The organism is Terrabacter sp. Root181, from assembly GCF_001428505.1.
Classification (GTDB): Bacteria; Actinomycetota; Actinomycetes; order Actinomycetales; family Dermatophilaceae; genus Terrabacter.
In genome coordinates, this window is the sequence record NZ_LMHU01000006.1 from 57,672 (window position 1) to 286,363 (window position 228,692).

214 protein-coding genes, 2 tRNA genes, 2 pseudogenes and 1 riboswitch (2 of these 219 cut by a window edge) are annotated in these 228,692 nt (G+C 71.4%); of the genes and pseudogenes, 114 read left to right on the forward strand and 104 right to left on the reverse strand.

All coding sequences use genetic code 11. From position 1 onward, the window contains the following. Both ASD90_RS12090 and ASD90_RS12095 read right to left on the reverse strand, forming a co-directional pair. A protein-coding gene (locus ASD90_RS12090) for an acyl-CoA dehydrogenase (protein WP_157623172.1) crosses the window boundary here: on the reverse strand, window positions 1-1,387 show its 5' portion. Its footprint begins 617 nt before the window's first position; only the first 1,387 of its 2,004 coding nucleotides appear in the window; its start codon is at window positions 1,385-1,387; the stop codon falls past the left edge of the window. Window positions 1,388-1,410: 23 nt separating this feature from the next. Then, complete coding sequence (locus ASD90_RS12095) at window positions 1,411-2,139, reverse strand: TetR/AcrR family transcriptional regulator (RefSeq protein ID WP_056756593.1); 729 nt, start codon at window positions 2,137-2,139, stop codon at window positions 1,411-1,413. Between the two features lie 98 nt (window positions 2,140-2,237). Between ASD90_RS12095 and ASD90_RS12100 the strand changes: the two genes are divergently transcribed. From ASD90_RS12100 to ASD90_RS12110, 3 genes are read left to right on the forward strand one after another with little or no spacing between them, the layout of a single operon-like run. After that, entirely contained in the window at window positions 2,238-3,533 is a 1,296-nt protein-coding gene (locus ASD90_RS12100; RefSeq protein WP_056756595.1) for an acetyl-CoA C-acetyltransferase, read from the forward strand. Between the two features lie 2 nt (window positions 3,534-3,535). Then, the gene (locus ASD90_RS12105) at window positions 3,536-4,855 is read left to right on the forward strand and encodes a 3-oxoacyl-ACP reductase (RefSeq protein ID WP_056756596.1); all 1,320 of its coding nucleotides are present in this window, start codon (window positions 3,536-3,538) and stop codon (window positions 4,853-4,855) included. 7 nt (window positions 4,856-4,862) lie between these two features. Next, window positions 4,863-5,720: a MaoC/PaaZ C-terminal domain-containing protein gene (locus ASD90_RS12110; protein WP_056756600.1), complete on the forward strand. Its 858-nt coding sequence runs from the start codon at window positions 4,863-4,865 to the stop codon at window positions 5,718-5,720. Window positions 5,721-5,815: 95 nt separating this feature from the next. On the opposite strand, the gene ASD90_RS12115 is transcribed toward ASD90_RS12110, so the two are convergent. Both ASD90_RS12115 and ASD90_RS12120 read right to left on the reverse strand, forming a co-directional pair. Beyond that, window positions 5,816-6,784, reverse strand: a complete 969-nt coding sequence (locus ASD90_RS12115) for a GNAT family N-acetyltransferase (protein WP_157623173.1) — start codon at window positions 6,782-6,784, stop codon at window positions 5,816-5,818. Further along, window positions 6,781-7,668: a GNAT family N-acetyltransferase gene (locus ASD90_RS12120; protein ID WP_056756606.1), complete on the reverse strand. Its 888-nt coding sequence runs from the start codon at window positions 7,666-7,668 to the stop codon at window positions 6,781-6,783. The genes ASD90_RS12115 and ASD90_RS12120 overlap by 4 nt, the downstream gene beginning before the upstream one ends. 237 nt (window positions 7,669-7,905) lie before the next feature. Between ASD90_RS12120 and thrS the strand changes: the two genes are divergently transcribed. The 9 genes from thrS (at window position 7,906) to ASD90_RS12165 (ending at window position 20,148) form a co-directional block, all read left to right on the forward strand. Next, on the forward strand, window positions 7,906-9,891 hold the full coding sequence (gene thrS / locus ASD90_RS12125) for a threonine--tRNA ligase (protein ID WP_056756609.1): 1,986 nt from the start codon (window positions 7,906-7,908) through the stop codon (window positions 9,889-9,891). A 186-nt stretch (window positions 9,892-10,077) separates the two neighbouring features. Continuing rightward, complete coding sequence (locus ASD90_RS12130; RefSeq protein ID WP_056756612.1) at window positions 10,078-13,365, forward strand: GH92 family glycosyl hydrolase; 3,288 nt, start codon at window positions 10,078-10,080, stop codon at window positions 13,363-13,365. 494 nt (window positions 13,366-13,859) lie between these two features. Beyond that, a complete protein-coding gene (locus tag ASD90_RS12135; RefSeq protein WP_056756616.1) occupies window positions 13,860-14,441 on the forward strand; it encodes an HIT domain-containing protein in 582 nt (193 codons plus the stop codon). Between the two features lie 94 nt (window positions 14,442-14,535). Then, a complete protein-coding gene (pgsA, locus tag ASD90_RS12140; RefSeq protein ID WP_056757602.1) occupies window positions 14,536-15,159 on the forward strand; it encodes a phosphatidylinositol phosphate synthase in 624 nt (207 codons plus the stop codon). Continuing rightward, the gene (locus ASD90_RS12145) at window positions 15,156-16,154 is read left to right on the forward strand and encodes a phosphatidylinositol mannoside acyltransferase (RefSeq protein ID WP_056756619.1); all 999 of its coding nucleotides are present in this window, start codon (window positions 15,156-15,158) and stop codon (window positions 16,152-16,154) included. Before pgsA ends, ASD90_RS12145 begins: the two co-directional genes overlap by 4 nt. Continuing rightward, window positions 16,151-17,323 (forward strand): glycosyltransferase family 4 protein, encoded by a 1,173-nt coding sequence (locus ASD90_RS12150; protein WP_056756621.1) that lies wholly within the window; start codon window positions 16,151-16,153, stop codon window positions 17,321-17,323. The genes ASD90_RS12145 and ASD90_RS12150 overlap by 4 nt, the downstream gene beginning before the upstream one ends. Then, the gene (locus ASD90_RS12155; RefSeq protein WP_056756624.1) at window positions 17,320-17,871 is read left to right on the forward strand and encodes a hypothetical protein; all 552 of its coding nucleotides are present in this window, start codon (window positions 17,320-17,322) and stop codon (window positions 17,869-17,871) included. Before ASD90_RS12150 ends, ASD90_RS12155 begins: the two co-directional genes overlap by 4 nt. A 102-nt stretch (window positions 17,872-17,973) precedes the next feature. After that, window positions 17,974-18,912, forward strand: a complete 939-nt coding sequence (gene pdxS / locus ASD90_RS12160; protein WP_056756627.1) for a pyridoxal 5'-phosphate synthase lyase subunit PdxS — start codon at window positions 17,974-17,976, stop codon at window positions 18,910-18,912. 222 nt (window positions 18,913-19,134) lie between these two features. Beyond that, window positions 19,135-20,148: a DUF4037 domain-containing protein gene (locus ASD90_RS12165; RefSeq protein ID WP_056756629.1), complete on the forward strand. Its 1,014-nt coding sequence runs from the start codon at window positions 19,135-19,137 to the stop codon at window positions 20,146-20,148. A 66-nt stretch (window positions 20,149-20,214) separates the two neighbouring features. Here ASD90_RS12165 and kynU read toward each other — a convergent pair whose 3' ends face one another. Further along, complete coding sequence (gene kynU / locus ASD90_RS12170) at window positions 20,215-21,468, reverse strand: kynureninase (RefSeq protein WP_056756632.1); 1,254 nt, start codon at window positions 21,466-21,468, stop codon at window positions 20,215-20,217. A gap of 127 nt (window positions 21,469-21,595) precedes the next feature. Here kynU and pdxT point away from each other — a divergent pair, with 127 nt between their 5' ends. From pdxT to ASD90_RS12220, 10 genes are all read left to right on the forward strand, one after another. Then, window positions 21,596-22,330, forward strand: a complete 735-nt coding sequence (gene pdxT, locus ASD90_RS12175; RefSeq protein WP_082588733.1) for a pyridoxal 5'-phosphate synthase glutaminase subunit PdxT — start codon at window positions 21,596-21,598, stop codon at window positions 22,328-22,330. Further along, complete coding sequence (locus tag ASD90_RS12180; protein ID WP_056756635.1) at window positions 22,327-23,088, forward strand: YebC/PmpR family DNA-binding transcriptional regulator; 762 nt, start codon at window positions 22,327-22,329, stop codon at window positions 23,086-23,088. Before pdxT ends, ASD90_RS12180 begins: the two co-directional genes overlap by 4 nt. Window positions 23,089-23,231: 143 nt before the next feature. Then, the gene (ruvC, locus tag ASD90_RS12185; protein ID WP_056756638.1) at window positions 23,232-23,888 is read left to right on the forward strand and encodes a crossover junction endodeoxyribonuclease RuvC; all 657 of its coding nucleotides are present in this window, start codon (window positions 23,232-23,234) and stop codon (window positions 23,886-23,888) included. Further along, window positions 23,885-24,487 carry a Holliday junction branch migration protein RuvA gene (gene ruvA, locus ASD90_RS12190; protein WP_056756641.1) on the forward strand — a complete coding sequence of 201 codons (603 nt, stop codon included), beginning with the start codon at window positions 23,885-23,887 and terminating at the stop codon, window positions 24,485-24,487. Before ruvC ends, ruvA begins: the two co-directional genes overlap by 4 nt. Further along, a complete protein-coding gene (ruvB, locus tag ASD90_RS12195; RefSeq protein WP_056756644.1) occupies window positions 24,484-25,620 on the forward strand; it encodes a Holliday junction branch migration DNA helicase RuvB in 1,137 nt (378 codons plus the stop codon). The genes ruvA and ruvB overlap by 4 nt, the downstream gene beginning before the upstream one ends. Window positions 25,621-25,865: 245 nt before the next feature. Continuing rightward, window positions 25,866-26,228, forward strand: a complete 363-nt coding sequence (gene yajC / locus ASD90_RS12200) for a preprotein translocase subunit YajC (protein ID WP_056756647.1) — start codon at window positions 25,866-25,868, stop codon at window positions 26,226-26,228. Window positions 26,229-26,235: 7 nt separating this feature from the next. Then, complete coding sequence (gene secD, locus ASD90_RS12205) at window positions 26,236-28,128, forward strand: protein translocase subunit SecD (protein ID WP_056756649.1); 1,893 nt, start codon at window positions 26,236-26,238, stop codon at window positions 28,126-28,128. Continuing rightward, window positions 28,125-29,282, forward strand: a complete 1,158-nt coding sequence (gene secF / locus ASD90_RS12210; protein WP_056756652.1) for a protein translocase subunit SecF — start codon at window positions 28,125-28,127, stop codon at window positions 29,280-29,282. Before secD ends, secF begins: the two co-directional genes overlap by 4 nt. A 73-nt stretch (window positions 29,283-29,355) precedes the next feature. Next, window positions 29,356-29,880 carry an adenine phosphoribosyltransferase gene (locus ASD90_RS12215; RefSeq protein WP_056756656.1) on the forward strand — a complete coding sequence of 175 codons (525 nt, stop codon included), beginning with the start codon at window positions 29,356-29,358 and terminating at the stop codon, window positions 29,878-29,880. A gap of 28 nt (window positions 29,881-29,908) precedes the next feature. Further along, window positions 29,909-32,194, forward strand: a complete 2,286-nt coding sequence (locus ASD90_RS12220) for a bifunctional (p)ppGpp synthetase/guanosine-3',5'-bis(diphosphate) 3'-pyrophosphohydrolase (RefSeq protein ID WP_056756660.1) — start codon at window positions 29,909-29,911, stop codon at window positions 32,192-32,194. A gap of 96 nt (window positions 32,195-32,290) precedes the next feature. Here ASD90_RS12220 and ASD90_RS24360 read toward each other — a convergent pair whose 3' ends face one another. Continuing rightward, window positions 32,291-34,396, reverse strand: a complete 2,106-nt coding sequence (locus tag ASD90_RS24360) for a DUF349 domain-containing protein (RefSeq protein WP_082588685.1) — start codon at window positions 34,394-34,396, stop codon at window positions 32,291-32,293. Further along, on the reverse strand, window positions 34,393-35,235 hold the full coding sequence (locus tag ASD90_RS12230; protein WP_056756663.1) for a peptidylprolyl isomerase: 843 nt from the start codon (window positions 35,233-35,235) through the stop codon (window positions 34,393-34,395). The genes ASD90_RS24360 and ASD90_RS12230 overlap by 4 nt, the downstream gene beginning before the upstream one ends. 226 nt (window positions 35,236-35,461) lie before the next feature. Between ASD90_RS12230 and ASD90_RS12235 the strand changes: the two genes are divergently transcribed. Both ASD90_RS12235 and hisS read left to right on the forward strand, forming a co-directional pair. Further along, window positions 35,462-36,163 (forward strand): MBL fold metallo-hydrolase, encoded by a 702-nt coding sequence (locus tag ASD90_RS12235; RefSeq protein ID WP_056756666.1) that lies wholly within the window; start codon window positions 35,462-35,464, stop codon window positions 36,161-36,163. After that, a complete protein-coding gene (gene hisS, locus ASD90_RS12240) occupies window positions 36,160-37,512 on the forward strand; it encodes a histidine--tRNA ligase (protein ID WP_056756669.1) in 1,353 nt (450 codons plus the stop codon). Before ASD90_RS12235 ends, hisS begins: the two co-directional genes overlap by 4 nt. Window positions 37,513-37,546: 34 nt before the next feature. On the opposite strand, the gene ASD90_RS12245 is transcribed toward hisS, so the two are convergent. After that, complete coding sequence (locus ASD90_RS12245) at window positions 37,547-38,158, reverse strand: hypothetical protein (protein ID WP_056756670.1); 612 nt, start codon at window positions 38,156-38,158, stop codon at window positions 37,547-37,549. A 262-nt stretch (window positions 38,159-38,420) separates the two neighbouring features. Here ASD90_RS12245 and ald point away from each other — a divergent pair, with 262 nt between their 5' ends. From ald to ASD90_RS24370, 13 genes and pseudogenes are all read left to right on the forward strand, one after another. Continuing rightward, window positions 38,421-39,536, forward strand: coding sequence for an alanine dehydrogenase (gene ald / locus ASD90_RS12250; protein ID WP_056756673.1), 1,116 nt, complete (start codon window positions 38,421-38,423; stop codon window positions 39,534-39,536). Continuing rightward, a complete protein-coding gene (gene xerD, locus ASD90_RS12255) occupies window positions 39,533-40,519 on the forward strand; it encodes a site-specific tyrosine recombinase XerD (RefSeq protein WP_056757611.1) in 987 nt (328 codons plus the stop codon). Before ald ends, xerD begins: the two co-directional genes overlap by 4 nt. Window positions 40,520-40,615: 96 nt before the next feature. Next, window positions 40,616-41,560: an AAA family ATPase gene (locus tag ASD90_RS12260; protein ID WP_082588734.1), complete on the forward strand. Its 945-nt coding sequence runs from the start codon at window positions 40,616-40,618 to the stop codon at window positions 41,558-41,560. 14 nt (window positions 41,561-41,574) lie between these two features. Then, window positions 41,575-42,654 (forward strand): ScpA family protein, encoded by a 1,080-nt coding sequence (locus ASD90_RS12265; protein ID WP_082588686.1) that lies wholly within the window; start codon window positions 41,575-41,577, stop codon window positions 42,652-42,654. Beyond that, window positions 42,647-43,303 (forward strand): SMC-Scp complex subunit ScpB, encoded by a 657-nt coding sequence (scpB, locus tag ASD90_RS12270; protein ID WP_056756680.1) that lies wholly within the window; start codon window positions 42,647-42,649, stop codon window positions 43,301-43,303. The genes ASD90_RS12265 and scpB overlap by 8 nt, the downstream gene beginning before the upstream one ends. After that, window positions 43,300-44,256 (forward strand): pseudouridine synthase, encoded by a 957-nt coding sequence (locus ASD90_RS12275; RefSeq protein WP_056756683.1) that lies wholly within the window; start codon window positions 43,300-43,302, stop codon window positions 44,254-44,256. The genes scpB and ASD90_RS12275 overlap by 4 nt, the downstream gene beginning before the upstream one ends. A gap of 46 nt (window positions 44,257-44,302) precedes the next feature. Further along, the gene (locus ASD90_RS12280) at window positions 44,303-45,385 is read left to right on the forward strand and encodes a prephenate dehydrogenase (protein WP_056756686.1); all 1,083 of its coding nucleotides are present in this window, start codon (window positions 44,303-44,305) and stop codon (window positions 45,383-45,385) included. A gap of 60 nt (window positions 45,386-45,445) precedes the next feature. Then, window positions 45,446-46,153: a (d)CMP kinase gene (cmk, locus tag ASD90_RS12285; protein ID WP_056756689.1), complete on the forward strand. Its 708-nt coding sequence runs from the start codon at window positions 45,446-45,448 to the stop codon at window positions 46,151-46,153. Then, window positions 46,150-46,815: a 1-acyl-sn-glycerol-3-phosphate acyltransferase gene (locus tag ASD90_RS12290; protein WP_056756692.1), complete on the forward strand. Its 666-nt coding sequence runs from the start codon at window positions 46,150-46,152 to the stop codon at window positions 46,813-46,815. The genes cmk and ASD90_RS12290 overlap by 4 nt, the downstream gene beginning before the upstream one ends. Before the next feature lie 12 nt (window positions 46,816-46,827). Next, window positions 46,828-48,327: a ribosome biogenesis GTPase Der gene (der, locus tag ASD90_RS12295; protein WP_056756694.1), complete on the forward strand. Its 1,500-nt coding sequence runs from the start codon at window positions 46,828-46,830 to the stop codon at window positions 48,325-48,327. Between the two features lie 86 nt (window positions 48,328-48,413). Then, window positions 48,414-48,487: transfer RNA gene (locus ASD90_RS12300), tRNA-Pro, on the forward strand. A gap of 239 nt (window positions 48,488-48,726) precedes the next feature. Continuing rightward, window positions 48,727-49,038, forward strand: a pseudogene (locus tag ASD90_RS24730) (Ig-like domain repeat protein); the annotation flags it as partial. A 33-nt stretch (window positions 49,039-49,071) separates the two neighbouring features. Then, the gene (locus ASD90_RS24370; RefSeq protein ID WP_056756698.1) at window positions 49,072-49,467 is read left to right on the forward strand and encodes a hypothetical protein; all 396 of its coding nucleotides are present in this window, start codon (window positions 49,072-49,074) and stop codon (window positions 49,465-49,467) included. Between the two features lie 39 nt (window positions 49,468-49,506). Here the strand turns inward: ASD90_RS24370 and ASD90_RS12315 are convergent, their stop codons facing one another. Next, entirely contained in the window at window positions 49,507-50,310 is an 804-nt protein-coding gene (locus ASD90_RS12315; RefSeq protein WP_304437879.1) for an acyltransferase, read from the reverse strand. Window positions 50,311-50,417: 107 nt separating this feature from the next. Beyond that, complete coding sequence (locus ASD90_RS12320) at window positions 50,418-51,860, reverse strand: YibE/F family protein (RefSeq protein ID WP_082588688.1); 1,443 nt, start codon at window positions 51,858-51,860, stop codon at window positions 50,418-50,420. Between the two features lie 160 nt (window positions 51,861-52,020). Here ASD90_RS12320 and ASD90_RS12325 point away from each other — a divergent pair, with 160 nt between their 5' ends. The 11 genes from ASD90_RS12325 to ASD90_RS12375 all read left to right on the forward strand — a co-directional run bounded on the left by ASD90_RS12325 (window position 52,021) and on the right by ASD90_RS12375 (window position 63,240). Further along, window positions 52,021-52,629, forward strand: a complete 609-nt coding sequence (locus ASD90_RS12325; protein ID WP_056756700.1) for a CDP-alcohol phosphatidyltransferase family protein — start codon at window positions 52,021-52,023, stop codon at window positions 52,627-52,629. Further along, window positions 52,626-53,666, forward strand: coding sequence for a DUF881 domain-containing protein (locus ASD90_RS12330; RefSeq protein ID WP_056756702.1), 1,041 nt, complete (start codon window positions 52,626-52,628; stop codon window positions 53,664-53,666). Before ASD90_RS12325 ends, ASD90_RS12330 begins: the two co-directional genes overlap by 4 nt. Next, on the forward strand, window positions 53,663-53,995 hold the full coding sequence (locus ASD90_RS12335; protein WP_056756704.1) for a small basic family protein: 333 nt from the start codon (window positions 53,663-53,665) through the stop codon (window positions 53,993-53,995). Before ASD90_RS12330 ends, ASD90_RS12335 begins: the two co-directional genes overlap by 4 nt. Before the next feature lie 2 nt (window positions 53,996-53,997). After that, window positions 53,998-55,170 carry a DUF881 domain-containing protein gene (locus tag ASD90_RS12340; RefSeq protein WP_056756708.1) on the forward strand — a complete coding sequence of 391 codons (1,173 nt, stop codon included), beginning with the start codon at window positions 53,998-54,000 and terminating at the stop codon, window positions 55,168-55,170. 187 nt (window positions 55,171-55,357) lie between these two features. Beyond that, the gene (gene gcvH, locus ASD90_RS12345; RefSeq protein WP_056756710.1) at window positions 55,358-55,747 is read left to right on the forward strand and encodes a glycine cleavage system protein GcvH; all 390 of its coding nucleotides are present in this window, start codon (window positions 55,358-55,360) and stop codon (window positions 55,745-55,747) included. Between the two features lie 105 nt (window positions 55,748-55,852). Then, on the forward strand, window positions 55,853-56,323 hold the full coding sequence (locus ASD90_RS12350; RefSeq protein WP_056756712.1) for an FHA domain-containing protein: 471 nt from the start codon (window positions 55,853-55,855) through the stop codon (window positions 56,321-56,323). Next, entirely contained in the window at window positions 56,320-57,045 is a 726-nt protein-coding gene (locus ASD90_RS12355) for a MerR family transcriptional regulator (protein ID WP_056756716.1), read from the forward strand. The genes ASD90_RS12350 and ASD90_RS12355 overlap by 4 nt, the downstream gene beginning before the upstream one ends. 41 nt (window positions 57,046-57,086) lie before the next feature. Then, window positions 57,087-57,605 carry a bifunctional nuclease family protein gene (locus ASD90_RS12360; protein WP_056756718.1) on the forward strand — a complete coding sequence of 173 codons (519 nt, stop codon included), beginning with the start codon at window positions 57,087-57,089 and terminating at the stop codon, window positions 57,603-57,605. Between the two features lie 243 nt (window positions 57,606-57,848). Next, entirely contained in the window at window positions 57,849-58,433 is a 585-nt protein-coding gene (locus ASD90_RS12365; protein ID WP_056757624.1) for a MerR family transcriptional regulator, read from the forward strand. A gap of 110 nt (window positions 58,434-58,543) precedes the next feature. Beyond that, window positions 58,544-58,643, forward strand: a riboswitch (glycine riboswitch). 76 nt (window positions 58,644-58,719) lie between these two features. Next, window positions 58,720-61,647 (forward strand): aminomethyl-transferring glycine dehydrogenase, encoded by a 2,928-nt coding sequence (gene gcvP, locus ASD90_RS12370; protein WP_082588689.1) that lies wholly within the window; start codon window positions 58,720-58,722, stop codon window positions 61,645-61,647. Between the two features lie 105 nt (window positions 61,648-61,752). Then, complete coding sequence (locus ASD90_RS12375; RefSeq protein ID WP_056756720.1) at window positions 61,753-63,240, forward strand: hypothetical protein; 1,488 nt, start codon at window positions 61,753-61,755, stop codon at window positions 63,238-63,240. 85 nt (window positions 63,241-63,325) lie between these two features. Here the strand turns inward: ASD90_RS12375 and ASD90_RS12380 are convergent, their stop codons facing one another. Beyond that, the gene (locus ASD90_RS12380; protein WP_056757630.1) at window positions 63,326-63,952 is read right to left on the reverse strand and encodes a histidine phosphatase family protein; all 627 of its coding nucleotides are present in this window, start codon (window positions 63,950-63,952) and stop codon (window positions 63,326-63,328) included. A 73-nt stretch (window positions 63,953-64,025) separates the two neighbouring features. Between ASD90_RS12380 and ASD90_RS12385 the strand changes: the two genes are divergently transcribed. After that, window positions 64,026-64,898 (forward strand): PhzF family phenazine biosynthesis protein, encoded by an 873-nt coding sequence (locus tag ASD90_RS12385; RefSeq protein WP_056756722.1) that lies wholly within the window; start codon window positions 64,026-64,028, stop codon window positions 64,896-64,898. A 1-nt stretch (window position 64,899) separates the two neighbouring features. After that, entirely contained in the window at window positions 64,900-65,439 is a 540-nt protein-coding gene (locus tag ASD90_RS12390) for a DUF1697 domain-containing protein (RefSeq protein ID WP_082588690.1), read from the forward strand. A gap of 10 nt (window positions 65,440-65,449) precedes the next feature. Here ASD90_RS12390 and ASD90_RS12395 read toward each other — a convergent pair whose 3' ends face one another. Beyond that, window positions 65,450-66,205: an RNA methyltransferase gene (locus tag ASD90_RS12395; RefSeq protein WP_056757632.1), complete on the reverse strand. Its 756-nt coding sequence runs from the start codon at window positions 66,203-66,205 to the stop codon at window positions 65,450-65,452. 12 nt (window positions 66,206-66,217) lie between these two features. After that, window positions 66,218-67,123, reverse strand: a complete 906-nt coding sequence (locus ASD90_RS12400; RefSeq protein WP_082588691.1) for a VanW family protein — start codon at window positions 67,121-67,123, stop codon at window positions 66,218-66,220. 252 nt (window positions 67,124-67,375) lie between these two features. Here ASD90_RS12400 and ASD90_RS12405 point away from each other — a divergent pair, with 252 nt between their 5' ends. From ASD90_RS12405 to ASD90_RS12420, 4 genes are all read left to right on the forward strand, one after another. After that, entirely contained in the window at window positions 67,376-68,491 is a 1,116-nt protein-coding gene (locus tag ASD90_RS12405; RefSeq protein ID WP_056756728.1) for an LLM class flavin-dependent oxidoreductase, read from the forward strand. Continuing rightward, window positions 68,488-69,099 carry a CE1759 family FMN reductase gene (locus ASD90_RS12410; protein WP_056756731.1) on the forward strand — a complete coding sequence of 204 codons (612 nt, stop codon included), beginning with the start codon at window positions 68,488-68,490 and terminating at the stop codon, window positions 69,097-69,099. Before ASD90_RS12405 ends, ASD90_RS12410 begins: the two co-directional genes overlap by 4 nt. 41 nt (window positions 69,100-69,140) lie before the next feature. After that, a complete protein-coding gene (locus ASD90_RS12415) occupies window positions 69,141-70,403 on the forward strand; it encodes an APC family permease (RefSeq protein ID WP_056756734.1) in 1,263 nt (420 codons plus the stop codon). Between the two features lie 96 nt (window positions 70,404-70,499). Beyond that, window positions 70,500-71,690, forward strand: a complete 1,191-nt coding sequence (locus ASD90_RS12420; protein ID WP_056756737.1) for a WXG100 family type VII secretion target — start codon at window positions 70,500-70,502, stop codon at window positions 71,688-71,690. Window positions 71,691-71,724: 34 nt separating this feature from the next. On the opposite strand, the gene lhgO is transcribed toward ASD90_RS12420, so the two are convergent. After that, window positions 71,725-72,924 (reverse strand): L-2-hydroxyglutarate oxidase, encoded by a 1,200-nt coding sequence (gene lhgO / locus ASD90_RS12425; RefSeq protein WP_056756741.1) that lies wholly within the window; start codon window positions 72,922-72,924, stop codon window positions 71,725-71,727. Beyond that, window positions 72,921-73,328, reverse strand: a complete 408-nt coding sequence (locus ASD90_RS12430; RefSeq protein ID WP_056756744.1) for a GNAT family N-acetyltransferase — start codon at window positions 73,326-73,328, stop codon at window positions 72,921-72,923. The genes lhgO and ASD90_RS12430 overlap by 4 nt, the downstream gene beginning before the upstream one ends. Window positions 73,329-73,353: 25 nt before the next feature. Here ASD90_RS12430 and ASD90_RS12435 point away from each other — a divergent pair, with 25 nt between their 5' ends. From ASD90_RS12435 to ASD90_RS12445, 3 genes are all read left to right on the forward strand, one after another. Then, window positions 73,354-73,974, forward strand: a complete 621-nt coding sequence (locus tag ASD90_RS12435; protein WP_056756750.1) for an L-threonylcarbamoyladenylate synthase — start codon at window positions 73,354-73,356, stop codon at window positions 73,972-73,974. 63 nt (window positions 73,975-74,037) lie between these two features. Then, complete coding sequence (locus tag ASD90_RS12440; protein ID WP_056756752.1) at window positions 74,038-75,999, forward strand: amylosucrase; 1,962 nt, start codon at window positions 74,038-74,040, stop codon at window positions 75,997-75,999. A gap of 59 nt (window positions 76,000-76,058) precedes the next feature. Further along, complete coding sequence (locus ASD90_RS12445; protein ID WP_056756755.1) at window positions 76,059-77,246, forward strand: Fic family protein; 1,188 nt, start codon at window positions 76,059-76,061, stop codon at window positions 77,244-77,246. Window positions 77,247-77,351: 105 nt separating this feature from the next. Here the strand turns inward: ASD90_RS12445 and ASD90_RS12450 are convergent, their stop codons facing one another. The 4 genes from ASD90_RS12450 to ASD90_RS12465 all read right to left on the reverse strand — a co-directional run bounded on the left by ASD90_RS12450 (window position 77,352) and on the right by ASD90_RS12465 (window position 82,575). After that, window positions 77,352-79,451 carry a CotH kinase family protein gene (locus tag ASD90_RS12450; RefSeq protein ID WP_056756761.1) on the reverse strand — a complete coding sequence of 700 codons (2,100 nt, stop codon included), beginning with the start codon at window positions 79,449-79,451 and terminating at the stop codon, window positions 77,352-77,354. A 250-nt stretch (window positions 79,452-79,701) separates the two neighbouring features. Further along, window positions 79,702-80,850, reverse strand: a complete 1,149-nt coding sequence (locus ASD90_RS12455; RefSeq protein ID WP_056756764.1) for a DUF2332 domain-containing protein — start codon at window positions 80,848-80,850, stop codon at window positions 79,702-79,704. Beyond that, complete coding sequence (locus ASD90_RS12460; protein ID WP_082588694.1) at window positions 80,843-81,376, reverse strand: DUF664 domain-containing protein; 534 nt, start codon at window positions 81,374-81,376, stop codon at window positions 80,843-80,845. Before ASD90_RS12460 ends, ASD90_RS12455 begins: the two co-directional genes overlap by 8 nt. Beyond that, on the reverse strand, window positions 81,373-82,575 hold the full coding sequence (locus ASD90_RS12465; protein ID WP_056757638.1) for a methyltransferase domain-containing protein: 1,203 nt from the start codon (window positions 82,573-82,575) through the stop codon (window positions 81,373-81,375). The genes ASD90_RS12460 and ASD90_RS12465 overlap by 4 nt, the downstream gene beginning before the upstream one ends. A gap of 302 nt (window positions 82,576-82,877) precedes the next feature. Here ASD90_RS12465 and helR point away from each other — a divergent pair, with 302 nt between their 5' ends. After that, window positions 82,878-85,058, forward strand: a complete 2,181-nt coding sequence (gene helR, locus ASD90_RS12470) for an RNA polymerase recycling motor ATPase HelR (protein ID WP_056756769.1) — start codon at window positions 82,878-82,880, stop codon at window positions 85,056-85,058. Here helR and ASD90_RS12475 read toward each other — a convergent pair. Beyond that, window positions 85,045-85,584: a MarR family winged helix-turn-helix transcriptional regulator gene (locus ASD90_RS12475; RefSeq protein WP_056756771.1), complete on the reverse strand. Its 540-nt coding sequence runs from the start codon at window positions 85,582-85,584 to the stop codon at window positions 85,045-85,047. The two genes, helR and ASD90_RS12475, sit on opposite strands and share 14 nt — an antisense overlap. Before the next feature lie 75 nt (window positions 85,585-85,659). Here ASD90_RS12475 and ASD90_RS12480 point away from each other — a divergent pair, with 75 nt between their 5' ends. The 3 genes from ASD90_RS12480 (at window position 85,660) to ASD90_RS12490 (ending at window position 88,295) form a co-directional block, all read left to right on the forward strand. Then, a complete protein-coding gene (locus ASD90_RS12480; RefSeq protein ID WP_056756774.1) occupies window positions 85,660-86,226 on the forward strand; it encodes a hypothetical protein in 567 nt (188 codons plus the stop codon). 213 nt (window positions 86,227-86,439) lie between these two features. Continuing rightward, window positions 86,440-87,816, forward strand: coding sequence for an MFS transporter (locus tag ASD90_RS12485; protein WP_056756777.1), 1,377 nt, complete (start codon window positions 86,440-86,442; stop codon window positions 87,814-87,816). Window positions 87,817-87,935: 119 nt separating this feature from the next. After that, the gene (locus tag ASD90_RS12490; RefSeq protein WP_056756780.1) at window positions 87,936-88,295 is read left to right on the forward strand and encodes an RNA polymerase-binding protein RbpA; all 360 of its coding nucleotides are present in this window, start codon (window positions 87,936-87,938) and stop codon (window positions 88,293-88,295) included. 204 nt (window positions 88,296-88,499) lie between these two features. On the opposite strand, the gene ASD90_RS12495 is transcribed toward ASD90_RS12490, so the two are convergent. From ASD90_RS12495 to ASD90_RS12525, 7 genes are read right to left on the reverse strand one after another with little or no spacing between them, the layout of a single operon-like run. Then, on the reverse strand, window positions 88,500-89,063 hold the full coding sequence (locus tag ASD90_RS12495) for an FxsA family protein (protein ID WP_235506613.1): 564 nt from the start codon (window positions 89,061-89,063) through the stop codon (window positions 88,500-88,502). Further along, complete coding sequence (locus ASD90_RS12500) at window positions 89,060-89,851, reverse strand: polyprenol monophosphomannose synthase (RefSeq protein WP_056756788.1); 792 nt, start codon at window positions 89,849-89,851, stop codon at window positions 89,060-89,062. The genes ASD90_RS12495 and ASD90_RS12500 overlap by 4 nt, the downstream gene beginning before the upstream one ends. Continuing rightward, window positions 89,832-91,418, reverse strand: coding sequence for an apolipoprotein N-acyltransferase (lnt, locus tag ASD90_RS12505; RefSeq protein ID WP_235506615.1), 1,587 nt, complete (start codon window positions 91,416-91,418; stop codon window positions 89,832-89,834). Before lnt ends, ASD90_RS12500 begins: the two co-directional genes overlap by 20 nt. A gap of 38 nt (window positions 91,419-91,456) precedes the next feature. Then, a complete protein-coding gene (locus ASD90_RS12510) occupies window positions 91,457-91,942 on the reverse strand; it encodes a hotdog domain-containing protein (protein ID WP_235506617.1) in 486 nt (161 codons plus the stop codon). Continuing rightward, complete coding sequence (locus ASD90_RS12515; RefSeq protein ID WP_235506619.1) at window positions 91,939-92,748, reverse strand: OAM dimerization domain-containing protein; 810 nt, start codon at window positions 92,746-92,748, stop codon at window positions 91,939-91,941. Before ASD90_RS12515 ends, ASD90_RS12510 begins: the two co-directional genes overlap by 4 nt. Continuing rightward, a complete protein-coding gene (locus tag ASD90_RS12520) occupies window positions 92,745-94,358 on the reverse strand; it encodes a lysine 5,6-aminomutase subunit alpha (protein ID WP_056756794.1) in 1,614 nt (537 codons plus the stop codon). The genes ASD90_RS12515 and ASD90_RS12520 overlap by 4 nt, the downstream gene beginning before the upstream one ends. Beyond that, window positions 94,355-95,482 carry an L-erythro-3,5-diaminohexanoate dehydrogenase gene (locus ASD90_RS12525; RefSeq protein ID WP_235506621.1) on the reverse strand — a complete coding sequence of 376 codons (1,128 nt, stop codon included), beginning with the start codon at window positions 95,480-95,482 and terminating at the stop codon, window positions 94,355-94,357. Before ASD90_RS12525 ends, ASD90_RS12520 begins: the two co-directional genes overlap by 4 nt. 136 nt (window positions 95,483-95,618) lie before the next feature. Here ASD90_RS12525 and ASD90_RS12530 point away from each other — a divergent pair, with 136 nt between their 5' ends. The 5 genes from ASD90_RS12530 to ASD90_RS12550 are packed head-to-tail and all read left to right on the forward strand — an operon-like array spanning window position 95,619 to window position 100,258. Next, a complete protein-coding gene (locus ASD90_RS12530; RefSeq protein ID WP_056756797.1) occupies window positions 95,619-97,064 on the forward strand; it encodes a KamA family radical SAM protein in 1,446 nt (481 codons plus the stop codon). Between the two features lie 44 nt (window positions 97,065-97,108). Continuing rightward, the gene (locus ASD90_RS12535) at window positions 97,109-97,822 is read left to right on the forward strand and encodes a VOC family protein (RefSeq protein WP_056756799.1); all 714 of its coding nucleotides are present in this window, start codon (window positions 97,109-97,111) and stop codon (window positions 97,820-97,822) included. A 20-nt stretch (window positions 97,823-97,842) separates the two neighbouring features. Further along, window positions 97,843-98,463, forward strand: a complete 621-nt coding sequence (locus tag ASD90_RS12540) for a TetR/AcrR family transcriptional regulator (RefSeq protein ID WP_056756806.1) — start codon at window positions 97,843-97,845, stop codon at window positions 98,461-98,463. Then, on the forward strand, window positions 98,463-98,960 hold the full coding sequence (gene ybaK / locus ASD90_RS12545; protein WP_056756809.1) for a Cys-tRNA(Pro) deacylase: 498 nt from the start codon (window positions 98,463-98,465) through the stop codon (window positions 98,958-98,960). The genes ASD90_RS12540 and ybaK overlap by 1 nt, the downstream gene beginning before the upstream one ends. Continuing rightward, window positions 98,957-100,258: a multidrug effflux MFS transporter gene (locus ASD90_RS12550; RefSeq protein WP_056756815.1), complete on the forward strand. Its 1,302-nt coding sequence runs from the start codon at window positions 98,957-98,959 to the stop codon at window positions 100,256-100,258. The genes ybaK and ASD90_RS12550 overlap by 4 nt, the downstream gene beginning before the upstream one ends. A 45-nt stretch (window positions 100,259-100,303) precedes the next feature. Here ASD90_RS12550 and ASD90_RS12555 read toward each other — a convergent pair whose 3' ends face one another. Together ASD90_RS12555 and ASD90_RS12560 are read right to left on the reverse strand one after the other, a co-directional pair. Then, window positions 100,304-100,762 carry an Lrp/AsnC family transcriptional regulator gene (locus ASD90_RS12555; RefSeq protein WP_056756816.1) on the reverse strand — a complete coding sequence of 153 codons (459 nt, stop codon included), beginning with the start codon at window positions 100,760-100,762 and terminating at the stop codon, window positions 100,304-100,306. 133 nt (window positions 100,763-100,895) lie between these two features. After that, entirely contained in the window at window positions 100,896-102,746 is a 1,851-nt protein-coding gene (locus ASD90_RS12560) for a hypothetical protein (protein WP_056756817.1), read from the reverse strand. Window positions 102,747-102,862: 116 nt separating this feature from the next. Between ASD90_RS12560 and ASD90_RS12565 the strand changes: the two genes are divergently transcribed. Both ASD90_RS12565 and ASD90_RS12570 read left to right on the forward strand, forming a co-directional pair. Then, window positions 102,863-103,804, forward strand: a complete 942-nt coding sequence (locus tag ASD90_RS12565; RefSeq protein ID WP_056756818.1) for a 5'-3' exonuclease — start codon at window positions 102,863-102,865, stop codon at window positions 103,802-103,804. A gap of 131 nt (window positions 103,805-103,935) precedes the next feature. Further along, entirely contained in the window at window positions 103,936-104,160 is a 225-nt protein-coding gene (locus tag ASD90_RS12570) for a hypothetical protein (RefSeq protein WP_056756819.1), read from the forward strand. A 201-nt stretch (window positions 104,161-104,361) separates the two neighbouring features. On the opposite strand, the gene ASD90_RS12575 is transcribed toward ASD90_RS12570, so the two are convergent. From ASD90_RS12575 to ASD90_RS12605, 7 genes are all read right to left on the reverse strand, one after another. Beyond that, window positions 104,362-104,562 (reverse strand): cold-shock protein, encoded by a 201-nt coding sequence (locus tag ASD90_RS12575; protein ID WP_020144233.1) that lies wholly within the window; start codon window positions 104,560-104,562, stop codon window positions 104,362-104,364. A gap of 231 nt (window positions 104,563-104,793) precedes the next feature. Continuing rightward, window positions 104,794-107,673: an RNA helicase gene (locus ASD90_RS12580; protein WP_056756822.1), complete on the reverse strand. Its 2,880-nt coding sequence runs from the start codon at window positions 107,671-107,673 to the stop codon at window positions 104,794-104,796. Next, a complete protein-coding gene (locus ASD90_RS12585; RefSeq protein WP_056756825.1) occupies window positions 107,670-108,575 on the reverse strand; it encodes a diacylglycerol kinase in 906 nt (301 codons plus the stop codon). Before ASD90_RS12585 ends, ASD90_RS12580 begins: the two co-directional genes overlap by 4 nt. Window positions 108,576-108,584: 9 nt before the next feature. Beyond that, on the reverse strand, window positions 108,585-109,391 hold the full coding sequence (tatC, locus tag ASD90_RS12590; RefSeq protein WP_235506623.1) for a twin-arginine translocase subunit TatC: 807 nt from the start codon (window positions 109,389-109,391) through the stop codon (window positions 108,585-108,587). Window positions 109,392-109,430: 39 nt separating this feature from the next. Further along, entirely contained in the window at window positions 109,431-109,802 is a 372-nt protein-coding gene (tatA, locus tag ASD90_RS12595; protein WP_056756833.1) for a Sec-independent protein translocase subunit TatA, read from the reverse strand. Window positions 109,803-109,996: 194 nt separating this feature from the next. Then, window positions 109,997-110,989 carry a YafY family protein gene (locus ASD90_RS12600; protein ID WP_056756838.1) on the reverse strand — a complete coding sequence of 331 codons (993 nt, stop codon included), beginning with the start codon at window positions 110,987-110,989 and terminating at the stop codon, window positions 109,997-109,999. Continuing rightward, entirely contained in the window at window positions 110,986-111,999 is a 1,014-nt protein-coding gene (locus tag ASD90_RS12605; RefSeq protein WP_056756839.1) for a YafY family protein, read from the reverse strand. The genes ASD90_RS12600 and ASD90_RS12605 overlap by 4 nt, the downstream gene beginning before the upstream one ends. A gap of 77 nt (window positions 112,000-112,076) precedes the next feature. On the opposite strand from ASD90_RS12605, the gene ASD90_RS12610 reads away from it, so the two are divergent. Next, window positions 112,077-113,195, forward strand: coding sequence for a DUF3866 family protein (locus ASD90_RS12610; RefSeq protein ID WP_056756840.1), 1,119 nt, complete (start codon window positions 112,077-112,079; stop codon window positions 113,193-113,195). A 76-nt stretch (window positions 113,196-113,271) separates the two neighbouring features. On the opposite strand, the gene ASD90_RS12615 is transcribed toward ASD90_RS12610, so the two are convergent. From ASD90_RS12615 to pafA, 3 genes are all read right to left on the reverse strand, one after another. Further along, window positions 113,272-113,658 (reverse strand): FKBP-type peptidyl-prolyl cis-trans isomerase, encoded by a 387-nt coding sequence (locus ASD90_RS12615; protein WP_056756842.1) that lies wholly within the window; start codon window positions 113,656-113,658, stop codon window positions 113,272-113,274. 43 nt (window positions 113,659-113,701) lie between these two features. Further along, window positions 113,702-114,688 (reverse strand): FKBP-type peptidyl-prolyl cis-trans isomerase, encoded by a 987-nt coding sequence (locus tag ASD90_RS12620; RefSeq protein ID WP_056756849.1) that lies wholly within the window; start codon window positions 114,686-114,688, stop codon window positions 113,702-113,704. 157 nt (window positions 114,689-114,845) lie between these two features. After that, window positions 114,846-116,237, reverse strand: coding sequence for a Pup--protein ligase (pafA, locus tag ASD90_RS12625; RefSeq protein ID WP_056756855.1), 1,392 nt, complete (start codon window positions 116,235-116,237; stop codon window positions 114,846-114,848). 273 nt (window positions 116,238-116,510) lie between these two features. On the opposite strand from pafA, the gene ASD90_RS12630 reads away from it, so the two are divergent. Beyond that, window positions 116,511-117,737 carry a hypothetical protein gene (locus ASD90_RS12630; protein ID WP_056756859.1) on the forward strand — a complete coding sequence of 409 codons (1,227 nt, stop codon included), beginning with the start codon at window positions 116,511-116,513 and terminating at the stop codon, window positions 117,735-117,737. 121 nt (window positions 117,738-117,858) lie between these two features. Here ASD90_RS12630 and prcA read toward each other — a convergent pair whose 3' ends face one another. From prcA to ASD90_RS12655, 5 genes are all read right to left on the reverse strand, one after another. Then, window positions 117,859-118,668, reverse strand: coding sequence for a proteasome subunit alpha (gene prcA / locus ASD90_RS12635; RefSeq protein ID WP_056756861.1), 810 nt, complete (start codon window positions 118,666-118,668; stop codon window positions 117,859-117,861). Beyond that, window positions 118,665-119,498: a proteasome subunit beta gene (prcB, locus tag ASD90_RS12640; RefSeq protein WP_056756863.1), complete on the reverse strand. Its 834-nt coding sequence runs from the start codon at window positions 119,496-119,498 to the stop codon at window positions 118,665-118,667. The genes prcA and prcB overlap by 4 nt, the downstream gene beginning before the upstream one ends. Then, window positions 119,495-119,701 carry a ubiquitin-like protein Pup gene (locus tag ASD90_RS12645; RefSeq protein ID WP_056756869.1) on the reverse strand — a complete coding sequence of 69 codons (207 nt, stop codon included), beginning with the start codon at window positions 119,699-119,701 and terminating at the stop codon, window positions 119,495-119,497. The genes prcB and ASD90_RS12645 overlap by 4 nt, the downstream gene beginning before the upstream one ends. A 153-nt stretch (window positions 119,702-119,854) precedes the next feature. Beyond that, window positions 119,855-121,375, reverse strand: coding sequence for a depupylase/deamidase Dop (gene dop, locus ASD90_RS12650; RefSeq protein ID WP_056756872.1), 1,521 nt, complete (start codon window positions 121,373-121,375; stop codon window positions 119,855-119,857). Window positions 121,376-121,453: 78 nt separating this feature from the next. Then, entirely contained in the window at window positions 121,454-124,063 is a 2,610-nt protein-coding gene (locus tag ASD90_RS12655; protein WP_056756876.1) for a lysylphosphatidylglycerol synthase transmembrane domain-containing protein, read from the reverse strand. A 105-nt stretch (window positions 124,064-124,168) separates the two neighbouring features. Here ASD90_RS12655 and ASD90_RS12660 point away from each other — a divergent pair, with 105 nt between their 5' ends. Genes ASD90_RS12660 through ASD90_RS12670 form a run of 3 tightly spaced genes read left to right on the forward strand, consistent with a single transcriptional unit; the run spans window position 124,169 to window position 126,592 of the window. Beyond that, on the forward strand, window positions 124,169-125,167 hold the full coding sequence (locus tag ASD90_RS12660; protein WP_056756879.1) for an alpha/beta hydrolase: 999 nt from the start codon (window positions 124,169-124,171) through the stop codon (window positions 125,165-125,167). A gap of 40 nt (window positions 125,168-125,207) precedes the next feature. Next, window positions 125,208-126,197, forward strand: a complete 990-nt coding sequence (locus tag ASD90_RS12665; protein WP_056756883.1) for a ribose-phosphate pyrophosphokinase — start codon at window positions 125,208-125,210, stop codon at window positions 126,195-126,197. Then, window positions 126,194-126,592, forward strand: coding sequence for a DUF3054 domain-containing protein (locus ASD90_RS12670; protein WP_056756886.1), 399 nt, complete (start codon window positions 126,194-126,196; stop codon window positions 126,590-126,592). The genes ASD90_RS12665 and ASD90_RS12670 overlap by 4 nt, the downstream gene beginning before the upstream one ends. A 92-nt stretch (window positions 126,593-126,684) precedes the next feature. Here ASD90_RS12670 and arc read toward each other — a convergent pair whose 3' ends face one another. The 4 genes from arc to ASD90_RS12690 form a co-directional block, all read right to left on the reverse strand. Next, a complete protein-coding gene (gene arc / locus ASD90_RS12675) occupies window positions 126,685-128,448 on the reverse strand; it encodes a proteasome ATPase (protein WP_056756889.1) in 1,764 nt (587 codons plus the stop codon). A 56-nt stretch (window positions 128,449-128,504) separates the two neighbouring features. Next, window positions 128,505-129,608, reverse strand: a complete 1,104-nt coding sequence (locus ASD90_RS12680) for a tRNA (adenine-N1)-methyltransferase (protein WP_056756892.1) — start codon at window positions 129,606-129,608, stop codon at window positions 128,505-128,507. An 11-nt stretch (window positions 129,609-129,619) separates the two neighbouring features. Then, window positions 129,620-130,105, reverse strand: a complete 486-nt coding sequence (locus ASD90_RS12685; RefSeq protein ID WP_082588698.1) for a single-stranded DNA-binding protein — start codon at window positions 130,103-130,105, stop codon at window positions 129,620-129,622. A gap of 169 nt (window positions 130,106-130,274) precedes the next feature. Further along, complete coding sequence (locus tag ASD90_RS12690) at window positions 130,275-131,420, reverse strand: site-2 protease family protein (protein ID WP_056756895.1); 1,146 nt, start codon at window positions 131,418-131,420, stop codon at window positions 130,275-130,277. A 104-nt stretch (window positions 131,421-131,524) separates the two neighbouring features. Here ASD90_RS12690 and ASD90_RS12695 point away from each other — a divergent pair, with 104 nt between their 5' ends. Continuing rightward, on the forward strand, window positions 131,525-132,364 hold the full coding sequence (locus ASD90_RS12695; protein ID WP_056756897.1) for a PD-(D/E)XK nuclease family protein: 840 nt from the start codon (window positions 131,525-131,527) through the stop codon (window positions 132,362-132,364). A gap of 75 nt (window positions 132,365-132,439) precedes the next feature. On the opposite strand, the gene ASD90_RS12700 is transcribed toward ASD90_RS12695, so the two are convergent. Continuing rightward, complete coding sequence (locus tag ASD90_RS12700; protein WP_056757658.1) at window positions 132,440-133,774, reverse strand: aspartate aminotransferase family protein; 1,335 nt, start codon at window positions 133,772-133,774, stop codon at window positions 132,440-132,442. Window positions 133,775-133,870: 96 nt separating this feature from the next. Then, window positions 133,871-135,373, reverse strand: coding sequence for a CoA-acylating methylmalonate-semialdehyde dehydrogenase (locus ASD90_RS12705; RefSeq protein ID WP_056757661.1), 1,503 nt, complete (start codon window positions 135,371-135,373; stop codon window positions 133,871-133,873). A gap of 60 nt (window positions 135,374-135,433) precedes the next feature. Here ASD90_RS12705 and ASD90_RS12710 point away from each other — a divergent pair, with 60 nt between their 5' ends. From ASD90_RS12710 to ASD90_RS12720, 3 genes are all read left to right on the forward strand, one after another. Then, complete coding sequence (locus ASD90_RS12710; protein WP_056756900.1) at window positions 135,434-136,786, forward strand: PLP-dependent aminotransferase family protein; 1,353 nt, start codon at window positions 135,434-135,436, stop codon at window positions 136,784-136,786. A 125-nt stretch (window positions 136,787-136,911) separates the two neighbouring features. Continuing rightward, window positions 136,912-137,235, forward strand: a complete 324-nt coding sequence (locus ASD90_RS12715) for a YciI family protein (RefSeq protein ID WP_056756902.1) — start codon at window positions 136,912-136,914, stop codon at window positions 137,233-137,235. After that, window positions 137,235-138,464 (forward strand): RNA polymerase sigma factor, encoded by a 1,230-nt coding sequence (locus tag ASD90_RS12720; RefSeq protein WP_056756904.1) that lies wholly within the window; start codon window positions 137,235-137,237, stop codon window positions 138,462-138,464. Before ASD90_RS12715 ends, ASD90_RS12720 begins: the two co-directional genes overlap by 1 nt. Here ASD90_RS12720 and ASD90_RS12725 read toward each other — a convergent pair. Together ASD90_RS12725 and ASD90_RS12730 are read right to left on the reverse strand one after the other, a co-directional pair. After that, window positions 138,461-138,931, reverse strand: coding sequence for a YdeI/OmpD-associated family protein (locus ASD90_RS12725; RefSeq protein WP_056756907.1), 471 nt, complete (start codon window positions 138,929-138,931; stop codon window positions 138,461-138,463). The genes ASD90_RS12720 and ASD90_RS12725 overlap by 4 nt on opposite strands. A gap of 6 nt (window positions 138,932-138,937) precedes the next feature. Further along, on the reverse strand, window positions 138,938-139,315 hold the full coding sequence (locus ASD90_RS12730; RefSeq protein WP_056756909.1) for a DUF5997 family protein: 378 nt from the start codon (window positions 139,313-139,315) through the stop codon (window positions 138,938-138,940). 219 nt (window positions 139,316-139,534) lie between these two features. On the opposite strand from ASD90_RS12730, the gene ASD90_RS12735 reads away from it, so the two are divergent. The 3 genes from ASD90_RS12735 to ASD90_RS12745 all read left to right on the forward strand — a co-directional run bounded on the left by ASD90_RS12735 (window position 139,535) and on the right by ASD90_RS12745 (window position 141,896). Continuing rightward, on the forward strand, window positions 139,535-140,449 hold the full coding sequence (locus ASD90_RS12735; RefSeq protein WP_057588190.1) for a hypothetical protein: 915 nt from the start codon (window positions 139,535-139,537) through the stop codon (window positions 140,447-140,449). A gap of 38 nt (window positions 140,450-140,487) precedes the next feature. Beyond that, window positions 140,488-141,318, forward strand: coding sequence for a LysR substrate-binding domain-containing protein (locus tag ASD90_RS12740; protein WP_056756916.1), 831 nt, complete (start codon window positions 140,488-140,490; stop codon window positions 141,316-141,318). Between the two features lie 122 nt (window positions 141,319-141,440). Beyond that, complete coding sequence (locus tag ASD90_RS12745) at window positions 141,441-141,896, forward strand: hypothetical protein (RefSeq protein ID WP_056756919.1); 456 nt, start codon at window positions 141,441-141,443, stop codon at window positions 141,894-141,896. On the opposite strand, the gene ASD90_RS12750 is transcribed toward ASD90_RS12745, so the two are convergent. Together ASD90_RS12750 and metH are read right to left on the reverse strand one after the other, a co-directional pair. Further along, entirely contained in the window at window positions 141,859-142,566 is a 708-nt protein-coding gene (locus tag ASD90_RS12750) for an HAD family phosphatase (RefSeq protein ID WP_082588699.1), read from the reverse strand. The genes ASD90_RS12745 and ASD90_RS12750 overlap by 38 nt on opposite strands. Window positions 142,567-142,570: 4 nt before the next feature. Next, complete coding sequence (metH, locus tag ASD90_RS12755) at window positions 142,571-146,287, reverse strand: methionine synthase (protein ID WP_235506653.1); 3,717 nt, start codon at window positions 146,285-146,287, stop codon at window positions 142,571-142,573. Window positions 146,288-146,647: 360 nt separating this feature from the next. Here metH and ASD90_RS12760 point away from each other — a divergent pair, with 360 nt between their 5' ends. Continuing rightward, window positions 146,648-147,502: a PAC2 family protein gene (locus ASD90_RS12760; protein ID WP_056757667.1), complete on the forward strand. Its 855-nt coding sequence runs from the start codon at window positions 146,648-146,650 to the stop codon at window positions 147,500-147,502. 155 nt (window positions 147,503-147,657) lie between these two features. Here ASD90_RS12760 and mshC read toward each other — a convergent pair whose 3' ends face one another. The 4 genes from mshC to ASD90_RS12780 all read right to left on the reverse strand — a co-directional run bounded on the left by mshC (window position 147,658) and on the right by ASD90_RS12780 (window position 151,071). Continuing rightward, on the reverse strand, window positions 147,658-148,914 hold the full coding sequence (gene mshC / locus ASD90_RS12765; protein WP_200958617.1) for a cysteine--1-D-myo-inosityl 2-amino-2-deoxy-alpha-D-glucopyranoside ligase: 1,257 nt from the start codon (window positions 148,912-148,914) through the stop codon (window positions 147,658-147,660). Between the two features lie 76 nt (window positions 148,915-148,990). Then, a complete protein-coding gene (locus ASD90_RS12770; protein ID WP_056756928.1) occupies window positions 148,991-149,800 on the reverse strand; it encodes an SCO1664 family protein in 810 nt (269 codons plus the stop codon). Continuing rightward, on the reverse strand, window positions 149,784-150,329 hold the full coding sequence (locus ASD90_RS12775; RefSeq protein WP_056756931.1) for a DUF3090 domain-containing protein: 546 nt from the start codon (window positions 150,327-150,329) through the stop codon (window positions 149,784-149,786). Before ASD90_RS12775 ends, ASD90_RS12770 begins: the two co-directional genes overlap by 17 nt. Before the next feature lie 10 nt (window positions 150,330-150,339). Continuing rightward, entirely contained in the window at window positions 150,340-151,071 is a 732-nt protein-coding gene (locus tag ASD90_RS12780) for an MSMEG_4193 family putative phosphomutase (protein WP_056757670.1), read from the reverse strand. 91 nt (window positions 151,072-151,162) lie between these two features. On the opposite strand from ASD90_RS12780, the gene corA reads away from it, so the two are divergent. Continuing rightward, window positions 151,163-152,164 carry a magnesium/cobalt transporter CorA gene (corA, locus tag ASD90_RS12785; RefSeq protein ID WP_020144192.1) on the forward strand — a complete coding sequence of 334 codons (1,002 nt, stop codon included), beginning with the start codon at window positions 151,163-151,165 and terminating at the stop codon, window positions 152,162-152,164. A 61-nt stretch (window positions 152,165-152,225) separates the two neighbouring features. Here corA and ASD90_RS12790 read toward each other — a convergent pair whose 3' ends face one another. Further along, window positions 152,226-153,086 carry an undecaprenyl-diphosphate phosphatase gene (locus ASD90_RS12790; protein WP_056756933.1) on the reverse strand — a complete coding sequence of 287 codons (861 nt, stop codon included), beginning with the start codon at window positions 153,084-153,086 and terminating at the stop codon, window positions 152,226-152,228. A 170-nt stretch (window positions 153,087-153,256) separates the two neighbouring features. Then, the gene (locus ASD90_RS12795; RefSeq protein WP_056756935.1) at window positions 153,257-154,324 is read right to left on the reverse strand and encodes an LLM class F420-dependent oxidoreductase; all 1,068 of its coding nucleotides are present in this window, start codon (window positions 154,322-154,324) and stop codon (window positions 153,257-153,259) included. A gap of 75 nt (window positions 154,325-154,399) precedes the next feature. Between ASD90_RS12795 and ASD90_RS12800 the strand changes: the two genes are divergently transcribed. Further along, on the forward strand, window positions 154,400-155,335 hold the full coding sequence (locus ASD90_RS12800; protein ID WP_056756937.1) for an aldo/keto reductase: 936 nt from the start codon (window positions 154,400-154,402) through the stop codon (window positions 155,333-155,335). Between the two features lie 21 nt (window positions 155,336-155,356). Here the strand turns inward: ASD90_RS12800 and ASD90_RS23810 are convergent, their stop codons facing one another. Further along, window positions 155,357-155,761: a hypothetical protein gene (locus ASD90_RS23810; RefSeq protein ID WP_056756940.1), complete on the reverse strand. Its 405-nt coding sequence runs from the start codon at window positions 155,759-155,761 to the stop codon at window positions 155,357-155,359. Window positions 155,762-155,911: 150 nt separating this feature from the next. Further along, a complete protein-coding gene (locus ASD90_RS12810) occupies window positions 155,912-156,706 on the reverse strand; it encodes an LppX_LprAFG lipoprotein (protein ID WP_056756943.1) in 795 nt (264 codons plus the stop codon). Window positions 156,707-156,889: 183 nt separating this feature from the next. Here ASD90_RS12810 and ASD90_RS12815 point away from each other — a divergent pair, with 183 nt between their 5' ends. Then, entirely contained in the window at window positions 156,890-157,075 is a 186-nt protein-coding gene (locus ASD90_RS12815; RefSeq protein WP_034770947.1) for a DUF5703 family protein, read from the forward strand. A 21-nt stretch (window positions 157,076-157,096) separates the two neighbouring features. Here ASD90_RS12815 and ASD90_RS12820 read toward each other — a convergent pair whose 3' ends face one another. Continuing rightward, window positions 157,097-158,455 carry a M20/M25/M40 family metallo-hydrolase gene (locus ASD90_RS12820; RefSeq protein ID WP_056756946.1) on the reverse strand — a complete coding sequence of 453 codons (1,359 nt, stop codon included), beginning with the start codon at window positions 158,453-158,455 and terminating at the stop codon, window positions 157,097-157,099. Between the two features lie 121 nt (window positions 158,456-158,576). On the opposite strand from ASD90_RS12820, the gene ASD90_RS12825 reads away from it, so the two are divergent. The 7 genes from ASD90_RS12825 (at window position 158,577) to ASD90_RS12855 (ending at window position 163,423) form a co-directional block, all read left to right on the forward strand. Continuing rightward, window positions 158,577-158,663: transfer RNA gene (locus ASD90_RS12825), tRNA-Leu, on the forward strand. Between the two features lie 131 nt (window positions 158,664-158,794). Next, complete coding sequence (locus ASD90_RS12830; RefSeq protein WP_056756948.1) at window positions 158,795-159,370, forward strand: MarR family winged helix-turn-helix transcriptional regulator; 576 nt, start codon at window positions 158,795-158,797, stop codon at window positions 159,368-159,370. Next, a complete protein-coding gene (locus tag ASD90_RS12835) occupies window positions 159,367-160,176 on the forward strand; it encodes an ABC transporter ATP-binding protein (protein ID WP_056756950.1) in 810 nt (269 codons plus the stop codon). The genes ASD90_RS12830 and ASD90_RS12835 overlap by 4 nt, the downstream gene beginning before the upstream one ends. Further along, the gene (locus ASD90_RS12840; RefSeq protein ID WP_056756951.1) at window positions 160,136-160,957 is read left to right on the forward strand and encodes an ABC transporter permease; all 822 of its coding nucleotides are present in this window, start codon (window positions 160,136-160,138) and stop codon (window positions 160,955-160,957) included. The genes ASD90_RS12835 and ASD90_RS12840 overlap by 41 nt, the downstream gene beginning before the upstream one ends. A 48-nt stretch (window positions 160,958-161,005) precedes the next feature. Further along, a complete protein-coding gene (locus ASD90_RS12845; RefSeq protein ID WP_056756954.1) occupies window positions 161,006-162,274 on the forward strand; it encodes an MFS transporter in 1,269 nt (422 codons plus the stop codon). 4 nt (window positions 162,275-162,278) lie between these two features. Continuing rightward, window positions 162,279-163,049, forward strand: coding sequence for a HipA family kinase (locus ASD90_RS12850; RefSeq protein ID WP_056756957.1), 771 nt, complete (start codon window positions 162,279-162,281; stop codon window positions 163,047-163,049). Further along, the gene (locus ASD90_RS12855; RefSeq protein ID WP_056757673.1) at window positions 163,046-163,423 is read left to right on the forward strand and encodes a DUF3037 domain-containing protein; all 378 of its coding nucleotides are present in this window, start codon (window positions 163,046-163,048) and stop codon (window positions 163,421-163,423) included. The genes ASD90_RS12850 and ASD90_RS12855 overlap by 4 nt, the downstream gene beginning before the upstream one ends. Window positions 163,424-163,432: 9 nt before the next feature. Here ASD90_RS12855 and ASD90_RS12860 read toward each other — a convergent pair whose 3' ends face one another. From ASD90_RS12860 to ASD90_RS12880, 5 genes are all read right to left on the reverse strand, one after another. Beyond that, complete coding sequence (locus ASD90_RS12860) at window positions 163,433-164,251, reverse strand: RNA methyltransferase (protein ID WP_056757677.1); 819 nt, start codon at window positions 164,249-164,251, stop codon at window positions 163,433-163,435. Between the two features lie 62 nt (window positions 164,252-164,313). Next, the gene (locus ASD90_RS12865) at window positions 164,314-165,084 is read right to left on the reverse strand and encodes a sulfite exporter TauE/SafE family protein (protein ID WP_056756959.1); all 771 of its coding nucleotides are present in this window, start codon (window positions 165,082-165,084) and stop codon (window positions 164,314-164,316) included. Between the two features lie 46 nt (window positions 165,085-165,130). Continuing rightward, window positions 165,131-166,324: an SPFH domain-containing protein gene (locus ASD90_RS12870; protein WP_056756961.1), complete on the reverse strand. Its 1,194-nt coding sequence runs from the start codon at window positions 166,322-166,324 to the stop codon at window positions 165,131-165,133. Between the two features lie 122 nt (window positions 166,325-166,446). After that, window positions 166,447-166,896 (reverse strand): NfeD family protein, encoded by a 450-nt coding sequence (locus ASD90_RS12875; protein WP_369793600.1) that lies wholly within the window; start codon window positions 166,894-166,896, stop codon window positions 166,447-166,449. Between the two features lie 131 nt (window positions 166,897-167,027). Next, entirely contained in the window at window positions 167,028-167,813 is a 786-nt protein-coding gene (locus tag ASD90_RS12880) for an ABC transporter ATP-binding protein (protein ID WP_056756969.1), read from the reverse strand. A 60-nt stretch (window positions 167,814-167,873) separates the two neighbouring features. Between ASD90_RS12880 and ASD90_RS12885 the strand changes: the two genes are divergently transcribed. Then, window positions 167,874-168,638, forward strand: a complete 765-nt coding sequence (locus ASD90_RS12885; protein WP_056756971.1) for a hypothetical protein — start codon at window positions 167,874-167,876, stop codon at window positions 168,636-168,638. A 12-nt stretch (window positions 168,639-168,650) separates the two neighbouring features. On the opposite strand, the gene ASD90_RS12890 is transcribed toward ASD90_RS12885, so the two are convergent. Further along, window positions 168,651-169,076 (reverse strand): pilus assembly protein CpaE, encoded by a 426-nt coding sequence (locus ASD90_RS12890; RefSeq protein WP_369793601.1) that lies wholly within the window; start codon window positions 169,074-169,076, stop codon window positions 168,651-168,653. Between the two features lie 46 nt (window positions 169,077-169,122). On the opposite strand from ASD90_RS12890, the gene ASD90_RS12895 reads away from it, so the two are divergent. Then, window positions 169,123-169,857: a PIG-L deacetylase family protein gene (locus ASD90_RS12895; RefSeq protein WP_056756976.1), complete on the forward strand. Its 735-nt coding sequence runs from the start codon at window positions 169,123-169,125 to the stop codon at window positions 169,855-169,857. 20 nt (window positions 169,858-169,877) lie between these two features. On the opposite strand, the gene ASD90_RS12900 is transcribed toward ASD90_RS12895, so the two are convergent. The 3 genes from ASD90_RS12900 to glgA form a co-directional block, all read right to left on the reverse strand. Next, on the reverse strand, window positions 169,878-171,596 hold the full coding sequence (locus ASD90_RS12900) for an alpha/beta-hydrolase family protein (RefSeq protein WP_235506625.1): 1,719 nt from the start codon (window positions 171,594-171,596) through the stop codon (window positions 169,878-169,880). 123 nt (window positions 171,597-171,719) lie between these two features. After that, window positions 171,720-172,295, reverse strand: coding sequence for a 1-acyl-sn-glycerol-3-phosphate acyltransferase (locus tag ASD90_RS12905; protein ID WP_056756979.1), 576 nt, complete (start codon window positions 172,293-172,295; stop codon window positions 171,720-171,722). A gap of 127 nt (window positions 172,296-172,422) precedes the next feature. Further along, complete coding sequence (gene glgA, locus ASD90_RS12910; protein WP_056756982.1) at window positions 172,423-173,625, reverse strand: glycogen synthase; 1,203 nt, start codon at window positions 173,623-173,625, stop codon at window positions 172,423-172,425. Window positions 173,626-173,727: 102 nt separating this feature from the next. Here glgA and glgC point away from each other — a divergent pair, with 102 nt between their 5' ends. The 6 genes from glgC (at window position 173,728) to cphA (ending at window position 181,929) form a co-directional block, all read left to right on the forward strand. Further along, window positions 173,728-174,987 carry a glucose-1-phosphate adenylyltransferase gene (glgC, locus tag ASD90_RS12915; RefSeq protein WP_056756983.1) on the forward strand — a complete coding sequence of 420 codons (1,260 nt, stop codon included), beginning with the start codon at window positions 173,728-173,730 and terminating at the stop codon, window positions 174,985-174,987. 60 nt (window positions 174,988-175,047) lie between these two features. Next, entirely contained in the window at window positions 175,048-175,923 is an 876-nt protein-coding gene (locus ASD90_RS12920; RefSeq protein WP_056756986.1) for an LLM class F420-dependent oxidoreductase, read from the forward strand. A 1-nt stretch (window position 175,924) separates the two neighbouring features. Continuing rightward, a complete protein-coding gene (locus tag ASD90_RS12925; RefSeq protein WP_056756988.1) occupies window positions 175,925-176,656 on the forward strand; it encodes a ZIP family metal transporter in 732 nt (243 codons plus the stop codon). Between the two features lie 108 nt (window positions 176,657-176,764). Beyond that, entirely contained in the window at window positions 176,765-178,012 is a 1,248-nt protein-coding gene (gene serB, locus ASD90_RS12930; RefSeq protein WP_056756989.1) for a phosphoserine phosphatase SerB, read from the forward strand. A 9-nt stretch (window positions 178,013-178,021) separates the two neighbouring features. Then, window positions 178,022-178,942: a cyanophycinase gene (locus tag ASD90_RS12935; protein ID WP_056756991.1), complete on the forward strand. Its 921-nt coding sequence runs from the start codon at window positions 178,022-178,024 to the stop codon at window positions 178,940-178,942. 95 nt (window positions 178,943-179,037) lie between these two features. Continuing rightward, a complete protein-coding gene (gene cphA, locus ASD90_RS12940) occupies window positions 179,038-181,929 on the forward strand; it encodes a cyanophycin synthetase (protein WP_056756994.1) in 2,892 nt (963 codons plus the stop codon). A 12-nt stretch (window positions 181,930-181,941) separates the two neighbouring features. Here the strand turns inward: cphA and ASD90_RS12945 are convergent, their stop codons facing one another. The 3 genes from ASD90_RS12945 to fabG form a co-directional block, all read right to left on the reverse strand. Beyond that, entirely contained in the window at window positions 181,942-184,203 is a 2,262-nt protein-coding gene (locus ASD90_RS12945) for a tetratricopeptide repeat protein (protein ID WP_082588705.1), read from the reverse strand. Window positions 184,204-184,242: 39 nt separating this feature from the next. Beyond that, window positions 184,243-185,004 carry an enoyl-ACP reductase FabI gene (fabI, locus tag ASD90_RS12950; protein WP_056756997.1) on the reverse strand — a complete coding sequence of 254 codons (762 nt, stop codon included), beginning with the start codon at window positions 185,002-185,004 and terminating at the stop codon, window positions 184,243-184,245. An 81-nt stretch (window positions 185,005-185,085) separates the two neighbouring features. Further along, window positions 185,086-185,820, reverse strand: a complete 735-nt coding sequence (fabG, locus tag ASD90_RS12955; RefSeq protein ID WP_056757000.1) for a 3-oxoacyl-[acyl-carrier-protein] reductase — start codon at window positions 185,818-185,820, stop codon at window positions 185,086-185,088. 104 nt (window positions 185,821-185,924) lie between these two features. Here fabG and ASD90_RS12960 point away from each other — a divergent pair, with 104 nt between their 5' ends. Together ASD90_RS12960 and ASD90_RS12965 are read left to right on the forward strand one after the other, a co-directional pair. Further along, on the forward strand, window positions 185,925-186,215 hold the full coding sequence (locus ASD90_RS12960) for a DUF3099 domain-containing protein (protein ID WP_056757006.1): 291 nt from the start codon (window positions 185,925-185,927) through the stop codon (window positions 186,213-186,215). Then, window positions 186,212-186,460: a hypothetical protein gene (locus tag ASD90_RS12965; protein WP_056757009.1), complete on the forward strand. Its 249-nt coding sequence runs from the start codon at window positions 186,212-186,214 to the stop codon at window positions 186,458-186,460. The genes ASD90_RS12960 and ASD90_RS12965 overlap by 4 nt, the downstream gene beginning before the upstream one ends. Before the next feature lie 25 nt (window positions 186,461-186,485). Here the strand turns inward: ASD90_RS12965 and ASD90_RS12970 are convergent, their stop codons facing one another. The 5 genes from ASD90_RS12970 to ASD90_RS12990 form a co-directional block, all read right to left on the reverse strand. Then, on the reverse strand, window positions 186,486-187,898 hold the full coding sequence (locus tag ASD90_RS12970; RefSeq protein ID WP_056757012.1) for a glycoside hydrolase family 3 N-terminal domain-containing protein: 1,413 nt from the start codon (window positions 187,896-187,898) through the stop codon (window positions 186,486-186,488). Window positions 187,899-188,010: 112 nt separating this feature from the next. Beyond that, window positions 188,011-189,033, reverse strand: a complete 1,023-nt coding sequence (moaA, locus tag ASD90_RS12975) for a GTP 3',8-cyclase MoaA (protein WP_056757687.1) — start codon at window positions 189,031-189,033, stop codon at window positions 188,011-188,013. Window positions 189,034-189,409: 376 nt separating this feature from the next. Then, window positions 189,410-189,673 (reverse strand): toxin-antitoxin system YwqK family antitoxin, encoded by a 264-nt coding sequence (locus tag ASD90_RS12980; protein WP_056757015.1) that lies wholly within the window; start codon window positions 189,671-189,673, stop codon window positions 189,410-189,412. 83 nt (window positions 189,674-189,756) lie between these two features. Then, complete coding sequence (locus ASD90_RS12985) at window positions 189,757-190,149, reverse strand: VOC family protein (RefSeq protein ID WP_056757018.1); 393 nt, start codon at window positions 190,147-190,149, stop codon at window positions 189,757-189,759. 10 nt (window positions 190,150-190,159) lie between these two features. Further along, on the reverse strand, window positions 190,160-190,432 hold the full coding sequence (locus ASD90_RS12990) for a metalloregulator ArsR/SmtB family transcription factor (RefSeq protein WP_056757690.1): 273 nt from the start codon (window positions 190,430-190,432) through the stop codon (window positions 190,160-190,162). Window positions 190,433-191,159: 727 nt separating this feature from the next. Here ASD90_RS12990 and ASD90_RS12995 point away from each other — a divergent pair. Continuing rightward, entirely contained in the window at window positions 191,160-191,549 is a 390-nt protein-coding gene (locus ASD90_RS12995) for a VOC family protein (RefSeq protein ID WP_056757020.1), read from the forward strand. A gap of 255 nt (window positions 191,550-191,804) precedes the next feature. On the opposite strand, the gene ASD90_RS13000 is transcribed toward ASD90_RS12995, so the two are convergent. Together ASD90_RS13000 and ASD90_RS13005 are read right to left on the reverse strand one after the other, a co-directional pair. Next, the gene (locus ASD90_RS13000) at window positions 191,805-193,712 is read right to left on the reverse strand and encodes a CocE/NonD family hydrolase (RefSeq protein WP_056757023.1); all 1,908 of its coding nucleotides are present in this window, start codon (window positions 193,710-193,712) and stop codon (window positions 191,805-191,807) included. A 490-nt stretch (window positions 193,713-194,202) separates the two neighbouring features. After that, complete coding sequence (locus ASD90_RS13005; RefSeq protein WP_056757025.1) at window positions 194,203-194,673, reverse strand: SRPBCC family protein; 471 nt, start codon at window positions 194,671-194,673, stop codon at window positions 194,203-194,205. Window positions 194,674-195,129: 456 nt separating this feature from the next. On the opposite strand from ASD90_RS13005, the gene ASD90_RS13010 reads away from it, so the two are divergent. The 3 genes from ASD90_RS13010 (at window position 195,130) to ASD90_RS13020 (ending at window position 200,034) form a co-directional block, all read left to right on the forward strand. After that, window positions 195,130-198,342, forward strand: coding sequence for a S8 family serine peptidase (locus ASD90_RS13010; RefSeq protein WP_056757028.1), 3,213 nt, complete (start codon window positions 195,130-195,132; stop codon window positions 198,340-198,342). 444 nt (window positions 198,343-198,786) lie between these two features. Beyond that, on the forward strand, window positions 198,787-199,587 hold the full coding sequence (locus ASD90_RS13015; RefSeq protein WP_056757030.1) for an SURF1 family protein: 801 nt from the start codon (window positions 198,787-198,789) through the stop codon (window positions 199,585-199,587). 81 nt (window positions 199,588-199,668) lie between these two features. Continuing rightward, window positions 199,669-200,034 carry a VOC family protein gene (locus tag ASD90_RS13020; RefSeq protein WP_056757033.1) on the forward strand — a complete coding sequence of 122 codons (366 nt, stop codon included), beginning with the start codon at window positions 199,669-199,671 and terminating at the stop codon, window positions 200,032-200,034. Window positions 200,035-200,055: 21 nt separating this feature from the next. On the opposite strand, the gene ASD90_RS13025 is transcribed toward ASD90_RS13020, so the two are convergent. The 10 genes and pseudogenes from ASD90_RS13025 to ASD90_RS13065 all read right to left on the reverse strand — a co-directional run bounded on the left by ASD90_RS13025 (window position 200,056) and on the right by ASD90_RS13065 (window position 209,600). Then, window positions 200,056-200,643 carry a GNAT family N-acetyltransferase gene (locus tag ASD90_RS13025; RefSeq protein ID WP_056757037.1) on the reverse strand — a complete coding sequence of 196 codons (588 nt, stop codon included), beginning with the start codon at window positions 200,641-200,643 and terminating at the stop codon, window positions 200,056-200,058. A gap of 65 nt (window positions 200,644-200,708) precedes the next feature. Next, a pseudogene (locus tag ASD90_RS24735) lies at window positions 200,709-201,065 on the reverse strand (GNAT family N-acetyltransferase); the annotation flags it as partial. A gap of 59 nt (window positions 201,066-201,124) precedes the next feature. Beyond that, entirely contained in the window at window positions 201,125-203,047 is a 1,923-nt protein-coding gene (locus ASD90_RS13030; RefSeq protein WP_056757693.1) for an ABC transporter ATP-binding protein, read from the reverse strand. 109 nt (window positions 203,048-203,156) lie between these two features. Further along, window positions 203,157-203,930 (reverse strand): enoyl-CoA hydratase/isomerase family protein, encoded by a 774-nt coding sequence (locus tag ASD90_RS13035; protein WP_056757040.1) that lies wholly within the window; start codon window positions 203,928-203,930, stop codon window positions 203,157-203,159. Window positions 203,931-203,971: 41 nt separating this feature from the next. Further along, entirely contained in the window at window positions 203,972-204,172 is a 201-nt protein-coding gene (locus ASD90_RS13040) for a hypothetical protein (RefSeq protein ID WP_056757043.1), read from the reverse strand. A 90-nt stretch (window positions 204,173-204,262) separates the two neighbouring features. After that, window positions 204,263-204,976, reverse strand: a complete 714-nt coding sequence (locus tag ASD90_RS13045) for a hypothetical protein (protein WP_056757046.1) — start codon at window positions 204,974-204,976, stop codon at window positions 204,263-204,265. A 45-nt stretch (window positions 204,977-205,021) separates the two neighbouring features. After that, the gene (locus ASD90_RS13050) at window positions 205,022-206,620 is read right to left on the reverse strand and encodes an ABC-F family ATP-binding cassette domain-containing protein (RefSeq protein WP_056757051.1); all 1,599 of its coding nucleotides are present in this window, start codon (window positions 206,618-206,620) and stop codon (window positions 205,022-205,024) included. Window positions 206,621-206,649: 29 nt separating this feature from the next. After that, window positions 206,650-206,970, reverse strand: coding sequence for a hypothetical protein (locus tag ASD90_RS13055; RefSeq protein WP_056757054.1), 321 nt, complete (start codon window positions 206,968-206,970; stop codon window positions 206,650-206,652). Next, the gene (locus ASD90_RS13060; RefSeq protein ID WP_056757057.1) at window positions 206,967-208,082 is read right to left on the reverse strand and encodes a MerR family transcriptional regulator; all 1,116 of its coding nucleotides are present in this window, start codon (window positions 208,080-208,082) and stop codon (window positions 206,967-206,969) included. The genes ASD90_RS13055 and ASD90_RS13060 overlap by 4 nt, the downstream gene beginning before the upstream one ends. 42 nt (window positions 208,083-208,124) lie before the next feature. Continuing rightward, window positions 208,125-209,600 (reverse strand): MFS transporter, encoded by a 1,476-nt coding sequence (locus ASD90_RS13065; protein ID WP_056757060.1) that lies wholly within the window; start codon window positions 209,598-209,600, stop codon window positions 208,125-208,127. Between the two features lie 57 nt (window positions 209,601-209,657). Here ASD90_RS13065 and ASD90_RS13070 point away from each other — a divergent pair, with 57 nt between their 5' ends. From ASD90_RS13070 to ASD90_RS13085, 4 genes are all read left to right on the forward strand, one after another. Then, window positions 209,658-210,173, forward strand: a complete 516-nt coding sequence (locus tag ASD90_RS13070; RefSeq protein ID WP_056757061.1) for a helix-turn-helix domain-containing protein — start codon at window positions 209,658-209,660, stop codon at window positions 210,171-210,173. A gap of 44 nt (window positions 210,174-210,217) precedes the next feature. Beyond that, a complete protein-coding gene (locus tag ASD90_RS13075; protein ID WP_056757067.1) occupies window positions 210,218-212,911 on the forward strand; it encodes a hypothetical protein in 2,694 nt (897 codons plus the stop codon). A 120-nt stretch (window positions 212,912-213,031) separates the two neighbouring features. Beyond that, window positions 213,032-214,150, forward strand: a complete 1,119-nt coding sequence (locus ASD90_RS13080; RefSeq protein WP_056757070.1) for a peptidoglycan bridge formation glycyltransferase FemA/FemB family protein — start codon at window positions 213,032-213,034, stop codon at window positions 214,148-214,150. Window positions 214,151-214,156: 6 nt separating this feature from the next. Next, complete coding sequence (locus tag ASD90_RS13085) at window positions 214,157-215,173, forward strand: alanine racemase (RefSeq protein ID WP_056757072.1); 1,017 nt, start codon at window positions 214,157-214,159, stop codon at window positions 215,171-215,173. A 63-nt stretch (window positions 215,174-215,236) separates the two neighbouring features. On the opposite strand, the gene map is transcribed toward ASD90_RS13085, so the two are convergent. Next, the gene (gene map / locus ASD90_RS13090) at window positions 215,237-216,019 is read right to left on the reverse strand and encodes a type I methionyl aminopeptidase (RefSeq protein ID WP_056757075.1); all 783 of its coding nucleotides are present in this window, start codon (window positions 216,017-216,019) and stop codon (window positions 215,237-215,239) included. A 76-nt stretch (window positions 216,020-216,095) separates the two neighbouring features. Between map and ASD90_RS13095 the strand changes: the two genes are divergently transcribed. Both ASD90_RS13095 and ASD90_RS13100 read left to right on the forward strand, forming a co-directional pair. Then, on the forward strand, window positions 216,096-216,398 hold the full coding sequence (locus ASD90_RS13095) for a helix-turn-helix domain-containing protein (protein WP_056757078.1): 303 nt from the start codon (window positions 216,096-216,098) through the stop codon (window positions 216,396-216,398). Window positions 216,399-216,438: 40 nt separating this feature from the next. Continuing rightward, on the forward strand, window positions 216,439-216,792 hold the full coding sequence (locus ASD90_RS13100) for a VOC family protein (protein ID WP_056757081.1): 354 nt from the start codon (window positions 216,439-216,441) through the stop codon (window positions 216,790-216,792). Between the two features lie 22 nt (window positions 216,793-216,814). Here ASD90_RS13100 and ASD90_RS13105 read toward each other — a convergent pair whose 3' ends face one another. Then, window positions 216,815-217,576 (reverse strand): DinB family protein, encoded by a 762-nt coding sequence (locus ASD90_RS13105; protein WP_056757083.1) that lies wholly within the window; start codon window positions 217,574-217,576, stop codon window positions 216,815-216,817. Between the two features lie 100 nt (window positions 217,577-217,676). Between ASD90_RS13105 and ASD90_RS13110 the strand changes: the two genes are divergently transcribed. Beyond that, on the forward strand, window positions 217,677-218,384 hold the full coding sequence (locus ASD90_RS13110; protein WP_056757086.1) for a VOC family protein: 708 nt from the start codon (window positions 217,677-217,679) through the stop codon (window positions 218,382-218,384). Window positions 218,385-218,397: 13 nt separating this feature from the next. Here the strand turns inward: ASD90_RS13110 and ASD90_RS13115 are convergent, their stop codons facing one another. Then, window positions 218,398-218,640, reverse strand: coding sequence for a hypothetical protein (locus ASD90_RS13115; protein ID WP_162260207.1), 243 nt, complete (start codon window positions 218,638-218,640; stop codon window positions 218,398-218,400). On the opposite strand from ASD90_RS13115, the gene ASD90_RS13120 reads away from it, so the two are divergent. Next, a complete protein-coding gene (locus ASD90_RS13120) occupies window positions 218,627-219,610 on the forward strand; it encodes a YafY family protein (protein ID WP_056757092.1) in 984 nt (327 codons plus the stop codon). The two genes, ASD90_RS13115 and ASD90_RS13120, sit on opposite strands and share 14 nt — an antisense overlap. 127 nt (window positions 219,611-219,737) lie before the next feature. Continuing rightward, on the forward strand, window positions 219,738-220,691 hold the full coding sequence (locus tag ASD90_RS13125; RefSeq protein ID WP_056757094.1) for a neutral zinc metallopeptidase: 954 nt from the start codon (window positions 219,738-219,740) through the stop codon (window positions 220,689-220,691). Here ASD90_RS13125 and ASD90_RS13130 read toward each other — a convergent pair. From ASD90_RS13130 to ASD90_RS13170, 9 genes are all read right to left on the reverse strand, one after another. Beyond that, window positions 220,684-221,310, reverse strand: a complete 627-nt coding sequence (locus ASD90_RS13130) for an acVLRF1 family peptidyl-tRNA hydrolase (protein WP_056757097.1) — start codon at window positions 221,308-221,310, stop codon at window positions 220,684-220,686. The genes ASD90_RS13125 and ASD90_RS13130 overlap by 8 nt on opposite strands. A gap of 19 nt (window positions 221,311-221,329) precedes the next feature. Next, complete coding sequence (locus ASD90_RS13135; RefSeq protein ID WP_020144129.1) at window positions 221,330-221,656, reverse strand: metal-sulfur cluster assembly factor; 327 nt, start codon at window positions 221,654-221,656, stop codon at window positions 221,330-221,332. Then, a complete protein-coding gene (gene sufU / locus ASD90_RS13140; RefSeq protein ID WP_056757101.1) occupies window positions 221,653-222,135 on the reverse strand; it encodes a Fe-S cluster assembly sulfur transfer protein SufU in 483 nt (160 codons plus the stop codon). The genes ASD90_RS13135 and sufU overlap by 4 nt, the downstream gene beginning before the upstream one ends. Beyond that, window positions 222,135-223,439 (reverse strand): SufS family cysteine desulfurase, encoded by a 1,305-nt coding sequence (locus ASD90_RS13145; RefSeq protein ID WP_056757104.1) that lies wholly within the window; start codon window positions 223,437-223,439, stop codon window positions 222,135-222,137. The genes sufU and ASD90_RS13145 overlap by 1 nt, the downstream gene beginning before the upstream one ends. Window positions 223,440-223,444: 5 nt before the next feature. After that, a complete protein-coding gene (gene sufC / locus ASD90_RS13150) occupies window positions 223,445-224,221 on the reverse strand; it encodes a Fe-S cluster assembly ATPase SufC (RefSeq protein ID WP_056757107.1) in 777 nt (258 codons plus the stop codon). A gap of 3 nt (window positions 224,222-224,224) precedes the next feature. After that, window positions 224,225-225,520, reverse strand: a complete 1,296-nt coding sequence (gene sufD, locus ASD90_RS13155) for a Fe-S cluster assembly protein SufD (RefSeq protein WP_157623183.1) — start codon at window positions 225,518-225,520, stop codon at window positions 224,225-224,227. Between the two features lie 8 nt (window positions 225,521-225,528). Further along, entirely contained in the window at window positions 225,529-226,950 is a 1,422-nt protein-coding gene (gene sufB, locus ASD90_RS13160; RefSeq protein ID WP_056757109.1) for a Fe-S cluster assembly protein SufB, read from the reverse strand. Continuing rightward, window positions 226,947-227,840 (reverse strand): metalloregulator ArsR/SmtB family transcription factor, encoded by an 894-nt coding sequence (locus ASD90_RS13165; protein WP_235506627.1) that lies wholly within the window; start codon window positions 227,838-227,840, stop codon window positions 226,947-226,949. The genes sufB and ASD90_RS13165 overlap by 4 nt, the downstream gene beginning before the upstream one ends. Before the next feature lie 67 nt (window positions 227,841-227,907). Continuing rightward, a protein-coding gene (locus ASD90_RS13170) for a phosphatidylcholine/phosphatidylserine synthase (RefSeq protein WP_056757114.1) crosses the window boundary here: on the reverse strand, window positions 227,908-228,692 show its 3' portion. Its footprint extends 172 nt past the window's final position; only the last 785 of its 957 coding nucleotides appear in the window; its start codon lies beyond the right edge, outside the window; the stop codon is at window positions 227,908-227,910.

A 228,692-nucleotide genomic window follows, 5' to 3' on the forward strand; every position in this document is an offset into this window, starting at 1 on the left:
TGGCGACGAGCTGGAGCAGGACGGTGTTGTCACCCTCGAAAGTCGTGAAGATGTCGGTGTCGGCCTTGAGCGCGGCGAGCCGGTTGGCCCAGAGGTAGCCGGCGCCACCGCACAGCTCGCGGCACTCCTGGATGGTGTCGGTGGCGTGCCGCGTCGTCAGCACCTTGATGCCGGCGGCCCGGGTCTCGAGCTGTCGCTGGTCGTGCTCGGAGGTCGAGCGCCCGGCGAGCACGTCGTCCATCGCCGAGACGAGCTCGTGCTGGGCGAGCTGGAGGGCGTATGCCGTCGCGATCCTCGGCAGCAGCCGCCGCTGGTACGTCCGGTAGTCCAGGACGATGGTCTCCACGTCCGTGTCGGGAGCGGAGAACTGCCGGCGGCCGGCGGCATACGTCGTCGTGACGGCGAGGGCCGAGCGCGCGGCGGCACCGGCCCCGCCCGCCACGGAGATGCGCCCGCGGACGAGCGTGCCGAGCATCGTGAAGAAGCGGCGACCGGGGTTGTCGATGGGGCTCGAGTAGGTGCCGTCGTCGCCGATGTCGCCATAGCGGCCGAGGAGGTTGGTGCGGGGGACCCGGACGTGGTCGAAGAGCAGGCGCCCGTTGTCGACGCCACCGAGCCCGAGCTTGGGGCCGCAGTCCTCGATGGTGACGCCGGCCGCGGTGCCGCCGTCCTCGCCCCGGATCGGGACGAGCACGCAGTGGACTCCGCGGGACTCTCCGTCGACGACGAGCTGGGCGAAGACCGCCGCGAGCCGCCCGTCGCGGGCCGCATTGCCGATGTAGTCCTTGCGCGCGGCCGGCTCGGGGGAGTGGACGACGATCTCGTCGGTGGACGGGTCGAAGGTCGCCGTCGTCAGCAGGCTCTGCACGTCGCTGCCGTGGCCGGTCTCGGTCATCGCGAAGCAGCCCTGGAGCTCGCCGGAGGTGATGCGGGGCAGGAGGTGGTCGTGGCGGCTCGTGCCGAGGAGTGACACGGCACCGCCGAAGAGGCCCCACTGGACGCCGGCCTTGACGAAGAGCGAGAGGTCGGTGTGCCCGAGCATCTCGAACGCGGCCACGGCCTCGCCGTAGCGTGCGGTGCCCCCCTGGCGCTCGGGGAAGCCGTGGGCGGCATACGGCTGGCTCGCCAGGGCCGCCAACTGCGTCGTGACCCGGGAGCGGTGCTCGTCCATCGGCAGCGGCGTCGTCGGCGGACCGAAGGTCGCCGGGTCGAGGGCGCGGCAGTGGTCGCGGACCTCACCGAACGGGCCGTCGAGGTGGTCACGCAGCGCCGTGGTCAGCGCGGGGCCGGCGACGGCTCCGGAGCGTCCGATCGGGGCCAGGTGCTCCTGGGCGGGTGCGGGGAAGTCAGCGGGGGAGCCTGTGGGGGAGCCTGTGGCCGTGGACATCTCGGTGCCTTCCGGTCTGGACCTCAGAGGGTCGAGGTGGTCGGTGGGGACGATGCGCCCCCGGTGGTCGGTGAGGTCGCGGTGCGGGCCGTGAGGACGGGGGCGAGCCCGTGCCACGCGAGGTCGGTCAGGGAGTCGACGACGGCGGCCCGCGGGGCCCGGTCGGCCTCGGGCGTGGCGAGCCAGTCGTCGGCGACTGCGCGGACCGAGCCGACGAGGGCGATCGCCCAGGTCCGGGCCCGGGACGGGTCGGTCGCGGGGGACCGGAGGGCCTCGAGGAGCAGACCGGTCAGCTGGTCGGTGACCTGGTCGACGGTGCCGCCCACCGGGTCGTCGGCGAGCGGCCGGTCGACGAGCGGTCGGTTGACGACGAACCGGTAGACCTCGGTGTCGGACTCGACGAGGGCGAGGTACGCGTCGACCGTCGACGCGACGAGCTCACGGGTGTCGGCGGGCGGGGTGCCGGGTCCTCCGAGGGCCGCACCGACGTTGCCGACGACGCGGCCGTCGATGCGCGAGGCGACCGCGCGGTACAGGCCGGCCTTGTCGTCGAAGTGGCGGTAGATGACGGTCTTGGACGTGCCCGCCTCGGCAGCGATGTCGTCCATCCCGACGCCGGCGCCGTGGGTCCGGATCGCCCGGATGGTCGCGTCGACGAGCGCGGTTCGGCGCTCCTCGCGGTGGCGCTCCCAGCGCGAGTCCCGCCCGTCCCGAGGGGCGGCCCGTCCCGGGGGATCCACGTCGTTGTCCATCTCACGAAAGTAACAGGTACTTGCTGTATCGACTACTGCGGGTTTCGGATAACGTGGTCGAGAACGACAGGTCAGACACCCCACAGCAGGAGAGACCCATGGCTTCCCAGTCCACCCCGCGCGCACCGCGTCGAGTCGCGGTCCTCGGGGGCAACCGCATCCCGTTCGCCCGGTCCAACGGCCCCTACGCCAAGGCGTCCAACCAGGACATGCTGACCGCGACCGTGGACGGCCTCGTGGCCCGCTACGGGCTCGCCGGAGAGCGGCTCGGGGAGGTCGTGGCCGGCGCCGTGCTCAAGCACAGCCGCGACTTCAACCTCACGCGCGAGACCGTCCTGGGCACGCGGCTCGACCCGACGACACCGGCCTACGACATCCAGCAGGCCTGCGGCACGGGTCTCGAGGCCGCCGTCCTCGTCGCCAACAAGATCGCGCTCGGCCAGGTCGACGCCGGCATCGCGGGTGGCGTCGACAGCGCCAGCGACGCCCCCATCGCCGTGAGCGAGGGCCTGCGCCAGACGCTTCTCGCCGCCAACCGGGCACGGTCCGCGGGAGAGCGCGCCAAGGCGCTCGCGGGCCTGCGTCCGGGTCACCTCGTGCCGGCCATCCCCGAGAACGTCGAACCGCGCACCGGCCTGTCGATGGGCGAGCACATGGCCCTCACGGCCGCACAGTGGGGCATCCCGCGCGAGGCCCAGGACGAGCTCGCCGCCGCGAGCCACCAGCACCTGGCCGCCGCCTACGAGCGGGGCTTCTTCGACGACCTGGTCACGCCCTACCTCGGTGTCTCGCGCGACACCAACCTGCGCGCCGACTCCAGCGTCGAGAAGCTCGCGACCCTCAAGCCGGTCTTCGGCAAGGGGGACGGCGCGACCATGACGGCCGGCAACTCGACGCCCCTGACCGACGGCGCGTCGGCGGTCCTCCTCGCGAGCGAGGAGTGGGCCGCCGAGCACCGGCTGACGCCCCTGGCCTGGTTCGTCGACGCCGAGACCGCCGCCGTCGACTACGTCCACGGTGACGAGGGTCTGCTCATGGCCCCCGCCTATGCCGTGCCGCGTCTTCTCGCGCGAAACGGCTTGAGCCTGCAGGACTTCGACTTCTACGAGATCCACGAGGCCTTCGCCGCCACGGTCCTCACGACCCTCAAGGCCTGGGAGGACCCCGACTTCTGCCGCGCACGCCTCGGTCTCGACGCACCACTCGGCTCGATCGACCGGAGCCGGCTCAACGTCAACGGGTCCTCGCTCGCCGCCGGCCACCCCTTCGCCGCCACGGGCGGGCGCATCGTCGCCTCGCTCGCCAAGCAGCTCAAGGAGGCCGGCGGTGGCCGTGGCCTCATCTCCATCTGCGCTGCCGGTGGGCAGGGCGTCGTCGCGATCCTGGAGGCGTGAGCATGAGCGACCTCTTCACGACCATCGTCCGCTCGCCCGTGGCCCGGAAGGTCGGGGTCCCGCAGCCGACCCGGCTGCGCCGCTTCGAGCCCGGTATGCCGCTCTGCGAGGGGCCCGTGCTCGTCGCCGGCGACGGCCGGTTCGCCGACGGCATCGCCGCTTGGCTCGGGGGCGCCGGGGTGCCCGCGGTGTCCACCCCGCCCGGTGAGGGCGACCAGGTCGGCGCCGTGGTCCTCGACCTCAGCGCCGCCACCGACCCGGCCGAGCTCGACCAGCTGCGACTGCTCGGCGCCCCTGCCGTCAAGGCGCTCAAGCGCAACGGTCGCGTCGTCGTCGTCGGCACCGACCCCACGACGCTGACCGACGTGGCCGCGGTGACGACGCAGCGTGCGCTCGAAGGGGTCGTGCGGTCCGTCGGCAAGGAGCTGCGTGGTGGGGCGACCGCGAACCTCGTTCTCGCACAAGGGGATGCCCACGACGGAGTCCGTTCGGCCGTCGAGTTCCTCCTCTCCGGCCGGTCCGCCTACGTCGACGGCCAGGTCATCCGTGTCGACGACTCGACGAGCGGTGACGTGGACGCGCTGCGTCCTCTCGAGGGCAAGGTGGCCGTCGTCACCGGCGCCGCGCGCGGCATCGGGGCCGAGATCGCCCGCGTGCTGTCGCGGGACGGCGCGACCGTCGTGGCCGTCGACCTCCCCGCCGCCGGTGACGCCCTGGCCGCGGTGGCCAACGACGTCAGGGGCACGGCGCTGCAGCTCGACGTCACGGCCGACGACGCGGGCGGCCGGATCGTCGAGCACGCGACGGCGCGGCACGGGGGCCTCGACATCGTCGTGCACAACGCCGGCATCACGCGGGACAAGCTCTTCGTCAACATGGACGACGACCGTTGGCGCAGCGTCATGGAGGTCAACCTCCGTTCGGTCCTGCGGATGAACGAGGCGATCCTCGGTGAGGGAGGCCTCGCCGACGGCGGCCGCATCGTGTGCGTGGCCTCGATCGCGGGCATCGCGGGCAACCGGGGCCAGACGAACTACGGCGCGAGCAAGGCCGGCGTCATCGGTCTGGTCACCGCCCTGTCACGTCAGGTGGCCGACCGCGGCATCACGGTCAACGCGGTCGCGCCCGGCTTCATCGAGACCGAGATGACGGCGCGGATCCCGTTCGCGACGAGGGAGATCGGGCGGCGCATGAACTCCCTCCAGCAGGGGGGCCACCCCAAGGACGTCGCCGAGACCATCGCGTGGTTCGCCCAGCCGGGTGCGGCCGCCGTCACGGGGCAGGTGGTCCGCGTCTGCGGCCAGAGCCTGCTCGGGGCGTGAGGGCGCGATGACCAAGGACATCACGCTCGAGTCGGCACCGGACCTCCGCCGCATCTATGCCACGGCCGCCCTGCGCCGAGGCAACGCGAGCGACACGCTGCCCGACGTGCGCTGGTCGCGGGCGGGCGTACGCGTCGACGTCGACGACCTCGTCGCCTACGCACGCGTGTGCCGGTTCCCGGTCTCCGGCACCCTGCCGCCGACCTACCCCCACCTCGTCGCCTTCCCGGTCCAGATGGTCGCCATGAGCGGCGACCGCTTCCCGCTCCCGCTGCTCGGTGCCGTCCACGTCGAGAACCGCATCGACGTCGTCCGTTCCGTCGACGTCGACGAGCCGCTCGACGTCTCCGTGTGGGCTCAGGACCTCCGGCCGCACCGCCGCGGGCGTCAGGTCGACCTCGTGTCCGAGGTGACGGTGCGTGGCGAGGCAGTGTGGCGCGGGGTGAGCACCTACCTCTCGCGCGGCGCCGAGCACCCCGAGGCCGAGCCGTCCGAGCCGCCGTCCACGGACCCGCTCGCAGCCGTCACGGCGGGGCCGCTGTGGCGCCTCGGCGAAGGCACCGGACGCGCGTATGCCGCCGTGTCGGGCGACTGGAACCCCATCCACGTCCACGCCCTCACGGCCAGGCCGTTCGGCTTCCCGAGCGCCATCGCCCACGGGATGTACTCCTACGCAAGGGTGCTCGCCTCACTCGGGCCCAGACTGCCGGAGGCCGGGCTCACCAGCCACGTGTGGTTCCGCAAGCCGGTGCGCCTCCCGTCGTCCGTCCGCCTGCGCACGGCGTTCGAGGCGTCACGCACGCTCTCGGTCCTCGAGGACGCGAAGGGCGAGATCGGGCACGCCGTCGTCGAGAACACCTGGTGACCCTCCCACCCGTCGACAGGACGTGAACGGCCGTCGGTCCGCGGTCGAGAGGCCACTCCTCGTGACGAGGGGTGGCCCTCGACGGTCCGAGCAGGTCAGCGCTCCGGCAGGTCGAGCGGGCGCGCCAGCCGGTGGACGCCGCTCCGCACGACGTAGCCGAGCTCCCGGTTGATCCGGCGGATCCCGTGGTTGTGCTCCTCGTTGCTCGTGCGGCTGGAGGTGGCCCCGGCTGCGCGGGCGGCGAGGTGGGCCCGCTGCTTGACCAGGACCATCAGGCCGCGACCCCGGAAGGTCGGGTCCACACCGCTGTAGGCGATCGAAAGCGTCGCGTCGTCGACCCCGCCGAAGGTGATGGCGGCCGGCGTCCCGTCGACCCGGGCGACGACGCCGATCGGGGTCTCGCCCGTGGCGATGAGGCTGCGCAGCTTGGCCAGGTCGAACACCCACCCCTGCGCGGCCTCGGGGTTCGTCTGGCTCGCCAGCAGCATCCGCTCCACCGCGTCCGCGTCGTCGAAGACGAGGTCGGGCACCTCGTGCAACGTCACGCCTGGCGGCGGCTCCGGCTCGGGCAGGGCGGCGAGGTCGAGGACCGACTCGATCGAGTGCTCCGCGACCTCGAACCCCCAGTGGTGCGCGACCGCGAGCGAGCGGGGGTCGTCGTCGAAGGTGCCGCCGACGAGGTGGGTCGTCCCCTCGGGGAGCTGCTCCAGCAGGCTCGCCCTCAACGCTCGCCCCACACCCCGCCCCTCGTGCTCCCGGGCGACGATGACCCGCAGGAACGACCGACCTGACGGTGCGAAGCGCGGGTGCGCCGTGAACCCCACTCCCAGCATGACCCCGTGCCGGTCGACCGCCTCGACGGCGACGAGCCCGTCGAAGAGCTCCGGCGAGGTGAACATCCATCCGACGTCGGTCCGGGTGACGTGCACCTGACGGGCACAGACGAGATCCAGGGCCTCCTCCTGTCGTCGGGCCGGAAGGGGAGCGGTGCGCAGCTCCGAGGGGTCGGGTGGCACCGCCGACCACCGGCCCTCGAACCCGACGACCTCTACGGGTTCCATCACGACGGCTCCTTCCGCCAGACCCAGTTGCGCCTGTCGTAGACCTCGACGAAGCCCGACCGCAGCATGTTGTGCAGCGACGGGTTGTGCGCCCCCTCGAGCTCCTGCCACGTCTCCGCGCTCATCCACGAGCACCCCGCGGCCCGTGCCGCGTCGATCCGCATCCGCATGAAGGCCGACTGGGCGCCGCGGCCGCGGGCCTCGGGCAGCGTCGCCGCCCCGCAGAACGCGGCCGCCGGCCCCGCGACGTGCAGGCTGGCCGAGGCGACGAGCTCGTCGCCGTCCCAGGCGCCGTACGCGGTGAACCCGGGACCATCCGCCCCCGCAGCGGCGAACATCGAGAGCAGGTGCGGCTCCGGCGGCATGCCGAAGCCGGCAGCGAAGACGCGGGCGTAGGCGTCGGCGTCCTCGGCCCCGACCGCGTCCACCCGGAGGTCGGTGCTCGACGTCGTCGACGGCGCGTCGGCCGGGCGCAGCAGCTTGGCCCAGACGGAACCCCCGACGATCCCGTGGTGGGCGCACACGTCGTCCCAGTCGTCCGGCAGCGCGGATGGAGCGACCTGCAGGCACAGGGCCGGCGCCCCCGCCGAGGCGTAGAGGTCCACGAGGTGGGCGACGAGGTCCTCGCTGACGGGCTCGGTCACACCGAAACCGAGGGCCTTGTTCCAGTAGCCACCGGTCGGGTCGCCGGCCATGACGACGGCAACGCCGCCGGCGACGCGCTCCGACCGCATGCCCAGTGCGGCCTTCGCCTCGGTCGGCGCGCTGTCGTGGAGGGCGATCATGAACTCCGCCTCGGCCGTCTCCGCCAGGGCGACCGCTGCCGCGGGATCGAGCCCGAGCCTCTCCCACCCGGGGACGGGCTGCAGGGACGGGCTGTCGGTCATCTGCTCCACGGGCGTGCCTCCCTCTGTCGGGGCGCGCTCCGAGCGGGCCGCCCGGGTCACCAGTATCCGCCCGGCGGGGCTTCTGCGGGGCACTTCGCACCGGCTCGGAGGACCCATGACCAAACCGTGTCGCCCGCCTCGCCGGCGCCTCGATACCCTTGCACGAGCCGCCCGCAGCGGCGCCACCCACGACCCGTCGCCCGCCGGCGGGTCCCTGTCGAACGAGGAGCACCAACCGTGTCTGCACAGATCACCGTCACCGTCGCCGGAAGCGAGCGATCGGTTGCGGAGCAGACGACGGCGGGTGAGCTCTTCGAGGGTGACCGCGCCGTCGTCGTCGCGCGCGTCAACGGTCAGCTGCGCGACCTCTTCCACGTCCTCGCCGAGGGCGACGTCGTCGAGCCCGTGACCGTCGACAGCGAGGACGGGCTCGCCGTCCTGCGTCACTCGACGGCCCACGTGCTCGCCCAGGCCGTGCAGCAGCTGCACGCCGACGCCAAGCTCGGCATCGGCCCGCCGATCCGCGACGGCTTCTACTACGACTTCGACGTCGAGACGCCCTTCCACCCCGATGACCTCAAGGCCCTCGAGAAGGCCATGCAGAAGATCATCAACGAGGGCCAGACCTTCTCACGCCGCGTCGTCACCGACGCCGAGGCCCTCGAGGAGCTCGCCCACGAGCCCTACAAGTGCGAGCTCGTCGGGCTCAAGGGCGGCAGCGCCGAGGAGGCGGCCGAGGGCGCAGGCGTCGAGGTCGGGGCCGGTGAGCTGACGATCTACGACAACATCCGCCGCGACGGCACCCGCGCCTGGGGAGACCTGTGCCGCGGTCCGCACATCCCGAGCACCAAGCTCATCGGCAACGCGTTCAAGCTGATGCGCTCGGCCGCGGCCTACTGGCGCGGGTCGGAGAAGAACCCGCAGCTGCAGCGCGTCTACGGCACCGCGTGGCCGACCAAGGACGACCTCAAGGCGTACCTCGACCGGCTGGCCGAGGCGGAGCGCCGCGACCACCGCCGCATCGGGGCGGAGATGGACCTCTTCAGCTTCCCCGACGAGCTCGGTTCGGGTCTCGTCGTCTTCCATCCCAAAGGCGGCGTCATCAAGCGGGAGATGGAGGACTACGTCCGCCGTCGGCACATCGAGGAGGGCTTCTCCTACGTCGGCACGCCGCACATCAGCAAGGAGGGCCTCTTCCACACCTCTGGCCACCTGCCGTACTACGCCGACACGATGTTCCCGCCCATGGAGCTCGAGGGCGTCAAGTACCAGCTCAAGGCGATGAGCTGCCCCATGCACAACCTCATCTACCAGTCGCGTGGCCGCTCCTACCGCGAGCTGCCCCTGCGCCTCTTCGAGTTCGGCGGCGTCTACCGCTACGAGAAGTCCGGCGTCGTGCACGGCCTGACCCGTGTGCGTGGCATGACGCAGGACGACTCGCACAGCTACGTCACCAAGGAGCAGGCCCCGGGCGAGATCAAGCACCTGCTCGACTTCTGCCTCGGGCTCTTCCGCGACTTCGGCCTCGACGACTTCTACCTCGAGCTGTCGACCCGCGAGACCGAGGGCGAGAAGGCGGACAAGTTCATCGGTACGAACGCCCAGTGGGAGGAGGCCACCGCGGTCCTCGAGCAGGTGGCCACGGAGTCGGGTCTCGACCTCGTGCCCGACCCGGGTGGTGCCGCGTTCTACGGGCCGAAGATCTCGGTCCAGGCCCGAGACGCCATCGGCCGCACCTGGCAGATGTCGACGATCCAGTACGACTTCAGCCAGCCCGAGCGCTTCGGCCTCGAGTACCAGGCGGCCGACGGCTCGCGCCAGCAGCCGGTCATGATCCACTCGGCGAAGTTCGGGTCGATCGAGCGCTTCCTGGGCGTCCTCGTCGAGCACTACGCCGGCGCGTTCCCGGTGTGGCTCGCCCCCATCCAGGCGCTCGGCGTGCCCGTCGCGGAGGACTACGCCGACTATCTCGGTGAGGTGCTGGACCGCCTCAAGCGCAAGGGAGTCCGCGTCGAGCTCGACGCGAGCGACGACCGCTTCCCGAAGAAGATCCGCAACGCGAGCAAGTCGAAGGTGCCGTTCACGCTCATCGCGGGCGAGGAGGACCGGGCCGCCGGCGCCGTCTCCTTCCGCTACCGCGACGGGTCGCAGAAGAACGGCGTGCCCGTCGACGACGCCATCGCCGAGATCCTCGCCGCGATCGAGAGCCGCGCGCAGGTCTGAGCCCGCCACCGTGCGGCGTATGCCGCCGGGCCGGGTCACCCTCCCCGGTGATCCCGCTCGGCGGCATTCGTCCGTTCCTGTCCGATGTCGCACGTCCATCGGACAGGACACCGGTCACCGGTTGACCGTCGCGCCGGTCGTCACGAGTCTCGGGCAGGACATCGTCGTCGCCCGTGAAGGAACCCCATGCGCACCGTGCTCCGCTCGCTCGGCACCGCCGTCCTCGCCGCCGCCGTCCTCGGCCCCCTCCTGCCCTCCGGGGCACCACCCGCCCAGGCGGCCGCTCCGCCCGAGAGACTCGTCGACGCGGTCAACCCGTTCATCGGCACCCAGGACAACGGCAACACCTTCCCGGGTGCCAGCGCCCCGTTCGGCATGGTCCAGGTGAGTCCGGACACCGGGGGAGAGGGCGGCTACGACCACTCCCAGACCGCCATCTACGGCTTCAGCCAGACCCACCTCTCGGGCGTGGGGTGCCCCGTCGTCGGCGAGCTGCCGGTGATGCCGACGACGGGCGCCGTGACGACCGTCGACCCGAGCCGCTACCGGTCCACCTACAGCCACTCCGACGAGGAGGCCGAACCCGGCTACTACCGCGTCGGGCTGCCGACGCACGGCGTGCAGGCCGAGGTGACGGCCACCGACCGCACTGGCTGGCAGCGCTACACCTTCCCGGCGGACAAGCAGGCCAACGTCCTGCTCAACACGGGCAAGGCCAACATGCGGGTCTTCGACTCCGAGGTGCACGTCGTCGGCGACCGGGTCGTGGAGGGCCGCATCCACGACGGCAACTTCTGCGCCGGCAAGGACGAGCACACGGTCTGGTTCCGGGCCGAGTTCGACCGGCCCTTCAGCTCGTTCGGCACGTGGAGCGGGTCGACGCTGACGTCGGGAGCCCGGGACGCCTCGACGAAAGACGGCGGCAACGGCGCCGCGGTCACCTTCCCGACCGGCACGACGTCCGTGACGATGAAGGTCGCGCTCAGCTACACCGGCCCGGACGGTGCCCGCGCCAACCTGACGAGCGAGTCCGGTGACTCGTTCGACTTCGACGCCACCCGCGCCGGTCTCGCGCAGCGATGGGAGTCCGAGCTCGGCAAGGCGCGGATCACCGGTGGCGCGCCGGAGCGGCGGACGGCGTACTACACCGCGCTCTACCACTCGCTCATGCACCCGAACCTCGCGTCGGACGTCGACGGTCGCTACCACGGCTGGGACGGGGCCGACCACGTCGCGCAGGGCTACACGCCCCGCCAGAACTTCTCGCTGTGGGACACCTACCGTCCGCAGAACCAGCTCCTCGAGATCCTCGCCCCCGACGTCGCGCGCGACTCGTACCTCTCCGTGCTCGCGATCGGGCGCGAGGGCGGGTGGCTGCCGCGCTGGGCCCTCGTCAACAGCGAGACCAACATCATGACCGGTGACCCCGTGACTCCCTTCCTCGTCGAGGGCTGGAGCAAGGGCTTCCTCGCAGGACACGAGGCGGAGGCGTACGCCCTGCTCAAGCAGAACGCGACCGAGCGGCCGCCGGCCGACAGCCAGTACAACGGCCGCTCCGGTCAGCACTGGTACGAGAAGCTCGGCTACATCCCGTTCGGCCTCGACGTCGGCACCGACTGCGTCTCCCACGGCGGCGACAACGACTGCGCCCACCCGGCCTCCGCGACGATGGAGTACGCCGCCGCGGACGCGTCCCTCGCCCTCATGGCCAAGGGGCTGGGCCACACGTCCGACGCGGCCATGCTGACCGAGCGCAGCGGCTGGTACCGCAACCTTTGGGACGCCGGCACCCAGACGTTCCGTCCGCGCCTGGCCGACGGCACCTGGCTCGACCCGTACGACCCGGTCGAGGCGTCGCACGCCTTCCACGAGGGCGGGTCCTACCAGTACCAGTGGCTCGTCCCGCAGGATCCGGCCGGCCTCACGCACCTCATGGGTGGCCGGGCGGCGACCGAGAAGCGCCTCGACGACTTCTTCGCCTACCCGAAGCTGCTCGCCGACCCGGCCGGCACCGCGCGGACCGACTGGATCGAGGCGACGTACGCCTACTACAGCAAGCCCACCTACAACCCGAACAACGAGCCCGACCTCCTCGCGCCGTACGTCTACGCGTGGGTCCAGCAGCCGGCGAAGATCGCGACCGTGGCCCGCGCCGCCTTCACCCTCTTCACCGCCGGACCGGACGGTATGACCGGCAACGACGACCTCGGCACGATGTCGGCGTGGTACGTCTTCTCGTCGTGGGGGCTCTACCCGACCATGAGCGGCTCGAACGTCTTCGTCGTCAACTCACCGCAGTTCGAGCGCGTCGACATCGACGTGGCGACGCCGACGTCGGTGCAGACCGGCCAGGGCGGGTCGCTGACGATCACCGCCCCCGGCGTCACCGACGAGCGGCGCTACGTCCAGACGCTGACCGTCGACGGAACCCGCACCACGAAGAGCTGGGTCGGTTGGGACGCCCTGCGCCGGGGCGGGTCGGTCGCCCACACGGTGGGGACGACGCCGAGCCGGTGGGGCACGACGCCCGCCGACGTGCCGCCGTCCGCCGTGCAGGCCGGCCGGGACCCGAGGCTGTCGCTCTCGATGGCCGCGCGACCGAGCCCCGTGGTCGTCCCGACCGGCGCGCGTGAGGCACGCCTGGCCGTCGACCTCGTGGGTCAGGCGCCGATGAGCCTGCCGGTCGACGTGTCCGTCACGACTCCCTCCGGGTGGTCGGCCGTCGTGGGCTCGGGTGACGACGGTGCCGCGGTGCTCCACAGCAACGGGGTCCCCGCGAGCACCACGGTGCCCGTGACCCTCCGGCTTCCCGCCGGCCTCGGGGTCGGCGACCACGAGGTGGTCGTGACCGCCACGGCGCCCGGTCTCGAGCCCGTGACGCGGACCGTGCCCGTCCAGGTGCGCGAGGCCCTCGACTGCGTCGGCGACGCACCCGGCTGCGCGCTCGACCTGGGGCCTGCCCGCAACCACGACGGCACCGCGACCGTCGCCGCGCCCAGCGAGGGCAACTTCGACGGCAGCGGCTGGAGCTACGACGCCGCACTGCTCCCGGTGCCGGGCCCGTGGGTGCATGACGGCATCACGTATGCCGCGCCGGTCACCTCGGGCACGACGCCCAACTTCGTCGAGGGGCGGGGCCAGACATTGCTCGTGCAGTCCGGGAGCCGGACCGCGATCCACCTCGTCGGCTCGACGCACAACGGGGACGTCACGACGGCCGTGCGCCTGACCTACACGGACGGCAGCGTCCAGTCCGTCCCGGTCGCCCTGACCGACTGGGCCGCCGGCAGCGGGCACAACGGCAACACCGTGGCGATCGCCATGGACCACCGGATCAAGGGTGGCTCCGGCGTCGACGGACCTCCTGTCCAGATCTTCGGCACCACCGTCGCCGTCGACCCGGCACGGCAGCTCCAGGCGGTCACTCTGCCCGCCGACGACCGCTTCGAGGTGTACGCCCTCACCCTCCGCTGAGGGGCCCCGCCGGCCCCGGCAGTGGCTGACGGGGGGTCGACGAGCCCGATGGTGCGGCGTGTCCGGGCGACACGCCGCACCGCCCGGGACACCGTGAAGAAAGTGCCGACAAGGGCTTGCGCGCCGGCGTCGGCGGAGTTACAAATGAGGGACCGAACCGCTTCGGCGGATCGGTTTCCGAATCGCTTCGGCGAGGACGAACCGAAGGCCCGGGAACTCATACTTCCCGGGCCTTCACCCTCCTTCGCGCCCGTGCGCCAGACGATCCCGTCGACGCCGCGCGCGTCCGAGGATCCCGGCCCTGCGGCTCTCACACCCGCAGGGCTGTTCCACGTCCGGGACCCGGCCCGGGGGGTCCGGGGACGACGAAGGCCCTGCGGTCTCACACACCGCAGGGCCGACTCCATTGAACCCAAGGTCGGGTGCCGGAGGGAAATCGACACGCGGTCGGGCCGCCCTCGCTCGTGGCTGACGGCGTCCTAGGATCAGTCACCATGACGACGCAGGGGAGTGGCCCCACGCCGGCGGGTGGCAGCCCCGCCCCCGAGCCGGCGACCGACTTCGCCCGCGTCGAGGACGGCTTCGAGCGGCTCTGGACCCCGCACCGGATGGCCTACATCCTCGGCGACAAGGCCACCGAGGAGGCCGGGCACGGCTGCCCCTTCTGCAGCGCCCCGGGCAAGAGCGACGAGGAGGGCCTCATGGTCCACCGCGGCGAGCACTGCTATGTCGTGATGAACCTGTTCCCCTACAACCCGGGACACGTCCTCGTCTGTCCCTACCGCCACGTCTCCCTCTACATCGACCTCACAGACGAGGAGACGGCCGAGTTCACGGCCCTGACGAAGCAGGCCGTGACGGCGCTGCAGTCGGCGTCCGAGCCGCACGGCTTCAACCTCGGGATGAACCAGGGTGCCGTCGCCGGGGCCGGTGTCGCGGCCCACCTGCACCAGCACGTCGTGCCGCGCTGGAGCGGCGACTCGAACTTCCTGCCGATCATCGGGCAGACGAAGGCGCTGCCGGTCCTCCTCGAGGACACGCGCACGCGGCTCGTGGCCGCGTGGTCGGCCGACTGACGGGCCACCCCACCTCCTCGTGCAGGTCACGGACGCGCCACGGTGCGTGCGCCGGCGCCGAGCACGCCCGACCGGTCAGTACGCTGTCACCACCATGCTCAACAGACTCCTGCGCGCGTCGCTGACCAAGATCCTCGGTCCGATCGCCCACCTGTTCCTCCGCCTCGGGATCAGTCCCGACGTCGTGACGGTCGTCGGCACCCTCGGGGTCTGCGCCGGAGCGCTGGCCTTCTTCCCGCGGGGCGAGATCTGGGTCGGCGTGCTCGTCATCACGGCGTTCGTCTTCTCCGACAACGTCGACGGCATCATGGCCCGCGAGTCCGGCCGCTCCAGCAAGTGGGGCGCCTACCTCGACTCGACGCTCGATCGGATCGGTGACGCCGCGATCTTCGGCGGCCTCGTCCTCTACTACGCGGGCAAGGGCAACAACCAGCTCATGGCCGGTCTCGCCCTCAGCTGCCTCATCCTCGGCAGCGTCGTGTCCTACGCCAAGGCCCGTGCCGAGGGGCTCGGCTACACGGCGAACGTCGGCATCGCCGAGCGCGCCGACCGGCTCGTCGCGGTCCTCGCCGCGGCCTTCTTCGCCGACCTGTTCAACTCGACGGTCCTGCTCGGCGTCGTCCTGGGCCTGCTCGCGGTCGCGAGCCTCGTCACCGTGCTCCAGCGGATGCTGACGGTGCGCCGACAGGCCCTCGCCTCCGGCGAGGTGGGCGCGTGACCGACCTCGCGCGCCGGGCCACCGACACCGTCAGCGTGCTCGGCTTCAAGCTCGGCTGGTCCGTCGTACGCGCCCTCCCGGAGCGGGCGGCATACGCCCTCTTCGACCGGGTGGCCGACATCGTGGTCCGACGGGGCGGCAAGGGCATCGAGCGGCTGCGCTCGAACTACCGCCGCGTCCGCCCCGAGCTGTCCGAGGGCGACCTCGACGTCCTCGTGCGCCAGGGGATGCGCTCCTACATGCGCTACTACTGCGAGGCCTTCCGGCTCCCGTCGCTCACGCGCGCGCAGATCGACGGCGCGGTCGTCGTGCGCGGCGACGCCGAGATCCGTGAGCTGTGCGCCAGCGGCGAGGCGGGCGTCGTGTTCGTCGGCCACCTGGGCAACTTCGACCTCGCCGCCGCCTGGTCCGCCGGCAGCCTCATGCCGGTGACGACCGTCGCCGAGCGGCTCAAGCCCGAGGAGGTCTTCCAGGAGTTCGTGGCCTTCCGGCGCAGCATCGACATGGACATCATCCCGCTCACGGGCGGCGACGACCCGTTCCACGGCCTGCTCGACGCGGCCCGCGACGGCGGGCGGCTCATCGCCCTCGCCGCCGACCGCGACCTCACCAACGGCGGTGTCGAGGTCGACCTGCTCGGCCACCGCGCCCGGATGGCCAAGGGGCCGGCCGTGCTGTCGCTCATGACCGGGGCACCGCTCTACGCCGCCCGGATCTGGTACGAACCCGCCCCGCCCGGCACGGGACTCGGCGGTCACCGCACGGTCATCGAGTTCAGCGGCCGGCTCGTGCCACGGGTCGAGGGCACGACAGCCGTGCGGGCCGCCGACCTCATCCAGCAGTGCGCCGACCACGTCGCCGTCGCCATCCGCGAGCACACGTCGAGCTGGCACATGCTGCAGCGGGTCTTCGTCGACGACCTCGACGCTCCCGCGGCTCCCTCGGCCGTCGCCGCCGCGCAGCCGTCGACCCCGACGACGGGGCGCACGCCGTGAGGATCGGGATCGTCTGCCCGTACTCGTTCGACGTCCCGGGCGGGGTGCAGTTCCACGTGCGTGACCTCGCCGAGTACCTCATCGGGCAGGGCCACGACGTGTCCGTGCTCGCCCCGGCCGACAGCGAGACCGAGCTGCCCGACTACGTCACGTCTGCGGGACGGGCCACCGCCGTGCGCTACAACGGCTCCGTCGCCCGCCTCAACTTCGGCCCCGTCACGGCCTCGAAGGTCGGCAAGTGGCTCGATGCCGGCGAGTTCGACGTCCTGCACCTGCACGAGCCCGTCACGCCCAGTGTCAGCGTGCTCGCCCTCATGGCGGCCGAAGGACCGATCGTGGCCACCTTCCACACCTCGATGCTGCGGTCGCGGACGATGCAGACGGCATACCCCATCATCCGGCCGAGCCTCGAGAAGATCGCCGGGCGCATCGCCGTGAGCGAGGACGCCAGGCGCACCGTCACGACCCACGTCGGCGGCGACGCGGTCGTCATCCCCAACGGTGTCTACGTCGACCGGTTCGCGAGCGCTCCACGACGGTCCGCCTGGATCGGCACACCGGCCTCGCCGACCATCGCCTTCCTTGGGCGGATGGGCGAGCCGCGCAAGGGACTCCCCGTGCTCGCCACCGCGCTGCCCGAGATCCTTCGCTCGGTCCCGGGACTGCGGGTCCTCGTGGCCGGACCCGGTGATCCCCACGAGGTCACCGAGGGCTGGCCGCCCGAGGTCGTGGCCGCCTGCGAGTTCCTCGGCTCGGTCTCCGACGACGACAAGGCGTCCCTGCTCGCGTCCGTCGACGTCTACGTCGCGCCCAACACCGGTGGCGAGAGCTTCGGCATCATCCTCATCGAGGCCATGAGCGCCGGCGCCTGCGTGCTCGCCAGCGACCTCTCGGCCTTCTCGCGGGTGCTCGACGGCGGCAAGGCGGGTGCGATGTTCGCCAACGAGCAGCCCGACGACCTCGCCCGCACGCTCGTCGACCTGCTGCGACGCCCCGAGCGCCGCGCCGAGCTCGCCGCCGCCGGGCAGCGCCGCGCCCGGCTCTTCGACTGGTCGGTCGTCGCCGACGAGATCCTCGCCGTCTACGAGACGGTCATCGAAGGTCGTGCGGCCGCGCACCGGGAGCCGCACGGACGCTGGAACCGCTTCCTGCGTGGGGGTGCCCGGTGAGCGAGATCCTCTCGTGGGTCTTCGCGGTCCTCTTCGTCCTCGTCGTCATCGCCTGGTACCTCTCCTACACCGCGGCCCGCCTCGACCGGCTGCACGTGCGGCTGAGCGGCACGCTGGCAGCCCTCGACGCCCGGCTCGTGCGCCGGGCCGAGGCTGCCGTCGAGCTGGCCAACAGCGGTCTGCTCGACGGCGCGACGTCCCTGATCCTGGCCAACGCCGCGGCGGAGTCGCTCGAGGCGCCGTCCGAGCACGGCAACGCCCGTGAGCTGGCCGAGAACGACCTCACCGAGGCGCTCGACCTGGCCCTGACCCCTGACGCGGTCAGCTCGCTTCGCTCGACGGCGCTGGGGCAGGACGTGCTCGCGAGGCTCGCCTCGGCCTGCACCCGAGTCCAGCTCGCGCGACGGTTCCACAACGACGCCGTCACCGACGTCCGCCGGGTGCGGCGCAAGTGGACCATCCGCATGTTCCACCTCGCGGGCTACACCCCGATGCCGCACACCGTCGAGTTCAACGACGACTCGCCGGAGCACCTCGCGCTCGTGTGACCGGGCCCACGTCGGGGACGGCGGACCACGTCGTGCGCACCCCTCGCGGGGGCCTACGCTTTGAGGCGACACCGAACCCAGATCACGGGAAAGCAGGACATCGTGAGCACCACCCCGACCTCGGGCAGCACGCCCGCGGCTGACCAGCAGAGCGGCACGAGCCACACGGGCACGACGCGCGTGAAGCGCGGCATGGCCGAGATGCTCAAGGGCGGCGTCATCATGGACGTCGTCACGGCCGAGCAGGCCAGGATCGCCGAGGACGCCGGCGCCGTCGCCGTCATGGCCCTCGAGCGGGTCCCCGCCGACATCCGCGCCCAGGGCGGCGTGTCGCGCATGAGCGACCCCGACATGATCGACAGCATCATCGACGCCGTCTCGATCCCCGTCATGGCCAAGGCCCGCATCGGCCACTTCGTCGAGGCGCAGGTGCTCCAGAGCCTCGGCGTCGACTACATCGACGAGTCCGAGGTGCTGACCCCGGCCGACTACGCCAACCACATCGACAAGTGGCAGTTCACCGTGCCGTTCGTCTGCGGCGCGACCAACCTCGGCGAGGCCCTGCGCCGCATCACCGAGGGCGCGGCGATGATCCGCTCCAAGGGCGAGGCCGGCACGGGCGACGTCTCCAACGCGACGACGCACATGCGCACCCTGCGCGCCGAGATCAACCGCCTGCACTCGATGAGCCCCGACGAGCTCTACGTCGCGGCCAAGGAGCTCCAGGCGCCCTACGAGCTCGTCAAGGAGGTCGCCGAGGCCGGCAAGCTCCCCGTCGTGCTCTTCACGGCCGGTGGCATCGCGACCCCCGCCGACGCGGCGATGATGATGCAGCTGGGTGCCGAGGGTGTCTTCGTCGGCTCGGGCATCTTCAAGTCCGGCAACCCGGCCCAGCGCGCCGAGGCCATCGTCAAGGCGACGACCTTCCACGACGACCCCGACGTCATCGCCAAGGTCTCCCGCGGCCTCGGCGAGGCGATGGTCGGCATCAATGTCGACGAGATCGCCCAGCCGCACCGCCTCTCCGAGCGCGGTTGGTGACCTCCGCACCCCCAGCGACACGCTGACGTATGCCGCCGTGCCCTCCGGGCGCGGCGGCACACGTCGTCCTGGGCCCGGTCGGCCCGGCACCGCGGGCCACCCTGACCCGCGTCGCGCAGACCCGAACACACCGAGAAGGTCACAACCCACCGGCGTCGGATCCCGGTGGGTTGTGACCTGCACGGTGTGTTGCGTGGGCTCGGGGCTGGCACGATCGGGTCCGTGAGCGCTTCCGGAGCCGAGCTGTCGCGGTCCTACTTCGAGCAGGTCGTCGAACCGATCGTGCGCGGGCGCTGGCCCGGGATGCCCTGTGCCGCGGCGCGCCTCGGGAGCGGGTCCGACGTCCTCGGGCTCGACGACGCGATATCGCGCGACCACGACTGGGGGCTCCGGCTCAACCTCCTCGTCCCGGCGGAGGCGACGACCGCGGTCGACGAGCACCTGGACGCCCACCTCCCCGTGGCGTTCGCGGGACACCCGACGCGCTTCGCGACGACCTGGGACCCCGTCGCCCGACACCGGGTGCAGGTCGAGACGGCGCGCGACCTCGCCGTGTCGCGACTCGGCGTCGACCCCACCCGCGACCTCGACGTCGACGACTGGCTGTCGCTCACGGGCCAGGCCGTCCTCGAGGTCACCGGCGGCGACGTCTTCGCCGACGACGCGGGCGAGCTGGACGGCATACGGCAGCGGCTCGAGTGGTATCCCGACGACGTGTGGCGGCACGTCGTCGCGACGGACTGGGCCCGGCTGTCGCAGGAGCTGCCCTTCGTCGGCCGGACGGCGGAGCGCGGCGACGAGCTCGGCTCGCGGGTCGTGGCCGCACGGCTCACCGGCATCGTCCTGCACCTCGGCCACCTGCTGGAGCGCCGGTGGCCGCCCTACGCCAAGTGGCTGGGCACGAGCTTCGCCGGGCTGCCCCGGGCAGGGGTTGCGCTCGCGCCGCTCGTCCGGGCGCTGGCGGCTGCCGGCTGGCGGCAGCGGCAGGATGGTCTCGTCGAGGCACTGCGCCTGCTCGCCGGGGTCCAGGGCGAGGCCGGACTGCCGACCGTCCACGACCCGGTCGAGCCCTTCTGGGACCGGCCCTACCGCGGGGTGCGCGGCGCCGTGGTCGAGGTCCTCGAGGCGAGCGTCAGCGACCCGGTCGTGCGGGCGCTGCCGCGCGGTGTCGGGTCGGCCGAGCAGCGGAGCGACAACGTCGATGTGCTGACCCACCGAGGTCGACCGATCGAGTGACGGATGGTCCTGCGTCCGGTGGGGTGATCACCACACCAGAGGCAGGACCATCCGCGGCACGATGCGTCAGGTGACGGCGCCGCGCTCGGCGAACTCGGGGCGCTCGAACTCGCGCCCGTCGAGGACCTCCTTGACGTGGACCGCGGCCCGCACCGCGTCCACGTGGGTGACGTAGAGCGGTGCGAAGCCGAGCCGGATGATGTCCGGCTCGCGGAAGTCCCCGATGACACCCCGGGCGATGAGGGCCTGCACGACGGCGAACGCCTGGGGGTGGCGCAGCGACACCTGGGACCCGCGGCGCTCCGGCTCGCGGGGCGTCGCCAGCGGGAGGTCGACCCCGAGCGCGTCGAGGGCGTCGATGAACGTGCCGGTCACGGAGAGCGAAGCCGCCCGCACGTCGGCGGGGGAGAGGCCGTCGTATGCCGTGAGCGCAGCCTCGAGGGCGAGCACCGAGAGCAGCGGCGGCGTGCCGACGCGGGCCCGGGTGATGCCGGGCGCGGGCTCGTAGTCCGGACGCATCTCGAACGGTCGGGCGTGGCCCTGCCAGCCGGTCAGCGGCTGCTCGAAGTCGTCCTGGTGCCGGGTCGCGACGTAGAGGAAGGCGGGGGCGCCGGGGCCGCCGTTGAGGTACTTGTAGCCGCACCCGACCGCGAGGTCGGCGCCCCCCTCGTCGAGCTCTACCGCGATCACGCCGGCGGAGTGGCAGAGGTCCCAGCAGGCGAGGGCGCCTACCGCGTGCGCTGCCTCGGTGATGGCGACGAGGTCCCACAGCTCGCCCGTGCGGTAGTCGACGCTGGAGTAGGAGGCGAGGGCCAGGGCGTCGCCGACCTCGGCGATGGCGGCCGCGGCGTCACGGGGGTGCACCCGGCGGACCTCGAGTCCCGCCAGGGCTGCCGCCGACTCGGTCATGTAGAGGTCGGTCGGGAAGGAGTCGGGGTCGGTGAGCACCACCGTGCGGCCGGGACGCAGGCGTCCGGCCCCGACGACGGCCTTGAAGAGGTTCACCGACGTCGAGTCGGTCACGACCACCTGACCCGGGGCGGCCCCGACGAGACGGCCGACGAGGTCACCCACGCGGGTCTGCGCGCCCCACCAGTCGGCCTCGTTCCACGAACGGATGAGCCGCTCGCCCCACTGCCGGTGCATCACGTCGTCGACGACGGCCGGCACGGCGCTCGGCAGGGCGCCGAGGGAGTTGCCGTCGAGATAGATCACGCCATCGGGGAGGGTGAAGAGGTCTCGGGTGCCGTGGAGCGGCGAGGCGGCATCGGCCTGCTCGGCGCGGGCGGTCAGGGCGTCGTGGATGTGCACCGTCGTCATGGCCGCAACGTATCCGGTGGCCCAGCGCCGATGTCAGGGCCGTCTCCGCCGACGTCTCGCATCCGAGACGGTTCTCGGTGCCCGACCCGTGGCGCGACCGCCCTGGACGGCGCTCTACGCTGACCCGATGAGCACCACCAGCACCAGCACGGTCGCCGGCACGACCGCCGACCGCCTCCCCGACGGGGCCGTGGACGGCCTCACCGCGCCGCGCGTCGGCGTCCTCGCCGTCCAGGGCGACGTCCGCGAGCACCTCGCCGCCCTCGACGCGCTCGGCGCCGAGGGCGTGACCGTCCGCAGGCCGGCAGAGGTCGAGGCGATCGACGGGCTCGTCATCCCCGGCGGGGAGTCGACGGTCATGGACAAGCTCGTGCGCGCGTTCGACCTGCGCGAGCCGCTGCTGCGGCGCATCGCCGAGGGCATGCCGGTCTACGGCTCGTGCGCCGGGATGATCATGCTCGCCGACCGGATCGCCGACGGGCGCCCCGACCAGCAGACCCTCGGCGGGCTCGACATCACGGTGCGCCGCAACGCCTTCGGGCGACAGGTCGACTCCTTCGAGCAGGACCTCGACTACGCCTGGGGCGACCCGTCGACGACGGGCACCGTGCACGCCGTCTTCATCCGCGCGCCGTGGGTCGAGCAGGCCGGCCCGGGTGTCCATGTGCTCGCCCGCGTGAGCGAGGGCCCGGCCGCCGGTAGGATCGTCGCGGTCCGGCAGGGCAACCTCATGGCCACGTCCTTCCACCCCGAGGTGGGGGCCGACCGCCGGATCCACGCCGAGTTCGTCTCGATCGTCAGAGAGCACCGACTCCAGCAGTCGGGCGCACGCCAGTCACCGGAACGCGAGGACACTGCATGAGCGGCCACTCCAAATGGGCCACCACGAAGCACCAGAAGGCGGCCAAGGACGCCAAGCGCGGCAAGCTCTTCGCCAAGCTCATCAAGAACATCGAGGTCGCGGCCCGTCAGGGCGGCGCCGACCCCACGGGCAACCCGACGCTCTACGACGCCATCCAGAAGGCGAAGAAGACGTCGGTGCCCAACGACAACATCGACCGCGCGGTCAAGCGCGCATCCGGTGCCGAGGCGGGCGCCGCCGACTGGCAGACGATCATGTACGAGGGCTACGCCCCCAACGGTGTCGCGGTGCTCATCGAGTGCCTCACCGACAACCGGAACCGGGCCGCGGCCGAGGTGCGGACGGCGCTGACCCGCAACGGCGGCCAGCTCGCCGACCCGGGCTCCGTGTCCTACGTCTTCAACCGCAAGGGCGTCGTGACCGTCCTCAAGGACGCCGGCTCCGAGGACGACATCCTCGAGGTCGTGCTCGAGGCGGGCGCTGAGGAGGTCAACGACAACGGTGACACCTGGGAGATCATCTCCGAGGCCACCGACTTCGTCGCCGTCCGCAAGGCGATCCAGGACGCCGGCATCGACTACGAGTCGGCCGAGGCGTCGTTCGTCCCGAACCTCCAGGTCCCGCTCGACCTCGACGGCGCGAAGAAGATGATCCGCGTCATCGAGGCCCTCGAGGACAGCGACGACGTGCAGAACGTCTTCGCCAACGGCGACATCCCCGACGACGTGCTCGCCCAGCTCGACGACGACGAGGACTGACGGACCGGGCCCCGTGGGCCGGGTGTCGACGAGGAGGCACGCCGTGACCGGCGTGCCTCCCGTCCTTTCGGGGGAGGCCCGTTAGCGTTGTCCCGAACACCTGTTCGGATCGACCAGAGCCCCACGCCCCAGGGAGGTATGCCGTGCGCGTCCTCGCGGTCGACCCCGGGCTCACGCGGTGCGGCGTCGGCGTCGTCGACGGCGTCCCGGGACGCAAGCTCTCCCTCGTCGAGGTGGGCGTCATCCGCACCCCGTCCGGAGACCCGACTCCCAAGCGCCTCGTCGCCGTCGAGGACGAGATGCGGCAGTGGTTCGCTCGGCACCGCCCCGAGGCCGTGGCCATCGAGCGCGTCTTCGCCGACACCAACGTGTCGACCGTCATGGGCACCGCGCAGGTGACGGGGATCGTCATGATCATCGCCGAGCGACTCGGGCTGCCCGTCACGCTCCACACGCCCACCGAGGTCAAGGCGGCGGTGAGCGGGAGCGGGCGCGCCGACAAGGCACAGGTGACGACGATGGTGACCCGTCTGCTCGGGCTCGACACCCCGCCGAAGCCGGCCGACGCCGCCGACGCCCTCGCCCTCGCGATCTGCCACGTCTGGCGCGGTGGCACCCAGAGCCGGCTCGAGGAGGCACGCCTCGAGGTGCTCGCCCGCACCGGGAACCGGGGGAGCGGCATACCCCGTCGGGTCCCGCCCGGCGCCGCCCCACCCGTTCGGCGCCTGCGCGCCGCGTCCACCCAGCCGACCCGCACCGGTCAGCCCACCCGACCCCACCCTGGAGCCCAGCCCCGATGATCGCCTCGCTCTCCGGCACCGTCCTCAAGGTCGGCCTCGACTCGGTCGTGGTCGGCGTCGGGGGTGTCGGCATGCTCGTCCACACCACGCCGGCCACGGCGACGTCCGTGCGCCTCGGCCAGCCCACCGAGCTCGCCACGAGCCTCGTCGTGCGCGAGGACTCGCTGACGCTCTACGGCTTCGCCACCGACGACGAGAAGCACGTCTTCGAGACGGTCCAGACCGTCTCCGGCGTCGGACCCCGACTCGCCCTGGCCGTGCTCGCCGTCCACTCGCCCGACGCCGTCCGCGTCGCGCTGGGCACCGGCGACCTCGTCGCCCTCACCAAGGTCCCCGGCATCGGCAAGAAGGGCGCCGAGCGGATGGTCCTCGAGCTCAAGGACAAGCTCGGCGCGCTGCCCGGCTCGGCCGGGCACTCCGACCCGGTCCACCTCGACACCGGTGAGGCGTGGCGCGAGCAGGTCCGTGAGGCCCTCGTCGGCCTCGGCTGGACCGCGAGACAGGCTGACGACGCGCTCGACAAGGTCGCGCCCCTCGCCGCCGACGGCGCCGGCGTCTCGGCGCTGCTGCGCGCGGCCCTGCAGGAGCTCGGCCGATGAGCGTGGACCGCTCCTGGGAGCTCGACACCGGCCCCGAGCCGGACGTCTGGGACGACGGGTCGTTCGACGCGACCGCCCGCATCGTCGACGCTGTCGGCGACACCGACGAGCGGCAGGTCGAGGCCGCCCTGCGACCCAAGCGACTCGACGACTTCCCCGGACAGACCCGCGTCCGGGACCAGCTCGGGCTCGTGCTCAAGGCGGCCAAGCGTCGCGGCACGCCGCCCGACCACGTGCTGCTCTCGGGTCCTCCCGGGCTCGGCAAGACCACGCTCGCGATGATCGTCGCCGGGGAGCTGGAGCAGCCCATCCGCATCACCTCGGGGCCGGCCATCCAGCACGCCGGCGACCTCGCGTCGGTGCTCTCCTCGCTCGCCGAGGGAGAGGTGCTCTTCCTCGACGAGATCCACCGGATGTCGCGCTCGGCCGAGGAGATGCTCTACCTCGCCATGGAGGACTTCCGGGTCGACGTCATCATCGGCAAGGGGCCCGGCGCGACCGCGATCCCGCTCGAGCTGCCGCCGTTCACCGTGGTCGGCGCCACCACCCGTGCCGGGCTGCTGCCGGCGCCGCTGCGCGACCGCTTCGGCTTCACCGGCCACCTCGACTACTACGCCGCCGCCGACCTCGTCACGATCCTGCACCGCTCGGCCCGGCTGCTCGGCCTGGACGCCGACGAGGACGGCATCCGCGAGATCGCGTTGCGGTCCCGCGGCACCCCCCGCATCGCCAACCGGCTGCTGCGCCGGGTCCGCGACTGGGCCCAGGTGCACGGCGAGGACCGGGTCACCCACTCCGCCGCCCGGCAGGCGCTCGAGCTCTTCGACGTCGACGAGCGTGGGCTCGACCGTCTCGACCGGGCCGTGCTGGAGGCCCTCTGCCGACGCTTCAACGGGGGCCCGGTGGGGCTCTCGACCCTGGCCGTGGCCGTCGGCGAGGAGCCCGACACCGTCGAGACGGTCGCCGAGCCCTACCTCGTGCGGGAGGGCTTCATGGTGCGCACCCCGCGCGGCCGGGCCGCCTCCAGCCTCGCCTGGGAGCACCTCGGTCTGACTCCTCCGCACGACTCGCAGGCCCTGTGGACCGCGACGCTGCCGATCGACGAGGCAGGGGGCGCTCGGTTCGACGCCTGAGGGCCGTTCCCCCGACCGCCGTCGGGAGGACTCGAACTGCGGCCGAAACGTGACCGGCGCACGCGGCGGGACCATTCCATCTGGTCTGACAAACTGCATCGGCGCACGTAGACTCCTGCGGGCACCATCGCCGCTGCCGCGGCACCATCCGGTGCTCCCGGTCGTTGACGCGACAGCCGACCCGATCGACGGGTCGTGGCGCGCGTGCGCGCTGACCGGACGAAGACACGAAGGACTGAGCTGACATGAACAACAACGGGGCCCTCTCGTTGCTGATTTTCGCCCTGCCCCTGCTGCTGCTGGGCTGGCTGTTCTTTTCCCAGAACAAGCGGATGAAGCAGATGCGTGAATTCAGCTCGTCACTCGACGTCGGCGACGAGGTCGTCACCTCCTCTGGCATGTTCGGCACGGTCAAGCACCTCGACGACAGCAGCGCCTGGCTCGAGATCGCCGAGGGCACGACCGTGCGGTTCGACCGGCGCGCCGTCGCGATGAAGCAGACCGACACGGCAGCCGCCGACGCGGCAGCCCCCGGTTCGCCCGCGCACGACGCCCCCGTCGACGACGCCCCGGGTGCGACCCCGGGCTCCCAGCAGAACGGTCAGTGAGGCTTTCGTGGCACGCAGCTCCACCAAGAAGTCGGCGAGACGGAGCCTCCTGGCGCTCTTCGTCGTCATCCTCGCGCTCGGCGGTCTCGCCGCCGGCCTGACGAAGTGGGCCGACGGGGCCATGACCCCCCGCCTCGGCCTCGACCTCGAGGGCGGCACGGAGCTCGTGCTCCAGCCCCAGCTCACCGGCACCGAGACCATCAGCGAGGGTCAGGTCAACCGCGCGGTCGACATCATCCGCCAGCGCATCGACGCCAACGGCGTCTCCGAGGCCGAGATCACCACGCAGGGCGGCCGCAGCATCGTCGTGTCGATCCCCGGCCAGCCGACGGCCGAGCAGCTCGACGCGCTGAAGAAGCCTTCGCAGCTGCGCTTCCGCGCCGTCTACGTGCAGGCGCTCGACCCCAACGCCAGCCAGGCCAACCCGAGCGGCACGCCGACGGGGACGGTCACCCCGTCGGGCACCGCCACCGGGACCGGCACGCCGAAGGCGACGAGCACCGCGACGCCCTCGACCTCTGCCACCGCCCAGAACGGCGTCGTCCCCGACGCGCTCCGTGCGGCCACGACGCCGGCCACTCCCACCGGGACGGCGACCACGCCGTCCGGCACCGCGACGACACCGGCGCCGGCGGCCACCGAGACTCCCGCGCCGACGGCCGCACAGACCGAGGCCGCCATCAAGACGCAGGTCAGCACGGGCCTCGTCGGGCTCGGTTGGGACAAGGCCAAGGCCGACACGGCCGCCGCCAAGGTCGCCAAGGAGTACACCGCGCTCAACTGCTCCACGCCCGGCGCGGTCGACAAGGTCCAGGACGACCCGACCCAGCCCATCGCCACCTGTGGCGAGGACCGCGTCACGAAGTACGTCCTCGGCCCGAGCGAGATCGACGGCAGCGAGATCGCCGACGCGACGAGCGGCTACCAGCCCGGACCGAACGGCCAGCCGACCTCCATCGTCGAGGTCGCCCTGTCCTTCAAGGACGCCGGCAAGGCCAAGTTCGCGGCCGTGACGAAGCGCCTCTACGGCCTGCAGTCGCAGCCTCCGCTCGACCAGTTCGCCGTCGTGCTCGACAAGGCCGTCATCACGGCGCCGCAGGCACGCGCCGTCATCACCGACGGTCGGGCCTCGATCACCGGGTCCTTCACCATCGACTCGGCCAAGCAGCTCGCCGAGCAGCTGAAGTTCGGTGCGCTGCCGATCTCGTTCGCTCTGCAGACGCAGGACAACATCACGCCCCAGCTCGGTGAGGAGCAGCTGCGCATCGGTCTGCTCGCCGGCTTCATCGGCCTGCTGCTCGTCGTCATCTACTCGCTCCTGCAGTACCGAGCCCTCGGCCTCGTGACTGTCGCGTCGCTTCTCGTGGCCTCGATCCTGACCTATCTCGCGGTGACGGTGCTGGGCACGACCCACGGCTTCCGACTGACGATGGCCGGTGTCACGGGTCTCATCGTCGCCATCGGTGTCACCGCAGACAGCTTCATCGTCTACTTCGAGCGCATCCGCGACGAGGTCCGCGACGGGCGTCCGCTCGTCGCAGCGGTCGAGACGGGCTGGAAGCGGGCCCGGCGCACGATCATCGCGGCCGACGGCGTCAACTTCATCGCCGCCGCCGTCCTCTACTTCCTTGCCTCGAGCAACGTCCGTGGGTTCGCCTTCACGCTCGGCCTGACGACCCTCATCGACCTGGTCGTCGTCATCCTCTTCACGCACCCGACCGTGCAGCTGCTGGCCCGCACGGAGTTCTTCGGTGGAGGGCACAAGTGGTCCGGCCTCGACCCGCAGCGCCTCGGCGCCAAGGACGTGGCGCGCTACCGGGGACGCGGCCAGTTCGGTGCCCCCCGCCCGCCCGCCACCGTGGGCTCGGCACGTCTCGCCGAGGGGAAGGCCCAGGCATGATCAACTTCGCTCAGTTCGGCAACGACCTCTACACGGGCAAGCGCTCGATCGAGTTCATCAAGCGCCAGAAGACGTGGTACGCCCTGTCGGCCGTGCTCATCGCCCTCGCCCTGGTCGGCATCTTCGTCAAGGGCCTCAACTTCGGCATCGAGTTCAGCGGTGGCTCGGAGTTCCGCGTCCAGGGCGTCTCGAACAGCCAGGGCTACGAGGAGAAGGCCCAGAACGCCATCTCGGAGGCCGGCATCGGCGGCAACGTCATCTCGACGATCGTCGGCCAGGACACCGTGCGTGTGCAGTCCGAGGCTGCCTCGGAGCTCACCGACGAGGCGCGGACCGCCCTGGCCCAGCAGTTCGGTGTCGACGAGGGGGCCGTCAGCGCCTCGCTCATCGGCCCGAGCTGGGGACAGTCGGTCAGCCAGCAGGCGATCCGGGGCCTCGTCGTCTTCCTCATCCTCGTGACGATCGTCATGGCGCTCTACTTCCGCACGTGGAAGATGGCCGTCGCAGGTCTCGTGGCCCTGGTGCACGACCTCGTCATCACGGTCGGCATCTACGCCCTCTTCGGGTTCGAGATCACGCCGTCGTCGATGATCGGCTTCCTGACGATCCTCGGATACTCCCTCTACGACACGGTCGTCGTCTTCGACAAGGTCCGGGAGAACACCGCCGACGCGTTCCGCACGAAGCGCATGACCTACTCGGCGGCGGCCAACCTCGCCGTCAACCAGACGCTCGTCCGCTCGATCAACACGACCGTCGTCGCGCTGCTGCCCATCGCTGCCGTCCTCTTCGTCGGCTTCACGCTGCTCGGCCCGGGCACGCTGCTCGACCTGTCACTCGCCCTGTTCATCGGCATCTCGGTCGGCGCCTACTCGTCGATCTTCATCGCGACGCCGCTCCTCGTCGACCTGCGCCGCAACGAGCCCGCCGTCCATGACCTCGACAAGTACGTCGCCCGCCACGCGGCCAAGCACGGTGTCCCCGCCACGCAGGGCGGCGCCGAGCCGGCCTACGTCGGCGCCGACGCCACGGGCGCGGCGGCCGACGCGACCGACTCCGCAGTGGGCGTCGACGGCGCGCCTCGTCCGGTGCACAAGTACGCCCAGGCCGGCCCGCGCAACCAGCCCAAGCGCGCACCGAAGTCGCGGCGCTGAGCGCGGGGCCGCGTGCGCGGCCCCGCACCGTCGCGATCCACCCACCGCACGATCGAGCACCCCAGGAGACGGCGTGAGCCAGATCAGTGACCTCGTCGCGAGCAAGCTGCGCGACATCCCGGACTTCCCCAAGCCCGGGGTCGTCTTCAAGGACTTCACCCCGCTCATCGCCGACGGCGCCGCCCTGGGTGAGCTCGTCCGGGACATCGCCCAGCGGTATGCCGGTCAGGTCGACGTCGTCGTCGGCATCGAGGCCCGCGGCTTCATCCTCGGCGCGGCCGTCGCCTACGAGCTCGGCCTCGGCATGGTCCCGGTGCGCAAGGCCGGCAAGCTGCCGGGGGAGACCCTCAAGGAGTCCTACGCGCTCGAGTACGGCACGGCCGAGATCGAGGTGCACACCGACGCCTTCGAGCCCGGCCAGCGCGTGCTCGTCCTCGACGACGTGCTCGCCACGGGCGGCACCGCCGAGGCGTGCGCGCAGCTCGTCGAGCGGGCCGGGGCCACGGTCGCCGCGATCGAGGTCGTCCTCGAGCTGGCCTTCCTCGAGGGACGCAGCCGGCTCGCGGACCGGCCGGTCAACGCCATCCTCACCGTGTGAACACAGAGGGACCGCCTAGACTCTCTTCATGAGCGAGGACGTCCGCAACGAGCTGTCCACCCCGTCGCGGGTGCGCGCCCGTTTCGCACGGTTCGGGGCCACCCGGCCGGCGGGCAACCCCGTGCTCGAGCCGCTCATGACGGCCGTGCGCCAGAACCACCCGAAGGCCGACCTCTCGGTCATCGAGCGGGCGTACGCCGTGGCCGAGAGCGCGCACGAGGGCCAGATGCGCAAGAGCGGTGACGCGTACATCACGCACCCGCTCGCGGTGACGACGATCCTCGCCGAGCTCGGCATGACGCCGCCCACGCTCGCGGCCGCGCTGCTGCACGACACCGTCGAGGACACGGCATACGGCCTCGACGAGCTGCGCCACGACTTCGGTGACGAGATCGCGATGCTCGTCGACGGCGTCACCAAGCTCGACAAGGTGACCTACGGCGAGGCCGCCCAGGCCGAGACGGTCCGCAAGATGGTCATCGCGATGGCGCGCGACATCCGCGTCCTCGTCATCAAGCTCGCCGACCGCCTGCACAACGCGCGCACGTGGCGCTACGTCAGCCCCGAGTCGGCCAAGCGCAAGGCCAACGAGACGCTCGAGATCTACGCCCCGCTCGCGCACCGGCTCGGCATGAACACCATCAAGTGGGAGCTCGAGGACCTCTCGTTCGCGACGCTCTACCCCAAGGTCTACGACGAGATCGTGCGCCTCGTCGCCGAGCGCGCCCCGGCTCGCGAGGAGTACCTCGCCGGCGTGCGCACCCAGGTCACCGAGGACCTCACGGCCGCCAAGATCAAGGCGGTCGTCACGGGTCGGCCCAAGCACTATTACTCCGTGTACCAGAAGATGATCGTCCGGGGCCGCGACTTCGAGGAGATCTACGACCTCGTCGCCGTCCGGGTGCTCGTCGACACGGTGCGTGACTGCTACGCGGCGCTGGGTGCCCTCCACTCGCGCTGGAACCCGGTCCCCGGCCGGTTCAAGGACTACATCGCGATGCCGAAGTTCAACATGTACCAGTCGCTGCACACCACGGTCATCGGCCCGCAGGGCAAGCCGGTCGAGATCCAGATCCGCACGCACACGATGCACCGGCGTGCCGAGTACGGCGTCGCAGCGCACTGGAAGTACAAGGACCAGAGCAACGGCGGCGGCCCCGCGCGTCCCGGCGAGATCACCCCCCAGAACGACATGGCCTGGCTGCGGCAGCTGCTCGACTGGCAGCGCGAGACCGAGGACCCCGGCGAGTTCCTCGACTCCCTGCGCTTCGAGATGGGCAGCAGCGAGGTCTACGTCTTCACCCCGAAGGGCTCGGTCGTCGCGCTGCCGATGGGCGGCACCCCGGTCGACTTCGCGTACGCCGTGCACACCGAGGTCGGGCACCACTGCATCGGCGCGCGCGTCAACGGCCGCCTCGTGCCGCTCGAGTCGACCCTCGAGAACGGCGACGTCGTCGAGGTGCTCACGAGCAAGGCCGACGGCGCCGGACCCTCGCGGGACTGGCTCCAGTTCGTCAAGAGCCCTCGCGCGCGCAACAAGATCAAGCAGTGGTTCTCCAAGGAGCGACGCGAGGAGGCCATCGAGGCCGGCAAGGACTCGATCGCCAAGGCCCTGCGCAAGCAGAACCTCCCGCTCCAGCGGCTCATGAGCCACGAGTCGATGACCGCCGTCGCGACCGACCTGCGCTACCAGGACATCGAGGCGCTCTATGCCGCGGTGGGTGAGGGGCACGTCTCCGCGCAGCACGTGGTGGGCAAGGTCGTCGCCTCGATGGGCGGGGTCGATGGCGCCACCGAGGACCTCGCCGAGGCCACGGTCCCGACCCGGTCCGCCAGTCGGCGCAAGCCCGGCGACCCGGGCGTCGTCGTCGTCGGCACGGCCGACGTGTGGGTCAAGCTCGCCAAGTGCTGCACCCCGGTCCCCGGCGACCCGATCATCGGCTTCGTGACGCGCGGCAACGGCGTGTCGGTGCACCGCGTCGACTGCACCAACGCCGACCAGCTGACGGCCAACCCCGAGCGGCTCATCGACGTCGAGTGGGCGCCGAGCTCGGCCAGCGTCTTCCTCGTGCAGCTGCAGGTCGAGGCGCTCGACCGCAACCGCCTCCTCAGCGACGTGACCCGCGTCCTGTCGGACCAGCACGTCAACATCCTGTCCGCTTCGGTGCAGACCTCCCGCGACCGGGTGGCCATCTCCCGCTTCACCTTCGAGATGGGTGACCCCGCGCACCTCGACCACGTCATCAAGGCCGTCCGCAAGATCGACGGCGTCTTCGACGTCTACCGCGTCAACGGCGGCAAGTCGACGATGTAGCCGTCGAGCACCTGCTCCTGTCGACAGGAGCACGCGAAAGGGCCCACCCGACGAGCGCGCTTGTCGGGTGGGCCCTTTCGTGGGTGGCTGCCGCGATCAGCCGCCGAACTCGGCGACGCCGGCGCGCGCCTGGTCGAGCCAGACCTGACGGGCGTCGAGCGCCTCGCGGGCCTTCTTGATCCTGCTCGCGCTACCGGACGCCTCTGCCTTGGCCAGGTCGTCCTCGAGATCGGCGACGGCCCGCTCGAGCTGGTCGACCATGGCCCGGGCTCGGGCTGCGACCTCCGGGTTGCTCGACTTCCACCTGCGGTCCTCGGCGTCGCGCACCGTCTGCTCGACGCGGCGCATGGCCTTCTCGACACGCTCCATGTCGGACCGCGGGACCTTGCCGGCGGCATCCCACTTGTCCTGGACGACGCGCAGCTGGGCCTTGGCCTTCTCGAGGTCGGTGACGGGCAGGATCGCCTCGGCCTCGACGAGGAGGGCCTCCTTGACGGTCAGGTTGCCGCGGTACTGCTCCTCCTCGGCGGCGACGACCTCGTCCTTGGCCGCGAAGAAGCTGTCCTGGGCCGCCTTGAAGCGCGCCCACAGCTTGTCGTCGTCGGACCGGCTGGCCCGGCCCGCACGACGCCACTCGTCCATGAGCCGCTTGAACGCACCGGCGGTGGCGGCCCAGTCGGTGCTCGTCGCCAGGCTCTCGGCGTCGGCCACGAGCCGCTCCTTGGCGCTCTTGGCGTCGGCGTGCTGGGCGTCGAGCCCCGCGAAGTGGCTGCGGCGCGCCTTGTCGAAGCCGTTGCGCGCGCTGCTGAAGCGCTGCCACAGGCTCGACTCCGTCTCGCGGTCGAGACGCGTGGCCGAGCGCTGGTGCGCCTTCCACTCGTCGAGCAGCTCGCGCATGCGAGCGCCGCTGCTCTTCCACTGGATCCGGTTCTCGGGCTGGCCCGCGATCGACTCGGCCTCGGCCACGATCTTCTCGCGCTCGGCGGTGGCGGCCGCGCGCGCCTCCGCGCGGTGCTGCTGCTCGACGTTGCGCTTGGCGGCGAGCCCGGACTGGATCTCGTCGAGCTTGGCGGCGAGGGCGTCGAGGTCGCCCACGACGGTCGCGTCCTTGACCTGCGCCGCGAGGGTCTTGAGGCCCTCGGCGACGTCCTTGGACGGGACCTCCGGCTGGGAGAGGCGCTGCTCGAGGAGCACGGCCGAGGCGAAGAGCTCGTCGTACTTGCGTGCGAAGTAGGTCAGCGCCTCCTGGTCGCTGGCGCCGGGGTAGGAGCCGACCTCCTGCTCGCCGCCGTCCTTGGTGCGGACGAAGACCGTTCCGTTCTCGTCGACGCGTCCGAAGGCCGCCGAGGCGGAGTGGTCGGTCGTGATCGGCGCCGGGGCCGCGGGTGTCACCGTGGGATGGGGCACGGCCTTGGCGAGTGCCGCCGGCGTGGGGATCGCCGAGGGCTTGGGGACGTTGGCCGGCGACGGCGTGGCCGGCGCGGCGGGCGCGGCGGGCGCGGTGTCGGTCGTCTCGCCGGACTCGACGCTGCTGACCGACGCCACGGCGTCGGCGGTGTCGGCTGCCGCTGCCTCCGGCTCGACGCCCTCCACGGCGACGGGCTCGGTCGCGGCCGGCTCGGCGGCCTCGGGCTCGGAGACCGGGGCCGGGGCCTCTGCCTCGGCGGGCGCGACTGCGGGAACGGCGGACTCGGGCTCGGTCGTGTCGGCGGCGGTCTCGGCGACTGGCTCGGCAACTGGCTCGGAAACGGGCTCGGTCGCGTCGGCGACTGGCTCAGCGAGTGGCTCGGCGACTGGCTCGGCGACTGGCTCGGCGACTGGCTCGGCGACTGGCTCGGCGACTGGCTCTGCAACGGGCTCGTCGGCGCTCTCCACCGTGTCAGCGGACTCCGTGGCCTGCACCGAGGCGACCACGTCAGCCGTCTCGGCCGCCGCGGGCTCCTCCGGGGTCTCGGTGGTCTCCGACGCCTCTGCTGGCGCGGGCTCCTCCGGGGTCTCAGTGGTCTCCGACGCCTCTGCTGGCGCGGGCTCCTCGACGGCCTCGACGGCCTCGACGGCCTCGACGGCCTCGACGGCCTCGACGGCCTCGACGGCCTCGACGGCCTCGGCGTTCTCGACGGCCGGTACGACCGCGGCCTCGTCCTGGGTGTCCGTCGCGGGGGCGGTGGTGTCGTCCGGCTCGGGCTGCTTGATGTCGGTCATGCCTTCTTCTCCGTCACGCTGACGCTGAGGATGCTGATCGGGGAGACGGGGGTTCCGTCCGTCGGGCTGGGGGGCAGGGCCTTGTTCGCGGCAATCTTCTCGACGATGTCGAGGCCCTTGGTCACCTTCCCGAAGATCGTGTAGCCACCGCCGTCGGTGGGCAACTGGGTTTCCTTGTAGGTGATGAAGAACTGGCCGCCGTTGCTGTTCGGGTCCGAGGTGCGGGCCATGGCGAGCACGCCGGTGGCGTACTTCCCGTCCTTCGGCGCGTTCTCGATGCCGAAGGTGTAGCCCGGGCCGCCCTGGCCGGTGCCCGTGGGGTCGCCGCACTGGAGCACGTAGATGCCCTCCGTGGTGACGCGGTGGCAGGGGCTCGGGGCCCAGAATCCGGTCTTGGCCAGGTTGATGAACGACGCGACCGTCTGCGGGGCCTTGGTCCCGTCGAGCTCGAAGGTGAGGTCGCCGCACGTCGTCTTGACGGTGGCGACGAAGGTCTTGCCGGCAGCGGTGGCCTTGGCCGGGACCTCCTTCTGCTGCTTCGGGGTGGTCTGGTTGGCCGGGGGAGCGGTGCAGCCTGCCGCGAGCTTCTGACCTGCGGCGAGCCCGCCCGAGCTCGTCGGGGTGCTCGCGGGCGTCGTCGACCCGGCCGCGGGCGTAGCCGCGTCGGAGCTGCCGACGAACTTCGGCACGACGATGACGGCCGCGATGACGAGGATGACCGCGAGGATCACACCGAAGACCTGCTTGTCGCGCGTCGAGTCGCTCACCGGCGGCTTGGCGCTCTTCTGCTGCTCCTCGTGGCGGCGGCGCGCACGTGCGCGTTCCTGCTCTTTGGTCACGAACCTCTCCTCGTACGGGCCGCATGGGCTGTCCCCGGGCGTTCGGTCATTTTATGGAACGACTGCGGTGCGCACGCAGCGGGACGGGTCACGAGTCCGTGACATCTCCCCTTCGACGCGCGGATTTGCGTTCGGAAGCCCCCCGAACGGCATACCGGAGGAGTCCCGCCCACCTCGGAGAGCGTATGCCGCCTGCCCCGGCCACCGGCGTCGCTAGGCTCCCAGCGTGCTGACCATTGCCTTCCCGGCCCGGGCGTTCGACACCAACTGCTACGTCCTCGCCATCGGCGCGGGGGAGGAGTGCGTCATCGTCGACCCCGGCATCGGGGTCGAGGAGAGGCTGCGCGAGGTGCTGACGGAGCACCGGCTGCGACCGGCGGCGGTGCTGCTGACGCACGGCCACGTCGACCACGTCTACTCCGTCACGCCGGTCTGCGGGTCCGACACGGCGGCCTACATCCACGCCGACGACCGCTACCGGCTCCACGACCTGCTCGGGCGCACCAACCCGGGACTCATCGCGATGCTCGAGCAGCAGTTCGGCACGGCGGCGAGCTGGACCGAGCCGACGAACGTCGTCGAGATCACCGACGGCACCCGTCTGACGCTCGCCGGCATGGACGTCGACGTGCTCCACGCACCCGGGCACACCGAGGGATCGGTCATGTTCGGCATCGACCGGGTGCCCGACGGCATCCGTGACCAGGTGGACGTCGACCGCACGATGGTGACGGGCGACGTCCTGTTCGCCGGGTCGGTCGGCCGCACCGACCTGCCCGGCGGTGACCCGGCCGCGATGCAGCGCAGCCTGCGCGACGTCGTGCTGCCGCTCCCCGACACGACGCTCGTGCTCCCGGGCCACTACCAGGCCACGACGATGGCCCACGAGCGCGCCACCAACCCCTACCTGAAAGACTTGCCCGCGTGAGCACCCCGCAGCCCAAGGCCGGCAAGGTCCTGCCGATCAGCGGCTTCCCCGAGTACCTCCCGTCCGAGCGCATCGTCGAGCAGCGCTTCCTCGACGTCATCCGCGAGACGTTCGAGCTGCACGGCTTCGCGTCCGTCGAGACGCGCTCGATCGAGCCGATCGAGCGGCTCAGCGCGCAGGGCGAGGACGCCGACAAGGAGATCTACGCCGTGTCGCGCCTCGCCGGCGGCAGCGACGAGGACGCCCGGTGGGGACTGCACTTCGACATGACCGTGCCGTTCGCGCGGTACGTGCTCGAGAACGCCGGCAAGCTCTCCTTCCCGTTCCGCCGCTACCAGATCCAGAAGGCGTGGCGCGGTGAGCGGCCTCAGGAGGGGCGCTACCGGGAGTTCACCCAGGCCGACATCGACGTCGTCGACGTGGGGCAGCTCTCTCCGCACTTCGAGGCCGAGATGCCGCTCGTCATCGCCGACGTCTTCAGCAGGTTCCCGGTGGGCGAGTTCGTCATCCAGGTCAACGACCGGAAGATCCCGAACGGCTTCTACCAGGGCATCGGCATCACCGACGTCATCGGGACGCTGCGCATCGTCGACAAGCTCGACAAGATCGGCCCCGAGAAGGTCGCGGCGCTGCTCGTCGAGTCGGGCACGACGCCCGAGCAGGCCGACCAGTGCCTCGCGCTCGCCGCGATCCGCTCGACGGACCTCGGTTTCGTCGGGCAGGTCCGCGCGCTCGGTGTCGAGCACCCGCTCCTCGACGAGGGCCTCGAGTCGCTCGCGGCCGTCATCCGCACGGGCATGGCGCACGCCCCCGGCAGGGTCGTCGCCGACCTGCGCATCGCCCGCGGTCTCGACTACTACACGGGCACCGTCTACGAGACCCAGTTCGTCGGCCACGAGTCCTGGGGCTCCTTCTGCTCCGGCGGCCGCTACGACGCCCTCGCCAGCGACGGGAAGAACACCTACCCCGGGGTCGGCATCTCCATCGGCGTGACGCGGATCCTGGGCCTGCTCATCGGCCGCGGGCTCGTCACCGCCTCGCGCTCCACGCCCGCCGCGGTGCTCGTGGCCCTGACCGACGACGAGTCGCGCGAGGGTGCGGTCGGCGTCGCGACGGCCCTGCGCCGGCGCGGGATCGCGTGCGAGGTGGCTCCCTCGGCGGCGCGCTTCGGCAAGCAGATCCGCTACGCCGAGCGTCGGGGGATCCCCTATGTCTGGTTCCCCGGCGCCGGGGAGTCGGGCGACGAGGTCAAGGACATCCGCTCGGGTGAGCAGGTCGCGGCCTCGGCCGACTCCTGGAACCCGCCGGCCGACGACCTCGACCCGCGGGTGACGCGCACCGACGCCTGACACCGCACCAGGCCCGGCCACGCGCTCACGCGAGTCACGTGCCGGGCGGCGGGCGCAGGCCCTGGTCCCGGAGCTCGAGCAGGGCGAGGCTGCGGATGACGTCACGGTCCTGGCGTCGCCATGCACCGGCAGGGTCGTCGGACACGCGAGCCAGAGCGCGCATCGGCTGCGTGGCCATCGCTCGCAGGGCGAACAGGTCGAGGTCCTCGCCGGCGTCGATGAAGCGCTGCGACTGGATCGCGTTGCGCACGAAGCGGATCCGGACGTAGAGCCACACGACGAGCACGACCACGATGGGCACCAGTGCCGCCGCGAGGCCGAGGCCGAGCGCGAGCTGGTCGACGGTGTCCGCCATCGAGGTCCCCGCTGCCTGCAGCGTGGTGCCCGACCCGGCCGCCTGGGTCAGCCACGTCTTCAGCTGGTCGCCGACGAGCGGGATCTGGCCGGCCTGGTCACCCGCGCCGGTGAGCGCGCCGTTGACCGACTGGCCCGCGGAGGTGATCGAGTCTGCCGGTGCGCGCAGCCGGTCCACGATGTCGTGGACCTGGCGGCCGGCATACACCCAGAGCCCGATCCACAGGAGCATGAGCACGTCGGAGAGGATCTGTCGGGTGCGGCGGGCCGGGGTGTCTGCGTAGAGCTTCACGGGCCCATGGTGGCGAAGATGAAGAGAAAGAACACGTGGAGGCCACCACCGAGGCGATCCAGGCGACCACGGAGCCCGCGAGGAAGGCGCCTCGAGGCGTGCGCGAGCCCGTGGCAGGGCGCGAGTCCGGCCGAGGGCAGTTGTGCGAGGTCGTGACCGGGCCGTGACGCCCACGGATACAGTGGCCTCGCGGCCCCTGCGGGCCCGTCTCAGCACGGCAACGTCGCCGCGGCCGAGTCAGCCCGGAAGGAAGTGCAGCACCATGAAGGTCGGCATCCCCCGCGAGGTCAAGAACCACGAGTACCGCGTGGCCATCACGCCCTCAGGCGTCCACGAGCTCACCGAGAACGGGCACGACGTGGTCGTGGAGAAGGACGCCGGGGTCGGTTCGCAGATCAGCGACGACGACTACATCGCGGCCGGCGCGCGGATCCTCGACTCCGCCGACGACGTCTGGGGCGAGGCGGACATGGTGCTCAAGGTCAAGGAGCCGGTCGCCGAGGAGTACCACCGGATGCGCGAGGGCCTGACCCTCTTCACCTACCTGCACCTGGCAGCCGACAAGCCCCTCACCGAGGAGCTCGTCAAGCGCAAGGTGACCGGCATCGCCTACGAGACGGTGCAGCTGCCCTCCGGGGCCCTGCCGCTGCTCTACCCGATGTCCGAGGTGGCCGGCTGCCTGGCACCCCAGGTCGGCGCCCACGCGCTGATGCGCGCCCAGGGCGGACGCGGCGTGCTCATGGGCGGCGTCGGCGGCGTCGCCAACGCCAAGGTCGTCATCCTCGGTGCCGGGGTCTCGGGCCAGAACGCCGCCAACATCGCGCTTGGCATGGGCGCGGACGTCACGCTGCTCGACACCGACCTCGACAAGCTGCGGATGTCCTTCTGGCGCTACGAGAACCAGGTGCACGGCCTCGCCTCGAACCGGCTCACGGTCCAGCAGCAGGTGCAGGAGGCCGACATGGTCATCGGTGCCGTGCTCATCCCCGGTGCAGCCGCTCCCAAGCTCGTCTCCAACGAGCTCGTATCGCAGATGAAGCCCGGCTCCGTGCTCGTCGACATCGCGATCGACCAGGGCGGCTGCTTCGAGGACAGCCACGCCACGACGCACGCGGACCCGACGTACCGCGTGCACGAGTCGGTCTTCTACTGCGTGGCCAACATGCCGGGCGCGGTGCCCAACACCTCGACGTACGCGCTGACGAACTCGACCCTGCCGTATGCCGTGAAGCTCGCCAACCAGGGCTGGCGCGACGCCCTGCGCACCGACCACACGCTCGGCCTGGGGCTCAACACGCACGACGGGCACGTCACGTACGCCGGCGTCGCCGAGGCGCACGGCATGGCGTCGGTCGGTCTCGACGAGGCGCTGTCCTGACCGAGCAGGTCGTCACCGGGCCACCCGCGGCACGACTCTCGCGCCTCGAGCGCGACGTCCGCGGGTGGCTCGACCACGTCCGCGTCGAGAAGGGCGCGTCCGACAACACCCTCAAGTCCTACGCCCGCGACCTGCGTGCCTACACCGCGTTCCTTGCCGCGCGGGGGATCGACGACGCCGGCAGGGTCACCGAGGCGGACGTCACCGACTTCCTCGCGTCCCTGCGCGAGCGCGGGCTCGCTGCCTCGTCCGCGGCGCGGACCCTCGTCGCGGTCCGGGGCTTCCACCGCTTCCTCGCGCTCGAGGGCGAGGTGGCCGGTGACCCGGCCGCCAACGTCGCCCCGCCCAAGCCCCCCGCACGCCTGCCCAAGGCGATCCCGATCGAGGCCGTGGAGCGGCTCCTCGCGGCGGCGTCGGTCGGCGACACGCCCGAGTCGCTGCGCGACCGAGCACTCCTCGAGGTCCTCTACGGCGTCGGCGCCCGCATCAGTGAGGCCGTCGACCTCGACGTCGACGACATCGAGACCGCCGCCCTCCCCGATCCCGCCGGCAGCACTCCGACGGGCGGGGGAGCGGCGTCCGTGCGACTGCGCGGAAAGGGCGGAAAGGAGCGCATCGTCCCCGTCGGCCGCTACGCGGTGGAGGCCGTGACGGCATACCTCGTCCGGGGCCGACCGGCTCTCGCCACGCACGGACACGGGGGTCCGGCGCTCTTCCTCAACCAGCGCGGGGCGCGGCTCTCACGCCAGTCTGCGTGGGCGATCATCCGGCGCGCCGCCGAGCGGGCCGACCTCACCGAGCACGTCTCGCCCCACACGCTGCGCCACTCCTTCGCCACCCACCTGCTCGACGGCGGGGCCGACGTGCGCGTCGTCCAGGAGCTGCTCGGGCACGCTTCCGTCACGACGACGCAGATCTACACGATGGTCTCGGTCCACCGACTCCGCGAGGTCTATGCGGGCGCCCACCCCCGTGCCCGCTGATAAGGTCACACGTGATCAGCGCGAGGCTGACCGCAGCATCCCAGGGCAAGGCCGAGCGGAGTGGAACACCCGGTGAACGAGGAGTCACACGACACCATGCAGTCCGTGCCGTCCGAGGACCTCGACCAGTCTCGACAGAGTGCGGTCACCGCCGCCCCCCGCGTCGCGCACCTGCCCGGCACCGAGTCCGCGGGCTCGGGCGCCATGGGCCCGACCGGCCGACCTCTTCCTGACTTCCCGGACCCCGCGCCGCTCTCGAGCCACGGGCCGGCTCGCATCATCGCCATGTGCAACCAGAAGGGCGGCGTCGGCAAGACGACGACGACGATCAACCTCGGCGCAGCGCTGGCCGAGCTCGGCCGCAAGGTCCTCGTCATCGACTTCGACCCGCAGGGCGCGCTGTCCGTCGGCCTCGGCGTCAACGCCCAGGAGCTCGACACGACGATCTACAACCTCCTCGTCGAGCGCGGCCACGAGATCCACGACGTCATCCAGCAGACGCGCACGCCCAACCTCGACCTCGTGCCCGCCAACATCGACCTGTCGGCGGCCGAGGTCCAGCTCGTCGGCGAGGTCGCCCGCGAGCAGATCCTGGCCCGCGTGCTGCGGCCCGTCGTCGACGAGTACGACCTCGTCCTCATCGACTGCCAGCCGTCGCTCGGCCTGCTCACCGTCAACGCGCTGACCGCCGCGCACGGCGTCATCATCCCGCTCGAGTGCGAGTTCTTCGCGATGCGTGGTGTCGCGCTGCTCATCGACACGATCGACAAGATCACCGACCGCCTCAACCCGCGCCTGCAGGTCGACGGCATCCTCGCCACGATGTACGACAGCCGCACCCTGCACAGCCGCGAGGTCGTGCGCTCGGTCGTCGACCACTTCGGCGAGCAGGTCTTCCACACGGTCATCAGCCGCACGGTCAAGTTCCCCGACGCGACCCTCGCCGCCGAGCCGATCACGTCCTACTCGTCCGAGCACTCCGGTGCCAACGCCTACCGCCAGCTCGCCCGCGAGCTCATCGCGCGCGGCGGCGCGGCCTGATCCGCAGTGATCTGATGACCGAGCAGGACACCGTCGACCGCACCGCGGTCGACACCGACGACGCAGGCGTGCCCGCGCAGGCCCCGGAGGCGGAGTCACCGGACGCGCTCACGCCCGCCGCGGTCGCCCCTGCGGCGCCCGGCGCGCCCGCGGAGGAGCTGACACCCGGCGGTGTCATCACGCGCCGCTCCGCCGCGCCCTTCGAGGTGCACCTCGACGTCTTCTCGGGGCCCTTCGACCTGCTGCTCGGCCTCATCAGCAAGCACAAGCTCGACATCACCGAGGTGGCCCTCGCCAAGGTCACCGACGAGTTCGTCGCCCACATCAAGACCGCGCAGGCGGCCGACAGCGACTGGGACCTCGGGCAGGCCTCCGAGTTCCTGCTCATCGCCGCCACCCTGCTCGACCTCAAGGCATCGCGCCTGCTCCCGCAGTCCGGCCCGCAGGACGACGAGGACCTCGCGCTCATCGAGGCGCGCGACCTGCTCTTCGCGCGACTGCTCCAGTACCGCGCCTACAAGGACATCGCCGCCACGTTCCGCGAGCGGATGGCGACGGCCGGGCGCATCACCCCACGTCAGGCGGGTCTCGAGCCGGAGTTCGCGAGCCTGCTGCCCGAGCTCGTCATCGCCATCACGCCCGAGCAGTTCGCGATGATCGCAGCGCGGACGATGACGCCGAAGATCGCGCCGACCGTCGGCCTCGAGCACCTGCACGCGCCCCAGGTCAGCGTCCGGGAGCAGGCCGCGATCATCGTGGACCGGCTGCGCCACCGCGGCCAGGTCTCGTTCCGGAGCCTCGTGGCCGACGCCGACAGCACGCTCGTCATCGTCGCGCGGTTCCTGGCCCTGCTCGAGCTGTTCAAGGAGGCGGCGATCGCCTTCGAGCAGGCCGAGGCCCTCGGCGAGCTCGACATCCGCTGGACGGGCACCGAAGCCGGCGACATCGCGATCGACGACGAGTTCGACGAGGACGACGAGACGGACGAGACGGACGAGTTCGACGAAGACGACGAGGCCGACGGCGAGCCCGCAGAGGGCACCGAGGAGACGGGTGGCGACGCCACCCCACGAACAGGAGCACACGATGAGTGACCAGTCGGCGCAGGGGCCCGACGCGACCACCGAGCCCGAGGTGCTCGTGGAGCGCGAGGGTGCCGACGAGCAGATCGCCTTCGACATCAACGACTTCCCGGGCGGTGCCCGCTCGGCCCTCGAGGCCGTGCTCATGGTCGTCGACGAGCCGGTCACCGAGGTGGCCCTCGCGTCGGCGCTCGAGCTGCCCGTCGACGACGTGCGCGGTCACCTGCACGCCCTCGAGGAGGAGTATGCCGCCGCGCAGCGCGGCTTCACCCTGCGCAGCGTCGCGGGTGGATGGCGCGTCTACAGCCGGTCCGACTTCGCGCCCGTGGTGGAGAAGTTCGTGCTCGACGGGCAGCAGGCCAAGCTGACCCAGGCCTCGCTCGAGACGCTCGCCGTCATCGCCTACCGCCAGCCGGTCTCCCGGGCGCGGGTCAGCGCCGTGCGCGGCGTCAACGTCGACGGCGTCGTGCGAACGCTGACGTCGCGCGGCCTCATCGAGGAGGTCGAGGACGTGGGCGAGAGCGGCGCCATGCTCTTCCGCACGACCCCCTACTTCCTCCAGCGGATGGGGTTGTCGTCCCTCGACGACCTCCCGGCGCTGGCGCCCTACCTACCGGACGCCGACGTCATCGACGAGCTCATCGAGGAAGGACACGCATGAGCGAGTACTCCAGGTCACCCCGCCAGCCGCGCAAGAAGGACTCCGGGCCCACCGGAGGCCCTGGCGGCGCACGCCGTGGCGGGCGACCCGTCGCAGGCGGCAAGAGCGGCGGAAGCAAGGGCGGAAGCGGCAAGGCGTCGGGTCCCCGCTTCGCGGGCTCGACCAAGGCCAGCCAGCCCACCAAGCTGCCCGAGCGCAAGGCCACGCCCGAGATCGACGTGCACGACCCCGACGGCGTGCGGCTGCAGAAGCTCATGGCCGCCGGCGGTGTCGGCTCGCGCCGCGTCTGCGAGAACCTCATCGAGCAGGGACGCGTCGAGGTCGACGGCCAGGTCGTCACCGAGCTCGGCGTGCGCATCAACCCGCGCAGCCAGGTCGTCCACGTCGACGGCGTGCGCGTCAACCTCGACGAGGACCGCGTCTACCTCGCCTTCAACAAGCCCAAGGGCGTCGTCACGACGATGCACGACGAGCTGGGTCGCATCTCGCTGGCCGACTACGTCGGCAACCGCGAGGAGCGGCTCTTCCACGTCGGTCGTCTCGACGCCGACACCGAGGGCCTGCTCCTGCTCACGAACGACGGCGACCTCGCCCACCGGCTGCAGCACCCGGCATACGGCGTGCTCAAGACCTATGTCGCGACGATCCGTGGACCGGTGCAGCGTGACGTCGGCAAGCGCCTGCGTGAGGGTGTCGAGCTCGAGGACGGACCCGTGAGCGTCGACTCGTTCAGGATCGTCGACCACCAGCCGGGCAAGGCCATGGTCGAGGTGGTGCTGCACGAGGGCCGGAAGCACGTCGTGCGCCGCATGCTCGAGGCCGTGGGGCACCCGGTCCTCGAGCTCGTCCGCACGGAGGTCGGTCCGATCCGTCTCGCCGACCTCAAGTCCGGGCGCACCCGCCGTCTCAACAAGGCCGAGATCGGGGCGCTCTACAAGGCCGCCGGTCTGTGATCCGGACGTCCGGGCCGTGGGACGACCCGCTCGCTACGCTGACGGGGTGAGCACGCACGTCCGCATCGTCGGGGCAGGGCTGATCGGGACAAGCCTGGGGATCGCCTTGTCCAACAGCGGATTTCGCGTGTCGCTCGAGGACCCGTCCCCGACGGCCGTCCGACTCGCACGCGACCTGCGTGCAGGTGAGATGGCCGAGGACGTGTCGGACCCGCCGGACGTCGTCGTCGTCGCGGCGCCCCCCGACGTGGCGGCTCGGGTCGTCGTCGACGCGCTGGGCCGGTGGCCTGACGCCGTCGTCACCGACGTCGCCTCCGTCAAGGAATCGCTGCTCCGTGTCGTGCTCGACTCGGGGGCCGACGCGAGCCGCTACGTCGGGTCGCACCCGATGGCCGGCCGTGAGCGCTCCGGTGCCGCCGCCGCCCGCGCTGACCTCTTCGACGGTCGGGCGTGGGTCGTCGTGCCCCACGAGGCCTCGACCGACGCCGCGGTGCGTCGCGTGCGTGAGCTCGCCCTCGCCGTGGGTTCCGCCGTACGGGTCATGCCGGCCCACGAGCACGACGAGGCGGTGGCGGCCGTGTCGCACGTGCCCCAGCTGGCCGCGAGCATCGTCGCGGCGTGCCTGCGCGAGCTGCCCGAGTCCGCCGTCGGACTCGCCGGCCAGGGTCTGCGCGACGTGACGCGCATCGCCGCGAGCGACCCCCGCCTCTGGACACAGATCCTCGCCGGCAACGCCCCCGCCGTGCGCCATGTCCTGCGCCACGTCCGTGACCAGGTCGACGACGTGGTCGCCGCCCTCGACGCCCTCGTCGACGCCGACGGCGCCGGGGCCCTCGGCACGCTGAGCCACGTCCTCGAGGCCGGCAACCTCGGGCACGCACGCATCCCCGGCAAGCACGGCGCCGCCCCAGCGGCCTACGAGGTCGTCTCCGTCGTGGTCCCCGACGAGCCCGGGTCGCTCGCGCGGCTGCTCACCGACGTCGGTGACGCGGGCATCAACCTCGAGGACCTCCACCTCGAGCACGGGCTCGGCCAGGCCGTCGGCGTCGCGGAGATCTCGGTGGTGCCCGCCTCCGTCGAGCCGTTGCGCACCGCGCTCGCCCGCCTCGGCTGGCGCGTCCACGACTGACGGTCCCGGCCCCCCGGGCGGGTCCGGAGGCGGTCCGGTCGAGGCACTATCGTCGTCCGCATGCCGCAGACCCCCGAGGACCACCTGTCCGGTTTCGTCGTCGCCGTGGACGGGCCCTCCGGGTCCGGCAAGTCCAGTGTCAGCAAGCAGGTCGCGCGGTCCCTCGGCTACGGCTACCTCGACACCGGCGCGATGTACCGCGCGCTCACCTGGTGGTGCCTGCACGAAGGCGTCGACCTCACCGACGCCGAGGCCATCACCGCTGCGGCACAGCGCTTTCCGCTGCACATCGGGACCGATCCCGATGCGCCCACGGTCGAGGTCGACGGCACCGACGTCGCCGCGGCGATCCGCGAGACCGGCATCTCGACCAACGTCTCCGCCGTCGCCACCGTCATCCCCGTGCGCGAGATCCTCCGGGTCCTGCAGCGCCGTCTCATCTCGGAGGCGGCCGGTTCCACGGGCGGCGTCGTCGCCGAAGGGCGAGACATCACCACCGTCGTCGCGCCCGACGCGCCCGTGCGCATCCTGTTGACCGCATCCGAGGAGGCGCGGCTCGCGCGGCGCTCCACCGAGCTGCACGGAGCCGCCGACGCGGACGCCGTGGCCGCCACCCGCTCGCAGATCGTCGACCGCGACAAGGCCGACTCCGCGGTGTCGGAGTTCACCGTGGCCGCCGACGGCGTCACGACGATCGACACGTCGCACCTCGACTTCGAGGGCTCGGTCGAGGCGGTGCTCCAGGTGGTCGAGGCGGCCCGGGCATGAGCCAGGCGGTCGCTCCCCACCCGAACCGGGCCCGGATCGGCCGCCCGATCGGCAAGGCCATCTTCAGCACGCTCTACCGCGGCACCGCCCTGCACCCCGAGCGCGTCCCGCCCACCGGGCCGGTGATCCTCGTGGCCAACCACGCGGCCTTCCTCGACGGGCCCCTCGTCTTCGGCCTGGCGCCGCGACCCGTGAGCTTCCTCGTCAAGCAGGAGGCCTTCTCGGGCTTCTGGGGCTGGACGATCCGCAACGTCGGCCAGATCCCCATCGACCGGTCCGTCGGCGACCGCGCCGCCCTCGCCTCGGCCAGCGCGGTCCTCGAGTGCGGGGGAGCGGTCGGGATCTTCCCCGAGGGCAACCGGGGCGACGGGGAGGTCCAGCAGGTCAACCACGGAGCCGCCTGGATCGCGCTGCGCACCGATGCCCAGATCGTGCCGGTCGCCGTCAGCGGCACCCGCGTACTCGGTGCCACCAAGGACGACTGGCCGGCCTTCCGCTCGCGCCTGCTCGTCGACTTCGGTGACCCGTTCCGGCTCGCTGTCGACCCCGCTGTGCCGGGCCGCGACCGCCTCCGACTGGCCAGCGACCGGCTGCGCGACGCCCTCGCGTCACATGTAGGCCGCTCGCGGGTGGAGAATGGTCCCTCAACAGACGTTCACTGATTCGAGGACACCGTGACTGACGAGACCGCCCGCCCCACCGACGAGGGCGCTCCGATCTCGACCGCCGACCCCGCCGTCGACGACGCTGCCGTGGAACGCGCGCTGCGCGCCGGGCTCGACGACTTCGAGCTCAGCCCCGAGGACCAGGCGCTGCTGGATGCCCAGGGGCCGCTCTCCGACGACGGTGCGGCCCAGGGCCCGCTCCCCGTCGTGGCCGTGATCGGCCGACCCAACGTCGGCAAGTCGAGCCTCGTCAACCGCATCCTGCGACGCCGGGAGGCCGTCGTCGAGGACGTGCCCGGCGTGACCCGCGACCGCGTCTCCTACGAGGCCGAGTGGGGTGGACGTCGCTTCACCATCGTCGACACCGGCGGCTGGGAGGCCGACGCCACGGGGATCCACCTCCGCGTCGCCGAGCAGGCCGAGATCGCGATCGACCTCGCCGACGTCGTCATGTTCGTGGTGGACGCCACGGTCGGCGCCACCGACGACGACGAGGCGGTCGTCAAGCTGCTCCGCCGCTCGGGCAAGCCCGTCGTGCTGGTCGCCAACAAGGTCGACGACCAGCGCGGCGAGGCCGACGCCGCGATGCTGTGGAGCCTCGGGCTGGGGCAGCCTTTCCCCGTCTCGGCCGTGCACGGCCGCGGTAGCGGCGACGCGCTCGACGCCGTGCTCGAAGTGCTGCCCGACGTGTCGGCGCACGGCGCGTACGCCCAGGGCGGCCCCCGCCGGGTCGCCCTCGTCGGCCGACCCAACGTCGGCAAGTCCAGCCTGCTCAACCGTCTGGCGGGCTCGGAGCGCGTCGTCGTCGACAACGTCGCCGGCACCACCCGCGACCCCGTGGACGAGCTGATCGAGCTCGGCGGCAAGACGTGGCGCTTCGTCGACACGGCCGGCATCCGCCGCCGCGTGCACCAGAGCCGCGGCGCGGACTTCTACGCGTCACTGCGCACCCAGACCGCCCTGGAGAAGGCCGAGGTGGCCGTGGTGCTCATCGACGCCGAGGAGCCGATCGCTGAGCAGGACATCCGAGTCGTGCAGCAGGTCATCGACTCCGGCCGTGCCCTCGTCATCGCCTACAACAAGTGGGACAACCTCGACGAGGAGCGCCGCTACTACCTCGAGCGCGAGATCGAGAAGGAGCTGGTCCAGGTGCCGTGGGCCCCCCGGGCCAACATCTCGGCGCGCACGGGCCGCCACATGGACCGCCTCGTGCCCGCCATCGAGACCGCACTCGAGTCGTGGGACACCCGCGTCCCGACCGGGCGGCTCAACGCCTTCCTCGGCGAGATCGTGGCATCCCACCCGCACCCGCTGCGTGGTGGCAAGCAGCCCCGCATCCTCTTCGCGACCCAGGCCTCGACCCGTCCGCCGCGTTTCGTGATCTTCGCGTCGGGCTTCATCGAGGCCGGCTACCGCCGCTTCATCGAGCGCCGGCTGCGCGAGCAGTTCGGCTTCGAGGGCACGCCGATCGAGGTCTCGGTGCGCGTCCGCGAGAAGCGCCGCCGCTGACGGAGCGGGCACGGGGCCGCCCACGGGGGCCGATTGGGACCAGCGGCATCGGGTGCGCTAATGTTCCTTTCGCCCCGAGGGGCATTCGGGCTGTGGCGCAGCTTGGTAGCGCACTTGACTGGGGGTCAAGGGGTCGCAGGTTCAAATCCTGTCAGCCCGACCGATCGACGAAGGGCCGCACTCTCCACCGAGAGTGCGGCCCTTCGTCGTCGGTGCGGGTGCCCGTGCGAGGAGCCGAGGGCACCCGGCTCCGAGTGGCCCGAATCCGATTGTGGTGCAAGGTGTCCCGGCTGCCACTGCAAGGACTGCCTGCGGGCGGCAGCCGGACCCTCGGGGGCGGCTCGGCCACCTGCGCGGTCAGCCACCCCTCCGCAGGCACGCGCAGCATCACCGCGGTCTATGACGGGTCGCCCGACCACCTCACCTCCACCTCGGCGGCCGTCAGCCAGGTCGTGGGGGGCCGCCACGAGGGCGGGCCTGACGACCTCGGCGACGACGGTCCGGACGGGCCAGGGTGTCACCTACACCGCCACGGTGGCCGCCGCCGCGCCCGGCGGGGGAGTGCCGACCGGCACTGTCACGTTCAGGGACGGCACGACGGTGATCGGCTGCTCGGCGGGCTCCCAGACCCTGAACGCCTCGGGGATCGCCACCTGCACGACGACCTTCCCGACTCCCGGCTCAGGATCGGTCACGGCGACGTATGCCGGCACCGCCAGCCACACGGCGTCGACGTCCACGACGGTGACCCAGGGCGTCGTCAACGCACAGGCAGTCGGGCTCGTCTTCTCCGGGGCCACACTCAACGGCACCTCGGTCACGCCCAGCTGCAGGGGCGCCGTCGGGTCGTCGTACGGCTGCACCGTCTCGGGCGGCGGCAACAACGCCGTCGTGGTGGCGAACGTCGGGTTCGGCAACAGTGCGGGCGGGGCGGTGTCCTACAGCGGCGCGACGGAGACGCTCTCCTGGTCCGCCACCGGCAAGAACACGGGGAGCGGGACCGTCACCGTGGCCCCGAACGCCACCGCCTCGACCGGCACCGTCTCGGCGACGAAGAACGGCGTGAACGCGGCGGCCGTCACGGTGAGGTTCACCGAGTCCGGTGGCGCGACGTGGACGGCCGTCCTGACCGTCTCCTGACCGTCCTCGGGGCCGGCCACAGTCCCGGTGGACGGGGCGTCAGACGCGGCTGCTCAGCGTGCGGGCGCGGGCGCGGACGGCCTTGAGGCCCTTGCGCGTGCGTCGCCGCGCACCGGCGTAGATCTCCCGGCTGCGTGAGGGCCTGCTGTCCGGGTCGACCGTCAGGGTCCAGTAGTCCGTGGACTTCTTGACCGAGGCCGCGGTCGGCTTGCGGTAGGGCGGGTCCAGGGTGAGGTGAGGACGCTCCCAGGCCACGTTGCGCTTGACGACCTTGGCCGGCGCGCCCGCACCGACGACGTTGTTGGGCAGCGAGCGCGTCACGACCGAGCGCATACCGACGACGGTGCCGTCGCCGATGGTCACACCCCCGAGCACGCAGGCACCGAGGCCGAGCCACACGTGGTTGCCGATGACGATCGACCGGGCCGCGTTGACCCTCTTGCCCGTGCGGACGTCGAAGATCGGGTGGCCGTCGTCGGCGCGGATCTGGATGTCGGAGGCGATCATCACGTCGTCGCCGATGGTGATCGACGTGCCCTCCGCGGTCGACATGGCCACGGTGGTCGTCGACGACACGTTCTTGCCGATGCGCACCTGGCAGCCGTCACCGACGCGGATCGCCGCTCGCAGCCCAGGCACGCCTCGGCTGCTGCCGATCTCCACGAGGCCGTCGTCGCAGTCGAAGTCGACGAAGAGCTGGGCGATGTTCTGCTGGGTCGCCACGCGCAGGACGTTGTTGCGCCCGCGGAACTTGATGCGGATGTTCTTGTCGACGGTGCCGCCGAACTCGATGCGGTTTCCCCGGTCGTCGTCGTACGCCTCGAGGGTCGTCACGTGGTTCATGGCGGCGAGCCTAGTGGTTCCTGAGAACTGGTTGAAAGCCTCACGAGTCCCAGCCGACGTGACCTGCGGTGACGTCGTGACCGGGTGCGGATGTCCGCCACCTCGGCTCAGGAGGCGGACATCCGCGCCCTGGCCTCGGCCCGTGTGGACGGCTCGGGAGGGCCGCTCGCGGCCCGGACCAGGTCGGCCGCGGTCGGGCCCTGCTGCTCCGCGTCGACGCGACCTGCGGGGCGCCCCCTGCCACCGGGCGAGCCGGCCCCGCGGTCGTTCGGCGCCGGGGTCGCCGGGATCCTCGCGGCTCCGACGGTGAGGGCCGCGATGGCCGTCGTCACGGGCACCGCGAGCACCAGACCGATGGCGCTGGCGAGCGTGCGCACGATCTCCTCGGACAGTGACTCCGTCTGGAGCATCTCCAGCACCGGTCGTTCGTAGAGGAAGAGGAGCAGCAGCACGGGGAGCGCAGCACCCGCATACGCGAAGACGATCGTGTAGATCGTCGAGGCGATGTGGTCGCGCCCGATGCGCATGCCGGACTGGAAGAGCTCGCGACGCCCCATCGAGGGAGCGGCGGCGCGCAGCTCCCACACGGCCGACGACTGCGTGATCGTCACGTCGTTGAGCACGCCGAGACCGGCCACGATGATCGCGCAGGTGAGCAGCTCGCGCGGGTTCATCGTCGTGACGAACGACGCCAGCGTGGCGCCCTCGTCGTTGGCGACGCCGCTGAGGCGTGCCAGGTCGACGGCGAGCAGGCCGAGACCGGCCGTGATCGCGACGCCGAAGAGCGTGCCGGCGAGGGCCGTGCTGGTGCGCACCGACAGTCCGTGGGCGAGGTAGAGGACGACGAACATGATGGCGGAGGACCCGATGAGGGCGACGAGCAGGCCCGACTGTCCCTCGAGCAGCGCCGGCAGCATGAACTTCACGACGACGAGGCCGCCGAAGACGAGTCCGACGAGAGCGAGGATCCCGCGCCACCGCGCGACGACGGCCACGACGACGAGGAAGAGCGCGAGCATCAGCGACAACGGCGCCCCGCGCTGCACCTGCAGGAAGGAGTACGTCTCGGGCTGGGAGTCCTGGGGCGGGGTCCGGAGCAGCATGACGGTGTCGCCCTCGCGCAGTCCTGACGTGGAGACCGCGGGCGGCACCGAGACCGAGACGATCGGACGCACGTCACCCGAGGTGGCGGTGGGCTGCTCGAGCTGGACCGTGATGGCGCCGCACGTCGCGTCCGCGTCGACGACGTCGCCACCCTGGCCGTCCGCCGGCTTGGCACCGGTGCCGGCATCGGGGCCCTCGCAGACCGGGAGGACCGCCTGGACCTCCGCCACGGGAAACGTCACTCCGGGCGCCGCGAAGTCGGACGTGCCCACCCGCGCCGGCGTCTGCGCGTCGGTGGGCCAGTAGCGCACGAGACCGAACACGGTGGCCGCCGCGGCGAGCACGAGCAGCAGGGTGAGCCCGACCCGGGCCAGGGTGCTGACGGCGACGGTGCCGGACGCACCGGGCGCGTCGTGGGCATGGCTGTGCGAGTGTCCGCCGGGCATGGTGCAGAGTGTGCCAGAGCAGGTCCGGGCCGTAGGGCCTGCGGTCCCCGCCTTCGGGGCCGGCCGTCACGCCGGCCCGCCCGTCGCCGAGGGTGGTCGTGTCCGGATCGATGCCGGGGACGGATCTCGGCTGCTCCGGGTGCCCGTTAGGCTTGCCGCCGTGGAGGTCGAGAGAGCGGGGGAGCGCGAGCACGTCGTGACGGAGCGCCTGCTGACGATCCCCAACGTCCTGTCGGTGCTGCGCCTGCTCGGCGTGCCCGTCTTCCTCTGGGCCATCGTCTCGGAGCGCGACGGGCTGGCCTTCCTGCTCCTGCTGTTCTCCGGGGTCACCGACTACCTCGACGGCAAGATCGCCCGGCGGTTCAACATGGAGAGCCGCCTGGGTCAGTTCCTCGACCCCATCGCCGACCGGCTCTACATCCTCACGACCCTCGTCGGGCTCATGTGGCGCGACATCATCCCGGTCTGGCTCGTCGCCGTGCTCCTCGCACGCGAGGTCGTCATGGCACTGATGCTGCTCTACCTGCGCACCAAGGGGCAGGTGGGCCTGCCGGTGCACTTCGTCGGCAAGGCCGCGACGTTCAACCTCCTCTACGCCTTCCCGCTCCTGCTGCTCGCGCAGCGCGACGACTGGCTCGGCGACCTCGCCCGCCCCATCGGCTGGGGCTTCGCGTGGTGGGGCGTCGTCCTCTACTGGCTCGCCGCCGTGCTGTATGCCGTCCACGCCCGTCTCGTGCTGGCGCAGCGTCCCCGGGTGGTGACCCCGTGAGCACCGAGCGCCGACCCGACGAGTCGATGACCCTGCTCACCACGATGATGGAGCGGCCGCTCGATGCCGGCTACCAGGAGGCGGCCGACCGGCGGATCGCTGCCGGACTCCCCGGCGCCACGTCCACGCGCACGGTCCTCGTCGTCGTGCTGGCGATCCTCACCGGGTTCCTCTTCGCGGTGGCGGCGCAGTCGCTGCGACCCAAGCCCACGGCGGCCGCCGCCGTGAAGAAGGAGCTCGTCACCCGCATCGAGGCCCTCCAGAAGCACGGCACCGACCAGGAGGCCAAGGTGGCCGCGCTCGGCAAGCAGGTGCGCGACTACGAGGCCCTGGCGCTGCAGCAGTCGGGTGGCACCGACCTCACGAGCACCATCAAGGACCTCGAGGTCCAGGCCGGCGCCGTGCCCCTCACCGGCCCGGGACTGACGCTGACGCTCGACGACGCCGCCTCGACCGACACCGGCGCCGACGCGGGCAGCCGGCCCAGCAGCGGTTTCCAGGAGGGGCGGGTCACCTCCGGCGACCTCCAGATCATCGTCAACGGTCTCTGGGGCGCCGGGGCCGAGGCCATCTCGATCAACGGCCACCGGCTCAGCTCGACCGCTGCCATCCGGTTCGCGGGGCAGGCGATCATCGTCGACTTCCGCCCCCTGTCACGGCCCTACGTCATCACGGCGCTCGGCGACACCCAGGGTATGCAGCAGCTCTTCGATCCGTCGTTCGCCGGGCTCTACCTCTCGCAGCTGACCGACGAGTACAAGATCCGCTCGATCCTGGCCGGGAGTGACTCGCTCACGGTGCCGGGGGACTCGGCCGCACGGCTGGAGGTCGCGGAACCCGTCGGTCCGCCCGTAGGCTCGACCGGGCCGGGCGCGACGCTCCAACAGGGCACGTCCGCCCCGAAGCGGAGCGCTGGCGCCGCGCCGACCGGCACGAGCACGTCGACCACGCGCTCGCCCTCGGACACCTCGAGTGGCGCCACCGACTCCGGCACCGGAAGCCCGGCGTCACCGACCAGTGAGGAGAACCCTTCGTGATCCCAGTTCTCGGCCTCGTGGCCGGACTCGCGGTGGGGCTCTTCCTCGATCCATCCGTGCCGGTGTGGCTCCAGCCGTACCTGCCGATCGCGGTCATCGCGGCTCTCGACGCCGTCTTCGGTGCCCTCCGCGCGATCCTCGACGGCATCTTCAACGACAAGGTCTTCGTCGTCTCGTTCCTGTCCAACGTCGTCGTGGCCGCCTTCATCGTCTTCCTCGGCGACCAGCTCGGTGTCGGTTCGCAGCTCTCGACCGGTGTGGTCGTCGTCCTCGGCGTGCGGATCTTCTCCAACGTCGCCTCGATCCGCCGGCACCTGTTCAAGGCCTGAGCATGGGCAAGCGCAAGAAGGGTCGCCCCGCACCCACTCCCGCCCACGGCCAGGAGCCGGTCGTCGACGCCACGGCAGAGTCGCCGGCCGACGCGGCTCCCGACACGGCGCCGGAGAGCACGCCCGCCGCCTCGGTCGAGCCGACGGTCGAGCCGACGGCGGAGCCGACCCCAGCGCCCGAGCCCACGCCCGAGCCCACGCCCGAGCCCACGCCCGAGCCCACCGCAGAGCCTGCCGCCGAGCCCACCGCAGAGCCTGCCGCCGAGCCCACCGCAGAGCCCACCGCAGAGCCCACCGCAGAGCCCACCGCAGAGCCTGCCGCCGAGCCCACCCCAGAGCCTGCCGCCGGGCAGGCGGAGGTGGCTCCTGCGTCGTCGCTCGCGGCCGCTGCTGACGACGACCCGGCCGAGAGCGCCGGACCCGCAGCTCCCGAGACGGGGACGAGCCGGGTGCCGGTCGAGGGCCGCGCGGCCTGGACGCGCCTGGTCAGGATGAGCCGTCCCCGCGCCACGCGGGCCAACGTCCTCGGGGCCCTGCTCGCCGTGCTCCTGGGCGCCGGCATCGCCGCCCAGGTGCAGCTGACCAACCAGCGTGGCCTCGACGAGCTGAGCCAGACCGACCTCGTCCGCGTGCTCGACGACATCTCGCTGCGCTCGTCCCGCCTCGACCAGCAGGTCCGTGAGCTCGAGGCCACCCGCGACCGCCTCAAGAACGGCACCGGCACGGCAGCCGAGGCCCTCGAGCAGGCGCAGAAGCGCGTCGACACCCTCGGCATCCTGGCCGGGACCCTCGCAGCCAAGGGGCCGGGCATCACCTTGCGGATCAGCGACCCGACCAACGCCGTCACCGGACCGATCGTCCTCGACATCATCCAGGAGCTGCGCGACGCCGGGGCCGAGTCCATCGACGTGGGCGGCGTCCGGGTCGTGGCCTCGTCGTTCGTGGGTGACCGCGACGGAGAGATCCTCGTCGACGGCGTGCAGGTGCCGCGTCCCCTCGTGATCAAGGTGATCGGTGACTCGAAGACGCTGTCGTCGGCCATGACGATCCCCGGTGGGATCGTCGAGTCGGTGCGGCAGAAGGGGGCCGAGGCCACCGTCACGGAGTCGAGCCTCGTCGAGATCACCTCGATGCACCGGCCCACCGAGATGACCCACGCGAAGCCCGTCGAATGACCTCACGAGGGTGCCGGAGCAGCGGCGCACTGACCCGGAACAGCACTGCGTGCCGCCCACTCCCTGCGCACGTCGCGCGGGCATGGCATCCTCTCAGGTGCCACCGCATCGCCGGCGACACCAGCGCCCAGCAGCACGCGCATCCACCACGGCCCCGATCGGGGCCGACCACAGACGAAGGAGCGACATGAGCGACCTGGACTACCCCTCCGACCTGCGCTACACCAGCGACCACGAGTGGGTTCGTGTCGGCGACGACGGAGTGGTTCGCATCGGCATCACGTCCTTCGCCCAGGACGCGCTGGGCGACGTCGTCTACGTGTCCCTGCCCGCCGTCGGCGACACGGTCACGCCCGGTGACTCGTGCGGAGAGGTCGAGTCGACGAAGTCGGTGAGCGATGTGTACGCGCCCCTCGAGGGTGAGGTCACGGCGACCAACGCCGCCCTCGACGCCTCGCCCGAGCTGATCAACTCCGACCCCTACGGGGAGGGCTGGATGTTCGAGCTGCGCCCGGCCGACGCCTCCGCCGTCGAGGGCCTGATGGACGCGTCGACCTACACCGCCTCGCTGACCTGACCCCGACGGGTCCCCGTTCCGCCACGATGCCGGGCAGGCTCCGACCTGCCCGGGTCAACTAGAGTGGATGGACCCGAATCCGCCCGCACCACAGAGGAGGACCGCATGTCGAGCGACCTGCCCGACCCCGACGACATGAACGTCGAACCCCGCACCATGCGGTTCCAAGGCGTGCCGTCGCTGGACAGCGACCACGTCGACACCGTCGACGGGCGGGGCCTCACGGCCGAGGACCAGGCGACCATCGAGGCCCTGCGGCCCGGGACCGCCCTGCTCGTCGTGCTCCGCGGCCCCAACACGGGGGCCCGCTTCCTGCTGGACGACCAGGAGGTGGCCGCTGGTCGCCACCCCGACTCGGACATCTTCCTCGACGACGTCACCGTCTCGCGCAAGCACGCGGCCTTCGTCGCGCAGGGTGGCGGCTACGTCGTGCGCGATGCCGGTTCACTCAACGGCACCTACGTCAACCGGGAGCGGATCGACGAGGCCCCCCTGCACCAGGGCGACGAGGTCCAGATCGGCAAGTTCCGCCTCGTCTACTACTCGTCCGGAGCACCCCAGCCCGCACCGGCATGACCGCAGGCACGGTGGCGGGCGACGCGGGAGAGGCTGCCCCTCGGCGCCTGACGATCGGCAAGGTCCTCGCAGCGCTCTCCGACGACTTTCCCGATGTCACCGCGTCGAAGATCCGCTTCCTCGAGGCCGAGGGACTGGTGCTTCCGCACCGCACACCGTCGGGCTACCGCACGTACACCGAGGACGACGTCCGCCGTCTGCGCTACGTGCTGTCGGCGCAACGGGACCGCTACTGGCCGCTCAAGGTCATCCGGGACGCCCTCGACGCCCTCGACCGCGGTCTGTCCGACCCAGGCGAGGAGTCGGGAGGCCGGCCCCGGCCGCCAGCACCGTCGGCGGACCCCGAGGTCCCGGGCCCGCAGGACCTCGCGGCACGCAGCGACGTCTCGCTCACCGGGCCGGAGCTGCGGGAGGCCACGGGGATCGACCGCGACACCATGATCGCGCTCGAGACGTACGGCCTGCTCCAGCCCGACGAGAAGGGCCACTTCGGCCACGACGCGCTGGCGATCGCGGCGGCCGCCCGGACCCTCGCCGGCCACGGGCTCGAGGCACGCCACCTCCGGCCCTTTCGCACCGCCGCCGACCGTGAGATCGGCCTGGTCGACCAGGTCCTGGCGACCCGTCGGGGGAGTGGCACACGCGAGGAGCGGACGGCCGAGATCGCCTCTGCCTGCATCGCGCTGCACGTCGCGCTGGTCCGCTCGGGCCTGGCCCGCTGAGCCCGTACCCCACCGTCGACGCGCCGGGGTACGGTGGAGAAGTGAGAGAGGTCGATGTCCTGGGCGTCCGCGTCGAGATGCCCACGAACCAGCCGATCGTCCTGCTGCGTGAGCGGGACGGCGGGCGTTACCTGCCGATCTGGATCGGCGCGGCCGAGGCCGCCGCGATCACCTACGCCCAGCAGGGTGTCGTGCCGCCGCGACCGCTGACCCACGACCTCATGCGCGACGTCCTGTCGGTGCTCGGCCACGAGCTGACCGAGGTGCGCATCGTGGCGCTCAAGGACTCCGTGTTCCACGCGGCCCTCATCATCGACGGCAAGGCGGAGGTGAGCTCGCGGGCGAGCGACGCCATCGCGCTCGCCCTGCGCACGGGTGCCAAGGTGCTCGTCGAGCCGGGCATCCTCGACGAGGCGGCGATCGTCGTGTCCTCGGAGGAGGACGACGAGGTCGAGCGCTTCAAGGAGTTCCTCGACCACGTCTCCGCCGAGGACTTCGAGGGCCCGGCGCCCGAGGCCGAGCCCGGTGACCGCCCCGACGTGCCCGACCGTCCGGACTGACACCACCACGCTCACGGCGTCCCTGCAGGCCCGCCGACGGCAGCAGCGACCGAGACCTTCACCTTCAGGTCGTACGTGAAGGTTGCGGCCGCCGTCCCGACACGCCGCCCTGTGATGCCCCCGGTGATTGACCCGAGGGTGGGCGCGGCCTACCGTCAGGAGAACGACGTGACTGTAGTTATCCGGATGTCGTCTGCGCGCACGCACCTTCGCGGCTCGCAGCCTGAGCAGGAGGAGGACGGCATGGCCGCCATCGAGGACGCGCACGACGCTGGTCGGGTCATGCCGGTCGGGTCCCAGGGGCTGCTGTTCACCGACGACCTGCCCGCGCTGTCCGAGGACAGCGGCTACCGCGGTCCGACCGCCTGCAAGGCGGCCGGCATCACCTACCGTCAGCTCGACTACTGGGCGCGCACCGGGCTCGTCGAGCCGTCCGTCCGCAGCGCCACCGGCTCGGGCACCCAGCGGCTCTACGGCTTCCGCGACATCCTCGTGCTCAAGGTCGTCAAGCGACTGCTCGACACGGGTGTCTCCCTGCAGCAGATCCGCGTCGCCATCAGCCACCTGCGTGAGCGCGGCGTCGAGGACCTCGCACAGATCACGCTCATGAGCGACGGCGCCTCGGTCTACGAGTGCACGTCGGCCGACGAGGTCATCGACCTGGTCCAGGGCGGTCAGGGTGTCTTCGGCATCGCCGTCGGACGAGTGTGGCGCGAGGTCGAGGGCGAGCTGGCCCTGCTGCCGAGCGAGCGCGCCGACGACGACGCCCCGGCCGACCACCCCGACGACGAGCTGGGCGCGCGACGCCAGGCCCGCCGCATGGCCTGACCGGCGCAGCACCTCCCGAGGCATCACCGACTCGGCCCGACCGGACTCTCCGGCCGGGACTGGTGCGTGCCGTGAGCACGGCTGCCTGCTGGTAGATTTGTGGTGCCGATCGACCCTGCGTGGGAGAGTCCTCGGGGTGCGACGCACCTGCGAGGCGCCGAAGGGGCAACATCCCCGGAACCTCTCAGGCGCCAGGACCATGCGGGCGAGGCAACTCTGGAGGCACGTCACGGTGCTCGACAGACGGGGAGCGTGTGTCGTCCGCTCGAACCCGTCAGGAGCCCGCATGTCGATCGACCAGCTCGTGCCCGTCACCACCGGAACGTCCACCGAGACGGTGATGGCCGACTTCGTGAGCCGTCACGTCGGCCCCGCCGGCGACGACGTCCGCCACATGCTGGAGGTCGTGGGCCAGCCGAGCCTCGACGCGATGTGCGACCGCGCCATCCCCGGGGCCATCCGGTCCGAGTCGCCGCTGCGGATCGAGGCGGCCGCCAGTGAGAGTGCCGTCATCGAGGAGCTGCGCGGGTTCGCCTCGCGCAACACGGTGCTCACCTCGCTCATCGGGCTCGGCTACTACGGCACCGTGACCCCGCCGGTCGTGCGTCGCAACGTCCTCGAGAACCCCGCCTGGTACACCGCCTACACGCCGTACCAGCCCGAGATCTCCCAGGGCCGGCTCGAGGCCCTGCTCAACTTCCAGACGGTCGTCACCGACCTCACCGGGCTCGACGTGGCGGGCTCCTCGCTCCTCGACGAGTCGACGGCGGCCGCCGAGGCAGTGTCGCTCATGCGGCGCGCCAGCAAGGCCGCCTCCGACGCCGTCGTGCTCGTCGACGAGCGGCTCTTCCCGCAGACCATCGCCGTCATGCGCACGCGTGCCGAGGCGCTCGGGCTGCCCCTCGTCGTCGCCGATCTGCGCGGCGTGACCGATACCGACTCCCTCGCCGCGGCCGCCGGAGGCCAGGCCGTCGTCGGCGCGATGGTGCAGTACCCCGACGCCACCGGCGAGCTCGTCGACTGGACACCGCTGACCGCGGCGGTCCACGAGGCCAAGGGCCTCGTCACGGCGTGCGCCGACCTGCTCGCACTGACCCTGGCTGCCGCCCCCGGGGAGTGGGGCGCCGACATCGCCGTCGGCAGCGCCCAGCGGTTCGGCGTCCCGATGGGCTTCGGCGGCCCGCACGCCGGCTACATGGCCGTGCACCGCGGCCTGGAGCGCCAGATCCCGGGTCGCCTCGTCGGGGTGTCCGTCGACGCCGAGGGTCACCAGGCGTACCGTCTCGCCCTCCAGACGCGTGAGCAGCACATCCGCCGCGAGAAGGCGACGTCCAACATCTGCACCGCGCAGGTGCTCCTCGCCGTCATGGCGAGCATGTATGCCGTGTGGCACGGTCCCGCGGGCCTCGTGGCCATCGCGCGGCGCGTGGGTGGTCTGACGGCCACGCTGCGCGGTGCACTCGTCGACGGTGGCCTCGACGTCGAGACGACGTCGTTCTTCGACACGCTCACGGTCGTGGTGCCGGGTCGCGCCGACGAGGTCACGACCGCGTTCGCCGACCGAGGCATCAACGTGTGGCGCGTCGACGCCGACCGCGTGTCGCTCAGTCTCGACGAGACCTCTACTCCCGCAACGGTGCTCGCGGTTCTCGACGGCTTCGGGGTCGACCCGGCCGACGATGCCGAGGCCACGTTCGGCGCCCGCGTCGCGAACGGCATACCCGAGGCCCTGGCGCGCACGTCCGAGTTCCTCACCCACCCGGTCTTCCACGCGCACCACTCCGAGACGGCGATGCTGCGCTACCTGCGCCGCCTCTCCGACCGTGACTTCGCGCTCGACCGCGGCATGATCCCGCTCGGGTCGTGCACGATGAAGCTCAACGCCACCACGGAGATGGAGGCGGTCACCTGGCCCGAGTTCGCCAACCTCCACCCGTTCGCGCCGGCGGAGCAGACCGTGGGCATCCGCGCCCTCATCGACGACCTCTCGGCTTGGCTCTGCGAGATCACCGGCTACGACGCGGTGTCGCTCCAGCCCAACGCCGGATCCCAGGGTGAGTTCGCCGGCCTGCTCGCCATCCACGCCTACCACCAGGCCCGCGGAGAGGGACATCGGCGGGTCTGCCTGATCCCGGCGAGTGCCCACGGCACCAACGCCGCCTCGGCCGTCATGGCCGGCCTCAAGGTCGTCGTCGTCAAGACGGCCGCCGGCGGCACCGTCGACATGGACGACCTCCGGGCCAAGGTCGAGGCGCACCGCGACGACCTCGCCGCGATCATGGTCACCTACCCGTCGACCCACGGCGTCTACGAGGACACCATCTCCGAGCTGTGCGAGCTCGTCCACGAGGCAGGCGGCCAGGTCTACGTCGACGGAGCCAACCTCAACGCGCTCGTCGGGCTCGCGCAGCCGGGCACGTTCGGCGCCGACGTCAGCCACCTCAACCTGCACAAGACGTTCTGCATCCCGCACGGCGGCGGTGGCCCCGGCGTGGGGCCGGTCGCGGTCCGCGCACACCTCGCGCCGCACCTGCCCAACCACCCGCTCGCCGCGGAGGCCGGCCCCGAGACCGGTGTCGGTCCCGTGTCGGGCGCCCCCTACGGCTCGGCGAGCATCCTGCCGATCTCGTGGGCCTACGTCCGCCTCATGGGGGGCGAGGGCCTGCGGCACGCGACGCAGATGGCCGTCCTCGGCGCCAACTACATCGCGGCCCGGCTGCGCGAGCACTACCCGGTGCTCTACTCCGGACACGACGACCTCGTCGCCCACGAGTGCATCCTCGACGTCCGGCAGATCACGGCCGAGACCGGCGTCACCGTCGACGACATCGCCAAGCGCCTCGTCGACTACGGCTTCCACGCCCCGACGATGAGCTTCCCGGTCGCCGGCACGCTCATGGTCGAGCCGACCGAGTCGGAGAACCTCTACGAGCTCGACCGCTTCTGCGACGCGATGATCGCGATCCGCGGCGAGATCGAGGCGATCCGTGCCGGCGAGGTCGCGGTGGGCGACAGCATGCTGCGGCACGCACCGCACACGGCCCTCAACATCGCGGGGGAGTGGGACCACCCCTACGAGCGCACCGAGGCCGCCTTCCCCGTGGGGATCAACGCCGCCGACAAGTACTGGCCGCCGGTGAGCCGCATCGACGGCGCCTACGGCGACCGCAACCTCGTCTGCTCGTGCCCTCCGCCGGAGGCCTTCGAGGGCTGATCGGCCCGCACGACCCGTGGTCATCTCCTGACCGCACGCGCTCAGGAGATGACCAGTCCGTGCGTGCCCCTCGCGTCGCGACCCCGAGTGTGGTTGTCTCGGCACGTGGGAGCCGATGTCGAGCAGGCCAGGTACACGCGTGAGCAGCGGCAGCAGTACCGGGAGAAGGTGCGCCGCGACCTCGACGTGTTCGAACGCATGCTCGGCAAGAGCGAGTTCGAGTTCGACCGTCCGATGACGGGTCTCGAGATCGAGCTCAACCTCGTCAACGAGGACCTCGGCCCCAAGCTCGACAACAAGACGGTGCTCGAGCAGATCGCCGACGAGGACTACCAGACCGAGCTCGCGCGCTACAACATCGAGCTCAACGTCCACCCTCGACCACTGCCCGGCGACTCGGCCATCGAGCTCGAGAGGCTGCTCCGCGAGTCCCTCAACCGCGCCTCGGAGAAGGCCGCCGAGGCGCACGCCGGGATCGTCGCCATCGGCATCCTGCCGACGGTCATGCCCGAGCACTTCGAGGGCGACTGGATCAGCGAGAACATCCGCTATGCCGCGCTCAACAACGCCGTGCTCGACGCCCGGGGCGAGGACGTCTGGCTCGAGCTCGAGGGGCCGACCGGCGAGCGCATCGCCCGCTACTCCGACAGCCTCGCGCCCGAGTCCGCCTGCACCTCGATCCAGCTGCACCTCCAGGTCCAGCCCGAGCGGTTCGCCGACCACTGGAACGCCGCCCAGGTGCTCGCCGGTCCGCAGCTCGCCCTCGGCGCCAACTCGCCGTTCTTCCTCGGCCAGCGGCTCTGGGCCGAGACCCGCATCCCGCTCTTCACCCAGGCCACCGACACGCGGTCGGTCGAGCTGAAGAACCAGGGCGTGCGTCCGCGCGTGTGGTTCGGCGAGCGCTGGATCACCTCGATCTTCGACCTCTTCGAGGAGAACGTCCGCTACTTCCCGGCCCTGCTGCCCGAGCTCTACGACGAGGAGCCCGAGGAGGTCTTCGAGCGGGGCGAGGTGCCCGAGCTCAAGGAGCTGCGCCTGCACAACGGGACGGTCTACCGCTGGAACCGCCCGATCTACGACATCGTCGGCGGCCGCCCGCACCTGCGCGTCGAGAACCGCGTCCTGCCGGCCGGGCCGAGCATCGCCGACGTCATGGCCAACGCCGCCTTCTACTACGGCACGATGCGGGTGCTCGCCGAGGAGGACCGCCCGGTCTGGACCCGGATGAGCTTCTCCGCGGCCGAGTCGAACTTCGAGGAGGGCGCACGCCTCGGCATCGACGCCCGCACCTACTGGCCCGGGCTGGGCGACGTGCCGGCCACCGAGCTCGTCCTGCGCCGCCTGCTCCCGATGGCCCACGAGGGCCTCGAGCGCTGGGGCGTCTCGACGGCGGTGCGCGACCGCTTCCTGACGATGATCGAGCAGCGGTGCCTCACGGGCGTCAACGGTGCGTCGTGGCAGACGGAGTGCGTGGCCCGTCTCGAGGCGCGCGGGCTGACCCGCGACAAGGCCCTGCGCGAGATGCTGCGTCACTACATCGAGGGCATGATGGCCAACGAGCCCGTGCACACGTGGGAGCTCCCCAAGGAGTGACCGCGCGAGCGGACCACCCTGTGCCCCAGCACAACCGGCGTATGCCGTGTGTCCGGGGACACGGCATACGACCCCGTCGCGGGGCTCAGTCGGAGAGCAGGCGCCAGGGGGAGAGGTTGTACATCCCCAGGCACCGGGTGGACCGGTGGTGCGTCAGCACGCTCATCGACCCGGCGTCGAGGATGAGCTGCTGGCCGAAGCGCGGGTCGAGCCCGAGGTAGGTGGCTGTGAGGACCCGGAGGGCGTGTCCGTGACCGAACAGCGCGACGTCGCCGTGCTCGAGGTCGGGCCAGACCTTGTCGATGACCTGCTGGGCGCGCGCCGACACCTGCTCGACCGTCTCGCCGGGGGTGACGCCCGGCTTCACGCCGTCGACGAAGACCTCCCAGGGGTGGCCGACCTCGGCGCTGATCTGCGTGGTCGTGATCCCCTCGTAGGCGCCGTAGTCCCACTCGCGCAGCAGCGGCTCCACCTCGAAGTCCCCGAGGCCCGCGAGCTCGGCGGTGCGCTTCGCCCGCTGCAGGGGCGAGACGAGGACGCGCTCGAAGGGGTGCTTGCGCAGCACGTCGGCCAGCTCGCGCGCGGCCGCCTCGCCCTCGGGGAGCAGCGGCAGGTCGGTCGTGCCCGTGTGCTGACCGCTCAGCGACCACTCGGTCTCGCCGTGCCGGAAGAGGTAGATGTTGCCGGGGACGACACCGTCGGGGGAGGCCATGCCCGTCACAGTATCGGCGTGGCGGGCCCTTCGGCCCTGCCGTCCGGGCCGCCGCTCCGGCAGACTCGGGTGCATGGACCTCCCCTTCCACCTGCTCAACGTCTTCTCCATCGAGGGGGAGCGCTTCTCGGGCAACCCGCTGTGCGTCTTCCCCGAGGCCGCCGGGCTGTCCGACGACGAGATGCTCGCGTGGGCGCGCCAGTTCAACCTCAGCGAGTCGACCTTCGTCACGTCCCTGGTCGACGGCGCCAGGCCGGGTGACGCGGCGGTGCGGATCTTCACGCCGGGGCACGAGATGCCGTTCGCCGGCCACCCGACCCTGGGCACCGCGGAGGTCGTCGCGATGCTGGGCGGGGGCCTCGACACCGTGCACCTCAGGATGCCCGCCGGGCGCATCCCCGTCGCCCGCGTCGACGGTGGCTGGCGCCTCGCGGCCCGGGCCGCGACCGTGCGCGAGGTGACGTCGAGCGGCGCCGAGCTGGCCGAGGCGCTCGGCCTCGACCGCAGGCTCGTGGTGCGCTCGGACGCGTCCTGGGTCGACGCCGGGGTCGAGCAGCTGCTCGTGCGCCTCGACTCCGTCGAGGCCGTGCGGGCCTGCGACCCCGACGCGCACCTCATGGCCCAGCACATGACGTCGCCGCCACGCGCGCCCCACGTGTACGCGTGGGCGTGGACCGGGCCCAAGACCGTCGAGGCCCGCCTCTTCTACACGCAGGGCCAGGCGGTGCTCGAGGACCCCGCGACCGGGTCGGCCTGTGCCAACCTCGGTGGCTGGCTCGTCGCGCAGGGGACCCGTGACGTGTCGGTCGTCGTCAGCCAGGGCGCGGCCGTCGGTCGCCCGTCCCGCCTGCTGCTCGACATCGACGCCGACGGGGCCGTCCACGTGGGCGGCCGCGTCGAGACCGTCGGCCGGGGCACCTGCTCGCTCGGCGCGGTCGGGGCCTGACGTGCCGGTGTGGATCGGGTTCCTGCGGGCCGTCAACGTGGGCAAGCGGCAGGTGCGCATGGCGTCCCTGCGCACGCTGCTCGAGGCCGAGGGGTACGAGGAGGTCGAGACGCACATCCAGAGCGGCAACCTCAAGGTCCGATCGGGCGTGCGCAGTGCGGCCAAGGTCGAGGCAGACCTGCGCCGGGCCATCAGCGACGAGTTCGGCTTCGACGTGCCGGTCGTCGTGCGCACGCCGGCGCAGCTGAGGTCGCTCGTCGACGAGGCCGAGGCCCTCGACTCACCGATCGCCGCGGACGCGAAGCGCTACGTCACCTTCATGACGGGCGACCTCGACCCCGACGGCGTCACCGCCCTGCACGAGTGGGACGTCGCCACGGAGGGAGCGCGGGTCGTCGGCAACGACATCGTGCTCTTCCTCTCCGACGGGGTGCAGGGCTCGAAGCTGACCAACGCCCGCATCGAGAAGCTGACCGGGGCCGTGGGCACGGCGCGCAACATCAGCGTCGTGCGGGCCCTCGCGGACAAGTGGGGCGACTGACGCGGTCGCGTCAGAGGCGCGCGCGGCGGACGAGCTCGAAGCAGACGACCGCGGCGGCGGCCGAGACGTTGAGCGACTCGACGCCGGCGGCCATCGGGATCGACACCCACGTGTCGACGAGCTCGGCCACCTCGGGCGTCAGCCCCGCTGTCTCGCTGCCGAGGACGAAGGCGACCGGCTCGGGCAGATGGGCTGCAAAGAGGTCGTCATCGCCGTGGGCATCGAGCCCGACGATGTGGAATCCGTGGTCCTTCAGCGAACCTGCCGCCTCGTCGGCCGTGAACGCCTTGATGATCGGCGCCTTGAAGGCGACGCCAGCCGATGCCTTGACCACGAGGGGGTCGAGTGACGCGACGCCGCGGCGCGGGACGACGATGCCGTCGACGCCGGCAGCCGTCGCGGTGCGCAGGATCATCCCGACGTTGGCGGGTGTCGTGATGCCGTCGAGGACGAGGACAGTGCGCAACGTGCCCTGGGCGAGCGCCGCCTCGAGCGGGAGCATGCGTGGTGCGACGACATCGGCGAACACGCCTTGGTCCTGGCGGCCGTTGCCGGCGAGCTTCTTGACGCGCTCGGCCGACGTCCGCTGCACCTCGATACCGCGGCGACGCGCGGCCTGCTGGATCTCGCGGACGCCTGACCCGTGGGCGTTGTCCGCGAGGACGACCTTGTCGACGACGAGGTCGTCGTCCAGGAGGACCTCGTGCACCGGGTTGCGCCCGTACACGGTGATGAAGCGGTCCTTGGGGGAGATCTCAGCAGTCACCCGCACAGGATGTCACGGGGCGCCGGCGGGGACCGCGGACCCGGGGGCCAGGCTCACATCGATGACCGGAACGTCCTCGGGGTGGTACCTGACCAGCGCACAGTTGCGTTTGAGCAGCTCCTCGGCCACGGCCTGGCCGGTGCGTCTGTCGATGACCGTCCGCCAGATCTCGTTGCGCCGGAAGACGTCGTCGCCCGACTTGATGAACTGCTCGTCTCGGGCGAACACCTTGTAGGAGTGCGCCATCGGCGCGTCGGCGCGCAGTTCGCCCTCGAGGTAGCGGTCCCCGACCGCCACGAGGATCTGGAAGGTCGTGTCGGTGTCGTTGCGGAAGGTGAAGTCCACGTAGTTGTAGACGATCGAGGTGCCGACGCCCCAGGGCAGGACGCGACCCTTGTCGGGAAACGGGTCGAAGGAGTGCTCGGAGCGTTCGACGACGGTGAGCGGGCTGTGCAGGACCATCCAGTGCAGGAGGTTGGCCAGCTGGCAGATGCCGCCACCGAAGCCCGCACGGGCTTCGCCGTTGGACAGCCGCATCCCCTCGACGTAGCCCTGGCGCCGCGTGCAGTTGCCGACGAGCTTGTTGAACGAGAAGGTCTCGCCGGGGCGGACGAGGATGCGGTCGACGCGTGCGGCGGCGAGCCGCAGGTTGGTGACCTTGTTGCGCTGGAGGTGCATCTCGGCCTCGGACAGCTCCCGCACGAGGAGGGAGTTGTGCGTCTTGACGCGGTGCGCCAACGACGAGCTCTCGCGCGCCCTGGCCCACGGGGTGGTCGACCGGAGCCACGCCAGGCGTCGCTTGGCACGGTTGGCCCGCACCGCGACCGGGAAGAGCGCCGGATGACGCTGCGACACACGTGGTGCCGCGGTCACGCGGGCCGGAGCGACGAAGCCGACCGGCGGTGCGATGAGCTGCATTTCTTCCATCCCCTCGTGGTCCCGGGCCACCCTCCCATGGTGACCCGTCAGAGATCGTGATGCACGCACGATTGGAAAAGCTCGGGGACGACGAGATCTTTCTCGTGTGCCGCCGACCCGGCTCGACGGCATACGACACCGTGGTGCCCGGTTGAGCCCGGGAGGAGCGGGAATGGGGGGGGCCGGGAATGGGGGAGCGGGGGCCGACGTTCGATATGATTGAACAGTCAATTACAGGAGGAGCTGGGACACATGCAGTTCGGGATCTTCACCGTCGGTGACGTCACGACGGACCCCACCACGGGGCACACGCCGACCGAGCACGAGCGGATCAAGGCCACCGTCGCGATCGCCAGGAAGGCCGAGGAGGTCGGGCTCGACGTCTTCGCCACCGGCGAGCACCACAACCCGCCGTTCGCCGCGCCGGCCAACCCGCCGGTGCTGCTCGCCAACATCGCCGCGCAGACCGAGCGGATCATCCTCTCGACCTCGACGACCCTCATCACGACGAACGACCCCGTGCGCATCGCCCAGGACTACGCCTACCTCCAGCACCTCTCCGACGGCCGCATGGACGTCATGATGGGCCGCGGCAACACCGGCCCGGTCTATCCGTGGTTCGGCAAGGACATCCGCGACGGCATCCCGCTCGCCATCGAGAACTACGCCCTGCTCCACCGCCTGTGGCGCGAGGACGTCGTCGACTGGCAGGGGAAGTACCGCACCCCGCTCCAGGGCTTCACCTCGACGCCCCGCCCGCTCGACGGCATCCCGCCGTTCGTCTGGCACGGCTCGATCCGCAGCCCCGAGATCGCCGAGCAGGCGGCGTACTACGGCGACGGCTTCTTCTCCAACCACATCTTCTGGCCGGCCAGCCACACGAGGCAGATGGTCCAGCTCTACCGCCGCCGGTTCGAGCACTACGGCCACGGCAGCGCCGACCAGGCGGTCGTCGGCCTCGGCGGACAGGTCTTCATGCGCAAGAACAGCCAGGACGCCGTCCGCGAGTTCCGTCCGTACTTCGACAACGCCCCCGTCTACGGCCACGGCCCGTCGCTCGAGGAGTTCACGAGCCAGACGCCGCTCACCGTCGGCAGCCCGCAGGAGGTCATCGAGCGGACGCTCGGCTTCCGCGAGTACGCCGGCGACTACCAGCGCCAGCTCTGGCTGCTCGACCACGCCGGACTGCCGCTCAAGACCGTGCTCGAGCAGCTCGACATCCTCGGCGAGGAGGTCGTACCCGTCCTGCGCCAGGAGTTCGCCGCCCTCAAGCCGGCCCACGTGCCCGACGCCCCGACCCACGCGAGCCGTCTCGCGGCGGACACCACCGAGCCCACCACCGAGCCCACCCTGGAGGTGACGAAGTGACCGCGTTCCACCTCGCCGTCATCACGGCCGGCGTGACCCAGCCGTCCTCGACGCGACTGCTCGCCGACCGCCTCACCGAGGCCACGGTCCGCGCGCTCGCGCCCCGCGAGGTCGTCGTCGAGGTCGTCGACGTGCGCGACGTCGCGCACGACCTGACGAACAACGTCCTCACCGGTTTCGCGTCGCCCGAGCTGCAGGTGCGGCTCGACGCGATCAGCGAGGCGGACGCCGTCGTCGTCGCGACCCCGGTGTATGCCGCGTCGTACAGCGGCCTGTTCAAGATGCTCGTCGACGTGCTCCCGATGGACGCCCTCCGCGACACCCCCGTGCTGCTCGGCGCGACCGGTGGCACGGCCCGCCACTCACTCGCGCTCGACCACGCGCTGCGCCCGCTCTTCGCGCACCTCGGTGCCCTCGTGGCCCCGGTGGCGGTCTTCGCCGCCAGCGAGGACTGGGGCAGCGTCGACGCCGGCCGGCTCGGCGATCGGATCGAGCGTGCCGGCGCGGCCTTCGCGGGCCTCGTGAGCGGCGCGCCGAGGGCCGCCCGGGTCGACCCTTTCGAGCAGGTCACGCCGTTCGAGTCGATGCTGACCGACCTGCGCGCCTGAGCACAGGACCCCCTGCCGTCCGCACACGGCAGACTCGGGGCATGACCACACCGGCTTCGACGACGCCGCTCGCCCGGCGCCTGACCACCACCGACGCGGTCGTCATCGGTGTCGGTTCGATGGTGGGTGCCGGGCTGTTCAGCGCCTTCGCGCCCGCGGCCCGGAGCGCTGGCTCGTGGCTCCTCCTGGCCCTGGCCGTGGCCGCCGTCGTCGCCTTCTGCAACGCGACGTCGTCGGCCCAGCTCGCGGCCCAGTACCCCACGTCCGGCGGCACCTACGTCTACGGACGCGAGCGTCTCGGTCCGTGGTGGGGGTTCACCGCAGGATGGGGTTTCGTCATCGGCAAGACCGCCAGCTGCGCCGCCATGGCGCTGGTGTTCGCGGCCTACCTCGTCCCCGAACGCGGGCAGAAGTCGGTCGCCGTCCTCGCCGTCGTGGTCCTGGCCGCGGTCAACTACCGGGGGATCACGCGCACGGCCCGGCTCACGCGGGTGATCGTCGCGGGCGTGCTCGCGGCGGTCACCGTCGTGCTCGTCGCGGTCGGCGGGTGGGGTGCACGCCCCGCGGACCCCTTCTCCGACGTCTCGGGCCAGGTGGGCGCCGCAGGCGTGCTGCAGGGCGCCGCGATCCTCTTCTTCGCCTTCGCCGGCTACGCCCGCATCGCCACGCTGGGGGAGGAGGTCGTCGACCCCGAGCGAACGATCCCGCGGGCGATCGTCACGGCCTTCGCCGTCGTCGTGCCGTTGTATGCCGTCACCGCCGTCGTGCTCGTCCGTGCCCTCGGCACGTCCGGCCTGGCGGCGAGCAACGCGCCCGTCCGCGACGCCGCCGACACGGTCGGCGCCGGCGGCTGGCTGCCGGGGCTCGTCGTCGTCTCGGCCGCCGCTGCGACGCTCGGGGCCCTGCTGGCGCTCGTCGCCGGGGTCGGACGCACCGCCCTCGCGATGGCCCGCGAAGGGGACCTGCCGCGACCCCTCGCTGCCGTGCACCCGCGCTACGCGGTGCCGCACGTCGCGGAGGTGGTCGTCGCCGCCGTCGTCTGCGTGCTCGTCCTGCTCGTCGACCTGCGGGGCGTCATCGGCTTCTCCTCCTTCGGGGTCCTGACCTACTACGCCGTGGCCAACGCGTCGGCGCTGACACAGGACGCGCGCCACCGTCGCTGGCCGCGGGCGCTCGCGGTGGTCGGTCTCGCGGGTTGTACGGCGCTGGCCCTGGCCGTGCCCACCAGTTCGCTCGTGGCCGGTGTCGTCGTGCTGGCCACGGGCCTCGCGGGGCGGTTCGTCGTCCTCCGTCGCCGGGTCTGAGACCGGCCCACCATGGCCGGCACGCCGGGGAGCGCTCCCCATGGACGCTCCCGACCGCCACACCTAGCGTGGGGCGCACCGTCGACAGGAGGCCCAGTGCTCTACCGCAAGGGTGCAGACCCCGAAGCCCTCGAACGGGCCGCGCGCGAGCTGACCGCGTGCGCCACCGAGGTCGAGGGCATCCGCTCGACGGCTGCGAGGGCGCTCGCGGTCATCGGCGGGGCGTGGGCCGGTGACGACGCCCGGTCGGCCCAGGAGAGCTGGCGCTCCACGTCAGCCGACCTCGTGGCCTTCGGCTCGACGCTCGAGAGCATGTCGCGTCGGCTCACCGACAACGCCCGGGCCCAGCGCGGCACGAGCGGCGACGGCGCGCCTCTGCCGGAACCGCCTGCACTGCCGGGGCTGCCCGGTCTGTTCCCGGGGCTCCTCGGCTCCGGCTCGGCGGGAGCCGAGGCCGTGGCCGAGCCGACCCCGCTCGGCGAGCAGGCGCGCGGGAAGACGCCGCAGGACATCGACCTCGAGCTGGCCCACCTCGCCGACAACGTCTACGACCCGAGCGAGGTCGACGGCTGGACCCCCCTCGACGCCGCCGCGCTCGAGGAGCTCGGCATCGACCGGGACCGGCTCCACCGCGGCGACGGCTTCGACGCGGCCGTCTACCGCAACGACTCCGGCCAGTACGTCCTCGCCTTCGCCGGCACCACCTCGCTGACCGACTGGGGCACCAACCTCCAACAGGGCGTCGGGGCCTTGAGCGGCCAGCACCTGCAGGCGATCGCCCTGGCCCAGGGACTCGCCGGGGCCGTCGGCAGCGAGAACATGGTGATCACCGGGCACTCCCTCGGTGGTGGACTCGCCAGCACCGCCTCCGTGGCCACCGACATCCCGGCCGTGACGTTCAACGCCGCCGGGGTCCACCCGAACACCGTGCTCGCCGCGAGCGCGCTGGGCGACAGCAACGGCTACTCCGCGGGGCAGATCCGCAACTACCACGTGCGCGGCGAGATGCTCACGACCCTGCAGAACCCGCTCGGCTCCTTCGTCGACCACCTGCCCCTCGTCGGGGACGACCCGCTCCCCAACGCGCTCGGGACCCAGATCGCGCTCGACCCGGCCAGCGGACCCGAGATCACGGTCTCGAAGTGGGCCGGTCTGGCCGGCACGTTCGCCCCGGCCGTCGTCGGCATCGACGCCGGACTCGACGTCATCGGGTGGTCCAAGGACGCCCACGGCGGCGACTCGGTCGTCGACGCCATGGAGGCGAGCACGTACTTCGGCAAGCAGTGACGGCCCGCCGGGTCGAGGCGCGTCGAACGCGCCGTCAGCCGAGGTCCAGCTGGTCGACGACGAGGTCGGCGATGGCCAGTGACGCGGTGGCCGCGGGCGACGGAGCGTTGCGGACGCACAGCACGGAGCCGACGCGGCTGAACCGGAAGTCCTCGACGAGCGCCCCGTCCGGGTCCATCGCCTGGGCGCGCACCCCCGCCGGGGCCGGCTCCACGTCGGCGTCCCGGATGGCCGGGACGTAGCGACGCGCGCGCTCGACGAAGACGTGCCGGCTGAGCGACCCGGCGACCTCGTGCAGGCCGGTGCGCAGGTTGGCCCGGGCGAACCGCAGGAACGCCGGGGAGGTGACCAGGGCCCGCACCACGTCCGGGTCGACGTCGCGCCGGCGATACCCCTCCCGGGCAGTCGCGAGCACGGCGTTCGGCCCGAGGAGCACCCCGCCGTCGACCCGCCTGGTGAGGTGCACGCCGAGGAACGGGTAGCGCGGGTCGGGGACGGGGTAGACGAGCCCGCGCACGAGGTGCCGGGCCGACGTCACCAGCCGGTGGTACTCACCGCGGAACGGCACGATCGCCGGGCTCGGGCCGTCACCGGCCAACGTGGCGAGGCGGTCGGCCTGCAGGCCACCCGCGATGACGACACGGTCGGCCTGGAGTGCACGACCGTCGGCGGCCCGGACCTCGACCTCGCCGCCACGGTGGTCGAGACCGACGACCTCGAAGCCGGTGAGGACCCCGGCACCCCGGGCCTGCGCGTCAGCGAGCATGGCAGCAGCCACGAGAGCGAAGTCGGTGATCGCCGTCGTGGGGGAGTGCAGCGCCGCGCGCCCCACGGCATACGGCTCGACCTCGCGGAGCGCGTCGGCGCCGAGCCACCGCAGACGCGGCACGCCGTTGGCCTGCGCGCGCGCCTGGATGTCGCGCAGACGCCCCTCCTCGGCGGCGTCGAGCGCGATGACGAGCTTGCCCACCTCGTCGTAGGGGAGCCCTCGCTCCCGGCAGTATCGGCGCAGGCGTCGGACTCCCTCGCGCGACAGCGTGGCCTTGGCCGAGCCGGGCGCGTAGTAGAGGCCGGCGTGCACGACGCCGCTGTTGCGCGACGTCTGGTGCAGGCCCGGCGACGCCTCCTTCTCGACGAGCGTCACCTCGGGGCGTGGGCTCGAGAGCGTGAGCCGACGGGCCACAGCGGCCCCGACGATGCCGCCGCCCACGACGACGACCTGCAGGCGGGTCACCCCGCGGCCGCCGCCGCTCGCTCGGCTGCCGCGACATCGTCCCGGTTCGGCGGCAGGACGTGGGCCGCATACGGCTCCGGATGACGGCGGAGGTACACCTTGATGTAGGGGCACAGCGCGACGATCGCCCGGCCGGACGCGATGGTGGCGTCGAGCGCGAACGAGGCCAGGCGCCCGGCGAGGCCGCGTCCTTCGTACGCGGGACTCACCTCGGTGTGGAAGAAGACGACGCGTGTGGGTCCATCGGGTGCCGAGGGCGGGACGACGGCATAGCTGGCGACGCCGATGACGCGCTCACCGTCGTGCAGCTCGAAGCGCCCGCGGTCGGGGTTGTCCACCACCTCGATGCGATCGTGCCCGTCGGCGCCTGCGTCGACCTGGCCCTCACCCGTCTGCTCGGTCATGGGCCCAGCATGGCAGGGTGGACCCATGGCGAAGTACTTCGACGTCCACCCGGTGGACCCCCAGCCGCGGGCGATCGGGCAGGCCGTCGAGATCCTGCGGTCCGGGGGACTCATCGCCTATCCCACCGACTCCTGCTTCGCCCTCGGCTGCTCCCTCGACAACCCGGAGGGCAAGGAGCGCATCCTGCGCATCCGCCACCTCGACGAGAAGCACCACTTCACCCTCGTCTGCTCGGACTTCGCCCAGCTCGGCCAGTTCGTGCACCTCGACAACTCGGTCTTCCGGGCCATCAAGGCCGTGACCCCCGGGCCCTACACCTTCATCCTGCCCGCGACGAAGGAGGTGCCGCGACGGCTGCTGCACGCCAAGAAGAAGACCGTGGGCGTGCGCATCCCGGAGCACCCCGTCGTCCGCGAGCTGCTCAGGGAGATGGGCGAGCCCATCCTGTCGAGCACCCTGCTCATGCCCGACGACGACGAGCCGATGACCGAGGGCTGGGAGATCAAGGACCGCCTCGACCACGTCATCGACGCCGTCATCGACTCGGGGGAGTGCGGCCTGGAGCCGACGACCGTCGTCGACTACTCCGACGGCTACCCCGTCGTGACCCGGGTCGGGGCGGGCGACCCGAGCCCGTTCGAGTGAACCGCCCCTGCTGACTGCGGCACGCCCCTGTCGCCCGGACGCGCCTTGCTGTTCAATCGGGCCATGAACGACGCAGCCCACGACGTCCGACCGACGACGGAGTCGGTGACCTCGCTGCTCGCGGGGCTCGACGACCACGACCGCGAGACGCTCGAGCTGAGGCTCGAGAGGTGGTCCGACGATCTCGTCGCGGCGCTCATGGTGCTCTACCCGGAGCGCGACGTGTCTGCCCTCGCCCTCCGCCTCGTCGAGAGCGCGGTCGCGGGCTACCGTCAGCGCTCGCCCGAGCTGCGACGGCTCGACCAGCGCCGCCTCCTGCGCCCCGACTGGCTCCAGCAGCCGGGCATGTTCGGCTACGCGTGCTACACCGACCGGTTCGCCGGCGACCTCGACGGCCTCCGGAGCCGTATCGACTACCTGCGTGACCTCGGCGTCAGCTACCTGCACCTCATGCCGCTGCTCCAGCCGCGCGAGGGCGACAACGACGGCGGCTACGCCGTGCAGGACTACCGCACGGTCCGGGCCGACCTCGGCGACGTCGAGGACCTGCGGCGGCTCGCGAGCGACCTTCGAGGGCAAGGCATCTCGCTCGTGCTCGACCTCGTGCTCAACCACGTCGCGCGCGAGCACGAGTGGGCACGACGTGCCCGGGCGGGCGAGCCGCACTACCGCGACTACTTCCACGTCTACGCCGACCGGGTCATGCCGGACGCCTACGAGCGCACCCTCCCCGAGGTCTTCCCCGACTTCGCGCCCGGCAACTTCACGTGGGACGACGAGCTCCGCGGCTGGGCGTGGACGACCTTCAACGAGTGGCAGTGGGACGTCAACTGGGCCAACCCCGACGTCCTCGTCGAGTACGCCGACATCGTGCTGCACCTCGCCAACCTCGGCGTCGAGGTGCTGCGGCTCGACGCGATCGCCTTCACGTGGAAACGGCTCGGGACCAACTGCCAGAACCAGCCGGAGGTGCACGCGGTCACCCAGGCGCTGCGTACCGTCGCGCGCATCGCGTGCCCCGCGCTCGCGTTCAAGGCCGAGGCGATCGTCGGCCCCCGGGACCTCGTGCAGTACCTCGGACAGGGCGAGCACGCCGGCCGGGTCAGCGATCTCGCGTACCACAACACCCTCATGGTGCAGGTGTGGTCCATGCTCGCGACGGGGAGCACGGGGCTCACCAAGCAGGCCCTGTCGGCGCTCCCGACGACGCCCCCCAGTGGCACGTGGATCTGCTACGTCCGCTGCCACGACGACATCGGCTGGGCCATCGACGACGGCGACGCGGCGGCCGCGGGACTCGACGGCTACGCCCACCGCCGGTTCCTCTCGAACTGGTACTCCGGTGACCACCCCGGCTCGTGGGCGCACGGACTCGTCTTCCAGCACAACCCGGCGACCGGAGACAAGCGCATCAGCGGCACAGCGGCCTCGCTCACCGGCCTGGCCGACGCGGAGGCCCGCGGTGACGGCGAGGGCGTCGGTCAGGGCCTCGCGCGGCTCTTCCTCGCCCACGCGGTCGTCGCCGGCTGGGGAGGCATCCCGGTCGTGTGGAGCGGCGACGAGCTGGGCATGCCGAACGACCCGGGCTGGGCGCGCGAGCCCGGTCACGAGGACGACAACCGCTGGGCCCACCGGGAGCGGCTCGACTGGACCGTCGCCGCCCGGCGCGACGACCTCGACACCGTGTCGGGGAAGGTCTTCCAGGGCTTGCACCACCTGGCCGGGGTGCGCGCCGGGCTGCCGCAGCTGCACGCCTCGGCGCAGACGAGGGTGCTCCTCGAGACCGACGACGGCGTGCTGGCCGTCGTCCGCACGCACCCGAGCGGCTCGATGGTCTGCGTCTACAACGTCACCGCGTCCTGGCAGACGGTCGACGTCCGCCACTTCGCCGACGTCGGCATCGCGCACCCGTTCGACGCGCTCGGCGGCTACCCCGTCTTCGGTGGAGCGGATGGGCTCGCGGCACTGAGCCCGTATGCCGCGTGGTGGGTGGTCGAGGCTCCGGTCGAGGTCCTGCACGCCTGACCGTCGGGCGTCCTTGGTAAGGGTTGTGCGATATCCTTAACCAAGGAGGTGTCACCAGCATGGCAACGACCTGGCCCGCGCTCGGTTCGACGACGATCCCGTGGCAGCCGATCGAGGGACTGCTCGACCTGTCGCGTCGCGCCCTGCGGTCGACCCCTGCCACGTTCGAGGCCGCCGTCGTGCCCACGATCGCCGGCGCCGAGCTCGTGCTGCCCGGCGACCTCGCGGCAGACCTGGACGAGGCCACCCGGCTGCTCGCGACGTTCGACGCCGGGGGAGCGGGGGAGATCGCACCGTTCGCGTCGGTGCTGCTGCGGTCCGAGAGCGCGGCCAGCTCACAGATCGAGAACCTCACGTCGTCCGCGCGTGCGCTCGCCGAGGCGGAGATCGGCGAGGGCAACCGCGCCAACGCCGCCGTCATCCTCGGCAACGTCCGCACCATGCAGGCCGCCCTCGACCTCGCCGGTCGCCTGGACGAGGACGCCGTGCTCGCGATGCACCGGGCCCTCATGGCCCAGCAGACCCAGCACCCGGCGGGTCGCTGGCGCGAGCAGCAGGTCTGGGTCGGAGGGTCGCCGCTGCACCCGGGGGAGGCGCACTACGTCCCGCCGGTGGCGTCCGACGTGCCGGCGCTGATGGCCGACCTCATCGCCTTCATGGACCGCGACGACCTGCCACCGCTGGCCCACGCAGCGCTGGCCCACGCCCAGTTCGAGACCATCCACCCGTTCACCGACGGCAACGGTCGCACCGGTCGGGCGCTGCTCCACTCGGTCCTGCTCCACACGGGGGCGATCCACCGGGTCACCGTCCCGATCTCCGCCGGCCTGCTCGCCATTCGTGACGACTACTTCGACGCGCTGACCGCCTATCGCAGGGGAGAGGCCGAGCCGATCCTGCGTTGCGTCGCAGAGGCCGCGCGCAACGGCACCCACATCGGCGAGCGGCTCGTCGGGACGCTCCGACAGGTGCGGGCCGACTGGGCCGAGAAGGTCACGGCGAGAGCAGGATCCGCGGCGTGGTCGATGCTCGACCTGCTGCTCCGTCAGCCGGTCGTCACGGCGCGCGTCGTCGTCCGCGAGCTCGGGGTGTCGCCCCCCACGGCGCAGGCCGCGCTGCAGCGTCTCGTCGAGGACGGCGTCCTGCTCGAGTCGACCGGCCACCGACGCAACCGCGTCTATCGCGCCCCGGCCGTGCTGGGGGCGTTGGACGCCTACGCCGACGGTCTCGGTCGTCGGATGCGCTGACGAATTCCATTGCGGCACAATCGAATTCGCCCATAATCGACATTATGCAATCTGTGTGGGAGTGCGGTCCCGGCGCCGATCGCGTCGGCGCCGGGACGCGCCCACTCAGAACGTCCTCGGGACGATCTGGATCCGGACCGCCTCGACCCGCTTGGCTTGGCCCACCGTCCCGGCGGTGACGCCGTCCATGACCCACGGCTGCCAACCGACGTCCTGGACGTGCGCCGTGTAGCGGATGGAGTAGTGCTTCGCGAGCTCTCCGGTCAGCCTCACCTGCAGCGCTTCCAGGCGTCTGGCCTGGCCCACCGTGCCGATCAGGGTGGGCGGAGTGGTCCAGGTCATCCAGCCGATGCCCTGGACGTTCGCGCGGTACTCGACGTGGCCCTCGAAGGGGAGTCGCGCCGTGGACATCCGCAACGCCTCGAGACGGAGCGCGCGGCCCGTCGTACCACTGACGGCCCCGTCGGACACTGGAGCCATCCACCCGATGTTCTGCACGTGGGCCGCGTACGTCGTCGACGGCGCCTTCGCGAGCAGTCGCACCTGGATGGCCTCGATGCGCAGGGCGCGTCCCGTCGTGCCGGCCGTCGCCCCGTTCTTGACCCAGCCCATCCAGCCGACGTTCTGGACGTGGACGCGGTAGGACAGGTCGAACCGGGACGCGAGCTGGTCGGTCAGGCGCAGCTGGACGGCCTCGAGCCGGAGTGAGCGACCGGTGGTGCCGACGAGGGCCCCCGGGGCGCCCCAGCCCATCCAGCCGAGGTTCTGCACGTGGCCGTTGCCCTGGACGCCGCCCGTCAGGCTCGTGCCCGCCACCGAGAACCTCAGCGCCTCGAGGCGGCGCAGCTCCCCGGTCGTGCCGGCGATCATCCCCGACGAGACCGCGGGCTGCCACCCCGTGCCGGCGAGGTACGCCGGGAAGGTCAGGGTGGGCATGCTCGAGCCGTACGCGAGGCGGAGGTAGGCGGCGCGGCTCGACATCCAGTTCTTGAACGACCTGACACCCGTGTCGAAGGTGGTCGCCGAGTAGCCGAGGTTGCCGTCCCACTTCAGGAAGTTGAGGCGTGCGGACGCGTCGATCTGCGTCTTGAGCGTGTCGATCTCGGCCAGTGTCGTGTCGATGTGGCCGGCGAAGGTGGAGACGTACATCTGGTTGGCGAGGGCCACGAACTGCTTGTTGCGCATGAGCGTCTCGAACCAGTTGTGCCGCCCCGCGCGGATGTACGTCGTCGACTTGACGTACTCCGCCGTGGGGTCGCCGCCCCACTCGCGCGCCGAGAAGTTGCCCATCGCGACGTCCATGTCCCAGACCGGACCGGCGTGCAGCTTGTCGTTCGGGCCGTCCTTGTAGAAGTAGACGCTCGACCGGTCGAAGTCGTAGTTCTCGGTCAGCTCGTGGATGAAGTAGTACTTGACGAACGAGTCCACGTCGATGAGAGAGCTGATCTTCTGCCAGTCGGGCGTCGGTGCGTAGAGCTGGGTCTCCAGGGCGTTGACGTCGGCCTTGATCTCCTCGTAGGCGACCGCCACGATCGGGTCGAGGACGTCGGCCACGCCGAGCGTGGCGTCCTTGAGGACGAACAGGGTCTTGGTCCGGTCGGTGAGGAAGTAGTGGGGCTCCTCGGTCCCGTGGATGTAGTCGAGCTCCAGCATCACCCCGTGGTCGTCGGTGAGCGCGACACGGTTGGCGCCGACCTCGGTCTTCTCGACGAGCAGGTAGTTGCCGAGGTACTCACCGTTGATGCTGAGGTCGACGAACCGCGACTCCGGTGAGTACTGCAGCCCGAACGCGTTCGCGAGGTCGTAGGAGATCTTGTTGCGCAGCAGCGAGGGATCCTGGTGGTTGGCCAGGAGCACCCACGTACGACTCGTCGCCATGCCCAGAGGGCCGACGGCGGTCGTGAACTTGATCTGGTACGGGCGCTTGTCGAGGGTCCACGTGTGGTTGCCGCGACCCTTGATCGTCGCGCTCGCGTCGACGATGTCGTGGGCGGAGTCGGACGGGTCCACGAGGTTGACGGTGGCCTTGACGGAGTTGTCCTTGGACGCGTGGAGATAGTCGAGCGTGTTCTTCGTCGGGTCAGGGTCGGTCAGGGCGACCGACACGAGGGGCAGGGTCGTCGGCGGCACCGGCGCCGCGGCCGCCACGCTCGGGACGGCCGTCGCCGGCGCTGCGGCCTGCGCGACGGCGGCCGCGCCAGGCACGAGAAGTGTGAGTGTCGCCAGGGCAGCGAGAATGCTGCGTCGTCGAAGTTTCATGGTGGCCGATCCTCCCCATGCCCGCTATGGGCGAAATGCCGTGCATCGGCGATTTGCTTATGCACCAACGGAATTGCCCCCCAGCAACGCCTCTGGGCTGAGGGTAGGGCGTCGATCGGGCAGCCGTCAGCGGATGGCGAAATCTGGGGGCTGCGGAACATCCCGCGACCGCCAGGGAGGCGCGCAGGGGTGTGAATCACACGTGGGGCAGCGCCGGCAACAGGTCGATCCAGGTGCCGTGCGGGTGGCAGGTCCCGAGAACGGCGGGGGCCAGGGCACGACCGTCGCGCCAGCGCTGCAGACCCAGCACGGTGTCTCCCTCGACGTCGACGGTGGGCTCCTGGAGTCCGGGGACGCACCCGGGCGGTTCGGCCGTGAGCCAGGACAGGCGAGAGACGTCACCGGCCAGCGCGTCGAGGGTCGCGGCGAGCTCGAGACGGCGCGTGGGGGCGAGGTAGGTCATCGCCCACGAGCTCAGGACCACGACGTGGGCATCGCGGCCGGCCCTGGTGCGGGCGAACCGCACGGTGTGGGCCAGGTCGTCGACCATGTCACCTCGGAGCACCGTGGGCGGATCGTCTCGGAGCAGGTCGCAGGCCGCCCGGAAGCGCTCGACACGGCCGGGCACCTCCGGCCACAGGCACGCCTCGAGCCAGCGCACCTCGTCGACGGAGGTGAGGTCGACGGGGTCGAGATCCAAGCCGACGCGCCCGCGCACTGCCGGGAGCCCAGCACCGGCGGCGAGCCGTGCCCCGACACCGGTCCGGTCCTCACCCGAGCACCGGACCGTGGAGGCCTCGTCGCCCAGGCGGTCAGTCCTGCCGGGCGAGGTCAGCGCGACGGCGTACCGGTCGACGCCGAGCAGCAGGCCGGCGCTCGCACCGATCTCGACGAGGGCCACTGGGACGGCGCTGCAGTCGGCCGTCGCCGCGGCCAGCCCCACGGCGACGTAGACGGCGCGGTTCACCTCGTTCGTCTGGGTCCCGTGCGTCGCGATGAGGTGGCGGAGCTCGTCGGCATGGTCGAGCACTGTCCGTCGGACGTCCAACCACGGGTCACCCGCCGACCCGGACGAAGCCCCGGAGACGCTTGGGTACCACTGTGCCGCAGGCAGATCCGGGTTGCGCAGGACAAGGTCGTGGAGTGCCGCCAGCCAGAGCACCGGTCGGGCCTGTCCCGGCCTGGCCGCGAGCAGCAGCGAGGCGGTCTCGGCGTCGAGCGCGACGTGTCGGCAGATGGTCGAGTACAGCGGGAGGGCGGCATACTCCGTGGCGAACTCGCCGAAGCGCCGCTGGATCCTCGCCAGCCGGGCTCCGTCCGGGGCTGGCCGGGTCGGGTCAGGCACCGGTGGCACCGTCCAGGTGCTCGCGCACGAGGTCTGCGTGGCCGTTGTGCCTGGCGTACTCGCCGATGAGGTGGAGATAGACGAAGCGCAGCGAGAAGGGGTCGCCGCCGGCCTCGAAGACGTCGTCGAGACCCCGGCCCGCGACCGCACGGTCGGCGTGGGCCCACTCCTCGAGAAGCGCCTCGTAGTCGGCCCGGGCCGATGCGGGGTCCAGCTCGTCGAAGTCGAGGTCGCGACCGCTCCCGAAGCCGTGCAGTGCCTCGACGTCCTCGCGGGCCACCCTCTGGCGCAGCCAGATCCGCTCGACCTTGCGCAGATGACGCAGCAGGCCGAGCAGGCTCAGACCCGAAGGGGCCACCGACCGCTCGGCGAGCTGCTGGCCCGTGAGCCCGGAGCACTTGGACAGCAGCGTCGCGCGGTGCCAGGCAAGCATCTCTGGCAGCATCTCCACCTCGGGCGCCACGAGGGAACCGCCCGGTCTCTCCACGTCGGGCGCGATCCAGGGCGTGTCCATCTCGAGGGTCATGGCTGGCGGGCTGCTGATCTGGATTGCGTTGAGGCGGAATGCGTTTCGCGCTCAAGCAGGACGATGACCTCGTGGTGGGACGTCTGCGGGAACATGTCGAAGAGGCGCGCCTCGCGGGCGCGGTACGAAGGCAGCATCGCGAGGTCGCGGGCGAGGCTGTCGACATTGCAGCTCGAGTAGGTGACGTGTGTGGCGCCGGATCCCTCGAGCCAGGCCGCCAGGTCGGGGCCGATCCCGCGCCGGGGCGGGTTGACGACGACCATCGAGCGCTCGGACCCCAGCAGCCCACGGTCGAGCGTGCCGACATCGGTGGCGTCACCGGCCCGGAACTCCATCCGGCCGACGTCGGGGTGGTCGAGGCGCAGCCGAGACGCACTGGTCTCCGCACTGCGTACTGCCTCGAGGGAGACCTCGACGCCCAGGACCACGAGCGCCCCGGCCTGCGCACAGTGGAGCGCGAAGCCACCCACGCCGCAGTAGAGGTCGAGCACCATCGCCGGCTCGATCGCACGGGTCCAGTCCTGTGCCTGGCGGTAGAGCCCGGCAGCCACGGCCGTGTTGGTCTGGAAGAAGCTGTTGGGGCGCAGGAAGAGGGTGATGTCACCGAACGGCATGGCGAGGTCGTTTCGATCCGTGAGGACGATCTCCGTGTCACCCTCGAGGACGGCCTTGTGCTCGGGCTGGAGGTTCACCGTGACGACCGACACCTCGGGCAGCCGTGCCTGCAGCGCGACCAGTCGCGACTCCAGCAGGGCCAGGTGACGGCGCGAGCGCAGGACGAGACGGAGCATGACCTCGCCGGTGGGGGAGAGGGTCACGATGAGGTGCTTCAGCTCTCCGCGGCGGGCGGCGACGTCGTACGGCTCGAGACCGATCTCGTCGACGACCCCGGCGAGGCGCGGGATGAGCCGCTGCAGCGGCGGCTCGTACAGGCCGCAGCCGCGCAGGTCGACGCCGCGCGCCTCGGCGTCGAGGATCCCGACGGTCACGGCGCCGGTGTCGCCACCGACGACGAGCTTGGCCTTGTTGCGGAAGGCCGACTCGACACTGGGGAATGGTTCGAGCCAGCTGACGTCCGGGGCGACGGTCGTCAGGGTGCGCCGACAGCGGTCGTCCTTGTCGGCGAGCTGGACGGCATACGGCACGCCCATGAGGGCACACGAGCGGCAGCGGCCGGCGTCGAAGTAGTCGCACTGCATCACGAGCAAGGCTACGGCTCGCAGCGCGCCTCTAGGACCAGGGGTAGAACGCGGCGTGGGAGGGCCGGTCGACGTCAAAGTGACATAATGTCGATTATCGGCGTTATGCAGGTGGGCACGAGAGAGGCGGAGGTGCCCGGTCGACCCGGGCAACGCCGAGGAAGCCCGTGCACGAAAAAGGAAGGAAGCGCGCGCTTCCTTCCACTTCCAACGTATAGCGCACCCGGGGTCTTGCGGCAAGACCCCGGTCGTGACCGAGAATCGCTGGCCGACACCAGAAACCTCGGGACGGAGCCCACCGCGTGAACCCGCTGACGACCAGCGCCTTCGACCTTCGCGACCACCTGACACCCAAGGCCGACCCGGCCCTCATCGCCCACGACGACGCCCACTTCGCCGCCATCGCCGAAACCCTCGAGGCGACGGTCGCCGAGCTGTCCGACCGGCTCGACGCCGCGCGCCGCGCGCCCGCCGGCGCCGGTCAGGCAGCACTCGACCGCGACCAGGAGGTCCACCGGCTGAGCGCCCGCCTGCGAGCCCTGCGCCGCTACGGCCTCGACCTGTGCCTCGGCCACATGGTTCCTGAGAACGATTCCCAACCCCTCTACGTCGGTCGCCTGGGGCTCACGGACAGCACGGGACGACGGCTGCTCGTCGACTGGCGCTCCCCTGCCGCCGAGCCGTTCTTCGGCGCCACCCACGGCAACCCGATGGGGCTCGCCAGCCGCCGCCGCTACCGCTGGACGCGCGGCCGGGTCACCGACTACTGGGACGAGGTGTTCACGGTCGACGCCCTCGACGGACGCGTGGCGCTCGACGACGAGTCCGCCTTCGTCGCCTCGCTCGGCGCGAGCCGCTCGCCCCGGATGCGTGACGTGCTCAGCACCATCCAGGCGGACCAGGACGCCATCATCCGCGCCGGGTCCCGCGGCGCCCTCGTCGTCGACGGAGGTCCCGGCACGGGCAAGACGGTCGTCGCACTGCACCGGACGGCATACCTGCTCTACTCCGACCCGCGGCTGGGCCACCGACGGGGCGGCGTGCTCTTCGTCGGTCCGCACGAGCCCTACCTCTCCTACGTCTCCGACGTGCTGCCGAGCCTCGGCGAGGAGGGCGTTCAGACGTGCACGCTGCTCGACCTCGTCGCCGAAGGCGCCACCGCGGCACCCGAGACCGACCCGGAGGTGGCACGGCTCAAGGCCTCGATGGATCTCGCCCGCGCCATCGAGCCGGCAGTGGCGCTCTACGAGGAGCCCCCGACCCGAGGGATGGAGGTCGTGACGCCGTGGGCGGACGTGTGGCTCTCCCCCGCCGACTGGGCCGAGGCCTGCACGGCCGGTCTGGGCACCCCGCACAACGAGGCGCGCGACGACGTCTGGGAGGCGCTCGTCGCCATCCTCGTCGAGCGCCACGACCTCGAGGGCAGGGTCGACGACGACGGCGCCGACGTGGAGCCCGACGCCACCCCGGCGATGGTCCGCCGCTCGCTCGAGCAGAACCGCGAGCTCCGTACGGCCTTCGACCGGACCTGGCCGCTGCTCGACGCCGAGGACCTCGTGGGCGACCTGTGGACGGTCCCGGCCTACCTCAGACGCTGTGCCCCGGCACTGACCGTCGACGAGGTCCGTCGGCTCCAGCGGCCCGAGCCCACCGCCTGGACGGTGTCGGACCTGCCCCTCCTCGACGCGGCCCGGCTGCGTCTCGGCGACCCGGAGGCCGAGCGACGACGCCACCGGCGGGATGCCGAGCTCGCCGCGGAGCGCGAGGAGCGGGCCAAGGTCGTCGAGCACCTCATCGCGTCGGACGACTCCGACATGCACGTCATGTCGATGCTGCGCGGTGAGGACCTCAGGGGTGCGCTCGACGACGACCCGGGGCCGGTGGCCGATCCCGACCTGCTGGCCGGGCCGTTCGCCCACGTGGTCGTGGACGAGGCCCAGGAGCTGACCGACGCGGAGTGGCAGATGCTGCTGGGCCGGTGCCCGTCACGCAGCCTGACCATCGTCGGAGACCGGGCCCAGGCCCGGCACGGGTTCACCGAGTCGTGGCAGGAGCGGCTCGCGCGCGTCGGCCTCGACCGGGTCGCCCTGGCCTCCCTCGGCATCAACTACCGCACTCCGGAGGAGGTCATGCTCGAGGCCGAGCCGGTCATCCGGGCCGCGCTGCCCGACGCCAACGTCCCCACGTCCATCCGCGAGAGCGGGGTGCCCGTCCGGCACGGCTCGACCGCTGACCTCGCGTCCGTCGTCGAGACGTGGCTCGCCGCGCACGCCGACGGAACCGCCTGTGTCATCGGGGATCCCACCTTCGAGGAGACCTCGCGCGTGAGGTCGCTCTCGCCCGTCCTGTCGAAGGGGCTCGAGTTCGACCTCGTCGTCCTCGTCGGCCCCGAGGACTTCGGTCACGGCATCGAGGGGGCGGTCGACCGCTACGTCGCGATGACCCGGGCGACGCAGGAGCTCGTGGTCCTCACGAGCGGGTGACGTCGTCCTGACCCGGGACCGCCGGGCCGCGCTCCAGTCCGTCGAGCCACGCGCGCAGCAGCTCTTCGAGGGCCGTGCGCTGCCTCGGCGCCAGGCCGGCCAGGAGCGACTCGTCACCGGCCATGACGTCGGCGAAGATCCCGTCGAGCCGGGCCAGCCCCTCCGGGGTCAGCTGCACGTGCACGGTGCGCCGGTCCGGCTCCTCGCGGACGCGCTCGACGAAGCCGAGCGCCTCCATGGCCTGGACCCGCTGGGTCGTGGCGCCGGCCGTCACCCGGCAGTGCCGGGACAGCTCACCGGCGGTCAGGCGGTACGGCGCACCAGTGCGCCTGAGTGTCGCCAGGACGTCGAGGTGGCTCTGCTCCAGGCCGTGCGCCGCCAGGACGCGGGCCCGGTGGTCCGTGATGATCGAGCCGAGCCGCCAGATCGGCGTGACGATGCCGATCGACGACACGTCGACGTCGGGCCTCTCCCGTCGCCACGCCTCGATGATCCGCCCGACCTGGTCCCCCGCGGTGCTCTCCACCCCAATACTTTAGGGCTAAACCAGAGCGGGCGGCCCGTCGGTGATGGGACGATCTCGTCAGCGAAAGGAAGCCGCATGGACCTCTCCACGTTCTATGCCGTCGTGTCGGCCACCTGCTTCACGCTCGTCGGGCTCTGGTGGTCGGCCCTGGACCGTCGCCGCGACCTGCTCGTCACCGACGAGACCCGTCGCCTCGTGGGGGGCGTCTACCTGACGTTCCTGCTCCCCGGCGTCATGGGCCTCTTCGCGCAGGTCGACCCGGGCGAGCCCTGGCTCTGGCGATCGACGTTCGGCTTCGTCGCCCTCGTCGGCGCGTGGTCGACGCTCCGCCTCATCCGCGCCGAACGCGAGACCGCCCTCGGCGTCCGCGGACCGTTCCGCCGTCACCGGTGGCTCGTGGTCGTGCTCTACGGCGTCATCGTCGTGCTCGGCGTCGCGCCCGAGGTGGCCGGTGCCGTCGGGCTCAGTGGTCTGCAGGCGGCGGCCCTCGCGCTCGTCTGCATCGTCGTGCTCGCCCACGGTCTGGCATGGGAGTTCCTGACGACGACGCCCCAGGCTCCGGAGCACCCCCTCCCCTCCCCCACCCCGGACCGGCCGCGGCCCGGCCTTCCCGACGGCGGCTCCCCCGGCGTGGCCGACTGAGCGGCCCCAGAACGACAGCGAGGCCGGCGAAACCCTCCAGGTGCGTGGGCCGCCCGATCAACGCACCTGGGCAAGACGTGGCTCCCACTGATGAGCTCCTGACACGTCCCCCCGGCGCGCACTGAGAGGGCGTATGCCGTCCGCTGACCACGAGCGCGGCGTGTTGGGACCGCTCCCCCACCGTCCGCTGCCGCCGTGTGGGACAGTCCTCGCATGTCGCACGTCGTCGTCAACGCCGCTCGACCGGAGACCCGGGAGCAGCGGGCCTGGTACTGGTACGACTGGGCCAACTCGGCCTACGTCACCACCACCGCCACGGTGCTCATGAGCCCCTACCTCACCTCCGTCGCGGAGCAGGCCGCGTGTCCGGGCCTGCCCGACGGCCAGGACTGCACGACGAACCTCTCGGTGCTCGGGATCCCGGTCGCGCCGGGGTCCCTGTGGTTCTTCACCGTGACCTTCACGACGATCCTGTCGGCGATCGTGCTCATCTTCATCGGCGCCATCGCCGACCGCAGCCCACGCCCGACCCGCCTCTTCGGCGGGTTCGCGTGGGCCGGCGCCCTCGCCGCGAGCCTCATGTTCTTCGTCGCCGGCACGAACTGGCAGCTCGGCGCCGTGCTCGTCGTCGTCGCCGGGATCTGTCTCGGCTCCTCGCTCGTGATCTACGACTCGATCCTGTGTCGCATCGCCAACGAGAACGAGCGCGACCGCGTCTCCTCGAAGGGCTGGGCGTTCGGCTACCTCGGCGGCGGCATCCTGCTGGCGCTCAACTTCGCCCTCGACTTCTTCCACGAGGACCTCGGGCTCGACCGGTCCCTGTCGACGCGCATCAGCATCCTGTCCGCGGGCCTCTGGTGGGCCGGCTTCACGATCATCCCGTACCTCGGCCTGCGCCACCTGACCGGCACGGTGGAGACCCCCGTCGAGCGGTCGGCCGGAGTCGTCGGCGGGAGCATCGCGCAGCTGCGGAGCACGTTCCGCGACCTCGCGAACTACCCGCAGACCAAGGTGTTCCTCGTCGCCTACCTCTTCTTCAACGACGGCATCCAGACGGTCATCGGCAGCTCGAGCGTCTACGGGTCCAAGGAGCTCGGGTTCTCCGAGACGACGGTGCTCGGCGTCTTCCTCTTCGTGCAGTTCGTCGCCTTCTTCGGTGCCCGGCTCGCCGGCCGGGTGGCGGCCTCGAGAGGGGCCTGGCGCACGGTCCTCTACGGCATCGGCCTCTGGACGGTCGTCGTCGTCTTCGCCTTCCTCGTCCCGTCGAAGTCGCTCGTCATCTTCCTCGCCCTCGCGCTGCTCATCGGCCTCGTGCTCGGAGGCACCCAGGCCCTCTCGCGCTCGCTCTACAGCCAGCTCATCCCCCGCGGCCGCGAGGCGGAGTACTTCAGCCTCTACCAGGCCATGGAGCGGGGGACGAGCTGGTTCGGGACGCTCATCTTCGGTCTCGTCTACCAGTTCACCCTCAGCTACCGCTGGGCGATCATCGCGCTCATCGTCTTCTTCGCCATCGGGGGGGTGCTCCTCTCACGCGTGCGGATGCGTGAGGGCATCGAGCAGGCGGGCAACCCGGTTCCCGCTGTGATCTGAGAAACGCCTACAATTCGCCGCCACGCGGGGAACAAGTCAACCGTTCCGCTCGTTCAAGCGTCTGTGAGGGTAAGACACCAGCGAGGTGTCACAAGGGCAGAAGTCTTGGAGGGGTCCACATGGCCGATCGAGCACTACGCGGTTCCAACCTCGGCGCGAGGAGCATGGAATCCGACGAGAACGTCGTTCCGAGTGAGCGTCAGCTCACCGTCTACGTGTGCCCGGAAGGTCACCGCACCGAGCTCCCGTTCTCGATCGAGGCCGACGTGCCCTCGACGTGGGAGTGCCGCTGCGGCCTCGACGCGAAGCTGCAGGGTGGCCCCGAGCCGGAGGCCAAGCCGGTCAAGCACCAGCGCACGCACTGGGACATGCTCCTCGAGCGTCGTTCCATCCCCGAGCTCGAAGAGCTCCTCGAGGAGCGCCTGACGCTGCTGCGCGAGTCCCGCGGCGAGAAGCCGCGCCGGCGCAAGACCGCCTGACCGACCCCAGAACGCACCACCGAGAAGCCCGCCCCGTTCGTGGAGGCGGGCTTTCTCGCGTCCGCGGGCTCCAGCCCGACCACCACTTTCGTGGAGGCGGGCTTTCTCGCGTCCGCGTCCCCCCGTTCGAGGTGATGATGGCAGTGACACGGGTGCCTTCATCACCTCGAACGACGAGGAGCCGGCGCGCGAACCGAGCTCGACTCAGTCCTCGTCGTCGATGATCTCGCCCTCGACGACCTCGTCGCTCGTCGCCGACCGCTGCGGACCGTGGGGCATCTGCTCCTGCTCCCAGGTGGGCGGGGTGGGCTGTCCGGCGACGGTCGGGCCGGTGAAGCGCTCGGCCTGTGCGAGGAGGCGCCGGGAGATGACGGCGGCGAGCATGCTCCGGGCCACGGGTCGCGTGAACGGCAGCACGAGGAGCAGCCCGAGCAGGTCCGTGACGAAGCCCGGGAGCAGCAGGAGGCCGCCACCGACGAGCACGACGACACCGTCGGCGATCTCGCGCGCGGGCATCCGGCCGCTGCGCAGCGCCTGCTCGAGGGCGCGCCACGCCCGTCCGCCCTCACCGCGGATCAGCCACGCGCCGAGGAGCGAGGTGGCGACGAGCAGCAGGAAGGTCTGCCAGCCGCCGATGGCCTGACCGACGGCGACGATGACGAGGATCTCGATGATCGGCAGGAGCAGGAGACCGGCGATCGCCAGCCGCGTCAGCCGCACCCGCCTGACCCGCGACGGCCCCCGCGACGGCCCGGGCGTCCCGGTCACGACCGCTCCTCGACGGGCTCGCGCCCGCGCACCCGGCCGGCGGCCGAGCGCAGCTGGCCGAGGCGATGCTCCACGCCCCACCTCGTCACGCTCGTCAGCGCCTCACGCACGATGTCTTTGCCCATCTTCGACACGCCGACCTCTCGCTCGACGAACGTGATCGGCACCTCGACGACGGTGAGCCCCGCTCGGACGGCCCGGAGCGTCAGGTCGATCTGGAAGCAGTAGCCCTGCGACTCGACGCCCTGCAGGCCCATGGCCCGCAGCGCACTCGTGCGGTAGACGCGGTAGCCGGCCGTCGCGTCGTTGACCGACATCCCCAGCAGCACCTTGGTGTAGAGGTTGGCGCCGACGGAGAGCACCTTGCGGCGGGCGGGCCAGTTGCGCACCTCGCCGCCCTTGACCCAGCGGGCTCCGATGACGAGGTCGGCCTCACCGAGCGCGGCGAGCAGCGACGGGAGCTGCTCGGGAAGGTGCGAGCCGTCGGCGTCCATCTCGACGGCGGCGTCGTAGTCGCGCTCGAGGACGATCGCGAAGCCCGCGAGGTAGGCCTTTCCGAGCCCCTCCTTGGCCGTGCGGTGCACGACGTGGACCTGAGGGTCGGCGGCCGCGATGTCGTCGGCGATCCGGCCGGTCCCGTCGGGCGAGCCGTCGTCGAGCACGAAGACGTCGGCGGCGGGCACGCTCGCGCGCACCCGCGCGACGATGCCGGGCAGGTTGTCCCGCTCGTTGTACGTCGGGATGAGCACGGCCACTCGGGTCACCGGCTCACGCTGCGTCGTCGTCATCCTCTTCCTTCGTTGTCTCCGGCACGGCCGGGCGACCACCGCGAACGCCCAGGGCGAGCATCGTCAGCAGTGCGGCGGCAGCGACCCACTCGGGGGCCTCACCCAGGCGGGTCGCCAGTGTCGTGGCGTCCCGCAAGGGTAGTGCCCCTCTGACCACCGCCTGTGTGAACAACGACGTCACCTGGTGGGCGGTTCCGTCGGGCGTGATGAGGGCGCTCTGTCCCACGGTCGACACGTGCACGACGGAGCGGCCGAACTCCATGGCGCGCAGCCGGCTGATGGCCAGCTGCTGGGGCGACTCGGCGGTGTAGCCGAAGGTCGCGTTGTTGGTCTGGACCACGAGCACGTTGGCGCCGCCCTGCACGGCGTCGCGCATGATGTCGTCGTAGGCCACCTCGAAGCAGATCGCGAGACCGGCCCGGATCTGCTGGCCCGAGGCCGTGGTGACGCGGAAGACGCCGGGCGCCGGGCCCTGGACGAAGTCGCGGGTCACGAGGTCGACCTCCGTGCTGAACATCCGCCAGAACGCCCGGTTCGGGATGTACTCGGCGAAGGGCACCGGGTGGCGCTTGACGTAGCGGTCGGTGTTGCCCTTGCCGGGCTCGAAGAGCAGCGCCACGTTGGAGACGAAACCGGCGGGCTCCTCGAGCAGACCGCCGACGATGAGCGGCCGCTTGAGCGCGTCGACCGTCTCGAGGATGAGGCTCTTGGCGTCGGCGTTGCGCAACGGGTCGATGTCCGAGGCGTTCTCGGGCCAGACGACGAGGTCCGGTGCCGGTGCGCGCCCCGCGTCGACGTCCTCCTGAGCCTTGAGCGTCGCGGCCACGTGGTTGTCGAGGACCTGACGGCGCTCGGCGTTGAAGTCGAGACCGGGCCGCGCCACGTTGCCCTGCACGCCGAGGAACTCGGCCGTCGGCCCGTCGGTCGGCAGCGGGACGGCGACGCCGACGATCCCGAGCACGAGCGCTGCTGCGGCGGGCAGCGCGAGCCGACGGGACGGCATACGCGGTCGGGCGACGTTCGTGACGTCGCTCCCCCGGCGGGCGGCGAGTGTGGCCAGGGCGCGCTGGGCCACGAGCGCGAGCAGGGCCCCGGCGAGGGCGATGACGAAGCCGACGAAAGGTGCGCCGCCCAGCGCGACGAGGCGACCGAAGGGCGAGTCGGCCTGCCCGAACGCGACCTTGAGCCACGGGAACCCGCCGTAGGGAGCCCGTGCGCGCAAGCCCTCGGCGACGACCCAGACGAGGGCGAACGCCAGCGGGCGGACGCTCCTCGCGCGGCTCAGCCAACCGTAGAGCGCGCCGGCGAGACCGACGAAGAGTGCCTGCAGGGTCGCGAGGGCCAGCCACGGCAGCGCACCCACGTAGATGCCCGACCAGCTCAGCGTGGGGACGAAGAAGACGAGACCCCCGGCCACGCCCAGCAGGAAGCCGCGGCGGGCTCCGGCGCCGGCCCACGCCCACGCCCAGAGGGCGAGGGCCACCGGGGCGGCGACCCAGACGTCGAACGTCGGGAACGCGAGGCAGAGCAGTCCACCGGCGAGCAGGGACACGAGGAGACGCCGCACGGGGTTCACCGTATGCCGTGCGGCCGGGGCGTCAGCGCTCAGGGCACGACGACGACGCCACGAGCGGTCGTGGCGACGATGGGCGGGTCCAGCATCTCGGCGGCGGACGCGCCGCGCTCCTGGTTGCCGCGACCGACGACGCGCACCTCGAAGTCCATCTCTCGCGAGCGGGTGCCGACGCGGATGATCTCGGCCGAGATCTCGATGACGTCGCCGGCGGTGATCCGCGAGCAGAACTGCACGTCGCTGTAGGAGGCGAAGAGCCCCTCGTCGCCGTCCGTGACGATGCACATCTCCGTGGCGACGTCGCCGAAGGCGGCCATGGAGTAGGCCCCGTCGACGAGGTTGCCCGCGTAGTGCGCATGGCCGTAGGGCACGTAGCGGCGGTGCGTGATGCGCAGGCCGACCTTGGCCTTCGTCAGAGTCGCCGGGGTGGTGGACGCCGTGGCCGGGGTCGTGGGACCGGTGGCCGACAGCGGTTCCGGTTCGGACGACGGGGTGGGCTGGGTGACGCCGTCGGTCATGGCTTCTTCCCCTTCCGGAGGCCGATCTCGTGGACCAGGTAGCTGGCGACCTCGCCGGGCGTCGTGCCGCGGCCGAAGATCCGGTCGACGCCGAGCGCTGACTCGGAGCCGTCCTCGAAGCGCGGGCCGCCGGCGATGAGGATCGGCACCTGCCCGGCCGGGTACGCCTCGCGGAAGGCCGCGGACATCTGCGTCGTGTTGTGGATGTGGGCGTCCTTCTGCGTGACGACCTGGCTGACGAGCACGGCGTCGGCCTTCTCCGCGCGAGCGCGGGCCACGAGCTCGGGCACGAGCACCTGGGCGCCGAGGTTCACGACCCTGATCTCGCGGTAGTACTCGAGGCCCTTCTCGCCCGCGAAGCCCTTGATGTTGAGGATCGCGTCGATGCCGACCGTGTGGGCGTCGGTCCCGATGCAGGCGCCGACGACGACGAGCTTGCGGCGAAGCTGCTTCTTGATCGTCAGATTGGCGTCCTTGGCCGACAGCAGGGGGTACTCGCGCTCGACGACGTGGACGTCGTCGAGGTTGACCAGGTGCGTCGAGCTGCCGTAGACGACGAAGAAGGTGAAGTCGGGACCCATGGCCTTCGCGTGCACGAGCAGGGCCGGGTCGAGGCCCATCTTGCGCGCGAGCTGGAGGGCGGCGCCCTCGGCCTTCTTGTCGTGCGGCAGGGGCAGGGTGAACGACATCTGCACCATGCCGTCGCCGGTCGTGTCGCCGTAGGGCCGGATGATGGGGCCCTGGGTGCTCGGGGAGCCGGTCGCGGAGCCGGTCGCCGGCCCGGGCTGCTGCTTCGACGCGCTCATCGGGTGGCCCCCTTGGCCGGCGGCGTCCACGCGTCGAGGGCGGTGATGGCCGGGTTGTCGTAGTCGTCGGCCCGCACGCTGACGCCGTCGAGGCCCTTGCCGCCCGTCGCGGGACGCTTCATGAGGCCGAACGTGCCGTCGGCGATGGCGGCGAGCAGGGGTGCGTCGCCGGCCGCGTCGGTGTCACTGACGATCCGGTCGAGCAGGTCGACGGCCTCGGAGAGCACCTGCCGGGCGCGGGTCTGGATGTAGCCGTCGCGCGGCGGGTGGAAGTCCTCGGTCAGACCGCTGGCGGCGTTCATGACGTAGCGGACGTTCTGGAGCGCCAGGTCGCGGTCGGAGAGGAACGGGGTGACGACGGCCTCGGTCATCATGCCGACGAGCAGGATGCCCTGTCCGGTCATGGCGCCGACGAGGTTGAAGAAGCCGTCGAGCAGGTAGCCGCGGAAGACGTCGCCCGTCATGTGCTTCGTCGGCGGCATCCACTTCAGCGGGGCGTCCGGGAAGAGCTGCCGGGCGAGCATCGCGTGGGCGAGCTCCATCCGGAAGCTGTCGGGGATCTCGGGGTTGATCTCGAAGGCGTGGCCGAGACCGAGCTGCCAGTCCTCGAGGCCGGCCTCCTTGGCGAAGCGCTCGTTGAGCAGCTGGCTCACGGTGACGGTGTGGGCGGCCTCGACCGCGTCGGCCGTGGTGAGGTAGTTGTCCTCGCCGGTGTTGATGATGATCCCGGCGCGGGCGTGCACCTGACGTGAGAAGCGCTGGTCGACGAAGGTGCGGATCGGGTTGATGTCGCGGAAGAGGATGCCGTACATCGAGTCGTTGAGCATCATGTCGAGACGCTCCATGCCGGCGAGGGCCGCGATCTCGGGCATGCACAGACCTGACGCGTAGTTCGTCAGCCGGACGTAGCGGCCGAGCTCCTTGCTGACGTCGTCGAGCGCGGCACGCATGAGACGGAAGTTCTCCTGCGTCGCGTACGTCCCGGCGAAGCCCTCGCGGGTCGCACCCTCCGGCACGTAGTCGAGGAGCGACTGACCGGTGGAACGGATGACGGCGATGATGTCGGCGCCCTCACGCGCGGCGGCCTGGGCCTGCGGGATGTCCTCGTAGATGTCGCCGGTCGCGACGATGAGGTAGATCCACGGCTTGGTCCTGGGGTCGCCGTGCCGCTTGACGAGCCGGTCCCGGGTGGCGCGCGAGCGGTCGATGGTGCGCAGTCCCGCGCCCACGCCCTTCGTCGCGGCGCGACGGGCCGCCGAGGCCTCGCGGCCGGTCGGCAACCGGAACGAGACGTTGCCGCTCGCGGCCTTCTGCGCGAGCGTCGTGAGGTCTGGGGCCTCGCCGCGGAGCAGCGCGTCGTAGACCGGTGTCGTGACGCCGTGCTCCAGGCCGACCTCGTCACGGACGGCCGTGACCAGGTGGTTGACCCACGGCACCCGCTCGTGGTCCGCGCCGGCGAGGCCGGCGAGGCGCAGGGTCGCGCGCTCGACCGACACCGTGGTGTGGCTGCGCGCGATCGTGACGACGGGGGCGGCGGCCTTGCGGGCGAGCGAGCGCGCCCGGCGCACGACGGCCGGGTCTAGCTCGAGCATGGCGTGGGGGCGGGTCATGCGTCAGATCCTGCCTTCTCGGTGGCGAGGCGGCCCTCGAAGAGTGCCCGCACGGCCGGCACCTCGCGCACGAGGCGCAGCGCCGTCTCGGCGTGGCCGGGGACGTAGCCGTTGCCGACGAGCATCCGCACGTCGGCGGCGAGCCCCTCGGCCCCGAGTGCGGCGGCGGCGAAGTTCGTGGCCATGCTGAAGAAGATGATGGTGCCGCCCTGGGCGGTCGCGAGGATCGCGGGCTGCTCGCAACCGGGCACGTCGACGCAGACGACCGTGACGTCGGCCGGTCCCCCGGCGGACTCGACGGCGGTAGCGAGCCCCAGCGGTGAGCGCGCGTCGGCGAGGACGACGGCGTCGGCGAGTCCACTCGCCTCGAGGACCGCGCGCTCGCGCTCGACCGGGACGACGCCGATCGTGCGGGCGGCTCCCGCCGCGCGCGCGGCCGCGAGGGAGAGCGAGCCGGACTTGCCCGCGCCACCGAGGACCGCCACGGTCGGCGCGACGCCGCGGGCGGCGTACTCCCCGACGACGCGCTCGACGAGGGCAGGCGCGCCGCACACGTCCATGACCATGAGGGCCAGGTGCGGGTCGAGGTCTGCGGGCAGCGTGGCCGCGATGCTGCGGCCGAAGAGGATGGCGTGACCGGCGGCGGGCACCTGCTCCGAGAGGCCGTCCCAACGCTCGAGGCCGTCGGTGACGGCGAGCGGTGTCAGGGACAGGGACACGAGGGTCGCCACGCGGTCGCCGACGGCGAGGCCGAGCGTGCTGTCCGGCCCGACCTCCTCGACGGTGCCGATGAGCATGCCGCCCGAGCCGGTGACGGGGTTCTGCATCTTGCCGCGCGTCGCGACGATGTCGAGGACCTCGTCGCGCACCGCTCCCCCGTCGACGGCGCCGTCGGCGCTGTGCTTCTCGGCGAGCTGGCGGTAGGAGGCCGCGTCGAGGTTGAGCGTCTCGACGGCGATGCGGACCTCGTCGGGCCACAGCTCCGGGCGCGCGTCGAGGCGCTGGGCCGCCTGTGGGAGCGTGATGGCGTCGCCGGTGGGCTGGAGCACACGGTGCAGGCCGACGGGTGACGACACGCGGGCGGCGTCCGTGCGATCCGGGGCGGCCGACGTCGGGTCTGACACGATCACAAATCCTTCTGTGTATATGGACGGGAACCGAAGATCTTGCGTCAGCATAGGGGCAGGTCAGCCGTATCTTCACAATTTCGTGAGCCGGACGTGTTTGAGCGAAACCACCGCTGCCGTTACTGTTCTCCGCATGAGCAAGGTTGAGCAGCCCTACGCGTACCGCCGACGCGAGCTCGTCGAGCCCGACTGGACGCGTTTCCCGGGCTGGACGGGCGTCACCCAGGCCGACTGGGACAGCGCGCAGTGGCAGCGGGTCAACTGTGTCAGGAACATCAAGCAGTTGCGAGCCCTCATGGGTAACCTGCTCGACGACCGCTTCTACGACGACCTCGCCAAGGACCAGAGCGAGCGCGCGACGATGTCGATGCTCGTCCCGCCGCAGATGCTCAACACGATGGTGCCCGCGACCGACTCGCCGATGCCGTCGGCCGGCCACGACTTCACCGAGGCCTTCTACGCCGACCCGATCCGCAACTACATGCTGCCGGTCTTCTCCGACCGCCGCACCGACTGGCCGTCGCACCCGCACGCCTCGCGCGACTCCCTGCACGAGCACGACATGTGGGTGGCCGAGGGCCTGACGCACCGCTACCCCACCAAGGTGCTCGCCGAGCTGCTCCCCACCTGCCCCCAGTACTGCGGGCACTGCACGCGCATGGACCTCGTCGGCAACTCCACGCCGCAGGTCGCCAAGCTGAAGTTCGACCTCAAGCCGGTCGACCGCTACGCCGCGATGCTCGACTACCTCCGCACCTCGCCCGTCGTGCGCGACGTCGTGGTCTCCGGTGGCGACGTCGCCAACATGCCGTGGAAGAACCTCGAGGCGTTCATCGACCAGCTCCTCGACATCGAGAACATCCGCGACATCCGCCTCGCGACGAAGGCCCTCATGGGGCTGCCGCAGCACTGGTTCGCCGAGGACGTCGTCGAGGGCGTCGGTCGCGTGTCGGCCAAGGCCCGCTCGCGCGGCGTCTCCCTCGCCATCCACACGCACGTCAACAACGCCCAGTCCCTGACGCCGTCCGTCGCCCGCGCCTCGAAGGCCATGCTCGACGCCGGTGTCCGTGACGTCCGCAACCAGGGCGTGCTCATGCGCGGCGTCAACGACACGACCGAGCAGCTGCTCGACCTGTGCTTCGGGCTCGCCGACGGCGCCCAGATCACGCCGTACTACTTCTACATGTGCGACATGATCCCCTTCGCCGAGCACTGGCGGCTCTCGCTCGCCGAGGCCCAGCACCTCCAGCACTCGATGATGGGCTACCTCCCCGGCTTCTCGACCCCGCGCATCGTGTGCGACGTGCCGTTCGTCGGCAAGCGCTGGGTGCACCAGGTCGAGGAGTACGACACCGAACGCGGCATCTCCTACTGGCGCAAGAACTACCGCACCTCGATCGAGGGCGACGACACCGAGGCCATGTCGCGCGAGTACGTCTACTACGACCCGATCTACACGCTGCCCGAGTCGGGCCAGCAGTGGTGGCACCAGTCGGTGGACCACGAGTCGGTCCTGGCCGACGCGACCGAGAAGGCGGCGGTGAGCCGCGCAGCCGCCGAGTCGCAGCTCACCGTCTGACCGAGCATCCACGCGCGCGCATTGACCGAGGAGACGGGGACGAGATGACCGGCCGGCTGCTCGAGCTCTGCATCGACGCGAACGACCCGGCCCGGCTCGCGGGATTCTGGGCCGGGCTGCTGGAGCGGGAGACCTCGGACGACGGACTGACCCTCCTGCCGCGTGAGGACCCGGATCTCGTGATCCGGTTCCTGCCGACGCAGCGCCCGAAGACCGGCCCGAACCAGGTCCACCTGCACCTGACGAGCAGCTCGGACGAGGAGCAGCGGTCGACGGTGGCTCGCGCCCTCGAGCTGGGCGGCCGCCACCTCGACGTGGGGCAGACCCCCGAGGAGGGGCACATCGTGCTCGCCGACCCGGAGGGCAACGAGCTGTGCGTCATCGAGGCGGGCAACCGCTTCCTCGCCGACACCGCCTTCCTCGGGGAGCTCGCCTGCGACGGGTCACGCGAGGTCGGGCTCTTCTGGAGCGGGGCGCTCGGCTGGCCGCTGGTCTGGGACCAGGACGAGGAGACGGCGATCCAGTCGCCCCTGGGTGGCGCCAAGATCGCGTGGGGCGGTCCACCCGTCAGGCCGAGGTCCGGGCCCAACCGGATCCACTTCCACCTCGCTCCCGTGGGGCCGGGCGACGAGCAGGACGAGGTGAGGCGTCTGACGGCGCTCGGCGCGTCGCCGATCGGCGACGTCCGCGACGAGTCCGGCTGGCTGAGCATGTCCGACCCGGACGGCAACGAGTTCTGCGTTCCGGCGCCCCGCTAGCGCCCCCGTAGACTGCGCCGGTGACTTCCCGCTCCCCCGGCACCCGCGTCCGCATGCCCCGCGCCGAGCGTGAGGCACAGATGCTGGCGGTCGCCGAGCAGGTCTTCTCGTCGCGCGGCATCCAGGCTGCGACGATGGACGAGATCGCCGAGCTCGTCGGGGTGACCAAGCCTCTCATCTACGACTACTTCGGGTCGAAGGAGGGTCTGCTCGCAGCGACGATCGAGCGGGCCCGCGGCCAGCTGCTGACCGCCCTCATCGACTCGTGGGTGGCCCAGCCCGGCGCCCCGGCACGCGACCGGGTGCGCGGGGTCGTCCACGCCTTCTTCTCCTTCATCGACGACCACGACCAGGCGTTCGCGCTGCTGCGCACCGAGGGCGCGCTCATCGGCGAGGCCTCGGCGTCGGTCGAACGCATCCGCCAGCAGACCGCCAAGGCCTTCGCGGAGGGCCTGCGGACGCTCCCGGCCTTCGAGGCCCTCGAGGCCCGCCGTGTCACGGTCATGGCCGAGATCCTCATCGGCGGGTGCGAGCGCCTCGCCGTCTGGCGCAGCACGCACCCGGGCACCACCGCGGACGAGGCCACCGAGCTCGTCGTCACGACCATCTGGGACGGTCTCGCGTCGGTCGGCGACGCCTGATGGCGAGACAGCGCTCGGCCGACGGTCCGTCGACGCCCGCCACCGTGGCCCTCGACCGGGCCGGCGTCACCTACTCGCGCCACCCCTACGAGCACGACGCGGCAGCGACGAGCTACGGCCGCGAGGCGGCCGCGGCCCTGGGCGTCGACCCGGCGCAGGTCTTCAAGACGCTCCTCGTCGACACCGGTTCGACCCTCGCCGTGGGCGTCGTCCCCGTCGACGGCCAGCTCGACCTCAAGGCCGTCGCGTCGGCGCTCGGCGTCAAGAGCGTGACCATGGCCGACCCCGCGGCGGCAGAGCGCAGCACGGGCTACGTCGTCGGCGGCATCTCCCCCGTGGGGCAGAAACGCACGTTGCCGACGGTCCTCGACGACACGGCATACGGCTTCGGGACGGTCTACGTCTCCGGCGGCCGTCGCGGCTTCGACATCGGCCTCTCCCCGGCAGACCTCGCGACGGTGACCGGCGCCCTCCGCGCCCGGATCGGTCGGGCATGACCCTGACCGACGACGCGCCCCGCGAGGCGCCGGCCCGTTCTCGCGTGCCACAGCTGCGGCTCGTGCTCGTCCTCGCCGCGCTGACGATGGTCGGGCCGTTCACCATCGACGCGATCTTCCCGGCCTTCGAGGTGATGACGCGCGAGCTCGGCGTCGACACGGTCGCCATGCAGCAGACGGTCAGCGTCTACCTCGTCGCGTTCGCGGTCGCCAGCCTCTTCCACGGGTCGCTGTCGGACGCCCTCGGTCGTCGCCCCGTCATCCTCGTGGGCTGCGCCGCGTATGCCGTCACCAGTGCCTTCTGCGCCCTGGCACCGAGCATGCCGCTCCTGCTGTGTGCCCGCGGCGCGCAGGGCCTCGTGGCCGGCGCCGGGATGATCGTCGGGCGCACGGTCGTGCGCGACCTCTTCGACGGGGCGCAGGCGCAGCGCTTCATGAGCCACATCTCGATGATCTTCGCCATCGCGCCCGCACTCGCACCCATCGTCGGGGGATGGGTGCTCGGCTGGGGGTCGTGGCGCACGATCTTCTGGGTGCTGGCGGCGTACGGCGTCGCCCTCGTCGTGCTGACGGCGACGTCGCTGCCGGAGACGCACCCGGCCGACGAGCGCGTTCCGTTCCGGCCGAGGCCGCTGCTCGCGTCGTTCACCTCGGCCGCCGGCGACGGCGCGGTGCTCCGCCTGAGCGCCGCGATCGCCCTCAACTTCGGTGCGCTCTTCCTCTACATCTCCTCGGCGCCGGCGATCGTCGTCGACCACCTGGGTCTGGGTGAGCGCGACTTCGGTGTGCTCTTCGTGCCGCTCGTGGTGACGATGATGCTCGGGTCTTTCCTCACGGGACGTCTCGCCGGTCGGGTGCGCCAAGGGGTTTTCGTCCTCGTCGGCTTCCTCGTGGCCCTTGCCGGCGGTGTCTTCGCCGTCGCCTACCAGGCGCTCGTCGACGTGCCGGCCCTGCCGTGGACCGTGCTGCCCGTGGCTGCCGCCTCGCTCGGCGTCTCCCTCGTCTTCCCGATCCTCACCATCGCCCTGCTCGACCTGCGGCCGCGCGAGCGTGGTGCCGTCTCGTCGTTCCAGTCCTTCCTCAGCACGTGCGTCAACGCCCTCGTGGCGGGCGCGGTCTCACCGCTCGTGAGCGGGTCGCTGACGACGCTCGCCGTCGTCGCGGGGTCGATGACGCTCTCGGCACTCGTGCTCTGGTCGTGGCATCGACGACGGATGCGTGCCCGTGCCGGAGCTGCCACCGCCCCCGACGTCGTGGTGGTCCCGTCACCCGCACCGGAGCCGATCGACCAGCTCTGAGTGCTGCGCCCGCGAGGAGCAGGACATCGCCCTGTCGGCTCGGGTTCAGGGGGTCTCGCGCGGCATGGCGGACGCGCTGCGGGCCTCCCACGGCGTCGACAGCACGACGGTGGTGCGGGTCGCGACGTTGGCCGCCGACCGGATGCGGGCGAGCAGGTCCTCGAGGTTGCCGGGCGTCGCGACTCGAACCTTGAGGATGTAGCTCTCGACCCCGGCCACCGAGTGGCAGTCCTCGATCTCGGTGATGTGCCGCAGCCGCTCGGGCACGTCGTCGGGCGCGCTGGGGTCGAAGGGCGTCACCGAGATGAGTGCCGTGAGCGGCAGGCCGAGCGACTCCGGGGACACCTGCGCCGTGTAGCCCGTCACGACCCCACGCTCCTCGAGCCGCCGGACGCGCTGGTGCACCGCCGAGGTCGACAGGCCCGTGGCCTTGCCGAGGTCCGTGTAGCTCATCCGGCCGTCCGCGAGCAGCAGGCCGACGAGGCGACGGTCGAGATCTTCCATGGCCGAAGGGTAGACCAGCGGTTATGGGCCGGGTGGTCCATTCCTCATGCCGGTACGCCCGCCCGGGAGGAGGGGCGGGCGTACGCGGTGGGGGCCGTGCCTGCTGGGCCCTCCCTTCCCCGCTCGGTCCGGGTCAGGGGAAGGAGACCACGTTGCTCGGCACGCCGACGGCCGAGGAGTCGACCGGCGCCCCGGTGTCGTTGACGACGTGGTCGAGCGTCCCGGCACCCAGCTGCACCGTGAGGAGGGAGTGCAGGCGTACGCCGGGGGTGACGGGGACCTCGAAGCCCCGCGTCGCGTGGATGGTCGGGTCGACGTTCGTGTAGATGTAGCTGCCACCGCCCCACAGCTCGTGGGTGCGGACGGTGTCGGCGACCTTGTAGCCGGCCCACCCGAGGACGCCGTCGTGCTGCCAGGCGGTCTGGTCCGGCGCGTCGTAGGGCAGCTCGTTCTGGTAGAACACCGTGCGGCCGCGCTCACCGTTCCAGACGGTGTTGTACTCCCGGAAGTGCTCGGAGAAGAGGCCGGTCGCGGTCACGTCGTCGCCGTTGACGACGACGCCGTGCTCGGCGGGGTTGACGGTCCACCCGACCCCCTGGCCGTGGTCGGCCCGCCAGGCCCAGATGTCGTCGAGCAGCGTGTGGTCGCTGTTGACCTCGAGGCCGACGGTGGCGCGGCCGGCGAAGGGACCCCCGACGCGGAGGAAGACGTCGAGCAGGGTCGTGGGGTTGCCGGCGTCGGAGCGCGTCGCCGCGCGCCCGCTGCCGACACGGACGAGGGCCGGCGAGCTCACGGGCCCGGCGTCGACCATGAGGCCGCCCACGACCACTCCCGGCACGTCCCCGATGACGAGAGGCACGGCTCCCCCACGTGCCGTGAGGCTCGCGAGGCCCATGGCGAGGACGACGGTGTCGGCACGGCGCACGGTGATGCTGCGGTCGGTGTCATAGACCCCCGGCGTCAGCAGGAGGTGCTTCCCGCGGGCGAGCTGGCTGTTGATCGTCGTCACCGAGTCGGTCGGGCGCGCGACGAAGAAGTCGGACAGCGGGATCGACCGGCCCGGTGTCTGGCCGTTCGCCCACGTGACGCCGGACGAGTCGGCCGTGGCCGACGGGACCCGCACCTGCCACGTGCCGTCTGCGTCGACGTAGAGGAAGGGACGCTCACGGCTCACCGGTGTCGTGACGAGCGTCGTGTAGGGCGGGCTCGGGAAGGAGGTGGCCGGTGCCCCGTCGACCCCGGAGAAGACCTGGTTCCACACCGCGTTGGACCAGCCGCCGATCTCGCTGTTGCGCACGAGGTACTGCTGCTGCGAGCCGTTGACGACGAAGCCGGTCCGCGAGTCGGCGATGAACCCGCCGCTGGCGAACTGCGGACCTGCGGTGCAGTAGTCCATCAGCGTGAGGTTGCCGCCGACGATGTTGACCCGGCGCATCGGCGCGGCCTGCGACGCCGCCCAGAAGTTGCCGGACGCGCGGCAGTCCGACAGCCCCATGACGTTGATCGTGAGGTTGGACAGCGACCGCCAGAAGTTGTTGAGGGCGATGCAGTTGTCGGGCGCCAGGCACCGGTTGTAGACGTCGACGTGCCCGTTGATGACGACGTCGGTGGGCAGCGCGCCGAGCCCCGCGACCTCGGTGTAGTAGCCGACCTGCACGATGAGCGGCTCTTCGCGGGTGCCGTACGTCCCGGGCTTGAACAGGAGGGTGTAGCGCAAGGCGCCCATCTCGTTGTCGACCTGCTCCTCGTAGATCGCGTCGACGCTCGCACGGATGGCGGCCACGGACATGCTGGGGTCATAGACGCGCACGTTGGGTCCGAGATCCGGCGCGGCCGCAGTCCGGGGCACCGCCGAGGCGCTGCCGGGTGACACGAGAGCCACGAGGGCCACGGCGGTCGCGAGCGCCGCGAGCACGGCAGCGGCCCGACGTGCCCGGCGTCCGCGGGCGGGGGTGGACGTGGGGCCAGCACTGCGAGACGTCATCGTCGTCGGCTCTCCGCGAGGGGTGCGCTCCGGGTGGTTGCGCCTGACGTCATCATCGTGGCGCCACCGGGCCTCGGCAACCCGTGCCGTCGTCGCCGCCCGGTACCCTCTCGCGTATGCCGTCCCGAGCCCCCAGGATGCTCCTGCTCGACTCCGCGTCCCTCTACTTCCGTGCCTTCTTCGGCGTGCCCGAGGTGATCGGGCCGAGCGGGGTGCCCACCAACGCGGTCCGCGGCCTGCTCGACATGATCGCCTCGCTCGTCGAGCGCGGCCGCCCGACGCACCTCGTCGCCTGCTGGGACAACGACTGGCGCCCGGCCTTCCGGGTCGAGGCCATCCCGTCCTACAAGGCCCACCGCGTCGCCGAGCCGGGCCCCGACGAGCTCGCCGGCGAGTCGGTTCCGGAGGCCCTCGGGGTGCAGGTGCCGATCATCGTCGACGCGCTGACGGCGCTCGGCATCGCCCGGGTCGGCGTCGACGGCTACGAGGCCGACGACGTCATCGGGACCTTGGCCACGGCGTTCAGCGGCCGCATGCCGGTCGACATCGTCACCGGCGACCGCGACCTCTTCCAGCTCGTCGACGACGCCAACCACGTGCGCGTCGTCTACACCGCCCGTGGTGGCGTGCGCTCCCCCGACCTCGTCGACCAAGCCTTCCTGTCGCAGAAGTACGGCGTCACCACCGGGCCCGCCTACGCCGACATGGCGGTCCTGCGCGGTGACACGAGCGACGGACTGCCGGGCGTGGCGGGCATCGGCGAGAAGACCGCCGCCAAGCTGATCACCACCTACGGCACCCTCGAGGCGATCCGGGCCGCGATCGACAACGGCGACCCCGCCATCAAGGGCGCCCAGCGCGCCCGTCTCGAGGCGGCCGGCGACTACCTCGACGCGGCGCCGCGCGTCGTGGCCGTGGCCAAGGACGCCGCGGTGCCCGACATCGACCTCGCCGCGCCGACGTCCGTCGCCGACCCGGCCCTCATGTCGCGGCTGGCGGTCGAGCACGGGCTCACGTCGTCCTTCGACCGCGTCATCTCCGCCCTCGGGATCGACTGACCGGCGCAGCGCCCACCGAACCGCTCGACCGGTCACGGTACGGTCACGTCTCGGCCGGCCGGAGGGGCTCCTGAGCGTCCTCGGCAGGCCCGCAGGTCACCACCGGGGTGCGGAAAGGCGCATACTGAAGGGTGCCCACCCACGGAACGCCCGACCGCCGTCGCCACCTCTCCAGCAGCCCCTTCAGACCGGCTCCGGCGCCGGACATCGAGCAGTTCTCGGTCGGTGACAGGGTCTCGCACCTGCGTCACGGCCTCGGTGTGGTCGTGGCGTGCAGCCCGGCGACGGTCACCCTGCGCTTCGAGTCGGGCGTGGTCCGCGTCAACAGCCCGTTCGACCGTCTGACGCGGCTCTGACACGGCTCTGACACGGCCCTGAGCCGAGCCCGGCGGGTGTGCCGGACCGGCACGGGCACCGTCCCGTGGCCGAGTCCTCGGTCCCGTGGTCGGGCGCGACCGGCACGGCTCGACTCACGTCAGGCAAGCCGAAAGGCCGGCCCCCGCAGGGGGACCGGCCTTCGTCGTACGGACTGTGGGTCCGTCGAGATCAGCGAGCGATCAGAGAGCGCGGACGCGCATCGCCTGCGGGCCCTTGGGACCCTGCTCGACGTCGAACTCGACGGCCTGGTTCTCCTCGAGGCTGCGGTAGCCGTTGCCCGTGATCTCCGAGTAGTGGACGAAGACGTCGGGACCCTCGGTCGGGGCGATGAAGCCGAAGCCCTTCTCCGAGTTGAACCACTTGACGGTTCCCTGTGCCATGTTTTCTCCTTTGGGTGGAAGTGAGTCGTTGCTTGTCAGCGACCCCCGGTCGGCAGAGACGCGACCACTCCAGAAACCCTGAAGAAACAGTTGCGCTCGCAGATGCGTTCCATGCGAGCGTGTAAAGACACGAGCACCAAAAACGCCGACCGGTGCCGCAACCATAGCCGACGGGGTGCCCCGGGCGACAATCGTGCAACGGGCGCCCGACGCTCAGCGGACTCGTGGGAGTCAGTCCAGCCGGTCGGCGGCGACGACACCCCGCAGGACGCCCTCGCTCGCCCGCCGCGCCGTCGTCGCCAGGTCCGGATCCGCCGCATCGGTCAGCTGCCCGAGCAGGTCGATGACCTGCTTGCACCGGCGCACGAAGTCGCCGGCTGCGAGGTCGGTCCCACGCAGCACGTCCTCCAGACGCTGGCCGCTCGCCCACCGGTGCATCGCCCAGGCGAGGCCACCGTCCGGCATACCCGTGCGCGGCAGCGCCAGGGCGCCCTCGGCGTCCTCGAGGTCGGACCAGATCCGGATCATCCGGTCGTACGCCTCGCGCACGTCGTCGTTGGGCCACCGCGGGGTGAGCCCACCCTCCTCGCGGCGCGGCTCGTGCACCAGGGTCGAGACGATCGCCGCCAGCGACGGCGGGTCGAGACGGCGCCAGACACCCTCGCGCAGCGACTCCGCCGCGAGCAGGTCCTTCTCCGTGTAGAGCTGGCGCAGGCGGTCGCCGTCACCGGTGACCGTCTGGCCGCCTGCTCCGAGGTAGCCCATCTCGACGAGCAGCTCGCAGATGCGGTCGAAGGTCTTGGCGACGGAGTTGGTGCGGCCGTCGATCTTGCGCTGGATGCCGTCGGTCTCACGGCGCAGCCGCCACCACCGCTCGGCCCAGCGGGCATGGTTCTCGCGGTCGGGGCAGCGGTGGCACGGGTGCGCCTTCATCCTCCGGCGCAGCTCGTCGACGCGGTCGTCGACCGGGTCGGCCTCGGCCTGACGGCGCCGCGGCGGTGGGTCGTGCGGCATCGTCGCGCGCAGGGTCGCCGCCAGGTCACGACGTGCCTTGGGGTTGCGGGCGTTGAACTGCTTCGGCACGCGCATCGAGCCGAGCGGCTCCAGCGGCGTCGGGACGTCGTGCAGGGTGAGACGGCGCAGCTGGTGGTCCTCGGTGACGACGGCGGGAGACGCCGACTCCCCCTTGCCGCCGCGGTTGGGCATGACTACCACGGCCAGGCCGCTGTGGCGTCCGGCGGGGATGCGCACGATGTCGCCGATCTTCAGCGACTCCAAGGAGATCGCCGCGGCCGTGCGCATCGACGCGGACCGGGCCTTGGCGCCCTCCTTCTCGACGTCGCGGATCTCGTTGCGGATCGCGGCGTACTCCGAGAAGTCGCCGAGGTGGCACGTCATCTGCTCGGCGTAGCCGGCGAGGGCCTCCTCGTTGCGACGGACCGTGCGGACGAAGCCGACGACGGCACGGTCTGCCTGGAACTGCGCGAAGGACGTCTCGAGGATCTCTCGGGCGCTCTCCCGGCCGAACTGGCGCACGAGGTTGACGGCCATGTTGTAGGTCGGCCGGAAGCTCGAGCGCAGCGGGTACGTGCGCGTCGACGCGAGGCCCGCGACCCCCGCCGGGTCGAGACCGCGGTTCCAGAGCACGACGGCATGACCCTCGATGTCGATGCCGCGGCGGCCGGCACGCCCGGTGAGCTGGGTGTACTCGGCGGGCGAGATGTCGACGTGGTTCTCGCCGTTGAACTTCACGAGCTTCTCGAGCACCACGGTCCGCGCCGGCATGTTGATGCCCAGGGCCAGGGTCTCGGTCGCGAAGACCGCCCTGACCCGGCCGGCGGTGAACAGCTCCTCGACGATCTCGCGGAACGTCGGCAGCATGCCGGCGTGGTGGGCGGCGAACCCGCGGGACAGACCGTCGACGAAGTCCCAGTAGCCGAGCACCGACAGGTCCTCCTCGGCCAGGCCCTGGATGCGCTCCTCGACGAGGCGGCGGTTGGCCTCCCCCTCGGACTCGGGGATGAGGCGCATGCCGCTCGACAGCAGCTGACCCACCGCGCCGTCACAGCCCGCCCGGCTGAAGATGAACGTGATCGCCGGCAGCAGACCCTCGCGCTCCAGACGCTCGATGACCTCGGCGCGGGTGGCTCCCCCACCGGGTCGCCCACCGCGGGCGAAGCCGCGGCCACCGTCGCCGCCTCCGGGCCCACGGCCTGCCGGTGCGTCGTTGCCGCGCCGACCCCGTCCGGCCCAGTCGTCCCGGCCACCACGACCCCCACCGCCGGACCCGCCACGCCCGGCCTTGCCCCGCGGACGGCCCTTGTCCCGGCCGCCCCGCGAGCTGACCCAGTGCGAGTCCCACGCGCCACGGCCCTCGGTGCCCCGGATGGCGTGCACCAGGTCGGGGTTGACGCTCACCGCGTAGCGCCCGGGCGCCGCCTCGAAGTGCTCGTCGTCCTGGCCGGCGTCACGCTCCTCGACGAACAGGTCGAAGAGCGTCTGGCCGACCATCATGTGCTGCCACAGCGGCACCGGACGGTGCTCCGAGACGATGACCTCGGTGTCGCCGCGCACCTCGCCGAGCCACGCGCCGAACTCCTCGGCGTTGCTCACGGTCGCCGACAGCGAGACGACGCTGACGTCGGGAGGCAGGTGGATGATGACCTCCTCCCACACCGCCCCGCGGAAGCGGTCGGCGAGGTAGTGGACCTCGTCCATGACGACCCAGCCCAGCCCGCGAAGTGTCGTCGACCCGGCATACATCATGTTGCGCAGGACCTCGGTCGTCATGACGACGATCGGGGCCTCGCCGTTGATCGAGGCGTCGCCGGTCAGCAGGCCCACCCGGTCGGCGCCGTGGACGCGCACCAGGTCGGCGTACTTCTGGTTGGACAGGGCCTTGATCGGCGTCGTGTAGAACGCCTTGCGTCCCGTGGCGAGTGCCAGGTGCACGGCGAACTCGCCGACGATCGTCTTGCCGGCGCCCGTCGGGGCCGCCACGAGGACGCCGCGGCCCTCCTCGACCGCCCGGCACGCCTCCGTCTGGAAGTCGTCGAGCGGGAAGTCGAGCTGCGCGGCGAACTCGGCCAACCTCGGCCACGTGGCGATCACGCGAGCACCTCCTTGGGGGTCACGACGTGCAGGGCACCGGGCACGACCTCGGCGTCGATCGGGAGGTCGGCGAACGTCTCGCCATCGGCTTGTGAATGGATACCGCTCGCCTCCAAGCGAACTCGCCGGGCGCGAAGGATCTCGACGGCCGGGTGGGTGGTGTGGGTTCCGGAGTAGACCTTGGGAAAGACCCGGAGGAACGACGGGATCGACAACGCGTGGACGATCAGGACGTCGAAGAGACCGTCGGTGACGTCGGCATCGGGACACACGCGCATGCCTCCACCGAACGACGTCGTGTTGGCGACGGCCACCAGCATCGCTCGCGTCTCGAGGCGGTGACCGTCGAGCTCCACGGCATACGGGATCGGTCGGAAGACCGGGAGCTCACGCAGGACCGCGAGGTTGTAGCGCATCTGCCCGCGGGGCCAGGTCATGCGTTGGGCGCGGGCGTTGACGACGGCGTCGAAGCCGGCCCCGAGGACGCCCCCGAACCACTTCTCCCCCGCGACCCCGTGGCTGACCCGGCCGAGGTCGATGTCGCGCGTGCGCCCCTCGGTGAGCAGCGCGACCGCTGCGCGGGCATCGCGGATGGGCAGTCCGAGGTTGCGCGCGAAGTCGTTGCCCGTGCCCGCGGCCACGAGGGCGAGGCGCGACGACGTGCCCGCACAGAGGTTGACCCCGAGGTGCACCATGCCGTCGCCACCGACGACGACCACGGTGTCCACCCCGACCGAGACGGCCTCACGGGCCCGGGAACGGGCCTGCTGGTAGTCGCTGCCCGAGACGTCGACGACATCGTGACCGGCCTCGTGGAGCAGCCGACGCGTCTGGTCGCCGATCTCCCGTCCGACGCCCTTCCCGGAGGTGGGGTTGACGATCAGGGCGACGCGGTGGGACACACCCGAACGCTACAGGGCAGAGGCCTGGTCGTCGGGGACGTCCAACCAGTCGGGCTTGTGCTCGTCCTTGCGCCGGTCGAGCAGGAAGGCGACGCCGACCGAGGCGAAGTACAGGAGCACCATGGGACTGGCGAGGAAGAGCATGGTGTACGCGTCGGGCGTCGGGGTCATGATCGCCGCGAAGACGAGGATGATCATGACAGCCGGGCGCCAGCTCTTGAGCATGGCCTGCGCCCGGAGCACGCCGACGAGGTTGAGCGCGACGAGGAACACCGGCAGGAGGAACGCGCACCCGAACGCGACGATGAACTTGAGGACGAAGTTGAGGTACTGCGAGCCGTCCTGCAGGTTGTAGGCGCCCTCGGGGGTGAAGCCGAGCAGCACCGCCACGGCCTTGGGCACCATGATGAACGCGAAGAAGCAGCCCGCGAGGAACAGCGGCACCGCGGCGACGACGAAGAGCCGCGCGAGCAGCTTCTCCTTCTTCGTCAGGCCAGGGACGATGAAGCCCCAGATCTGGAAGAGCCAGACCGGCGAGGCGAGGATGAGCCCGACGAACAGCGAGGTCGTCAGCTGGAGCGCGAAGGCGTCCGTCATGCCGGCGAAGTTGATATTGACGACACCCTCGCGACCGACCTGCAGATCGCGCAGGGGCTTGGTCAGGGCGTTGATGACCTGGTCGTAGTAGATCCACCCCAGGACCCCGCCGATGATGATCGCGATGGCGCTGATGGTGATGCGGTTGCGCAGCTCACGGAGGTGATCGCCGAGCGACATCCGCCCCTCGGGGTCGCGCTGGCGTCGCAGTGACGGCATTCAGGTGAGTCCGTGTGAGGAGTTCGGGATCCGACCCACTCAGAGCGTCGTGTCGCGACGGACGTCGTCCGTGCTGCTCGTCGTCGTCGGGGTCGGGGTCGGGGTGGCGTTGCCGGCGCGGAGGCGGTCGGCCTCGGCGCGGGCCTCGGCGGCGCGACGCTCGGCGTCGGCGAGGCGGGCCTCTGCGGCCCGACGCTCGGCGTCGGCGTCCACGACGTCACCGGGCACGGTGGTCTGGGAGGCGTCGCTCGGGACGGGCTTGCCGTCCTTCTTCAGCTCGTCGACCTCGGACTTGAAGACCCGGGCGGAGCGGCCGAGGCTGCGGGCCATGTCGGGGAGCTTCTTCCAGCCGAACAGGGCGATGAGCACGACCGCGATGATGATGAGTTCGGGGGCACCCAGGTTGGGCATGGTTACGTCTCCTCGTCGAAAGCCGGTCCGGATCCGAACCGTCATGGTGCAGCCTCGGTGCTGCAGGTGACCAGCATACGTGCGCCCGGTGAACCTGAGTCGTGCGGCGTCCATGAGAACGGTCAACTGACCGGTATGTGGGCACCGGTGGTCAGCTGGTGGACACCGGCCACGGGCGACTGGCGCGCCCGCGCTCAGTCCGCCGGGTCGTAGGCGGCCAGCGCGGAGCGGGCCTCGGCCGCCACCGCGTCGACCAGCTCGGGAGGCTCGACGACACGAGCCTCGCCACCGAGGCGGAGCACGAGCCGGCGCACGAGGGCAGGGTCTGCCACCTTGAGCGTCACACGCAGCGAGCCGTCAGGGCCGCGCTCGACGCCCTCGTTGGGGTAGTAGTCCGCGATCCAGGCCGCCCAGCGGCTCGCCTCGATGACGACCATGACGTCGTTCTCGCCCGGCACGAAGACGTCGTCGAGGTCGCGGGGACGGGCATCGTCCGGCGGCGTGCCGTCGACGTCGAGCGCCGTGGCCTCCTCGATCCGGTCGAGCCGGAAGAGGCGGACGTCCTCGGCGCGGTGGCAGTAGCCCTCGACGTACCACTGGGCGTCGAGGTTGAGGATGCGCATGATGTCGACGTCCCGCTCGGTCGACTCGTCGCGCGTCGCGACGTAGTAGCGCAGGTGGACGCGGCGCCCGCGCGCGAAGGCGCCCTTGAGCGTCGCCATCGCCTCGTGCTGGCTGCCGTCGTCGAGGTCGAGGTCGATGCGCCCCGTCGGCTCACCCACGGTCGTGGCGGCCGCGGCCCGGATCTTCTCGAGCGTGCGCTCCGCGACGTCCGAGCCGACGAGCGTCGACCCCAGTGCCTGCAGACCGGCCGTCAGGGTGACCGCCTCGTCGCGGGTCAGTCGCATCGGCGCCGCGATGTCGTCGGCGTTGTCGAGGTAGATGTGGCCGCTGTCCCACTGGGCGTCGATGAGCTCGGCGTGGCCGTAGCCGGGCGTGCCGCACACGAAGAGCAGCTCGAGGTCCTCGACGACCTGGTCCTCGTCGACCCCGAACTCGTGCGCCGCCTCGGCGATCGACACGCCGCGGTGCTGCAGCAGCCACGGGACCATGTCGAGCAGTCGCCCGAGGCGCTGCGTCGCCGTCTCGGGAGGCCGGCGTGCCGCCGTGCGTCGAGGCGCGCTCATGCCTGCTCCCCCGTCCGGGACTGCTCGTCGCCGGCTGGACCGACCTGCGCCGCGAGGACCGACTGCAGCGCCGACCGCACCCCGTCGACGAGCTCAGGCGGCGCCACGGCGACCGCGTGAGTGCCGAGCGCGACGACGTCGCGCTCGGTCGTGCCACGGCGGTAGGGCACCTCGATCTCAGCCCACCGCTCGTCGAGCTCCGTCGTGCGCTGCGCGTGGCGGCGCAGCGTGTGACCGCGGCCGTGGCGCACCCGGACGACGGCGGTGCCCGCAGGCTCGGGCAGCTGGGCCTCGAGGGCCACCTCGGGCACGTGGTCGGCCGGGACGGCATACGACCCCGCCCGGCCCTTGCGACGGACGGCGCCCTCGAACCGGCTGAGCCGGAAGGCGCGCTCGTCGCCTCGGTCGACGTCGAAGCCCGTGACGTACCAGCGGCCGTGCCAGTTCTTCAGCGCCCACGGCTGCACGTGGCGGGTCGTGAGCTCGCCGTCGTTCTTGCGGTAGTCGAAGGTGATCGGCTGCAGGGCCGACACCGCCGCGTGCACGGCCTCGAAGGCCGGCTCCTTGGTGCGGATCCGCGGCTCGGCGCCGGCGGCCACCGACTCGTCGATCTCGACGCCCGAGAGCCGCAGCTTGCGCAGGCCCGCGGACGCGGCGCCAGAGATGCTCGCCGTCGACCACGCACGGGCGGCCAGCGCCAGGGCGGCAACCTCGTCGGCCTCGAAGCTGATGGCCGGCAGGGTGGTCTCGCTCGCCTCGATGCGATAGCCGACCTCGTCGTCGAAGAGGACGTCGAGGACCGTCGTCGAGATGGGGATGCCCATCTCGCGCAGCTCGTCCTTGTCACGCTCGAACATCCGGTCGAACGCCTCGTCGGAGGTCGCCGCGGCATAGGCAGGCAGCGACTCGCGGATCTTCTGCTTCGAGACCGGTCGCCGCGCGGACTTCAGCGCGAGGATGAGGTTGAGCAGCCGTTCGGTCTTGTCGGCCGAGGCAGACGCAGGGCTCATCGAGACCTTCCTGAAGGGGCGCGGCGCATGGGGGCAGTCCGACGCTACCCGAACATGCGATCGAATAGGGTCAGCCCATGATCCAGTGGCGCCGGGGTGTCGTCATCGAGGTGCGCTCCCGCTGGGCGGGCGCGGTCGAGTATGCCGTCCGCCTCGCCTCCGACGAGGTCGTCCGCGCGCTCGGCTACGTCGAGGTCGTCGGCGACCTGCGTCCCGGGACCGCCGTCCTGCTCAACACCACGGCCCTCGAGCGCGGGCTCGGCACCGGTGGGCTCGCCATTGTCGTCGCCGCGCCGGACGCGCTCCCCCGCCCCGTCGACGACGTCGGCGCGGTGCCGGGCCACGTCGTCAAGGCGCGCTACACCCCGAGCCAGACCATGGTCCTCGGCGTCGACGAGCAGGACAGCGAGCACCACGCCGTGCTCGCCGACGCGGACGACCTCGCCGGTCTGCCGGTCGTCGTCGCCGACCTGCACTCCGCTCTCCCCGCGATCCTGGCCGGCCTGCGCGAGACCGCGCCGTCGCTGCGCGTCGCCTACGTCATGACCGACGGCGGCGCCCTGCCCATCGACTTCTCCCGCACCGTGGCCGGCCTGCGCGAGGCAGGCTGGCTCGAGGCGTCCGTCACGGTCGGGCAGGCCTTCGGCGGCGACCTCGAGGCCGTCAACGTCCACACCGGCCTGCTCGCCGCGCACCACGTCGTCGGCGCGGACGTCGTCGTCGTCTCGCAGGGCCCGGGCAACCTCGGCACGGGCACCCGGTGGGGCTTCTCCGGGACGTCCGCGGGAGAGGCCGTGAACGCCGCGGGGACCCTCGGCGGTCGGCCCGTCTGCGCGCTGCGCATCTCGGAGGCCGACCCGCGCGAGCGGCACCGCGGCGTCTCGCACCACAGCCTCACGGCATACGGCCGCGTGGCCCTGGTGCATGCCGACGTGCCCGTCCCGCGCCTCCCGGGCGACGTCGGCGCCCGGGTGACCGAGCAGGCGCGCCGGCTCGCCGAGGCGAGCGGGGGTCGCCTCGTGCTGCACGAGGTCGACACCGACGGCCTCGACACCGCTCTGCGCGAGGCGCCGGTCCCGCTGCGCACCATGGGCCGCGGATACGACGACGACCGCGCCGGATTTCTCGGCGCGGCCGTCGCGGGGCGGTATGCCGCCGGGCTGGCGAGCGTTCGGCGCGCGTCACACCTGGACTGACGAGCGATGCGAGCGAGTCGAGGAGGGAAGGCGCGACGTCAGGCGCGCCGAACCCGGCGAGCGAGGCGAGCCAGAGTCATCTGACGTCGTCGAGGTCGACGACGAAGATCAGCGCCTCGCCCGGCTTGATGGCGCCGCCGGCACCACGGTCGCCGTAGGCGAGGTGCGCCGGGATGGTCAGCTTGCGCCGACCACCGACCTTCATGCCCTCGATGCCCTTGTCCCAGCCCGGGATGACCATGCCGACGCCGAGACGGAAGTCGAGCGCGCTGCCGCGGTTCCAGGACGAGTCGAACTCCTCGCCGGTCGAGTGCGCGACACCGACGTAGTGGGCGCTGACGGTGTCGCCGGCCTTCGCCTCGCGGCCGTCACCCTCGATGAGGTCCTCGACGACGAGGTCCGCGGGTGCGTCACCCTCAGGGAAGTCGATCTCGGGCTTCGTGCGGTTGGGGTCGAGTGCCATGCTGCGTGTTCCCTTTCGTCGGTGAACTCGGTGGGTGGTGCGGTCAGTACGCGTCGAGGATGTCGACGACGAAGACGAGCGTGTCGGTGCCGGAGATCTTCGGCGCGCTGCCGGCCTTGCCGTACCCGTCGGCCGGCGGGATGACGAGCAGCACGCGGCTGCCCACCTTCTTGCCCACCAGCGTCTTGTCCCAACCGGGGATGACGCCCCCGACGCCGATCGGGAAGTCCGCGGCCGCGCCGCGCTGCCACGAGGAGTCGAAGACGCTCCCGTCCTTCCAGAGGACGCCGTGGTACTGGGCGCTGATGGTCTGGCCCTTCTGGACCGTGGCGCCCGTGCCCTGGATGAGCGTCGCCTGCTGGGTCGTCGTCGGGGCCGCGGTCTTGGGCACCGTGACCGTGGGCTCCTTGGTGGGGCCGTTCTTGAACTCGACGGTGGGCAGGCCCGCGGGGGCCGCCGTCTGGGTGCCGTCGACCTTCGTCAGCGGGGTGTGCACGTCCTGGATGTCGGCGACGACGACGATGGTGTCGGTCCCCTTGACGCCGAGCTGGTCGTTGCCGGCCGAGCCGAAACCCTTCTCGGGCGGGATCGTGAAGGCGATGCGGCCGCCCTTCGTGGCGCCGACGAGGCCCTCGGTGAAGCCGGCGACGATGTCGGTGCGGCCGAGGCGGTAGGCCTCCGCCGAACGACCCGCGGCGTAGCCGTCGTCGATGAGCTTGCCGCTCGTGCCGTTGTAGATCTGGGCGCGCAGGCGCACGGTGTCGGCCTTGGTCGCGGCCTTGCCCGTGCCCGGGGTCAGCACCTTGTGCTCGACGGCCTTCGAGCTGATCGGGGTGGCGCCGAGGGTCACCTTCGGGGCCGTCTTGAGGTCGACGGCGCCGGTGGCGGTCACGCCCTTGAGCGCGACCGAGGGGGCCACGGTCGTCGTGGCGGTGCCGGACGAGTCGGACCCGCAGGCGGCGAGGCTCGTGAGCCCGAGGGCAGCGATCAGGGCAACGGCCGTGCGAGCGGCCGGACGGTTGGGGCGCACTGGGAGAGACTTTCGGTCGGGGCGGGCGGGCGTGGAGGTCCCGCAGGGCAAATCCCAGCCACTGTAACGCTCACCCTTGTGCGCGCTTCACAGCGCACTGACAGGTCCGCACAGGTCGTGACCGGGCCCATCCCGGGCGGTGTCGGGCCCTGCGCGGTCAGAGCGGACGCTGGATGGTGGGCGACCGGTCGATGGTCTCCATGAGGCGCTCGACCCGCTCGTCCACGGACCGGAAGGGGTCCTTGCACAGCACGGTGCGTTGCGCCTGGTCGTTGAGCTTCAGGTGCACCCAGTCGACCGTGAAGTCGCGCCCGTGCGCCTGCGCCGCGCGGATGAAGTCACCGCGCAGCTTCGCCCGGGTGGTCTGCGGCGGGCGCACCTTGGCCTCGAAGATCTCGACGTCGGAGGCGACGCGCGCCGTCCGACCGTGTCGCTGGAGCAGGTAGAAGAGCCCGCGACGCCGGTTGATGTCGTGGTAGGCGAGGTCGATCTGCTGGATCCTCGCGTCGGTGAGCGCGAGTCCGTGCTTGGCGCGGTAGCGCTCGATGAGGCGGTACTTGATGACCCAGTCGATCTCCGTGTCGATCGCGCCGAGGTCACCCGAGCCGATGGCGTCGAGCGCGCGACCCCACAGGTCGATGACCTGCTTCGTGTCGGGGCTGTCCATCCCCTCGCGGTCGACGAACTCGATGGCCTTGTCGAGGTACTCGCGCTGCATGTCCAGCGCCGAGAGCTCACGGCCGTTGGCGAGTCGCACGGTGGCCCGTCCGGTGGGGTCGTGGCTCATCGTCCGGATCGCACGGATGGGGTTCTCCATGGACAGGTCGCGCATGACGACGCCCGACTCGATCATCCGCAGGACGAGGTCGGCGCTGCCGACCTTGAGCAGGTTGGTCGTCTCGGACATGTTGGAGTCACCGACGATGACGTGCAGGCGGCGGTACTTCTCGGCATCCGCGTGCGGCTCGTCGCGGGTGTTGATGATGGGGCGGCTCCGGGTCGTCGCCGACGACACGCCCTCCCAGATGTGGTCGGCGCGCTGGCTCACGGCGAAGCTCGCCCCGTGCGCGGTGGCGACGACCTTGCCGGCGCCGCACGTGATCTGGCGGCTGATCAGGAACGGGATGAACATGTCGGAGACGCGCTGGAAGTCGCCCGAACGGCCGTAGCAGTAGTTCTCGTGGCAGCCGTAGGAGTTGCCGGCGGAGTCGGTGTTGTTCTTGAAGACGAAGATCTCGCCCTCCACGCCGTCGTCACGCAGCCGACCCTGGGCGTCCTCGACGAGACCCTCGAGGATTCGTTCGCCGGCCTTGTCCTGGATGACGAGCTCGCGCACCGAGTCGCACTCGGCCGTGGCGTACTCCGGGTGGGACCCGACGTCGAGGTAGAGCCGGGCGCCGTTGCCGAGGAAGACGTTGCTCGACCGTCCCCAGGCGACGACGCGGCGGAAGAGGTAGCGGGCGACCTCGTCCGGAGTCAGGCGACGCTGGCCCTGCGTCGTGCAGGTGACGCCGTACTCGTTCTCGATCCCGAAGATCCGCCGCTCCATGAACCAACTCTAGGCGGCGCGTCCCGGGACCGTCGGGCACGACCACCCGTCGGCGCGGCCGGGCCCGTCCCGGGCGCCCCGCAGGCGTGGGTAGGGCCGTCGTGGCACGCCGTCGGAAGAGATCCCGGGGAACTGGTGTCTCGGTGTCGCGACGATCGTCCGGCTCGGTGTCCGACTTACCGACGTCTGTGATAGTCAGTCAGGTGTGGCTGTCACAATGGCCGCTGTCCCCCTCTTGCCGTACCCCTCCACGATCCCCTGCATTGGACGGAAATGATCGACAGACCACACTTCAAGTTCTCCCGCCGCGGCTACGAGCCCGAAGAGGTTGACTCGTTCATCGAGTCGCAGAACCGCACCCTGCAGGCGGCCAAGAAGGACGCCGCCGAGCGAAGCGTCGAGCTGACCAAGCTCAACGCCGCCCTGACCGATCTTCGGGGACAGCTCGGTCAGCAGTCGCGCGTCATGGCCGACCTCAAGAAGAACAGCTCGCCCGCCCCGGCCCAGACGTTCGCCGACCTCGGTGAGCGCATCGCCCAGATCCTGTCGCTCGCCGACCAGGAGGCCGGCGAGATGCGCACCCGCGCCAACGGCGAGGCCGACGAGATCCGCGAGCGCGCCAACCGCGCCGCCGCCGAGCTCAAGGCGACGACGGCGACGTACGCCGAGCAGGCGCGCGCCCGCGCCGACGAGGAGTCCGTGCGGATCATCGCGCAGGCCAACCGCGAGGCCCAGGCCGTCGTGGCCGAGGCCCAGAGCGTCACCGCGGCGCAGCGCCAGGAGGCGGCCGCCGAGTACGAGTCCCACCGCCTCAAGGCGTCCACGGCCTCCGCCGAGCTCGAGGTCAAGCTCGCGGCGCGCCGCGAGTCCGCCGACGCCGAGTTCGAGGCCCGCCGCCAGCAGCAGGAGGCCGCCCTCAACGAGAGCGAGTCCCGCCTGCGCCAGCTGACCGAGCGTGCCGAGCACGACGCGCACGAGATGCGGGCCAAGGCCGAGCGCCTCCTCGAGAACGCCCAGACCCAGTCCGACCAGATCGTGTCCGAGGCCCGCGACCACGCCTCGCGCCTGCGTGAGGAGTCCGACCGGGAGCTCGCGGCCTCGACGGCTCAGCGCGACAGCATCACCGCACAGCTCGGCAACGTGCGCCAGATGCTCGCCACCCTCGGTGGCGGCGCCCTCATGGACACGCTCGGCGCTCCGGCCAAGACGGCCCAGCCGCCCCAGGTCGCCGACGCCCAGCAGCCGGTCCCGGCCGTCCAGCAGGCGGCGTCCGCCGACGACAGCGGCGACGACCGTGACGAGGTGGCCCCGTCCGAGGCTGCCGCGTCCGACGCGGACCAGCCTGACGACGCGCAGCCGACGGCCGAGGCCGCCGACGGGCAGGGCGACGACGCGGAGGGTGTCGACACGGACGGCGAGAGCTCGTCCTACGGCTCCGACGAGTCGTCGTACTACCAGCGCAGCGCCGCAAGCGACAAGGTCGGCGCCACCCGCCGTTGACGCGCCGGCGTCGCCCGTGACGGGACGACGGCAGCACACGCACGACACGAAGGCCACCCACCGGACCGATGGGTGGCCTTCGACGTGTGCGCCCTCGGGCGACTGCGCCGCTGCGGGGCACTCAGGCGGGCGGCATCTGCCCGGGAGCGTCGGGAGTCTCCCCCGACGGTGCCGGATTCCCCTCGGGCGCGACACGGTCCGCCTCGGGGGCACCAGTCGGCGCGTCCGCGGTCACGGGCGGGTCGCCGAGGAGCCGCGTCAGCAGCGGACCGACGATCCGCCGGAACGAGCGCCGTGGCCGGTCGCGGTCGAGCACGGCCACCTCGAGCTGGGCCTCGTCGAGGGCGCGCCGCTCGCCGTTCTCACCGGCACCGAGCACGTCGACGGCCAGGCGGAGGACCTCGGCCAGCGTCATGCCGGGTCGCCAGCCGGTGCCGAGACGCTCCTCGGCGGCGTCGCTCGCGCCGCCCATCGCCACGAAGCCCTGCTCGTCGGCGACCGACCCGTCGTAGGTGAGCCGGAAGATCTGGTCGGTGTCGCTGTCGACCCCGACCTCGGCCACGACGATCTCGATCTCGAACGGCTTGGACTCCTGGGTGAACACCGCCCCGAGGGTCTGGGCGTACGTGTTGGCGAGGGCTCGTGCCGTGACGTCGGTGCGGTCGTAGGAGTAGCCGCGCAGGTCGGCATAGCGGATGCCGGCGACGCGCAGGCTCTCGAACTCGTTGTAGCGACCGACGGCGGCAAAGGCGATGCGGTCGTAGATCTCGGAGACCTTGTGCAGCGCCCGCGAGGGGTTCTCGGCGACGAAGGCGATGCCACGGTCGTAGCCGACGACGATGACCGAGCGTCCGCGGGCGATTCCCTTGCGCGCGAAGTCGGCCCGGTCCTTCATGACCTGCTCGGGCGGGACGTAGAACGGCATGCTCATCGGGCACCTCCCGGGTTGTCTCGACGGGCCGCCACGATGCGCTGCACGTGTGCCTCGAGGACGTCCTGCGCGACGAACCGCGCACCGGAGTGGTCGACGACGGCGACGGTCGGCCAGATCTGGCGGCCGAGGTCGGGACCCCCGGTGGCGGAGTCGTCGTCGGCGGCGTCGTAGAGCGCCTCGACCGCGACCGACACGGCCTGCTGCTCCTCGAGACCCGGTCGCCACAGCTTCTTGAGGGCGCCGCGGGCGAAGACCGACCCGGAACCCGTCGAGTGGTGGCCGCCCTCGATGTAGCACCCGCCCGTGACGTCGTAGGAGTAGATCCGCCCGGTGGCCGACTCGAGGTCGAAGCCGGCATACGTCGGGACGACGGTCAGACCCTGCATGGCGAGCGCGAGGTTGCCACGGATCATCGAGGCCAGGCGGTTGGCCTTGCCCTCGAGCGACATGATCGCTCCCTCGATCTTCTCGTAGTGCTCGAGCTCGACCTGGTAGAGCCGGACGAGCTCGATGGCGATACCGGCCGTGCCGGCGATCCCGACGACGCTGTAGTCGTCGGCGGCGAAGACCTTCTCCATGTCCCGGTTGGCGATGACGTTGCCCATGGTGGCGCGGCGGTCGCCTGCCATGACCACGCCCCCGTCGAAGAGCAGGGAGACGATGGTCGTGCCGTGCGGCGCCTCGATGCTCGCGCCGGACGGCAGTCGCCGACCTGAGGGGAGCAGCTCAGGACGGTAGGCGGAGACGAACTCGGTGAACGACGACGACCCCGCGCTGAGGAAGGCGTCGTCGAGCCGGCGGGGACGCCCCGTGGACCACTGGGTCACTGGCCGCCCTTCTGCACGAAACCGCGGACGAACTCCTCGGCGTTGGACTCGAGGACGCCGTCGATCTCGTCGAGGACGCTGTCGATGTCGTCCGACAGCCCTTCCTTGACGGCGGCGCCGGCGGGCGCGGTCGGGGGTGCCTCCGGCGTCTCCGGCGGCTCCTCGTCACGACGCTGCGGCTTGACGTGCTCCTGACCCGGCATGGCTACCTCCCAGACGTGAAAGACCTCGTGCCCCGACCCTAACCCGTGCGCCCCTCGCCGTCCGAGCACCCACCGCCGACGGTGGACGCGCCGCTCCCCCGGTGTCGCGCACGACGGCGTCCCGCATCGACCACGGCGCCTGCACGCCTGCATCTACTCGGGCGTGGCCAGCCCGCGCAGGAGCTCGCCGACGTCGGCGCTCTGCTCGAGGAGGGTGCCCACCTGCGCGCGGGTGCCGCGCTCGGGCTCGAGGATGGGCACGCGCTGCAGGCTGGCGCGTCCCGGCACGTCGAAGACGACGGAGTCCCAGCTGGCCGAGAACACCTGCGAGGTGAAGCGCCGGACGCACTCGCCGCGGAACCACGCCCGGGTGTCCTCGGGCGGCGTGGTCTGGGCCGCCTTGACCTCCTCGGGCGTCACGAGGTCGCGGAGCAGGCCCCGGTCGCGCAGGCGGTGCACGAGCCCCTTCTCGGGGCGCACGTCGGCCCACTGGATGTCGATGGCGGCGAGGCGGTGGTCGTCCCACGCGAGGCCGTCGCGGGCCCGGTAGCCCTCGAGCAGCTGGAGCTTGGCGACCCAGTCGAGCAGGGGCGCGCAGGACATGACGTCGCGGCCGAGGCCGGTGAGCGCCTCCTCCCAGAGGCCCATCACCTCGGCCGTCGCCTCGGCCTCGGGGTCGTCGCCGCGGCGGTCGAGCCAGGCACGGGCCGCCTCGAGGTACATCCACTGGAGGTCGAGCGCGGTCACGCTGCGCCCGTCGACGAGCTCGACGGTGGCCGTGACCGTGGGGTCGTGCGACACGGTCTGGAGCGCGGCCACCGGACGCCGGATCGACCAGTCCTCGGTGAGGTGGCCGTCCTCGATCATCCCGAGCACGAGCGAGGTCGTGCCGGTCTTGAGCAGGTTCGCGACGTCGAGGTGGTTGGCGTCGCCGATGATGACGTGCAGGCGCCGGTAGCGGTCGGCCACGGCGTGCGGCTCGTCCCGGGTGTTGATGATCGGGCGCTTGAGCGTCGTCTCGAGGCCCACCTCGGTCTCGAAGAAGTCGGCCCGCTGGGAGATCTGGTAGCCCGCTCCCCTGCTGTCGACGCCGATGCCGACCCGGCCCGCACCGCACACGACCTGACGGGTCACGAAGAACGGGATGAGGTGTCGCACGATGTCTGGGAAGGGCGTGCGCCGCGGCATGAGGTAGTTCTCGTGGGTGCCGTAGGACTGGCCCTTGCCGTCGGCGTTGTTCTTGTAGAGGTTGACCGGCGGCTGTCCGGGGCGCGTGGCGAGCAGGCGCACCGACTCGAGGGCGATCGCGTCACCGGCGCGGTCCCACGTCACGGCATCGCGCGGCAGGGTGACCTCGGGCGAGCTGTACTCGGGGTGGGCGTGGTCGACGTAGTAGCGCGCGCCGTTGGTCAGCACGACGTTGGCCAGCGTCGGGTCCTCGACGTCGGTCAGCTGGCTCGGGTCGGCGGTCTGCCGGTCGAGCTGCCAGCCGCGGGCGTCGCGCAGCGGGTCCTCGAAGGCGTAGTCCCAGCTCGACTGGTTGGACCGGATCCCCTGGGCCGCGGCATACACGCTGATGACCTGTCCCGAGAGGAACATCGGGTTGGCCATCGGGTCCCCGGGCACCGAGATGCCGTACTCGGTCTCGAGCCCCATGATCCGCCGCACCGTCATGGCCCGACGATAACCGCCCTCGGCCGCGTCGCCGCGGACGGTCCGTCCCGCGCTGTCTGCGTATGCCGTCAGGCGGGCCTAGATGGCCCCGACCTTCTGCAGCCAGTTGAGCGAGAACCACCCGAACGGGATCGGCAGCCAGTAGGTCGCGAGACGATAGAGCAGGACCGACGAGACCGCGGTGCCGCTGTCGACCCCGATGGAGATGAGGCCGAACGACATGGCGGCCTCGATGCCGCCGAGACCGCCCGGCGTCGGCACGGCCGAGCCGACGATGGCACCAGCGAAGTAGACGACCGCGATGGCGGCCACGGGTGCGTCGGCGCCGAACGCCCTCGTGGCGCAGACGAGCGCCGCGACGAACGACATGTCGAGGAGCAGCGCGCCACCGAGCAGCTGGATGAGCTTCGCCGGGTGCTGGAGGACGGCGAGCACCTGAGGGACGGCGGACTTGACCTGCGGGAGCACCCGGTCGGTGAGCAGCGCCCGGACCTTCGGCAGGGCGAGCAGCCCGAGCGCGAGGATCACGACGACGAGGATCGCGGCGACGAGCACCGGGGACGGGCTGAACGAGACCGCGGGCCCGGTGCCGGCGATGACGCCCGAGATGACGAGCAGGACGAAGTACGAGCAGAACTGGGCGACCTGCGCCACACCGACGCTCGCTCCGGCGATCGTCGGGGACAGGCCCGAGGTCTGCAGGTAGCGCGTGTTGAGCGCGATGTTGCCCACGGCGGCCGGCGCCACGAGACCGCTGAACGCGACGGCGAGCTGGGTCATGTACGTCCGGATGAACCTGAGGTGGATCTGGACGGCGCCGGCGAGCGCGATGGAGGCCCCGGCGAAGGTCGCTGCCGCGAAGAGCACCAGGAGAGCCGCCCAGCGCCAGTCGGCGGTGGTGACGACCTCGCCGATGTCGACCTGGGCGAGCTGGGTCAGGAGCAGGTAGCCGGCGATGCCCCCACCGACCAGGGTGACCACGCCACGCGCCGAGATGCGCCGGAGCTGGACGGGCTCGACGGCCTCGGCCTTCGGCCGCAGGGCCACGAGCCGCTCACGCAGCTCGCCCATGACCGACTTGGACGCCTTGAGCGCCACCCGGGCGTCCGGGCTCAGGGCGACCGGCTGGAGCACCGGGACGGCTCGCAGGACGGCGTCCTCGCCGAGCGCCGCGACGGCCGAGTCGACGGTGCGCTCCGGACCCACGGCGAGGGCCACCGTCGTGAGCAGCTGAGCGAGGTCGATGCGCAGGCTGATGTCGTCAGCGGCGACGTCGCCGCTGCCCAGCCTCGAGAGTGCGACCCCGCCGCGGTCGTCGACGAGGACCGTCGACGGTCCGAGCTGACGGTGCACGATGCGGCGCCGGTGGAGGGTGGCTGCCAGGCGCCAGATCGCGGCGAGCCGGGCGTCGTCGAGGTCGCCGTCGACGTCACTGAGCGGCGTGCCCTGCGGCTCGTCGTAGGCGATGACGGCCGAGAACGGCCCGACCTCCGAGACGGCGACCGGCCGGGGGGCCCGGATGCCCGCGTCGTGCAGGGCGAGCCCCATCAGGGTGCGGTGCTCGATCTCGGAGCGCAGCGTCAGGGCGGGCGGCCTGGTGAAGCCGCTGCGGAGGCGGAGCACGCGCAGCAGGCGCCGACCTGAGGCGAGACCGAACGTGTCACGGTCGATGACGTGGACGTCGAGGATCCCGTCGTGCGTGGCACCGACGTAGCGCCGGTCACCGGCGTCGTTGGCGTCGATGAGCTCCAGACGGGTCAGGGGCACCCCGCCGGCCACGAGCACCGCAGCCACCTCGACACCCGGGGGCCTGGTCGACCTGACGCCGAACGCGAGGCGGAAGACCAGGCCGACGATCCAGCCGACGAGGAGCGAGCAGGCGAGGGCCGCGAGGGTCAGGGCGCCCGAGAGGAGGGTCGTGACGAGGGTCGCGATGACGACGACCGTCGCGATCGGCGAGATCCACTTGCGGCCCGAGATGTCGGCGACGGTGAGCAGCGCCACCATCGAGACGATGACGATGTCGAGTGGTCCCGTGTGCCCCGTCGCCGTCGGCCGCGTCAGCACGTCGGTGACGAACCCCCCGTTGCCCGACTCGACGAGCACGGCGAGCACGATGACGAGGATGCCTCCCACGACGGCGGCGCCGAGCGCCTGGATCAGCTGCATCGGCCGACGCCGCACCAGCAGGTCGGCGCCCACGCCGATCGGCAGGAGCAGCACGCCGATGCCGCTCATCCAGCCGAGCAGCGTGAGCAGCAGTCTGGGCAGCCCGCTCGTGGCGTCGGTGAGGTCCTGCTCGACCGCGCCTCGCGTGCCCGCCGCGAGGTCGGCCCCGACGAGTCCCAGCACGAGGATCACCACGGCGACGGCAAGGCGCACGCCGTCGACGGGGCGGCGCACGCGATCCGGGATGGGCGGCTCGACGACCTCGACGTCGGGAGCGGACGCATGGGCACGTCCGCCCGGGGACCCGGGCGGCTGCCCGGGGGCAGCGCCACCGTCGGCCGTCGCGGCGACCGTCTCCGCCACGGTCACCTCGCCACCCTCGTCACCGCGCTCGCTCTGCTCGTGCACGTCCTCCGCCGTCCGGCGCATCGTCTCCCCCGTGGTGTCGTCCAGCGCCTCGGCGGGTCGGGGGACGGCCCCGTCCGTGGGGGGCCGCGTCCTCTCCGAGTCGCCGGGCATGGCCCAATCCTGCCTGAGCCTGGGGCCGAATGGCCGCAGCGTCGCCGTGCCGTGCTTGGTGCGCCCGATGCACCGACCGTCAGGAACCGGTGCGAGACTGACGCCGTGACGGTCACCGACTCGTGGGACATGCCTCTGCGCACCAAGCTCCTCGCCCGCGTGCTGAGCCGCACCCGAGACGGGTCACGGATGCTCTCCGGTGACGAGATCGCCCGCAGCAGAGCGTGGTTCGCTCCGCCACGAGTGCCGTTCACGTGGGTGACGGGCTCGGTCCCGGCCGGGGTGGAGATCCGTGACACGAGCTTCACCGCCCGCGACGGGCACGTCGTCGACGTGCGCACCTACCGGCCGCGACACACCGACGGCCAGGCCCTGCCCGCGATGCTGTGGTTCCACGGAGGCGGGTGGGTGCTCGGCAACACGCGCGGATATGACCCCATCTGTGCCTGGATCGCCGACCGCGCCCGGGTGGCCGTGCTCAACGTCGACTACCGCCTGGCTCCGGAGCACCGCGCTCCCCAGGCAGTCCACGACTGCGTGGATGCCGTCCGGTGGGCCGCGTCCGACGCGTCCGGCGACGGCGTCCGGCACACCGGCCTCGGCCTCGCCGGAGACTCCGCGGGCGGCAACCTGGCAGCCGTGGCCGCGCAGGTCCTCCGCGCCGAGGGCGGCGCCGAGGTCGCCTACGAGGCGCTGGTCTACCCCGCCGTCGACGCGACGATGAGCTCGCCCTCGGTGTCCCAGCACGCGCAGGCGCCGATCCTCACCCGCAGCGACATGGACGCGTTCCTCGCCCACTACCTCGGCGACGGCGAGGACGCCCTCGACCCGCTCGACCCGCTCGTCTCGCCGCTGCACGCCGACGACCTCGGCGGGCTGCCCCCGACGCTCGTGCAGACGGCCGACCTCGACCCGCTCCGCGACGAGGGCGCCGCCTACGCCGCCGCGCTGCGTGCCGCCGGAGTCGTCGTTCGCCACACCAACTACCCCCGCGTCCCGCACGGCTTCATGAGCTTCCCCGGGGCCACCCGTGTCGGCGGTGCGGCTCGCGCGGAGCTCGCCCTGTGGGTCGCCCGGCACGCGCGACCCGGAACGGTCGGATAGTCTGCGAACGCACGCGAGTCTCGTGAGGGATGGTCTCGAAGTGAACGATGTCGTCGTGTTCAGCGGCTCGGCGCACCCCGCGCTGGCCGACCGGATCTGCTCCCATCTCGGGGTGACCCGTTCTCCCGTCGACATCAAGCGGTTCAGCAACGACTGCCTCCAGGCGCAGCTGCTCGCCAACTGTCGCCAGCGCGACGTCTACATCGTGCAGCCGCTCGTGCCGCCGACCCAGGAGCACCTCATGGAGCTGCTCCTGATGATCGACGCGGCCCGCGGCGCCTCGGCGGCGCAGATCACCGCGGTCATGCCGCACTACGCCTACGCCCGCTCCGACAAGAAGGACGCCTCGCGCATCTCGCTCGGCGGACGCCTCGTGGCCGACATGATCTCGACGGCCGGCTGCCACCGGGTGCTGACGATGGCGCTGCACGCCCCCCAGGTGCACGGCTTCTTCTCGACGCCGGTCGACCACCTCACGGCCATCGGCGTCCTCGCCGACCACTTCCGCGACAACGACCTCGGCAACTCGATCGTCGTCAGCCCCGACCTCGGCAACGCCAAGGTCGCGACCCAGTTCGCCCGCCTGCTGGGCCTGCCCGTCGCCGCCGGCTCGAAGCGGCGGGTGGCCGACGACCGCGTCGTCATCGACTCGATCGTCGGCGACGTCTCGGGTCGACGTGCCATCATCCTCGACGACGAGATCGCGACGGGCGGCTCGATGCTCGAGCTCATGGACCGCCTCAAGGACGCCGGCGCGACCGAGGCCGCGATCGTGTGCACCCATGGCCTCTTCGCCGGCAAGGCGGTCGAGCGGCTGCGCGACCACCCGTTCGTCACCGAGGTCGTCACGACCGACACCGTCCCGGCGCCGGACGGCTGGCCCGAGCTCAAGGTGCGCTCGGTCTCGGCCCTCTTCGCCGAGGCGATCAGCCGCATCCACCACGGTCGGTCGGTCAGCTCGCTCTTCGAGGGGGTCGACCCGACCCACGCCCCGCCGCAGGCCAAGCTCCCCTTCGACACGCACCCATGAGCCGCCTCGCCTGGTGGCGCCGGCCCCTGGTCGCGCTGCTCCTCGACGTCGTCCTCGTCCTCGTGTTCGCGGGAGTCGGCCGGGCGAGCCACGACGAGTCGAGCCCCGTCGTCGGTGTCCTGGCCACGGCCTGGCCCTTCCTCGTCGGCACCGGTCTCGGCTGGCTCGTCGTGCGGCTCGTGCGCCACGAGTGGCCGCTCGACGTGGCGCCGGGTGTCACGGTCTGGTTCGCGACCGTCCTCGTGGGCATGCTGCTGCGGCACGCGGTCGGGTCGGGCACGGCCGTCAGCTTCGTCGTGGTCGCGTCCGTGGTGCTCGCGCTCTTCCTGCTGGGCTGGCGCGCCATCGGGGCGTATGCCGTCCGCCGCACCCGCGCGTCAGCGCACCACGCCTAGCTCAACCGTCCAGAGGCCCGTGTGGCCGCGTGGTCGACGTCGAGAGGCCACGTGTGGCCGGGACGTCCCGGCCACACGGCATACGCCCTCGGTCAGAGGTACTGGCCCGTGTTGGCCGTCGCGATGGACCGACCCGGCTCGGTGCCGTCCTTGCCCTTAAGCAGCGTGCGGATGTAGACGATGCGCTCGCCCTTCTTCCCGCTGATCCGCGCCCAGTCGTCGGGGTTGGTCGTGTTGGGGAGGTCCTCGTTCTCCTTGAACTCGTCCACACAGCTGTTGAGCAGGTGCTCGACGCGGATGCCCTTCTGGCCCGTCGTGAGGAAGTCCTTGATGGCGAGCTTCTTGGCCCGGTCGACGATGTTCTGGATCATCGCGCCCGAGTTGAAGTCCTTGAAGTAGAGGATCTCCTTGTCGCCGCCCTGGTAGGTGACCTCGAGGAAGCGGTTCTCCTCCATCTCGGAGTACATCCGCTCGACCGCGGCCGTGATCATCGCCTCGACCGTGGCGTCCCGGTCCCCACCGTTGACGGCGAGGTCGTGCTCGTGCAGCGGCAGCGTGTCGACGAGGTACTTGCTGAAGATGTCACGCGCGCTCTCGGCGTCGGGGCGCTCGATCTTGATCTTCGCGTCGAGCCGTCCCGGCCTCAGGATCGCGGGGTCGATCATGTCCTCGCGGTTGGACGCTCCGATGACGATGACGTTGTCGAGGCGTTCGACGCCGTCGATCTCGGCGAGCAGCTGCGGCACGATCGTCGTCTCGACGTCGCTGGAGACGCCGGATCCGCGCGTGCGGAAGAGCGAGTCCATCTCGTCGAAGAAGACGACCACCGGCGTCCCGTCGGAGGCCTTCTCACGGGCGCGCTGGAAGATGAGCCGGATGTGACGCTCGGTCTCGCCGACGTACTTGTTGAGCAGCTCCGGGCCCTTGATGTTGAGGAAGTAGCTCTTCTCCGTCTGCTTGCCCGTGCGCGCGGCGACCTGGCGGGCCAGTGACGCCGCCACCGCCTTGGCGATGAGCGTCTTGCCGCAGCCGGGAGGGCCGTAGAGCAGGACGCCCTTCGGCGGCTTCAGCGCGTGCTCCTTGTAGAGCTCGGGGTGCAGGAAAGGCAGCTCGACGGCGTCGCGGATCTGCTCGATCTGACCGGCCAGGCCGCCGATGTCCTCGTAGTCGACGTCGGGTACCTCTTCGAGCACGAGCTCCTCGACCTCGAGCTTGGGGACGACCTCGTGGACGAAGTTCGACCTCGGGTCGAGGGTGAGGGAGTCGCCGACGCGGAAGTGCTCGCCGAGCAGCGGCGTCGCGATGCGACACACGCGCTCCTCGTCACCGTGGGTCACCACGACGACGCGCTCGTCGTCGAGGCGCTCCTTGACGGTGACGACCTCGCCCACCCGCTCGTAGCCGTGGACGGAGACGACGTTGAGGGCCTCGTTGAGCATGACCTCGCGGCCCAGTCCGAGCTCGTGCTGGTCGACCGAGGGGCTGATCGCGACACGCATCTTGCGACCGCCGGTGATGATGTCGATCGCGCCGTCGTCCGGCGGGTCGACGACGAGGCCGAAGGTGCTCGGCGGCTGCGCGAGGCGGTCGACCTCCTTCTTCAGGGTGACGATCTGCTCGCGAGCGTCCTTGAGGGTACGCACGAGGCGCTCGTTCTGGGACGACAGCGTCGACAGGCTCGTCTGGACGTGGGCCAGCCGCGCCTCGAGCTCACGGGTGCGCTGGGGCGAGTGTCGCGTCACCTCGCGCAGCGACTCGACCTCGGCGCGCAGGGCTGCGAGCTCGCGGTCCCCCGCTCCGGGGACTCCGGCGCCGGCGGCACCTTCGGGGTCTGGGTTGCGGACGTCATCAGACATCTCGGCCTCCTCAATCCGTCACTCGCACATAGTGACGATTCGACCCTAACCCCGAGTCAGCCGATGTCGTCGGACGTTTCAGCCAGTGATCGGCGTACGCGTCGGATCGTCTTGTCGCTCTTGACCCGTTCGCCGAGCGCCTCGGGGGTCCAGGCCTCCGCCGGGATGTCCGTCGAGGCGGTCGACCCGGCGATGGGCGCGACGACGCCGGTCGCGTCGTCGGACGCGTCGCCCGTGGTCGCGACCGTGTCGCCCGCGTCACCGTAGGCACCCTTGGCCGGGCGGCGCTTGCGCTCGGGCGGAACGACCCCGGGAGCGAGCCGGCGCGTCGTGATGAGGAAGCCCGTGTGGCCGTGCATGCGGTGCTGCGGGCGCACGGCGAGGCCCTCGAGGTGCCAGCCGCGCACGAGCGACTCCCAGGCTGAGGGCTCGGTGAAGCCGCCGTGGGCGCGGATGCCCTCGGCCACCCGGCTCAGCTGGGTCGTCGTGGCGACGTAGCAGATGAGCACGCCGCCGGGGATGAGCGCGTCGGAGACGGCGTCGAGGCACTCCCACGGGGCGAGCATGTCGAGCACGACCCGGTCGACCGTCCCCGCCTCGGCGACCGACGGCAGGGACTCGACGAGGTCGCCGACGGTGACGGTCCAGGCGGGGTGGTCGCCGCCGAAGAAGGCGCGGCCGTTGCCGCGCGCGATGTCGGCGAAGTCCTCGCGTCGCTCGAACGACAGCAGCCGTCCCCGCTCGCCGATGGCCCGCAGCAGCGACATGGACAGCGCCCCGCTGCCGACACCGGCCTCGACCACGGTCGCGCCCGGGAAGATGTCGGCCATCTGGACGATCTGGCCCGAGTCCTTCGGGTAGACGACGGCCGCGCCACGCGGCATCGACATGACGTAGTCGCTGAGGAGCGGGCGGAGCGCGAGGTACTCGACGCCCGCGGTGTTCGTGACGACGGAGCCGTCGTGGGAGCCGATGAGGTCGTCGTGCCGCAGGAAGCCACGGTGGGTGTGGAACTCGCGGGCGGGCTCGAGAGTGATCGTGTGCAGACGCCCCTTCGGGTCGGTCAGCTGGATGCGCTCCCCGACCTCGAAGACACCGCGGCGGTCGTGCGCACCGGGGACGTGGGACTGCTCGGCGTCGGGCTGCTCGGCGTCGGTCATGGGAGCACAGTCTAGGTGCCGGCGACACCTCCGCCGGACAGCTTCCGGAGCGCCGCCGCCTCGACCTCGTAACGGCTCTGGCGACCGGCGGGCCCACCGAAGAAGCGGCGACGGAGCGCTCCCTCGACCTCGACGAGCTCGCCGCTGCGCAGTCGCAGCGCGGTCCGGCGAGTCGCGGCCGTCCAGCACACGACATCGATGGTGTCGACCGTCGCCCGCTTGGGTCCGTCGGTGACCGCGCGTCGCCTGCCGGTCGACTGCTCGCGCGGCACGACGACCCGGAGCGTGGCGATGCGGTCACCGCTCGGCAGCTCGCGCTCCTCCGCCTCGGCGCCGAGGCGGCCACTCAGGAGCACCTCGTTGCGGCCCGGCTGCGGTGGGGTCTCGGGCGACGCCCCGGGCTCTGCCCGGTCGCGTGCCCCGCGACCGGGGCTCGACCTCGGCCGGGGCACCGCTCCACCCGCGCTCGTCGTCGTCCCGCTCCGGCTCGTCCTCATGGTGCCTCCTCCGGCCCGCCCGTCGGGCCCTGGGCCAACGGTGACGGGAGGTCGGCAGCTGCGCAGCTCCGTCGGGCCCGTCTGTGGACGGCGGAGCGAGGGACGGAGGGGGTGTGGACACGGCACGGCGTCGGGAGCCTGGTGCAGACCGTCACGGGGTTGCGGGGCGTCAGCGTCGACCCCGTCGCGCCAGCTCGGCGCCGACCACCGCGTTGATCCGCTCGGCGCTCGCCAGGCCCCGGATGTCACGGGTCGCCTCGTCGACGACGACGGCGAGCGAGAGCTCACGCTCGCTCATGACGCGGATGAGATCGGTGAGCACGGCGTCGTCGGGCAGTGCGACGACCCAGGACGCCGGCTGGGCCAGGGTCACGGACGCGATGGCCGTGCGCGCCCGGCTCTCGGTCGGCACCCCGGCCGCGGAGTCGGCGTCGACGACGCCGAGGGGCCACCCCGTGGGGTCGGCAGCCGCCACCCAGGCCCCGGCGGTGACCGCGGCCTCGACCTCGGCCAGGGGGGCCGTGCCCGCCACGAGGGACAGCGGCTCGAGCACGTCGGTCGCACGCTGCGCGGTCGCCTCGTGGATGTGTCCCGCCCGGACGGCGCCCGTCGCGCCCTGCCAGAGGAAGAAGGCGATGGCGAACGGCCAGACGAGGTCGAAGATGTCGGGGGCCCGCCCCTCGGCGAGCGGTTTCAGGGCGAACCACGCGACCGTCAGCACCGCGACGACGCGTCCGAGCCAGCCGGCCGTGACGAGACCGCGACCCTTGCTGCCGGTCGCCCGCCACACGAGGGCGCTGACGATCTGGCCTCCGTCGAGCGGCAGGCCGGGCAGGAGGTTGAAGACGCCGACGAGGACGTTGGCGAAGGCCACGATGCCGAGGAGCGTCAGGGCCGTCTCGTTGGTCGTCAGCACCCGCAGGCCCCAGACGACCGCGGCGAGCGCCAGGTTGGAGAGCGGACCGACCACGGCGACGATGGCCGTCGTGCTCGGCGAGGTGCGGTTGGCGTCGTAGACGGTGTGTCCACCCCACACGTCGGCGACGATCCGGTTCACCGGGTGGCCCCGCCAGCGGGCCGCGAACGCGTGCGACGCCTCGTGCACCAGCACGGAGACGAGCAGCAGCAACGCGTAGGCGCCGGCGAGCAGGTAGCCGTAGATGGCTCCGCGGTCGGACCGGGAGAGGTTGGGCCCGAAGACGACGACGATGAGCACGGCGATGATCGGCCAGGACCGGCCGAGGTAGACCGGGGTTCCGGCGAGGCTGCCGATCCGCCACCCGTGAGACGCGTCCGGGCGTGCGGGAGTGCTCATGGGCCGACCCTATGCCCTGTGCCGCGCCGCTCCCTGTGCCGGTCCCGTGCGCGGGCTGTGGGTACCGGACCGCCGGTGTCGGCCCCGCGGCATACAGTCGCCCCATGGTTGCAGCGCTGTCCCCGAGTCGGGCCTCCGACTTCATGTCGTGCCCGATGCTCTACCGCTTCCGGGTCATCGACAAGCTCCCGTCGCCGCCGACGCAGGCGACGGCCCGGGGCACGCTCGTCCATGCCGTCCTCGAGCGGCTCTTCGACCTCCCGGCGAGCGAGCGCACCATCGAGGCTGCCGTCGGGCTCGTCCCCGGGGAGTGGGAGCGCCTCGCCGAGGAGGAGCCGGCGATGCTCGACCTGCTCGCCGACCACGACGGCCGCACCGACGAGTGGTTCGCAGGCGCCGCGACGCTGCTGCAGACGTGGTTCGGGCTTGAGGACCCGACGCGGCTCGAGCCGGCCGAGCGCGAGCTCTACGTCGAGACCGAGGTCGACGGGCTCGTCCTGCGCGGCTACGTCGACCGGCTCGACGTGGCCCCCGGCGGCGAGATGCGCGTCGTCGACTACAAGACGGGTCGATCGCCCTCCGAGCACTTCGAGGCCAAGGCGCTCTTCCAGATGAAGTTCTACGCGCTCGTGCTGTGGCGCCAGCGAGGCGTCATCCCCAAGCGCCTGCAGCTGGTCTACCTCGGCAACGGCGAGATCGTCGCCTACGAGCCCGACGAGCAGGACCTCCTGGGCACCGAGCGCAAGGTCAAGGCCCTCTGGCAGGCGATCGAGCGCGCGGCCACCACCGGCGACTGGCGGCCCAGCCCCAGCCGGCTGTGCGACTGGTGCGACCACCGTGCCCTGTGCCCCGCCTGGGGCGGCACTCCCCCGCCGCTGCCCGACGACGCCGCCCAGCGCGCCGTCGACCCGAGCGTCACCGGGCTCGTCGAGCTCGACGCCTGACGCGGCCCACGACCGAGGGCGTATGCCGCCGGGCCCGGTCCCAGCGGCATACGCCCTCGCGACGCTCGAGCGCCGTCAGGCGGTGAACTCGTCGGCGACGTCGAGCGCCTGGTCGAGCACCGCCAGCCCCTCCTCGGCCTCCGCCGGGGTCGTCGTGCACGGCGGCACGACGTGCGTCCGGTTGAAGTGGGTGAACGGCCAGAGCCCACGTTCCTTGCAGGCCGCCGCGAAGGCCGTCATCGGGGCGGCCGCCTCGCCCGCGGCGTTGTAGGGCACGAGCGGCTCGCGGGTTTCCTGGTCGCGCACGAGCTCGACCGCCCAGAAGACCCCGAGCCCCCGGACGTCGCCGACGCTCGGGTGCCTCGCGGCGATCTCGCGCAGGCGCGGGCCGATGACGTCGGTGCCGAGCATCCGGGCGTTGTCGAGGATGCCCTCCTCGCGGAAGGCGTTGATCGACGCCACCGCCGAGGCGCAGGCGAGCGGGTGGCCCGAGTAGGTCAGCCCGCCGGGGAACGCGCGCTGGTCGAAGCTCGCCCGGATCTCGTCCGAGATGACGACGCCGCCGAGCGGCACGTAGCCGGAGTTCACGCCCTTGGCGAAGGTGATGAGGTCGGGGCGGACGCCCCAGCGGTCGACGGCGAACCACTCGCCGCACCGGCCGAAGCCGGACATGACCTCGTCGGCGATGAGGATGATGCCGTGCTCGTCGCAGAGGTCACGGACGCCCTGGAGGTAGCCGTCCGGTGGGACGAGGATGCCGTTGGTTCCGACGACCGTCTCGAGGATGATGGCCGCGATCGTGTGCGCGCCCTCGACCATGATCGTGTCGCGCAGGTGTTGGAGGGCACGGTCGCGTTCCTGCTCCTCGGTCTCGGAGTGGAAGGCCGACCGGTAGGTGTACGGGCCCCAGAAGTGCACGATGCCCGCGAGGCCGGGCTCGGACGGCCAGCGCCTCGGGTCTCCGGTCAGGGTGATCGAGCCGCCTGTCGCGCCGTGGTAGCTGCGGTAGGTCGCGAGCACCTTGTGGCGCCCGGTGTGCAGCCGGGCCATGCGGATCGCGTTCTCGTTGGCCTCGGCCCCGCCGTTGGTGAAGAAGACGGCGGACAGTCCCTCGGGCGCGACCTCGGTGATGAGCCGCGCAGCCTCGCTGCGGGCATCGTTGGCGAACGACGGTGCGATCGTCGCGAGCCGGGCGGCCTGCTCCTGGATGGCGGCGACGACCTTCGGGTGGTTGTAGCCGATGTTCACGTTGACGAGCTGGCTGCTGAAGTCGAGGTAGCGCTTGTCCTGGTAGTCCCAGAAGTAGGAGCCCTCGGCCCGTGCGATGGGCAGCGGGTCGATGAGTCCCTGGGCGGACCACGAGTGGAACACGTGCTCGCGGTCGAGGGTGCGCACCTGCGCCTCGGTCATCTCGTCGAGGAGGTCGGCGACCACGGGGCGCCGGTCGAGCTCGGTCACGCCGATCGGGTTGCTCAGGTCGCTCAGGTCGGTCACGGGTGGGTCCTCTCAGCGGGTGCGCGGGAAGCCGAGGTCGACGCTCGAGGTGGCCGGGTCGGGCCACCGCTGCGTCACGACCTTGCCGCGCGTGTAGAAGTTGATGCCCTCGGGGCCGTACATGTGCGTGTCGCCGAAGAGCGAGTCCTTCCAGCCGCCGAAGGAGTAGTACGCGACAGGGACGGGGATGGGCACGTTGATCCCCACCATGCCGACCTCGACCTCGTTCTGGAAGCGGCGCGCGGCCCCTCCGTCACGGGTGAAGATCGCGGTGCCGTTGGCATACGGGTTGCGGTTGATGAGGGCCAGGCCCTCGTCGTAGGTCGCGACGCGGACGACCGACAGGACGGGCCCGAAGATCTCGTCGCGGTAGACGGTCATGTCGGGCGTCACGTCGTCGAGCAGCGTCATCCCGAGGAAGAAGCCGTCCTGGGGAACGTCCTGCTCGCGTCCGTCGACGACGACCGTGGCACCGGCCTCGGCGCCGGCAGCGACGTAGCCGGCCACCTTGTCCCGGTGCTCACGCGTGATGAGGGGACCCATGTCGGTGCCCTCCGCAGCGCCGGGTCCGACGGTGAGCTTCGGCAGCCGGGTGGAGATCGCCGAGACGAGGTCGTCGCCGACGTCGCCCACGGCGACCGCGACGGACAGGGCCATGCAGCGCTCCCCCGCCGCCCCGTAGGCCGCCGAGACGATGGCGTCCGCAGCCATCTCGATGTCGGCGTCGGGGAGCACGAGCGCGTGGTTCTTGGCACCGCCGAGGGCCTGGACGCGCTTGCCGTTGGCGGTACCGCGCTCGTAGATGTACTTCGCGATGGGGGTCGACCCGACGAAGCTGACGGCCGCGATGTCCTCGTGGTCGAGGAGCGCGTCGACGGCCTCCTTGTCGCCCTGCACGACCGTGAAGACGCCGTCGGGCAGCCCGGCGTCCTTCCACATCTGCGCGAGGAAGAGTGCGGCCGACGGGTCCTTCTCGCTCGGCTTGAGGACGAAGCTGTTGCCGCAGGCGATCGCGTTGGCACACATCCACAGCGGCACCATGACGGGGAAGTTGAAGGGCGTGATGCCGGCGACGACACCGAGCGGCTGGCGGATGCTGTAGACGTCGACGCCGCTCGCGGCCTGCTCGGAGAAGCCGCCCTTGAGCAGTTGAGGGACACCGGTCGCGAACTCGACGTTCTCGAGGCCGCGGGCGATCTCGCCGACGGCGTCCGAGAGGACCTTGCCGTGCTCGGCGGTGACGATGGCAGCCAGCTCGTCGGTGCGCGTGTGGAGCAGCTCGCGGAAGGCGAAGAGGACGGCGGCCCGCTTCGACAGCGAGCTCGTGCGCCAGTCGCGTCCGGCCGCGACCGCGGTCTTGACGGCGTCGTCCACCTCGGCGGCGGAGGCGAGCGGCACCTCGCCGGTCTGGCGGCCGGTCGCCGGGTCGTGCACCGGGGCGGTGCGTCCCGAGGTGCCGGGCACGCGGGCGCCGGAGATCCAGTGGTCGATGGTCGTCACGGTGGAGGTCGTCATGCGGTCCACGCTACGTGCCACCTCTACCCCACACAAAGACCTCATTGCTATGTTACGAACATGCGCGCCGTCATCTCCTCCATCGAGGAGCGCCTCGACGCCCCGACTGCCAAGGGGCTCGCCCAAGCCGTGTCGAGGGCCATCCGCGACGCCACCCTGCTGCCGGGCGACCAGCTGCCCCCGATCCGTCGGGTGGCCGAGGAGCTGATGATGTCGCCGACGACCGTCAGCGCCGCCTGGCAGCTCCTCGCGCGCTCGGGCACGATCCGGTCCGCCGGGCGTCGGGGCACGACCGTCGCACCGACCGCACGAGGCGGCGAGCGCTACACCCGGGCCCTGCGTCACGAGTCACCGGTGAGCCTCGACCTGTCGACCGGCATCCCCGACAGCACGCTGCTGCCCCCGCTCGTCCCGGTGCTGTCGGCGCTGACCGACCCGACCACGCCCAGCAGCTACCTCGACGACCCGGTGCTCGACGAGCTGCGCGCCGAGCTGACCCGCGACTGGCCGTATGCCGCTGACGACCTCCTGGTCGTCGACGGCGCGATGGACGCGCTGGACCTCGTCACCCGGGCCCTGCTGCGCCCGGGTGACCTCGTCCTCGTCGAGCACCCGGGCTTCCCTCCCCTGCTCGACCTGCTCGAGGACCGGGGCGTCGAGGTCGTCGGGGTGCCGCTCGACGAGACCGGGCTCGACCTGGACCGGGTCGAGGCGCTCCTGCCTCGACGGCCGGCAGCGGTCGTCATCCAGCCGCGGGGTCAGAACCCGACCGGAGTCTCGATGTCGCCCACCCGGGCGCGCCGGCTCGCCGCGCTGCTGAAGGGTCATGACTGCGTCGTCGTCGAGGACGACTCCAGCGGTCCCATCTCGACGTCGGCGGTGATCAGCCTCGGCACGTGGATCCCTGACCAGGTGCTGCACATCCGCAGCTTCAGCAAGTCGCACGGACCGGACCTGCGGATCGCCGCCCTGAGCGGCCCGGACTCGCTGCTCGCCCCGGTGCGCCACGCGCGCGCCATCGGGCAGGGCTGGACGAGCAGGCTGCTCCAACGGGTCCTGGCCGGACTGCTGCGCGACGAGGGCTGCGCCCGTGGCATCGCCTCGGCCGGGGCGGAGTACGCCCGTCGCCGAGAGCTCGTGGTCGCCCGCCTCGCCGAGCACGGCATCGACGTGCCGGGCACCGACGGGCTCAACATCTGGGTGCCCGTGCGGGACGAGGCCGCGGCGGTGCTCCGGCTCGCGAGCCAGGGCATCGCGGTCACCCCCGGGTCACCGTTCTCCGTGGAGCACGTCGCCGGGCCCGAGGGGCACGTGCGCGTGACCACCGGACTGGTGCGCGAGAACCACGCCGAGGTCGCCGACCTCATCGCCGAAGCCGCGAGCGCCGGCGCCTGGACCGCGCAGCACCGCTGAGCTCGTCCAGAGGGGCCGGGCCCCTGAGGTGGTCCGGGACGCGCTGTCCGATCGGGGTCGGGGTATTCGTGGTAGGGGTGAGAGGCGGCCCGCGAGGGGCGGCCCGAGTCAGAGGAGACGATCCAATGCAGTACCTCGTATCCGTCATCGACGACGGCACCGGTCCGGACACGCCCACCGAGGAGGCCGCCATCGACGCCTTCAACGAGCGGCTGAGGTCCGACGGCTACTGGGTCTTCGCCGGTGGCCTCGGCTCCCCGGACCCGGCGACGGTCATCGACAACCGCGGGGACGAGCCGGTCTTCAGCGACGGGCCCTTCCTCGAGTCGAAGGAGTACCTCGCCGGCTTCTGGATCCTCGAGGCCCCGGACCTGGACGTGGCGCTCGAGCTCGGCGCCGAGGGGTCGAGGGCCTGCAACCGGAAGATCGAGGTGCGTCCGTTCCTGTGATGCCGCTCGAGGTCCGCGCAGAGATCACCCGGGCCCACCACGAGGAGTGGGCCAGAGTGGTCGCCTCCCTGGCGCGGCGATTCGGTGACCTCGACCTCGCCGAGGACGCTGCGGCCGAGGCGTTCGCGACCGCCGTCGAGCGGTGGCCCACCGAGGGCACACCCCCCAACCCCGGCGCGTGGCTGACCACCACCGCCAACCGCAAGGCGATCGACCGCATCCGACGCGAGAGCAAGCGCGACCACAAGCACCGGGAGGCTGCGATGGCGCACGACGACAGTCGACCAGAACCGCTGGGCGCCATCGACGACGACCGTCTCCGACTCGTGTTCACCTGCTGCCACCCGGCCCTCGCGATGGAGGCCCGCGTCGCGCTGACGCTGCGGATGGTGGGCGGCCTGACGGTGCCCGAGATCGCCCGCGCCTTCCTGGTCCAGGAGTCGGCGATGGCTCGCCGCCTCACCCGGGCCAAGGCCAAGATCGCGGTGGCGCGCATCCCGTACCGCGTGCCGGCCGCGGCGGACCTCCCCGCACGGGTCTCCGGGGTGCTCGGCGTCCTCTTCCTCGTCTTCAACGAGGGCTACCTCGCGACCGGCCCCGACACCGACCCCGTCCGCCACGACCTGACCGCCGAGGCGATCCGGCTCACCCGGATGGTCCGTGACCTGCTGCCGGAGGACGGCGAGGTGGCCGGACTCCTGGCGCTGATGCTGCTCACGGAGGCCCGTCGGACCGCCCGGGTCTCGGCGACGGGAGAGCTGGTGCCGCTCGACGAGCAGGACCGGGGCGCCTGGGACGTGGCGCTCGTCGCCGAGGGTCACCGACTCGTGCGCGAGCGGCTCGACTCAGGGGTGGCGCCGGGTCGCTACCAGGTCATGGCTGCGATCAGCGCCGTGCACACCTCCGCCCGCGACATGCGCGACACGGACTGGTCGCAGGTCGTCGCCCTCCACGACCAGCTGGTCCGCCTCGACCCGTCCCCGATCATCGCCCTGAACCGCGCCATCGCGCTCGCCGAGCTCGACGGTCCGGACGTGGCGCTCGCCACCGTCGACCGCCTCCGGGAGGTGTTGGGCGGCTACCACGCCTACCACGCGACCCGCGCCGACCTGCTGCGTCGTCTCGGTCGGAGCGAGGAGTCGCGGTCGGCGTATGAGCAGGCGATCGAGCTGGCGGGCAACACGGCAGAGACGGCCTACCTGAAGCGTCGCCGCGACCAGCTGGCCTAGCCTCGGGCGCCGGCCTCGCGCAACGCCTCGACCACCAGCGCCAGACGCCGCTCCCGGGTGGGCTCGGTCCTGGCCGACGACACCGAGAGGACGTGCGCCTTCTGCTTGCTGCTGGACAGCGACGTCCAGGCGGTCCGGACCGCGGGGTCGGCGTCGAGGGCCGCCCGGAGCGACTCGGGCACGTCGACCTCACGCGGACCGTCGTCGAGCTCGAGCCGCACCTCGATGTCGTCGCCGGCACCGCGTCCCGTGGCGGCCCGTGTCGCAGCGTTGAAGGACACGAGGAACCGGCCACCCATGGAGGCGATCGAGGTCGCATACGTGTACGTGCCGTCCACCGTCACGGAGACGGGCACCCGCTTGCCTCGGCCGAATGCCGCGACGACCTCGTCGGGCACCACGATGCCGACGTTGTTCCCGCCCGTCGCCTCGAGGACGGTGCGGAAGGTCTGGACGGTCTCACCCACGGGGCGTCACGCACGCTCGGCGTCGCGCGCCTTGAGGCGTGCGTCCTCGGCCCGGACCTGGGCGAAGATGTCGCGCTCGGAGACGAGCCAGTCGGGCATCTCCTCGAGGACGGCCTTGATCTCGTCGGTGGTCAGGTGCTCTCCGACGCCGCCCCGGGCGAGGCCGGAGTTGGAGATGCCGAGACGGCGTGCCGTCTCCTGCCGTGTGTGCGGGCCGTTCCGGCGCAAGGTCGAGAGCCACTCCGGCGGATCGGCCTGCAGCGCGTTGAGTTCGGTGCGGCTGACGACGCCGTCCTGGAACTCGGCCGGGGTCTCGGACAGCAGGACGCCGAGCTTCTTCGCGGCCGTCTGGGGCTTCATGGTCTGCGGCTTCGGCGTGGGCATGGGACCAGCCTAGGGCGCCTCGGCGCGCGTCGCTGCCGACCCCGGTCCTTGCAGAGGACGGTGAGCAGGTCTACCGTCCGGAGCGCATCCGTCACAGGGGAAGGGCACCAGATGTTGAGTCGACGTCTCGTTCGGGTACTGACGGCAGCGGCGATGGCCGTGGGAGGAGCCCTTGTCGCTCCGGTGCACCATGCCGATGCCGCCGCTTCGGTGCCTGCCGTGTCGAACCTGCGACCCTACGCGCGCTACGACCACACCCTGCGTGCCCAGTGGGACGTCCCGGCCGCGGCGTACGCGCCCGGGGCGAGGGTCGTCGTCCGGTACACCCGCGGTCTCACCGCTGCTGCGACACCCGATGCGGGCTACGCCGCGACGTGGGTCCAGTACGCCCGTGTCGCTGAGGCTCGGCCGCTGCTGGCATCCACCAGCTACACCTTCGCCGTCTGGGTCCGCGATGCCGCCGGGCACCTGTCGCAGCGGCGCACGCTGTCGCTCGTGACCCTCGCCGACACGACGGCTCCACGCGTCGTCTCGTCGCCCTCGGCCCAGCCCGGTCTCCGGTCGGGCACGCTCGTCCCGAAGGTCGACGTGCGGTGGAGCCCCAGTGGCGACGCCGACATCGCGAGCTACCGGGTCCTGCGCACGAGCAGCGACTGGGCCCACGCCACGGTGCTGGAGGCCGCCTGGCCCACGACGCGGTATGCCGACACCGCGGTGTCGCTGCGCCGTGACGTCACGTACAGCTACTACGTCGCCGCGCGCGACACCCGCGGACTGCTCGGTGCCTACACGAAGGTAGGGGTCACGACGAACGCTCGCCGCATCGGTGGCGCCGCGTCATCGGGGACGGCATGGTTCCTCTACGTCACCGACACCGCGGGGACGCAGATGGACGTGGACGTGGACCTCGATGCCGTCACGTGGACGGCCGTCGTCGTCCCCGGCCGCTACACGGTGTGCGAGCACGTCCTCCAGGACCCGGGCGAGCACTTCCAGATCATCCCGGGCTGCTGGACCCCGACCGGCACCGTGGACGACACGGGCAGCGAGCCTCCTGCCGCCGCGCGTGACGCCCTGCTCGTCGGGGCCGACGACCGCCCGACCGGGATCGACATCTCCCTCCACTACCAGTGAGGGTCGGACACCCTGGGCTCGTCCTCTAGGCTCGGACGGTGACGGACGGCACTGAGGGAGACGGTGGGACGCGCCCCGCCGATCCCTTCCGAGTCGAGTTCGTGCCGGGCGTGACGCCCGACAAGTGGCTGCGCGTCTGGGGTCAGCGCCTGCCTGACTCGCCTCTCGAGGCGGCGCCCGTCGATGACGCCGAGGCCCTGACCCACGTGCGCGACGGGACATCGTCCATGGTGCTCCTGAGGCTGCCGGTCGACCGCGACGGTCTGCACGTCATCCCCCTCTACGAGGAGGTCCCGGTCGTCGTCGTGGCCAAGGAGCACGTCGTCGCGGCGTTCGACGAGGTCGACGTCACCGATCTCGGCGAGGAGGTCCTCATGCAGGATCCCGCGCTCGTCCCCGAGTGGGCGGCTGTCGCCACGTCCGAGGCTCGCGACCGGAGCGCTGCCATGCCGCCGATGACGACGAAGCAGGCGGTGTCCGTCGTGGCCACGGGCTCCGGCATCGTGGTCGTGCCGATGTCGGTCGCTCGCCTGCACCACCGCAAGGACGTCGTCCACCGTCCGGTGACCGGCGTCGCGCCGTCGCGGGTCGGCCTGGCGTGGCGGGTCGATGACGACGACCCGCGGATCGAGGACTTCATCGGCATCGTCCGTGGTCGGACCGAACGCAGCACCCGTGGCGGTACGTCCGAGCCGGCCTCATCGCAGGTCGCGGACGAGACGGCCAGGCAGCCGGGCCGGGCCAAGAGCTCCACGACGCCTGCCCGGTCGGGCGACCGCTCCCGGGGCGCCGCCGGTCGGCGGGCCCAGCAGCCCGGGCGCAAGGGCGCGGCCCGCGGAGGTGGCCCGCGACGCAAGGGCCGCCGGTGAGAGGCCCGGTCGGCACCCCTCGGGCACCGAGCGGCGAGCTCCCTTGGCGGTGGGGCGAGTTCGGCACATCGGGGCTTCCTGACCGCCTGGCACGCCACTCCGGTCCGGTCGTCAGCCGTGCGGTGACGGTCCGTGCCGAGCCCGCGGTCGTCTTCCGCTGGCTCTGCCAGCTACGCGTCGCGCCGTACAGCTACGACATCGTCGACAACCGCGGTCGCCGGAGCCCACGCACGCTGACACCCGGCCTGGAGTCCCTCGCGGTCGGACAGCGGTTCGCGTCCATCTTCACCCTCGTCGACTGGGTGCCCGACGAGCTGGTCGCCCTCGAGATCACCGAGCCGGCCGGCATACGCCTCTTCGGACGGCTGCCGCTCGTCTACCAGACGGTCCCGCTCCCAGGCGGCCCGGAGGCAGGCACGACGCTGCGCGGCGACATCGCACTCCCCCGACCGGGTTCGGCCCTGGCCCGCGCCCGGTCCGTGGCACTCGCGTGGGGTGACCTCGTGATGATGCGGCGTCAGCTCCTGACACTGGCGCACCTCAGCGAGGAGACCGCACGCTCGACACGATCGTCGTGAGGTCGGCCGCACCGACCCCAGCGAGGGTGTCGATGTGCACGGCGCCGTCGACGTGGGGCACCGGGACCACGTGCGGGATCGCGATGGTGGGCACCCCTGCGGCCGTCGCGGAGCGCACCCCGGCCGGGGAGTCCTCGATGGCGATGCAGTCGGCCGGGTCGGCGCCGACGAGACGGGCGGCGGCCAGGTAGGGCTCGGGGTGCGGCTTGCCGTGGCTCACCTCGTCACCCGTGACCAGGTGGTCGAAGGCGCCGTCGGGCAGGCGCCCCACGACCGTGTCGGCGAGCGAGCGCCACGACATGGTCACGAGCAGCGACGGGACCCCGAGCTCGCCGAGCTCGAGCAGCAGCTCCCGGGCTCCCGGTCGCCACGGCACGCGCTGCTCGACCTGGGTGATGACCCGCTCGAGGAGGGCGTCGATGATCTCGGGCACCGACAGGGCGATCCCCGACTGGTCGATGATCAGCTGCGCCGAGACCTCGAGGGCGTTGCCGACGAGCTGGTGGGCGAACTCGTCGTTCCAGACGCCCCCGTGAGCGGCGACGAGCTCGTGCTCGGCCTCGATCCAGTAGGGCTCGGTGTCGACCAGCGTGCCGTCCATGTCCCACAGGACGGCGGCCGGCAGTGCCGGCACCGTGCGATCGGCGTCGGCGGTGTGCGAGAGGGTCACCGGGTCAGTCCTCCGGGTCGTAGGCGAGGTTCGCGGACAGCCAGCGCTCGGCCTCGGCGAGCGTCCAGCCCTTGCGGTCGGCGTAGTCCTGCACCTGGTCTCGGCCGAGCCGACCGACGACGAAGTACTGGGACTGTGGGTGGGAGAGGTACCAGCCGGACACCGAGGCACCCGGCGCCATGGCCATGCTCTCGGTCAGCGTCATGCCGGTGTTGGCCTCGACGTCGAGGAGACGCCAGAGCGTCTCCTTCTCGGTGTGCTCGGGGCAGGCGGGGTATCCCGGCGCAGGCCGGATGCCGGCGTACTGCTCCTTGATGAGGGCGACGTTGTCGAGGTGCTCGTCGGGCGCGTAGCCCCAGAACTCCTTGCGGACCCGCTCGTGCAGGCGCTCGGCGAAGGCCTCGGCGAGGCGGTCGGCGAGCGACTCGAGCAGGATCGCGTTGTAGTCGTCGAGGTCGGCCCGGAACGCTGCCACGCGCTCGGCACCACCGAGACCGGCCGTGACGGCGAAGCCACCGACCCAGTCCTTCGTCCCCTTCGGGGCGACGTAGTCGGCGAGCGACCGGTTGGGCACCCCGGCGCGGTGGTCGCCCTGCTGGCGCAGGTGGTGGAGCACGGTCACGGGCTCGGTGCGCTCGTCGTCGAGGTAGACCTCGACGTCGTCACCCACCGAGTTGGCGGGGAAGAAGCCGATGACCCCGTTGGCGGTGAGCCACCGCTCCTCGATGATGCGGTCGAGCATGGCCTGGGCGTCGTCGTAGAGCTTGCGGGCCGCCTGGCCGCTGGCCGGGTTGTTGAGGATGTCGGGGAAGCTGCCCTTCATCTCCCACGCGTTGAAGAACGGCTGCCAGTCGATGTAACGGCGCAGCTCACCGAGGGGGTAGCTCCGGAACACCTTGACGTGCTGGGACATCCGGTGGGAGCGGGTGATCGACGAGACGTCGTGGTCCTGCTGGAGCAGCAGGTGCGGGTGTGGCGGACGGTAGCCGGACCAGTCGATCGGCGTGCGCCGTGCGCGGGCCTCGTCGAGACCGAGCAGCCGCCGGTCCGCCTTGCCCGCGTGCCGTGCCCGCAGCGAGTCGTAGTCCTCCTTGACCTGGGCCATGAGCTTGGGACGCAGCTCGTCGCTGAGCAGCGCGGCGGCGGTGGGCACCGACCGGGAGGCGTCCTTGACCCAGACGACGGGACCGTCGTAGCGCTGGTCGACCTTGACCGCGGTGTGCGCGCGGGAGGTCGTCGCCCCGCCGATGAGGAGCGGGATGGTCAGGCCCTGGCGCTGCATCTCGGCGGCGAAGCCCACCATCTCGTCGAGCGAGGGCGTGATGAGTCCGGACAGACCGATGATGTCGGCATCGTGCTCGCGCGCGGCGTCGAGGATCTTCTGCGCCGGCACCATGACGCCGAGGTCGATGACCTCGTAGTTGTTGCACTGGAGCACGACCCCGACGATGTTCTTGCCGATGTCGTGCACGTCGCCCTTGACCGTGGCCATGACGATCGTGCCGTTCGTGTCCTTCTGCGTCGCGAGCGAGGGGTCGTCGATCTTCTCCTGCTCGATGAACGGGATGAGGTAGGCGACGGCCTTCTTCATGACGCGGGCGCTCTTGACGACCTGCGGGAGGAACATCTTGCCGGCACCGAAGAGGTCACCGACGACGTTCATGCCGTCCATGAGCGGACCCTCGATGACCTCGATGGGCCGTCCGCCACGCTCGGCGATCTCGGCGCGGAGCAGCTCGGTGTCGGCCTCGACGTGGGCGTCGATGCCCTTGACGAGCGAGTGCGTGATCCGCTCGCCGAGCGGGAGGGCGCGCCACTCCTCCTCGGTCACCTCGGCGGCCTGGCCGACCTTGTTGTACTCCTCGGCGATCTCGAGCAGCCGCTCGGCCGCGTCGGGGCGACGGTTGAGCACCACGTCCTCGATGCGCAGGCGCAGCTCGGAGTCGACCTCGTCGTAGACGGCCAGGGCCCCGGCGTTGACGATGCCCATGTCGAGTCCCGCGCGGATCGCGTGGTAGAGGAAGACGGCGTGGATCGCCTCGCGCACGGGGTTGTTGCCGCGGAAGCTGAACGACACGTTGGAGATGCCACCGGACACCTTGGCGCCGGGGAGGTTCTCCTTGATCCAGCGCGTCGCCTCGATGAAGTCGAGGCCGTAGGAGGCGTGCTCCTCGATGCCGGTCGCGACGGCGAAGACGTTGGGGTCGAAGATGATGTCCTCGGCCGGGAAGCCGACCTCCTCGGTGAGCAGGCGGTACGCGCGCGAGCAGATCTGCGTGCGGCGCTCGAGCGAGTCGGCCTGGCCGTCCTCGTCGAAGGCCATGACGACCGCCGCTGCGCCGTACTTGCGCACGAGGCGCGCCTGCCGGAGGAAGGGCTCCTCGCCCTCCTTGAGGGAGATCGAGTTGACGATGGCCTTGCCCTGCACGCACTTGAGCCCGGCCTCGATGACCTCCCACTTCGAGGAGTCGACCATGACGGGCACGCGGCTGATGTCGGGCTCGCTCGCGACGAGCTTGAGGAAGCGGTCCATGGCCGCGACCCCGTCGATCATCCCCTCGTCCATGTTGACGTCGATGACCTGGGCGCCGCTCTCGACCTGCTGTGCGGCCACCGACAGGGCGGTGTCGTAGTCGCCGTCCTTGATGAGCGTGCGGAACCGGGCCGAGCCGGTGATGTTGGTGCGCTCGCCGACGTTGACGAAGAGGCTGTCGTCGGTGACGGTGAACGGCTCGAGGCCCGACAGGCGCATCGCTGGCGCGATGGGGGTGAGCTCTCGGACCGGCCTGCCCTCGACGGCCTTCGCGATGGCGGCGATGTGCTCGGGGGTCGTGCCGCAGCAGCCGCCGACGAGGTTGACGAGGCCGGCCTCGGCGAACTCGCCCACGATGGCGGCGGTCTCGTCGGGCGCCTCGTCGTACTCGCCGAACGCGTTGGGCAGCCCGGCGTTCGGGTAGCAGGAGACGAACGAGTCGGCGAGGCGGGCCATCTCGGCGATGTAGGGCCGCATCTCCTTGGCGCCGAGGGCGCAGTTGAGGCCGACGGCGAGCGGGGAGACGTGCCGGATCGAGTCCCAGAAGGCCTCGGTGACCTGACCCGACAGCGTCCGGCCGGACGCGTCGGTGATGGTGCCGGAGACGACGACGGGCCAGCGCCGGCCCTGCTCCTCGAAGAGCGTCTCGACCGCGAAGATCGCCGCCTTGGCGTTGAGGGTGTCGAAGATCGTCTCGATGAAGATGAGGTCGCTGCCGCCATCGACGAGGCCCCGTGCCGCCTCGAGGTAGGCCGTGACGAGCTGGTCGTAGGAGACGTTGCGCGCACCGGGGTCGTTGACGTCCGGCGAGATCGAGGCCGTACGCGTCGTGGGCCCGAGCGCCCCCGCGACGTAGCGTGGACGGTCAGGGGTGCGCTCGGTCATCGCGTCGGCCTCGCGCCGGGCCAGCGCGGCCGCCTCGAGGTTGAGCTCGTAGGCGAGCTCCTCCATGCCGTAGTCGGACAGCGAGATCGCGTTGGCGTTGAACGTGTTGGTCTCGATGATGTCGGCGCCGGCCTCGAGGTACTCACGGTGGATGCCGGCGATGATCTCGGGCGCCGTCAGCGTCAGGAGGTCGTTGTTGCCCTGGACGTCGCTCGGCCAGTCGGCGAAACGCTCACCGCGGTAGCCGGCCTCGTCGGGCCGGTCGCGCTGGATGGCCGTGCCCATCGCGCCGTCGAGGACCATGATGCGCCGACCGAGCGTGGCGGTCAGGCTCTCGGTGGCGTCGGGTCGCTGCTGCGACTGGGACAACGTGGCTCCTCTCGACGGCACGAGTTTCGTGCCGAGTGACGGGACCGGCCCGATTCTACGGACCTGCCGTGCCTCGCGCGTCGCCGCCCGCACTGCGGTCACGCGGCGCCACCACACGGCATACCCCGTCGGCGTCGCCGGTGGGCCCGGGGACGGCACCCCGTCGGCGTCGCCGGTGGGCCCGGGGACGGCACCTCGACGGGGGCGCGCCCGTCCGGGAGTCCGGCCCATCGACGGCGGCAGGTCCTAGGCTGGTGGTGTGGGCGCGACCGCGCCCACGGTGAAGGAGACATGGTGCTGGAGTTCGAGGACGTGCCGGAGCTGACCGACCCGGTGCTCATCGCGGCCTTCGAGGGATGGAACGACGCCGGCGAGGCCGCCACGAGCGCGGTCCGCCACCTCGCGGAGGTCTGGGACGCGGAGGTCGTCGCGGCCTTCGACCCCGAGGACTACTACGACTTCCAGGTCAACCGCCCCCGCGTGTCGCTCGAGGAGGGCCGGCGCATGCTGGCCTGGCCCACGACGCGCATCCTCGTCGCGACCGAGACCGGCTTCGACCGGGACGTCGTGCTCGTGCAGGGCATCGAGCCGTCGATGCGCTGGCGGGCCTTCTCCATCGAGCTGCTCGAGCTCGCCGACCAGCTCGGCGTCACGACGATCGTCACGGTCGGGGCCCTGCTCGCCGACGTCCCGCACACGCGCCCGATCCCGGTCACCGCGACCGCGGAGGACGAGGCGGCCATCCACCGCTTCGACGTCGAGGCCTCGCGCTACGAGGGCCCCACCGGCATCGTCGGAGTGCTCAGCCACGCCGCCTCCGACGCCGGCATCCCGACGGTCTCGGCGTGGGCCGCGGTGCCGCACTACGCCGGTGGCGCTCCGTCACCCAAGGCGAGCCTCAGCCTGCTGCGCCGCATCGAGTCGCTCCTCGGCATCACCGTGCCGCACGGCGAGCTCGAGGAGAACGCCCGCGCCTGGGAGCGCGGCGTCGACGAGCTGGCCCAGTCAGACGAGGAGGTCGCCGAGTACGTCCAGTCCCTCGAGGAGGCACAGGACACGGCCGAGCTGCCCGAGGCGAGCGGCGACGCGATCGCGCGCGAGTTCGAGCGCTACCTGCGCGGCCGCGACGACGACCAGACCGGCCGCTGACCCGCTGACCCACGCGCCTTTTCGCCACCGAACGCAGCGTTCGGTGGCGAAAGCCGTGTTGGAACAGTGAGTTCGTGATCGAACGCCGTGTTCGGTGGGTCGTCTCGGTCGGCAGGGACGGGCTGGAGCTGGCCGTCCGAGGCGAGGACGGCTCGTCAGAGACGGACGCCGAGGAGGGCGTCGAGCGCCCGACCGAGTACGCCGGGGGCGCCCGGGTCGTCGCCACCGCGGGTCAGCGCCTGGCTGGCCCACCGGTCGACGGCCTCCAGGGCCCGTGGGCTGTCGAGGTCGTCGGCGAGGGCCGCCCGGATGTCGTCGACGGTCTGGTCGGCCACCGGGCCGCCGTTGCCCGAGAGCGCCTCGCGCCAGGTGGCGAGCCGCTGCTGGGCCTCGGCGAGCTGGTCGTCGGTCCACATCCAGTCGTGGGCGTGGTGGCGGGCCAGCAGCGCGAGACGGATCGCCATCGGGTCGACGCCGTCGCGTCGCAGCTGCGAGACGAGGACGAGGTTGCCCTTGCTCTTGCTCATCTTCTCGCCGTCCAGGCCGACCATGCCCTGGTGTACGAAGGACCCGGCGAACGTCTCGGAGCCGCTGAGCGCGCGGCCGTGCGCCGAGCTCATCTCGTGGTGGGGGAAGACGAGGTCGGTGCCGCCGCCCTGGACGTCGACCGGGATGCCGAGGTGGTCGAGCGCGATGCACGCGCACTCGATGTGCCAGCCGGGCCGGCCCGAGCCGAGGCTTCCGCCATCCCACTCGGGCTCGCCCTCGCGGTGCGCGCGCCACAGCAGGGCGTCGAGACGGTTGCGCTTGCCCTCGCGGTCGGGGTCGCCGCCCCGCTCGGCGAAGACCTCCATCATGCCGGCCTCGTCGAGGTGGCTGACCGAGCCGAAGCGCGGGTCCCGGGCAACGTCGAAGTAGTGGTCCTGCGCACCCTCGCGTGACGCGTCCGGCGCCGGCACGGCATACGCCCAGCCGTCGGCGACGAGCTTCTCGATGGGCCCGACGAAGGTCGGGATGCTCTCGACGGCGCCGAGGTACTCGTCCGGCGGGATCACGGCGAGCGCGGTCATGTCCTCGCGGAAGAGCGCGATCTCGCGCGTCGCGAGGTCACGCCAGTCGACGCCGTCGCGCTCGGCACGCTCGAGCAGCGGGTCGTCGATGTCGGTGATGTTCTGGACGTAGCGCACCGCGTGCCCGCTGTCGCGCAGGGCGCGACCGAGCAGGTCGAACGTCACGTACGTCGCGGCGTGCCCCATGTGGGTCGCGTCGTACGGCGTGATCCCGCAGACGTAGAGGGTGACGACGTCGCCGCGCGCGGCGGGGACGAGCTCTCCGGATGCCGTGTCGCGGACTCGCACCTCGGGTGCACTGCCGGGAACCTTGGGGATGAACGGCATCGGCCAACTTCTCACGCGCAGACTCTATCCCGGCGCCCGGACCCCGTCGGGACCGGTCGGACCGGGGCGTCTGCGGCGTCGCCTCCTCCGCTCACAGCGGAGGCCACGGCACCGACGGCCAGTCGGGGCTGGGAAAGGGGTGCACGCCGCGGTCGAGGAGCCGCCGGATCCGCTGGGCCAGGGCGTCCACGTCGTCCTCGGGGAGCAGCGCGAGGAGTCGCTCCCGCGGCCCGTCGTCGGCGAGCGCGTCGCGCAGGCGCTTCAGACGCAGGAGGTCGTCCTCGGCGATCGGCTCGCCCGCCCAGCCCCACAGCACCGTGCGCAGCTTGGGGGTCGGCGAGAACGTCACGCCGTGGTCGATGGCCCAGAGGCGACCGTCCCGGTCACGCAGGCAGTGCGATCCCTTGCGGTCGGAGTTGTTGAGGACCGCGTCGAGCACGGCGAGGGACCGCACGTCGTCGGCGCCCGAGTGCACGACCGTGACGGCAGAGCCCCCGGGCGTCTCGCCGTCGAAGACCGCGTGCCAGCCGTCGGGGATGTGCCCCTCGGGCACGAGGTCCACGACGACGTCGTCGGCGACGGGCTCGAACGGGTCACCGATCCACAGCTGCACCGAACCGGGGCCGAGGGGTCCGTCGCGCAGGACGGTCGGAGGGACGACGTGCCAGCCGCCCAGCTCCGAGACCACCTGCGCCGCGACCTCACGTCCGGCCAGCGTGCCCTCCGGGAAGTCCCAGAGGGGCCGCTCGCCCCGGACCGGCTTGTAGATGACGTGGCCGCCGGGCACGCTGGAGATGCGTGCGACGACCGCGAGGTTCGAGGACTCCGTGATGCGCCCGAGGACCTCGAGCTCGCCGCTCAGGTCGACCGGCGGCAGGGTCGCGTCAGCGCTTGTAGCCATTGGCCCGCGGGCAGATGTGGCCCGTGGGGTCGAGCGGGCTGCCGCAGAAGGGGCACGGTGGACGGCCTGCGGCGACGAGCGCGTTGCTGCGTCGCGCGAAGGCGCGGGCCTCGGCCGGCGTCAGCGCGACCCGGATCGAGTTGCGTTCGAGCGGACCCACCTCGTCGTCCGCTTCCTCGTCGACCTCGTCGGGGTCGTGGTCGTGGCACTCGATGACGACCTTCTGCGCCTCCTCGTCCCACGCGAGGGAGAGGGTCTGCACGTGCCAGTCCTCGTCGAACGGCGTCTGCAGCGGGTCGGTGTCCTCGGGCGCTCCGCCGGGCTCTCCCGGCTCGACGGCCGCGGCCGGGGCGAGCTGGTCGAGCACGTCGTTGATGCGGTCGGCAAGGATCGAGACCTGCTGCTTCTCGACCCCGACGGTGACGACGAGGGGGCCGGTGCTCGCCTGGAGGTAGAAGGCCCGCTGGCCGGCGGGGCCGACCGTCCCGGCGACGAACCGGTCAGCGGGATCGAAGTCCTGGACCGTCATGCGCTCGACCCTATCCGACACCTCCGGGTGCCCCGGCGCCCCCGCCCACGACGGCGTCGCCCTCCTCGGCGGCCGGCTTCTCGGGCGGTCGCAGCCCCGTCAGGTCTCCCCCGACGTCGTTGAGCCGCAACACGAACGGCTTGCGGCTCGTGTAGCGCACGACGCTCACCGAGGCCGGGTCGACGTTGATCCGCTGGAAGTCGTCGAGGTGGGCGCCGGTGGCGTGCGACAGGATCGACTTGATGACGTCACCGTGCGACACCGCGACCCAGACCGCGTCCTTGCCGTGCGTCTCGAGGATGCGCGCGTCGGTCTCGCGGACGGCGCGCAGGGCGCGCTCCTGCATCTCCACCATCGACTCGGCGGGGTATGCCGCCGAGTCAGGGAAGCGCGCCTCGCTGGGTCGGTCCTGGACGACCTTCCACAGCTCCTCCTTCGCGAGCTCCGCGATGGGCCGCCCGGTCCACGCGCCGTAGCGGCACTCCCCCAGACCGTCGTGGATGCTGCGGGCCACGTGCGCCGGCAGCCCAGCAGCCAGCAGGTCGGCGGTCTGCACGCAGCGGTCGAGCGGTGAGCTGACGACCTCGACGACGGGCAGCACTGCGGCGGCGAGCCGCTGGCCGACGGCGGCGGCCTGCGCCTCGCCCGTCTCGTCGAGGAAGACCCCGGGCATCCAGCCGGCGAGGGTGCCGGCGGTGTTGGAGGTGGAGCGCCCGTGGCGCACGAAGATGACGGTGGGCACGATCGCCACCCTAGCCCGCCCCTGCACCGTCGCCCGGCGGCCTACGCCAGCCTGCGAGACGTCGGGGAGCGGACGTGGTGAAGTAGGAGATGTGATCGTGGACAAGGCCATCTACCGCAACGGCCGGCGGCAAGGGTGCGGCGACCTCAGCGACGAGCTCGACGTGCTGCGCCTCACCCAGGACGGCTTCCTCTGGATCGGCCTCAAGGACCCGACCGACCAGGAGTTCGACCTCGTCAACGAGGAGCTTCACCTGCACCCGCTCGCCGTGGAGGACGCGGTCAACGGCCACCAGCGGGCCAAGATCGAGAAGTACGAGTCGTCGGTGTTCGTCGTGCTCAAGACGCTGCGCTACATCGAGGCGACGAGCGACATCGAGACCGGCGAGGTCATGCTCTTCATCGGCGACCGGTTCGTCGTGACCGTCCGGCACGGTGAGGGCAACCCGTTGGCCGGCGTGCGCCAGCGTCTCGAGACCGAGCCCGAGCGCCTCGGCCACGGCGCCATGACCGTGCTCCACGCCGTCATGGACTCCGTCGTGGACAACTACCTCGTCGTCGACCGGGAGGTGCGCAGGGACCTCGAGCAGATCGAGGAGCAGGTGTTCGCCTCCCACCTCGGCGGCGACGCCAACACGATCTACCGCCTCAAGCGCGAGGTGCTCGAGTTCCGCCGGGCCAGCCAGCCGCTGGCCGACACCCTGACGCAGTTCATGGAGCGGGCGCGGGGCCGCGGCCTCACGGAGGAGATGCTGCCCTTCTTCCGTGACGTCGCCGACCACCTGCGACTCGTCAACGACCACGTCGAGTCCTACGACCGCCTCCTGACCGACGTGCTGTCGGCCCATCTCGCGAGCGTCTCGGTCAAGCAGAACGAGGACATGCGCCGGATCTCCGCATGGGTCGCGATCGCGGCAGTGCCCACGATGATCGCCGGCATCTACGGCATGAACTTCGAGCACATGCCCGAGCTGACCGCGAGCGTCCACCTCGGCCGCGGGGAGTTCCAGTACGGCTACTTCCTCGTGCTCGGGGTCATGGCGGCCGCGTGCATCGGCCTCTACCGCGCGTTCAAGCGCTCGGGCTGGCTCTAGCGACGGCGAACGGCCGGCTCCCACGGATGGGAGCCGGCCGCCCGGGGTGTCGGGTCGGGCCTCAGGTCGCGGTGATGACGCCACCCGCGAGGACCCCGGCCAGCAGCACGCCGAGCACGACTCGGTACCAGACGAAGGGCATCAGGGTGTTGCTCGCGACGAAGCGCAGCAGCCAGGCGATCGACGCGTAGGCCACGACGAAGGCCACGACGAGGCCGACGAGCACCGGGCCGATGCCCAGGGCCGACAGACCGTCCTTCTCCTCGACGGACTGGAAGAGACCGGCGGCGGTGAGGGCCGGGATCGCGAGGAAGAAGCTGAGCCGCGTGGCCGTGACGCGGTCGATGCCGCGGGCGATGCCGGCGGAGATCGTCGCGCCCGAGCGCGACACACCGGGGATGAGCGAGAAGCACTGGATGAGCCCGATGACGACGCCGTCGACCGGGCGCACGGAGTGCTCGCCACGCAGCTGTCCTCGAGCCTCGTAGCCGGCGTAGATGCGCTCGGCGAGGACCATGACGACGCTCCAGAGGAGCAGCGCCGCCGCCACCACCCAGAGGCTGCGCAGCCCGCCCGAGATGAGGTCGCGCCCGAGGAAGCCGACGATCCCGACCGGGATCGAGCCGATCACGACAGCCCACGCGAGGTTGTAGTCGGGGTCCTTGCGGCCCTCCGCCGTGGCGAGACCGCGAACCCACGCGAGCGCGAAGCGCACGATGTCGCGGAAGAAGAAGAGGAGCGTCGCCGCGATCGCGCCGAGCTGGATGACAGCGGTGTAGGCCGTCACGGCCGGGTCGCTCACCTCGAGGCCGAGCAGCTTCTCGGTGATGGTCAGGTGGCCGGTCGAGGACACCGGAAGGTACTCGGTGAGGCCTTCGACGACACCGAGGATGACGGCGTCGAGGTAGCTGAGGTCAGCCATGGGTCAGGGTGGGCCTTCTGCGCAGGAGGGAATGGACGGGCCGCGGGTCCCGACGGGGAGCGGCCGCTGGGCACAATGTCGCACCCTATCCACAACGTGGACTGGGAAAGCTCAGGGGCGAGCGGCGCGGAGGCGAAGTCCTCGGGAACGTCCGGCGGCGCGTGCCACGTCTACCGGGTCGGGGTGAGACCGGTGGTCGCGGCCACGACCTCCAGCGTCGCCAGCGCCTGGTCGCGCGTCATGCCGCCGCCGACGGCCACCGCCAGCGTGGTGACGCCGGCCGCCTCGTAGCGACCGAGCCGCTGGGCGATCCGCCGTGGTGAGCCGAGCAGGGCCGTCTCGTCGATGAACTCGAGAGGCACGGCCGCCGCGGCCTCGCGGTGACGGCCGGCGAGGTAGAGGTCCTGGATGCGCGCCGCGTCCTCCTCGAAGCCCATCCGGCACGCGAGCTGGTTGTAGAAGTTCTGCTCGCGTGAGCCCATGCCACCGATGTAGAGCGCGCAGTAGTCGCGCACGTGGTCCGCCGCCTCCGCGACGTCGTCGACGAGGACGACGGGCGTCGTCGCCACGACGTCGAAGCCGGTCATCGGTGCCTCTGCAGGGCCTCGCCCACCCCGGCGCCGCCCCGTCTCGAGGGTGGCGAGCAGGTCGGCGGCGTGCTCGGGGCTGAAGAAGATCGCGAGCCAGCCGTCGGCGATCTCGCCGGTCAGCTCGAGGTTCTTGGGCCCGACCGCCGCGAGGTAGACCGGGAGGTCAGGACGGACCGGGCGCGCCGAGAGCTTGAGCGGCTTGCCGGGGCCGTCCGGCAGCGGGAGCGGGTAGTGCGGTCCCGCGTGCGTGACCGTGTCGCGGCGCAGCGCGGCCCGCACGATCTCGACGTAGTCGCGCGTGCGGCCGAGGGGGCTGCGGAACGGCACACCGTGCCAGCCCTCGCTGACCTGGGGACCCGACACCCCGAGCCCGAGCCGGAACCGGCCGCCGGACATCGTGTCGATCGTCGCGGCCGTCATCGCCGTCATCGCCGGGGTGCGCCCCGGGATCTGCATGACGGCAGACCCGAGGCCGACGTGCTCGGTCAGGGCCCCGATCCAGGCGAGCATCGACGGGCTGTCGGAGCCGTAGGCCTCGGCCACCCACACGCTGTCGAAGCCGAGCCGGTCCGCGGCCTGCGCGACCGCCACTTGGTCCGGGCCTGTCGTGCCGCGTCCCCAGTAGCCGAGATTCACACCGATCCTCATGGAACGCAGGCTATCGGCGCACCCGCCGACGTGGCGGACGGTCGAGGTGCGGCGTCGCCCACTACCGTTCGAGGCATGCGCAGGCGTCTCGGCTCGTCCGGTCTCACGGTCACCCCGCTCGCCCTCGGGACCATGCTCTGGGGCAACGCCGTCGACCGCCACGAGGCCGGCGACCACCTGCGCGCCTTCGTCGAGGCGGGCGGCAACCTCGTCGACACGGCGTTCGGCTACGGCGGCGGCGACGCGGAGACCATCCTCGGCGGCCTGCTGGACGGCGAGGTCCCGCGTGACGACCTCGTCATCTGCACCAAGGCCGGGATCTCGCGGGCGGGCGGTGAGCGCCGGGTCGATGTGTCGCGGCGCGGCCTGATGTCCCAGCTGGAGACGTCGTTGCGCCGACTCGGCACCGACCACGTCGACCTCTGGCTAGTGCACACGTGGTCCGACGACGTGCCCCTGTCCGAGACGCTCTCCGCGCTCGAGTGGGCCGCGACGTCGGGGAGGGCCCGCTACGTCGGCGTCTCGAACTACTCCGGCTGGCAGTCCGCCCGCGCCTACAGCCTGCTCGAGTCGGCGCGAATCCCCTTGGTGGCCAACGAGATCGAATACTCCTTGGTATGCCGTACGCCGGAGCACGAGGTCGCGTCGGCTGCCACGTCGCTCGGCTTCGGCCTGCTTCCCTGGTCGCCACTGGGACGCGGCGTGCTGACCGGGAAGTACCGCAACGGCATACCGTCGGGCTCGCGCGCCGCGTCGAACGACTTCCCGGGCTTCGCCGAACGCTTCCTCGACGAGCAGACCACACGTGTCGCGCACGCGGTGGCGATGGCCGCCCGGGGGCTCGGCGCCAAGCCCGGCGAGGTGGCGCTCTCGTGGGTGCGCGACCGACCCGGTGTCGCCGCGCCGATCGTCGGGGTGCGCACGACGGCGCAGCTGCGATCGGCGCTCGCGAGCCTCGAGCTGTCACTGCCGTCGGAGATCGTGGCGGCTCTGGACGACGTCTCGGCCTAGCCCGGGACGAGCCGCCCGGCGTCAGGCCCGGGCGTCGGACTCCTCGGTCACGCCGTCGTCGTCGAGGTCATCCTCGTCGTCGTCCTCATAGTCGTCGTCATCGTCATCGTCGTCGTCGTCGTCATCATCGTCGTCATCGTCGTCGTCTTCGTCGTAGTCGTCCGAGTCGAGCCCGGCGTAGACGCGGCCCTCGGTGCCGTCCTCGTCCTCGTGCCCGTCGAAGTCGTCGCCGTAGATCGCCAGGGGCGTCGCGACCTCGGTCGCCTCGTAGAGCGCCTCGTCGTAGTCGTCGAAGGCCTCGGCCAGGTCCTGCGCCGCGGCCATCACCATGGGGTGGTCGGGGTCTCGGCTCGCGTTCGCGGCCTCGAGGTGGCGTTCGAGGGCGGCGATCAGCTGCTCGAGAGCAGCGCGGGGGTCCACGGTCATGCTTCGACCGTAGTCGACCCGCCCGAGCCAGAGAACCGATTACGGGCCCGGAAACGCCCGGGAACGCAGCGGTCCCGCAGCGAGTCGTGCTCGCTGCGGGACCGTTCACGCGTGGTTGGCGGGCCGTTCACCCGCCGCCCTCGCGGCGTGTCACATGGGGGCCTTGACGGTGTCGGCGGCCGGCGGCGCCGTGATGTCGACCGGCTCGCCGTACTTGCTCATCGTCATGTCCGCCTTGACGCCGGACAGGTCGAAGGTGACCTTGCGCAGCTGGTTCTTGTCGTCGAGCCACGCGGTGTACGTGATGGTGGCGGGCAGCTTCGTCTTCTGGTCGGCCGGCAGCTGGGCCTGCATCGCCGTCGTGTCCAGCGTCAGGTCGTACTTCCACGTCTTCTCGCCGTCGACGGTGTCCTCGCCGACGTACTTCACGTCCTGCACGGCTGCGCCGAACTGGTCGTACATCTTGGTCGGGTCGGCCTGGTCGAGCGACTGCGAGAGCTGCTTGCCCAGCGTCGAGCTGCTGTCGATGACGGCCCACTTCCCCGCAGCGAGGCCCGGGAAGCCCTTCATGTAGACCTTGTCGTCGACGAGGATCATGTCGACCTTCATCGAGGGGCCCATGTCCATCGTCATCTTCATGGCCGGGTTGCTCGCGTCGACCTTCGTGTCGCCGGTGATCGCGATCTTCTGGCCGGCGGCGTCCATCGCCATCGTCACGTGGGCCGTGGTGGCGTTCTTGCCGGCGGCCTTCATGGCTGCGACGAACGACGCCTTGTCCTTGAAGGGCTGGCCCGCTGCGGGTGCGTTGCTCGTCGCGGCGGCCGAGCCGGCCTGGGTCTGGCCGGTCGTGGGGGCCGGGCTCTCGCTCTTGCCGCAGGCGGCGACGCCGAGGACGGCCGGCAGGACGATGACTGCTGCCGCGATGCGGCGGGTGTTCCAATTCATGTGTGGTGACCTCCTGGGCCCTTGACGCCGGGCTGTGCCAGGCGGTTCCCCCGTTCGCCGCGCGGGACCTCGCACGGTCCCGGTCTCGCGACAGGATGACCCATCGACGGTACCGCGACCACCTGGCGCCACACCGCGCATACGGTCTCGGTGGTGTGACGGTTGGTGTCAGAATGGACGGCGATGACGGAGTACGAGTACCGGGTCCTCACGTTCGACCGCCACACGTCGAAGGCCCAGGCCAGACAGGCGGTGCGCGAGCACGCCGAGTACGGCCGTTGGGAGCTCTCGCGCACGGTGATCTACGAGGGCGGCGTGCGGCGGATGTGGCTGCGGCGCAGGATCATGCGCGTCGAGCGCACCGCCTGACCCGACGTGGCCGCGCCCGGCTCAGCAGGTGCGCAGGAAGTCGCCGAGGACCCGCGCCCCGAAGCGCAGCGACGACGTGGGCACCCGCTCGTCGATGCCGTGGAACATCGGCGCGAAGTCGAGGTCGGCCGGCAGCCGCAGCGGCGCGAAACCGTAACCGCTGATCCCGAGCCGGCCCAGGGCCTTGTTGTCGGTGCCCCCGGAGAGGCAGTAGGGCAGCACAGCGGCCTCGGGGTCCTCACGGAGCAGCGCCTGCTTCATCGACTCGACGAGGTCGCCGGAGAAGGGCGCCTCGATGGCGACGTCCCGGTGCACGACCTCGACCTCGACGTGCTCGCCGGCCAGCTCGCGGATCGTGGCCATGAGCGCGTCCTCGTGCCCGGGGAGGAAGCGGCAGTCGACGGCAGCCGTGGCGGTCTGCGGGATGACGTTGTGCTTGTAGCCCGACTCGAGCATCGTGACGTTGGCCGTGTCACGGAGCGTGCCGCGCACGAACCCCTGGGCCCCGCCGAGCGTGGCGAGCAGCGGCTCGAGGTCGGCCTCGGCGGACGAGAGTCCGGTCATGGTGCTCAGCGTGTCGAGCAGCTCGCGGACCGAGGCGATGTACTCGCGCGGCCACTCGTGGGCAGCGATGCGGCCGACGGCGGCGGCGAGGCGCACGATGGCGTTCTCGTCGTTGGGCACCGACCCGTGGCCGGCGCGGCCGTGCGCCCGCAGTCGCAGCCACGCGATGCCCTTCTCCGCGGTCTGGAGCAGGTAGGCCCGCTGCTGTCCGTGCGGCGTGGGCACCGTGATGCTGTAGCCGCCGACCTCGCTGATCGCCTCGGAGACGCCCTCGAACCACTGCGGGTGGTGGTCGACGAGCCAGTGGCTGCCGTAGGTGCCGCCGGCCTCCTCGTCGGCGAAGAAGACGAACGTCGTGTCACGCGCGGGCTTGGTGCCGGTGCGGGCGAAGTGCCGGATGTTCGCGAGGATCATCGCGTCCATGTCCTTCATGTCGACCGCGCCGCGCCCCCAGATGCAGCCGTCGCGCTCCTCTGCCGCGAACGGGTCGACCTGCCAGTCGGCGGCGTCGGCCGGCACGACGTCGAGATGGCCGTGCACCGCGAGTCCGGGGCGTGAGGAGTCCGCGCCCTCGAGTCGCACGACCACCGTCGCGCGTCCCGGCTCGCTCTCGAGGAGCGTGCCCTCGAGACCGACCTCGGCGAGCTCTCCCATGACGTACTCCGCGGCCTTGCGCTCCCCCGGGCCCGAGCCGTCGCCGTAGTTGGAGGAGTCGATGCGGATGAGCTCGGCGCAGATCCGCGCGACCTCCTCCTCGGGCGTCACGGCAGTCGTTCCCGTGGTCGTCACGGTGCGGTCGGCGTCGTCGTGGCTCATGCGGATCAGGGTATGCCGCGACCTCCTGCCGCTCGCAGCCGCCCGTTTGGTCTTTTGGTCGGGCCCCGTGTAACGTTTCGCCTCGCCGCAAGGGAATCCCACGAGCCCCTTGCAACACCTTGTCGGGGTGGCGGAATGGCAGACGCGCTAGCTTGAGGTGCTAGTGCCCTTAACGGGCGTGGGGGTTCAAGTCCCCCCCTCGACACCATGAGACCCCCGGGTTCCTGCAGGTCAGGACCCGGGGGTCTTCTCGTGTCCTGTGGCCCACTTCCACGCACGTCGGGTCGACCGGACTCGTTCCCTCTGGTCACCCCTCTGCGACAGACGTAATCTTCGATCGTGAGCGACGAGAACGTGGCTGGGCTGGCGGACGACCTCTACGACGTGATCGGCCTGCTGCGGCGGCGGTCGCGGCGACTCGTGGGCGCTCCCCTTCCCGAGCTGGCCCTGTCGGGTGCGCAGCTCGAGCTCATGCGCGTCGTGCGCCGCAACCCCGGCATCACCGTCGCCGAGTCGGCGCGGGTCCTCGGGCTGGCCGCCAACACCGTGTCGACCCTCGTGGGCCAGCTGCTGGCCCTCGAGGTGCTCCTCCGGGAACGCGACGCGAGCGACCGACGGGTGGCACGCCTCGACCTCACGCCCTCGGCCCGTGCCGGGCTCGAGCAGTGGCGCGACCGGCGCGCCCAGGCGACGGCCGTGGCGCTCGAGGGGCTCCCGGCCGACGAGCGCGCCCGGCTGGCCGCAGCGCTGCCGACCATCGCGCGCATCGCCGCGGACCTGCCGGTCACGCCCGCAGTCGCCACGACGGGGCCCTCGGACCCGGCACTCGCTCCGGTCGGCCTCCACCACGACGAGCACGCGGCCCCGCACGTCGACCAGCACGCGGACGATCCGGCCGGAGGCGACCGTCCATGACGGCGGCCATCGACATCCGGGGGCTGGGCTACAGCTTCGGGACGCACCGGGCCGTCGACGACCTGACGCTCGCCGTCGAGCCGGGCGAGTGCTTCGGCCTGATCGGGCCCAACGGGGCCGGCAAGACGACGACGATCCGGCTGCTCAACACCCTGCTGCCGCTGCAGGCCGGGGAGGTCGAGATCTTCGGCCGCTCGGTCCGCACCGAGGCGATGGCCGTACGGCGGCTGCTCGGCTACGTGCCCCAGCAGCTGTCGATCGAGGGCGATCTCACGGGCCGCGAGAACGTCGAGTGGTTCGCCCGCCTCTTCGACGTCCCCCGGCGTGAGCGCAGGACCCGGGTCGACGAGGTCCTCGACATGGTCGACCTGCGCGGTGACGAGTCACGCCTCGCCTCGACCTACTCCGGCGGGATGGTGCGCCGTCTCGAGCTCGCACAGGCCCTCGTCAACCGCCCCGCCCTGCTCGTCCTGGACGAGCCGACCGTGGGCCTCGACCCCGTCGCCCGCGACAGCGTGTGGCAGCGTGTCGCACAGATGCAGCGAGACCACGGCATGACCGTGCTCCTCACGACCCACTACATGGAGGAGGCGGACGCATTGTGCGACCGGGTCGCCCTCATGCACCGTGGCGCCCTGCGCGCCCTCGGCTCCCCCGATGAGCTCAAGGCCGCCGCCGGGGACGGTGCCAGCCTCGAGGACGTCTTCCGTCACCACACGGGCGAGGCGCTCGACGAGGTCGAGGGCGAGAAGGGAGGGCTGCGCGGTGTCCGAGCAACTCGTCGAACCGCCCGCCGTCTGGGCTGACCGGCGCAGCCGCACCGGGGTGCGGCTCCTCGTGTCGCGCATCGCGACGTTCTGCGTCGTCGAGCTCCAGAAGCTGCGTCACGACCGCAGCGAGCTCGTCACGCGCGCGATCCAGCCCATCCTCTGGCTCGTCATCTTCGGTACGACGTTCAGCCAGATCCGGGCCATTCCCACCGGGGGCCTCGACTACCTCGACTTCCTCGCGCCGGGCGTCATCGCGCAGTCGGCCCTCTTCGTCTCGATCTTCTACGGCATCCAGATCATCTGGGAGCGCGACGCCGGCGTGCTCACCAAGCTCCTCGTGACGCCGACGCCGCGAACCGCGCTCGTGGCCGGCAAGGCGTTCGCCGCAGGCGTGCGGTCGGTCGCGCAGGCGGTCATCGTCGTCGTCGTCGCGGCGCTCATGGGCGTGGCGATGACGTGGAACCCGGTGCGCCTGCTCGGGGTGGTCGTCGTCGTCATGCTCGGCGCTGCCTTCTTCTCGTGCCTCTCGCTCGGCATCGCCGGGGTCGCCCTCAAGCGCGACCGCCTCATGGGCATCGGCCAGGCCATCACGATGCCGCTCTTCTTCGCCTCCAACGCGCTCTACCCGATCGAGATGATGCCGGGCTGGCTCCAGGTCATCAGCCACGTCAACCCCCTGACCTACGAGGTGTCGGCCCTGCGTGGCCTGCTCCTCGGCACGCCGACGAGCTACTGGGTCGACTTCGGTGTCCTCGCGGGCAGCGCGGTCGCCGGCATCGTCTGCGCCGCCGCCCTCATCGGGCGACTCGCGCGCTGACCCCGTCCCGACACCGGCCGTCGCAGCGGTGACCGTACGCTGTGCCGCGTGACCTTCCTGCGCGCCCTGTTCACCCTGCTCCGGGGGCGCGGGTTCCGTCGGCTCTTCGTCAGCCGGGTCACGTCGTCGTTCAGCGACGGCATCTTCCAGGTCGCCCTGGCCAGCCACATCCTCTTCAACCCCGAGAAGGCCGCCGACGCGCGCGGGATCGCCATCGCCTTCGCGATCGTGCTGCTGCCCTACACGGCCCTCGGGCCGTTCGTCGGGGTGCTGCTCGACCGGTGGCCGCGCAAGCGCGTCATCGTCGTGAGCCAGGTCATCCGGGCCGCGGCGATCCTCGGCGTCTCCGTACTCGTCACCGGAGCCGAGACCGGCCCGGCGTTCTTCGGCCTCGTGCTCCTCGTCTTCTCGGTCAACCGCTTCATCCTCGCGGGGCTCTCCTCGGCCATGCCGCACGTGGTGCCGCGCGAGGACCTCGTGAGCGCGAACTCCGTCGCTCCCACGTGCGGCTCCCTCGCGTACCTCCTCGGTGGCGCGGTCGGCACCGGGATCCGGGCCCTCGGTGGCAGCGACGTCGTCGACGTGCTCCTCGCCGCCGCCGGGGTCCTCGTGGCCGCCTGGGCGGCGACCCGTCTGCCGTTCATCGGCCCCGACGACACGAGCGGTGCGCCCTCGGTCGGGCAGATCACCAGGTCCGTCGTGACGGGCCTCGTCGAGGCCGTGCACACCCTGCCGCGCCGCGCCCGCCTCCTGCTCGCCCTCGTCTTCCTCACCCGGCTCCCGTTCGGCTTCCTCCTGCTGCAGACCCTGCTCCTCTTCCGCGGCCCGTTCGAGTCCGGTCACGGCGCGCAGGGCTTCGGCATCGCCGCCGGCGCGTCCGCGTTGGGGTTCGCCTCCGCCGCCTTCGTCACGCCGTGGCTGGCCCCCCGCCTGACCGCCGTGCCGTATGCCGCCCGGATGCTCGCGCTCGGAGCGATCGTGTGCGCCCTGCTGGGCCCGTTCCTCACGCCGTGGAGCATCGTCGTGGTGGGCTTCGTCGTCTCCTTCACCTCGCAGTGCGTCAAGATCACCGTCGACTCGCTGCTGCAGGCCCACGTCGACGACCACCTGCTCGGCCGCGCCTTCTCCGCCTACGACGTCGTCTACAACGCCGGCATGGTCGCGGCGGCGGCCCTCGGCGCGCTCGTCCTCCCGGAGAGCGGGCTCGCGTGGTGGCCGCTCGTGGCGTTCGCGTGCCTCTACGGGGCGAGCGCGATGCTGCTCGGCCGGTTGTGGACGCGGGCCACGGTGCTCGACCACGAGCGGCCACTAGGCTGACGGCGTGCTTCCCGAGCTGACCGCCACCCGCTACGTGACGCCGCTCAAGGAGGGTGGGTCGTTGCCCGGCATCGTGGAGGCCGACGACGACGGGACGTACGTCCTGAAGTTCCGCGGCGCGGGCCAGGGGCTCAAGGTCCTCGTGGCCGAGGTGCTCGTCGCCGGGATCGCGCGCCTGCTCGAGGTGCCGGTGCCCGACCTCGCCGTGATCCGCCTCGACCCGCGCATCGCGAAGTACGAGGCCGACGAGGAGGTCCAGGACCTGCTCACCGCTTCCGTCGGCACCAACCTCGGCGTCGACTTCCTGCCGGGATCGCTCGGCTACGACGGCTCGAGGCCTCCCGACGCCGACCTGGCCGAGCGGATCATCTGGCTCGACGCGCTGACGGCCAACGTCGACCGCACGTGGTCGAACCCCAACCTGCTCGTCTGGCACGGCCGCACGTGGGCCATCGACCACGGCGCCGCGCTGTACTTCCACCACTCGTGGCCGAGCAGGGCACCCGCGCCCGAGCGCTTCGCCGCTCAGCCCTTCGACGCGAGCCGCCACGTCCTGCGCGACGTCGCGGGCGACGTGGCCCGACGGCACGACGAGCTCGCCGGGCGCCTCACGCCCGAGGCGCTCGACGCCGTCGTCGCCGAGGTCCCCGACGAGTGGATCGAGCCCACCCCTGACCTCGCCGACGCGCCCGCGGTGCGGACGGCATACGCCCAGATGCTGCGCGCCCGCCTCGACGGGCCGCTGACGTGGGTGCCGACGGGCGTCGCCGCGTGAACGCCTACCAGTACGTCCTGCTCCGCCTCGTCCCGCGCGTCGACCGCGAGGAGTTCATCAACGTCGGCGTCGTGCTCTACTCGCAGGACGCCGGGTTCCTCGACGCCGCCTGGGAGCTCGACGAGGGCCGCGCGAGCGCGCTGTGCCCGACGTGCGACCTCGAGGGGGTGCGGTCGACGCTCGACCGCGTCCGCGCCGTGTGCCGCGGCGAGACCGGACGCGGCCTGCCGACCCTCGACAAGCCGGGGCAGCGGTTCGGCTGGATCATCGCGCCGCGCTCGACCGTCGTGCAGCCGGGCCCCGTGCACGGCGGACTGTGCGACGACCCCGGCGTCGAGCTCGAGCGGCTCCTCGACCGCCTCGTCCGGGCCTGAGCCGCTCGGTCAGGCCCGCGCGGGTGGGCGCAGCGCCCACATGGCGACGGCACTCGCGGCGGCCACGTTGAGCGAGTCCACACCACCGGCCATCGGGATGCGCAGGGTGAGGTCGGCGTCGGCGACCGTCCGGTGCGACAGTCCGTCGCCCTCGGTGCCCACGACGAGGGCAAGCCGCTCGGGTGGAGCGCTCTCGAGGTCGTCGAGCGAGACCGAGTCGTCGGAGAGCGCCATCGCCGCCACCGTCAGCCCGGCGTCGTGCAGCAGTCCGATGCCCTGCGGCCAGGGGTCGATCCGGGTCCACCGCACCTGGAACACCGTCCCCATCGACACCCGGATGGAGCGTCGGTAGAGCGGGTCGGCGCACCGGGGCGTGATGAGGACGGCATCGACGCCGAGAGCAGCCGCAGAACGGAAGATCGCCCCGACGTTCGTGTGGTCGACGACGTCCTCGAGGACGATGACCCGCCGGGCGTCGGCGATGAGCGACTCGACCGTCGGCAACGCCGGACGCTGCATCGCGGCGAGGGCGCCTCGGTGCAGGTGGAATCCGGTCAGCTGCTCGATGACGTCGTGGTCGCCGAAGTAGACCGGGATGCCGTCGGCCTCGGCGTCCGCGACGATGTCGGAGAGGTCGTCGAGCCACCGGCGCGCCATGAGGTAGGACCGCGGCCGGTGACCGGCCCGGAGCGCCCGCCGGATGACCTTCTGGCTCTCGGCGATGTAGAGGCCACGCTCGGGCTCGTGCCGCCTGCGCAGCACGACGTCGGTCAGCGAGACGTAGTCGGTCAGTCGCGGGTCGCTGGGGTCGGAGATCTCGATCGGCACGCCCGACAGGCTAGTGGTGGTCGCGTGCCCGCCCGGCATCGTGGGCGTGGGTCCGGTCCAGGTCAGGGAAACCGGACGAGCTTGACGACGGCCACGAGTCCGATCGCGATGATGAGACCGCGCAGCACGTTCGGCGGGATGCGCCGGCCCACGCGCGCCCCGATGATGCCGCCGACGAAGGCGCCGACACCGATGAGCGCGACGATGAGCCAGTCGATGTGCTCGCGGGCGAACAGGACGAACACCGTTGCGGCGACGAAGTTCACGACGAGCGAGAGGACGTTCTTGTAGGCGTTGAGCCGCTGCAGGGGCTCGAGGCTCAGGGCGCTGAGCAGCCCCATGAGCAGGACGCCCTGGGCAGCACCGAAGTAGCCGCCGTAGACGCCGGCGGCGAAGACCCCGGCCGCCATCGCCGGCGCGTGCCAGCGCGGCACGGGCCCGTCGTCACCCTCCGGGTGGGCGCGGGCCTGGATGCGCGGGCCGGCGACGACGAGCACCAGTGCGATGAGGATGAGCACGGGGACGATCGCCCGGAATGCCGCGGCCGGCAGGACGAGGAGCAGCCCCGCCCCCACGACCGAGCCGAGGAACGACATGGGCATGAGGCGCCGCAGGGTGCGCGCCTGGCCGTCCAGCTCCTCGCGGTAGCCCCACGCCCCGGTCACGCCTCCGGCGACGAGGCCGATGTTGTTCGAGACGTTGGCGACGAGCGGGTTGACCCCGAAGAACAGCAGGGTCGGGAAGGTGATGAGGGTGCCCGAGCCGACGATCGTGTTGATGATGCCGGCTCCGGTCCCGGCCAGCGCGACGGCGACGGCGGACCAGAACGACACCCGGTCACCCTACAGAGGGTGACCGGGTGTCGTCGGGTGGTGTCCGTCAGCGCTGTGCCGGAGGCTCCGGCGGCGCGTCGGGCAGGTCCGCCGGAGCGGCCGGCGGGGCGATCGCGGGTGACGCCTGCGGCGGGACCGGCGGAGCGGCCGCGGGCGGCGGGGGCAGCTCAGGGTCGGCCGGGTGGACCGACGCCCTCTGGCGCCAGATGGGACCCGTGTGCTCGGTGGACTCGGCGCTCGCGGCCGCGGCCTCGCCACGGGCCTCGGCGAGAGCCTTGGCGGAGTCCTCGAGGATCGTCTCGGCGAAAGCGTCCTCCTCGGCATCCGTCGTCTGCACCCACGGCTCGTCCTCCTCGGCACCCGACTGCGGGTCGTTGCCGCCGAGCGCGTTGCCGATGCCCTTGAGCGCGTCGGTCAGCTCCGACGGGATGATCCACATCTTGTTGGAGTCGCCGCGCGCGATCTGCGGCAGCACCTGGAGGTACTGGTAGGCGAGCAGCTTCTGCGTCGGCTTGCCGCGGTGGATCGCGGAGAAGACCTGCTGGATGGCGCGCGCCTGGCCCTGGGCCTCGAGGATGCGGGCCTGGGCCGAACCCTCCGCGCGCAGGATCTGGCTCTGCTTCTCACCCTCGGCCGTGAGGATGGCGGACTGCTTGACGCCCTCGGCCGTGAGGATGGCCGCGCGACGGTCACGCTCGGCACGCATCTGCTTCTCCATCGAGTCCTGCACCGAGTGGGGCGGGTCGATGGCCTTGAGCTCGACGCGGTTGACGCGGATGCCCCACTTGCCGGTGGCCTCGTCGAGGACACCGCGGAGCTGGCCGTTGATCTGGTCGCGGCTCGTCAGGGTCTGCTCGAGGTCGAGCGACCCGATGACGTTGCGGAGCGTGGTGACCGTCAGCTGCTCGATGCCCTGGATGAAGTTGGCGATCTCGTAGACCGCGGCCTTGGCGTCGATGACGGAGTAGTAGATGACGGTGTCGATGCTCACGACGAGGTTGTCGGAGGTGATGACGGGCTGCGGCGGGAACGACACGACCTGCTCGCGCAGGTCGATGTTGGCCCGGACCTTGTCGACGAACGGCACGAGGAAGTGGATGCCGGCCGTCAGCGTCTTGTTGTAGCCGCCGAGCCGCTCCACGATCTGTGCCGTCTGCTGCGGCACGATGCGCACCGTGCGCAGCACGAGCACGAACGCCACGATGACGATGAGTATCGGAATGATGAGTACCGGGTCCACGACCTTCTCGACCTTCTCCTGTACGGTCCGGGCTCCCCGAGGAAGCGCGGTTGGTGCGGGCGGATCGGTCGATCCGCTCGGTGGTTCGGTGGCGTCGGCGAGGCGCGTTGCCGGTGTCCGGCTCAGCTCCCCACGACGTGGGCGCGGCTCACGATGGCGGTCGCGCCGTCGATGGAGTCGACGACGACCTCCTCACCGGGCTCGATGTCGTCGCCGAGAGTGCGCGCCGACCAGGTCTCGCCCGCGAGCTTGACGCGTCCCCCGGCCGGGTTGACCCGCTCGATGGCCACAGCTGATCGACCGACGTGGGCGGCGGCCCCCATGAGCTCGTGCGGCAAGGTGGCCTGGAAGCGCTTCTTGAGCCACGGGCGCCCGATCGCGAGCAGGGCGACGGCCACGAGCGCGGCGACGATCGCCTGCACCACCGGGGACGCCCCCAAGGCCGCAGCGACCGAACCTCCCACGGCGCCGCCCGCGAGCATGAGGAAGGTGAAGTCGACCGTGACCGCCTCGATGGCGACCAGCACGAGGGCCACCGCGAGCCAGACCATCCAAGCGTGTCCTTCGCCCACGTGCCCCCACCCTGCTTTCGTCCGTGCCGGCGACGGGCCCCGAGGTCCCGTGCGTCACTCCTGTGACGTTCTCGATTCTGCCTCAGTTCCCTCTCGGGACCTACGGATCGGGAGGTCGGGACCGGTTGCGATCAGGACTCGGCCCGCGCCGACCAGCGCTCGCCGTGCTGCTCGATCACGAGAGGCAGCCCGAACGTCGCACTGAGGTTCTCGGCCGTCAGCGTCAGCGGGATGGGTCCGGCAGCGACGACCTTGCCGTCGCGGATCATCAGCACGTCGGTGAACGACGGCGGGATCTCCTCGACGTGGTGCGTCACGAGCACCATCGCCGGCGCCTCGGTGTCGGCGGCGAGGTCGGCCAGGCGGCGCACGAGGTCCTCGCGGCCGCCGAGGTCGAGTCCGGCGGCCGGCTCGTCGAGGAGCATCAGCTCGGGGTCGGTCATCAGGGCCCGCGCGATCTGGACGCGCTTGCGCTCGCCCTCGCTCAACGTGCCGTAGGCACGGTCGGCGAGGTGGTCGGCGCCGAGGGTCCGCAGCAGCTCCATGGCGCGCACGTAGTCAACGTGGTCGTACGTCTCGCGCCAGCGGCCGATGATCCCGTAGGAGGCCGTGACGACGACGTTGCCGACGAGCTCGCCGCCCGGGATGCGCTCGGCCATCGACGAGCTCGCAAGCCCGATGCGGGGCCGCAGCTCGAAGACGTCGACCGCACCGAGCACCTCGCCGAGGACGCCGGCGACACCCGACGTGGGGTGCAGGCGCGCCGCGGCGATCTGGAGCAGGGTCGTCTTGCCGGCACCGTTGGCGCCCAGCACGACCCAGCGCTCGCCCTCCTCCACCTCCCACGTGACGTCGTCGAGGAGCGTCGAGGCACCGCGACGAACGGTGACTCCGGCGAAGGCGAGGACGTCGCTCATGGCTCGACCCTATGACAAGGCCATCGAGGTCGACGCGGCGGCGCACCCTACGATGACGGGGTGTCCGAGCTGCCCGCGTCCGTGCGCCTCGCGCTGTGGGTGACCGCCTCGTGGCGCGGCGACCTCGCGACGACGGAGGCCCTGGCGCGGGCGTTTCCCGACCTCGACCACGTCGCCGGCGACCTCGCCCGGCTCGACGTGTGGCGCGACCTCGGGGAGCGCGCCCTGTTCGTGGCGCTCCCCCGTCCCGGCGACATCAGCCGTATGCCGCGTGGGTCCTCCGCGGCCACCGCACACGCCGCCGACGCCGGCGAGTGCGTCTTCGTCGCGGGCATCGGGGGCGTCCTCGTGCCGACGCTCTCGGAGTTCGGTCCCGAGGGGGACGTGGGCGTCAGGGCCGACTGGACGGCCTATGAGGCGGACCCGCTCCCCCGTCACCGGATGGAGATGCTCGACCTCCGGGAGATCGAGCGGGACCTCATGAGCCGGCTGCGTGAGCACACGGTGCGGTTCGAGCAGGTGGGCGGTCACCCCTGGGGACACGAGGCGCGCGCCGAGGCGCAGGCCGACCTCGACACGGCCCTGTGGGGCATCCCGCCCGAGACGTCCGGACGGGCCCTGCGGATCATGGCGCTGGCGGCCAGCCTCTCGCGCCTGGCACACCGCAACGCCGACCGGACCTCGTTGGGCTCCGGAGGGCTCGATGCGGGGACCACGGCGAACCGCACGCGCCTGCTGCGCGACCTCGCGGCCGACGCCGACGCGGCCCTCGCGGACGCGACGAACGTCGCCGTCATGTCGATCGCGGGATGGCGCCCGGCCTGACCGTCTGTCCGGCTACGCCTCGGGAGCCGACGTCCCGAGCTGCACGAGCAGCGCTCGGGCGTAGGCACGTTCGGCGTCGATGTCAGCGTGGCGCTCGACCGCGCCGTCGCGCCCACGGGCGGACACGGCATACCCACCCTCGAGCTGTTCGAGGGACACGAACGCGTCGCCGAGCAGGTGGCGCAGCTGGTCCTCGCGCGGGAGCCAGACGGCCTTGTCCTGCTCGACGCTGTCGAGGGCCCACTCGGTGGTGCCGTTGAAGCCGATGACGTCGCCCGTCGTGAAGTGGTGGACGTCGACCGTGATCTCGCTGATGACGAACACGTCGTCCTCCATGCCGTTGACGGCCACGACGAAGCGGTCCCCGGAGACGGGCTCCCACGTCAGTCCCGCGTCGGAGAGCCGGCGGGCGAGCTCGATGGTCAGCATGTTCTCCATCGTCACATCCCCCCGGGACTTCGCCAAGCAACCCTAGATTTGGTCCATGACGGAGCACCCTGAGCTGAAGTCGCTGGACGAGAGCACCTTCGAGACCGTCCTCTGCGTCGTCGCGCACCCCGACGACCTCGAGTACGGCACGGCCGCCGCGGTGGACAAGTGGGTCCGGGCGGGCAAGACCGTGACCTACCTGCTGGCCACCCGTGGCGAGGCCGGCATCGACGGCGTGCGGCCCGAGGAGGCCGGGCCGCTGCGCGAACAGGAGGAGCGCGACGGCGCGGCGAGGGTCGGGGTCGACGTCGTGGAGTTCCTCGACGGTTTCACCGACGGCGTGGTCGAGTACGGCCTCGCGCTGCGTCGCGCCATCGCCCGCGAGATGCGGATCCGGCGGCCCGACCTGGTCATCACCATGACGTACGCCGACCGCTTCCCCGGTGGCATCGTCAACCAGGCCGACCACCGGGCCGTGGGCCTCGCCGTCGTCGACGCCAGGGCTGACGCGGGCAACCGGTGGATCTTCCCCGAGCTCGTCGACGAGGGCCACGAGCCGTGGCAGGTCGCCCGGCTGCTCGTCGTCGCCGACCCCGAGCCGACGCACTTCGTCGACGTCTCGGACCACTTCGACGCGGCGGTCGCGTCACTGTCGGCCCATGACGCCTACCTCGCGGGCCTGGGCCCCGACTACCCCCGGCCCACTGAGCTGCTCGGCATGATCCTCGGCGGCCCGGCAGAGGTCGTCGGCGTGCCGTATGCCGTGACGGGTCGCCTCGTCGGCGGCTGACCTGCTCGCCTGGGCGACGACTAACCCAGCGCTCCGACCGCCGTCCGGACGGCTGCCAGGTCGTCGGCGGTGACGCCCTCCGGACGCATCACGGCATTCCAGGCGTCGACGTACTCCGTCGTGTACTTGTGGCCGTGTCCGGCAGGGACCCCGGTCGAGAACGGGAGGTCGGCGGTCACCTGCCAGAAGGTCACGAACGGCATCCAGAACATGCCCTGGAGCACGTCCTTGCCGGCAGCCTCACCGATCCAGTCGGGCTCGTTGAACACGAGGTGAGGGCTCCACCACACGATCGGGTCGGACGGGTGCATGAGGTAGAGGACGCGGGTGCCGTCCCACGGCTGGCCCTCGGGCGGGATCGAGTCCCCCGGGTCGGTCGCGAACCGCACCGTCCGCCCGTTCTTGTAGACGGGCTGGATCTCGGGACTGCCGGGGTCGCGCTGGTCGCTGAACTCACGGAACAGCGTGTTGAAGTTCGGTGGCCCCGCGAAGACCGTGCCCGCGGTCCGGTTGCGCAGGTCGTACTCGCCGCTGAAGGCGGTCTCGCCGCCGAACGTCCCGAGGCTCTCGCCCGACACGAACAGCTTCGGCCGGGAGTCCTGCGGCAGCTGCGACCACCGGTCGTAGACCGCGTCGAAGAGCGCCCGACCCGCCTCGCGGGCCTTGGACTGGTCGACGAGGAACGAGAGCCACGACGGCAGGTACGAGTACTGCATCCCGACCGTGGCCGCGTCGCCGCCGGTCAGGTACTCGAAGGGGGCGACCAGTGCCGGGTCGACCCACCCGCTGCCCGTGGTCGTCACGACGAGCAGGTTCAACCGCTTGAAACCACCCGCCCGCTCGAGGTCGTCGACCGCCAGGGCGGCGCGCTGTTCGGCGTCGTCGGCCGAGTCGAGGCCGGCGTAGGTTCGGATCGGTTCCATCGCGGGGTGGTGGACGACCCCCTCGATGTCGCTGGCGGTCGGACCGCCTGCCGCAAAGGTGCGGCCCTCGCGACCGAGCGACTCCCAGGGGACCATCGAGCCCGGCCCTCCCGACCGGAGGCCGGTCGTGGGCTTGACGACCCCCTCCTGCGTCACGGTGTTGCCCACCGAGAAGGCCTCGTCCATGGCACCCACGAGACCGTCGATGAGGATGCCGCTGATGACGAGGTAGGTCATCGTCGTGACGAGGACCCAGCCCGTCGCGCCCGCGGCCCGCCGCCCGAACTTGCGGCTCAGCAGGTCCGCGACCCAGTGGTAGACGCGTCGGATGCCGCGGCCGATGAGCAGGAACACCGCGAAGAAGAACACGGCGACGAAGGGCGAGAGGACGACGAGGGCGATGTTGTACTCCGTCACCCCCATGAGGCTCCGGATCTCGTGCTGCCAGTACTGGCCGAGGCCGAAGAAGACGACCAGGAGCCCGCCGCCGCCGATGAACAGGGCACGCCAGGACCAGGGCTTGGGCGGCCGAGGCTCCCGGTCGGCGAAGGCGCGCCACAGCCATGCGCCGAGGACTCCGAGGCCGTAGCCGATGGAAGCGGTGATCCCACAGACCAGGCCCTGGATGAAACCACCGCGCGGGAGCAGCGACGGCGTGAACGACAGGGCCGCGAAGAGAACCGCGCCCCAGCACCCGGGGAGGGTGAAGTGGAGCCACCTCCGGAGACGTCCGGCGCGCGGCTCCTGCTCCGGGACGCTCGTCTCGTCGTCCTCCGACCCACGGTGACCACCGGTCAGCGCGTCGTTGCCAGCCACGTCAGTCGCCATCTCGAGCTCGATCCGGTCAGTGGGTTCGGGAAGTGTCAGGCGAACATTCCCACGGCTTCCGGCCCGACACCACCGGAACGCCGGATTCGCGACCCCTTCGGGCCCTGTCAGTCAGCCGCGGGCCCGGGCCTGCTCCTCCTCGCGGAGTCGAGGCTCCGTGCGCCGCTCGGGGTGGATACCGCGCTTGTCGCGGTAGAACGCACGCACCTGGTCCATGTCGGCGACCACGTCTGCCGTGGCCCTCATGGTCGGACCGAATCCGGCTGTGCGAGAAGGTCCGTCGATGAAGGCCAAGGCGATGGGCAGACTGGCTGCCCGCCCGATGCGCCAGAAGCCGGACTTCCAGTACCCGCCCTTCGTGCGGGTGCCTTCCGCGGCCAGGACCAGCAGGAACGGCTCCCCGCTGCGGGCCTCCCGGACGAGCCCGCGCACCACGTCGCCGGGGTGGTCACGGTCGATCGGGATGCCACCGAGGCGCGGCAGGAGCCATCCGAGCGGGCCCCGGAAGAGCTCCTTCTTGATCAGGACCCGGGGTGTCACCCCGCCCCGCCACATGACCAGGAGCATCATCACGAAGTCCCAGTTGGACGTGTGCGGGGCACCGACGAGGATGCCGGTGCGGGGCACGTCGCCCACCGCCGTCCACCCGGTGAGGCGCAGCACGAGGCTGGCCAGTCGACTCCTCATGGCGTTCCTCTCGGGCCTGCGGCGGTGGTCCGCCTCCTCCAACCTACGCGCAGTGCACGCCGAAGCAGAGGTGCCGGGTCGGGACGGGACCCACCGGCGCTCCCCCGCGGGCCTACACCGCCACCCGTCAGCTGCCGAGGACTGCCCGGTAGACCTCGAGCGTGCGGTCACCGATGGAGGCCCACGAGAACGAGTCGACGGCGCGTCGGCGACCGGCCCGACCGAAGGCGTGGGCCCGGTCGACGTCGGAGACCGCGTCGGTGAGTGCCGCCGCGAGGTCGGACACGAAGCGGTCGGGGTCGACCGGCGTGCCGGTGCCGTCCTGGACCTGGTCGATCGGCACCAGCCACCCGGTGTCGCCGTCGACGACGACCTCGGGGATGCCGCCGGTCGCCGTGGCCACGACGGCCAGCTCGCACGCCATGGCCTCGAGGTTGACGATCCCGAGCGGCTCGTAGATCGAGGGGCAGGCGAAGACGGTGCCGTGGGTCAACAGGGCCACGACCTCGTTGCGGGGAAGCATGTCAGGGATCCAGATGACACCCTCGCGTCCGGATCGCAGCTCGTTCACGAGCCCCTCGACCTCCGCGAGGATCTCCGGCGTGTCGGGCGCCCCGGCGCAGAGGACGATCTGGACGTCGGGTGGCAGCTGCGCGCACGCCCTCAGCAGGTAGGGCAGGCCCTTTTGGCGGGTGATGCGGCCGACGAAGACCACCGACCGCTTGTCGGGGTCGACTCCATGGCGCCGAACGGTCTCGGTGGCCTCGGCCGAGCGGTCCGCCGACCACAGCTGCGAGTCGATCCCGTTGTGCACCACGTGAACCCGCGCCGGGTCGAGCGACGGGTAGCTCTTGAGGATGTCCTCGCGCATGCCCGCACTGACTGCCACGACGGCGGCAGCGGACTCGTAGGCGGTGCGCTCGGCCCACGAGGACACGCGGTAGCCGCCACCGAGCTGCTCGGCCTTCCAGGGCCGCATCGGCTCGAGCGAGTGCGCGGTCACGACGTGCGGCATACCTCCGAGGAGCGAGGCGAGATGTCCGGCCATGTTGGCGTACCACGTGTGCGAGTGGACGAGGTCGGCGCCGATGCAGTCGCCGGCCATGCTGACGTCGACACCGAGGGTCTGCATCGCGGCGTTGCCCCCGGCGAGCTCCGGGAGGTCGGGGTACGCCGTCGTCCCGGTCTCGTCACGAGCGGTCCCGAAACAGCGGACCTGCACGTCCATGTCACCCCGCGCCCGCAACGCCCGCACGAGCTCTGCCACGTGAACACCCGCACCTCCGTAGATGGCCGGCGGGTACTCCTTGCTGAGGATGTCGACGCGCACGTTCCGACCCTAGTGCCGCTTCCATCCCGCGGAGCGGAAAGCTCCGCCGATCTTGCGTGCTGAACCTGTCGACCGACGGACGCCTGCCCTAGGGTGGCGCTCATGGCCCGACGAAGCCCAGCTGCTGGTCCGAAAGTCCTCGCGATCGTGCTCGCTGGCGGTGAGGGCAAGAGACTGATGCCTCTGACCGCCGACCGGGCCAAACCCGCCGTGCCGTTCGCCGGCATCTACCGGCTGATCGACCTGGCGCTCTCCAACGTCGTCAACTCCGGATACCTCCAGGTCGTCGTGCTGACGCAGTACAAGTCGCACAGCCTGGACGCGCACGTGACGAAGACGTGGCGCATGTCGACGCTCCTCGGCAACTACGTGACGACGGTCCCGGCGCAGCAGCGTGTCGACAAGAACTGGTACCTCGGTAGTGCCGACGCGATCTACCAGAGCCTCAACCTCATGCACGACGAGCGGCCCGACATCGTCGTCGTCGTGGGCGCGGACCACGTCTACCGCATGGACTTCGGTGCCATGGTCGAGCAGCACCTCGAGACGGGCGCCGCCTGCACGGTCGCGGCCATCCGCCAGCCGATCTCGCTCGCCGACCAGTTCGGCGTCATCGAGGTGGATGACGCCGACCCGTCGAAGATCGCGGCGTTCCTCGAGAAGCCCAAGGACCCGAAGGGCCTGCCGGACAACCCCGGCGAGGTGCTCGCGTCGATGGGCAACTACGTCTTCACGGCCGCAGCGCTCGAGGCGGCCGTCATCGCCGACCACGACAACGAGGCGAGCAGCAACGACATGGGCGGCGACATCGTGCCCTACTTCGTGAGCCGCGGAGAGGCCGGCGTCTACGACTTCAAGGACAACGAGGTTCCCGGCGCCACGGACCGCGACCGCGGCTACTGGCGCGACGTCGGGACCATCGAGTCCTACTACGACGCCCACATGGACCTCATCTCGATCCACCCGGTCTTCAACCTCTACAACTACGACTGGCCGATCTACACCAGCCACAGCCCCTACCCCCCGGCGAAGTTCGTCCACGGCAGCGGCGACCGCATCGGAGAGGCGCTCAACTCGGCGGTCTCCCCCGGCGTCGTCGTCTCGGGTGCGCACATCTACGCCTCGGTGCTCTCGCCGCTCGTCAAGGTGCACTCGTACGCCAGCATCCAGGGTTCGGTCATCCTCGACGGTGTCGAGGTCCATCGCCACGCGCAGATCCGCCGCGCGATCATCGACAAGAACGTCGTCATCCCCGAGGGCTGCCAGATCGGCATCGACCACGAGCACGACAAGGCCCGCGGTTTCCACGTCACCGAGACCGGCATCGTTGTCGTGGGCAAGGGACAGCTCGTCACGCGGTGACCGTCGATCGGCGGGCGTCCCTCGTAGGTGTCGGCCGATGACATCTGCAAAGGTCTGACCATGACTTCGAACGCCACGAATCCCCCAGCCAGCGCGACGGACTCCCGACGGGCGCGCGTCGGGATCCAGATCCCGCCACAGCACGCCACCTGGGCCCAGATCCGCCGGACCGCGGCGACGCTCGAGGAGATGGGCGTCGACGTCCTGCTCAACTGGGACCACTTCTTCCCGTTGAGCGGTGACAGCCGCGGCCTGCACTTCGAGTGCTGGACGATGCTCGGCGCCTGGGCGGAGTCGACGGAGTCCGTCGAGATCGGCGCCCTCGTCACGTGCAACAGCTACCGCAACCCGAGCCTGCTCGCCGACATGGCACGCACCGTCGACCACATGAGCGAGGGCCGTCTGATCCTCGGGATCGGCTCGGGCTGGAAGCAGCTCGACTACGACGAGTACGGCTACGAGTTCGGCACGGCCGGCGGACGCCTCGACGACCTGGCGCGCGACCTGCCGATCATCCGCGACCGGTGGACCCGGCTCAACCCCGCTCCGACCCGTGACATCCCGATCCTCATCGGCGGCGGCGGCGAGAAGAAGACCCTGCGCATCGTCGCCGAGCACGCGAACATCTGGCACGGCTTCGGCGGCCCCGAGGAGATCGCGCACAAGCACCGGGTTCTCGACGAATGGTGTGCGCGCCGCGACCGCGACCCGCTCGAGATCGAGCGGTCCGCCGGCGTCGCCTTCGTGCCGGGCCGCAACCCGGACCAGTCGGGCGACTACGCCAACAACGCCCAACAGCTCCACGACATCGGGACGCGCCTGTTCACGGCGAGCGTCGCCGCAGCGGACCCGGACCTCGCCCGTGTCCGGGACCTGCTCCAGTGGCGCGACGAGGTCAACGCGGCCCGCGTGCGCCGGGCGAGCGACACGCCGTGACGTGCTGACCGCGACCTTCTGGGGACTCGTCGGCGGCGCGGCACTGCTGATCGGCGCCCTCCTCGGCCTCTACGCCCGCGCCTCGTACCGCGTCATCGGTCTCGTCATGGCCTTCGGTGCGGGCGTGCTCATCAGCGCGGTCGCCTTCGAGCTCACCGAGGAGGCTTTCCGGTCCGCGGGGGCCGCGCCTGTCGTCATCGGCCTCGTCAGTGGGTCGCTCGTCTTCTTCGTCGGCGACTGGCTCATCGACCGTCGCGGGGGCCACCGCCGCAAGAGCCCGACCGGCGAACCGCAGCAGGGCGCCGGCGCGATGGCCATGGTCCTCGGGGCCCTGCTGGACGGCATACCCGAGTCGGCGGCCATCGGTGTCAGCGTGCTGGGCGGCGGGGAGGTCGGCATCGCGATGGTCGCGGCCGTGTTCCTGTCCAACGTGCCCGAGTCGATGTCGGCCAGCGCCGGCCTCAAGCGGGCAGGCCGCTCGACGGGCCAGATCCTGCGCCTGTGGCTCGTCGTCATGCTGGCCTCAGGACTGGCCGCGGGCCTCGGCTACGTCCTGCTCGAGGGTGCGTCGCCGTCGGTCGTGGCCGGGATCCAGACCTTCGCCGCAGGCGCCATCATCACGATGCTGGCCGACACGATGATGCCCGAGGCCACCGAGCACGCCGGGCGGCTCGTCGGGCTCGTGACGATGCTCGGCTTCGCCCTCGCGTTCCTGCTGAGCGCGCTGGGCTGACGCGTCCGGGAGGCCAGCGGGCGGCATACGCCCTCCCGGCGCCGACGTGACGGGCCGTATGCCGGAAGGTGGCGCGGGCGCGGACGCGCGCTCACTACCCTGACCCGGGTGACCGAAGCGAACAGCACGGACGGAACGGACATCCAGACCCTGAGCGTGACCGTGACGGGCGACGACCGCCCCGGTGTCACGGGAACGCTGCTCGGAGCGCTGTCGGGCGTCGACGCGGAGGTCCTCGACATCCAGCAGGTCGTCGTCCACGGGCACCTCACCCTGACCGTCCTGCTGCGTCCCGGCGCGCACGTCGACCAGCTGCGTGACGCCGCGGCGATCGCCGCCCACCGTCTCGGTCTCGCGCTGACCGTGGTCGAGGGCACCGGCGTCAACGCGCGCTCGCGCCAGGGGCGCGCGGCCGTCGTCGTCCTCGGCGCACCCCTCAGCGCCGACGCCGTCTCGCTCGTCACGACGTGCATCGCCGACCACGGCGCCAACATCGACCGCATCCGGCGGCTCTCGCGCTATCCCGTGACGACGGTCGAGTTCGACATCTCGGGTGCCGACCTGGCGTCCTTGCGCACCGAGCTCGCGCTCGTCGCGACGTCCGAGGGCATCGACATCGCCGTCGCGCCGGGCGGGCTCGCGCGGCGGGGCCGACGGCTGGTCGTCCTCGACGTCGACTCGACGCTCATCCAGCAGGAGGTCATCGAGCTGCTCGCCGCGCACTCCGGCCGCGAGGCCGAGGTCGCCGAGGTGACCGCGCGCGCGATGGCGGGCGAGCTCGACTTCGAGGAGTCGCTGCGCGCCCGCGTGGCGACCCTGGCGGGCCTGCCGGAGTCGGTCCTCGACGAGGTGCGCGAGTCGGTGCAGCTGACCCCGGGCGCCCGGACGCTCGTGCGGACGCTCAAGCGGCTCGGCTTCACGGTCGGGCTCGTCAGCGGCGGCTTCATCGAGATCGTCGGCGAGCTCGCGGACGACCTCGGGATCGACCACGCGCGGGCCAACCGCCTCGAGATCGAGGACGGCCACCTCACGGGGCGCGTCGTCGGTGAGGTCGTCGACCGGGCCGGCAAGGCCCGGGCACTGCGCGAGTTCGCGGAGCAGGAGGGCCTGCCCCTCAGCCGCACCGTCGCGATCGGCGACGGCGCCAACGACCTCGACATGCTCGACGTCGCGGGGCTCGGGGTCGCCTTCAACGCCAAGCCGATCGTGCAGGAGCAGGCCCAGACCGCGGTGAACGTGCCCTACCTCGACTCCGTGCTCTACCTGCTCGGTATCTCCCGCGAGGAGATCGAGGAGGCCGATCTCGACGACGGCACGCCGACCCAGGCTCCGCCGGTCCCGCACGCCGGTCACTAGGCTGGCGCGATGCAGTCCGTGGCCCCCTCGTCCGTAGCCCCGAACCCGAACGGCGTCCGCCGCACGCTGCTCATCATCGGCGGTGCCGAGGACCGGATCGGGCGGTCGGTGGTGCTCAAGCGCTTCGTGAAGCTGGCCGGCGGTCGGCGGTCGCACATCGTCGTCATCCCCACGGCGTCCTCGTACGCCGAAGAGGTGTCCGAGGCGTACCGCGACGTCTTCACCCGGCTGCGCGGTGGTGAGTACTCCGTCGTGCACCCGCAGACGCGTCGCGACTCGAGCGACCCGGCGATGGTCGAGGCGCTCGACGCCGCGACCGGGGTCTTCATCACCGGTGGCAGCCAGGTCAAGCTGGCCCAGAACATCGTCGGCACGCCCGTCGGCGACGCCGTGGTGCGCGCCTACGAGCGGGGCGCCGTCGTGGCCGGCACGTCGGCCGGCGCCTCGATCATGAGCCGCTTCATGATCTCGCTCGGCGAGGAGGGCCTGACGCCGAAGCAGCGCGCCAGCCAGATCTCGGCCGGCCTCGGCCTCATCGAGGACGTCATCATCGACCAGCACTTCGACCAGCGAGGCCGCTACGGCCGCCTCATGTCGATGGTCGCCGCCTCCCCCAACCTGCTCGGCATGGGCATCGACGAGAACACGGCGGCCGAGATCCGCGGCGGCAGGGTCATGTCGGTCATCGGGGCCGGCTCGATCTTCGTCGTCAACGCCCGCAACGCCATCACCGACGCCCCCGACGCGCGGCGCGGTGCGCCGCTGCTCGTTTCGGGCGCGGTCGTGCACTCGCTGCCCACGGGCAGTACGTTCGACCTGGACCACGTCGAGCTGACCGCGTTCGTCGAGCGTCACCCCGACATCGAGGGTGCGGTCGTCCCGGCCAAGGTCCGCGCGGCGCGCTCGTCGACGAGCAGCGCCGCCCACTGAGTCCCGTTCGCCCAGCCGCACCGCACCGCACCGCACCAACGGTCGACCGGGTATGCCGCACGGCACGTCCCGCACGACCCCGTAGGAGGAGATCCATGGCCGTCGAGGTACCCACCCCCACAGGCCCGGCCCGACCGGACCTGAAGATCCTCGAGACCCGGATCTACCGCGGACCCAACGTCTGGTCCTACCAGCAGGCCGTCCACCTCGTCGTCGACCTCGGCAGCCTCGAGGAGTACCCCACCGTCTCGCTGCCGGGCTTCACGGACCAGCTCGTCGAGCTCGTGCCCGGGCTCGAGCGCCACACGTGCTCGCTCGGGCGCCGCGGCGGCTTCATCGAGCGGCTGCGCGAGGGCACCTGGCTCGGTCACGTCGCCGAGCACGTGGCGCTGCAGCTGCAGACCCTGGCCGGCCACGACTCGCGCCGTGGCAAGACGCGTGCAGTCAAGGGCAAGCCGGGTCAGTACAACGTCGTCTACAGCTACACCGACGAGACCGTCGCCGTCGCCGCCGGCAAGCTCGCGGTGCGCCTCATCAACCACCTCGTCGAGCCCCAGGACGGCTTCGACTTCGAGACAGAGTTCAACGCCTTCCTCCGCCAGGCCGAGCGCGTCGCCTTCGGCCCCTCGACGGCCGCCATCCTCGAGGAGGCGGCCTCCCGCGACATCCCCTACATCCGCCTCAACTCCGCCTCGCTCGTCCAGCTCGGCCAGGGTGTCCACGCCCAGCGCATCCGCGCCACGATGACGTCGAAGACGGGCGCGCTCGCGGTCGACATCGCGAGCGACAAGGACCTCACGACGAAGCTCCTCGGCTCGGCAGGTCTGCCCGTGCCCAAGCAGGAGGCCGTGCGCACCCTGCGGGGTGCCCTCGAGGCGGCTCGCCGCATCGGGTTCCCCGTCGTCGTCAAGCCGCTCGACGGCAACCACGGCCGCGGCGTGTGCCTCAACCTCATGAGCGACGCGGACGTCGAGAAGGCCTACGACATCGCCAAGTCCGAGTCGCGGCGCGGCACGATCATCGTCGAGTCCTTCGTGACCGGTCGCGACTACCGCTGCCTCATAGTCGGCGGCCGCATGCAGGCCATCGCCGAGCGCGTCCCCGCTCACGTCATCGGCGACGGCACCCACACGGTCGCCGAGCTCGTCGACATCACCAACGCCGACCCCCGCCGCGGTGTCGGTCACGAGAAGGTGCTGACGAAGATCAAGGTCGACGCCAACGCGCTCGAGATCCTCGCCGGCCAGGGGCACACGACCGAGTCCGTGCCGCCCGAGGGCGAGATGGTCAAGCTCGCCCTGACGGGCAACATGTCGACCGGTGGCATCTCGATCGACCGCACCTTCGACGCACACCCGGACAACGTCGAGATCGCCGAGGAGGCCGCCCGCATGGTCGGGCTCGACGTCGCCGGCATCGACTTCATCTGCCCCGACATCACCTACCCCGTCCGCGAGACGGGTGGCGCGATCTGCGAGGTGAACGCGGCGCCCGGCTTCCGGATGCACACGCACCCGACCGTCGGCGAGCCGCAGTTCATCGCCAAGCCGGTCGTCGACCTGCTCTTCCCCCCGGGTGCGCAGTCGCGCGTGCCGATCGTCGCCGTCACCGGCACCAACGGCAAGACCACGACCTCGCGCATGATCGCCCACATCTTCAAGGGCCTCGGACGCAAGGTCGGCATGACCTCGACCGACGGCGTCGTCATCGACGAGCGGCTCGTCATCAAGGCCGACGCCTCCGGCCCGCGCTCGGCCCGGATGGTCCTGCAGAACCCCCGCGTCGACTTCGCCGTCATGGAGGTCGCCCGGGGCGGCATCCTGCGCGAGGGCCTCGGCTACGACCGCAACGACATCGCCGTCGTCACCAATGTGGCTCCAGATCACTTGGGGCTCAAGGGAATCGACACCCTGCGTCAGCTGGCCGACGTCAAGGCGGTCATCGTCGAGGCCGTGCCGCGCGACGGCTTCGCGGTGCTCAACGCCGACGACCCGAACGTGCGCAACATGCGCCGCCGCTGCTCGGGTGGCATCGTCTGGTTCTCGATGGCCGAGCCGGGCAGCGAGACCCGCGAGTTCGTCGACGACTACTGCCGCCGTGGCGGACGTGCCGTGGTGCTCGAGCCGAGCGAACGCGGCGAGATGATCGTCATCAAGCACGGCCGGCGCAGCATGCAGCTCGCCTGGACCCACCTGCTCCCGTCGACGTTCGGCGGCGCGGCGCGCTTCAACGTCGCCAACTCGCTCGCGGCGGCGGGCGCGGCGTTCGCCGCAGGGGCCCCGCTCCACGACATCCGTCAGGGCCTGCGCACCTTCGCGACGACCTACTACCTCTCCCCCGGACGCCTGAACCTCGTGCAGGTCAACAACGCCGACGTGTTCGTCGACTACTGCCACAACGCGGCCGGCATGAAGGAGCTCGGCGCCTTCGTCGACCGCTACGCCGACCAGAAGCAGCGCCAGGCCGATCTCGGCAAGACCTCGCGCATCGGCATGATCGGTGCGGCGGGCGACCGGCGCGACGACGACATGCGCGAGCTCGGGGCGGTGGCCGCGCAGCACTTCGACGTCATCGTCATCCGTGAGGACGAGCGCCTGCGCGGCCGCAAGCCCGGCGAGACCGCTGAGCTCGTGGCCGAGGGCGCCCGCGCCGCCATGCGCGAAGGCGCCCGCTGCCGGCAGGTGGAGATCGTGCTCGACGAGCTCGACGCCGCGCGGCACGTGCTCGCGCGCACCAACCCGGGCGACCTCGTCGTCATGTGCGTCGACCAGCACGCGCTGGTGGTCGCCGAGCTCGAGGAGCGCACCAAGCACGCCCAGGCCGGCGCCCGCATCGGCACGGCCGCGGCCGCCACGAGCGACCCCGACCTCGACCCGAGCACCCTCACCGAGACCGCCGAGGCGGAGGGCGACGAGGCGGAGGGCGAGGCCCTCGGCGCCGTCCCGTCCGAGTCGCCGCCGGACCAGGCGGACGACACCGCCATCTGAGCAGGCTGCGGATCAGTCTGCGGCTGTTGCTTTCGCGGGGGCCAGCTCGTCGGCGTAGGCCCGCAGGGCGCGGCGGTAGGCCTGTGTGTCGACGTCGGTCGTCGCTTCGAGCGTCGCCCGGATGAGGTCGGCGACGGCTTGGCGCTCCTGGCCGAGGTCGGCCTGCACGAGCGCCCTGAGCATGAGCGCCGCGGTGTTGTGCGGCCGTGCCTCGAGGACGTCGGCGACGAGTCCCTGCGCCTCGGCGGCCCGTCCGACGACGCGCAGGCTCGAGGCGAGCTGCAGCTGGGCCCGGTGCCGGTGCGGCTCGCGCAGGCCGCCCGCGAGGGCGTCCTCGTAGAGACCGATGGCGCCCTGCTCGTCGCCCATCGCGTCCTTGACGCCGGCCAGCTCGAAGACGAGACGTGGGTCGCCCGGGTGGCCGTCGACGAGCTCCTGCGCGGCAGCGAGCCTGGTCTGATGGTCGTCGCTCTCCCAGAGGGCCGCGATCTCGGCCTCGAGCTCGTGCTCACCGCGCGCGGCCACGACCTTGCGGCGGATCGAACGGGCATCGTCGACCTTGCCGCCGTGGGCGCGGATCCAGCCGTCGACCTCGGTGCGCTCGGCGTGGCACATGAGCGCGATGACGTCGCCGTCGAGCGCGTGCGGCACGAGAGCCTCGAAGGACTCGAGCTCGGTGTCGTAGCCGGGCACGTCGAGGACGCCGACCTTGGCCAGGCCGTCGCGGAAGAGACCGAGCAGGTCCTCGACCTCGCGTCCGCGCAGGTAGTGGCGGGCGACCTTGAGGACGACCTCCTCGGCCCCGCGCCCGGCGATCTCGCCCATCGCGACGATCGCCTCGTCGGCGCGGTCGCCGGCGCAGCCCAGTCCGAGGCGGACGGCGCCACCCGGTGCGGCGAGCCCGCGTGCGACGTCGAGCAAGGCCTCGAGACCGGCCTCGTTGTGGGCCATGTCCATGATGACGGTCGCCTTGCCCCCGCTCGGGAGCGGCAGCGAGTAGGTGTTGAGCCGGCCCCAGTTGTGCTCGGGGTCGGGGGCGAAGGTCCGAAGTCCGTCGACCACGGCCGAGCGCGGGACGCCGAGTCCCAGGGCGGCGGCGGCACCGGCCAGCGCGTTGGCGATGTTGTTTCGCGACAGGCCGCTCAGGGTCATGGGGACGTCGACGATCTTGACGAGCCGGTCGGGGTCCCCGTTCGGCGACAGGACGACGATCTCGCCGTCGAGCACGGTGATGCCGCGGCCGCCGGAGTTGATCGACTCCCAGAGCGCGGGCGACGCGGGGTCGAGGCTGAATGCCCACGGCTTGGCCTTGATGCCGAACCGCATGGCCCAGACACGGGGGTCGTCGCCGTTGAGCACGACCCACCCCTGCGGCTTCGTCACGGTCGTGACGATCGCCTTGACCTCGGCCAGCTGGTCGAGCGTGTCGATGCCCTGCAGGCCGAGGTGGTCGGCGCTGACGTTGGTGACGACGCTGACGTCGTTGGTCGTGACGCCCATGCCCTTGAGGAGCATGCCGCCGCGGGCGGTCTCGAGGATGCCGATGTCTAGACCGGGCGTCTCGAGCACGCCCCGCGCCCCGGCCGGCCCTGAGAAGTCGCCCTCCTCCTTCGTCTCCCCCATGACGACGACCCCGTCGGTCGAGCTCCACGCCGTCGTCAGGCCTGCGCTCATGCACATGTGCGCCATGAGCCGGGTCGTCGTCGTCTTGCCGTTGGTGCCCGTGACGGACGCGACGGGGACGGTCGGCGTGAGGACGCTGGGTCCGGGACCGTCGGGCGCGGCCAGGATGACGGCCGCGGCCTCCTCGATGACCTCGTCGGCACGCCTGGAGGGGTCGAGCAGGCCGGCCATGACGGCGCCGAACTGCTCCCCCGCGACGCGGCCCCGCGTGCGGTGCACCCACGGGAAGGCGAGCACGACGTCCTCGACGGTCTGTCCCGCCCGAACGCGTACGCCCAGACGGCCCGCACCGATCTCGGTGCCCACGCGACGCGTCACGGTGCGGATGACCCGCATGACGAAGCGCTGGCGCAGGGCCGTGCCGCGCTTGCCGGGGCGCGCGGAACGCATCCCGAGCCGACGGGCCAGGGCCTCGGCGTCGGTGCGCTTGAGGTCGAGGTAGCCGGGCACATGCAGGATGACCTTGATCGCGGGCCGGGCGAAGTAGAGGTTGGGCCCGTCGAGCACCCGCACCTCGTCGACACGGACCTGCGGCACCGCCTCGGGTTCGGTCGTCGTCAAGGGGCTGGACTCGGTCCCGGCGTGAGGCATGGGCAGGACTCTAGCGAGAGCACCGGAGGGCGTGCGCGGTCACTGGCCCATCGCGTGGACGCCGCCGTCGACGTGGATGATCTCGCCCGTCGTGGCGGGGAACCAGTCGCTGAGCAGCGCTGCGCAGGCCTTGGCCGCCGGCACCGGGTCGTTGACGTCCCAGCCGAGCGGGGCACGGTCGTCCCAGACCTTCTCGAACTGCTCGAAGCCGGGGATCGACTTGGCCGCCGTCGTGCGGATCGGACCCGCCGCGACGAGGTTGCAGCGCACGTCCTTGGGGCCGAGGTCGCGGGCGAGGTAGCGGTTCGTCGACTCGAAGGCGGCCTTGGCCACGCCCATCCAGTCGTAGACCGGCCAGGCGAACTTCGCGTCGAAGGTCAGGCCGACGACGCTGCCGCCCTCCGTCATGAGGGGCAGGGTCGCGACGGCGAGCGACTTGAGGCTGTAGGCCGAGATCTGGAGCGCCGTCGAGACGTCCTCCCACGTGCCCTCGAGGAAGTTGAAGGCACCCTGCGGCGCGAAGCCGATCGAGTGCAGCACGCCGTCGAGCCCGTCGACGTGCTCGCGCAGGCGCTCGGCGAGCGTGTCGAGGTGCTCCTGGTCGGCGACGTCGAGCTCGATGACCACCGGGGTCTCAGGGAGCCGCTTGGCGATGGTCTGGGTGATCTTCATCGTCCGGCCGAACGAGGTGAGCACGACCGTCGCGCCCTCCTGCTGGGCGATCTTGGCCACGTGGAACGCGATCGAGCTGTCCATGAGGACGCCGGTGATGAGGAGCTTCTTGCCTTCGAGGATTCCCATGCCTGCGACTTTCTCGAGTGGGTGGGGACGCTTGCTGCGCAAGGACGTTCGCGGCATACGGGAGTATGCCGTGTGGTGGGCTCAGTGCCCCATGCCGAGCCCGCCGTCGACCGGGATCACCGCGCCGGTGATGTAGGCGGCGTCGTCGCTCGCGACGAAGCGCACGACTGACGCGACCTCCTCGGGCGTGGCGAAGCGGCCGGCGGGGATGTTGGAGAGGTAGGCCTTCTTCTGCTCGTCGGGCAGTACCGCCGTCATCTCCGTGTCGATGAAGCCGGGCGCGACGACGTTGGCGGTGATGCCTCGGCCGCCGAGCTCGCGCGAGATGGAGCGGGCGAGACCGACGAGGCCCGCCTTCGACGCGGCGTAGTTGGTCTGGCCGGGCGAGCCGTAGAGGCCGACGACGCTGCTGATGAGGACGATGCGCCCGCGACGCTTGCGGATCATCCCGGTCGCCGCGCGGCGCGCGCAGCGGAAGGCACCGGCGAGGTTGGTGTCGATGACGGAGTCGAACTCCTCGTCGCTCATGCGCATGAGCAGCGTGTCGCGGGTGATGCCGGCATTCGCGACGAGCACCTCGACCGGACCACCGAAGATCTCCTCGGCGGCCGTGAACGCCGCGTCGACGGAGGACGAGTCGGTGACCTCGCACGTGACGCCCTGCAGCCCCTCCGGGGGCACTCCGGAGCGGTGGGTGATGACGACGTTGTCGCCGTCCTCGGCGAAGGCCCTGGCGATCGCCAGTCCGATGCCGCGGTTGCCTCCGGTCACGAGTACGTTGCGCGCCTCGGTCGTTGACACTGTGCTTTCCTCCATCCGTCCGGCGGCTGCCGGCTCGCTGCCTTGACCCGAAACCTAACGGACTACCGAACGGTAGACAGCACGGTGCCGTAGGCGTGGGACGGGCTTATGGTTGAAGGGTGCCAAGAGCCAAGAACGAACCGGTCGTCTACTCCGTCACCTCGGCGTCGACCTCCACGACGGACGACCAGGACCAGCGCGTCCGTCGCTACCTCACGATGATGGGCATCCGCATCGTCTGCTTCGGGCTGGTCTTCGTCACTTCGGGCTGGCTGCGCTGGACCGCCATCCTGGCCGCGGTCTTCATCCCCTACGTCGCCGTCGTGCTCGCGAATGCCGTGAGTCCCCGCCAGCCGGGCAGCATCCAGTCGGTCGTGCCCCGCGACGACACGCAGCGCCTCGAGCAGTGAACGGACCGCTCTCCCTGTCCCCCACGGACGGCGCCGTCGACGAGCACGTCTGCAGCGCCAAGGGATGCCGTGCGACGGCCGTCCACGCGGTCGTCTGGAACAACCCGAAGCTGCACACCGCAGGTCGCCGCAAGGTGTGGCTGGCGTGCGAGGACCACGAGAAGTCGCTCGCCGACTTCGTCGCCCTGAGGGGCTTCCTCATCGAGGTCGTCCCGGTCGGGGCCCTCACCGACGCCGACGGGTGACGGCCGCCGCCTGCCGGGACGCCGGTCAGAGCTGCGTGTTGAGGTAGCGCTGGAGCTGCGCGACGGTGCGGCTGTTCCACGTCGTGGCGCCGTCGAGCGACATCCCGAGGTAGGTCTGCATCGCCGCCATGGAGCGCGGTCCCCAGACGCCGCCGACGGGCCCGGCGATCCGGGTCTGCAGCGCGAGGATCGTGGCTCGGTCGAACGTCCCGGTACGGGCGATGCCGAGCCAGCGCTGCAGGGCCGTCGTGGTCAGGGGGCCGAGGTATCCCGTGATCGGCAGTCGTGGCTCCAGCAGTCCGTACTCCGCCTTGACCGTGAGGACGCGCAGCACGGCGGTCTGGACCTTGGCCCGGAAGGCGCTGTCCGACGCCGCCCGTGCGCTCACGGCACCGACCATCGCCGGAACCACCGCCGGGTTCACCGTCAGGACGACGTCGCCGCCCGCACCGATGAAGTCCACGGCGCGCGCCGCAGGCGGCCAGTTGTGCACCTGGTAGGCGTTGCCGAGGTCGTCGCTGACCACGATGCCGGTGAAGTGGAGGTCGCCGCGGATCATCCCGCCGATCACCGTGGGCGAGAAGACCGCCGGACGTGCTGCGTCGATGAGCCGGTAGTAGGCGGACGAGACCATGAGTATCCGCGCTCCGCTGTTGACCGCTGCTCGGAAGGGTGCGATGTCTCCGGACGTCCGGGTCGTCACGGTGTCGGTGACGCCCGCAGAGGTGTCGGTGTTGCCCGTGACCCGGCCGAGTCCCGGGAAGTGCTTCGCCGTCATGGCGAGGCCCGAGGCCCCCATGGCCCTCAGGAACGTCGTGCCCTTGTCGGCGACGACCGACGGGGTGTAGCCGTACTCGCGCTCGTACCTGCCGATGGGCTGGTTCGAGCTGGCAAAGCTCTTCGCGACGGTGTCCATGACCGGTGCGAGGTCGACGTCGACGCCCGAGCGACGAACCTGACGCCCCCACGACGCCGCAGACGCGTACAGCGCCGAGTCGGCCCACGTGCCCTGCGTCAGGGCCGTCGGCATCCGCGAGAACCCGGTCCCCTGCAGGACCTGGACGTAGCCGCCCTCCTGGTCCGTGGCGATGAGCAGGGGCACGGACGCGGTGGCGGACGCGTTCGCCAGGACGTCGGCATGGCTCGTCAGGGCGCGCACGGGAGGGGCGCCCGACGTCGTGCGTCCGGTGAGGACGAGATTGCCGACGTGGTAGCGGACGATGGCGCTCTCGGTGGCCGACCCGAGACCCGTCACCGGACCACCGACCGTGAACAGCTGCCCCACCCGTTGTGCGGACGTCATGCGGTCGTATGCAGCCTTGGCCTGCGCCGCAGGCGTCAGGGTGGATGCGACCGCCGCCCCAGAGCGGGGTGGCACTCCGACGCCGAGCGCGTCGAGTGCGCTGAGGAGCAGGAGCGTGCTGACTCCTGCTGTCACACGAGTGGTTCGTCGGGCACGCATGGCACTGCACCTGCCGTTCCTGGGCCTGCCGCGACGCACGTCCAGTCTAGGCCGCCGAGCCCGCCGTGAGAACGGGCCGAGCGCGCCGTCAGCCGCCGATGGCGGACATGGGGCGGTCGGGCTGGACGAAGCCCGGGTCCCCGATGCCGTGGCCACGGCGCTTGCGCCACATCTCGCCACGCATCAGACCGAGCAGCTCGTCGTCGGTGGCGCCCTCGCGCAGCGGCCCGCGCAGGTCCGTCTCGGTTGTGGAGAAGAGGCAGTTGCGCACCTGCCCGTCGGCGGTCAGGCGCGTGCGGTCGCAGGCAGCGCAGAACGGCGCGCTGACACTGGCGATGATGCCGACGGTCTCGGGGCCGCCGTCGATGAGGAACCGCTCGGCCGGGGCACTCCCCCGGTCGGCTGCCGGTAGGGGGGTCAGCTTCCAGCGCTGCGACAGGCGCTCGCGGATCTCGTCTGCGGAGATCATCTGGGCGCGGTCCCAAGCATGCTGCGCGTCGAGCGGCATCTGCTCGATGAACCGCAGCTCGTAGCCGCGCTCGAGGCACCACGCGAGCACGTCGGCGACCGACTCGTCGTTGATGCCGCGCATCGCGACGGCGTTGACCTTGACGGGCGTCAGGCCGGCGTCGGACGCAGCCTTGAGGCCGGCCTCGACGTCGGCGAGGCGGTCGCGACGGGTCAGCTGTGTGAAGGTCTCGGAGTCGATGGTGTCGAGGCTGACGTTGACCCGGTCGAGGCCGGCCTCCTTCAGCCCGATGGCCACCCGCTCGAGGCCGACCCCGTTCGTCGTCATCGCGATCTTGGGACGCGGCTCGAGCGCGGCGATGCCGGCGACGAGCTCGACGACCGAGCGACGCAGCAGCGGCTCGCCGCCGGTGAGACGGACCTGGGTGATGCCGTCGCGCACGAAGATGCCGATGATCCGCAGCATCTCCTCGTCCGTCAGCATCTCCGCCTTCGGCATCCACGGGAGGCCCTCGGCGGGCATGCAGTAGGTGCAGCGCAGGTTGCACCGGTCGGTGACCGACACGCGGAGGTCGCGGGCCACCCGGCCGAACTGGTCGGCCAGGCCGGCCGGTCGGACGCTCGGGTCGGGAAGGCGGGTCATGAGCTCCACTCTAGGCCGGGTATCGCAGCGACCGGTCGTGTCGTGCTGCCGATGTTGCCCCAGGCCATTGAACTGCGGTTGCGTGACGTGTGTCTGGTTGGTCAGGGCGACCGTGACTGGCCGCCTTCGGACCTCCTGCGAACAATTTTGGATTACGGGTCCGTCAGCCCGGGACCTCAGGCGCCGCTGCCGTCCTTGCGCGGTCGTCATCGTCCGGGAATACCCAGTTGAGGATGTTGGCCGATGTACTCAGAAGCAGCTGTATCTGACCGGCCAACGACCGGCCTGGGAGAGTCTCGGTCGGGCGGACGGTAGTCCGAAATGTGCGTCCCGGAAGCTCATCGTCATGCGGAGCCCGACCGGTGCGTGATGGCATTCAGCCTTTCGGCTTGTGTTTGCGTCCCTGCTTCCACCAGGTGGTGTCCAGGTGGTTGCCCTGCGCGTCCCATCGTTCCCAGGAGCCGTCCTTCGTGCCGTGGTCGAAGGCGCCCCTCTGGAGGAGCACCCCGCTGGCGCGGTACCAGGTCCAGACTCCGTGCAGCTCGCCGCGGTCGTATCCACCTTCGGAGCGGAGACGACCATCGCCGGCGACGTGGCACCAGTGCCCGACCCGATCGCCGTCGAGATACTCCCCGGTCATGGATCCGCCGTGGGGGTCAGGTTCGGACCATCGTCCCGACTTGCGTCCTGCGGCGTCGAAGGAGTTGGGGCGGTCCTCCGAGCTCATGCGGGGCTGATGAGTTGGATCAGGTTGCCGCAGGTGTCGTCCAGGATCGCCGTGACCATGTCGCCCATCGCGGTCGGGGGTTGTATGAATCGGACGCCGTGCTGTTCGAGCTCACGGTGTGCGGCTGCGACATCGTCCACGGCGAAGGAGGTGTAGGGGATGCCGTCGGTGACCAGCGCATCCTTGAAGGACTTCGCGGCCGGGTGCTCGTCCGGCTCGAGAAGCAGCTCGACACCGTGAGTGGCGCCGGGCTCGGCAACCGTCAGCCAGCGATGCTGTCCGAGGGGCACGTCGGTCTTCGGGATGAAGCCGAGCCGGTTGGTGTAGAAGGCGAGGGCCTTGTCCTGGTCGTCGACCAAGACACTGGTGACATGCAGTCGTGCGTGCACGGTGTCGCTCCTATCGCGTTGTCGGCCACCGCCGCGAGATCTCGAGTAGCGGCCGGGTGTTCAGGTGATGGATCTTCGTTCGACCCTCGCGATGCGAGCGGATGAGGTCGACGTCCTCGAGGACCGTGAGGTGCTGGGAGATCGCTTGTCGCGTTGATGAGTTTCCGTGCTTCATGGCCAGGCGTGCGCAGATGTCGAACAGCGTCAAGCCGTCACGCTCGAACAGCTCATCGAGGATCTGACGCCGCGTGGCATCCGCCAGCGCCCGGTACACATCTCCCACCACCCCAAGATAGGCAAGTGAGTGCTTGCCTGTCCAGTGGTGCAGTCAGCAGGCTGGCCTCCCGCCGACACGGTCCCGCATGGGAACCTCATCCGGGAACCCCACAGCTCAGCAGGCCCACACCCGAACGCGCGTCCGCACGACCAGATCGCGACCGGCACCGTGTTCGAGGTCAGCAGCATCGCCCCAACCGTCAGCGCTCCAACCGTCAGCGCTCTCCAACCGTCAGCGCTCCAACCGTCAGCGCTCCAACCGTCAGGGCCAGAACCGGTGTGGCCGGACTCGCCGTCCAAGACTCGCTGCCGCGTCTGGACGTGGCGCCGGCCGCAACCCACGCAAGAGTCGCCGCTGATGTCGTCGGGCCCGGCGGACTGTCATCGGTGCCACCCGATCCTGCACTTGATGCTTCGCGTCGTACCCATGGCTCAGGATCTGGCCGGCTGACCTCATCTGTCTGTGCCCGTCGTGACACATCTGCGCGGGTCGCGCCCCCCGGGTGGGCGCCTTCAGCGTGCGACTGGCCTTGGCGACGAATGTGTCGCCGACCCCAGAGACTCTGGCGCTCTGCCCTGCTCAACGAGACGCTCAGGTCCGACGAACACCCCATGTGCGTCACTTTTCCGCGGGCCGGCCTGTTGGCGTCGGCAGGATCAACAGTCATGACTCAAGTCACCGTGCCACTGCTGCCGGGCGCCAGAAGGGTGCATCCACGTGGCACCGTTTACAGATGACCTTGCCTGTCCTTCGGAGCGTCGATGCGATCACGATCCCAGTGCCTGGGTTGGACGAGGGACTCGCGTTCTACCGTGACCGGCTCGGCCACAAGTTGCTGTGGCGAAACGACGCAGTCGGGCAGGCAGGGCTGGCTCTTCCCGACAGCCGCGTCGAATTGGTGTTGAGCACGCGACAGCAGATGGAACCCAACTGGCTGGTCGAGAGCATTGACACGGCCGTGCATGATCTCGTGGAAGCCGGCGCCAGTGTCGCAGCGGAACCCGCGACGATCCCTGTCGGCAGAGTGGCGGTCGTCATTGACCCCTTTGGCAATCCGCTCGTCCTCGTCGAGCTCACCGGAGGGTACGAGACCGCGACAGATAGAGGTGCCGACGCGGAATGACATACGGTCCGCCCCCCTGGAGCCTTAGCGCCCTTCCGCCGCGGAAGCGCTCCACCTGGATGGGGCGGGGCGAACTTGTTGCTTCCAGCAATCGCAGGACTGCACGCTTCGGCGCAGCCTGCCTGACCTCGCGTACCCGCGGCTCGACCTCCTCACCGGGCGAGAAGCTGGCCCCCCACCCCGGGCGTCCAGGGGTGGGGGCCGCTCGTACTGGAGGGCGGCGCTAGGGACTAGTGACTCCGCGTGCGCGCCGTATCACCGGGGCCAGAGTGTCTCATCGAGGCTGGGGAGGGTGCCTCGGTCCAGGTTGTCGGTGTCCTTGGCGGTCAGGTGTCCGGGAGCGAACCCGCTCATCGGGCCGGAGACCGGCAGGTTCAGCCTCGTGGACCGCAGGTCGAGCGTGTACATCCCGGGGCTGGTGTCGACGGCGATGACGCCGTTACTGGCCCCGCTGACGATCAGCCCGAGCTGGTGTCCGGCCGGGACGACGAGGTCGTTGGCGGCCAGCTCGACGGTGACGTCGTGTTGGCCCGGGCCGTCGAGGCGTGCCCAGCCACGGGCGAGCACCTGCAGCTGGGTGCTCTGAAGGCGTCGGGTGACGTCCTTGTAGCAGGCATCGTCCGCAGTGGTGGCCGCGCCCCAGCAGGTCTCCGTTCCGAGGGTGAGGGCGCCGTCACCGGTCGCACTGACCCGGTCCATCGCGCCGTAGTCGACGAGCATGACCGACACCTGGCCGGCCTGGGCGCCATGGGTCACACCGAGGTCGACCGTCGGCGTGCCGGAGATCCGGACGTCCTGGGTAGTCGTGCCGGTGAGGAGCTGCACCCGGTTCGGGTTTGCGCCGAGCGCGACCGCGTTCGCCTCGGTCAGGCGGGAGTTGTTGACGTAGCCAGCGGTACCGCGTTCCGGAGTTCCGAGCGCCAACGTGCCGTCTGCTCGAGGGCTGAGCGACATGGTGCGCGCGGACTGGGTCGGCCACGTCTTGGAGGTCTCCCACTGGTTCGGGGCGGTCTCGACGCGGACGGCCGGCTCACGGTCGATGCCGTTGTCGATGCCCATGAGCTCGTGGTCGAACCACCGGTTGAGGGTGGTGACCCACTCCTGGCGGTCGTGGTCGAACGGGTCGACGTGACCGAGGCGGCTGAGCCACATCTTGCGCGCGACGCCCTGCTTGCCCAGGTCGTCCCACCACTTGGAGGCGTTCATCGTCTTGACGTTGTTGTCCTGGAGACCGTGGACGATGAAGACGCTCGCCTTGACCTTGGAGGCGTCGTAGAGGCTGCCGGCGCGGTAGTCGCGCTCGGCCCAGAAGTCCGTGTAGGCGCCCGTTGCGTCGGCGTCGTTGGCATCCATGTAGTTCAGCCGCGACGAGCAGTCGGTCGGGATGGTGCGGCGCTGGGCGATGGTGCGTGACAGGCTGCTGGCGTAGTGGCGCGACTTCACCGCGCCCTGCCAGCGGTTGTAGTCGTACCAGGAGCTGATGGCGCTGATCGGCACGATCGTCTTGAGCCCGTCAACGCCGGTAGCGGCCACGCCGTTGGCGAGCGTCCCGTCGTAGGACTTGCCGATCATCCCGGTGCTGCCGTTGCTCCAGGTCGCCTGGACGATTGCGCCAGTCGAGTCGTGGGCGCTGCCCTTGCCGTTGAGCCACTCGACGACGGCCTTGGCTGACTCGACGTCGGAGCGGCCGCCCTCGTCGGTGCACCCGGTCGAGCGAGCCGTGCCGGCCATGTCGACGGCGACGAACGCGTAGCCGCGGGGGACGAAGTAGTTGTCGTAGTAGAGCGGGAACTTCGTCGGGCTGCCGTCTGGCGCGTACTCCTTGTACTCGGTCTCGTTGCCGCGGCCGAGGCTTAGGTAGTAGGGGCTGGCGTCCATGATGACCGGCACCCGTGCGGTGCCGTCGAGCTCGCGCGGCCGGATGATGTCGGTGGCGATCCGCTCCGCCTTGCCGTCGCCGTCCAGGTCGGGCGTGTCGACCCAGACGGTCTCGCGGATGGCATTCGTGTAGTCGTACCTCGGCGAGGTCATCCCGCCGACCAGCGTGACGGGCGGATTGTCGATGGCGCTTGTCGGTGCGGCGTGGGCCTCCCCCAGTGTCCCGATGGCCAGCGGTGCGGCCACGGCGAGCGAGCTGGCGAGGGCAAGGATCCTGGCTTTCATGTGAGTCCTTCCTGCCCCCGGAACCGGCGATGTCCCTTTGGGGTGAGGGGCTTTCACAAAGTAGCGACGAAATGCCCGGAAATGGAGGGTGTTGCGACCCGGATGTAACGCTGTCCGCTTGTCTGTCTGGCTGTCCTCCAACGGTCCCGAGGATGCCCTGCACGAGTACTCCGGTATGGATCCCCCATGGAACTCACCTCGCGCGATGACCAAACGCGACCACGACCGCACAGTTCGCGAGCAGACACCAAGATCAACCGCTGCCGAGGCCACTCGACCGTCGGACCTTCCGGCGGGGCCGGGGACGGCACATCCTGCACGGCCATCGCCTGGCCCGGCGTCTCGACATACCGACTCAGCCACCTTGCGCCCGGTCGGCCGGGACAGCAGCGCACCGGTCGCGCCGAACGAGCCCGGCGTCCGTCGTCAGTCGCCGGGCGATGTAGTCGCTGCACCTAGAGTGCGTCGTCCCACCCGCGGAGACGACTGGCTACTCGGTCTCGGGAGAGCGCTCGAAGGAGCGCTCGAGTGAGGCCAGGGTGTGTGACCGCTCCCGCGTCACGAGCCGCGCGACCACCGGCTTGAACACGCGAGCCAGGCCATACAGCTCCGCCTCCGCGGTGTGCTGGACGACCGTGGAGTCACCCTCGACCACGAGCACGTAGCTCGGACGTGCCTGAGTGAGCGGGCGGCCGAACATGCTGAACGTCTCGCTGAACGCGAGGCGCGTCGACGGCACGTGCTCGGTCACCTCCCCGACGAAGCGGCCCATCCGCGTACGGTCCACGTACGTCGTGCCGGACCGCACCGGCAGCGCGGACGTCAGCTCGGTGTCGCCGAACACACCGTCACGGTGCATCCACTGCCGACAGCCGGGCAGATCGGCCAGCCGCTCGAACACCTCGCTCGCCGACCGACGGATCACCGTCCGCGCCTCGAACCGAAGCACGCTCCCAGCCATGAGGCCTCCTCGATCCCTGCGGCGACCATCCCAAGCCTAGGCGGGTCGGGGGTGATCCGCACACATCATCATCAAAGGGCGCCGGCCGAGGCGACTCGGCCATATCTTCTCTGGCGACACGGGCCTGCCCGGTGCGGGGCATGTCCGCCCAACGCTTCCTGGCCGCTCGGAGTCGCTCCCTCGCTCGCCGGCCCTCTCCCATACCCAGTCCTGGAGGGACCTGACGGCTGCCTCGTTGGCCGCCTTTCCGGCTTGGGTCGCCATTGGACCAGGGCTGCCCGAAATCATGCTGATCGGCGAGACGCTCACACTCAATCTGCCGCTCGAAGGGGTCCACCCTTCGTGATGCGGTCGCTCGCCGGAGTTGAGGCGTATCGCCACCGACCGGATACCGGCACCGATAGCCTCAGGCGTTCGGACCGGGGGCCGGAACTCACAACTGACAGAGGTGGATTGATGCACAAGATCCAAGGCTTCAGAACGCGTACCGCGGTGGTCCTCTCGGCATTCGGCGTGATCGCGGCTGGCGGGCTGACCGCGCCGCAGGCCCTCGCGGCTCCCAGTGCAGCGGCGAGCCCTGCGAAGGCGTCCCAGTTGGGCAAGCATGATCGCGAGCTGCTCGCCACGGCTCGCGCCAAGGGCTCCCCGACGGTGACACTGCTCATCGCCGCTGTCCCCGGGCAGAACAACGCCGTGACCTCCGCCCTGAAGTCCCTCGGCGCGGTCATCAGCAAGGCTGACAGCGACATCAGCTACATCCGCGCCGTCGTGCCGATCGACAAGGCCCAGACGGCAGCCAACCTTGCCGGCATCGTGGCCGCAGACCTCGACGAGGTCATCCCGCTGGACGACCCGACGCCGCAAGGCTCGCAACCACCCGCCGCACAGACCCCGCCCGGCCCGAGCACCCCTCGGAACAACGCCTACATGCCCATCGGCGACACGGGCGCCGCGCAGTTCACCGCAGCCCACCCCGCCTGGGACGGCCGGGGCACGACCATCGGCATCGTGGACTCCGGCATCGACCTGGACCACCCGGCACTGGCCACGACGACCACCGGGGAACGGAAGATCACCGACTGGGTCACCGCCACCGACCCGTTCACCGACGACGACCCGACGTGGCTGAAGATGTCCACCCAGGTCAGCGGGCCGAGCTTCGCCGTCAACGGCGCAGCCTACGTCGCGCCAGCCGGCAGCTACCGCATCGCGGTCTTCAACGAGGGCGACCCGCGGCTGGGCGGTGAGGTCGGCAGCGACGTCAACCGCGACGGCGACAGCACCGACAAGTTCGCGGTCCTCTGGGACCCGGCCGCCGGCACCGTCCGGGTCGACACCAACCAGGACAACAACCTGACCAACGACCAGGTCCTGACCGACTACGCGAAGAAGTTCGACGTCGGCCACTTCGGCGCCGACAACCCGGCCACCGCCGAGCACGAGTCGATGCCCTTCGTCGTGCAGACCGACGGCAAGAACAAGGTCGTCAACATCGGCATCGTCTCGGGTGAGCACGGCACCCACGTCGCCGGCATCACGGCAGCGAACCAGATGTTCGGAGGCGCCATGTCAGGCGCCGCCCCCGGAGCCAAGCTGAAGTCCGTGCGGGTCTGCATGTTCATCACCGGGTGCACCTCGCACGCCCTGATCGAGGGCATGACGTTCATCGCCAAGCAGGGCAACGTCGACGTCATCAACATGTCGATCGGTGGCCTACCGGCGCTCAACGACGGCAACAACACCCGAGCCGTCCTCTACAACCGGTTGATCGACCAGTACAACGTCCAGATGTTCATCTCCGCCGGCAACAACGGGTCGGGGCTCAACACCATCGGTGACCCCGCCGTCGCCTCCAAGGTGCTCGCGGTCGGCTCCTACATCAGCAAGGAGACGTGGCAGAAGAACTACGGCTCCGACTCCGCCTATGCCGACAACCTGCACGGCTTCTCCTCCCGCGGCCCCCGCGAGGACGGCGGCTTCAAGCCCGAGATCGTCGCGCCGGGCGCCGCGATCTCCACCACCCCGATGTGGGAGACCTCCTCCCCGGTGCCGGGCACCTACGACCTCCCCGCCGGATACTCGATGCTGCAGGGCACCTCGATGGCGTCCCCGCAGGCCGCCGGAGCAGGGGCGCTGCTCGTCAGCGCCGCCAAGCAGTCCGGACTGCAGAGCAAGCCAAGTCAGATTCGTGAGGCCCTGACCTCCTCCGCCCGCTACCTCGACCCCGCCCGCTTCGGCGCGTACGAGCAGGGCAACGGCCTGATCAACGTCGGCGCGGCCTGGGACCTGCTCAAGACCAACCTCAAGCCCGTCGACATCAGCTCCTCCGTCGCGGTCCACACGATGCTGTCCGACTTCCTCGCCACCCCCGGGCGAGGCGAAGGCATCTTCGACCGTGAAGGAGTCGCAGTCGGCGACAGCTACACCCGCACCTACACCTTCACCCGGACCTCCGGCGGCGGCGGCAGCCGGACCTACAACCTGGCTTGGACCGGCAACGACGGCACGTTCGCGTCACCCGCCTTCGTGGCGCTACCGCTGAACGCGCCGACCACTCTGACGGTGACGGTCCACCCGACCGCGGCGGGTGCGCACTCGGCCATCCTCAACCTCGACGACCCGTCCACGCCCGGCATCGAGAAGCAGACCCTCAACACCGTCGTCGCGGCAGAGGCCTTCACCGCTGCCAACAACTACAGCGTGACGCACCGGGGCATGATCGGCCGCAACCAGGTGACCAGCTACTTCTACAACGTCCCGGCGAACACGCCCGCATTCAAGGTCGACCTCGAAGGCGGGGGCAGCGCTCCCGGCGCGGGGCAGATCCGGTTCCTGCGGTTCCACCCGTACGGCGTCGCCATTGACGACAACTCCTCGCTCAGCTGCTACAACCCCACTTCGGGGGGTTGTGCGGGGTCGCCGACCAGCCGCACCACCAGCAACCCACAAGCCGGCGTGTGGGAGGTCACCGTCGAGGCCCGTCGGACCTCCGACGTCGACAGCGCCCCGTACACGCTGACCGCGTCGGTTCTCGGGGCCACGGTTTCACCCAACCCCGACACCATCGCGTCCGCAACCCTCGCAGTCCCGGTCGCGCGCAGCTACACCCTGACGAACGGCTTCGGCGCCTTCACCGGCCGGGCCGTCGGAACCAACCTCGGCAGCGCGCAAAGGCTGACTCCGACCATCGCGAATGGAACGAGCCAGCAGCGCCAGGTTGCTGTCACGGCCGGATCGACATCGCTGCGGGCGACCATCGGTTCCAGTAGCGACACCGGAGCCGACCTCGACCTCTTCGTCTACAACTGCACCAGCGGCTCGTGCGTGCTCGCCGGGCAGTCAGCCGACGGAGACAGCGAGGAGTCGGTGACCATCGCCAACCCAGCGGCCGGGACCTGGGTGACTCTCGTCGACGGCTACGCCGTGCCGTCCGGGTCGACGACGTTCAACTATGTCGACGTCTTCACGAACCCAGCGTTCGGCTCCGTCGCCGTCACTGACGCGAACGCCCTTCGGCCGGCTGGGTCAGCGTGGACCGTACCCGGCAGCGTCACCGCCAACGCGGCCCCAGCCGCCGGCCGGCTCCTGCTCGGCAACGTCCAGGTGCGCACCGACAGCAACATTCTGGTCGGCAGCGGCGATGTCGTCGTTCAGGCGGTTACCCCCTAGCGTCCAACTCGGCCGCTGCACCAACAGCGAAGGGCCTCGCCGGAGCAATCTGGCGAGGCCCTTCGTGCTCGCGTTTGGCGTCTTGCCGAGAACTGACGACAACGCAAGCTTGCCGCGATCAGCTCGCCCAAGAGGGGAGTGCACCTGCGTCACACCACCGCAAAGACGCGCCGAAGAGTCCGCGAGAGGCCGTGTGGGCTTTACGCGGAAGCGCCGGTCGGGTCCGGCTACCAGCTCGGTGGGATCCCTGACGGCGAGGACCCCGCGACATGCACGGGCTGCAACTTCGCGTCACGCACCAGTCCTCTGAAGTCCAGGCGCTGAAAGCCCGGCACATACGAGGCCCGCCCTATCGGGTGACTGAGGAGGCGGCGACGTGACGTCACCGCAGGTCAGAGGCGGGCCGGTACTCAGGTCCGCCCTCAGGCCGGGTACCGTCGATCCGTGCTTCGACTCTGGCTGACGCGGCGCTGGCTGCTCTGGACCCTCGTCGCGGTCCTCTTCGGGGTCGCCTGTTTCTATCTCGGCCTGTGGCAGTGGCACCGGCACGTCGAGCAGCGGACCAAGGTCGATGCGATCGCGCGCAACTACGGCGCGACGCCCGTCGCCTTCGCTCCCGCTCTCGTCGGGTCCCCGATCCCGCCTGAGCGGCAGTGGACGCGCGTCACGCTGACGGGCACGTATGCCGCCGACACCGACCTGCTCGTCCGCAACCGCACGCTCGACTCCACGGTGGGGTTCGAGGTGCTGACACCGATGCAGACAGGGGACCTGACGCTGCTGGTCGACCGCGGCTGGGTGGCCAACGCTGCCGATGCCGAGACCAGCCCACCCGTCGACCCGCCGCCGTCGGGTCCCGTGCAGGTGACCGGGTGGCTGCGCACCGGGGAGGTGAGCCTCGGGCGCGACCTGCCGCGGCCCCAGATGGCGAGCATCAACGTCGCCGACGCGAGGACCCAGGTGCCGTCGCTGAGCGAGGTCGACGCCTACCTCGTCCTCGGCGCGCAGCAGCCGACGGCTGTCGCCGGGGACCACCCGCTGCGCCTGCTGCCGCGGCCCGAGGAGGACCTCGGCCCGCACCAGGCCTACGCCTACCAGTGGTGGCTCTTCATGCCCGGAGGCCTCGTCTTCATCTTCTTCGCGATCAGGCGCGAGGCTGCCGTCCGTCGGGCCGAGACGGCCGGCCCGGACGCTCCCCCCGCGAAACCGAAGAAGGTGCGGATCTGGGACGAGGAGGACGCCTGAGCGTGGGGCTCCACGGCTCCGGTCGGCGCGGGTGAGAAGGTCTGACAAGGTCGACGTCCCCACCCCACGAAGGAGCCCCGCATGGACATGCGCCTGGAACTCGTCCCCCTCCCGACGACCGATGTCGACGCCAGCCTGGCGTTCTACGCCGAGGGCATGGGTTTCGTCCTCGACCACGACGTCGAGCCGGGCAACGGCATGCGCGTGGTGCAGATGACCCCGCCGGGGTCGAGCTGCTCGATCGTGATCGGCGTCGGGATGAGCGCTCCCGACGCGCCCCGGGTGCAGAACCTCCACCTCGTCGTCGACGACATCGATGAGGCGCGGGAGATGCTGGCCCGCAACGGGGTCGAGGTGTCCGACGTCCAGGACATGGGCGGCGTCAAGTACGCCCACCTGAGCGACCCGGACGGCAACACCTGGGCGCTCCAGCAGCTCTCGCGCTGACCTCGCCCCGGCGTCGCCCCTTCAGACGGGACCCTCGCACTCGTGGAGCACGTCGACCCGCCGGAAGCCGAACCGCTCGTTGGTGTGCTGCATCGGCACGTTGCCCTGCTCGGTGTGGGTCTGCAGCCAGCGCCGTCCCTCCACCGGTCCTCCCAGTGCGCCGAGCTGCTCGAGGTTGGCCGCCTTGAGCAGCGCGCCGAGACCACGGCCGCGGTGCTCGCGGCCGACGAGCGTGTCGTCCTGCAGCACGAAGTCCGGGTCGTGCGCCGACACGAACATCTCGGTGTAGCCGGCGCCGTCACCCGCCTCCGTCAGCGCGACGCTGCGGACCTTGGTCCAGCCCTGCTGGGCCATCTGCTCGTCCGAGAGCCGGATGCGGTCGACGTCGACGACCGACGCCGTGCGGGTCAGCTCACCCCGCGGCACGTCCTCGTTCATCTGCGTGCGCATGCGCGCCCACTCCGCGGCCAGGTCGTCCGGGCACGGCCCGGTGAACGACAGGACGCGGTAGCCGTCCGGCGCCGGCACGCCGGCGACGATCCGGTCGAGACGCGCCGGGTCGAAGGGCAGGTCGACGAGCATCCGGTCCTCGGCACTGACGCTGCCCATCCCCTGCCGCCCGGCGAAGGCTCCCCGCACCAGCTCTCGAACGCGACGCCATCGGGCACGGTCACCTCCGTCTGCAGGATGCTCCGGCCGTGCTCGCGTGCGAACGCCCGCACCTCGGTCATGAGCAACGCCCCGGCGCCGCGTCGGCGATGGCCGGGCAGCACGCCGAGAACCACCGACATCGTCTCGGTGTCGTCGACGAGGGGCAGTGACAGCTCTGCGCCGCCGACGAGGTCGTCGCCGTCGAACGCCGCGACGATCCCGTATGCCGTCCGGCCGGCCGGACGCGCGAGATACGTCCGGGTCGCCTCCCACGACTCCCACCACGCGGGCTCTCGGTCGGCGAGGTGGGCCTCCCGGACGGCGTCGTACCAGTCGCGGAGGGCGGGGTCGTCGGTGCCGAGCTCTCGGGTCGTGAGCATCGGCTCATCCGACCCGATGTGGCGCGAGGGGGCAAGCCGGTTTTCAGCGCGCCGGACCGTCAGACGTGGTCGAGGGCGTCGCTCTCGAGCACACCGACCTCACGGCCGGACCGTCCCGGTCGCTCGACGGTCTGGTCGTCGAACTGCGTCGCGTGGAGGTCGGCATAGAGCCCGCCGGCCGCCAGGAGCTCGGAGTGCCGGCCGGTCTGGACGACGCGGCCGTGGTCGAGCACGACGATGAGGTCGGCCTGGCGGATCGTGGAGAGCCGGTGCGCGATGACGATCGACGTGCGGCCCTCGAGCGCTGCGTCGAGGGCGCGCTGCACGGCGACCTCGGACTCGGAGTCGAGGTGAGCCGTCGCCTCGTCGAGCACGACGACGTCGGGGGCCTTGAGGAGCAGCCTCGCGATGGCGAGACGCTGCTTCTCACCGCCGCTCAGGCGGTGCCCGCGGTCGCCGACGACGGTGTCGAGGCCCTCGGGCAGCTCGGCGACGAGGTCGCTGATCTGGGCGGCCCGGAGCGCCGCATGGATCTCGGCGTCGGTCGCGTCCGGCCGGGCGTACAGGAGGTTGGCGCGGATCGTGTCGTGGAAGAGGTGCGCCTCCTGCGTGACGACACCGACGCGGTCGCGCAGCGACGTCATCGTGACGTCCCGCAGGTCGAGGCCACCGATGCGCACGACGCCCTCGCTGGGGTCGTAGAGCCGCGAGACGAGCGAGGTCAGGGTCGTCTTGCCGGCGCCCGAGGGGCCGACGAGGGCGACGAGGTGCCCGGCGGGGGCGCCGACCGTGACGTCGTGGAGCACGACACCGCTCCCGCGGCGGTCTCCGGACGCGACGGACTCGAGCGACGCGAGCGACACCTCGTCGGCGGACGGGTAGCGGAACGCCACGTGCTCGAGCTCGACGCCCAGCGGCCCGTCGGGCAGGTCGACGGCACCAGCGCGCTCCTTGACGAGCGGCTCGAGGTCGAGCACCTCGAAGACGCGCTCGAAGGAGATGAGCGCCGTCATGATGTCGACCCGGACGTTGGACAGCGACGTGAGCGGGCCGTAGAGGCGGGCGAGAAGCGCGGCGAGGGCCAGGAGCGTGCCGACGGAGAGCGTGCCGTTGACGGCCATGACGCCTCCGAAGCCGTAGATCATCGCCGTCGCGAGCGCCGCGACGAGGGTGAGGGCGGCCATGAAGATCGTGCGGTTGAGCGCGATCTGGATGCCGATGTCGCGGACCCGGCCGGCGCGCTCGGCGTACTCGGCCTCCTCACGCGCGGGCTTGCCGAAGAGCTTGACGAGCAGGGCGCCGGCGACGTTGAAGCGCTCGGTCATCCGCGTGCCCATGTCGGCGTTGAGCGTCATCTGGCGATGTGCGAGGCTCGCGAGCCGCTTGCCCATGAGCTTGGCCGGGATGAGGAAGAGCGGGACGAGCAGCAGCGAGCCCAGCGTCAGCTGCCACGACAGGGCGAGCATCGCCGCGATGACGAGCACGACCGACACGATGTTGGACACGACGTTGGACAGCACGGACGTGAACGCCTGCTGCGCGCCGACGACGTCGTTGTTGAGCCGGGAGACCAGTGAGCCCGTCTGCGCGCGGGTGAAGAAGGCGATCGGCTGGCGCAGCACGTGTGCGAAGACCTGGGTGCGGAGGTCGTTGATCAGACCCTCGCCGATGCGGGAGGAGTACCACCGCGAGATGACCGTCAGCACGGCGTCGGCGATGGCGATCACCGCGACGACGAGCGAGAGCCGGACGACGACGGACGAGTCCTTGGGGATGACTCCGTCGTCGACGAGACTCTTGATCAGGAGCGGCACCGTGACGACGAGCACCGAGTCGACGACGACGACCCCGAGGAACGCGATGATCGCCCTGCGATACGGCGTCGCATACGTCAGGACGCGGCGACGGGTGCCCGGCGAGAGGCTCCGGTCGGCCACCGACGAGTCGCGCGACATCGATCGCATCGCCATCCACGGCTGCATGCCCACGGCACAGACCTCCTTCAGTCCCTTGATCCAACCCCGCGGGACCGACAGCGATTCCCCCGGCCCCGGACGGACCCCCGGGGCGGCCGGGGCCGGGGGCGCCGGCTCAGGCGCCGAAGCCGCCGAGCATGGCCTGGAGCAGCCCGGTCTGGGCCTCGCGCTCACGGGCGAGCTGGCTCTCCCGGTCGCCGTCCATCGCGCCGCGGAGCAGCGGCTTGAGCGCCCGCAGGGCAGGTGCCGGCGCCGCCAGCAGCGCCTCCACGAGGGAGCCGGTCGCCTCGTCGAGGTCGGCGGCGGGCGCGAGCGAGCCGACGAGGCCGATGCTGTGCGCCTCGGGCGCCGAGACCTTGCGGCCCGTCGCGCAGATCTCGAGGGCGCGGGCATAGCCGACGAGGTGGACGAGCGGCCCGGTGCCGCCGAGGTCGGGCACGAGCCCGAGGCTCGTCTCGCGCATGGCGAACCACGCGTCGAGCGCCGCGACCCGCAGGTCGGCGGCGAGCGCGAGCTGGAAGCCGGCGCCGATGGCGTAGCCGTGCACGTGGGCGACGACGACGGCCGGGCACTCGGCCCAGGCGGTGAAGCCCTCCTGGTACGCCGCGATCCCGCGCTGGACGGCCTCGGGTCCGCCGACGGCGAGCTGGGCCACGCTCTCCTCGCCGGGCACGCCCTCGGGCGTGAACATGGCCGTGTCGATGCCGGCGGAGAAGGCGTCACCGGCGCCGCGGAGGACGACGACGCGTACGTCCTCGGGCACCGACCGCGCCTCGTCGGCGAGCGCGGCCCAGAGGGAGGGCGTCTGCGCGTTGCGCTTCTCCGGATGGTCGAGCGTGAGGGTGCGGACGGGCCCGTCGGTCTCGACCCTGAGGTGCGGATGCGTCATGGACGCAGGCTACCCGCGGGTCACCGGGTCGGGACCCGGGCTCAGGCCGCCGCGGTGCGCACGGCCGGGGTCGGCAGGACGACCCGCAGGATGCCCCAGCCCGTGACGGACGCCGGCTGGACCAGCTCGACCCGGAAGACGCGCGCACAGTCCAGGCACGACCACGCAGCGGTGGGGTCGGGGAACGGCGTCACGTCATCGCCCGAGCAGAACGGGCAGGTGAGGTGGTGGTCGGTGGGCATGACACACAGTGTCCCGAGCGACCCACCCAGATACAATAACCGTCCATTATGTGAGCCCAACTGTTTGCTTATGTATGCCGTCCTGTGCCGTCACTGCCCCAAGGCGCCGACCGCTCGCGCCACGACGAGCAGCGACGTGAGCAGGGCGGCCGTCGCCTCGAGGCCCATGAGCGCCTTGGCCCGACCCGACAGGGGCATCGTGTCGGTGGGGCTGAAGGCGCTCGAGTTGGTGAGCGAGACGTACAGGTAGTCGATGAACTCCGGTCGCCAGTTGCTCCGCTCGCTCGACGTCGCGGCCACCTCGGTGATCGCGTCCTGGTTCTCGTCCTGGGAGAAGCGCCAGTCGGCGGGCGCCAGGCGGTCGCGGACCACCGTGTGGCGCGCGACGGGACCACCGCGGTCGATCTCCCAGAAGAGCAGGCCGAAGCCGATGACGTTGGTCAGCCACACCTGCATGCCGGCGAGCAGCAACGGCATCCCGCCGGGCTCGGACGAGGTGAGGGTCCGCACGAGCATCCCGAGGGCGACGAGGTTGGTCGCGATCACCACGCACGCCAGCGCGATGGACGCGCCGCGCGACCACCGCGTCTGACGGACCATCCGTCTCGGGTTGGTGGCGAGCAGCGCGCCCAGCAGCACCATCTCGACGACCGGGATGGCCAGTCGGGGCCCGACGAGCAGGCTCTCGGGGAGCACGGCATACGCCAGCGCCGCCACGACGACCGCGAGCGCCGGCCACAGCCGGTTCTCGCCGGCGCTCGACCGCGGCTCACGACGCCGTCGCCGCCACGCGCTCGATGTCATGGCGCCAACGTAGCCAGTGGGGCGCCGTCATGGGCGCCGACGGGCTCAGGCCAGTGAGATGAGGTCGAGGTAGTCCGGTCCCCAGAGGTCCTCGACGCCGTCGGGCAGCAGCAGGATGCGCTCGGGCTCGAGCGCCTCGACGGCACCCTCGTCGTGGGTGACGAGCACGACCGCACCTTCGAAGGTCGACAGGGCCCCGAGGATCTCGGCGCGCGAGGCCGGGTCGAGGTTGTTCGTGGGCTCGTCGAGGAGCAGCACGTTGGCCGCCGAGACGACGAGAAGGGCGAGGGAGAGTCGCGTCTTCTCCCCACCCGAGAGCACGCCGGCGGGCTTGTGCACGTCGTCGCCCGAGAAGAGGAAGGAGCCGAGCACCTTGCGGACCTCGGTCTCGCCGAGCTCGGGCGCGGCCGACTTCATGTTCTCGAGGACCGTGCGACCGACGTCGAGGTTCTCGTGCTCCTGGGCGTAGTAGCCGAGGCGCAGCCCGTGACCGGGCTCGACCTCGCCGGTGTCGGGGGTGTCGACGCCGGCGAGCATCCGCAGCAGGGTCGTCTTGCCGGCACCGTTGAGGCCGAGCACGACGACCTTGCTGCCCCGGTCGATGGCGAGGTCGACGTCGGTGAAGACCTCGAGCGAGCCGTACGAGCGGGAGAGCCCGGACGCGCGCAGGGGCGTCTTGCCGCAGGCGGCCGGCTTGGGGAACCGCAGCTTGGCCACCTTGTCCTGGACGCGTTCGCCCTCGACGCCGGCGAGAAGGCGCTCGGCGCGCTTGGCCATGTTCTGGGCAGCTGTCGCCTTGGTGGCCTTGGCGCGCATCTTGTCGGCCTGCGCCATGAGCGCGCCGGCCTTCTTCGTCGCGTTGGCGAGCTCGCGCTTGCGGCGCTTCTCGTCCGTCTCGCGTGCCTGGAGGTAGGTCTTCCAGCTGACGTTGTAGACGTCGAGGGCCGAGCGGTTCGCGTCGAGGTGGTAGACCTTGTTGACGACGGCATCGAGCATCTCGGCGTCGTGGCTGATGATGATGAGCCCGCCCTTGTAGGCGCGGAGATACTCCCTCAGCCAGATGATCGAGTCGGCGTCGAGGTGGTTGGTCGGCTCGTCGAGGAGCAGGGTCTCGTTGCCGGAGAAGAGGATCCGCGACAGCTCGACGCGGCGACGCTGTCCACCCGAGAGGGTTCCGAGCGGTTGGCCGAGGATGCGCTCCTCGAGGTTGAGGGCGCTGGCGATGGACGCAGCCTCCGACTCGGCGGCATACCCGCCCTGGGCCTCGAACTCCACCTCGAGCCGGGTGTAGGCGCGCATCGCCTTGTCGCGGACCAGCTCGTCGTCACTGCCCATCCGGGCCTCGGCCTCGGATCGCTGGCGCACGATGGCGTCCAACCCGCGGGCGGAGAGGATGCGGTCGCGGGCGAGCATCTCGAGGTCGCCGGTGCGGGGGTCCTGAGGCAGGTAGCCGACGGCGCCCGTGCGGGTCACCGTGCCCGCGGCCGGCTGGCCCTCCCCGGCGAGCACCTTGGTCAGGGTCGTCTTGCCGGCACCGTTGCGTCCGACGAGGCCGATGCGGTCGCCCGCGTCGATCCTGAAGCTGGCGTCCTCGACGAGCAGGCGCGCCCCAGCGCGCAGCTCGATCCCGGTGGCGACGATCACGGCATTCCTCCTATCGGTGCCGCACTACGTCAGCGGCCGGACAACCCCTCCAGTCTAGGAGCCGCGAGGGGGTGCTCTCGACGCGATATCCGCGCGGCGGCCTCATGGCAGGCCGCGCACCCGCACGTCCGGGAGGCGTGCATGGTGCCGACGTTGCGCTGCGTGCCCGGCTCCCAGAGAGGCTCGGGAATGCCGCCGGGCGAGCTCGCCGTCGGCAGCAGCGTCGGCAGGCGGTCGGGGTCGCTCGTCCCGGCGCGGCAGCACCGGCACGGTGTGTAGCCCGGGTTGCCGCCCTCGTGCCACGCCTGCTGGTGCGCGCACCCGAGGCACAGGTGCACGAGGACGCTCACCGACGCAGACCCTCGGGTGCGACGGGCATGAGGACGGAGAATCCCGCGCCGTCGCCCCGGATGGCGAGTGGACGACGCGGGCCGTCGAGCTCGAGCGTCGGGCGGGGGCCTGCGACCGAGAGCGCCTCATGGAGGAACTCGGGATCGACGACGACGTCGGCGGGGCCATCGGCGGCCCCACCGTCCGTCACGGCCAGGCGGACCGAGCCGTCACGGACGACGAGACCGACCGACTCCTGCTCGACCGGCAGGGTCTCCTGCAGGCCCCGCGCGTCGACGACACCCGGACCCGCCTCGGTGACCACGATGCTCCGGTAGTCCGGAAACGAGCCCGGGAGCGCCGCCGTCGCGGCCAGCTCACCGTCGATGACGGCGCCCACCTGCCCCGGTCGCACCTCGAGCACCACCTCGGAGTCCGGATCGACGACAGCGCACGCCTCGGCGACCTGATCGGCCCATGTCGCCGGGACCACCGCGCCCACCGGGCCGTCCGGCACCGCCACGGGTGGCCCGACGACGAGAGCCCATCCGACGGCGAGGCGGTAGCGGTCGGTGGCGACGCACCGCACCTCGGCGCCGCACACCTCGAGCAGGACGCCGGTCAGCACACGCAGGTCCACCCCGTCGGGGGCGCCGGCGACCGGCTCCCCCGGCGCGACGGCGAACCGGACCGAGGCCAGGGCCGCGGCGAGGTCGGTGGCGCGAACCGCGACCCGGCAGACCTCCGCCCCCGTGATGTCGCGCTCGGCCAGGAGGGCCAGGGTGCGCACGATCTCGCGCCGGGCGTCCGCCAGCCCGTCGACGAGCCGCTGCTCGTGCGCCCGGACCACGTCAGCGGCCGCTCCGACCGCACCCTGTGCGTCCTCGTCGAGGACGAGCCCCACCTCGGCCAGCGGCATGCCGACGCGACGCAACGACGCGAGCAGACGTGCCGCGCGGACCTGCACCACGGCATACCGCCGATAGCCCGTCAGGGCGTCGACGTCGGCGGGGACGAGCACACCCTCACGGTCGTAGAAGCGCAGGGCGCTCGCCGTGAGGCCGCTCTCTCGAGCCACCTCGCCGATCGTCAGCAGGCGCGCGGGGTCGTCGATCGGGGTCGGGACGGGCATGCCCGCAAGACTGACCCCTCGACCGGGTCGAAGGTCAAGCGGTCAGTGGACCGGGTCGGCGACGGCGTCCGCGGGCCGTCGTCGTTCCGTCACCGTCGTGGCCCACACGACGACCGCCCCGACGAGGGAGAGACCGGCGGTCACCCAGGCGGCGACGTTCCAACCGGCCACGAGCCCGGAGGCCCCGGAGCCGGGGACCGCGTGCGCCGCGACGACCACAGCGACGAGCGTGACGCCGACGGACGAACCGAGGTAGCGGGCCGTGTTGTTCGCGCCGCTGCCCATCCCGCCCCGACCCGGCGGCACGCTGGCGACGGCCTCACGCCCGAGGGCGGCGTTGAGGACGCCGCTGCCGACCCCGGCGACGACGAGGCCGGGCAGGAACCGGGCCCACGACGACCCGGGCGTGATGCCGGACAGCGCCAGCTGGCCTGCTGCGACGACGACGAGCCCACCGGCCAGCTGCGCCCTGCCCGACCACCCGGCCGGAAGCCGCCGCGCCACCAGGGCGAACACGACGCTCGTCCCGGACCACGAGAGGAAGAGGACGGCAGAGGTCGTCGGGGGCAGACCGAGAGCCAGGGCGAGGAAGCCGGGGAGGAACGAGAGCAGGCCGATGGCGCCCGCACCGGTCGCGAGCGCAGCAGCACTCGCGGCGACGAACCGACCGTCACGGAAGAGGGACGGGTCGACCATCGGGAAGGACGTGCGCCGCTCGGTGACGACGAACGCGGCAGCCGAGACCGCGCCCACACCGAGCAGGACGAGGACCTCCGGCCGACCCCACCCGCTGCGGCCCTCCACGAGCGCTGCGAGGAAGCCCGTGGTCGCCACGGCGAGCAGCGTCGCGCCGAGCGCGTCGAGCGGTCGACGTTCGTGCGACCGGGTCTCGTCCAGCCGACGCCGAGCGACGGCGGCCAGCACGAGCGCCGCCACCGCGAGGACGACGTAGGTGTCGCGCCACGACGCCCAGCGCTCGAACGCGCTCGCGACGATCGGGCCGAGGGCGATGCCACCTCCGACGCTCGCCCCCCACACCCCGCTCGCGGCCGCCCGGGCCGGACCGGGCTCGAACCAGTGGGCGACGAGGCCGAGGCTCGCCGCGATGACCGCCGCAGCGCCGATGCCCTGCCCGACCCGGGCGAGGACGAACACGAGCGTGCCTCCGGCGAGGGCGGCGACGAGGCTCGACGCGGCGAGGACGACCAGGCCGCCCACGAGGACGCGACGGCGACCGCGGTCGTCGGCCAGGGTCCCTGCCGTCAGCAGTGCCGCCCCGAGCCCGATGCCCATCGAGCTGAGGATCCACGTGCGCCCGGCGACGTCCGACCCGAGCGCCGCGGTGACCGAGCCGACCGTGGCCAGAGGCGCCGTGAAGGCGACGAGGGCCAGGACCGTGCCCACCGCGGCCACGGTGAGCGCCCGGCGGGCCTGCTCGCCGGCTCGGGGCGTGATGGCGTGGGGCGCGGTCGCCCCGCGCGTCGTTATCCGGGGTGCAGCCTGCCGGGTGCGGGTCATGACGTCCTCCGTGGTCTCGGTTGGTCTGGTGAACAGACCAGGGCGTACATTCATTCCATGGCACTCGGGACGGACTACAGCGGGCAGGACTGCTCGCTCGCCAAGGCCCTCGAGGTCGTCGGCGAGCGATGGTCGCTGCTGCTCGTGCGCGACGCCTTCCTCGGCGTGACGCGGTTCAGCGACTTCCGGCGCCGCCTCGACATCTCGAAGGCGGTCCTGACCCAACGGCTCGGATCGCTCGTCGAGGCCGGCGTCCTCGAGCGCCGGACGCACGGCGGCCACGACGCCTACGTCCTCACCCCCACCGGCGAGGCGCTCTGGCCCGCTGTCCACGCGCTCATGCGCTGGGGGGACGCCACGACCTCCGCTCGGGGGCCACGGCGGCTCTTCCGCCACGTGCCCTGCGACGCTGACCTCGACGTGACCGGGCGCTGCCCCGTGTGCGGGGCGACACCAACCGCGGCCCAGCTCGAGACCCGGCCCGGACCGGGAGCCGGCACGGACCCGCCCGCCAACCCACTGTCCGCGAGGCTCCGGGAGCCCCACCGCCTGCTCACGCCGCTGCGCGACTGAGGGGCGTAACGCGGGAGACACATCGATGCAGCACGATGTCCCCCATGAACAGCCCCCTGCCCCCGGGTGAACCGCTCAGTGCGGAGCACGCGCGGCTCATCGACTCCCCCGGCCACGACGCCCCGTGGCGCCTCTGGGGTCCCTACCTCTCCGGACGGCAGTGGGGCACGGTCCGTGAGGACTACTCGGCCGAGGGCAACGCGTGGTCGGAGTTCCCCTTCGACCAGGCGATCTCACGCGCCTACCGCTGGGGCGAGGACGGCCTCGGCGGCATCAGCGACCGCTTCGGCTTCCTCAACTTCTCCGTGGCGCTCTGGAACGGCAAGGACCCGATCCTCAAGGAGCGGCTCTTCGGGCTGACGAACGAGGAGGGCAACCACGGCGAGGACGCCAAGGAGTACTGGTGGGCCCTCGACGGCACGCCGACCCACTCGTGGATGCAGTGGCTCTACCGCTACCCGCAGGCCGAGTTCCCCTACGAGCAGCTGCGTCGCGAGAACCGCGAGCGCACCCGCGACGAGAGGGAGTTCGAGCTCGGCGACACCGGGATCCTCGACGACCACGAGTTCTTCGACGTCACCATGACGTACGCCAAGGCCGGGCCGGACGACATGTGCATCCGGATCACGGCGACCAACCACGGCCCGGCGGCCGCGCCGCTCCACGTGCTGCCCACGATCTGGCTGCGCAACACGTGGTCGTGGGGCGTCGACGACCGCGTCACCGAGCTGCGCGAGATCCGCCGCAACGGCCGACCGCCCCGGGGCTACCGCGCCGCCGAGGTGACCCACGGCTTCCTCGGCCGCTACGTCCTGGCGGCGTCCGGCTCCCCCACGACGCTCTTCTGCGACAACGAGACGAACGCCAGGCACGTCTTCGGCGACCGCGCGCTCGCCAACCAGTCGCTCTACCCGAAGGACTCGATCAACGAGCGCGTCGTCCACGGGCACACCAAGGCGGTCAACCCCGGCGGCTACGGCAGCAAGTGCTCCTTCTGGTACCGCTTCGACTCCGTCGGCCCGGGCGAGAGCGTCGCCGTCGACCTGCGCCTGGCGCCCGGCGACCCCGACCTCGAGTGGTTCGGCGAACCGTTCGAGGAGGTGCTCGGCGCCCGGGCGACCGAGGCCGACGAGTTCTACGGCCACGCCATCGACGCCTCCCTCGACGAGGCCGACCGGCACGTCGCGCGGCGGGCGTACGCCGGTCTCCTCTGGGGCAAACAGCTCTACCGCTACGACGTGCGCCAGTGGATGAACGGCGACCCCGTCGGCCCGACCGTGGCCGAGTCGCGGAAGAAGGGCCGCAACGAGCACTGGAAGCACCTCGCGCTCGCCGACGTCATCTCGATGCCCGACGAGTGGGAGTACCCGTGGTTCGCCGCGTGGGACCTCGCCTTCCACACGATCCCGCTCGCCCACGTCGACCCGGAGTTCGCCAAGGAGCAGCTGCTCCTCATGTGCCGCGAGTGGGCCATGCACCCCAACGGCCAGCTGCCGGCCTACGAGTGGGAGTTCGGCGACGTCAACCCGCCCGTCCACGCGTGGGCGGCGTGGCACGTCTACCGCATCGACGGCTACCGCGACCGCGAGTTCCTCGTGCGGGTCTTCACCAAGCTGCTGCTCAACTTCGCATGGTGGGTCAACCGCAAGGACGCCAACGGCTCCAACCTCTTCGAGGGCGGCTTCCTCGGGATGGACAACATCGGCCTGTTCAACCGCTCCGCTCCCCTGCCGCCCGGCTTCCGCCTCGAGCAGTCCGACGCGACGAGCTGGATGGCCTTCTACTGCCAGCAGATGCTCAAGATCGCCCTCGAGCTCGCCCGCACCGACAAGGCCTGGGACGACGTCGCGACGAAGTTCCTCGAGCACTTCCTGTCGATCGCCCAGGCGATGCGCCACTTCGGGTCGAGCGACAAGTCGCTGTGGCACGAGGAGGACGGCTTCTACTACGACGTCCTCGTCCAGCCCGACGGCCGCGCGCCGCACATGAGGGTGCGCTCGATGGTGGGCCTGCTGCCGATCCTCGGCGCGACGGAGATCCCGTCGTGGGTCGTCGACGAGTGCCCCGACGTGACGAGCCGCTTCCAGTGGCTCCAGGAGCGCCGACCCGAGCTCGTCAAGCCGATGCTCGCCCGCGACGACGGCAAGATGCTCCTGACGCTCGTGCCGCCGAAGCGGCTGCGCCGCATCCTCGAGCGGATGTTCGACTCGGAGGAGTTCTTGTCCCCCTACGGGATCCGGTCGCTGTCGGCCGCGACGCGCCAGGCCGTGACGGCAACGCTCGGCAACGAGACCGTCTCGATCGAGTACGAGCCCGGGGAGTCGCGCACCGGCATGTTCGGCGGCAACTCCAACTGGCGCGGGCCGGTGTGGTTCCCCACGAACGTGCTCCTCGCCGACAAGCTGCGCACCTACGGCCGCTACTTCGGTGACGACTTCCGCATCGAGATCCCGACGGGCTCGGGCGACTGGCGCACCCTCGACCAGGCTGCGGACGTCATCGACGGGGGCCTGACGGCCCTCTTCCGCCCCGTGGACGGCCGGCGCCCCTCGGACGGCAAGCGCATCGAGTCCTCGCCCGACCCGCTGTGGTCGGCGCACCCGACCTTCTCGGAGTACTTCGACGGCGACACCGGCGAGGGGCTCGGCGCGACGCACCAGACCGGGTGGACGGCGCTCGTCGCCCATCTGCTCAACCCTCGGCTGCCCCCCGACCCGCGCACCATGGGCTGGGCCTGAGCGACACGGCATACGCCCTCGGGATGTGAGGCGGCGCCCAGGGCGTCGGCCGGTGGCGTATGCCGTCCGGCGGGCGAGGCGTGTCGGGTGACCCGTCGCGCTCGGGTAGCGTGAGCCAGCGTGAACGCGCCCATCTCCGTTCGTGACATCACCGCAGCCGAGCACCTCGCCTGGCTGCGGTCCCAGCCCTCGGCGAGCTTCCTCCAGACGCCGGCCTGGGCCGACGTGAAGAAGGAGTGGCGCACCGAGTCGGTGGGCTGGTTCGAGGGCCAGGAGATGGTCGGGGCCGCGCTCGTGCTGCACCGTTCGCTGCCGCGTCTCAAGCGTTCGCTGGCCTACGTGCCGGAGGGACCCTGCATCGACTGGGCGTCCCCACGGCTCGTCGAGCTGCTCCGAGCGTTGCGCGACCACCTCAAGGCCAAGGGTGCCTTCGCGCTGCGGCTCGGGCCGCCCGTCGCGACGCACCGCTGGCGCACGGCGACGATCAAGGCGGCCATCGGTGACCCGACGGTCCGCCGCTACGACGACGCGACGCCCGACGTCGTGGAGCCGGTGGGCACGGCCGTCGTGGCCGAGCTGCGGCGACTGGGCTTCCGCCACCTCAGTCCCGACGACGGCTTCGCCGCCGGCCAGCCGGAGTACGTCTTCCAGGTGCCCCTCGCGGGACGCACCGAGGCCGACGTGCTGGCGGGCATGAACCAGCTGTGGCGCCGCAACATCAAGAAGACCGCGAAGAACGGGGTGGAGGTCCGCGTCGGTGACGAGTCCGACCTGCCGGCCTTCCACCGCACCTACGTCGAGACCGCAGAGCGCGACCGCTTCACGCCGCGCGGCCTCGCCTACTTCGAGACCATGTATGCCGCCCTGTCGGCCGAGGATCCCCAGCGGATCCGCGTCTACCTCGCCGAGCACGAGGGCGACGTGCTGGCGGCGACGATCTTCATCCGGGTCGGCGCGCACGCGTGGTACTCCTACGGTGCATCGACGTCGGCCAAGCGCGAGCTCCAGGGCTCCACGGCGATCCAGTGGCGGATGATGCAGGACTCGATCGCCGCCGGGGCGAGCGTCTACGACCTGCGCGGCATCACCAACACCGTCGACGAGGCCAACCCGCACATCGGGCTCATCCGCTTCAAGGTCGGCACGGGCGGCGAGGCCGTGCGCCTCGCCGGCGAGTGGGACCTGCCGCTGAACCGCTTGCTCTACAAGGCTTTCGACCTCTACATGAAGCGGCGGTGAGCGCTCGTGTCCTTCGTCCTGCACGTCGACGGTGAGCGCTGGCGCGCCGCCCACGACCGCTTCGTCGCCGAGTACCCCGCCGTCGTCCCCGTCGTCAAGGGCAACGGCTACGGCTTCGGCCGCGACCTGCTCTGCGCGGAGGCGGGCCGCCTGGGGGTGCCGATGGTCGCGATCGGCGCCTACGCCGAGCTGCCTTCTGCCCTGGCCGCGTTCGGCGGCGACGTGCTCGTCATGGAGCCGTACCGCGCCGCCGTCCACGCCGACCTGCCCGACCTGGCGAACCGGCGCGTCGTGCACACCGTCACGACCGAGTCCGACCTGGCGAGCCTGCGGGGGGAGCTCGCCGAGACGCGGGTCGTCGTCGAGGGACTCACGTCGATGAACCGCTACGGCACGCCGGTGGCCGACGTGGCCGAGCTGGCCGGACTCGCCGACGCGGTCGGCGTCACCCTGCACCTCCCGCTCGGCACGGGCCACGTCGAGGAGATCTCGCGCTTCATCGCCGCCGTCCCGGGAGTCCGCACGTGGTACGTGTCGCACGTGTCGGGCGCCGAGCTGTCCGCTCTCGCAACACGATTCCCGGAGCACGAGTTCCGACCCCGCATCGGCACGGACCTGTGGTACGCCGACAAGGGATCGTACGAGGTGCGGGCTCACGTGCTCGACGTGCGACCCGTCACCAAGGGCACGCGGGTCGGCTACCGGCAGCGCGCGGTCGCCGCGGGCCACCTCGTCGTCGTCAGCGGCGGCACCTCGCACGGCGTCGCGATGGAGAGCCCGTCGTCCGCCGCCACGGCGCGGTCGCGCGCCATCGCCGTCACCGAGGGCGTGCTCGAGGCAGCGCACCGGGTGCGTTCGCCCTTCACGGTGTCCGGTGTCATGCCCCGTTTCGCCGAGCCGCCGCACATGCAGTGCAGCCTCCTCGTGCTGCCGGCCGGGGCCACTCCCCCGCGCATCGGCGACGAGGTCACGGTCAGGATGCGCCTGACGACGACGACCCCGGACGCGGTCGTCGTCTCCTGACGCACCGTGTGTCGGCGGCCGACGTCGGTCGACGCGGTCCGGGCCACCCGAGCGGCTCCGACCTCAGCACGTCGGCTGCGTGGGCCGGGTGAGGATCTCGGCACCGTCGCCCGTGATGGCGATCGTGTGCTCGCTGTGGGCCGTCCGGCTGCCCGTCGCGCTGCGCAGCGTCCAGCCGTCGGCATCGGTCACCAGCTCGGCCGTGTCGGCCATGACCCACGGCTCCAGGGCCAGGAGGAGGCCCGGGCGCAGCGTGTAGCCCCGGCCCGGGCGCCCGGTGTTCGCGACGTGAGGGTCCTGGTGCATCGTCGACCCGACGCCATGACCTCCGAACTGGGTGTTGATCGGGAAGCCCGCCTCGGAGAGCACCGAGCCGATGGCGTACGAGACGTCACCGACACGGGCGCCCGGACCCGCCGCGGCGACGCCGGCGGCCAGGGCGCGCTCGGTCACGGCGATCATCGCGAGGCTCTCGGAGGGCTGCGTCTCACCCACCACGAAGCTGACCGCGGAGTCGGCGACGACCCCGCCCAGGGAGACCGCGAGGTCGAGCGACAACAGGTCGCCGTCGTCCAGCGCGCGGTCGTGGGGCAGCCCGTGGAGCACGGCGTCGTTGACCGACGTGCAGATGTGGTGGCCGAACGGCCCTCGCCCGAAGGACGGCGCGTAGTCGACGTAGCAGGACGTCGCCCCCGCCTCGACGATCATCGACCGTGCCCAACGGTCGATGTCCAGGAGGTTGGTGCCCACTGCGGTGCGGCTCCTCAGGGACTGCAGGATGTCAGCGACGAGGGCGCCGGTCTCCCGCGCCCGAGGCAGCTCGGACGGGCTCAGGATCTCGATCATGCGGCGCCTCTCTCGTGACACTCTCGTGCGACCAATAACTATCCCGGCCATGCTATCCCGGTCTAGGATCGGGTTCATGGTCAGGTTGCCGCTCACACCCGCGGAGGTCGAGCGCGGACAGCGCCTCGGCGCCCTCCTGCGTCGCGCCCGAGGCGAGCGCTCGATGCTCGAGACCGCCCTCGACGCACGGATCTCGCCCGAGACCCTGCGCAAGATCGAGTCGGGCCGCGTGGCCACCCCGTCGTTCCCGACGATCGCCGCCGTCGCAGTGGTCCTCGGGCTCTCGCTCGACGTGGTGTGGGCCGAGATCAGCCCGCCCGAGAGCCGTCGCGAACGACAAGGCTCCGGTCGCGACCCACGCGCGCAGATGGCCTCGTAGGGGCCACGGTCGTCGAGCTGCTCCCTGCCATGATGTCGGCATGGAACGAGTCCTGGGTGTCGGCGGCTACTTCCTGAGAGCCGCAGACCCGGCAGCCCTGGCTGCGTGGTACCGCGAATGCCTCGGGCTGGACGTCGACCAGCACGGGTTGTGGAGCCAGGAGGCCGGACCGACCGTGTTCGCCACGTTCGAGGCAGACACCGACTACTTCGGCGCTCGCACCCAGCAGACGATGGTCAACTTCCGCGTCCGGGACCTCGACGCGATGCTCGCGCAGCTGCGGGCCGCCGGAGCAGCCGCCGACACGGAGACGCAGGACCTGGATGGTGTCGGCCGGTTCGGCTGGGTCACCGACCCGGAGGGCAACCGGATCGAGCTCTGGCAGCCCAGCTGACCCCGCGCCACAGCCCGACGGCTCAGACGTCCGACCCGCCGGCCTCGATCGCGTCGAGGTCGCGCACGGCGTAACGGTGGTGCTCCCACTCCTCGTCGAGGATCGTGTGCAGGCACGAGAGCACCGTCTCGGGGTACGCCGGGTCGTGCGGGTTCGGTCGGGCCGACGCGAGCAGCTCGGGTGTGACTGCGGCGATGACGTCGCGCACCATCGCGACCCTCGCTGCCCGCACCCGGAGGACCTCCGCGTAGGACGGCGCGTCCGTCGCAAGGACCGACACGTCGAAGTCGTCGTCCACGGTGCCGGCGTCGATCAGGCCATAGGGGTGGTAGGGCTGGGCGGTCCCCAGAATCGCCTTGCCCAGCCACGTGTCCGTGGCCAGCACGAGGTGCCGCAGGGTCTGGGCGAACGACCACTCCCCGGCGACCGACACGTCCACCGTGCCGGCGGGCATGGCGTCGACGCGGGCGAGCGTGGACTCCCAGGCGCCCTCCAGCCGGGCCCAGGCCGTCGCCAGTCCCTCCGGATCGGTGGCACGCCGCTCGGCACGACCGGGGAAGCGCCGGTTCAGCTCCGCGTCGACGAGCGGGACCACGTCGACACCGTTGACGCGCAGGAAGGTCTCGCCGTCGAAGAGCCACGGCGCATCGATCTCCACGTCCTCCGCCTGCACACCGCGCATCACGACGCCGGAGACGTCGGCGCCGACGAACCGGGCGCCGCGCAGGTCGGTGTCGACGAACTCTGCTCCCTGCAGGTCGTCGGACGGGCCGAAGGTTGCCATGACGTCTCCTCGTCGCACGCCGCCGGGTAGCCAGACTACCGAGCGCCTCGCGCCCCCTACCAGACGTCGAACGTCCGGGTTGCCGGTTAGCGTGCCTCGCATGGACATGCTGACGACGACGCAGATCACCGAGGCCGGACTGGCCGACTGGCGGAAGCTGGGGCAGGGACTGCATGCCAGGTACCTCGTCGACGGGTTCGTCGCCGGCGCGGCGTTCGTCTCCGCGGTCGGCGAGGCGGGGGACACCGTCGGCCACCATCCGCGCGTGACGATCGGCACGACATACGTCGACCTGGTGCTGCTCAGCGACGACGCCGTCCACCGCGACGACGAGGGCACGGAGCACGTCGTCGACTGGGTGACCCAGAAGGACGTCGACCTCGCGCGGCGCATCACCGGGATCGCGGGCGAGCACGGCCTCGAGGCCGACCCGGCAGCGGTCACCGGGATCGAGCTCGCGCTCGACACGGCGCGCGCCGCCACGATCGCGCCGTTCTGGGCAGCCCTGCTGACCGGCGGCACGGATGCCATGGGTCGCGGGAGCATCGGCGACGACGTCCGCGATGCCACCGCACGGGTGCCCATCCTCTGGTTCCAGGGGACGGACGAGCACGAGACGCCGCGGCAGCGCTTCCACCTCGACGTCTGGGTCGCACCCGAGGTGGCCGACCAGCGGATCGCGGCCGCCGTCGCCGCCGGTGGCGTCGTCGTCGACGACAGCCAGGCGCCATCGTTCACGGTGCTCGCGGACCAGGACGGCAACAGGGCGTGCGTGTGCACGTCTCTCCCGTCTGCCGAGAACCCCTGACGCGCAACCGAGCTCAGGGCGCCTCGGCAGGGTCGTCCGCGCCGGCGCGCCCGAGGCGGAACTGGTCGGCGGCCAGCAGCAGCCACGTCACCGAGGCGATCGTGAGCCACGGGTGCGCCGATGCGGCCCACCACGCGAGGCCCGACGCAGCCACCGCCCCGAAGCCGGCATCCGGGAAGCGCCTGCCGTCGCCGCTGAGCGGTACGGTCTTTCCGGACGGTCGGCGTCCGGGAGGTGACCACATGCGGTACGACACGAGTCCCACGGCACGAGCCCTGCTCGCGCTCGAGGCCATCCAGGACAGCCCGGGCATCACGGCTCAGCGGCTCGGCGACCACCTCGGCGTCACCGAGCGCGCCGCGCGCCGCTACGTCGCCATCCTCCGCGAGGCTGACCTGCCGATCGAGTCGGTCACCGGGCCGCACGGCGGCTACAGGGTCGGCCGGGGCCTGCGACTCCCACCCCTGATGTTCACGGCCGCCGAGGCCCTCGGCCTCGTCATGGCCGTGCTCGAGGGCCACCGCGGCGCGGCCGATCCCACCGAGCTCGTCGGGGCCGCCCTCTCCAAGATCCTGCGCGTGCTCCCCCAGCAGGTCGCCGAGCCGGTCCGGGCCGTACGCCGGGTGGCCGGCCCACCGCCCGACCCGCGCCTGCGCGTCGACCCTGCCCTGACGGCCAAGCTCGTCGAGGCCTGCACGTCGTCGCACCGGGTCCGCATCGACTACCGCCTCGAGGACGGCAGGGAGCGACCGATGGAGATCGACCCGTGGGCGGTCGTCCTGCGTCACGACCGGTGGTACCTCCTCGGCTGGTCGCAGACGAGCGAGGCCCAGCGCGCCCTGCGGATCGACCGCGTCCTGTCGGTCTTCACCACCTCGCAGCGGTTCGCGCCACCCGAGGACCTCGACGCCCTCCGCACCCTCGAGGAACACCTGTCCCAGGGGTGGCGCCACGAGGTCGACGTGCTGCTGCGGGCCGACCTCGACGAGGCCTCACGCTGGATCCCCCGAAGCCTGGGACGCCTCGAGGTGGTCGAGGGCGGCATCCGGCTCCGGGCCACGACCGACGAGCCGGAGTGGTACGCCCGCCAGCTGGCCGTCACGCCGCTCACCTTCGAGGTGGTCGGGTCACCCGCGCTCGTGCAGGCCACCGAGGACCTCGCCGCGCGCCTCGTCAAGTCCGCGGGCAGCTCCGACACCACCGGTGGCCGCGGCGCCCATCGCTGACCCGGCTCGAGCGGGTACGACACCGTCACGGCAGCCGACGGAGCAGCCGTCGTCCACAGGTCCCCGCGCACTAGGGTGATCTCGACCGGACCGGGGAGCCCCCGGTCCCGAGCCCGAGGAGCGGCACATGAGCTTCAACGACAACGCCCAGCTCGACACCTCCCAGGTGCAGAGCGGCGGCAGCGGGGGCGGCGGAGGCGGAGGCGGCTTCCCCGGCGGCATCCAGGTCGGTGGAGGCATCGGTGGCCTCATCCTCCTCGTGCTCATGCTCATCTTCGGCGGCACCAAGATCCTCGGTGGCGGCGACTCCGGCAGCACGACCGGAGGACTGCCCTCACAGCAGCTCCAGTCCGACCAGGTCGCGGCCGCGGGCCAGGTCGACCAGGGCGAGTTCTCCCAGTGCAAGACCGGAGCCGACGCCAACAAGAACGACGTCTGCCTCATCATCGCGACGGTCAACAGCGTCCAGGACTACTGGGGCAAGACGCTGCCCAAGTACCAGATGAACTACGAGCCGGTGAAGACCGTCATCTACCAGGGCCAGACCCCGTCGGGTTGCGGTACCGCCAACTCGCAGGTGGGTCCCTTCTACTGCCCCCTCGACTCCAAGGTCTACGTCGACGCCAGCTTCTTCGAGGAGCTCCAGAGCAAGTTCGGCGCCGACGGCGGCCAGCTCGCCAAGGAGTACGTCATCGCGCACGAGTACGGCCACCACGTCCAGAACCAGCTCGGCATCCTGGACCGGGCGCAGCAGGACCCCCAGGGTCCCAACTCCGGCGCCGTCCGCATCGAGCTCATGGCCGACTGCCTCGCCGGCACGTGGGTCAAGCACGCGACCGAGACGACCGACGCCAACGGCACCCCGCTGCTCAAGCCCGTCACGGAGCAGGACATCACGTCAGCGCTCTCGGCCGCGTCCGCCGTCGGTGACGACCGCATCCAGAAGAAGATGCAGGGACGCGTCACCCCCGAGAACTGGACCCACGGCTCGTCCGAAGCGCGCCAGAAGTGGTTCCTGCAGGGCTACCAGACCGGCGACCTCAACCAGTGCAACACCTTCGGGGTCGACACCGTCAGCTGACGCCGCCCGCAGGCGTCTCCGTGAGCTCGATGCGCACGGAGCGCCCTCGACGCAGCGCGGCCTCGAGCACGTCGCGCTTCGGGTCGGGCAGATCGTAGAGCTCGCGCATCGGGAGGCCTGCGAGGGCCCTCAGGGCCCGGGCCTCGAGCGCCTCGCGCACCAGCGTGCGGTCTCCCCCGACGACGAGGCCTCGGGGTATGCCGTCCGCTCCCGTCGCGGGTGACTCGTCGTCCCCGAGGAGGACCCGTCGCGCGTGACCCACGACGGCGTCGACGAGCTCGTCGGCCTGCTTGCCCCGACGGCGGGCGAAGCGCTGTTGCGACCAGCCGCCCGCCGCGGTGCGCGACTGGACGTGGCGGGACCCCACCTTCGAGGCCGTGAAGGCGCCGGCGGAGGCCAGCCCCACGGCATACCCTCCTCGCCTGACGAGGATGACGCCGAGGGGCTCGTGGGCGAACGGCGTTGCCACGAGGGAGGATCCGTCGGCAGCCCGGGCGGACACGACGACGCCGCCGGGAGTGGACTCCTCGGCGGCGTCGTAGGTGCCGTGTCGCTCGGCGAAGCCCGCCATCCATCGGTCGAACCGAGCGGGGTCGACCTCGATGACGCGCGTCGTCACGAGCGCGGGTGCTGCAGGCTCAGAGGTTGAAGCCGAGGGCGCGCAGCTGCTCGCGGCCGTCCTCGGTGATCTTGTCGGGACCCCACGGCGGCATCCACACCCAGTTGATGCGGTGCGTCGTGACGAGACCCTCGAGCGCCTGCGCGGTCTGGTCCTCGATGACGTCGGTGAGGGGGCACGCAGCCGACGTCAGCGTCATGTCGATGACGGCGTGCGACTGCGCGTCGACGGTGATGCCGTAGACGAGGCCGAGGTCGACGACGTTGATGCCGAGCTCGGGGTCGACGACGTCGCGCATGGCCTCCTCGACGTCAGCCACGTTGGGCGGGGTGGTGGTCTGGGTCATGACGAAACTCCTTGGGGGGAGGCGGAACTCGTGGAAGTGATGTCGACGCCGGCTCGAGCCAGCGCGTCGGTGAAAGCGGTCCAGCCGAGCAGGGCGCACTTGACGCGCGCGGGGTACTTCGAGACGCCGGCGAAGGCCACGCCGTCGCCGATGACCGTCTCGTCGCCGGCCACCTGGCCACGGGAGGTCAGCATGGCGCGCATCGCCTCGAAGGTCTCGAGGGCCTCGACGACCGGGTGGCCGATGACCTCCTCGGCGAGCACGGACGAGCTCGCGACGGAGATCGAGCAGCCCTGCGCCTCGTAGGACACGTCGGTCACGACGGCGTCGGCGCCCGTGCCGGAGACGTCGACCCGCAGGGTCACCTCGTCGCCGCACGTCGGGTTGATGTGGTGCACCTCGGCGTCGAAGGGCTCGCGCAGACCCGCGTGGTGCGGGCGCTTCGAGTGCTCGAGGATGAGCTCCTGGTAGAGGTCCATCAGCTCGCCTCCCTCTCCGTGTGAAGGCCGAAGACCACCGGCACGCGGTCGAGCGCCGCGAGCAGCGCCTCGACCTCGGCGACGGTGTTGTGGACGGCGAACGACGCACGGGTCGTGGCGGTGGCGCCGAGCACCCGGTGCAGCGGCCACGCGCAGTGGTGGCCCACGCGGACGGCCACCCCGGCGTCGTCGAGCACCTGCCCGACGTCGTGCGCGTGCACGCCGTCCACGACGAACGCGACGGCGCCGCCGCGCGGCGTGCCGAGCGGCGGACCGACGACACGCACCCACGGGCGCTCGGCGAGGCCCCGCTGCAGCAGGTCGACGAGGGCGGCCTCGTGCGCATGGATGCGCTCGATGCCGAGGGCCTCGACCCACCGGACCGCGGCGGCCAGCGCCACGGCCTGCGCCGCGTTGGGCACGCCCGCCTCGAACTTCTGCGGCGCGGGTGCGTAGGTCGAGCGCTCCATCGTCACGAGCTCGATCATCGAGCCGCCCGTCAGGAACGGCGGCATGACCTCGAGGAGCTCGCCGCGGCCCCAGAGGACGCCGACGCCCATCGGGCCGTACATCTTGTGGCCGCTGAAGGCGACGAAGTCGGCGCCCAGGGTGGCGACGTCGACCGCGAGGTGTGGCACCGACTGGCACGCGTCGACGACGACGAGCGCGCCGACCGCGTGCGCGCGCTCGGCGAGCTCGGCGACGGGGTTGACCGTGCCGAGCACGTTGGAGACGTGGGTGAAGGCGAACACCTTGGTGCGCTCGGTGAGCAGGTCGTCGAGACCGGTCAGGTCGAGGGCGCCGTCAGCGGCGACCGGCACCCAGCGCAGGGTCGCGCCGGTGCGACGCGCGAGCTCCTGCCACGGCACGAGGTTGGCGTGGTGCTCCATCTCGGTCACGAGGATCTCGTCACCGGGGCGGAGCACGAAGCGCTCGTCCTTGGGGTCGTCGGTCGGGGCCGCGTTGGAGAAGGCGTACGCGACGAGGTTGATGGCCTCGGTGGCGTTCTTGGTGAAGACGACCTCGTCGGCGGGCGCGCCGATGAACGACGCGACGGTCGCCCGTGCCGCCTCGAAGTCGTCGGTGGCCTCCTCCGCGAGCTGGTGCGCCCCGCGGTGGACCGCAGCGTTGTGCTGCTCGTAGAACGCGCGCTCGGCGTCGAGGACCTGCGTCGGCTTGTGCGACGTCGCCCCGGAGTCGAGGTAGACGAGCGGCCTGCCGTCGCGCACCGTGCGCGTCAGGATCGGGAAGTCGCCGCGGATCGCGGCGAGCTCCCCGTCCGTGAAGGGCAGGACGTCGGTCATTCGGCTCAGACCTCGACCGCCGCGGCCGGAGCCGCGGTGAGGTAGCGGTCGTAGCCCTCGTCCTCGAGGCGGTCGGCCAGCTCGGGGCCACCCTCCTCGACGATCTTGCCGTCGACGAAGACGTGCACGAAGTCGGGCTTGATGTAGCGCAGGATGCGCGTGTAGTGCGTGATGAGCAGGACGCCGAGGTCGCTCGAGTCCTTCGCGCGGTTGACGCCCTCGGAGACGATCTTGAGCGCGTCGACGTCGAGGCCGGAGTCGGTCTCGTCGAGGACGGCCACCTTGGGTCGGAGCAGCTCCATCTGGAGGATCTCGTGGCGCTTCTTCTCGCCGCCGGAGAAGCCCTCGTTGACGTTGCGCTCGGCGAAGGCGGGGTCCATGCGCAGGTTGCCCATGGCGGCCTTGACGTCCTTGACCCACGTGCGCAGCTTGGGGGCCTCGCCGTCGATGGCCGTCTTGGCCGTGCGGAGGAAGTTGCTGACCGTGACCCCGGGGACCTCGACGGGGTACTGCATCGCGAGGAACAGGCCGGCGCGGGCGCGCTCGTCGACCTTCATGGCGAGGACGTCCTCGCCGTCCAGCGTCACCGTGCCGCCGGTGACGGTGTACTTCGGGTGGCCGGCGATGCTGTAGGCCAGCGTCGACTTGCCGGAGCCGTTGGGCCCCATGATCGCGTGGGTCTCCCCCGACTTCACGGTGAGGTCGACCCCGCGCAGGATCTCCTTGGGGCCGTCCTCGGTCTCGACCGAGACCGTCAGTCCCTTGATCTCGAGCGTGCTCATGGGTCAGTTCTCCTTGTTGGTGCTGGCGGTGTCTGTGCTGGGGGTGTGCTGGGTGGGAGCGGCGTACGCCGTCGATGCGAGCTCGTCCTCGATGGCGGCGGTGATCTCGTCACGCAGGTCGGCGAGCGGGATCTCACGGATGATGTCGGCGAAGAAGCCGCGCACGACGAGGCGCTTGGCCTCGTCCTCGTTGATGCCGCGCGACTGCAGGTAGAACAGCTGCAGGTCGTCGAAACGCCCTGTGGCAGAAGCGTGTCCAGCACCCAGGATCTCGCCGGTCTCGATCTCGAGGTTCGGCACCGAGTCGGCGCGAGCGCCGTCGGTGAGCACGAGGTTGCGGTTGAGCTCGTAGGTGTCGGTGCCCTCGGCCTCCGCGCGGATCAGGACGTCGCCGACCCACACGGTGCGGGCGGACTCGCCCTGGAGCGCACCCTTGTAGGTGGCGCGGCTCTTGCAGTGGGGGGTGTTGTGGTCGACGTACGAGCGGTGCTCGAGGTGCTGACCGGCGTCGGCGAAGTAGACGCCGAGGAGGGTCGCGTCGCCACCGGGACCGGCGTAGCGCACGTTGGCGTTGACGCGGACGACCTCCCCGCCGAGCGACACCGAGAGGTGCTTGAAGCGGGCGTCGCGACCGACGAGCGCGTCGTGCTGGGCCAGGTGCTGGGCGTCGTCGGCCCAGCGCTGCACCGACACGACGGTGAGGTCGGAGCCGTCGTCGGTGACGACTGACAGGAGCTGGCAGTAGCGGGCCGAGCCGGTGTGCTCGACGACGACGGTCGCCTTGGAGAATCGTCCGGCACGCACGACGAGGTGGCCGTGCACGGGCTCCCCGCCCCGGCCGACGAGCGAGAGGCGGACCGGCTCGTCGAGCTCGGCGTCGGCCGGGATGTCGAGCAGCACAGCGCCGTCGGCGGCCGCGGCGGCAACGACGGCCGCGCGGTCCTGCGGCGGCAGGACGCCGAGACCCCGGGCCTGCTCGGACGTGATCATCGACGTCGTGACGCCCTCGGGGAGCGACGTGCTCCAGTCGAGGCTTCCCGTCGCGCCCTCGGCCAGCAGGCCGGCGAGCTTCTTGACGGGCGTGAAGCGCCAGTCCTCCTCGCGGCCCGTCGGGAGCGGGAACGCGGAGACGTCGAAGGACGCCGTGCGCTCGGCCCGCGACTGGACGGGCACGAACGCCGCGGCCGAGTCGGTGTGGGCGGTGGCGCCGGGGAGGGTGGTCGTGGCGGTGGGGGCGGCGTCGGGCACCGTGGTCTCGCTCTGCTGGGTCTCGGGGGTGTCGGTCGTCGTGTCAGCCAGAAGGCTCATCAGCCGACGGCTCCTTCCATCTGCAGCTCGATGAGGCGGTTGAGCTCGAGGGCGTACTCCATGGGCAGCTCACGCGCGATCGGCTCGATGAAGCCGCGCACGATCATCGCCATGGCCTCGTCCTCGGCCATGCCGCGGGACATGAGGTAGAAGAGCTGGTCCTCGGACACCTTGGAGACCGTGGCCTCGTGACCCATCGAGACGTCGTCCTCGCGGATGTCGACGTAGGGGTAGGTGTCGGAGCGGCTGATCGTGTCGACGAGCAGCGCGTCGCAGCGCACGGTCGATGCCGAGTGCGAGGCGCCCTCGAGCACCTGCACGAGGCCGCGGTAGCTCGCGCGCCCGCCACCACGGGCGACCGACTTGCTGATGATCGAGCTCTTGGTGTTGGGAGCACAGTGAACCATCTTGGAGCCCGTGTCCTGGTGCTGGCCCGCGCCGGCGAAGGCGATCGAGAGCGTCTCACCCTTCGCGTGCTCGCCCATGAGGAAGACGGCGGGGTACTTCATCGTCACCTTGGAGCCGATGTTGCCGTCGACCCACTCCATCGTCGCGCCGGCCTCGCAGGTCGCCCGCTTGGTGACGAGGTTGTAGACGTTGTTGGACCAGTTCTGGATCGTCGTGTAGCGCACCCGGGCGTTCTTCTTGACGATGATCTCGACGACGGCCGAGTGCAGCGAGTCCGACTTGTAGATCGGCGCGGTGCAGCCTTCGACGTAGTGCACGTAGGAACCCTCGTCGGCGATGATCAGCGTCCGCTCGAACTGGCCCATGTTCTCGGTGTTGATGCGGAAGTACGCCTGGAGCGGGATGTCGACGTGGACGCCCTTGGGCACGTAGATGAACGAGCCACCCGACCACACGGCCGTGTTGAGCGCTGCGAACTTGTTGTCACCGGCCGGGATCACCGTGGCGAAGTGCTCGCGGAAGAGGTCCTCGTGCTCCTTCAGCGCCGTGTCGGTGTCGAGGAAGATGACGCCCTGGGCCTCGAGGTCCTCACGGATCTGGTGGTAGACGACCTCCGACTCGTACTGCGCGGCGACGCCGGAGACGAGCCGCTGCTTCTCGGCCTCGGGGATGCCCAGGCGGTCGTAGGTGTTCTTGATGTCCTCGGGCAGGTCGTCCCACGTGGCCGCCTGCTTCTCGGTGGACTTCACGAAGTACTTGATGTTCTGGAAGTCGATGCCGGTGAGGTCGGAGCCCCACGACGGCATGGGCTTCTTGCCGAAGAGGCTGAGGCTCTTCAGGCGCAGCTTCGTCATCCACTCCGGCTCGGTCTTGCGGGCCGAGATGTCGCGCACGACGTCCTCGTTGAGCCCACGACGCGCCGTGGACCCGGCCACGTCGCTGTCGGCCCAGCCGTACTCGTAGGTGCCGATGCCCTTGAGGCCGGGGTTCAGCTCTTCGATGTGGGTGGTCATGAGGAACCTTCCTTGACGTGCGTGAGCGTGTCGGTGCTCGTGCGGGTCGTGCTCGTGCGGGGCGTACGCGTGCCGGCGGGCGTGCCCGGCGTGTCGTGGGGAGTCTGGGTGGTCGTGGTGGTCGTGGTGGTCGGGGCGGCCTCCGGGTCAACACCGGCGACCGGCGAGGTCTTCCGGGGACGGGAGCCGATTCCACCGGTCGGGACGAAGGTCGTGCACACGTGGTGTCCGCCCGCGAGGGTCGCGAGGCGCTGGACGTGCACCCCGAGCAGGCGGGAGAACGCGTCGGTCTCGGCCTCGCAGAAGGCCGGGAACTCGGTGGCGACGTGCTGCACCGGGCAGTGACCCTGGCACAGCTGGACGCCGGTCAGGCCGCCGGCCCCGACGGGACGGGCGGTCGCGGCGAAGCCGTCCTCGCTGAGGGCCTCGACGAGGGCCTCGGTGCGAGCGGCGGGGTCGTCACCGGCGGCGGCGAGGCGGGCGGCATACCGCTCCTCGAGCGCGCCGACGCGGCTGCGGGCGAACTCGCCGACGGCAGCCGGACCCGCGTGCTCCTCGAGGTAGCGCAGCACCTCGACTGCGAGCGAGTCGTAGTCGGCTTCGAGGGCGCTGTGCCCGGCGTCGGACACGACGTAGGCGCGGGCGGGACGACCACGGCCACGGCGGCCACCGGTGGGCTCGTGCGGCACGACGGCGCCCTGCTCGACCAGCGCGTCGAGGTGACGACGCACGGCGGCGGGGGTCAGGTCGAGGTGACGACCGAGCTCGGCGGCCGAGATGGGGCCGTCGGCGGAGACCATGTGGAGCACCCGCGAGCGCGTGCGCGACTCGAGCGGCGAGACGTGCTCGCCGTCCTTCGTCTCACGCGGTGCGTGCTCTCCGATAAACACCACACCATTGTGACGTAATTAGGGCCCCAACTTCCAGTTAGGCCCCCCTTACCCTCGCCGGGCGTCCTCAGCGGTCGCCGTCGAGGTCGTCGCAGTCCCCCGCCTCGTCGTCGGCGTCGTCGTCGGCGTCGTCCAGGTCGTCGTCGGCGTCCGGCGGCATGATGACCGACGGCATGCGGGTCCGCGGCGGGGCGACGGCGGCCTCGCCGAACCACCGCCGCCGCAGTGGTGACGTGACCCAGCCCAGCGGGCAGGTGAGGACGTAGCCGTAGGCGAGCGCCATGCCGGTCGCGCCCGGGAAGAGGGCCAGGCCGACGGCGATGACGATGCCGAGCGGGACCGTGATGCGCAGATGCCGCGGCGACAGCAGGTCGCGGAAGGAGCGGAAGCGGAACGACGACGCCATGAGGGCCGCCGGCACCACCCCGGCCACGACGGGCACGAGGGGCGCCCAGTCATAGAGCGGCTCCCCGATGGCGAGCACGGTCGAGATGACGACGCCGGCGGCACCAGGGCTCGCGAGGCCGACGAAGTAGCGCTTGTCGGCGAGCGGGTCGATGGTGACGTTGAAGCGGGCCAGGCGGTAGGCCGCGCAGGCCAGCCAGAACATCGCGCCGGCCCACGCCCAGACGGGGTACGCCGGCAGCGCCCACGTGTAGACGAGCACCGCAGGCGCGATGCCGAACGAGATGAGGTCGGCGAGCGAGTCGAACTGGAGGCCGAAGGGCGTGATGGCGCCGACCGCCCGAGCCACCGCACCGTCGCAGATGTCGAGGATGATCGAGATGCCGACGAGGACGGCTGCCGCCCGGAAGTGTCCCTGGAAGGACAGCAGCACCGACGAGAAGCCGC

Excerpts from the sequence above, each read along its gene's own strand:
- ASD90_RS12655 (WP_056756876.1), bottom strand. The coding sequence starts at position 124,063 with ATGCCCGGCGACTCGGAGAGGACGCGGCCCCCCACGGACGGGGCCGTC.
- fabI (WP_056756997.1), bottom strand. The coding sequence starts at position 185,004 with ATGGGAATCCTCGAAGGCAAGAAGCTCCTCATCACCGGCGTCCTCATG.
- ASD90_RS12415 (WP_056756734.1), top strand. The coding sequence starts at position 69,141 with ATGACCACACCGGCTTCGACGACGCCGCTCGCCCGGCGCCTGACCACC.
- ASD90_RS13095 (WP_056757078.1), top strand. The coding sequence starts at position 216,096 with ATGGTCAGGTTGCCGCTCACACCCGCGGAGGTCGAGCGCGGACAGCGC.
- ASD90_RS13070 (WP_056757061.1), top strand. The coding sequence starts at position 209,658 with ATGGCACTCGGGACGGACTACAGCGGGCAGGACTGCTCGCTCGCCAAG.
- ASD90_RS12810 (WP_056756943.1), bottom strand. The coding sequence starts at position 156,706 with ATGAATTGGAACACCCGCCGCATCGCGGCAGCAGTCATCGTCCTGCCG.
- sufU (WP_056757101.1), bottom strand. The coding sequence starts at position 222,135 with ATGGACCTCTACCAGGAGCTCATCCTCGAGCACTCGAAGCGCCCGCAC.
- ASD90_RS12405 (WP_056756728.1), top strand. The coding sequence starts at position 67,376 with ATGCAGTTCGGGATCTTCACCGTCGGTGACGTCACGACGGACCCCACC.
- ASD90_RS12700 (WP_056757658.1), bottom strand. The coding sequence starts at position 133,774 with ATGACCGAGGCGCAGGTGCGCACCCTCGACCGCGAGCACGTGTTCCAC.
- arc (WP_056756889.1), bottom strand. The coding sequence starts at position 128,448 with ATGTCTGATGACGTCCGCAACCCAGACCCCGAAGGTGCCGCCGGCGCC.
- ASD90_RS12835 (WP_056756950.1), top strand. The coding sequence starts at position 159,367 with ATGACGGCGGCCATCGACATCCGGGGGCTGGGCTACAGCTTCGGGACG.
- ASD90_RS12685 (WP_082588698.1), bottom strand. The coding sequence starts at position 130,105 with ATGAGGACGAGCCGGAGCGGGACGACGACGAGCGCGGGTGGAGCGGTG.
- ASD90_RS13035 (WP_056757040.1), bottom strand. The coding sequence starts at position 203,930 with ATGACGCATCCGCACCTCAGGGTCGAGACCGACGGGCCCGTCCGCACC.
- kynU (WP_056756632.1), bottom strand. The coding sequence starts at position 21,468 with ATGACGACGGTGCACATCCACGACGCCCTGACCGCCCGCGCCGAGCAG.
- ASD90_RS12730 (WP_056756909.1), bottom strand. The coding sequence starts at position 139,315 with ATGCCCACGCCGAAGCCGCAGACCATGAAGCCCCAGACGGCCGCGAAG.
- ASD90_RS12290 (WP_056756692.1), top strand. The coding sequence starts at position 46,150 with ATGAGCCAGGCGGTCGCTCCCCACCCGAACCGGGCCCGGATCGGCCGC.
- sufC (WP_056757107.1), bottom strand. The coding sequence starts at position 224,221 with ATGAGCACGCTCGAGATCAAGGGACTGACGGTCTCGGTCGAGACCGAG.
- ASD90_RS12775 (WP_056756931.1), bottom strand. The coding sequence starts at position 150,329 with ATGACGGTCCAGGACTTCGATCCCGCTGACCGGTTCGTCGCCGGGACG.
- ASD90_RS12720 (WP_056756904.1), top strand. The coding sequence starts at position 137,235 with ATGCCGCTCGAGGTCCGCGCAGAGATCACCCGGGCCCACCACGAGGAG.
- glgC (WP_056756983.1), top strand. The coding sequence starts at position 173,728 with ATGGCCCGACGAAGCCCAGCTGCTGGTCCGAAAGTCCTCGCGATCGTG.
- ASD90_RS13005 (WP_056757025.1), bottom strand. The coding sequence starts at position 194,673 with ATGGCTGGGAGCGTGCTTCGGTTCGAGGCGCGGACGGTGATCCGTCGG.
- ASD90_RS12520 (WP_056756794.1), bottom strand. The coding sequence starts at position 94,358 with ATGACCCGCCCCCACGCCATGCTCGAGCTAGACCCGGCCGTCGTGCGC.
- ASD90_RS12510 (WP_235506617.1), bottom strand. The coding sequence starts at position 91,942 with ATGACCGACGGCGTCACCCAGCCCACCCCGTCGTCCGAACCGGAACCG.
- ASD90_RS13075 (WP_056757067.1), top strand. The coding sequence starts at position 210,218 with ATGAACAGCCCCCTGCCCCCGGGTGAACCGCTCAGTGCGGAGCACGCG.
- cphA (WP_056756994.1), top strand. The coding sequence starts at position 179,038 with ATGGCCGTCGAGGTACCCACCCCCACAGGCCCGGCCCGACCGGACCTG.
- ASD90_RS12135 (WP_056756616.1), top strand. The coding sequence starts at position 13,860 with ATGACGACGCAGGGGAGTGGCCCCACGCCGGCGGGTGGCAGCCCCGCC.
- ASD90_RS12275 (WP_056756683.1), top strand. The coding sequence starts at position 43,300 with ATGAGCGAGTACTCCAGGTCACCCCGCCAGCCGCGCAAGAAGGACTCC.
- map (WP_056757075.1), bottom strand. The coding sequence starts at position 216,019 with ATGATCGAGATCCTGAGCCCGTCCGAGCTGCCTCGGGCGCGGGAGACC.
- ASD90_RS12490 (WP_056756780.1), top strand. The coding sequence starts at position 87,936 with ATGGCCGATCGAGCACTACGCGGTTCCAACCTCGGCGCGAGGAGCATG.
- ASD90_RS12560 (WP_056756817.1), bottom strand. The coding sequence starts at position 102,746 with ATGACGTCTCGCAGTGCTGGCCCCACGTCCACCCCCGCCCGCGGACGC.
- ASD90_RS12995 (WP_056757020.1), top strand. The coding sequence starts at position 191,160 with ATGACCTTGCCTGTCCTTCGGAGCGTCGATGCGATCACGATCCCAGTG.
- ASD90_RS12485 (WP_056756777.1), top strand. The coding sequence starts at position 86,440 with ATGTCGCACGTCGTCGTCAACGCCGCTCGACCGGAGACCCGGGAGCAG.
- dop (WP_056756872.1), bottom strand. The coding sequence starts at position 121,375 with ATGACGGTGCGGCGGATCATGGGGCTCGAGACCGAGTACGGCATCTCG.
- ruvB (WP_056756644.1), top strand. The coding sequence starts at position 24,484 with ATGAGCGTGGACCGCTCCTGGGAGCTCGACACCGGCCCCGAGCCGGAC.
- ASD90_RS13010 (WP_056757028.1), top strand. The coding sequence starts at position 195,130 with ATGCACAAGATCCAAGGCTTCAGAACGCGTACCGCGGTGGTCCTCTCG.
- ASD90_RS12265 (WP_082588686.1), top strand. The coding sequence starts at position 41,575 with ATGACCGAGCAGGACACCGTCGACCGCACCGCGGTCGACACCGACGAC.
- ASD90_RS12610 (WP_056756840.1), top strand. The coding sequence starts at position 112,077 with ATGATCCAGTGGCGCCGGGGTGTCGTCATCGAGGTGCGCTCCCGCTGG.
- ASD90_RS12980 (WP_056757015.1), bottom strand. The coding sequence starts at position 189,673 with ATGACCGGGGAGTATCTCGACGGCGATCGGGTCGGGCACTGGTGCCAC.
- ASD90_RS12515 (WP_235506619.1), bottom strand. The coding sequence starts at position 92,748 with ATGAGCGCGTCGAAGCAGCAGCCCGGGCCGGCGACCGGCTCCGCGACC.
- ASD90_RS12320 (WP_082588688.1), bottom strand. The coding sequence starts at position 51,860 with ATGCCCGGCGGACACTCGCACAGCCATGCCCACGACGCGCCCGGTGCG.
- ybaK (WP_056756809.1), top strand. The coding sequence starts at position 98,463 with ATGGCGAGACAGCGCTCGGCCGACGGTCCGTCGACGCCCGCCACCGTG.
- yajC (WP_056756647.1), top strand. The coding sequence starts at position 25,866 with ATGAACAACAACGGGGCCCTCTCGTTGCTGATTTTCGCCCTGCCCCTG.
- ASD90_RS12440 (WP_056756752.1), top strand. The coding sequence starts at position 74,038 with ATGAACGACGCAGCCCACGACGTCCGACCGACGACGGAGTCGGTGACC.
- ASD90_RS12920 (WP_056756986.1), top strand. The coding sequence starts at position 175,048 with ATGACTTCGAACGCCACGAATCCCCCAGCCAGCGCGACGGACTCCCGA.
- ASD90_RS13105 (WP_056757083.1), bottom strand. The coding sequence starts at position 217,576 with ATGGCAACCTTCGGCCCGTCCGACGACCTGCAGGGAGCAGAGTTCGTC.
- fabG (WP_056757000.1), bottom strand. The coding sequence starts at position 185,820 with ATGGAGGAAAGCACAGTGTCAACGACCGAGGCGCGCAACGTACTCGTG.
- ASD90_RS12565 (WP_056756818.1), top strand. The coding sequence starts at position 102,863 with ATGCCGTCCCGAGCCCCCAGGATGCTCCTGCTCGACTCCGCGTCCCTC.
- ASD90_RS12820 (WP_056756946.1), bottom strand. The coding sequence starts at position 158,455 with ATGAGCCACGACGACGCCGACCGCACCGTGACGACCACGGGAACGACT.
- ASD90_RS12095 (WP_056756593.1), bottom strand. The coding sequence starts at position 2,139 with ATGGACAACGACGTGGATCCCCCGGGACGGGCCGCCCCTCGGGACGGG.
- ASD90_RS12630 (WP_056756859.1), top strand. The coding sequence starts at position 116,511 with ATGATCGACAGACCACACTTCAAGTTCTCCCGCCGCGGCTACGAGCCC.
- ASD90_RS12120 (WP_056756606.1), bottom strand. The coding sequence starts at position 7,668 with ATGACCGACAGCCCGTCCCTGCAGCCCGTCCCCGGGTGGGAGAGGCTC.
- ASD90_RS12695 (WP_056756897.1), top strand. The coding sequence starts at position 131,525 with ATGGTTGCAGCGCTGTCCCCGAGTCGGGCCTCCGACTTCATGTCGTGC.
- ASD90_RS12815 (WP_034770947.1), top strand. The coding sequence starts at position 156,890 with ATGACGGAGTACGAGTACCGGGTCCTCACGTTCGACCGCCACACGTCG.
- secF (WP_056756652.1), top strand. The coding sequence starts at position 28,125 with ATGATCAACTTCGCTCAGTTCGGCAACGACCTCTACACGGGCAAGCGC.
- pgsA (WP_056757602.1), top strand. The coding sequence starts at position 14,536 with ATGCTCAACAGACTCCTGCGCGCGTCGCTGACCAAGATCCTCGGTCCG.
- ASD90_RS12220 (WP_056756660.1), top strand. The coding sequence starts at position 29,909 with ATGAGCGAGGACGTCCGCAACGAGCTGTCCACCCCGTCGCGGGTGCGC.
- ASD90_RS12710 (WP_056756900.1), top strand. The coding sequence starts at position 135,434 with ATGCGCGCCGTCATCTCCTCCATCGAGGAGCGCCTCGACGCCCCGACT.
- ASD90_RS13065 (WP_056757060.1), bottom strand. The coding sequence starts at position 209,600 with ATGACCCGCACCCGGCAGGCTGCACCCCGGATAACGACGCGCGGGGCG.
- ASD90_RS13045 (WP_056757046.1), bottom strand. The coding sequence starts at position 204,976 with ATGACATCGAGCGCGTGGCGGCGACGGCGTCGTGAGCCGCGGTCGAGC.
- ASD90_RS12430 (WP_056756744.1), bottom strand. The coding sequence starts at position 73,328 with ATGACCGAGCAGACGGGTGAGGGCCAGGTCGACGCAGGCGCCGACGGG.
- ASD90_RS12500 (WP_056756788.1), bottom strand. The coding sequence starts at position 89,851 with ATGACGACGACGCAGCGTGAGCCGGTGACCCGAGTGGCCGTGCTCATC.
- gcvP (WP_082588689.1), top strand. The coding sequence starts at position 58,720 with ATGTCGATCGACCAGCTCGTGCCCGTCACCACCGGAACGTCCACCGAG.
- ASD90_RS12555 (WP_056756816.1), bottom strand. The coding sequence starts at position 100,762 with ATGGAAGATCTCGACCGTCGCCTCGTCGGCCTGCTGCTCGCGGACGGC.
- ASD90_RS13100 (WP_056757081.1), top strand. The coding sequence starts at position 216,439 with ATGGAACGAGTCCTGGGTGTCGGCGGCTACTTCCTGAGAGCCGCAGAC.
- ASD90_RS12340 (WP_056756708.1), top strand. The coding sequence starts at position 53,998 with ATGGGCAAGCGCAAGAAGGGTCGCCCCGCACCCACTCCCGCCCACGGC.
- ASD90_RS12905 (WP_056756979.1), bottom strand. The coding sequence starts at position 172,295 with ATGAGGAGTCGACTGGCCAGCCTCGTGCTGCGCCTCACCGGGTGGACG.
- cmk (WP_056756689.1), top strand. The coding sequence starts at position 45,446 with ATGCCGCAGACCCCCGAGGACCACCTGTCCGGTTTCGTCGTCGCCGTG.
- ASD90_RS12350 (WP_056756712.1), top strand. The coding sequence starts at position 55,853 with ATGTCGAGCGACCTGCCCGACCCCGACGACATGAACGTCGAACCCCGC.
- sufB (WP_056757109.1), bottom strand. The coding sequence starts at position 226,950 with ATGACCACCCACATCGAAGAGCTGAACCCCGGCCTCAAGGGCATCGGC.
- ASD90_RS12535 (WP_056756799.1), top strand. The coding sequence starts at position 97,109 with ATGACCGGCCGGCTGCTCGAGCTCTGCATCGACGCGAACGACCCGGCC.
- ASD90_RS13040 (WP_056757043.1), bottom strand. The coding sequence starts at position 204,172 with ATGCCCACCGACCACCACCTCACCTGCCCGTTCTGCTCGGGCGATGAC.
- ASD90_RS12530 (WP_056756797.1), top strand. The coding sequence starts at position 95,619 with ATGAGCAAGGTTGAGCAGCCCTACGCGTACCGCCGACGCGAGCTCGTC.
- ASD90_RS12260 (WP_082588734.1), top strand. The coding sequence starts at position 40,616 with ATGCAGTCCGTGCCGTCCGAGGACCTCGACCAGTCTCGACAGAGTGCG.
- ASD90_RS12400 (WP_082588691.1), bottom strand. The coding sequence starts at position 67,123 with ATGCAGCTCATCGCACCGCCGGTCGGCTTCGTCGCTCCGGCCCGCGTG.
- moaA (WP_056757687.1), bottom strand. The coding sequence starts at position 189,033 with ATGACCCGCCTTCCCGACCCGAGCGTCCGACCGGCCGGCCTGGCCGAC.
- ASD90_RS13135 (WP_020144129.1), bottom strand. The coding sequence starts at position 221,656 with ATGACCCAGACCACCACCCCGCCCAACGTGGCTGACGTCGAGGAGGCC.
- ASD90_RS12385 (WP_056756722.1), top strand. The coding sequence starts at position 64,026 with ATGGACCTCCCCTTCCACCTGCTCAACGTCTTCTCCATCGAGGGGGAG.
- ASD90_RS12790 (WP_056756933.1), bottom strand. The coding sequence starts at position 153,086 with ATGGCTGACCTCAGCTACCTCGACGCCGTCATCCTCGGTGTCGTCGAA.
- ASD90_RS12100 (WP_056756595.1), top strand. The coding sequence starts at position 2,238 with ATGGCTTCCCAGTCCACCCCGCGCGCACCGCGTCGAGTCGCGGTCCTC.
- ASD90_RS12645 (WP_056756869.1), bottom strand. The coding sequence starts at position 119,701 with ATGCCGGGTCAGGAGCACGTCAAGCCGCAGCGTCGTGACGAGGAGCCG.
- ruvA (WP_056756641.1), top strand. The coding sequence starts at position 23,885 with ATGATCGCCTCGCTCTCCGGCACCGTCCTCAAGGTCGGCCTCGACTCG.
- ASD90_RS12880 (WP_056756969.1), bottom strand. The coding sequence starts at position 167,813 with ATGAGCGACGTCCTCGCCTTCGCCGGAGTCACCGTTCGTCGCGGTGCC.
- ASD90_RS13110 (WP_056757086.1), top strand. The coding sequence starts at position 217,677 with ATGGACATGCTGACGACGACGCAGATCACCGAGGCCGGACTGGCCGAC.
- ASD90_RS12315 (WP_304437879.1), bottom strand. The coding sequence starts at position 50,310 with ATGAACCACGTGACGACCCTCGAGGCGTACGACGACGACCGGGGAAAC.
- ASD90_RS12365 (WP_056757624.1), top strand. The coding sequence starts at position 57,849 with ATGGCCGCCATCGAGGACGCGCACGACGCTGGTCGGGTCATGCCGGTC.
- ASD90_RS24360 (WP_082588685.1), bottom strand. The coding sequence starts at position 34,396 with ATGACCGACATCAAGCAGCCCGAGCCGGACGACACCACCGCCCCCGCG.
- ASD90_RS12130 (WP_056756612.1), top strand. The coding sequence starts at position 10,078 with ATGCGCACCGTGCTCCGCTCGCTCGGCACCGCCGTCCTCGCCGCCGCC.
- ASD90_RS12465 (WP_056757638.1), bottom strand. The coding sequence starts at position 82,575 with ATGCAGTGCGACTACTTCGACGCCGGCCGCTGCCGCTCGTGTGCCCTC.
- ASD90_RS12110 (WP_056756600.1), top strand. The coding sequence starts at position 4,863 with ATGACCAAGGACATCACGCTCGAGTCGGCACCGGACCTCCGCCGCATC.
- ASD90_RS12945 (WP_082588705.1), bottom strand. The coding sequence starts at position 184,203 with ATGCCTCACGCCGGGACCGAGTCCAGCCCCTTGACGACGACCGAACCC.
- ASD90_RS12550 (WP_056756815.1), top strand. The coding sequence starts at position 98,957 with ATGACCCTGACCGACGACGCGCCCCGCGAGGCGCCGGCCCGTTCTCGC.
- scpB (WP_056756680.1), top strand. The coding sequence starts at position 42,647 with ATGAGTGACCAGTCGGCGCAGGGGCCCGACGCGACCACCGAGCCCGAG.
- ASD90_RS13020 (WP_056757033.1), top strand. The coding sequence starts at position 199,669 with ATGGACATGCGCCTGGAACTCGTCCCCCTCCCGACGACCGATGTCGAC.
- ASD90_RS12460 (WP_082588694.1), bottom strand. The coding sequence starts at position 81,376 with ATGACCCTCGAGATGGACACGCCCTGGATCGCGCCCGACGTGGAGAGA.
- ASD90_RS12615 (WP_056756842.1), bottom strand. The coding sequence starts at position 113,658 with ATGGCACTCGACCCCAACCGCACGAAGCCCGAGATCGACTTCCCTGAG.
- ASD90_RS12795 (WP_056756935.1), bottom strand. The coding sequence starts at position 154,324 with ATGAGGATCGGTGTGAATCTCGGCTACTGGGGACGCGGCACGACAGGC.
- metH (WP_235506653.1), bottom strand. The coding sequence starts at position 146,287 with ATGGTCCTCGACGGCGCGATGGGCACGGCCATCCAGCGCGACCGGCCC.
- ASD90_RS12355 (WP_056756716.1), top strand. The coding sequence starts at position 56,320 with ATGACCGCAGGCACGGTGGCGGGCGACGCGGGAGAGGCTGCCCCTCGG.
- ASD90_RS12605 (WP_056756839.1), bottom strand. The coding sequence starts at position 111,999 with ATGAGCCCTGCGTCTGCCTCGGCCGACAAGACCGAACGGCTGCTCAAC.
- ASD90_RS13145 (WP_056757104.1), bottom strand. The coding sequence starts at position 223,439 with ATGACCGACGTCCTGCCCTTCACGGACGGGGAGCTCGCCGCGATCCGC.
- ASD90_RS13025 (WP_056757037.1), bottom strand. The coding sequence starts at position 200,643 with ATGGGCAGCGTCAGTGCCGAGGACCGGATGCTCGTCGACCTGCCCTTC.
- ASD90_RS12680 (WP_056756892.1), bottom strand. The coding sequence starts at position 129,608 with ATGACCGACGCCGAGCAGCCCGACGCCGAGCAGTCCCACGTCCCCGGT.
- ASD90_RS12105 (WP_056756596.1), top strand. The coding sequence starts at position 3,536 with ATGAGCGACCTCTTCACGACCATCGTCCGCTCGCCCGTGGCCCGGAAG.
- pdxT (WP_082588733.1), top strand. The coding sequence starts at position 21,596 with ATGAGCACCACCAGCACCAGCACGGTCGCCGGCACGACCGCCGACCGC.
- ASD90_RS12770 (WP_056756928.1), bottom strand. The coding sequence starts at position 149,800 with ATGGCTACAAGCGCTGACGCGACCCTGCCGCCGGTCGACCTGAGCGGC.
- ASD90_RS12445 (WP_056756755.1), top strand. The coding sequence starts at position 76,059 with ATGGCAACGACCTGGCCCGCGCTCGGTTCGACGACGATCCCGTGGCAG.
- ASD90_RS12600 (WP_056756838.1), bottom strand. The coding sequence starts at position 110,989 with ATGAGCGCGCCTCGACGCACGGCGGCACGCCGGCCTCCCGAGACGGCG.
- tatC (WP_235506623.1), bottom strand. The coding sequence starts at position 109,391 with ATGCCGTCACTGCGACGCCAGCGCGACCCCGAGGGGCGGATGTCGCTC.
- pafA (WP_056756855.1), bottom strand. The coding sequence starts at position 116,237 with ATGGAGCGGCGGATCTTCGGGATCGAGAACGAGTACGGCGTCACCTGC.
- ASD90_RS12935 (WP_056756991.1), top strand. The coding sequence starts at position 178,022 with ATGCAGTCCGTGGCCCCCTCGTCCGTAGCCCCGAACCCGAACGGCGTC.
- ASD90_RS23810 (WP_056756940.1), bottom strand. The coding sequence starts at position 155,761 with ATGACCGTGGACCCCCGCGCTGCTCTCGAGCAGCTGATCGCCGCCCTC.
- ald (WP_056756673.1), top strand. The coding sequence starts at position 38,421 with ATGAAGGTCGGCATCCCCCGCGAGGTCAAGAACCACGAGTACCGCGTG.
- ASD90_RS12380 (WP_056757630.1), bottom strand. The coding sequence starts at position 63,952 with ATGGCCTCCCCCGACGGTGTCGTCCCCGGCAACATCTACCTCTTCCGG.
- ASD90_RS12435 (WP_056756750.1), top strand. The coding sequence starts at position 73,354 with ATGGCGAAGTACTTCGACGTCCACCCGGTGGACCCCCAGCCGCGGGCG.
- ASD90_RS13120 (WP_056757092.1), top strand. The coding sequence starts at position 218,627 with ATGCGGTACGACACGAGTCCCACGGCACGAGCCCTGCTCGCGCTCGAG.
- ASD90_RS13000 (WP_056757023.1), bottom strand. The coding sequence starts at position 193,712 with ATGAAAGCCAGGATCCTTGCCCTCGCCAGCTCGCTCGCCGTGGCCGCA.
- ASD90_RS12480 (WP_056756774.1), top strand. The coding sequence starts at position 85,660 with ATGGACCTCTCCACGTTCTATGCCGTCGTGTCGGCCACCTGCTTCACG.
- ASD90_RS12715 (WP_056756902.1), top strand. The coding sequence starts at position 136,912 with ATGCAGTACCTCGTATCCGTCATCGACGACGGCACCGGTCCGGACACG.
- ASD90_RS13125 (WP_056757094.1), top strand. The coding sequence starts at position 219,738 with ATGAGCTTCAACGACAACGCCCAGCTCGACACCTCCCAGGTGCAGAGC.
- prcA (WP_056756861.1), bottom strand. The coding sequence starts at position 118,668 with ATGAGCATGCCGTTCTACGTCCCGCCCGAGCAGGTCATGAAGGACCGG.
- ASD90_RS12690 (WP_056756895.1), bottom strand. The coding sequence starts at position 131,420 with ATGAGCACTCCCGCACGCCCGGACGCGTCTCACGGGTGGCGGATCGGC.
- ASD90_RS12895 (WP_056756976.1), top strand. The coding sequence starts at position 169,123 with ATGACGGAGCACCCTGAGCTGAAGTCGCTGGACGAGAGCACCTTCGAG.
- ASD90_RS13060 (WP_056757057.1), bottom strand. The coding sequence starts at position 208,082 with ATGCCCGTCCCGACCCCGATCGACGACCCCGCGCGCCTGCTGACGATC.
- ASD90_RS12670 (WP_056756886.1), top strand. The coding sequence starts at position 126,194 with ATGAGCCGCCTCGCCTGGTGGCGCCGGCCCCTGGTCGCGCTGCTCCTC.
- tatA (WP_056756833.1), bottom strand. The coding sequence starts at position 109,802 with ATGCCCAACCTGGGTGCCCCCGAACTCATCATCATCGCGGTCGTGCTC.
- ASD90_RS12180 (WP_056756635.1), top strand. The coding sequence starts at position 22,327 with ATGAGCGGCCACTCCAAATGGGCCACCACGAAGCACCAGAAGGCGGCC.
- ASD90_RS13030 (WP_056757693.1), bottom strand. The coding sequence starts at position 203,047 with ATGCAGCCGTGGATGGCGATGCGATCGATGTCGCGCGACTCGTCGGTG.
- ASD90_RS12800 (WP_056756937.1), top strand. The coding sequence starts at position 154,400 with ATGCGCAGGCGTCTCGGCTCGTCCGGTCTCACGGTCACCCCGCTCGCC.
- ASD90_RS12890 (WP_369793601.1), bottom strand. The coding sequence starts at position 169,076 with ATGGAGAACATGCTGACCATCGAGCTCGCCCGCCGGCTCTCCGACGCG.
- ASD90_RS12705 (WP_056757661.1), bottom strand. The coding sequence starts at position 135,373 with ATGACGACCTCCACCGTGACGACCATCGACCACTGGATCTCCGGCGCC.
- gcvH (WP_056756710.1), top strand. The coding sequence starts at position 55,358 with ATGAGCGACCTGGACTACCCCTCCGACCTGCGCTACACCAGCGACCAC.
- ASD90_RS12575 (WP_020144233.1), bottom strand. The coding sequence starts at position 104,562 with ATGGCACAGGGAACCGTCAAGTGGTTCAACTCGGAGAAGGGCTTCGGC.